This window comes from Sporobacter termitidis DSM 10068, from assembly GCF_900130065.1.
In the GTDB taxonomy this organism is placed as follows: Bacteria; Bacillota; Clostridia; order Oscillospirales; family Oscillospiraceae; genus Sporobacter; species Sporobacter termitidis.
Map to the genome: position 1 here is coordinate 1 of NZ_FQXV01000005.1, position 230,686 is coordinate 230,686.

Sequence of the window (230,686 nt, forward strand, 5' to 3'; positions counted from 1 at the left end):
GGTTAGCGACGTCCACTATATTGCCTTTTTCCACCGGGCTCATTTCTCCCCACCTCCCAGCTTTGACGGACACGTCACATAGTGCTCCCCCTCCACGTGCTCAAGCTCATGCGCCGGCGCCGTAAAGCACCTCTTTGTCCGGCGGCGGCATCTGGGCAGGAACGGGCACGTGGCCGGGCGGTTGATGAGCGACGGCGGCATGCCCTTAATGGGCACGAGCCGCTCTCCCAGCTTCGGCACGCAGCTCAAAAGCCCCTCCGTGTACGGATGCAGCGGGTTGGCCCAGATCTCCCGCACCGTGCCGGACTCCACGATCCGCCCGGCGTACATGACGTTGATGCGGTGGGCATACCGCGCCACGATGCCCAGGTTATGCGTCACCATGACCAGCGCCGTGTGGTATTTGTTCACCATCTCGTAAAGGAGCTCCAGCAGCTGCGCCTGGATCGTCGCGTCCAGGGCCGTGGTGGCCTCGTCGGCGATGATCAGCTTCGGATGGCACAGCATCGCCATGCCCACCATGACCCGCTGGCGCATCCCGCCCGAGAGCTGGTGCGGATAATCGTCGATCCGCTTTGACGGGTCGGGGATACCCACCTGCCGCAGCATGTCGATGCTGCGCTCCCGCGCCTCCTTCCTGTCGATACCAAGGTGCTCGATCATCACCTCGGACATCTGCCGGCCGATCGTCATGGCCGGATTCAAGGACGTCATCGGCTCCTGGAACACCATGGATATCTTGCCCCCGCGGATGGCGCACATCTCCCGGCTGTTCCTGGCGTGCTTTAAGATATCCTCGCCCTCGAACTCGGCCGAGCCGGCCACGATCTTCCCCGGCGGATTCGGAACGAGCTGCATGACGGACAGCTGGCTGACGGATTTCCCGCAGCCGCTCTCGCCCACCAGGCCGATGATCTCGCCCTCGTCCACGTGATAGGACACGTTGTTGACGGCCTTGACGATGCCGCGCTCCGTCCTGAACTCCGTCGTCAGCCCGCTGACGGTTAACAGTCTTTCCATATTCGCTCCTCCCGTCATTTCATTGATGTGCCGCGCAGCTTCGGGTCCAGCGCGTCGCGCAGGCCGTCGCCGACCATGTTGAAAGCGAAGACGAGTATCATGATGGCAAGCCCCGGCACCAGCGACAGCAGCGGCCGCATCAGCAGATATTTATAGCCGTCGAAGCACAGGCTGCCCCAGGCCGCCGTCGGCGGCAGGATGCCGAGCCCCAAAAAGCTCAGCGACGCCTCCTGCAGGATCGCCACGCCCATCATCATCGTCATCTGGACGATGAGCGGCGACAGGCAGTTGGGCAGAATGTGCCGGAGCAGGATGCGAATTTTTCCGGCGCCCATCGACCGCTCCGCCAGGACATAGTCGTTCCGCTTGAGCGACTGTACCTGGCCATTGACCAGGCGGATATACCCCGGCAGCAGCGTGAAGGCGATGGCCAGCACCACGCCGGGGACACCGGCTTTCAGAATGCTTACAATAATAATTGAAAAAATGAGGTTCGGAATGGACATCATGGCGTCTGTCAGGCGCATGATGATCGCCTGGACAGCACCCTCTGCATAGCCTGCGATCAGTCCGATCAATGTGCCGATGGCCGCCGATACTAAAACCGTGACGATGCCGACGGAGAGCGCCACGCGGGAGCCGTAGATGATCCGGCTCAGCAGGTCGCGCCCCAAGGCGTCCGTGCCCAGCAGATGCGCGCCGCCCGGCGCGGCCAGGACGTTGTGCAGGTCCTGGTCATACGGCCCATATGGCGCGATGACGCCCGCGAAGACCGCCATGAGAAGCATCAGAACAACCAAAACAAAACCGACAAAAACGACCTTTCGCTTGAAAAAGACCTTGACAAATCTTTTAAATTCGTTGACCGGAGGAAGCAGTTCTTCCCTGACGACGTCAAGTTCTTCACTCTGGCTTTCCGCCGGCACAGCGGCTGGCGTCTTCTCAAGTTCAATATTCATTCTCCGGCCCCCTATTCATATTGAATACGCGGGTCGATCCAGCCATACAGCAAATCGACGATCAGACTGGAAAAGACAACGATCAGCGTCATCACCAGGGTCACCGCCTGGACGACGGGATAGTCGTTGGCCAGCATCGAATCGACCATCAGCTTGCCCATGCCCGGAATGACAAAAACGGTCTCAACAACGACGGCACTGCCGACGATAAGCCGCAGCATGGTGCCCTGCAGCGTGATGACCGGCATGAGCGAGTTTTTTATCACGTGCCGCAGGATGACCTTTTTCTCATTGAGACCCTTGGCCCAGGCGGTGCGTATGTAGTCCTCGCCCAGCGTTTCCAGGACGCTGGAGCGCATCTGCCGGGCGGTTGAGGCGATCGGCCCCAGCGCAATGACGACAACGGGCATGATGCTCTGCCTGACACTCATGCCGAAATTGTCCCACGGCAGCGTATACCCGTAGCTGGGGAGCCACTTCAGCTTCAACCCAAACAAAAAGATGAACAGAATACCCACCCAGAACTGCGGCGCCGTGATACCGATATTCGCAAGCACCGCGACAAGATTGTCGATAAACTTTCCCCGCCGTATCGCGCTGATCACGCCCAGCAGAGGTCCCACGAGCAGGCTGATGACAAAGGCCGTCAGCCCCAGCAGGAGCGACACCGTCACCCTGCTGGCAAGCTCCTTGCCGATATCGTAGCTGTGTATGATAGACAGGCCGAAATCTCCCTGGACCACCTTGCTCAGCCAGTCGGCGTACTGGACCAGCACCGGACGGTCCAGGCCTTTTTCATGCCGGACCTGCTCGACCTGCTCCGGCGTCAGCGTCACCATCACGTTCTGCGTGACGAGCATATCGATCGGGTCACCGGGGAGCGCTCTGACCAGAATGAAAACGGAGAAGCTCACTAAAACAATAATGACGATTGCATGCAATAATCGCCGAACAATATAACTCAGCATCGTATTCTCCTTTGTACCTGTACAATGATGCTCCCATGAAACGGCGGTTGAGGGGAAGCAGATAAAGGAGGTCTGAAATCTTCCCCTCAACCATGCGCAGTTAGCTGAAGCTCATAACTTCATGGCAATCGTCACTTGGCGAAATAGGCGTTTGCCGGCTGATACTGGGTACCGGCGTCCCATTTGGTAAATTCGCCGCCCTTGACGTACGGCTTGGTAACCCATGTATCCATTTGATTGTAAACTGGGATAACCAGCATATTGTCCGCGGTCAGCTCGGCCATATCCCGGAGCTGCTGGGCGTTGTCCTGAATATGCATCGAATCCTGGATGAGGGTCTCCATTTCATCGGGCGCCCACAAATTCGGATAAATCGTTTGCGTCTTGCCGAAGAAGAAGTTGAACGTGCTGCCGATCTGCGGCAGGGCCCTCACGTGCTGCACCAAAAGGCCGTCCCAATCCTTTCGGATGGCCGTATAGCCGCCGCTGTCGGGGAACTGCAGCTCCGCCTTGATACCGATCTGGCTGAGCATGCTCTGGATGGCGACAATGGTATCTTTATCCGTCATACCCGGCTGTGCGTAAATGGTCGTTGAAAAGCCGTTCTCATATCCGGCCTGCTTCATCAGTTCCTTTGCCTTGTCAAGATCGTAGGTGCAGTTGTAGGAATCGTCGAGGTGCCCCGCCGGGAAGGCGTCCGCCACCATCTGGTCGCCGGACGTCCAGACGCCGAAGCCCCTTGCCGCAACGATGGAGTCACGGTCGATCGCGTAGGAAATGGCTTGTCTGACCTCCGTCTTGCTCAGCGGGGAGCTCTGATCCTTGCTGCTGGGTATCAGGCAGTTTGTACCCATGGGCGCGGAAATTATCGTAAAGCCCAACTGGCGCAGTGTTTCAATCTGCTCGCCGCTTGTGGTCTCGAGAACATCAACGCTTTGTTGGCCGTCTGCCTGCATGGCAATATTTTGCGTCATGGCGTCTCTGATGAACTGGTATTCGATGCCGTCCAGATAGGGCTTGTCCTTCTGCCAGTAGTTCGGATTTTTAGTAAATTCGATCGAGGCGCCCTGCACATATTTCTTGAGGATGAACGGGCCTGTGCCCACAGGGTTATCCTTGGCCCAAGCTTCGCCGTTTTTCTCATACGACTCCTTGGAGATCACGGCGTTTGTGTGCGTTGTCAGGCTTGATACGATGTCGTTTGAATATTGGTCAAATTTAAGCGCGATTTCATAATCGCCGAGCTTTACAATATCCGTAATGGCTGTGCTTACCATATTTGCTTTTTTATCGTTTCGCAGGTTCCACACGGCGACGTCGGCATTCCAGTCGGACCCGTCGGTAAATTTGACGCCCTGCCGCAGCTCAATAACGATCTGCTTGTTGTCAATGTCGGTTTTATAGGATTCGGCGAGGACGGGCTCAAGGTCGCCCGATGCGCTTTGTATAAAAAGCGTTTCGCAGGTGGGCACAAGCAGTATCAGGTCGACGCCGTAAACAAGCCACGGCACGCCGATGGGGTTGGCGCCTTCCGCCGTGCAGACGATTTTCATAACGCCGCCATATTGCGGCGTGCCCTCGGCGTCAGAATCTGCGGACGGGGAAGCCGTCGCCGCCAGGACCGGCGCTCCCGGGGCGGAAGACGATGGTGACGTGTCCGTCCCCGGAGTCTTTGCGCAAGCAAACAGTGAGCAGACTAATACCAATGCGAGAATAACTGCCAGTGACCTTTTCATTTATTTACCTCCTTATTGTTTTAGCAGTACACTGCTAAATCCTACCGACAGCGTTTGCCATGCTGAGTAGATGTGTCAAGCAACCGGATAATTTAATTTGGTCTCACCCTTGATATTGCGGCTGTATCCATTCTAATCAGAAAAGTGCCGATCAGAATCTGCACGAATTCACGAAATAAATTCAATTTCTGAGTGCGTGTTTTATTATAAATTCATAAATTGAAGTTGTCAACACTATAAATTCAAATTTTGACTAAGCAGGACAATAATAAAAGCAGATGCACGATCCGGATAATTGCAGCCTCTTTGCCCTGCCGCTCCGGTTTCTCTGCGTTACGAAAAAAAATTGTTCAAAAATTAAAAATTTTTGTTGCAAAAGTCTCTCTCGGTTGTCGTTATATAGTGTAGCCAATTCCTAACTTGCTGCTACCTTTTTCCTTCTACCTACCTAAATGGGCAAATGCGTTTCCGTTCAGGAAACGCATTTGCTCATTTCAGGCTGTCGGCGGCGGGCCTGTGTACGCTACAGGCTGATGACCGTCAGGGCCTCGTCCAGCTCTCTTTCAAAATCGCCGCCGCGCCACTCGGTATGATAATTTAGGCAGGAGCAGATATAGGCCACCCCGTTTTTCTCAAGCCGCTTCCGATAATGGACATGCCCCATGATGCTGTAGCGCACGCCGGAGCTTTCAAACAGGGCGCCGTATTCCCCGCTTCCCAGAAACGCATTGAAGTACGGCCAGGGCGCCCTGCTTTCCGGCACGGTAAAGCTCCCGTCCGTCACCATATGCGTGACGGCGATGCGCTGCTTGCCCGCGGTATCGGCAAGCTGCTGCTCCAGGCGGTCCAGCATCCGCCGGTGCACCTGCGGGTCCGGCTGTTTCCAATCGATAAAAACGCTGTCCTGCCATGTGCGGTTAAGCATCGATTTTCTCTCGAACTCTTCCTGCGTATATCCTTTATTGCCGAAGGAATAATCGTACCAGCCGATGTCCCCGAGAAGCACCCAACCGCCGGCCAGCGGCACGCTTTTGCCGATCAGGCAGGCCGGGTGCGCCCGATAGCGCTCGTAAAGCTCCGCCGTGCCGGCGGGGTTTTTCTCATCCCGCCACATGTCGTGGTTCCCCGGCACAAAATAGACGGGCCTGCCCGAAAGGGCCGTCACACGGTCGATGAAATCCAGCGTGACGCGCTGGTTGTTGGAAATGTCGCCGGCGATCACAAGGCCGTCCAGCGCCTTTTCCGCCATTTTCCCGGCCAGCCGCTCCAGAACCGGAAAGTCTTTGTTCCTGTCAACGTGAATATCGGAGATAACGCCTATTTTCATATCATGTCACCCCTTGTTCTCCAGGGCAAAATGGCAGCAGGCATAATGGCCCCGGCATATCTCCCGCATCTCCGGCGGTGTCTGACGGCAGAGGTCCCGGGCCTGACGGCATCTTGTGTGGAACGCGCAGCCTGACGGCGGAGCGAGGAGGCTCGGCACCTCGCCCTCCAGAATAATGCGCTCGACGCCCCTGTCGGCCACCGACGGCATGGTTGACAGCAGCGCCTTTGTATACGGGTGCCGGGCGTCGCCGTATATATCGTCCACAGCGCCGTACTCCACCAGACGGCCCAGGTACATCACGCCGAGCCTGTCGCTCATGTACTGCACGACGTTGAGATCGTGGGAGATAAACAGATATGTGAGTTGCCGCGTTCTTTGCAGCTTTTTGAGCAGGTTCAGGATTTGCGACTGGACGGAGACGTCCAGCGCGGAAACCACCTCGTCGGCCACGAGCAGCTTTGAAGCAAGCATCAGCGCCGCCGCGATATTGACGCGCTGCCGCTGGCCACCGCTCAGCTCATGAGGGTAACGGGACGCGCAGCTCTCGTCAAGCCCCACCGTTTCCAGCATTTCGGCCACAAGCCTCTGCCGGGCCTGCTTGCTGTAATCCGCGTTTATCAGCAGGGGCTCCCCGACGATCCAGCCGATCTTCCGTTTGGGATTGAGCGACGCGCTCGGGTCCTGCAGGACAATCTGGATCTCGCGGCGGGCCGCCGCTTTCTCCCTGCCGCTCATGGCGGAAAAGCTTTTGCCGCCGTAACGGATTTCCCCCGCGGTGGGCGGAAGGATGCCCGCCAGCACATGGCCGGCGGTGGATTTTCCGCAGCCCGACTCTCCCACCAGGCCGAAGGTCTCGCCCGGGTAAATCGACAGGCTCAGCCTGTCGACAGCCTTAATCTGCTGTTTTAGGAACGGATTCTTTTTGCTTTTGACGCGGTAATACCTGCTCAGGTCCCGCAGCTCAAGGAGTGGTTCAACAGCGCTCAATAGCTTCACCTCCCGCCAGAAAGCAGCGCACCCTTCTCCCGTTCAGCCCCCGGAGCGCCGGCGCCGCCGAAAAGCAGACGGCGGAGGCCTGAGCGCACCGGTCGGAAAACGGGCAGACGTCCGGCTTTCTTTTATCCAAAGGGGCGACGGCGCCCGGGATGCTGTACAGGTCCCGCCCTCTGTTCTGCGCCGTCGGGATGGACGCCAGCAGCTGCCTTGTATAAGGATGCATCGGATGACGCAGGACGTCCTCCGTCCCGCCCTCCTCGACGATCAGGCCGGCGTACATGACGAGAAGCCGGGAGCACACCTCCTTAACCACGCCCAGGTCGTGGGAAATGAAAAGCACCGTGGCGGACAGCGTGCGGTTCAGCTGCCTGATGAGCTCCAGAATCTGAAACTGGATCGTCACGTCCAGCGCCGTCGTGGGCTCGTCGGCAATCAGCAGCGCCGGACGGTTGATAAGCGCCATGCAGATGACGACGCGCTGCTTCATCCCCCCCGAAAGCTGATGGGGGTATTCCCAGTAAAGCGACGGGGCGCGGGACAGGCCCACCTGACGCATCATGCCGATTGCCGCCTCTCTGGCCTCGGCTCTGCTGCCGGTATGGTGCAGCAAAAACGCCTCGGCGATCTGCCGGCCCACCGGCACCAGTGGATTCAGCGCCGTCATGGGCTCCTGAAAAACGATGGAGATGTCCCGGCCGCGGAACACGCATTTTTCTTCCTCGGTTAAAGAAAGCAGGTCCCGGCCCCGAAAAAGGACGCGGCCCCCGGCCCTTGCCGTTTCGGGCAGCAGCCCCATAATCGACAGCGCGGTCAGGCTTTTGCCGCAGCCGGATTCGCCCACCAGGCCCACCGTCTCGCCTTTTCCGATCTGAAAGCCGACCTGCTCGACGGCCTTGTAATATCGGCCGCCGTTTAAAACCTCGACCGACAGCCCCTGAATGTCTAATAATTGTTCCATGACACCGTCCTCACAGCGTTTTTGTGTCCGTCAGGTCCCGCAGCCCGTCTCCCAGGAGGTTAAAGCCCAGCACCGTGAGCGTGATCATGCAGCCCGGTATAAAGGCGTACCAGGGATTTGTCAGCAGATAGGCCTGGGCCTCGAACAGCATCTTCCCCCAGCTGGGCTGGGGCGGCTGAATGCCGAGCCCCAGATAGCTCAGCCCGGCCTCGGCCAGGATGGCGGTGGAAAAGGCGAGCGTCGCCGTGACGATCAGGGGCGATAACATGTTGGGCAGAATATGGCACGCGATCAGCCTTGGGACGGAGGCGCCGCGGGATTTTGCGGCCTTGATGTAATCCAGCTCCTTGATCTGCATAAAGCACGCCCTGGTGATCCGGCAAAAGCGCGGGACAGCGGTGACGCCCAGCGCCAGAGCCGTGCTCACGCTGCCGGGACCGATCAGGGTGATGAGCACAAGGGCCAGTATGATGCCCGGGAAGGCCATCTGCGCGTCCATCAGGCGCATGATCACCTCGTCCGCCGGGCCGCCGAGATAGCCGGAAACCGCCCCCAGTATAAACCCCGCCGCAAGCCCGATGGCCACCGACGTAAAGCCGACGAAACAGACCGTCTGCGCGCCCTTCATCACCCGGCTGAAGATATCCCGGCCGAAATTATCCGTGCCGAGAAGGTGCTGGAAAGACGGCGGCTGGAATTTTGCCTGGGTGTTCATTTTATTGGGGTCGTACGGCGTGCAGATAAGGCTCAGGATCAGGAGGATCAGAAACAGGCACAGCAGTATGGCACCCACCTTGAAATTCGTGTTGCGCCCGGCTTTTTTAATCATGTTGAAACCTCACGCGCGGCCGCGCTTTCTCTTCGTCATTTGAGGCGGATGCGCGGATCGACGGCCGCATAAAGCAGATCCACGACGAAATTGACGACCACCACGGTCAATGCAAGATAGAATACCAATCCCTGGACAAGCGGGAAATCGCGGTTGCCCACGCCCGATATGATGAGCCTGCCGATCCCCGGCAGGTTGAAGACGTTTTCAACGATGATGCTCCCGCCCAGCACGTCCACCGCGATCATCCCCAGCATCGTGATGGCCGGCAGAAGGGCATTTTTCAAAACGTGCCTGTACAGGACCTTGTTTTTGCCCAGGCCCTTGCTGCGGGCCGTCCGGACATAATCCATGCTCAGCTGATCGAGCATGGTGTTTTTGAGATAGCGGATAACGACGGCCGTCGTCCCGATGGAGATCGCCGCCGCTGGAAGGATGAGCGACCGGAGCGCGCCGGACACGCTTTGAGAAAACGGGACAAAGTCGCCCGACGGCAGCCACCGGAGGACGACGGCAAAAACCATGACCAGCAGAATGGCCAGCCAGAAGGACGGCACCGCGATGCCGACCTGCATCAGCGCCGATATAAAGGTGGGAAGCTTTTTGTTGTTGTTTTTCGCCAGGTAAATGGACACGGGAACGGACAGAGCGACGGTGACGAGCAGGGACAGCGCGGCAAGGGAGGCCGTCACCGGCAGGCTTTGCCTTATCAGCTCGATCACCGGCACCTGGTATCTGACGGACCGGCCCAGATCCCCGCTGAACAGCCCGGCGACCCAGCGGGCATACCGCTGCAGCGGCGGCGCATCAAGCCCCAGCTCCTCCGACAAAGCCTGTACTTGGAGTGGATCTGCATCCACTCCAAGTATGATGGTCGCGGGATTTCCGGGCAGGAGCTGAAACACGCCGAAGATCAGCAGCGATATGATCGCCAGTGTAACGGACGCCGACAGGAGCTTTTTTATGAGATATGCTGCTGTTCTCATCCGGCTAGGATTTGACGTGGATGTCGCTCATGTTGAAGAAGGTCACCGGGTATATCTGCAGGCCGTCCAGCTTCTTTGAAACGGCGAAGATGATGTGGGGGTCCTGAATGAACACGGACGCCGCCTGGTCGACGAGGAACTGCTGGCACTGCTTGTAAAGCGCTGCGCGCTGGCTGATGTCGGTGGTCGCGGCGGCCTCCGTAACCAGCTTGTCGTAATCGGGGTTTGTGAAGTTGAAGTAGTTCTTGTCGTAGGTGCTCGTGAAGCGGTTTAAAAAGTCCTGGGGGTCAAGCTTGCCGCTGTGGCCGATGATGGTGGACTGATAGTCGCGCTTGGTGTAAACGCCGTCGAGCCACTGGGCCCACTCGATCAGCTGGATGTTGACGTTGATGCCCACCTGCGCCAGCTGATCTTTGATCACCTGCGCGGTGTCGATATGCGTCTGGTAATTGGACGGCACCGTGATGGTCAGGTCAAAGCCCTTTTCGTAGCCGGCCTCCTTGAGAAGGCTCTTGGCTTTTTCAATATCCGTTTTATAGGCGGCGATATTGTCGTTGTAATAGGTCGCCATGGACGGGCTGAGGAAGGATTCAACCTTCGTCCCCTTGCCGTCGACCACGGCGCCGATGATCTCGTCCTTATTGACGGCGTAGTTGATGGCCTGCCGAACCTTGAGGTTGTCCAGGGGCTTGACGGCGTTGTTGAGCGCCAGGACCTGCACCATGTTCTGGGGCCCCTGCACGATGCTGAAATCGTCACCCAGCGCCGCGGCGTTCGGCGCGCTGACGCCGGCGATGTCCAGATTGCCGGATTTGAGCGCCATCAGCTTGGCGTTTTCATCGGTCATGATCACGAATTCCACTTTGCCGATCGTCGGCTTGCGCTCGGCGATGGTGGAATAGTTCTCGTTCTTCTCAAGGACGATCTTCTGCCCCTGGATATACTCGACAAACTTATACGGCCCGGTGCCGATGGGCTTCGTGCTGTTGTCGGCATAGCCCTCCTCCTCGATGGAGAGGATGGTCTTGCTCATAAAGCCGGCGTCCCTTTGCTTGAGCGTCAGTACCACGGTGTAGTCGTCCGGCGTTTCGACCTTGACAAGCTCCTGGCTGAGTGTGGAGTTGAGCGGCTTTTCGCCCGTCAGCCCGGCCAGCTTCTCGTATGTATATTTGACATCCTTGGCGGTGCAGTCCTTGCCGTCGTGGAACTTGACGCCCTTTTTGAGCGTAAAGGTGTAACTGAGCCCGTCCGGTGCGGCGGTGTAGGACTGGGCGATGGCGGGAATAAAATCGCCCTTCTGGTCAAAGCCCATCAGCCCCTCGTAGACGTTCATCATGACCGCGGCCGTGTCCGTGGCGGCCGAGAGCATGGGGTCCAGGTTGTCCGGCTCCGAGCCCAGCGCCACCCTTACAGTCACATCAGATGCCGGCGTGCTTTGCGCGGCGCTTGGGGACGCGCTCTCGGTGACCGGCGGGACGCTGTTCTCCGGTGCCGCCTCCTTCTGCGTGGCGGCGCAGCCGGCGCTGAGGCTCAAAATTCCCACCAGCGCCACGGCGATGATTCTTTTGAAATTTTTCATGTTCCTTTCCTTTCTTGTTTTCATGCTCATCTCTCCAATTTAACTTTCATCCATTGCGTTGCCAGAGCAACGCTTCCGTTGTAAACTTCTTCTGCCTGTATAGTTAACTGCTCCAATTCACCGAAGTGAGGCAGGTGTGTCAGAACAAGCCGCCGGACCTCCGCCGCGGCCGCAATGCGCCCGGCCTGCGCGGCCGTCAGGTGATGGGCGGCGCGGCCCGCCTGCTCCTTGTAAAAAGACGCTTCGCAGATCAGGCAATCCACGCCGTGTGAAAATTCCGCTAGGGCCGGAGAATAGCCCGTGTCGCCGGAATATACGAGCGTCGCCCCCCGCGCGTCGGCCACCTTGACGGCATAGCAGGTTACATCGTGGATATTCCTCGACACCGTGAAGGTCAAGGAGCCGATTTTAAAGGCGGGTGCCTCCTCGTAGCTGTACCCCCTACAGTATGGCGCATACGTCAGCCGAGACAGCTCTCCCGGCCCCCAGGCGGAAAAATCCTTGCCGCGCCGCCCCAGCTGCGTGTCAATCATTGCGGCATACTGCAGGCAGCCCAGGTCCGCGCAGTGATCGGGATGATAGTGCGTCAGCACCACGCCGTCCAGCGCGCTGAGCGCGACGCGCTCCTGCAGCTTTGACAGCACGCCGCTGCCGCAGTCCAGCAAAACCTTTGTGTCTCCGTCCTCGATCAGGTAGCCGGACGTTGCGCCGTTCGGCGGCGGATACGCCCCGTAAAAGCCGATAATCGTTAAAGTCATTCCATTTTGTCCTTATTTTTTATTCTTTCAGCAGACCGTAGATCTCTTCGGTGCTCTCGATATTGCGCCTGACCGCCTGCTGCTCCAGCTTGACGAGCTTGGAAATCAGCGCCTGCGCCAGGGACAGCACCGAGCTGTAGGAATCCAGGAAGATGATCGAATCCGTCACGGCGAAAAAGGCCACGTCGGCAAGCTTGGCAAAGGGAGAAAGGTCGCAGTCCGTGAAGACGAGCACCCTGACGCCCCGCTTTTTGGCGAGCTCGGCAATGCGCAGCGTGCTCTTGGAATAGCGCTGAAAGCCGATAATGAGCAGCGCGTCGTTTTCGTTCATGAGGGACAGGTATTCGTAACAATTCGATTTATTGAGCTGCACGGTTTTACCGATCAGGTAGTTTAAGGAAAAGCAAAGATAGGCGGACGCCCCCGAGCCCATCCTGTCCCCGATCACCCAGACGCGCTGGGCGCCGATCAGCATACGGGCGCCCTTTTCAAGCACCTCGTTGGAGTTCAGGCGAAAGGTCTGCACGATGTTACCGACCTCGGCGCTGACGTGCTCGTCCAGCCAGCCCGCCTTGCCGGGCTCATGCGCCCCTTTCAGCTTGAAGTTGACGACGGCCCTGTTTCTCAGCAGGCTGTTCTTCATCTTCATCTTCATATCGCGGAAGCTTTCAAAGCCCAGGCACACGGCAATGCGCTGAATCGTCGCCTCGCTCACCTCGGCCTTCTGGCCGACCTCCCGGGCCGTCATGAAGCAGATCTGCTCCCACTTTTTTCTGATATATATGGTCGCCTTCTGCTGCGCGGGCGTCAGCTGGTCAAAGACCCGGTCGATCCTCTCCTGCAGCGACTCAACGCTTAAATCCATATCCTTTGCCGCCTGCTGGTCCTTATTCAAGATAATCCCGGACCTCCTCTATACTGCGTATCGTGGCCCGGTGGCTGATTTCTTCCAGCCCCAGCCGGCCGTAGGGCGCGATCAAAAGGCATTTGATCCCCACGCCGCCCGCGCCGACGACGTCGTCGTAATAATTATCCCCCACATACATCGCTTCCTCCGCGCGGACGCCCGCCGTCTCCAGCGCCATCCGAAAGATTTCAGGATTCGGCTTTTCTATGCCCACCTCCGAGGAGACCACCGTCACGTCCAGCAGCGCGTCGAGGCCGTTATCCGCCAGGACGCGCCGGCAGGTGTGATCCCAGTTGCTGATCAGGCCGAGCCCCACCCCCTGCCCCTTCAGCCGCCGCAGCAGCTCGTGGGCTCCGGGAACGGGGCGCCATTTGAGGCCCATGCGGCTTTGAGCGTCCGCGAAGATGCGGTAATTTTCCTCAAGGTCCAGCCGGACGCCCAGATTGTAGTTCAGGATTCCAAGGTACCACGGCATGAAGTGGGCGGGCTGCGTCCCCAGGATGTGCGGATAGCGTCGCATGAACTCCTTGTCCGTCAGGTAAACAGCCCGCCTGATTTCCGCCGCGTCCCTATGGATGTCAAAGGCCTTGAGGACCTGCCGGTAAAGCGTTTCAATAGGGGTTTCGACAAGCGTCATTCCCAAATCGAACCAGATATAACGATATTTCATATGCCCCCTGATTGTCGGAAAAAAATTATTATTTAAGTTTTGATTTATTTTCAACATTTTTAAATTTACCGCCGATATGTAAAGTTCCCAATCCCGCCAGGGTTAAGAGCTTGTCAAATACGCGCCCAACGGGCGGCTTATTCCGTCGCGCAAAAAGGCCCTGATTCTTATCGAATCAGGGCCTTTTTTATACGGTGCCCGCCTTAAATTAAATACGCCGATTTTCCACCATGATGCTGAGAATTTCCCGGTCGGTCTTGTGCATGCCCTCGCGGGCCAGGCGCGCCACATTTTCTATCGTGCTGTCCACGCCCTTGGTGACGATGCCGTCTCCGGCATAGAACTGATGGCCGGCCAGGTACAGCTTATAGCCAAAGATGCCGTTGTCCACGGCGGCGGCGATCTTGGCGGCGCAGGAGGGCTTCGCGCCGTCGCAGGTCATGCCGGAAATGACCGCCAGGGCGTTGACGATCGTATGGGCAATTTCGTCGTATCTGCCGCCGTGGAGAAAGGCGATGCCGGCGCCGGCGCCGCACCCGGCGCAGACGGCCCCGCAGAAGGCGGAAAGGCGGCCGATCCCTGCTTTTTGATAAATCGTCACCAGATTGGAGACGACGAGCGCGCGGTACAGCGCCTCACGGCTGTTCCCCAAATGCCCGGCGAATTCAATCACGGGGAGCGACGCGGCCAGCCCCTGGTTCCCGCTGCCGGAAACGATGACCACGGGCAGCTGGCAACCGCTCATGCGGGCGTCGCTGCCTGCCGCGGCGGCGGCCTTGGCGCGGACAACCACGTCGGTACCGTCATAGTGGCTCAGGAGGGTTTTGCCTATCTGCGCCCCCCAATTGCCCGTCAGGCCCTCTCGGGCAATGGCGGTGTTATACGCCACCTGCCTGTCGATAATAGATTCGATATCCGACATACGAACGGCCTCGGCAAAGGCAACGATATCTCGTATATTCAGGACCCGCCGGTCCGCGGCCCCGTCGGCGCCGCCGGCCTCGTCCTCCGCCTGGAAGACCGGCTCGCCGTCCTTTTCCAGCAGAATGATATTGGTGTGCCGGCGGCTGACCACCACGCGGGCGCTGTGTCCGGCCGCAGACAGCCGGAGATCGATATGGAAATTCTCGCCGGTTTCCGCCAGCAGGACCCGGATTTCATGCCTTTCCATATAGTCCCCGATCTCCTGAAAGCGTTCTTTTGAAACCGCGGAAAGCACCTCCAGGGACGCGGCTGGGTCCCCCGCCGCCACACCGGCGGCAACGGCGGCCTCAAGCCCCTTCAGCCCGCCTGTGTTGGGGACGATGACGCTTTTGGCATTCTTGAGGATATTGCCGCTGACGGAAATCTCGCAGCGCTCCGGCAGCAGGCCGAGAAGCTCCCGCCCTTTTGCCGCGGCGCAGGCGACCGCAACGGGCTCGGTGCAGCCCATCGCCGGGATCAATTCCTCTTTTAAAATGTCAAGATAGGCGCGATATATTTCCTGATCCATCCCGGTTCCTCCAAGGCGCTACCGGCACTTGTAAACGCAGTATTCGCAGTGGTCGTCGCCCATGCCGATCTGCTTTTTGAATTCCAGCCGCACGCCGTCGTGGGGAAGCATATTCCCGTAGTCTCCCGCGGAAAGAATGTCCCGGCACAGAATCTTGATTTCCTCGTCCGTGGCGCCCAGCTCCCGGAACATCTCAATATGCGGGCAGCAGTGAAAATCCTTCTGCGCGTAGTCGCCGCCGCAGGCGATGAACTCCTGCTCAAAGGCCAGGTATCCGCCTTTCGAGGTCTGCGCGGTCAGCGCCTCCGCCGCGTTATTGATATCCCCCCATTTTGAGCCGCTATAGGCGCCGAACTTTTCATAGGCCCGGACCAGTACGGCGGTGGCGTCCGCCTCCGGGTACATCTCTTTCAGGGTTTTCCATATAAAATACGTGACGGCGGACCGGGCCTGTATCGCGCCCTTTACCGCGGCCTTGTACTCGTCCCTGGTGATCGGCGCGTCCAGCGCGATCTTCGCTTCCAGCTTTTCAAATTCACCGCTCATCGCTCTTCTCCGTTCTGAATAATTAAGGCCCAGGCGTCTTCGATATCCCTGGCGGTCAGCGGCCGGTGCTTTTCCCGCAGGGCTTCATGAATCTGGTGCTTGCAATGGGACCGGCGGGAAACGGGTATGGTCAGCAGCTTTTGCGCCAGCGCGTCGCTGGCCTGCCTGGTCCAGACGGATTCGTAAGCCTGCCGCGCACCGCCCAGATCGTAAACGTCGCGGCGCGCGGGGGCGTTTTTGCGGAGCGCCGCCGTCCTGTCTTCGTCAACGGCGCAGCCGCTCCCGGTTTTGACGACAGCCACGCCGTAGTCCGCCTCGGCCGAACGGACGGAGAGCAGGCCCGTCGACACGTCCTCCAGCACCAGCGCCGCCGGGCGCTGAAAGGGGTCTCCCCAGCCGCCGCCCCCGGGAGAGCGGAAGCTGACGATATCGCCCTTCTCCGGGGCGAGCATTTTTATTTTGGGGAGCTTTTGCGCGCGCGCCGTGTCGGGATTGATGACGACGCTGCCCGACACGCCGGCTTTACCGCCACACAGGCCCCAGGGCTGGAAACGGAGGCGCTCCTGGCCCCGCGCGCCCACGAGAGAGCCCTCCTTTAAAATTTCAAAATCCAGGCGTATGGCACTGCCGCCCCGGTACAGGCCGGCTCCGGCGGAATCGGGAATGAGCTCGTAACGATGCACCAAAATATTCGTGCGTTTTTCCAGGCTTTCGATCGGGGTGTTTTTGAGAAAACCGGAGGCGTGGTCGATGCCGTGGACGCCGTCCATGCCCATTTGTCCGCCCCCGCCGCCGCCCATCGGCTCTACCACATTGGCTTTATAGGCGCCGCCCTGGGTTTCGTCGGGCACAGAGAGGACCACGATGGCCGCCTGGCCGCCGCCGGCCGCCTGCACATGCTCCGGAATCGCCTGCGCCAGCGCGCCCAGGACGGCATTGTAAAGCCGCATGGAAACGGGGTGGCGGATGCCGCCCGCCGCCGGGTAGAGCGCGTTGACAACGGTCCCCTCAGGGGCCACGATGCGGATGGGATAGGTCAGGCCGCCGTTGACGGGGATAAACGGGTCCTCGCTGATGATATAGTTGATCAGTCCCTGATAGAGGTAGGAATGATGGCTTCCGTTTGTGATGAGATTGAAGGCCGTGGCCGTCTGGGGGTCGCAATTGGAGAAATCCAGGGTAATGTCCGAGCCTTTGACCCGGACCTCCACCGCGATGCGGATCGGCACGTCGCTCTCCAGGTCGTCATCCAGATAATCCTCAAAACGATACGCGCCGTCCGGTATCTTTTCAATGATCTGCCGCGCGCGCCGCTCACTCTGCTCCATCAGGTCGGCGGCGCTGCTTATCACCATATCCGCCCCGAACTTGCCGATGAGCTCGCGAAGCTTTATCTCCGCCGTGTTGACGGCCGAGACCATGGAGTTTATATCCCCCATGAGCAGTGCGGGCATCCGGCTGCTGGCCAGCAGGATCGACCGGACGTCCCGGTTCGGCTGCCCTTCCCGATACAGCCAGACGGGAGGAACGCGCAGGCCCTCCATTTGAATGTCCGTGGCGGCGGGCGTCAGGCTGGAGGGAACGCTGCCGCCGATATCCCCGGTGTGGACAAAGGCCCAGGCATAGCAGATCAGCCGTCCCTCATGAAAGATGGGCTTGAAGACATGGACGTCGGGCAGGTGCGTCGACAAGCCGTTTGTGGCGTAGGGGTCGTTGGTGATGATCATATCCCCCGGGCGCATCGCGCCGTTGCCGCCGCATTCCGCAATGGCCCGGTTCAGCGAAAGGCCCATGAAATTGGTGACGCCCGCCGTTTTCGGATAGGCGAAAAAATCGCCTTCCGGCGTTGCCAGCGCGGTGGCGTAATCGGCGGATTCCGTCACGTAAGAGGAATAGCTGGTCCGCTCGATGACATAGCCCATGCCGCAGCAGATGGCGGAAAAATAATTGCGGATGATTTCCAAATCGGCCGCTTCTGTTTTCATCACTGATTCCCCTCCTCGTCCCGCACGATGCGGATATTGCCGAAGGCATCGCAGACGCCGTGCCAGCCCGGCAGGATCAGCACCGTTGTGTCGTCCTGCTCGACGATGGCCGGGCCGGCGATCAAATTGCCGGATTTCAGGCTTTCCCTGCTGAAAATACCCGCGCTATAACTTTTCCCCTTAAGAAATATCTCCCTGGTCTCGCCGGGCGCGGCCCTGCGCGTTTCCGCCGGCGCCACGGCCATGGCCGGGAGCTCCGGCGTGCGGGCCGTAATCCGCGCCCGCAGGTTCACGAGCTCCACCTCGGCATCCCGCTCAAAGTGCCCGTACTGGCTCTGATGCTGCTTGTGAAACGCCTCCTCAATGGCGGAGCAGTCTGCCCCCGAGAGCATGTCCTCGGTGATCTGGATCTGTATCTCATAGGACTGGCCGCGATACCGGGCGTCGGCAAGGTATCGGACGGCTGCGGGCATTCCGTCCGTCACGCCGGCGTTCTGGCTCTCGAGCCATTTCTCAGCTTCTTCCCGGAGCTTGTAAAACCGCTCTCTCAGTGCCGCGACGGAGGCAGCCCCGCCGCGATTGGGGAAGACCGCGTCATACACAAAGGCCGCCGAAAGCGCGCCCATCGCGCAAAGTGTCCCCGGCCGGAAGGGCACGAAAACGTCTTTGGCGTGGATCTCCTCCGCCACGAAGTTCGCGGTGACGGGCCCGCCGCCGCCGTAAGCTACCACTGAGAGCTCCCGGGGATCAAAGCCCTTCCGCTCCATGATGTTGCTCAGCTCGGCGTACATATTGGCGACGGATATCTGGATCATCTGGTCGGCCAGGACGCGTTCCTCCTTGCCGAAGACCTCCGCCAGAGGACGGACGGCGCTTTTGGCTCTGCCGATATCCAGCGGCTGCCGGCCGGCGGCGAAACGCGCCGCGTTCAAATAGCCGCAGAGCAAAAACGCGTCGGTCAGCGTCGGCAGCGCGCTCTTTCCGTAGCAGGCGGGGCCGGGGTCGGAGCCGGCGGATTCCGGGCCGACTTTCAAAAGGCCGCCCTTATCGATCCAGGCGATGGAGCCGCCGCCGGCGCCGATGGACTCAATGTCGATGGAGGGGATGACGATGGGGAAGCCTGCCAGCTCGCCGCTCTGGCTGTAGGTTGGCTCGCCGTTCAATACCACCGAGATATCGGTGCTGGTACCGCCCATGTCAAAGGTCAGCAGATTGCCCTCACCCGCGCGCCCGGCCTCGTGAATCGCGCCGATCACGCCGGCCGCCGGGCCGGAAAACAGGGTACGGACCGGCGCCGCCGCCGCTGAGTCCAAATTCATAATGCCGCCGTTTGACTGCGTGATAAACGGCCGGACGGCGACGTTCTCCTCCGCCAGAACCTGTTTTAAATTTTCAAAGTAGGCCTCCACATTTTTTTGGATATATAAATTGATGACCGCGATGGACGCCCGCTCATATTCCCTTATCTCCGGCCACAGCGCGCTGGACCGGCAAAGCTTCAGACCGGGATGCTTTTGCGCGAGCCGCTCGGCCGCCTGCCTCTCATGGTCGGGATTTTCATAGCTGTGCAGAAAGCACAGGGCGATGCCCTCGGCGCCCGCGCGGAGCGCTTCCTCCGCCGCCATGTCCAGGGCCTTGATATCCAGCGGGACCAGCTCGGCCCCGTCGGCGCCGATGCGCTCCGGTATGCCAAACACCAGGCTCCGCGGCACCAGCGGCTCCGGCAGGCGGGAGCGGAAATCATAGGGCACAGGCAGGCGCATCCTCTGCATGGTTAAAATGTCGCGAAAGCCCTCGGTGACAAACAGCGCGAGCTTTGCACCTTTGCGCTGGAGCAGCGCGTTCAGGCCGATGGTCATGCCGTGGACAAAGTAGTCGAGCTTCTCCGGTTTCAGTCCGCAGTCCCTTATAAGCAGCTCCAGCCCGTTGCGGATGCCGTGCTCGGGATGCAGGGGGACCGTGGGGGTTTTGACGCCCACAGCCGTATTATTTTCCGTGTCGACGAGCGTAAAATCCGTAAATGTTCCGCCAATATCTATACCCAGTCGATATTGAATTTCCGATGCCAATTTGAAATCTCCTCCCTTTTTTGGACGACCATTCCATATATTTCGAAATCAGCAAAAATAACGGAACAGACAATATGCCAGCTTGCAGAAAGTATAAAATCGATTCACAGCCCTGTCAATGACCCGCCTTCAAGTTTGTTCCTGTATGTAAAAGGCGATATCTGTGTGTTGACTCCTATGTAGATATTTAATAAAATTTAGTAAACAAAAATATGCCGTCCGGATCGGCGGCATACCGGGAAAGGATTATCAAAATGGCAAATATTCGGGACGTGGCAACACTCGCAAAGGTATCCCCGGCAACCGTATCCATTGTGCTCAACCACCGCGCGCAGGAGCGCGGAATACCGCCCGTGACGCAGAAGGCGGTGATGGACGCCGCGGCGGCGCTCCATTATTCTTTGAGAAAAGCGCCGAGGCACCTGCGCCTGGCAGACAACGCCATCACACTTTGTATTTACGTGGAGATGGATTACAGTTCAAATTTTCTTCTGCGCATGCTCAACGGCATACGCAGCCAGATGACGGAAAATGAAATCGAGCTGAACACCCTCATCTCCCCTTTTATCAAAAACCGGCTCAGCGACAAGCTGCCCTTGCAGAATAACCACACCATGCATGCGGCGATCATCGCCGCGCCCTACGCCAAGGACGTGGAATACCTTGAAAATAACCGCATCGGCATTCCCTTTGTCCTCTATAACCGCCCGTCGCAAACCTGCAATACCGTCGAGATCGACAATTACGGCGTGGGCCGGCAGGCCGCCGAGCACCTGGCGGAGCGCGGGGTCAAAACGGTCGGCATCGTTTCCGCCATCCCCAGCTATCCCGTCATCCGCACGCGCAACGAGGGCTTTACCGAAACGTGCGCCCTCAACGGCATTGATTTCCTGCCCAAATTCAGGATAACGGCGGATAATTCCGAGAGCGGCGGATTTGAGGCGGGCGAACGGCTGGCGGCAATGTCCGGACGCCCCCGGGCGCTTTTCTGCGACTCCGACGCCATCGCCAGAGGACTGGTCTTCTCCCTGACCCGCCACGGCATCCGGATTCCGGAGGATATGGGCGTCGTCTGCGTGGGCATGGGCGACCCCAAATCGCTCAGCTATATGACGCCGTCGCTGACCACGGTGGACATCCCCCACGAGGAGATGAGCGCCCAGAGCGTGCAGATGCTTTTGGGAATCATTCAGAATAAAGTGAGCGGCGTGAGCCATGTGATGAGCGAAAGCCGTCTGCTGGTCCGGGAGTCTTCTCCCGCGCCGGAAGCGGCCGCATTTTGAAGCAACTATTTAAAATACACAGTTTAGTAAACGTATGGCGTTTTTTTTCGTTCAGACTACGTCCCCGCTCTTTCTTGACATATCTCCTGCCGTGAACTATGCTATACACAGTTCTTACTAATTATATATGTTTTGTATGAAATCAAAGCAGGAGGGAATCAAATGAAAAAGACAATTGTTAGAAAGCTGCTCGTCCTGACCATCGCGGCCCTGTTTCTCGTCGGGCTGGCGGCGTGCGGGGCGGGCCCATCCGGCACGGCCAGTCCGTCCGCTTCGGCCGGCGCGGGCGCAAGTCCCACGGCTTCCGCCGGCACGGCCGGCGACCTGCCGGAAACGGACAGCCTGGTTGTGGGCGTCTACTCCGGCGACTGGGAAACCAGCATCAACAAGGCCGCGCTGGACGAATTCGCCGCCGAGACCGGCATCGACGTGGAGGTCGTCCCGGGCGCCGACGCCGAATGGTATACGAAGCTCCAGGCTGCCAACGGCACGAACGTCCCCTACGACCTGCTCATTCTCCAGCCCGACACCATCCAGAAGGCGATCGAGGCAAACCTTTTGCAGGATCTGGATGAATCCAATGTGCCCAACCTCTCCCTTTTATTCGATTCCGTGAATCAGCGCTTCACAAAGGACGATAAGCTGTATGCCGCGGGCTTCTCCATGGGCCAGCTGGGCATCTGCTACAGGACCGATCTGGTGAAGAATCCTCCCAAGTCCTGGGCGGATCTGTGGAATTCCGAGTACGCCGGCCACGTGGCCATTTCGCCGCTGACCTACTCTGCCGGTCTGCAGTTCTTCTGGAGCCAGACGGAGGACGGCAAGAACATTGACGGCGCGTTCAACAAGCTGTCCACGCTCAAAAGCAACGTCAGCGCGTATCCGGACGGCGCCGGCGCCGTGCAGACGCTCATCCAGCGCGGCGACGTCTGGATGGTGCCCTTCTGGGACGGCCGCGCCTTTGCCTGGCAGGAAACCGATCCGAATATCGGCTTTGTCTATCCGGAGGACGGCCCCGTGGCGGCGATCGCCAGCTGGACGATCCCCAAAAACGCCCCCAACCTGGCAAACGCCTATAAGCTTCTCGATTACCTGTGCTCGGCCAAGGTACAGAGCGCCTATGCCGAACTGTCTTATTACGGCATGGCCTGCAAGGACACCGCCTATTCCGACAAATTCCTGGCAAAGGCCCATGTGGGCGAGTCTTATTACAACGCCCTCCAGTGGATTGATTACTCCGTGGCTACGCCCAATCTCTCCGATTGGAGCACCCGCTGGCAGAACGCGCTGGGCTGATTCTTAACAAGGCCGGCAGACAAAATGAAAGATCCGCCCCTTCTGTGCGGGCGGGTCTTTCAGGCATTTTGCCGGGGAGACGTAGTGAGGTAGATTATGAGCCGTATTGAAATCAAGCATATAACGCACCGTTATCAGGAAAACGACGCGGTACTGAAGGACGTCAGCTACGCCATTCGGTCCGGAGAGTTTTTCTCGCTGCTCGGCCCCAGCGGCTGCGGGAAGTCCACGCTCCTGAACATCATCGGCGGATTTTTGAATCCGACGGAGGGCTCGGTCGAGGTGGACGGCAGGGAGATTCTGCACCTTCCGTCCTATCAGCGCAATATCGGGATGGTTTTTCAGAGCTATGCGCTGTTCCCGCACATGACTGTTTTTAAAAACATCGCGTATGGGCTGAGCATTAAAAAGGCCGGCAAGGATGAGATACGGCGGCGTGTGGCGGAATGCCTGGACCTGGTGCAGCTGTCCGGGCTCGGCGACCGGATGCCCCACCAGCTCTCCGGCGGCCAGCAGCAGCGCGTGGCCATTGCCAGGGCGCTGGCCAACTCCCCCTCCATTTTGATGCTGGATGAGCCCATGGGCAATCTGGACGCGAAGCTGCGGAAGGAAATGCAGGTGGAGCTGCGGGCCATTCAGCAGCGCACAGGCATTACGACCATCATGGTCACGCACGACCAGGAGGAAGCCATGAGCATGTCCGACCGCATCGGCATCATGCAAAACGGCACGGTGCAGCAGGTCGGCACCCCTTATGAAATCTACCGGACCCCCGCCAACAGCTTCGTGGCCGGCTTCCTCGGAAATGTCAATATGACGCACGCCGTGCTGGCCGACCCGGCCACGCACACATATCTTTCCTCCGACTGGACGGATTTTGACGGGCAGCCCGTTTCCATCCGGGTCGCCCCGGAAAACTGCCCTCTCTCGACTGTCGGAAACGCGCTCTTCATGATCCGGCCTGAGCGCATTGAAATCTCTCTGGAGCCCCGGCCGGACGCCGTCGCCGTCGCGGCGGAAAGCATCGTCTATGTGGGCAGCGCGCTGCAGATCACCGCGTCTTTCGGGAAAAAGGGCCGGCTGTTTCTGGACGTCTCCGACCCGTTTTTCGCCGTCCCGCCCAAGGTCGGGGACCGCTTTTACATCGCGTGGAAGCCCGGGGACTTCCGGGCCATCGCGGAACAGGAGGCGGGCGCATGAAATCTAAACGCGCTTTCAACTGGGTGCTGCTCACGCCCGTGCTTATATTTCTCCTGCTGTTTCTGATTTTGCCGATCGTGCTGCTGCTGGTCATCAGCTTTCAAAACCAGAACACCTATTTGCAGCTGGAGCCCGGCTATACCCTGTCCCGCTATGTCGGCATCCTGACCCAGTGGAAGTATCTGAAGGATATCCTGGTGACGGTCGGGGTCGCGCTCCTGACGACCGCCATCGCGCTGGTGCTGGCCTATCCGGCGGCGTACCTGCTGACCTGCGCCCCCAGCAAATCGGTCCGCTCCCTCCTGTACGTGCTGCTGGTTTCGCCGCTGCTGACCAGCGTGGTCGTGCGGACCTTCGCGTGGATCGTTCTGCTGTCGCAGAACGGCATCCTCAATCAGATACTGGAAAAGCTCGGCCTGATCCAGCACCCGCTGTCCATGCTGTGGAACATGAACGCCGTTATTCTGGCCTACGTGCAGGTCATGCTGCCCTTTGCGGTGATGCCGATCGCCACATGCATGGGAGAAATCAGCCCGTCTTTGCAGCGCGTGTCCATGAGCCTCGGCGCGGGCCGCATCCGTTCCTTCTTCAAAATTACGCTGCCGCTGACGATCCCCGGCATGGCCAGCGGCGGCATCATCGTCTTCGCCCTGACCGCCGGCAGCTATATCACCCCGCTGCTCGTGGGCGGCGGCATGCAGCCGCTGCTGCCCCTGATGATCTATCAGCAGGCCATGCAGGTCTCCGATATCCGGTTGGCCTCGGCCCTCTCCATCGTCCTGCTTGTGATCGTCTTCATTTTCATTCTGCCGGTGGAAGCGCTGCTGAAGCGCTGGGAGGTCAAGGTCTATGGATAAAAAAAGACGCGCCCGCCCGGAATATTCAAGACTGTTCGGCAAGGCGGCCGGTATTCTGGTTTATATTTTTATGGCCCTGCCCATCATCGTCATTATCTTTTCGGCCTTTTCCCCCTCCAATTTCCCGGAGTTCCCTCCCACCGGCTTTTCCCTGAAATGGTTTGTTGTGATCTTTACAAAAAAGGCCTGGCTGAAAGCGATTCGAAATTCGCTCATACTGCTGGTTCTGGTCACGCCCATCACAACGATTCTGGGAACGCTGGCCTCCTACAGCCTGCACAGGCTGCGCTTTAAGGGCAGCGAGCTGCTGCAGAGCTTCATGCTCTCGCCCCTGATGATCCCGCAGATCGTGCTGGGTATCGCGCTGCTGTACCTTTTCTCCAATGTTGGCTGGACGGGCACCTACGGCGCCCTGATCATCAGCCAGGTGCTGATCGCCTTTCCCTATGTAGTGCGCTCCGTCAACGCCTGCATGGCAAGCCTGGACCCCGTTCTGGAGTCCGCCTCCATGAGCCTGGGCGCGAACAATATAACGACCTTCCGCCGGATAACCCTGCCGCTGATCCGCCCCGGCATCATCGCGGGCGCCGTTTTTGCCGCGGTAACCTCTTTTGGCGAAGTGTCCATCTCTCTTTTCCTGTCCTCCCCCACCACGATGCCCGTCTCCGTCCGTGTTTTCAACTATATCGAGCAGACGTTTGACCCGGCGGTGACGGCGGTGTCGGTCATCTTTGTCATATTGTCCATCGTGGTGCTGTTCATTGTAGACCGCACGATCGGTCTTTCCAAGGCGATGTAATGATGAAAGAACAAATCATCCGTACGGTCAATGATATGGCGGAGGAGCTGGAACGGCTCGCGCAGGACATCTGGTCGAACCCGGAGCTCTCTGGCCGGGAATTTCACACCGCCGAAAAGCTGAGCGCTTTTCTCGCCCGGAAGGGCTTTTCCATCCGGGAGCATGCCGCTAAAGAGCTGCCGACCTCCTTTGTGGCCACCTGGGGCAGCGGCCGGCCGGTGATCGGCTTTCTGGGGGAGTACGACGCCCTGCCCGGCTGCAGCCAGGCCCCCGGCGCCGAAAAAAAGCCTCTGGCGGAAAACGCGCCCGGCCACGCCTGCGGGCACAACTTGCTGGGGACGGGCCTTGCAGGCGCGGCGGCGGCAGCGAAGCTCCTGCTGGAGCAGTCGGACCGGAGCGGTACGCTGCGCTTTTACGGATGCCCCGCCGAGGAAACGCTCACCGGGAAAGTGCTCATGGACAGGGCGCACCTGTTTGACGACTGCGACGTCTGCCTTTCCTGGCATCCCATGGGCTTTAACTGCGTGTTCGACTATCTCTACTCCGCTCTCATATCTCTCCGGTTCAGCTTTCGCGGCCTCTCCGCCCATGCCGCCGAAGCCCCAGACCAGGGCCGCAGCGCTCTGGACGCCGTGGAACTTATGAATATCGGGGCGAATTATCTGCGGGAGCACATCCCCGACGGCAGCCGGCTGCACTACACCATCACCCACGGCGGGCTCCAGCCCAACGTGGTCCCGGATTACGCCGAGAGCTGGTACTACATCCGAGCCCCCCTGCTGGAGCAGGCGGAGCAGGTGTCAGAGCGCCTGAAAAAAATCGCCCGGGGCGCGGCCCTGATGACGGAAACCGAGGCCGCGTGGCGTCTGGAAACCACGTGCAGCCACACCAGGCTCTCGCCGGCGCTGAACCGGCTGCTTTACCGCTGTATGACCGAGATGCCGCTGCCCGAATGGACGCCGGAGGACAGGCGTTTTGCCGCAGACATTGCCGGAACGCTGGACCCCCAAGCCGGCGCAAAGGTCCTGCGAAGCTACGCCCTGCCGGAGCTGTCCGGCCTCACGCTGCACGAGGAGATCGCCCCCCTGCGGGCAGTGCCTGTGCGCATGGCGGGGTCCAGCGATTACTCCAACGTCAGCCTTCATATTCCCTGCGCGCAGCTGTTTGTCTGCTGCTGCCCGCCCGGCACCCCGGCGCACACCTGGCAAATGACCTCCTGCGCCGGGAGTCCCCTGGGGATCAAAGGGATGCTCTATGCCGCGCGCGCCCTCACCTGCGCCGCCCTGCAGCTCCTCAGCTTTCCGCAGGAGCTGGATGCCGTCCGGAAAGAGTTTTATGCCCAAACATGAAAAAATCCGCAGGACTCCTCTCGGAGTCCTGCGGATTTTGTTTGAAATTTTTTGATGAATGTCGGATAATCCGTATTAACCGTTGCTGCCTGACTTACCGGCGGCCGGGCCCTGCCGATGTGCCGCGGGCAGCGCCGCTTGGACCGCGTCAAGGATTGCCGTCTCCTGGTCGGCAGTGATGGTTCCGGCAGCGACAAGAGCGTCGAGCGCCGTTGTCGTCGGATCGTTCCCCGTATTGCCGGAAGGCGCGCCGTCGGGAGCTGCGCCGGAAGGCGTGAGCGCGCTGATCACTGCCGCCTCCTGGTCGGCGGTGATGGTACCCGCCGTGACAAGGGCGTCAAGCGCTGTCTTCACGCTGTCGATGTCGTGAGCCTTCACGCTCTTCAGCGCGTCGGAGATCGCCGTCTGCTGATCGGCGGTGATGGTGCCGGTGGTCACAAGAGCGTCGAGCGCCGTTGTCGCCGGATTGTTCCGCGTATTGCCGGAAGGCGCGCCGTCGGGAGCTGCGCCGGAAGGCGTGAGTTCGCTGATCACTGCCGCCTCCTGGTCGGCGGTGATGGTACCCGCCGTGACAAGGGCGTCAAGCGCTGTCTTCACGCTGTCGGCGTCGTGCGCCTTCACGCTCTTCAGCGCGTCGGAGATCACCGTCTGCTGATCGGCGGTGATGGTGCCGGCAGCCACAAGAGCGTCGAGCGCCGTTGTCTTTCCGTCATGCCGAGCGCCGCTGAACGGCCTGCCATTCGGCGCCGTGTCCGAGGGCCTGAGGGCGGCTAGGACCGCGGTCTCCTGGTCGGCGGTAATGGTACCGACCGTAACGAGAGCGTCGACAGCCGTCTTTATGGTATCTGAGAACCCCGACCCGGCCGCCGTATCCGGCGCACCTGTGGCAGCGAACGCGGTTGTGGCGCCAAGGAGCGTTGTTGCCGCCATAACGCCGGCTATAGCGATCATTCTTGTTTTCTTCATTGTGCTGATCACCTTTCTTTCGTCATCATTAAAATTTTTACATACGGCTTTTCCGTATCGTACGACCTGATTATAGGGTCCTTTTCTTAAAAGGAACTGAATTAACGCCTGAATTTCTCTCAAATATCTTAATTTAACAAATTGTTAAAAATTTGGTTCCTCATCCTGACGGTATGATGTAAAAGAAAGCCGATCACATATCGTAACCGGCTTTCTGCTTTCTCTGAAAATCAGGGGATCGAATAGCAAGGACGCATCAGGGCAATTCAGACCGGGTTTTTACTTCCCGCACCGGGCTTATAGCTCCACAGGTCGCTTTTTGAGAATGAAACGGCGTCGGCGCCCTGGTCAAAGGCCGCCTCTATCTGGCTGCTGTCGCTGATGAGGCCGCCGAGGATGATCGGTATGGAGAAGTGCTCCTTGTATTTTTTGACGATGGAGGGCGCGATGGCCGGCATGATCTCGATGCCGTCCGGCTCGTTTTCGGTGATGGCGTCGAGGGAATTGTGAAACGATTGGGTGTCGATCAAAAACACGCGCTGGATGGTGGCGAGGCCTTCTCTTTTCGCGGCCTTGATGATATTGCTCTTCGTTGAGACGATGCCGTAGGGCTCGATGTGCTTTTTGATAAACCGGAGGGCCTCCTTGTCGCCGGAAAGCCCTTTGAGCAGGTCGGCGTGAAGGAAGACAGGCTTCATCCGGCAGAGAGATTTGAAGGTATTTGAAACAACGGTGTTGATTTCGGCCTTCATATAAATAACGGAGCCCACGTCCGACGCCACGGCGGCGCTCAGCGCCTTCGTCTCGCAGGCCGCGATAATGGGGTTCTTTTTAAACAGCTCGGTAATAACGTCAACCGCCTCCCTTTCCGCGCGTTCTGATGTTCATTATACATTCCAGGCGCCTGGGCGCAACAGAGTTTGCGTACTTTTAACAAAGACTTCACCCGCGCTTTATTGATTTTCACGCATGTTCTGTTTATTCTGTAAAACAAGACGCCGCGAGGAACTCCGGCGGTTCAAAGAAGAATAGCGTACGGTATGTTGGGTGGAGTACGAGAGATAGCCTGCATATACTTTCGGGGAAAGACGCGCGTCTTTTCCCGGCAAGTATACGGCGGGCTGTTTTTTTGTTTTCTCGGCAAAACATGCGGCCAGCGCATACGGGGGAAAATAGAATGAGCAACATACGAATGGTTGTCAGCGATCTGGACGGCACGCTTCTGGACGACAGCCACGAGCTGGACGGCGGGCTGGTCCGGCGGATTCAAGGCTTCACCGAAGCCGGCGGACTTTTTACCATTGCCACGGGAAGGAACTGGCGCGCCGCGAAGGATATTGTCCAAAGGCTCGCCATCCGTCTGCCGGTGATTTTGTGCAACGGCGCCATACTGGCCGATGAAAAAGAAATCTATTACCGCTCGGACATGCCGGTGGGCAGCATGAAAGGTTTGTTCCTGGATGCGCAGAGCGCGGGGCTTTCCGTCCTGCTGTTCGAGCACGACACGGTGCGCGGATTCGGCAGCGGCGCGGGCCTCGAGCGGTTTCGCGAGAAGGAAAAAACGCCGGTGGAGCCGGTGGACCCGGGCGACGCCTTTTTCGGCGGGCGGGGCATATTGAAAGCGGTGCTGGTCGGCCCCTTTGATAAAAGCGCGGCGCTGTGGCGGAAGCATGAGACGGATTTTTCGGGGGAATACAGCTGCGTACAGAGCGAATCGGATTTTTTTGAAATCGTGAAACAAGGAGAAAACAAGGGCCGGACGATGCTGAAGCTGGCGGAGCGGCTGGGCGTTTCTCCGGAGGAAATACTGGCCATCGGCAACCATATGAACGACAAGGAGATGATCTCCGCCGCGGGCGTCGGCGCGGCGGTATCCGACTGCGCGGCGGACCTGCGGCCGTATGCCGACTTCCTGTGCCGCCAGCCGACGGGCGCGGGCGTTATGGAAGCGCTGGACCAGTTCTGCGCCGCGCTTTGATGCGACTAGATTTTACCTTTATTTTACCCCGGCTTCGTTGATTCGGCCGGAGAAGACAGATATAATTTTTTTGTCGGGACTATAGCGACATTCATTATAAGAGATTCTTAAAACAGCATTAAGGTAGAGGCAAAGAGAAAACCTTATGGCAATACGGGTTAAAGCTGCTGGACAGCTTTATCTGTTTCGTTGCGCGAGGTGTTCTGTTTGCCTTTGTTTTTCGGCGCCTGAAACATCTCGGCTGCTTTGGATTCCGAGCATTCGGAGGAAAGACGGGGTGATTGGCAGGCTGATCCGCAATGCGCTTTAAACCGGTATTCAAAACAACAAGTCCAACGGAACAATAAAATGAAAAGGAGACAAAAACATGAGAATAACGAGAAAGGCCGCGGCATTGCTGCTGGCGATAACGCTCACGCTGTCGCTTTTTGCCGGCTGCGCCCGGAATACGTCCGGGACCCAGCCCTCCGAAAGCGCGGGGCAGCCCACGTCCGCACAGTCCTCCGCCGGCGCGGTCTCCGCGGCGCCCCAATCGGTCGATACGCTCAAGGTCGGCCTGGCCGCGATGCTGAACAACTTTGACCCCCTTTACGGCATCGGCATCGCCAGCATCAAAATTTTCTACAACATCTTCGACACGCTCCTCACCACGGACAAAGACGGCAATATCGTGGGGCAGCTGGCGGAAAGCTTCGACTGGGTGGACGATAAGACGCTCAACGTCAAGCTCCGTTCGGGCATCACCTTTCAAAACGGCGAGCCCTGCACGGCCGACGACGTGAAATTTTCCTTCGACCGCGTCCTCAGCGGATACGGCGACGGCACGATCAGCCAGCTGTATGAAACGCTCGAATCCGTCACAAAGCTCGACGATTTGACCGTGCAGTTCAAAACGAAAACGGTGGACGCGGCGTTCCTCGACAGGCTCGGCTCCATCTGGGGCGCCAGCATCGTCCCGAAGGATTATACCGAAAAGGTCGGCGACGAGGTCTTCAAGACGCAGCCCATCGGGACGGGCCCTTACCAGATGACCTCCTATTCTCCGGAAAAAATCGTGCTGACCCGCTATGACGGCTTCTGGGGCGAAAAGCCGCCCGCCCGGCAGATCGACTTCATCCTGTATCCCGAGGCGTCGGCCAGAGTCACGGCCCTCATCAACGGCGAGGTCGATATCATCAATGACGTCAAGGCCGATATGGTCCAGAATATCGAGAGCCGCGACGGCCTCCACGTATCCGGCACGCCCATTCAGAACATCCACATCTATGTGTTCAACACGGCCAACGGCCCGATGAAGAGCGAAAAGTTCAGGCAGGCCCTGACCATCGGCATCAACAGGCAGCTTCTGGTGGACACGCTCTGGGGCGAGTACGCCGAGGTCCCCCAGGGCCATCAGTTCAAGTCTTACGGCGATACATATATCAGCGATTACCCCGGCATCCAGTACGATGTGGAACGCGCCCGGCAGCTCGTTAAGGAGTCCGGCTACGACGGCACCGTGATCGAGCTCGAAATGCGCCAGGGCTACTACACCAACGGCGATCAGGCCGGAGAAGCCATCGTCGACATGTGGAAGGACATCGGCGTCAACGCGAAGGTCGTCTACAAGGATTCGATGCCCTGGGAGGAGACGAAGCACGTCCGGGCCTGGTCCAGCGCGTCCCGCTTTGACGACCCGCTTGGCGCGCTGTGGCTGCTGTTCGGCCCCGGCTCCGCGCCGGCCAACTACATGTGGCTGGATATGCCGGAGGACTTCAAGGAGACCGGCAGAAAGCTGACCGAAACAACCGACCCCGCCGAGCGGAAGAAGCTGTCCCGCGACCTGCTCACGATGTTCGACACCTATTGCCCCGGCACCTATCTTTATCAGGCCGAGGACTATTACGGCGTCCGGGACGGCATCGAGTGGGACATGCATTACGCCCAGAACCAGATCACGCCCTTCCGGGCGGGCGACATCAAATTCGTCGGCTAAGACGGCACGTATAAAATGCGGGTATGCGGGCTGACGCCCGCATACCCGCATAAGGAGAAATTTATGGATGAACTATTAAGGGTGCGCGGCTTAAAGACGTATTACTATTCAGCAAAGCACGTCGTCCCGGCGGTGGACGGCGTCAGCTTCAGCCTCCGTAAGGGCGAGGTGCTCGGCTTGGTGGGGGAATCGGGCAGCGGGAAAAGCACCGTTGCCCGGTCCGTCACCAGGATATTCAACAAGGCGTACACGCGCATCGAGGGCGGGGAGATCCTCTTTCACGGCCGGGACCTTTTGAAGGTGCCGGACAGGAAAATGAGCGATATCCGAGGCAGGCATATCGCCATGGTATTCCAGAATCCGCAGACCTCCCTCAATCCGGTGTTTTCCATCGGCAACCAGCTGGCGGAAGCCCTCCTGCTCCATCAGAAAATGCCCCGCACCCTGGCGCGGGAGAAGGCCGTGGAGCTGCTGCGGCAGGTGAACATCCCCTCCCCGGAGCTGCGGATGGGCGATTTCCCGCACCAGCTCTCCGGCGGTATGCAGCAGCGCGTCATGATCGCCATCGCGCTGGCGTGCCGGCCGGAGATCATCATTGCCGACGAGCCCACAACGGCCCTCGACGTCACCATTCAGGCGCAGATTCTGGACCTGTTCACGCGCCTGCGCGGCGAGGCCGGGATGAGCATGCTGCTTATCACCCATAACATGGGCGTCGTCGCCGAGGTCTGCGACAGGATGATGGTGATGTACGGCGGCGTGGTCATGGAGGAAGGGCGCTGCGCTGAAATTTTCGACAAGCCGCTGCATGAGTATACAAAGGGGCTTTTGGCCTGCATTCCCGATCTGGACGAGGATAAGGACACGCTGTACTCGATTCCCGGGCAGGCCCCGCGGCTGGAAGCGCCGGTGACGGCCTGCCGGTTTTCGGGCCGCTGCGGCAAGGCCTTCGGCAAATGCCGCGGACAGGAGCCGCCGCTCTTTGCCCTGGGCGGCGGCCGCGCCGTCCGCTGCTGGCTGTACGGCGGAGAGGAGGCGGCGGGATGAGCGATGCTGCGCTTTTGGAGGTCAGAGACGTCAAAAAGTATTTCCCCATAAAAAAGGGCGCGCTCCCGCGCCGGCAGGCGGCTGTTTTAAAGGCGGTGGACGGCGTCAGCTTTGCCGTGGCCAGAGGCGAAACGCTGGGTATCATCGGCGAGTCCGGCTGCGGCAAGAGCACGCTGGCGCGGCTCATCATGGGCCTGAGCGACCCCAGCGGCGGCGATGTGATCTATGACGGCAGCCCCGTCACTCAGAAAATGCCCCTGGCGCTGCGCCGCAGGATTCAGATGGTCTTTCAGGACCCCTACGCCTCTCTCGACCCGCGCATGAGCATCCGGCGCATCGTGGAGGAGCCGCTCAGAATCCACGAAAGGCTCAGCGGCGCGGAAAAAACGGGAAGCATTGTGCCGGTGCTCGAGCAGGTCGGGCTCGGGCCGGACGCGCTGGGCAAATACCCCCACGAGTTCAGCGGCGGGCAGCGGCAGCGCATCGGCATCGCCAGGGCCCTTGTATTAAATCCCGAAATGCTCATCTGCGACGAGCCTGTGTCCGCGCTGGATGTCTCCATACAGGCGCAGGTGCTCAACCTCCTTTCACACCTGAAAAAAAGCCGCGGCCTGACCTATCTTTTCATATCCCACGACATCAGCGTTATCAAGCACATCAGCGACCGGGTCATGGTGATGTACCTCGGCCAGGTGATGGAGTTGGCGGACAAAAAGACTCTTTTTGCCGGGGCCGCGCACCCATATACGCTGGCGCTTATCAGCGCGATACCGACGGCGCATACGGGGAAAAAAACAACCCGCATTATTTTAGAGGGCGACCTCCCCAGCCCCATCCACGTGCCGCCCGGCTGCCCGTTCCAGACGCGCTGCCCCGGAGCGGCGGATATCTGCGGGAAAAAGCGGCCGGAGCTCCGGGAGCTTTCCGCAGGGCATTACGCCGCCTGCCATTTTGCGAAAGGATGTGAGCGGATATGAAGCGATACGTGGCGGTCCGGGTTATCAAGGCGCTTTTGACGGTGCTGTTCGTCTGGACCGTCGTCTTTATTCTCTCGCGCGTGACCGGCGACCCTGTCGACTGGATGCTCCAGTCCGGCGGCGATATGCGGGCCCGCGAGCAGCTGCGCCACAACCTGGGGCTTGATCTGCCCCTGGCGCAGCAGTATTTCAGGGCGATTGCCGGCATGCTGACGGGCGACGCCGGCACGAGCTTTTATTACGCCCGGCCTGTTTCAGACCTCTTTGCCGAGCGTATGACGGCGACGCTCACCCTGGGCGCGGTCGTGTTTGGGGTGACGATCCTCTTCGGCGTCCCGCTGGGCGTTTTCGCGGCGCTCCGGCACAATTCGGTGCTGGACCGGCTGACCATGGGCTTCAGCGTCGCCGGATATACCGTGCCGAACTTCGTGCTGGGTATTCTGCTCATTTTCATTTTCTCGCTGCATCTGAAGCTCCTCCCCAGCGGCAGCGTCGGCACCCCGGCCCATTTCGTGCTGCCGGTGATCGCGATGTCCGTGGCGCCGGCGGCAAACGTCGCGCGACTCACGCGCAGCGCGCTTCTGGACGTGATCGGGCAGGATTTTCTGGAATGCGCCCGCGCGAAGGGGGCGAAAGAAAGCCGCGTTATTTTCAAGCATGCCCTGCGCAACGCGCTCATCTCCGTCGTGACCATCCTGGGCGCGCAGCTGGGGTACATCATCGGCGGCTCCGTCGTGGTGGAAACCGTTTTCGCCTGGCCCGGTATCGGCACGCTGATCGTCAACAGCGCCAAGCAGAGGGACTTCCCCGTCGTACAGTTCGGGGTAATGATCATCTGCATCTCCGTGACGGCGATCAACCTCCTGGTGGACCTGTCGTACTCCGCTTTGGACCCGCGTATTCGCGGCAGAGACTGAGGGCAGACATTATGAAACAGAACAAAATTAAAATCCGCCGCGGCATTCCGCCGCTGATCCTCTTTTTGATGGCGACGTTCCTGCTCATCGCCATCGTTTCGCTGTTGGCGCCGGTGCTCTTCCCCGTTGACTTAAAGGACACCGACCTAATGCTGCGCCTGAAGCCGCCGAAGTTCGTCGATCCCCAGTCGCCGTACTTATTCGGGACGGACAGCCTCGGGCGCGATGTGGCCACGCGTCTTTTATACGCCACGCGCACCTCCCTTATTATCTCCGTCTCGGGAATGCTCCTGGCGGTGCTCCTGGGCCTTGTGGTCGGGGTGGTCAGCGGGCTTGGCCGGGGCGCGGTGGACCTCTCGCTCATGTTCGTGACGGATGCGGAGCTGTCCGTCCCCACGACGTTTATCGGCATCGTCTGCGCCACCATGATGGGCGCCAATGCCTTGACGACGATCATCGTCATCGGCGTCACCGGCTGGCCGGGCTTTGCCCGGCTCGTGCGCGGGCAGGTCATGCAGATTCGGAACATCAGCTTCATTGAATGCAGCCGGGCGCTGGGGGCGTCCAAACCGCGCATCTTCTTTGAGCATATCCTTTCAAACATTGCCTCGCCGCTGATCGTCCAGACGACCGTGAGCCTGGGCGCCTTTATCCTCCTGGAGAGCACGCTGTCGTATCTGGGGCTCGGTATCCAGCCGCCGGAAACCTCCCTGGGCGTGATGGTCAGCGAAGGACGCGATTATATGCTGCAAAACTGGTGGCTGGCCATTATCCCAAGCCTTGTGATCGTCGTGCTGCTCATGCAGATCTCCCTCGTGGGCGACTGGCTCAGGGACAGGCTGGACCCGCAGCTGAAAAGCAAGCGCTAGATTGCCCGCCAGTAAAGAAAGGAAGTTATTATGAAAACGCCACCACCGGCCGGCGGCCATCCCCGCCTGTGCGCGCACCGGGGCTTCAACGCGGCCGCGCCCGAAAACACGCTGCCCGCCTTTGCCGCCGCGGTCATGTCCGGGGCGGGGGAAATAGAGCTGGACCTGTGGCCCACCGCCGACGGAGAAATCGTCGTCTGCCACGATCCGGCCGTCGACAGAACGACGGATGGGAAAGGCGCCATCGCGACGCTGAGATACAGGCAGATCGCGCGGCTGGACGCAGGCCTCCCGTTCTCCCCCGTCTGGAAAGGGACACGCATCCCGCTCTTTGAAGAGGTGCTCGACCGTTTCGCCGGCCGGGTTGTTATGAACATCCATATCAAATCCCTGGGTGGGAAAAAAGCCCTCTCCGAGGCCATGCTGGAGCGGGGAAAAGCGCTCGCGCGCATCTATCCCACCGGCGGAACAATCACACTGACAGACAATATGCCAAGGCATATCATCCCGGAGGAAAAGGCCTGGGAGGACGACACGGGCCTGCCGGCATACGACCCCGAAATCTTTCAGAGGATCGCGGGTCTTGTTTACAAATACGGCTGCCAGAACAGCGTTTATTTCACCGGCGAAAAGGACGTTCTGATCACGGCGGCGCGGCTGGCCCCCGATATCGGCAGATGCTGTCTCGAAGGCCACATGAACTACACCATCGTGGAAAACGCCCTGAGGTATGGCTGCAGCCGCGTCCAGTTCTGCAAAACGTGCCTGACGCGGGAGATGATCGCCGAGGCGCACGACAGCGGCCTTGTCTGCAACCTGTTCTGGTCAGACGACGCTGAGGAAGCGCGGCGCTTTTTAGGCGAGGGCATCGACGTGCTCCTGACAAACGACATCGGGACCGTCAAAGCGGCCGCCGTTTAAAGGCCTGCCCGCAACAAAACGGGGCACTGCCGGAAACAATTCCGGCAGTGTCCCATCAGCTTGTCAAAAACCTGCAAACAAAGGACAAAGCCTCGCAGAGTTTGCCGCCGGAGCGGCAAATAAATTCATCATTTGTCACGCGTGAGGACATGCGCCTCCGGAGTGACTCTACTCATGCAGGGAGCGGCTGAACGCGCTGCATGCAGCCCCTTGTCGGATAAAGCCCAAAGGGCTTTATCCGACAGTCTGGCGCGGCTTGATTACATTTCAAGCACCGTTCTGCTGATGAGGTCGTTCTGCCCGGTGATGTGCAGCTCGACAAAGTATGCCGAGAAGCCAGCGACTCTGACCACGAGGTTCTTGTAGTTCTCCGGATTCTTCTGTGCGTCCTTTAAAATCTCGGCCGAGATGACGTTGATCTGCAGCTCCATGCCCCCGAGCTCGAAATAGGTCTGTATGAGCTGGCTGAGCTTTTCTACGCCGTCCTTGCCGCTCAGACAGGAGGGGCTGAATTTCATGTTGAGCAGCGTCCCGTTGGCAAACAGGCTCTGGTCGATCGTGGCCACGGAGCGGACGACGGCGGTGGGGCCGTTTTTGTCCATCTGCTGGACGGGCGATATGCCGTCGGCCAGGGGCGTGCCGGCACTGCGGCCGTCGGGCGTGGCGCCGGTCATCATGCCGAACATGACGTTGGCCGTCACGGGGAACATCGCCGCCGTGTAACGGCCTCTGGGCCCGGTGCAGGACGTGACGACCTCGGCAAATTTCTCGGAGGCCCAGGCCGCAAGCTGGTCCGCTTCGGGGTGGGCATTGCCATAGTGGAGATTCGAGCTTTTGATATATTGCTGAAGGTCCTCATAGCCCTGCCAATTATTTAAGAGCGCGTCATACAGCTCCCGCGTCGTGCATTTCTTTGTGTCAAAGCAGAGATGCTTGATCATAAAGAGGGAGTCCGCCACATTGCCGATGCCAATGCCTGGCACGCCGCTGCCGTTGTATTTGGCGCCGCCGTACATGACGTCCTTCCCCTTCTCCATGCAGCCGCCCATGGTGGCGGAGACGACGGGGAGCGGCAAGAGCTCGCGGGTCACATATTCGGCGTTGTTGTTGACCATGACGTGCCATCTGACAAAGTACTCGACCTGCTTGTGATAGGCCTCCTTGACCTGCTCAAAGCTGTCCATCTCGTACAGGCGGCCGGTGGCCGACCCGACCTGCTCGGTGCTGGTGGTGCCGCCCCGGGGGCTGAACAGGGGCATGGGCAGGCGGCCGTCATTGATGGCGAGCAGCAGCGCGTTGGGCAAGTTTATGTAGGACATGCTGCCGGTGCCGCCGCAGGCCGGCCAGTCGTTGCCGTTGCCGCCGGGCTCGACGCAGCCGATGGGAGAATAATTGCGGGCGTCCTCCAGCGTGAGGCCGCGCTTCATGAGGGCGGCGATGATCACGTCGTCGTTTTCAAACGTGGGGATGCCGCCGCAGATTTTTGTCGTCTCAATGGCCGCTTCCCAGAGCTCCGGCGGGGTGTTCTTGTGGATGCGGAGCGACTGCGGGGGATCGTGGAGAACGAGCCGGGCCATACACTGGAGCATCATGTAGGTGACCTTGTTGGACGCGTCGTTACCGTCCTTGTCGACGCCGCCCATGGCCATCATCTGGCCTGAGGTGTAGCCGGGCGCGGATTGGGTGGCGCCGTTCGACCAGGGCTTGTTCATTTCGGCGACCTTCAGATAGAACAGGTCCATAAGCTCCTGGGCATAGTCCTCAGTGATCGCGCCGCTTTGGAGGTCTCTTTCGAGGAAATCGCCCAGGTACTGGTCCACGCGGCCGAAGGTGATGCCGTGCATATTGGCCTCCAGGCAGAGGCAGGTCTGGTACATATACAGGCACTGGAGCGCTTCGATAAAGTTCCTGGCCGGATTCTCCATGGTCCAGCTGAGCGTTTCAACCATCAGTTCCAGCTCTTTTTTACGTTTGGGGTCCTTTTCCACGGCGAGTTTTTCCCTGGCCAGGGCGGCGTAGCGCTTTGTGAGGGTGATCATGCCGTCGCAGGCGATGGCCACGGCGCGGTAGAAGTTGTATTGGCTGTTTGTGTCTCCCGGCATGCCCTGGGCCAGGATCTCCGCCTGTTTCCTTTCGGCCTCTTCCTTGATGGCCTTGAAGCCGACGCGGATGGCCTTGTCGTACCCGGTGACAAAATGGCCGACCGGCGTATCGCTGATGGTCATGCGCCCGATCATTGTCACGCCGTTGAAATCATGGGCGGCGTATTCCTCGGGATAGTAGGCCTGCGTTTTGGCATGAGTGCTTTCGCCCTTCAGCCAATAATCGATCGTTTCATTGATATACTGCCGATCTTCATCGGAGATGAGATAGGGGTCAATGTCGCGCGTGGCGATCGTGCCGCTGCCGATCTCGTCCTTGATGAACGTGACGCAGTTTTCGGGATACAGCGCGCCCGCCCTGTATTTGGCCGACTGCGCGCCCACGATGACCTCGTCGTCATCGATGCGCACGGGAATCTTCTCAAAAATTTCACGCATTGCTTTTGCCCGGCGCAGAATACCGTTAAGCTCCGGATGGCTCATATAGAACTCCGTGAGTATCCTGTACCGCGCGATACAAACCTCCGGCTGCGTATCCCGGTATGCTTCGCGCTGCCTGACCACCCGGTCAGTTAGTGGCTTGAGTGTCCAGCTCATATAACCTCCATTCTATCCGCGAACGAATGACCGCCATGTTTTGCCGGTTTAACGGCCTTCCCCGCTGTTGCCGCTTTTTAGCGCGCGGCGCGCTTTATTCGTAATACTTATTGTATCATATTATAATCTTATTGCCAAACAACCTCAACCACCATTAACCCTTTTGCTGTTTTTTATTTTGCTCTTGATAATCAAGAAAGCTTAATGTATAATCAAAATAACTTATTGTTCAATAAATACATTTTATTATTCACAGTACCAATAATTGAATACTGGTTTCCGTGTCAAACGCTCTAAAGGCCGCGCCCATGACGTTTGACCTGAGCATATGCTCGCAGGGTACAGCTGGAAACGGCTATGCCTTCCATTTTGAGAAGGGAACAAAAAAGTGCAGGAGCTATTTTCCGTGCGCTTTTTCGCTGTTGTCTATCAGCAGCCTGTTTGCCTTACCAAACAGGCTGTTTTTATATTTTTATGAGAAATCGAGGTATCGCGCCATGAATGAAATGGACGTCTGCGTCAGCAATCTTTCGGGCAATCCGGACGACTTTTTTAATATGCTGTATGATTTGGGCGGCATGGGCATCCTGCGCTTCAACGACGATTTCAGATTTTTATTTCTCGCCGACGAAGGCGGATATCTGATTTATTCGCATGCCGACGGCGGGCCGAACCTGGAAAAGGTGGCGTTTGCCGCCGGGTTAAAGAGTGCCAGATTAATGGAGCAGCTTGCCTGCTGTGCCGACCAGCTGTTTCATATCCGGTTTCACCCCGGATTGGACATCTGCTGCGTTATGCTTGGCGCGGAGCAGACCATCCGGCTCTATTTCCCGCCGGAACGGGAAGAGCCCGCTCAGCCCGGCGGCGCCGATTTACCGGCGTGCGGACAGTGAACGGAAAAATAAAGAAGCATAAATTCCCGGCCTCCTTCAAGCTCAGGCCGGGAATATTTATATTAATGATCGTGGACCGCTACAGCTTTACGGGCGGTTTTTGAGGCGCGGCATCGAGTTTGAAGCGAGCCGCTTGCGCGGGCAGCTTCTTTTGGTAAAGCCGATTGACCAGGGCGATCACCCGTCCTACGCCCACCGCGGCCAGTACGGTGCCCAGGCCGATGCCGATGATTCTTCCGGTGGCGGCCATACTAATGGCGGCGGCCACAGCAACGCAGGACGCATCAAGGATATTTTTTACAGCCCCAAGCTTTTTGCCCGTCCGCTGCGATACGGCCTGCACGATGCCGTCGGCGGCGTTCGGGAGGATATTCATCATCATGGTGAGCGCCGCGCCGAGCCCTGTAAAGAAAATGCCCAGCACCAGCAGAACCAGATCCGTCGGCAGATCCTTGCCGCCGATGGTGATAAGCTCGCCGAAGAAATTGATGAGCACGCCGAAGATAATGCTCAGCGGAATCTGCAGAAATTGAACGGGGCGAAACCTTTTTCTCAATATAACGAGCTGGCCTATCACGAACAGAATATAGAAGCCCGCGGTGACGGCGCCCAAATTCTGCCCCCATATGACCGCAATACTGTACGGAACGGAAATAATCGGCGAAACGCCAAGATTCGCCTTTGTATTCAGTACAATCCCCAGCGCCAGAGTGAGCAGCCCGCAGATATATATGACGATGCGATTAAATGTTTTCATCTCGTTTGTCTCCAATTAATAAATATATTTTATTAAATGATAACATTTACTTATCATATAGTCAAGACCACCACTCCATAAAATAATAAATAAAATTTATTATTTGATAAGTTATATTTATAGAACATATTCCCGCATGCCATTCGCCGAAGGCATGCGGGAATATGTTCTAAGGGTGCTTATTTAACGGCTGTTTCAGATGGGATACGCCGGCGCCACATGGTTCATGGTAATCCATTTCAGTTCGGTGAACTCTTCAATAGAGAAGGTGCTGTCCTCACGGCCCATGCCGCTGTTCTTGACGCCGCCGAAGGGCGCGCGCCTGGAGCCCATGACGGTGGCGGCGTTGACGTGTACCATGCCCGACTCCATTTTCTGCGTTAAAAACAGCGCCTTCTGCAGGTCGTTGGTCAAAACCGCGCTGGACAGGCCGTAGGCGTTTCGGTTGCACAGGGACAGCGCGTCCTCCCAGTCCCGGGCCCTGACCACGCAGGCCAGCGGCCCGAAGGATTCCTCGTGAAACACCGTCATTTCCGGCGTCACGTCCAGCAGCAGCGACGGCTGGTAAAACGCCCCGGTATGCTTCCCGCCGGCGGCAAGCCTCGCCCCTTTCGAGACGGCGTCGGCGATCTGGGCGTCCAGCACGGCATACTGCTTATCGTTGATCAGCGGCCCGATATTTGTCTGCGGATCATGCGGGTCGCCCACCTTCAAGGAATTGACCTTGGCTGTGAAGCGCCGGCAGAAATCGTCATAGATATCCTGCTCGACAATGATGCGGCTGCCGGCCATGCAGATCTGGCCCTGGTGGAAATAGGCGCCGAAGGCGGTGATTTCCACGGCCTTATCCAGGTCAAAGTCCTTGAGTACAATGATCGGATTTTTGCCGCCCATCTCCAGCGTCGTTTTCTTGAAGCTTTTGGCGGCCTTGACGGCGATATCCCGGCCCACCGCCGTCGAGCCCGTAAAGGCCACCATTTTGATTCTGGGGTCCTCCACCAGCGTATCCCCAACGATGCCGCCCGGTCCGGGTATGACGCTGAGAACGCCTTTCGGCAGCCCGCCCGCTTCAAAGCATTTGGCAAGGATGATACCGCTGACCGGCGTATCTGACGCCGGCTTCAATATAAAGGCATTGCCGGCAGCCATGGCAAAGGCCACCTTGTTGAGCGCCAGGAGGAGCGGGTAGTTGAACGGCGCGATGCCTGCCACGACGCCCAGCGGCTGCCGGATATAATACGAGGTCTGCCCCGGCATGTCGGCGGGGACCACGCCGCCATCGATCCGGCGGCACTCTCCGCCGGCGCCCCTGATGATATTGATGCATTCTATGACCTCGCCCATGGCCTTCATAAAGGTGGAACCACTTTCCCGAATGAGCAGCTCCACGATTTCATCCTTGTGCGATTCCATATAGTCGGCAGCTTTCAGGAAAATTTGCTCTTTCTGCTCCTGCATCACGTCCGCCCACTGGGGCTGCGCCTTGACGGCGGCGCTGACGGCCAGCTCGACCTCGGCCGGTCCCGCCGTATGTACCCGCGCAAAAGCCCGGCCCGTGCTCGGATCGATGTCGTCCGTAACTTTTCCGCTTGCGGTCTCATGCCATTCTCCGGCAATAAACAGTTTGTATTCTTCCATTGTAACTGCTCTCCTTTTTCAGTGTTTTATTATCCAAAACACGTTTTGGCAATACAAAAATAAGCAGCCTGTTCTGAGAGCAACAAAACAGGCTGCCGGATAGCCGCGCAACACTATAGACACATGGAGATATCCCCATGTGTCGGTTCGTCCCCTTCTCAAAACAGAAGGCAGGGCCGTTTCCAGCCATACCCCGCGAGCCTGCGGCTCAGGCCAAACGTCATGGGCGGAAGCCTTTAGATCAATTTGGCGCGGAAACAAAATATGCAATTATTCTATTCAAGGAATAAAAGAACATTATGCTCGATAAATATAACTTATTATATAATAAGTTATATTTTTTATCAAGCATAATGTAACAATTATGTGTAAAATTTTGCGGCGGTCACGCCTTATGAGGGCTCTGCGAAGGCTCCTTGTGAAACAGCTCTTTGACAACCTCGAGAAAAAGCTGCGCCGAAGGATTGTGCAGATTATTGTGCCAGGCGATCACATACGTTCTGTGCGTATCGACCCCGGTTATCGGCACAAAGGCAACGTCATCCGAATAAAAGACGCTGCTGATGGCCTTGGGTATGATGGAGATACCGAGCCCTGCCCCAACGGACAGCAGGACCGATTCGGCGCGGTCGTACCGGTTGACGATCTGCGGGGTATAGTTGTAGTACTTGCAGATGTTCATGATCTGCGCGTATAGCGCCGGCCCTTCGGCCTCATCGAAGGTGATGAAGGGCTCGTCCTTCAGCTTGGAGAAATCGAGAGGCTGCCCGGCCATGGGATGGCCCTTGGGCAATATCAGGCAGAGCTGATCCTCGTGCGTGACGATATAATCGAACGTTTTGCCGGCAGGAATATAGTCCAGAAGGACGAAATGAAAATCATACTTATTTTCGTTGATCGCCAGGATTTGCGCGTTGCCTGATGTAAACGAGATATCCACAAAGATTTTCGGGTGCTTTTTATAAAATTCGGCCAGGCACCTGGATACGATAGCGCTCGAGGTGCTGACGGCGGAAACCGACACATGCCCGAGGGCGCCGCTCTCCGCCTGCTTGACGCGAAAGGCCGCCTTCTCGGCCGTCTGCACGATATCCAACGCGTACGGCAAAAATTCTTTGCCGGAATTCGTCAGCTCCACGTTGCGGTTTGTCCTGATAAAAAGCCGCGCCTCCAGCTGTTTTTCCAGCTCGTTGATATGATGGCTGATGCCCGGCTGCGTCATGCCGTTCTGCTTGGCGGCTTCGGTGAAATTCAGCGTCTGCGCAATAGATATAAAGCATCGCAGCTGCGCGATATCCATAGCCGGTTCCTCCTTTAGAACTCCTGCAGGATATTATAGCACAACTTGGCAAGAAGGAACACTTTTATCTGATGCGCGTTTTATCCGTTTGGGTTTGCCCGGGATTCAGCGGGGGCTTTTCCCCGCCGGGTCACGATGTTTCAGGATGGCGGACCCGGTCTTGCGGGGCAGCGTCAGGATTTCCGCCAGAGCCAGGGTGGCGAAGACCGCCAGCAGGATGAACGCCAGGCGGTAGGCCCAGGCCTGGGAGGACGCGGCGCCGAACAGCTCGCTGCCGAAGCGGAGGACGACGACGGTGACGGCGATGCCGATCGCCTGCGCCATATTCTGCGTGGTGGAGGCCAGAGAGTTGGCGTCCCGCGTTTCCTGTGCGTCCAGCTCGCTGAAGCTGAGGGTGTTATAGGAGGTCAGCGCCAGCGACCGGCCCATGCCGCTCAGGGTGATCACCACGATCAGCAGAAGCACCGGCGTCTGCGCCGTGAACCAGCCGCTCACCAGCATCGTGGCGATCACCGCCAGGAAGGAGCCGATAAATACGGGCTTAAAGCCAAAGCGGTTCAGCAGCCACGTACTGGCGGGCTTGATCGCCACGTTCCCCACAAAGATGAACAGGACGATGCTCCCGGCGTAGGCCGGCGACCAGCCGAATTCATTCTGAAACAGCAGGGTCAGCAAATACGGCGCGGAGCCGACGGAAAACCAGAACAGCGACCCGCCGACCTGTGAAATGCGAAAGGTCCGGTATTTCAGCACCTTCAGGTTGATCAGGGGGTTCTGCGCGCGCTTTAAATAGCGATAGGTCAATACGAGCTCCGCGGCAAAGAGCAAAAACAGGACAAGGCCAAGCGTCCACGAGGCCGCACTGTCGGCCAGGATTTCCGAAGCCAGCACCAGCCCTCCCGCGCCGACGCCGATGAGCGCAAAGCCCTTCCAGTCCAGCCGGGCGGTGCGGTCGCCGGCGGTATCGTCGAAAAACCGGCGGCTGAGGAAAAAGGCGACAATGCCGATCGGGACATTGATCAGGAAAATCCAGTGCCAGGAGGCGTAGGTCACGATCAGGCCGCCGATCAGCGGCGCGATGGCCGGGGCGATCAGCGCGGGCCACACCAGAAACGAGATGATCATTAAAAGATCGCTTTTAGGCGCCTTCTGGAGCACGATCAGCCGGCCGACGGGGAACATCATCGCCCCGCCGATTCCCTGCAGTATCCGCGTGGCGATCAGGAGCGGGAGCGACGGGCTGAGCGCGCAGCCCAGGGACGCCGCGGTGAAAATCAGCACCGCCAGTAAAAATATCCGTTTGACGTTGAAGCGTACCGACATCCAGCCGCTGATCGGAATGAACACGGCCAACGTGATGATGTACGCCGTAATGGTGATGCTCGCCAGCGCGGTGGAGGAATGAAAATACACGGCAATGGTCGGAATCGCCGTGGTGATGATCGTCGCGTCCATCATATCCATAAAGTGGCACATGGCCACGATCAGAGCAACCCGTTTCAGCTTTGTTTGATCCATAATGACTCCTTCTGTGTCTCCCGAGGCAGCGCGCTTTGTTGAACGAACCGTCAAAAAGTGATGAGGATTTTATTCTAACTTGACTAAATATTAAAGTCAATAAATATAGGGGGTACCTCAAGCTTTTGAGGCACTCCCCTATGGTTTAGCGGCGTATTTACGGCTTCTGGGCCGTCAGGATCTTCTGTACCTGATCGTCCGTCAGGTCATAATTCAGAAATGTTTTATAAAAGCTCTTTGCTTCGGAGGCAATATCGAGGTCCTTAAACAAATCGGGGTTTATTGTCTTCGCCGCCCACTGGATTTGCAGGGCCTCCTCGGCGCCGTACCGGTCCCATAAAAACGCGCCGGCGGGGTTCTGGTACACCTGTCCCTTCTGTACCGCCGCGATGCTGGCCCAGTTGGGGTCTTTTGCCAGGGTTTCCGAATTTCCTGCGTTGCCGCCGACGATGATCACATCGGGATTCCAGGCGATCACCTGTTCCATGGTAACCTGCTGCATGTTGGACTTGACGCTCGCCGCCGCATTGACGCCGCCGGCGACGTTGATCCAATCGTCTATGATCGTATCGCTGCCGTCCACCTGCAGCGGGGAAAGCGACGTAACATGCAGGACCTTCGGGCGGTCCGCAGCGGCGATCTTGTCGGTGACGGCCTTGATGGACTCGAGCTTACCCGACAGATAATCGTTGTAGGCCGCGGCCTTGGCGACGGCATCGCCGCCCAGAATGTCCCCGGTCAGGGTGACGCATTTTCTCATTTCGTCAAAACTTGTGAACATCAGCTGCACGACAGGAATGCCCATGCTCTGCAATTTTTCGATGTTCTTGTCCGAGGTGGAGCAGAAAACGATATCGGGGCTCTTCTGCACGAGCTCCTCCAGGTTAAAGTCCGTGCCGAACGTACTCAGCGCGTTGGACAGGCCGGGGCCGACCAGGTACAGCCACGGATATGTTTTCTCGTTCATGGCCGTGGCCACGATTTTGCTGTCCGCACCCAGCATGACCGCGATCTCGTTGTGGGCAAACCACGCGTCGGCGATTTTATTCACCGTCGCCGGGATTGTCACTTCTTTGCCGGCCATGTCGGTAATGGTCCGCGGACCTGTGCTGTCTGGCGTCTGGGACGGCGAGGCGTTCCCAGAGGGCGACGCGCTTTGGCCGGACGGCGGGGTCGGCTCAGTACCCGCCGTTGACGCGCAGGCTGCGATCGATAATGCCATCATCAAGGCAAGCAGAACTGATACTACTTTTTTCATTGTCGATTCTCCTTTTTCATGTTATTTATGTAAAATCCCGCGCTCAGTCAAGCATGGGAACGCAGGCCTTGACAAGCTCTCCGTTTTCGTTTTGCGTCTGCGTGATTTTAACGTCGACGCCGTATGCCTGCCGGAGGTTTTCCTCCGTGACGATCTCGTCAACACCGCCCAGCAGGAGCTCCCCGCCTTTTTTCATCAGCACGACCTCCGTGGCGCACAGAAAGGCGTGGTCGGGCGAATGTGAGGTCATCAGCACGCCGAGGCCCCTTTGCGCGAGCTTTTTGATCTCCGCGAGGACCCGGACCTGATTGCCGAAATCCAGATTCGACGTGGGCTCGTCCATAATCAGCAGCTCCGGCTGCTGGGCGAGCGCGCGGGCAATCAGCACCAGCTGCCGTTCCCCGCCGCTGATCTCCGTATATATCTTGTTTTTCAGATAGCTGATTTTAAGCCCCTCCAAAACCGACACCGCGATGGAAAAATCCTGCTTTGACGGGGACGCGAACGCGCCCAGATGCGCCGTCCTCCCCATAACCACCACGTCCAGCACCTTAAACGGGAAGGGCGGCTCGTGTGCCTGGGGGACATAGCCGATGCTCCGGGCCACATATTTCTGCGGCAGCCCGCTCATATCCCTGCCGTCCAGCAGGATCGTGCCGTCCAGCAGCTTTTGAAAGCCGAGGATCGATTTGAAGAGCGTCGTCTTCCCCACGCCGTTGGGCCCCAAAAGGCAGACGATCTGCCCGGTGTTGATGCTCATTGAGACATTTTGCGAAACCACATGCGTACCGTAGCCGCACACGGCATTGCAGACCTCCAGCCTCATAGCCACCCTCTTTTCCCTTTGAGGAGCATGATGATGAAAAAGGGCGCGCCGATAAGGGCGGTGAGAATTCCGATCGGAATCTCCACCGAGAACAGGGTCCGCGCCACGTCATCCACAAACAAAAGATAGCTCGCGCCCATGACGATCGACGTTGGGATGAGCACCTTGTAGTTCGGCCCCACCAGCAGCCGGGCCAGATGCGGGATCACCAGGCCCACCCAGCCGATGATGCCGCCGATGGCCACCGAGCCGGCGGTCAGCAGCGTTGAGCACAATATGATCACAAGCCTCAGCCGGCCGACATTGATGCCCATGGCCCTTGCCTCCTCGTCGCCGAAGGACAGGGCGTTCAGCTTCCACCGCAGCAGAATGATCGGCAGGGCGCCGACAACGACCGGGATCAGAAACATCAGCAACTCCCTGTACGTTATTGTGGAAAGGCCGCCCATCAGCCAGAAGGTGATGGCCGGCAGCTTGTTCGACGGGTCGGCCACGTATTTCGTGATGGATATGAACGCCTGGAACATTGTCGAAACGACAAGGCCCGTTAGCACAAGAATAAGCACCGAGGTGCTGCCCCGCCCCACAATTTTGCTGACCAGGTACGACAGCCCCACCGCCGCCACGCCGAAGACAAAGGCCGTGGCCTGGATTCCGAAATTATTGAAATCCAGGAGCAGCGCGACCGCTGCCCCAAAGCCCGCGCCGGCGGAGGCGCCGAGAATATCCGGCGACACCATGGGATTTTTGAACAGGCCCTGATACGCGGAGCCGGAGAGCGCCAGCGCGCCGCCGATCATGACGGCGGACAATATCCGCGGCAGCCGCACCTGGAAGATCACGATGTTGTCCGCCTCGGACCACGTCTGCCCCAGATGGAAGAGCTTGGCCACAAACATATAGCAGACCTGCTTGAGCGGGACGGAAAACCTCCCCAATACAAACGACGCCAAAAACAACACAATGGGAACTAAAATGATCACCAGGAGAATAATCGTCCTTCTCTTGTTTTCCCGGCTTTCGAGAAGCTGCTCCGCAGCCTCAGGCGCCAGTTCCGGCAGCGGCGCGCCGGAATTCTTACGTTGGTTCATGCTTCCTCCTTTTGGTCGTCACTAAGTAATGCGCCCGCTTATCCCTGTTCAAACCACGCATTGCCCTTTGCGCCGATAATGTCGAGGATATCATCCTCGTAGATTTTGCTTGACACGGCAATGTGCGGCAGGCATTTATACCGGGCGGGCGTGTTCGCGGCCAGCCTTTCATAAAAGGGGTCTCCGATGATCAAGTCGAAGGGGCGGCTGTTAATGAGCTTTTGCGCCTCGTCCTCCGAGGACAGTCTTTCATCGCCCGGCTCCAAAAGCTCTGCGTCCATTTCAAAAAAGCTCGACACCGTGACGTCCGTGATGCCGTAATCGCACCGGAGCATATTTCTGATAGAGCCGGCCAGCACCTGCTCGCCGATAATGAGCGCCCTGTCCGGTCTCACCGGCGGAATGGGACCGCGCGCGCCGGAGGCGTCCGTCCTCGCCGGCAGCCCGGGCCGGCTGCCGCATGGGACGCCGACCGTATAGGGAATACCGTATTTTCTTTTCATCATCCGCGCCAGGGGCAGGCCGCAGCCCGCCACGACGACGTTGACCGCCGCGTTGACGGAATTCTTCAGGTTATCAAGGGTATCGATACAGCCCCATTTCGAGATGACCTCCAGCCCCTGCTGCTCAAAAAAGCCGTGCAGGGCAACGATATTCTTCGTCCCGAGATCCATCGTCAGGGCGCCGAGGAGGTTGACGGTGCCGGGTATCTCCCGGCGTTCGCCGTCCAGAATACAGCGCCCCATCGCCAGCATGGCCGCGGCCGCGCCGACGTCATAAAACCGGTGCCCTGTCACATCGATCGGGAACGCCGGCACGCCGTATTCCTCCGTGATCTCCAGGCACGCCGCTTTGAGGTCGGTCCCGATCAGCATCGAGATGGGGCTCCCCGCCAGGGCGATGAACCGGCACTCCGGCATCTCGTCGTATAGCTCCTTCAGCCGGCGGCGAAGCTGCTCCCGCGTCCCCATGATCACGTCCATATCGGACAGCTGCGCCGGAAAGACGTTGACGCGTTCCGACGCGCGTGTTTCGTCATAGATGCAGTAATTTGAAGCGCAGCCCTGCACATCATCAAAGAGCAAAAGTCCCTCCATGCCGAACAGGGCGTTGGCAACGCCCGAGGTATCAGGCGCCGGGGGCGGCAGCTTTCTCCACAATTTCTTCACTGATTCTCATTCTCCCGTTATAGGCCGCCGTCAGAGCTTCAAGCAGCCGGTCAATCAGGGCAAACCCGGTGAAAAATTCCCCCGGCTGCCCCCTTCTTACCTCCAACAGCGCGCAGAAATGATCCTTCCTGATCGTATTGGATTGATTTCTGGAGGACACGAACGTTACAGGCACGGCGGTATTCTGCGTCACCCAGTTTTTGCAGTCGGTCTCTTCCGCGACGAATTCGTCGATCCTGATTTCCCCGACGTGAAACCCCTCGTCGATCAGCGCTTTGGCCACGGTAAACGGATGGGTGAGCTTCCGGCCGTCCACGGAAATCGGCGTGTCCCCGAGCAGTCGGCGCGTCCGGTGAAGCAGGCGTTCGGTCATGGCGGCGCGGTCCTCATAGAAAAGCTCCACGTTCAGCGCCTCGGCCAGATGCGCGTACTGCTCCTTGACCGCCGGAAGCGAGACAGTATACGACATGTCGAGCCACGGTATGCCGAGTGTTTTTTCCATTTCCCTGGCGGCGCCCACGGCCTCCGGCTCGGTGACGATATTGAGGGATGCGCGGGCCATTTTTTTGAAATCATCATATGTTCCGCACAGCGACACGTGGCGCAGCTCGGCGCCCGCCGGCTTCAGGAGCCGGGCCAGCTCATTCTTCGGCGAAAGCGGCTGGACGGGGCCGAGGAGGTTGACGCCGTTGTCGCGCCGGGGCCCATCCTCCGCCGCGGCCGTTTTCAGGAAGCCCGCAATAAGCTCATTGATATTGCGGCTGATCGTCTTGGCGCCTTTCCTTGCCCGGTACATATTCAGCCTGTTGATCTGGACGCATTCCACCGGGATGCCGAATTTTTTGCCGATGGCCGAGGTAAGCATCTCAAAGTCGGTGCCGATCAGCGCGTTTTCACAACAGGTGACGAGTATGAGCGCTTTGGCGCCCGCCTCCCGCACCAGCTCCCCGGCCGCTTCCTCGATGAGCTCAACGTAGCCGCCCGTCACAATGTCCGTCTCGTCCAGACAAAGGTGCGCGATTTTGTCCTTGACCTGCACCATCGATGTCAGGATATCGTGCCGTGTACAGACGGCGGGCCCGGCAAACAGTATCTGGCACTCGGGAATAACCGCGTAAGAGGCGTAAACGCCGCTCTTAGCGGAACCAAGGCCAAATTCAAGCAAATCGTTCATGTTTTGTCTCTTTCATCTTCCGCACAAAAATAAAACGGGCGTTTGACTCACAAGGTCAAACGCCCGAAGCTTCGCGCCGTACAAGCCATACAGGCTTGTAACAGCATTTTTGTTTATATAGAAATACAAGCGTCTGACAGAAAAAGTCAAACGCCCGCAGCAATACTACAAAACAACCTACAGGCTTCTTTCCGCGCGGGCATCCCCGCGTTATGGGAGGCAGCACCGTTTCCAGCACTGCCCTGTGAGTAAAACTCAGGGTTATCCGGCATAGTCACCCTTAGCCGTATAATCTCGAAGCAGAATATTCAATTATTGTTTAAAATAATATCCAAAATCAGATATTCTGTCAACTGTGAGATTATACACAAGAATTCTATATAAAAAATCGGATTTTTATATATTCCCCTTAATCCGCCGGTTTTCTCCTGCTGAGGCACACGTTGACAGTCCGGCAAAACCCCCGATCGAAGATTTTGCCGGACTGCTCCTAAGCCTCGACGCTTAATCCATATGCTTCAACATTTTTTCGCTGATCATCGCGGGTATCGATGAATTCCACCCTGTCGATGTCCTGTTCCTCGGGATTTGCTTTCCAGTAACGGGAATTGCGGTTGACGTGTATCCCTAAAAGGCTTGTCCCCGCGCCGGCCCAGACCGGCAGATGGCGCTGATCCCAGTTCCAGCCCGCCGCAGAGCCCAGGTCGAGCCCGCGCAGCACCAGCCTGGCCATGGCCACGAGCCGCTTGCCTTCCTCAATGCCGCACGGCGGATAATCCTTCATCGGCGTCGTCGCCGCCGGCTGGAATTTGGATATGTAGACATAATCCAAGTTGGGGAACTCCAGGAGGGAAAACAGCGACAGCACATAGTCTTCATACCGGGACTCCTGCGGGCCGAGGCCGGCCATAACGGCGGTCATCGTCTGAATTCCGTAGTCCTCGAGCTTGTGGGCAAACGCTATCTTCTTTTCCAGATTGTCTCCCGGCTTGACGGCGCGGAACACCCTGGGATTCATGATCTCAAAGCTCGCCCCGATTCGGACAACCCCGAGCTCCTTCATCTCCCGCAAGACCTCGTCGGGCATGGTTGCCCCACAGTTGACGCTGATTTCAACGTCCGTGTGGCCGGCCTGCCGGATGCCCCGCACGATTTTCAGCACGTCTCTGCCCTCTTCGGCCTCCACAGTCCCGCCGCTCAGGCAAATCTTGCCGACATTGTGTTCCTTAATGTACTGCACGCCGCGCAGGATTTCCGGCAGTTCCAGGCACCGCCTGCCGGCGTCCCGCCAATAAGGGCAGTACCGGCACAGCGGCTTGAGCGCGCACGGCGTCACGCTGGCGATCCCCGCGTGGTAATAAAAAACGTCGCCTCGCGTATGATGCCGGACATCTCTCGCCGCCGCGTAAAGTTCTTCGGCCAGCTCGGGATCTTCCGTCGCTTTAAAAAGCCGCAGCGCCTCCTCCGGCGTTATCCGTTCCTGCCTTGCCTTTTGCAGTATTTGCTCAAATTGATTGTCCACGACCTGCTCCCCGCCCCGTTATGAAAGGCCGTTGGACTTTGCGTTGTTGAAATTGGGCGCCATGATTTTGAAGTCTTCGTCGGTTAAGGTGTAATTCATAAACGTCTGATAGAACTTTGTCGCTTCCGCTTTGACGTCAATGTCCTTGAAGAGGTCCGGGTACATGATCTTGGCCATCTGCAGGACGCCGAGCGCCAGCTCCACGTCGCCGTTCCACTGGGTAACGCCCATCGGCATGATGTACGCGTCGCCGTTCTTGACGGCGGTGATATCCTGGTAGCGCTTATCCGCCTTCCAGTCGTCATAATAAGCGGCCATTTTGCTGTCGTAGGGCGCCGTCACGATGGTCTGGAAAATGAAATCCGGATTCCACTTTGTCACGTTCTCCGCGCTTGTCGTGAAATATCTGTCTCCCGCCGTTGCCGCGACATTGATGCCTCCGGCGTATTTGACGCAGAGGCCGCAATCGATATTGTCCGCGAACACCTCGAGTATGCTGGACCTGACGACAAGCGCCGTCTTGCGCTCGGATTCCGGAATAGTGGAAACCCGCTCTTGGACCATAGACAAAATATCGTTTGTGTAGTCAAGATATTTCTGGGCCTTCTCCGTCTCTCCGATCAGATTGGCGATACCCATGAGCTCGCTGTGCCAGGTCGCCATCACGTCGTCGGAATCCTTTACCGTGATGCCGTCCACATACACCGGCAGATTCAGGGATTGCATCTTCTTGTTTGTCTCAGCTGCGGAGTTGGGCGAAATGATGATATCCGGGTTCGACTTGACCAGCTCCTCCACATTCACCTTGTCGAAATTTCCGTAGTCCGGAAGGCTGGTCAGCTGCGGATAGGCGTGCCTCAGCCACGCGTAACGGCTGGTGTCGGCCATTGACGAGACCATATCGATCCTGCCGAGCAGGGCAAATGCGCCCAGCGCGCCCATCCAGGAGGTAATGGCGACCTTGTGCAGCTCGGACGGTATCGTCACATCGTTGCCCGCCAGGTCCTGTACGGTCCTGGTTGACGAGGTCGGCTGCGCGCTGGCGGACGGGGACGCCGGCGCTTGGGCGCTGGCGGTCGCCGCCGGGCTGCCGTCGGCCGGCGACCCGGCGTTTTGGCTGCAGCCGCCAAGCAGGGCGGCCAGCAGGGCGATTGTCAGAACAATGCCGGTTCCTCTCTTTAACTTTCTCATTTGTTTTTCTCCTTTCGATATCTCCTTGAAAAATCTATATCGATGCATCGCTGCATTGATAAGCTTAATATTGGTCCGCGTCAAGCTGGCGGATCGTGCGCTCCCCGTAAACCAGACGTGCTTTGACCGTTTCTCCCTTGCCGCGGGGCGCAGCCGACGGGCCCAGCTCGATCGTGGCCGTACCGTTGACAAAGCAGTCCACAGTATCGCCCATACGCAGGGACTTCAGCTCATAGCCAGAGCCTGTCCACCGGAGATTCACACGCGGCATATAAACCGAGCTCCCTCTGGGCTTGAAGCCCTCGCCCAGGACCGCATCCACTTCCGCGCGTTCAAAGCACGGCACGCAAAGAAATTGCTCTATGATCGGGGGCAGAAACTGCTCGGTCACCATCATGGCCGCATGGGGCGGCCCCGGGATGCCCAGAACATATTTCCCGTCGATCGTCCCCAGTAACGTCGGTTTTCCGCCGGGCCCTATCGCGGCGCCGTGGACCAGAATCCTGCCGAGTGCCCGGACCGCCTCCGCCGAATGATCGCCGTATACGGAGCCCTCCTGGCCAAGTCCGCCGATGAGGATCAGAATATCGGCGGCGCCGGCGTGCCTTTGTATAGCCTCCCGAATTGCCTCCGGGCGGTCCGCTATGGGTTCTTCCACCGCTGTTTCACAGCCGCAGAGCTGTGCCACCGACTCGACCATGATGCTGTCGGCCTCCATGGACTGGCCGGGCAAGGGCGTCAGCCCCGGCTTTTGCAAATCGTCTCCCACCGGCAGTATGGCAACGCGCGGCTTTTTGAACACCACAGCCTGCTCCACCCCGGACAGGCGCAAAATCGCCAGATGCGACGGCTCCAGCCGGCGTTTGGCCCTGACGATCAGCTCGCCCTGGCGCACGTTGGCGCCGCAGCGGGTCACCCCCTCGCCCTTTTTAGGCAGCGCGGCAATGCTGACGCTTTGATCGTCCTGGTATCCGCAGAGCTCCCAGGGGAGGAACGTATCGAATTTTTCAGGGATTATTTCGCCCATCGCGAGCCTGAGGTATTCGCCGTCATGCAGGAAGTTTTCTCCCCGCGCCTGCTTTTCGGCCGCCAGATCCCATGCTATGGCGATGCCGTCATGCATGGCTCTGTCCGCGTTCGGGACATTCCATTTTGCGTATATATCTTCCGCGGTCACGCGGTGCAGGGCGTTTTTAAGCGCGACGGTCTCTGTTTTTCTCTGCGCTTTCACCTCCCGAAACAGTATCTCCAGCGCCTCGGCTTTCGTGGGCAGCTTCGACATCTGCCTGTGGCACCGGACCGTGCAGGTGCCGCAGGTGGTCTGGCAGCTTTTTATTTTCATATGGGATGCTCCTTTAAATTTGTCAGGATAACGGCACGCAGATCTTTATATCGGACGCGTCCGTAGCGGCGTACCGCGGCTGAATGCCGGTATTGATGATTTTTGTCTCGACGGCGTACAGGTCGCGGAGGCTTTCCTCCGTAATCACGTCGTTCGGTCTGCCCACGGAGTATATGCCGCCGTCTTTGAGGAGAAGCGCTTTATGCGAATACAGAAAAGCGTGGTCCGGGAAGTGCGAGGCCATGATAATGCTCAGGCCGTTTTGGGACAGCTTATGGATCTGATTCAGCACCATTTGCTGATTGCCGAAATCCAAAGCGGCCGTCGGCTCGTCCATAATCAGGATTTTCGGCAGCTGTGCCAAAGCCCGGGCGATGAGCACCAGCTGCTTTTCCCCGCCGCTCAGCTCCTGATACCGTTTATCCACCAGCCTGGAGATGTTGAGCTGCCGGATGGCATCCTCCGCGATCTCCTCATCCTCCTTTTTGGGGGAGGCGAACAGCCCCAGATAAGCTGTCCGGCCCATCAAAATGACATCCAGCACCGAATACGAAAAAGGCGGATTGTTGGCCTGCGGGATGTAGCCGATCGTTCTGGCGATTTCCGCCCTGGACCATCCGGCGATGCTTTCGTTATCAACGGTCAGCACGCCGTTTAAAATCGGGATCAGCCCGAGCATCGACTTAAACAGCGTCGATTTCCCGGCGCCGTTCGCGCCCAGGATACAGAGCACCTCGCCTGAGGAAACGTCAAAATTTATATCTTTCAAAATCGGCTTATTGGGCGCATAGCCGCAAACGCCGTTTTTCAGAGCGAATACCATCAGGACGCCTCCTTTCCCCGGAGCATCAGCGTGATAAAGAAAGGCGCTCCCACAATGGCGGTCAAAACCCCCAGCGGTATTTCCACGCTGGACAGGGACCGGGCAAAATTGTCCACCAGCAGCAGGAAGCTGCCGCCGATAATGATGGCCGCGGGTATGAGTATTTTATTATTTGACCCCACGATCGTCCTGGCCAGATGCGGAATGACCAGGCCGACCCAGCCGATCAGGCCGCCGATGGAAATTGACGCGGCCGTCAGTATTGTCGAGCACAAAATGACGACAAATCTCAGCCGCTTCGTCTCGATTCCCAGCGCTTTGGCCTCGTCGTCGCCCATCGACAGAACATTGAGGCGCCAGCGCAGGAGTATTAACGGCACCGCCCCCACGGCCATCGGAATAAGGGCCCAGGTAATATCCGTCAGCGTAATATTGGACAGCGTGCCAAGCAGCCAGAAGGTGATCGTGGGGAGCTTGTCCAGAGGGTCGGCCAGGAATTTCATCAGCGATACGAGGGCACTGGCCAGCGACGAGACGAAGATGCCGGACAGAATAAGCGCCAGCGACGGGTCCCGCTTTATTCTGCCGCCGACAAAACAGGAGCAGCCGACAGCGATCAGGCTCATAATAAAGGCCGATATCTGCACCCAGACCGCGCCGAAGCTGTTGAATATGGCCAGCGCGGCGCCAAAGGACGCACCCGCGGACGCGCCCAGGATATCCGGCGAAACAAGCGGGTTTTTAAAAACAGCCTGATAGGAGGTGCCAGCCAGCGCCAGCGCCCCGCCGATCAGCACGGCCGCGATGATTCTGGGAAAACGGATGTACAATACGACGGTTTCAAAGGATTTCGGCCAGTCTCCGTGAACGGGAAACACTTTATTTACAAATATCAGTACCACGTTCCACAGGCTGATGCCGTCGTACCGCCCAAAGTTAAACGAGCCGAAAAACAGCACAATAAAAACGGCGATGATGACGCTCATCTTGACTCTTAGTAATTTTTTCTTTCCCAGGCGTGTTGCATTTTGATTCATCTCATATCCTCTCCCCGGTATTTCACCGTTTACTGCAGGTTTTCGAGGCCGCATAACAGCTCAACCTCAATTTCCTCCCCGGCCGCATAGCCCGAAGCGCCAATCGGCGCGATAAGCATCGCGTCGGCCTTCAGCAGCGCATATGGAACGCTTTTATCGCGGCCGATCGGCCCGGCATAATAGCGGCCGTTTTTCTCTGTCAGGACAAACCGGTAGAACATTTCATAATCCGGCCTTTTTTCAAGGGCTTTTTCCAGCGTTGCCTTCATTTTCGGGCGCACCGGCATATTCAGGCCAAGATAGTGATGGACCAGGCCGGATACGCACCAGTCCAGTGCCAGAAAGGTCGCCAGCGTCGGGCCCGGAAGATTCACAACGGGTTTGCCGCCGATGATGGCAATCGCCACCGGCTTGCCCGGAATCGCTTTGATGCCATGGCGGTATACCGCCGCTTTTCTTTGCAGCAGCGTCGCGTTAAAATCCTCGGCGCCCTTTGAGGAGCCGCCGTTGATGAGGACGATGTCGGCGACATTCAGGGCGCTGTCAAGCGCCTGCTCCAGCTCCGCGGGTTTGTCCTTGATGATCGGATAGCAGCTCGGCTCGGCGCCCCACTGCTTTAAAAACTCGGAGACCATCAGGCCGTTTGCCTCGATGTTCTGTCCGCGCTCCGGCTTTATCCCCACGTTGATCAGTTCGCTCCCCGTCGGGATATAAACGACCTTTGGTTTCTTTATGACCTCCAGCTGGTAAATGCCGCCCAGAGCGAGCACAGGCAGATGCACCGCCGTCAGCCGCGTATGCGCGTCAACCAGCAAGTCGTTTTCCTCAACAGCGGTCCCGGCTTTTCGTATGCCGTCGCCCTTCTCGAACACAAAGTCATCCGAAAAGCAAAGCTTGCCGCCCTTGTCGTAATAGATGTCCTCGACGGCGATGATCGTATCGAATTCATCGGGGAAATCGTCGCCGGTATCGGCCTGGGCATAGTCCGCGCCCTTCACCCAGCCGGAGGTGTCGGGAACGCCGTCTATAAAGTTTTCAGACTTTACGGCGATGCCGTCAAACTGGGACGTGCGGCAGACAGGCATGGAATTGACCGAAAAGACCGGCTTTGCCGTCACGCGCCCCGCAGCCTCGCGCAGGGATATCCATTTTGTTTCTCTGTTCACCGTCCATTCTTTCTTCAGAAGCGCCACCGCTTCGTCTCTTGTGACGGTAAGATCCTCATTGCCATTCATATAAAACCCTCCTTTGGATTCACACAGATTTAAAAGTTCGCCAGCGTCAGGCGATCCAGCTTTCAATGGTCTTCTCAAATTCCCCGCCGATGAACAGCGGGGCTTTGTCCCAATACAGCCGTCCGGATATCGCCGGATGCGGGAGTCTCCGGCAGTCGAGCGCCGCGGCGGCCGGAATGTCCGCGATGAGCGGGTCGGCGATCATCCCGGCATAAGCATGGCTTTTCAGCAAATCAATCAGCTGCCTCTCGCTCTTCAGATACAGGTCGCCGGGTGCCGCCAGGTCGGGCTCGAGTCCAAAAAAACTGGCGACGGCGATACGCTTTTTGCACCCCTTTTGATAAAGCGCGTTTCTCAGGGAATTGGAGATAACCTGCTCCCCGACAATCAACAAGGCCGGTGCGGCGCCGCCGCCGGCCGGGCCGATACTTACAGCTCTGCTCAGCCGGTCTTCCCGCGTTTGCTTGAGTGCCTGAATAATGGTTCGGCTGTATTCCGATCCCAGCGGACTGCCGACCACGTAAGGAATTCCAAACTCGGCCGCCATGAATTGGGCCGCCTTCAGCCCTGCCGCGGACACAACGAGATTGACATCGGCCGATGCGGCCCGGCGGAGCTGCTCCAGCTCCGTCTTCGTCACGAAAGTGCATCCTGTCTGAAAACCGTTATCCCGCAAAAGCGCCGTCAGCAATGCGCCGTTGCCGTTCGCGGCGTAGTCAAGGGGCGTGAAGCCGAATATGTTGACACGGCTTTCCTGTGCTTTCACGTCCGGGATGGCGAACCTTTTCAGCAGCTTCAAATATGCCGCCGAAATTCCGGCGTTGTAATATGTAAATCCGGTGGTGTCAAAGCCTATGGCCGGAAAACCGCTGCCGGCCTCGATTTCATGGGCAATGCCGGTCATATCCCTGCCGATGATGGCCGGAACGGGACTGCCAAGAATCGCGATAAACTCCGGCTTGAGCTCCTGCGCGGCCTCGATCGTCTGGCGGATCAGTCTCTCCTCATCGCCGAGCACCGCCTCGATTGTTTTGAGCTTGGAGCAAAATGCCGTCTTTTTCTCCTCAGCCCAGCGCGGCTCGTCGCAGACGACATAATTGCGCGTGCAGCAGGCGGCGTCGTCGATGACGATGAGGCAATTCAATTCGTATAAAGCCGAGCAGGCCCCGGTGTAATCGCCCGCAAACGGGGGCAGATAAATCGATAACCGTTCCATTTACCGCTTCTCCTCGCAGGCCTTGCCCATGAGCTGCATCAATTTCCGAACTCCGTGGAAGCCGTAGAGCGCTTCATCGTTGAAAATATCCACGAAACAGCGCGCCTGCAGCAGGTAGGCGCAGTCATATCCAACAGCGAGACACTCTTTGTCAAGCCCATATCCGGTAAAAGCCCTGGTGTCCCCCGTATGGATGAGCATGAGCTGCGGGAAATTATCCTGCAGCCATTGGCGTTCCGCCGTATCATCGATTTTTGACTTTCCCGCGAACACCGCGGCAACGTTGAAGCCGTAGCCGAGCAGCGCTTTGGCAAGCGCAAAAGGCCGCATGGTCGCGGAGGAATCAATAATAACCGGCGTGGGACCAACGCGCTCTCGGGTCATGCGGATAATGCGCCTTGTCTCGGATATTTCCGCCTGCAAATCGAGGCATTTTCTGCCCAGCAGGGCCGCTATATTCCGATAATTGCCGGCGATCTCATCTATTTCATATGTGGCCGGATTGACGTAATACGGTATACCAAGCCTTTCGGCCATGTTTTCGGCCGCGAGCTCGCCCATGGGCGTCAGCACCAGGTTCAGCCGGCTGTCCGCCATTTCCTGATACGCCGCGTATGTGCCGCATTCAAACAGCTGCCGTATTTTGCCGACGCCGCATTCCGACATAACGCGAAAGAACTCGCCGTCCGGATCGAAGGGCGCATAGCTGCCAATCAGATTGATACCGCTGTCTTTCTTCCCGGTATACTCCAGAAATTCATACATCTGATGATGCAGGCGCATACCCGGCGATATCTTTTCGTCCGAGGCAATAGGATCGTGATGACAGGCGATAAAGCGAAGGCCAGGGAAACGCGCTTCAAGCTCCTCCAGCAAAGCCTTTTCGTCGGTATTCAGGAAATTATCGACGCAGCTGAAATAGAGCGTAAAAGCTTTTGGCGGCGGGTCCAGCACCGTGACGAGCTCGGCGATGGCTTCATAAATATTGCTCTCGTACTGCCCCGATACCGCATCCTCTTCCGCGATGTATAAAAAAGAAAGGAAATTTTTCTCGCCGTTTTCATAAGCGCGGAGCGCGATTCTTCTGCCGCAGGCCGACGGGCAGACATACAGGCTGTGGCTTTCCGGAATACGCAGGATCGTTTTTTTCCTGCTCCTGTTCGGAATATAGTAAGACAGCGCGCTTTCGTTCTTTTCACTCATTTTTGCACACCTCAAGCACGCGCCGCGCCAAGGTCCGGTAGCTTTCGGCGATCTCGGATTCGGGGTACAGCTCCATAACCGTTTTGCCCTGTTCCTCTCCGCGCTGTATCAAATCAGAGCGCGGCACGGCGGAAATGACCGTACCGTTCGTCTCCTCCGCAAGCTTTTGAACCAGCGCCGTCTCATTTTCAACATTGCGTCTGTTCAGGATGAGCCCTCCGTATCTGGCGTAATTCCTGCTTCTGAAATTCTTCAGCGCCTCGGCGATATTGGAAGCGGCGTACATGGACATCCTCTCGCCCGAGGTGACAATAAAAACGATATCCGTATAGTCGCCCCTGAGGGGCATGGCGAATCCGCCGCAGACAACGTCGCCAAGCACGTCGTAAAGGACGATATCGGGCCGGTAGACCTCATAGGCGTTCAGGGCCGCCAGTTTATCGAAGGCGGTGACGATCCCGCGCCCGGCGCACCCGATCCCGGGCGTCGGCCCGCCCGCCTCCACGCACAGAACGCCGTTGTATCCGGTTTGCACGACGTCCTTGAGTTCTATCTCGTCCCTTCTGCTTCTGATCAGCTCCAATACCGTCGGGATGCGTCTGCCGTTCGTCAGCATCGTTGTCGAATCCGACTTCGGATCGCAGCCGATCTGCATCACCTTATAGCCCGATAAGCTCAGCGCCGCGGACAGATTTGACGTGGTCGTGGATTTGCCGATGCCTCCCTTCCCGTAGACTGCGATCCGATACATCTCTTAGTCACTCCTTCATAAAAACTAAACGGGTAATCAACCCATCGTCGATCACCCGAAAATATCGCTAAAACATGCGGCTTCATAATCTCGCATGCGCTTAGCAGGACAGAGAACACAGCACGCACCGGATAGCATACCTGGCGTCTGTTTCCATCTGCTTTTCAGGCTTCTTTCCTGGCAGGATGATTCTCCTGCGTCATGGGAGGCAGCGGCGTTTCCCCCGCTGCCCTGTGAGAGAACTCTCAGGATAAACCGGCATAGTTGCCCTTAGCCGGAACACCTCGAAGCTGTTTATTTAGATTTGTATATGCATGAAACAGTTAAAATTTTCGCGTTACTTTGGCATTGTTAACTTAAAGTGATTATGGTGAAATTCTATCAGGCCCTCCTGCTGAAGCTTGCTTAATTCCGTGGATAAGGAACTGCGCTCGATATATAGGAAGTCGGCCATTCCCTGACGGCTGAACGGAACGTCAAATACGTCGCTCTGATGCTCGTCGCGCTCATAGGATAAATACGTCAGTATCTTCTCCCGCAGCGTCCTTCGGGATAAAATATCCACCTTTCTGAACAGGCGGTAATTTCTCTTGGCCAATATTCTGATAATATTCACGCTCAGCCTGGACAGCGCGGACACGCAGTCGGCGCTGCCGGAATCCAGCTTTTTAAAATCGAGATACAGGCAGACGCAAGGCTCGGTGGCCATGATGGTGGACATGTGATAATGATTATCCGCAAAGGTATGGGTACAGCCCAGCAAATATCCGGGCGTTATGTATTCCAAAATAGAGCATTTGCCCCAGGCGTCATATTTTATATGCTGGCCGCGGCCCGAAAGTATGCAGCCGGACTGCACGGGTTCAACAGCGGAAGTGCCGATCGTGTTAATCGGCTCTCCGGCGTCAACGATTTCCACCACAGCCGTCAGATAATCCAGCAGATATCGTATATCTTCCTCGTCAAACCCGCGGAACAGCGGCTGACTTTTGATGAGCTCCATGTATTCGAGATACTTTTTTTCGGTTTTCACATCACTCACTCCCAGACGAAATTCAAAGGCTGCGCCGGCGCCGCTTCAAGTCTCACAAATTGAAATTCCGCACCGCTGCGCCATTGCCCGTTTATCAGGCCGGGTATCCCGGTATTCGATGTTATCATAAGCAAACGTCGCCGCCTGCTGCCTGCCGCTCCAATAATCCACCTTCACGTTGACCGCCAGCGCAAACAGATAGTTCCCTGCGCCGGCATTCGTCGCCTGAACCCGCTCTTCCTCCGTCCATCCGGCCGCCGTTGTCACATCAACCGAACGGTATGCCAGTCTTGCTATCGCCACCAGCCGGGACGCCTCTTCCACCGAGCAGCTTTCCCAATCCCGCATTGGGATCGCAGGGTCCGGCGTAAACTTTGAAATATAGATGCCGGACAAGTGGGGAAACCGCGCAATGTCGAACAGCGAGTTAACATAATCTTCATATCTCGTTTCTGCCGGCCCGAGTCCCGCCATAATTCCGGAGCTTAAGGCCAGCCCCGCCCTTTGTATATCCCAGGCGAACTGAATTTTCCTTTCGAGATCGTCGCCCGGCTTGACCTTTTTAAAAACCTCCGGATTTGTAATTTCGAAAACGGCCCCGACGCTGTGAACGCCCCACGCCTTCAGCTGCGCCATGGTTTCAACGCTCATGGCGGCGCCGCAGTTGACCATAATCTTCATATCATGCAGGCCCGCGTCATAAATCCTTTTGACGATATCAAGGACCTCCCTGCCCTCGCTGCCCAGCGTCGTGCCCCCGCTGAGGTGAAACTCCCTGACGCCTTCCCGCCGGAAAAACTGTGCTCCCGCCACAATCGCCTCTATCGGCGTGGCGTGCTGGTCCTTTTTTCTCCAGTACGGGCAGTAGTTGCACAAAGGCCGCAGCCTGCAGGGCAGAACGCTGGCGATTCCGCCGGTAAAGCGGAAAACGTCTCCGGTTAAATTTTTCCGCACAGTCCGGGCCGCTTTAAACAGCCTGCTTCGGCTCTCCTCCGTTTCAGTGTTCCGGAACAGAAACAGCGCTTCCTCCCGGGTAATCGGACGCGCAAGCGCGTTCGTCAAAATTTCGTCCAGGTTCAATGCAATGGCCGCCTTTCCGGCTTTCGCAACGCCAAGCCGCAGAATCAAAAAATAAAAGCCGACTAATTTTGAGAGTCAAAACCAGCCGGCCAAATACAGACCTATCCCTTTAATGCAGATTGCTCTGCTTAAAAAATAGACTTCCTTCTCAACTAGTGAAGGCCGGGCTGTTTCCTGCCCAACCCCGTAAACCTCTCTGGTTTAGGCTCAGTATTCATGGGATACACGGCATCCTTTAGAATAAAAAGCTCGGAATTCAAATATTAAAATTTATTATGTTAACAAACATGTGTATTAGAGCTATTAAATCATGATTTCAGGACAAAGTATGTCAGATATCCAACGGACCACCATCTTTTATATAATTGCCATAATTTTTTAAGTCGATTTAAAACGCATGCGTGATACTTTCACTGATTCAGGCGCCGGCAATGCTTTTTACAGCCGAAACAGCGGCCTCTATATCGTCGATCGTATTGAAATACCCCATGCTGAACCGGACGCCTCCCAGCTCTCCCGTGCCGATCGTTTCGTGTGCGTACGTCGCGCAGTGCAGGCCCGGACGGACGCCGATACCATACCGCTCATCCAGCAGCTCCGCCACCCCCATCGGCGGCTTTCCCATTATATTCAGCGTGACAATACCAAGCTGCTTTTCCGCCGACAGCGGACCGTACAGGACCACATTTCCGACGTCGCGCAGCCCTTCGAGCATCAGCCGGGTGAGCATTTGCTCGTGCGCCCGGATTTTTTGCGTCGTTTCCAACAGGATGAAATCAACGCCGGCCTTCATACCAAGAATACCCGGGGCATTCAGCGTGCCGATTTCATATCTCTCGTAAAACAGCCAGCTGTCGATCTCTTCCTCCGAGACATGGCCGACATAAGGCCTGACACGCGCCCTCGGCGATATATAAACCACACCGGTCCCCTGCATGCCGAACAGGCTCTTGTGGCCGGACGCGACAAGCAGATCGATATTCATGGCGCCCACGTCAATGTCAAGCACGCCGCCCGCCTGCGACGCGTCCACCATGAACAGGAGGCCATGGTCCCGGCATATCCGCCCGACCTCGGCAATCGGCATGACAGTGCCCGTCACATTGGAAATTCCGGTCAGGCCAATGAGCTTTGTGCCTTTTTGTATTGCTTTTGACAGTGCGCTGAGATCAAGCTCCCCCGCTGGGGAACAGTGCACGACCGTATGATATATGCCTAGACGCTCCATCTCTTGCAGCGGGCGCAGCATGGCCTTGTGTTCCATCGAGGTGACGATCACATGGTCTCCAGCGTTCAGCAGTCCCCCATAGACCATTTTGATGGCCTCCGTCGCGTTGAAGCTGAATACGACCCGGTTGGGGTCGGGAATCGAAAAAAGCTTTGCGACGCTTTTCCGGGCCTCGAACAGCTCATTGCTGATTCTTTTCGCCATCGCGTGCCACGAGCGCCCCGGGTTGGCCCCGTATTGGATCATGCTGTCATAGATCGCCCGATACACGCTCTCCGGTTTCGGGAATGTTGTGGACGCATTATCCAAGTAGATCATCGTTTCCTCCATCTGTCAAAAAGCAGGCACACATATGACCGCCGCCATAGTCCGTTAACGCCGGCATCGATTGCCGGCATGCCTCTTCGCGCCGGCCGCACCTGCCGTAGTAAACGCATCCCGCCGCGGCGTCGCCGCTGCCGCAATCCTCTGATATGGCGGCAGGGCGTGCCGCATTCGCGTCGAGGGTATACGCCGCGCCAAACAGCTCCCTCGTGTAAGGATGCCTGATGTCCGACAAGCGCTCCTCCCCGCGCAGTATCTCCGCGACATGACCCCGGTACAGCACGGCAATCCGGCTGCATACCTGCCTTAAAAGCGCGATATCATGGCTGATAAGAATCGAGGTCAGTCCATGTTCGGCGTGCGTTTTAGAAATATCCTCGAGTACCTGCTTTTGAATCGTTGCATCCAGGGCCGACGTGGGCTCGTCATAGATAATGATCTCCGGCCGTATCTCCAGGCATCTGGCAAGCGAGACTCTCTGGAGCTCTCCGCCGCTGAGCTCGTGCGGATATCTTTTAACATACGCTGCGGGAAGCAGCATGCCTTCCAGCGCATCTTTTACCGCCTGTTGCTGCGCATTGGGGCGTTTTAACCGGAAATTCTTCAAGGGCTCCCTCAGTACCGCCCCGATTTTCATGCGCGGGCTGAAGGTGGACGCCGGCTCCTGGAACACCATCTGGGCCTGTCTGAAATACGCGCGTCTTTGAGGACCGGACATCTGTGCCATATCCGCCCCTCTGAAAACGACCCGGCCGTCATCCGGTTTTTCAAGCCCAAGCAGCAGCCGTGCCAGCGTGCTTTTGCCGCATCCGCTCTCCCCGGCTATCCCCAGCAATTCGCCGTCGTATATTTTTAACGACAGATGCTCCAGGGCCGTCGTTTTATCCTTACCGTCTTCCGTGGCATATTTTTTCGCGATGTTTTCAAGCGTAAATATCACCTTGCCGCTCCTCGCTGATGCTATGGACGGTGCCTCGTTCAGCTTCATCACATTAGCGAGCAGGCGTTTTGTATACGCTGCTTTCGGTCTTGAAATAACTTCTTCCGCGCGGGCGCATTCCAGCATTGCTCCGCTGCGCATGATGCCGATTTTATCGGCAATATGCGCGGCAACGCCGATATTATGCGTCACGAGCAGAATAGCGGTGCCGAAGGATTCCTTCAGGAAAAGCAGCTCGCGCATGATCTGCGCCTGCGAGACGGTATCAAGGGCGCTGGTCGGCTCGTCCGCAATGATCAGCTCCGGTCCTGTCGCCATCGCCATGGCGAGCGAAACCCTCTGTTTCATGCCGCCGCTCAGCTGCGACGGGTAAGAACGCAGGATTCTGTCTCCGTCGCTCAGGTTCAGCCGTCTCATAATGTCAAGCTCCAGGTCCTTTGCATCATGGCGGCTGACGCTGCGATGGCAGCGAATAAACTCGGTAAACTGACTGCCAATCTTGCGCACAGGGTTCAGCGACGCCCCAGCATCCTGAAAAACGTACCCGATCCTGTTCCCCCGGATTTTTTGCCACCGCGCCGGCGATAAGCCGGTAAGCTCCCGGCCGGCGAAGCAAATGCTGCCGCCGGCGATGTATCCGTTTTCAGGCAGCAGGCCTATGATTGTGCGAAGCACGGTGGATTTCCCGCTCCCGCTTTCCCCGACAACGGCGAAAATCTCGCCGTTGTCGAGTTGAAAGCTCACGTCGCTGACCGCGGGGGCCTGCCCACCGTACCTGACGGTAAGATGACTGACGTCGAGAAGCATACGCTTATCCTATGTCAACCTTGTTGGTCATCAGATAATAGTCGATCGGGTACGCCTGAATCCCTTTGACGCTGCTTTTACTCACAGCATTGTTGTTCGTATATGTCAAAAACAGATACGGGCTGTCGTTCAATATGAGCTGCTGCGCCTGCGCCGCGATATCGCAGCGCGCCGTCGTATCCATTTCGGTCGACAGCTTGCCCATCAGGGCATCCAGGTCCTTATTGCTGTAGCCTCCGTAATTTTCGGACGCTCCCGTTTTAAAATACAGCTCCAGGAAATACTGTGGATCGCCTGTTGTGCCCGTGTTGATGTTTCCGACGCCGATATCGAAATTGACACTCTTATCAGCCATTGCCGTCAGGACATCGTCATACAGTTCAATATTCACTTTAATGCCGATAGCTGAGAAGGCCGCCTGCAGATAGGATGCCAGGGTGCTGTTATCGGTGCCCTTTTTAATAACGAGCTTCAGCTCGATATTCTTGCCGTCTTTATCGACAAAGCTGTCGCCGTTACTGTCCTTATATCCGCCATCCGCGAGCAGCTGCTTGGCCTTGCCGGTATCATAGCTGTAAGCCGTCAGTCCGTCGTTGCCGAACGGCAGGGCGGACGAGAACGCTCCGGTCGCCGCCGAGCCGCCCAGAAGCGTTTTAGCCAGGTCCTCACGGTTCAGGCTGTAGGCAAGCGCTTTTCTGACATTCGCGTCGCTGAGGAAGGGATTGCCGTAATTCAGCCAGATCAGCGCTGTCCTGGTGCTGGGGACGACAGAGACGGTGTAAGCGCTGTTATTCGTAAAGAGCGGCAGCGCCGTTTGCGAAAGGCTCTGGCCCACGTCAATTTCGCCGGATTGCAGCGCCGCGCTCAAGGTATCGCCGTCTTTTATCAGCTTGTATGTCACGGTGCTCAGGGGCGAGGCGCCGCCCCAGTAATTTTTATATGCTTTGACCTCGATGGTCTGGTCCTTTGTGTAAGATACGGCTTCAAACGGGCCTGTGCAAACCGGGGCCGTGTTGACGTTTGTCAGGTCGACGGAGGTGTCGATAATTGTAAATACCGGATCGGCAAGATTGCCGAGCGTCGCGCCGTAGGGCTCCGACATTTTAATTGTCAAATCCTGTCCCGACGCCGTAATCTCGGCCACCGGCAGGAGAGAGACGGCCCGGTCGCATTCCTTCAGCGCTCTGTCCAGAGAGGCCTTGACGGCTTCCGCCGTCACCGGATTGCCGTTTTGGAATGTGACGCCGTCACGGATATGGAAGGACCATGTTGTCGCGTCGACATTTTTCCAGCTGTCGGCGATGACTCCGGTGATCTGCATATTGGCGTCGAGCTTGACAAGACTTTCGCCGATCGCCGTTCTGGCCAGAGTCCAGCCGTTCCAGCTCTGTATCGGGTCCAGGCCATCGCCGAAATAGCCGAGCGCAACCGTCAGATGCTTGTCGGCAGGGGTTCCGGTGCTGGCGCCGGCGGCGGATTCGGGCGCCGAAGGCGTCTCGGATGTCCCGGCCGGCGTATTTGCGGAGCCGCAGGCTGTGAACACCGCCAGGATGCATGCGAGCGCCAGCAAGAGAGCCAGGTATTTTCTTGCTTTTTTCATATTTTCCTCCTACTGTTTTTGAATTCTATCGTCATATTCCTTTTTCAGAATACAATGACCCTTTCGCGGTCTGATCCATGGGATCCAATACATTCCGGATAAAATCGCTGACGAAATTAAACAGGCATACCGTCAGGAGAATCGATACGCCAGGGAAAATTGTCAGCCAGGGCGCCTGCTGGAGCAGGCTTTTACCTTCGTACAGCATATAGCCCCACTCCGAGGTGGGCGGCTGGGCGCCAAGTCCCAGAAACGACAAGCCCGCCACGGAAAGCAGCACACCGCCGATGTCCGCAGCGGCCACGACAATAATCTGCGAAAGGATATTCGGCAGAAGATACTTCGTGATACTTTTTACCGCACCCGCACCGGACAATTCGGCAGCCAATATGTAGTTCTTCGTCTTCTCCTTGAGCGTCAGCCCTCTGACGAGACGCGCATACTTTGTCCACGCGGTAGAGGCGATGGCAAGGCCCGTATTAAACAGTCCGTGGCCCAGGATACCTGCCACGGCAATGGCCAGTATCAGGTTGGGAAAAGCCAGAAAAACGTCTGCGATACGCATAATGACCGAATTGGCGATACCGCCGAAATAACCTGCAAGGAGCCCCAGGCAAGCCCCCGTCACGACCGTGACGAACACAATCAGCAAGGTTGTCGTGACGGATGTAGCCGCGCCGAACAATATCCGGGACAAAACACAGCGCCCCAGCCTGTCCGTGCCAAACAAATATTCCCCGCCGGGCCCCTGAAGCGCATCGGCGACATTGACGGCATTCGGATCATGCGGGGCGAGCAGCGGCAATATCACTTTAATCAGCAATATAAATGCCGCCAGCCCGGCGCCGAGCAGTAGATAAACCTTGTTGTGAGATAAATGCTGTTCCATATCCGCCTCACTGCAATTCAATGTCATGACTGAATACGGTGTAAATGATGTCCACGATCAGATTGACCGCCACATATATCAGGGCCATCCAAATGACGTAGCCCTGAATGAGCGGATAGTCACGATTTGTAATCGCGTCCAGCGCCATATCTCCGACACCCGGCCAGACAAAAATGGACTCCACGATCGCCGTACCGCCCAAAAGGCCGCCGACCGACAGGCCGAGCATGGTGATGATCGGTATGGAGGCGTTGGGCAAAATATGAAAAATCAGCGTTTTCCCCCGGCCGACGCCGCGCGCCAGAGCCCCCTGCACGTAATCCTTATGCATTTCATCAAGAATTGCCGCGCGCAGCTGTCTGGCATATTTGCCCACCATGGAAAACGCGAGCGTGACCGCCGGCATGACAATGCCGGGAAATGCGCCGCCGCTGAGAAGGGGGAACAGCTTGAGCCGAATTGTAAAGAAGTATATAAGAAGCAACGCCAGCCAGAATGTCGGCATGGATATGCTCAGCATGGAGAATAACCGGATCACATAGTCGGCGGCTTTATTTTTATAAACGGCGGACAGGATACCAAGCGGAAACGCGATCAGGACCATCAGCAGCATGGCGGCGCCGGTAAGCTTCAGCGTTGCGGGCAGCTTTATGGCGATGACGTTGAGAACCGGCTCCCTGTACTTGTAAGAGGTCCCGAAGTCACCGTGCAGCACCCGCTCCAGCCAATGTATGTACTGGGCCGGAACAGGCTCGTTTAATCCCATTTCCTCTCTGGCATGTTCCAAGACCTCCTGGGTCGGCGCAACCCCCATCTCATTCAGCAGGATCTGTGCGGGGTCGCTCGGAGAGAGATAGGAAAGGAAAAAGGTGATCAGGCTTACCCCGAGCATTACCGGTATCAGATGCAGGACCCTGCGAATGATTTGACTTCTCATGCCGTCAGCTCTTCTCTCCTATTCAGACGCATACAGCGCCGCGCCGAGAGCGCCGGTATATACCGGATTGATCGTTGAGATAAACACCTTTTCACCCAGGACATCCTCCAGCGCGCTGCGCATGCCGCAGTTGTTGGCGACGCCGCCGGAAAAAAAGATATCAGGCCGGAACGGAATGCGACGCAGGAGGTTTTTAATTTTTCGGGCCGTGGCCAAATGTATGCCGGCGGCGATATTTGCCGCCGTTGTGCCGGTCACCTTCAGGGATATGATTTCAGACTCCGCGAACACAACGCACTGGCTGCTGACTTCGCACGGCACATCCGCCGTCAGGGACAGCTGCGAAAACTTGTCAATGCCGAGTTCCAACAAATACGCCGCTTTTTCAAGAAAGCGCCCGGTCCCGGCGGCGCATTTGTCGTTTAATATGAATTCCTTGACGCCTCCGGTCTTCTCGTCGATGCTGATCGCTTTTGAGTCCTGCCCCCCGATATCGATAATCGTCCGGGCGGTTGGGCACAGATAGTGCGCGCCTTTGGCATGGCATGAGATTTCCGTGATCATCTCCACCGGCACGCCGCGCAGCGAAAGCGAGACGTTTCCGTATCCCGTGCCGACAAGCCTGCGGATATTCTCCCTGGCCAAACCGGATTGCCGCAGCAGCTCTCCTATAAGCAGCTCCGCCGTCTCGACGGACGATATGCCGGTCGGCGTCAACGCGGCAAACAGCTTGTCCCCATGAAGCAGGACCGCTTTCCCGGTGCGCGAACCCAGATCGACGCCCACAAAACAGCTTTTACCATCAGGAGAAAAATTTCGCTTTAAATTGTCATGCTGAAATACTTCCATTTACGCCATCCTTTTTTCGCTGTTCAAGCATTTCCAGAAAAGCCCGCATCCTCGTCTGGGTCTGCCCTATGGACAGATCAGGCTGAAACGTGCCCTCCAGAATGATGCACGGAATATCCTTTTCCTGAAAATAGCCTTTGATGATCTCTCTTGACACCGTCTCCAGAGAGCATCCGTTGAAGGTATACAGAATGATACCCTTTCCATCCACGCGCCGCAGGTCGTTTTCCAGCGACGCCTGCTGATAGATCGTGGCTCCCGCATTCTGTCCGTCCAGCACATATCTCGCCAGAGCCTCTATAGGCGGAACATCCGTACGATACTTCTTCGACATGGCCGACGCTATGCCGAGAATGGCGGCATTCGACGCGTCTATGATCTCCAGAATGCCGGAATTATGGCCCCAGCCACCGCCCCACACAAGTGGTATGACACGTTCAAGGTCGCCGGCTTCGGGCGGCAATTCTTCCATTTCAGCGATCAACTCGTCCATAACGGATTCAAAATAATCCGGACGGCCGAAGCAGCTCGTCATACCGTCCTGAAGGCTCATCAGCCCAAAGCTCTTCACATAAAAGGGGTGCGCCAGGCGCATGCTCAAAATATACTGGTATTTTTCGATCAGCCGGTTGCGCCTGAGTATTTCAAAGGTCAGCCGTCCGTCGTCCAGCGGTTTGCCGTCCGTCAGAAACCGCTGAAATCCGAGGATCTGCTTTTCAAAGAAATTCAGGAGATGCTCATACCTCGGGCCGCCGGCCTTAGGTGACCTGTACGCGCTGTCCATTTCGTAGACATCATAGCCGTAGCCCCGCAGAATCTCCAGCGCCACGTTATAGGGCTCGCAGGAGGACCCCATTCCGAACAGCTTCCGGATCGGTCCGTTGCGGCGCATATACCAGTCGCCCATGGACGCCTGTATCATCGAACAGGTCTCCGTGGGAATCTGAAACTGTGTTTCTGCAACCTCGACCATCTTATGAATATCGCGTGTCCAAATAGCCGTATATGGCACCGGTATCGCGTCGCACGCGTAAATCAGCGCCTGCCACAGGCCCATGACGAAGACGACGTTTCCGCCCTGCGCCGCGTAATCTTCGGCATAGGTCAGATACCCTTCCGCCAAATCAAAAAGCTTTTGGAGGGAGGGCGAGTATCTGTGCAGCTCCCTGCTGTGCTCCATGATATTTCTCCATGCGATATTTTCACTCATGTAACCCGCCCCTGTTTTTCACCATTGTGATAAATGTCTCCAGCCGTGTACGTAATTGCCCATAATCGTTTTTTGAATAGTCAAGCCCGATATCCAGCACAGGATAACCCTTGTCATGAAAGCGCCGGACGAATTCGTGCTTCGTCTGTCCATACGACGGGCAGAATTTGACATACGAATAGACGACGGCGTCCGCCCGATACTCCTTTGCCAGACGAAGAGAGAAGTCCATACTGTCTGTCAGCGGTTTCATCCGCGCACACGGCGCTTTATCGATATACCCTTTCGCCAGGGCCTGAAAGGGTTCCTCGTTCTCGTCAATATCAAAGCTGATCGATTTGAGGCCCGTACAGTGATCTTCTGCCACGATCACGATATCCAGCTCATTTTCAAGGACTTCAATCAGCCGCATATCCCCGTCGGCATGGATGCCGCCCGAGAGGAACACGCGCGTTTTTGGGGACGCCTGTACCTCACGCGTCTTCAGTCTCCCCAGAGCCTCGGTACAAAGTGCCAGGTATTCCTCCGGGTCCAAATAGAAATAGCCGCGCATCAGCGTATAGAACTCCCCGCCTGTCAGCAGCGGTGGGTCCGATTTGCGAAGCTCGGATATTTCTCTCAGCTTCGCCCTGATCGAATTGTACAGGCGAATGCTTTCTCGCAGCTTCGAGGGTTCGATGCCGTTGCCGGTCAGCCTTTCGAGCGTCTCGGCAAAAAAGCGGAATTCTCCGTTCAGGAACTCATATGAATCGGCATTGTGACGGTAACGCGGCAAGACAAACGTATCGGCGTCTTTGTAATAGGCCAGGATTGCCTCGCCGACACGCTTTGTGCAGTCGCAGGTGTAGAAGTTATAAACGCCGTCAAGCGACGAATAGAGAGGGTCCTTTTCCCTGAACGCTCCAAGAATGCTTTTTACAAAGTCGCAGTAAACGCTTCTGGTCAACTGCTCGCCGCTCGAAATCTGCTCCGCGGTTCCGGATTTCAAAAGGCGCATATAGGAGGCGCCGGCGGCGTGCATCAGCTCCATGGGCGTATAGGTGCATAAATATCCGATCTTTTTTCGCTTTTCGCTGCCGTCGATATACGATGTCATTTTCCGCTCGATGCTTTGGCCCATCTCGCCAAAGCTGAAAACGGCCTGTTTCTCGATGCTGTCGGGATGAAAGTTATTTGAATTTAAAAATCTTCCTGCAAACACCGCCGCGCCTATAGCGCCCGCGTAAACTGCGTTGACCCTGGGCTCCGCCAAATGGCAGTGCAGAACCTCTTCGAGCGCTCTCCTCATCCCGATATTCTGGGACACGCCGCCTGTAAACAAAACGTTCTCTCCGTTATCAAATCTGCTGTACAGGCCCAATATCCTTTTTGCCACCGCGCGATGTATCCCTGCGGCGATATCCGGGGTGCTTGTCCCGCGCGCTTTCATTGAAATCAGCTCTGATTCCGCGAATACGATACATTGGCTGCTGAAAATCAATTCATTTGTGCTCTGCAGGGAAAGCTCCCCCATTGTTTCAAGGGGGACGGACAGCATTTCCGCCGCCTTCTCCAAAAAACGCCCCGTCCCGGCCGCGCATTTATCATTCATCACGAAATCCATGACGGCGCCGTTCCGGCCGACCGCGATGACCTTGGAGTCCTGCCCGCCGATATCAATGACGGTGCTTATATCCGGGCACAGGGCATGGGCCCCTAATGCGTGACAAAAAATTTCCGTCTGTATCTGAACCGGGAACTCGGAAAATTTCATTGCGATTCTTCCATAGCCTGTGCCGACAAGGAAAGCGACGTCCCGCCGGTTCAAGCCGGCCTGTGTCAGAAGATCGTTCAGCACCTCCTCGGCATTTTGCTGCATGTTGACCCCGGTATACGACAATGTCAGGTACAGCGCGTTGCCATAAATAAGAGCGCCCTTGGCCGCCCGCGATCCAATATCAATACCCACGACGGGCGGCACTGCCGCTATATTCGGAAAAAGATTTTCAAGAGACAATTGCATCAGTATTTCTATCCTTTTTAATGACGTACTACGGTTAAGTGGCGATTAATAAAACAAAAAATGCCTATATCCCGAGATATAGGCATACAAGAAAAGACTTTTATAAATAGTTATAAAAGTTCCTCAATCATTTGTCACCTACACTCTTTTTTGCAAATGGCAGGGCAATCCGTTTCCAAACGCCCCTGTGAAAGGTATCACCTTTCAGGCGTGCTCTCTTGGGAAAATCCTTTAGAGAAGGCACGCTCAAAGACTGTAAATCCAATATTAAACTTTGCTTAAGTTCATTTTAGTTCGTTTTAATTATATATCATTTGATATTTTAAGTACATTGTACATGTTTCCCGAAAAATCGCCATGGTATTTTATCTGGGCTTAAGCAATATGCTGCCCGGCCCGAGGTTTATTTTTCGGGCAGCGGATGCTTCGCTCACAGCGGATGCCCGAATTGAAAGGCGACGCCGATGAGCATGGAGAACGCAATCCAGACAATCGGATGCGCTTTGAGGTTATCGGTCAGGAAGAACAGCACAACGGCAAAAATGACGGCTTTCCAATCAAAAAGCGATGCGAGGCTGTCCGTTGTCTTCCATGCGCCGGCATTGAGCAGCGCGGTTTTCACTATTCCCACCTCCGCCGCCGCGATCAGGCCGACGGAGGCCGGGCGCAGACCGCTAAAAGCGGAAATGAGCAGCGTATTTTTTCTGGCCCCCGTCAGAACGCGCGCGACGGCGAGCATAATCAGGAGGGACGGCGCGACGATTCCCAGCGTCGCCGCCACCCCGCCCCAGACGCTCGCAACGATATACCCCGCATGCGACGCCATGTTCACGCCGATAGGTCCCGGCGCGGATTGCGCCACGGCGATGATATCGGCCAATTGCCGGGGCGAAAACCACCCTGTTCGCTCCCCCATCTCCTTTAAAAACGGCACGGCGGCGAGCGCGCCGCCGAAGGAAAACAGGCCTGCCTTGAAAAACTCGAAGAACAGCCTCAGGTAGATCATCCGGCCGTCTCCCTCCTGCTCCCCAGAATACCGACGAGTCCCGCGGCAATAACGAGCACGGCGGCGGAAAGCCTCGTAAAGGCGGCGCAGGAAAACACAACAAGGAAAATGACGAGGGAGCGCCTGTTTACAACCGCGTTCTTCCAAAGCCCCACGATCGAATCCAGGATCAGCACGCAAACGCAGACGCGCACGCCCGCGAACGCGTTTTTGACAACCTCAAGCTCGGAAAAATGGCCGACAAATGCCGCGATCAGCGTGACGATGACGACGGACGGGGATATGACGCCAAGCGTCGCCATAATGCCGCCTAAAACGCCCCGCTGCCTGTATCCGGCATAGGTCGCGAAATTGACGGCGATAAGCCCCGGCAGGCATTGGCTCATCGCGTAGCAATCGGTCAGCTCCGCGTCCGTGATCCACCGGCGCTTCTGGACGATCTCCCGCCGCAGGACAGGCAGCATCGCGTATCCCCCGCCGAAGGTCGAAACCCCGATACGCGCAAAGGTCAGATACAAGGAAAACAGAATTTGCACAAAACCGCCTCCGACTTACCCACACATTATCAAACGGGCACGCCCGTCCGATTCATGTATATGAGTCCAAAAGCGGCACAGAACCCAATCACAGAAGAAGGGCCGGCCTCTATAAGAGGACAGCCCTTCAGCGTTTTTAATTGATCGTCCGTGAATGACGCCGATATTACTTCAGCACATTCTCGTCCGTGCGTTCGAGGATCGCCGCGACCTGCGCGCGCGACGCGGTGGCAGCGGGCGAGAGCGTCCCGTCGCCCATCCCGTTGATGAGTCCCTCGGAGACGGCCCACCTCACGGCCGTCAGCGCCCAGTCGGAGACATCCGCCGCGTCCGGGAAGCTGTCGAGCGCCGACGCCTGCGTCACATCCAGCTTTTTGAACGTGGCGTAGCGGTAAAGCATTGCCGCCAGCTCCTCGCGGGTAACAGACCTGTCGGGGGCGAAGAGCCCGTCGCCGACGCCGGTGACAATGCCACTCTTAACCGCCCACTCGACGTATGCCGAGTACCACTCTCCCGTCGGCACATCGCCAAAGCTCGACGTTGTATAGTCGCTCTCCTTGACGCCCTCCAGCCTTCCGAGCACGGTGACGAACATCGCGCGCGTCATGGGCGTATCGGGGGAGAAGGTCGTGTCGCTTGTGCCCTTGAAGAGGCCGTGCGTGCTGGCGTACCAGACATTTTTGTAATACCACGCCGTTTTGGCCACGTCCGTGAAGGGGTTCTGCCACGCGGCCACGAGGTCGTAACCGACGACGAAGAGGGAAAAGTGCGGCGCCGTAAAGATCACGGTGCCGGAGCCCGCGTCGTATTTCGCGCCCTCGAGCTGCGTGAGCTTGCCCGCGTCGTCCAGATACCAAATGACGATACCCTCCGCCGTCTCGCCGTCCTTCAGAGTGTACGGGAGCCTCACTGTCGCGGTGCCGCCGCCCAGGTCGTGGATCGCCGTCCCGCCGGAGGTGATCGACAGATCAAACACCGTTCCCGTCCCGGCAGCGTCCTGCTGCGCTTTGGTGAGCGCCTTCTTGTCCGCCTTCGCGACGCCCAGCGTGACATCCGTGCCCTTGGCCTGCGCCGTGACGCTGTCCAGCGCCTTGTTGTCCAGCGTGATGGCGCCGATCGGCGTGGACACCGTCACGCTCTGGAGCTGGGAGCCCGCCAGCTCGGCAAACGAGGACGCCGGGATCACCGCCTGGATTTTCGCCGCGGAATCCGAAGCCTTCACGTTGATGGCCAGCGTCGGCGCCGTGCCGTCCTTGGCCGCGTTCGCGATGGCGTCGGCAATGCCCTTGGTGATGTCGCCGGCACCGATCTTTGCCGTGCCGCTGCTGTCGGCCTCGGCATCGATCGTCGCCGAGGCGGGCTCGGCGCTCAGGCCGCCGGCCGGATACGTCAGCTTGAAGGTTTTCGCCGTGCTGTCCCAGGTCGCTTTGACCGTCTCGCCGTTGACGGTGAGCGTATGGTCGGCCCCGGTGAGGTAGAGGTAGAGGTTGCTATCCGGTGGTTTGATCGGCGCCCAGTTATCCATGGTGTAATTGACAGTTATCTGATTGTTTTTGTGCAGGCTCTCATTGATATAGGCATATTGATGCAGCTCCCCGCTGTATATGAGAGCAGTACCGTCCATAACGTCAAAGCTTCCTGCACCTCCCGGCAGCTTGGAGGTATCAAGCGCGCAGAGATAAACGCTTTTTCCGCTTGCGTCCACTTTGTCGGCTGTGATGGCTGTGTCGTTGACGCCGTAAGCCTTCACGTTGTACGGAGCGCTGGACCAGCCGCCGTCGGACCATGCGTTATAATCTATATAGGTGCGTATGGACCCGCCGTAATAATGCAGGATACCGCCGTCGGCATCGTTACCCGCACCACCGTCGCTGCCGTCCAAATTGCCGGGACCGTGTCCGCCGCCGCCGATGGCGGAGCCGGAGTAATCCACGTTGATGTTGACGCTGGCGTTTGGATAAATGTAAACATTTGCCCCCGACGCGGCGCCGGTGCTGCCTGCGCTGCCCCCGATGGCAGCGGCGCGGGAGATACCGGTCAGATTCAGCGTACCGCCCTGAATGACGATGTCCCCCGGCCCGTAAGAAGCGGATTTGGCCTGCGCGCCCGAACCGATCAGCGCGCCCTGCTTGGAACTCTTCATGAAGAAATTGCCGCCGGTGATAATGATTGGTCCATTGTACTCGGGCGACTTTCCTCCGCCGTCGGCGCCGCCGTTGCCGCCGATGCCCGCCCCCTGCTCCTTCTTATAGAAATACAGGGTGTCGTAAGGCGTAACGCCGCCGACGGTCAGTCTTGAGCCGTAGGGCACATGCACCATGGCATAGCCCGTGGCGCCGGTGTCCATATCCAGGATACTCGTTCCTTCGAACAGCAGGGTATTCGCCGCGCCGTTTGCAAAGTCGATCATGTTCTTGTTGGACGCGCCGCCGGTAATATTGCTGATGTATATATCCTGCAGGGTCAGATTTGTGGCCTGGCTGGTACAATCAATATACAGATCGTTATACACTTTAGAGGTGCTGAGACCATTGCCTATCAGCGTCACAGGCTTATCGGTCCTTATGGTAATCGTGCCGGTCGAGCCGGAATCGACGATGTATCTGCCGCCGCTCTCGATGGCCTGTCCGCCCGTAATGTGCTTGTCGGTATCCGACTGCCCGGATTTCGTCAGGCTCACCGTTATCTTGCCGCTGCTGGCTACAAACTCGCGGGTGGCGCCGTTATAGCCTTCGGCTTCGGCCGTATAGGTATAGTGATCGCCGGCATAGAGGATAAAGGTGTACACGCCGCCGTTGCTGCTGACCGGCGCGACCGCCTGCTTGCTGCCGGTAGTCAGCGCCAGGCTCGCGGTCGACGGTGATACGGTGAAGGTCACGTTGGCGGCGGCCCGCAATGCGACGGGCACCGTCTTAGCCGCAACTGTCACATTAAAGTTACCGTTCTCCGTAACAAATCCGTTGGCGGTGACCGTGTAATAATACAGGCCCGCTTTCAGGGAAAACGTACCGCCCGCCGCCGTGACCTCATGGGTCTGCGCCGCGTCGGTGAAGACCTTGACCGTCGCATTCGCATTCGCCGGGGTGACGGTAAAGGTGACCGGATACTCGTCGTCACTGGTGGAGGTCTTTTCCCACCACAGGAGGGGATTTCCACCGTTTACATTGTTCGCGTCGGCCTGGTATTTTACGCCCAACGCCGAGGCAGTGGGCGCCGAGCCCGCGGCAAAGCAATTTGTCGCCGTCACATACGCGCCGCTGGTACCCATCGTGCAGTAAAGCGCGCCGGTTTTGCTGCGGCTGTCTTTGGACAGATTTTCAATGGACCCCGTGGTGTAGCAATTGGTCAGGGTCAGCATGCCGCCATCGGGAACAAGGCCCACCAAGCCGGCGACGGTCGCGTCAAGAATTGTATTCCCGCCCGCCGTCATGCTGACCGCGCCCGTGCTGTAGGAGTCTGTGATCGTCTTGCCGGCCGAATAGCCGACCGCGCCGAAGAGGCCGCCCATATTTCGGCCCCAGCCGGTTACCGCGCCTTTGTTGAAGCACTCGCCAACGGTTCCGTCCGCGTAGCCGGCAACGCCGCCCGCTTGGCCGAACGGGTCCGTGCGCTCATCCCGTCTGGGCATACCCTGGAATTCGTATTCCTCGACGGTCAGCTCGCCGACGACCGTAACGTCGCCGTAATTGCCGCATTGCGCCATTATGCCGCTGAAATATCCGGCGATACCGCCGACAGCTTGAATATTATTTTTCCGTATCGTCACGCTGCCGCTGTTGACGCACCCGCTCATTTGGCCGCCGAAGTATCCGGCAATGCCTCCTGCAGTGCCAACCGGGACGGAAACGTCCGCGCCGTTGACACAGCTTACAATTTGAGTGCCGGCGATCGCGTAGCCGACGAGGCCGCCGGCAAAGGGATATGTAAATGTTGTATCGTTCTTGGCGGTATCTCCTGCGTTGACGGCGCCGCTGACCGTCAGGTTTTGGATAACGGCGGCGTTAACATAGCCAAACAGGCCAAGGTAACGGGTATTCGTATCCAGCGTATCGTACTGCACATTCATACCGCTGACGGTATGCACGCCGCCTTCGAAAACGCCTCTGAAAGGATGACTTTCGGTGCCGATGGGCGTCCACGGCTGGGTCAGCGCAATATCCTGCGCCAGGGATACCGTGACGTCACGGTAGGTTTTGCCGCCGTTCACCGCCGCGGCAAACGCCCTCAGCTCTGTCTCATTGGAAATGGAAATCGCGCCCGTGGACTCCTCAAAGACAGCGGTGATCATCGTATTTGCTGCCGAGGTAGAGATCGTCCCTACATTGTTGGTAAAGTTAAAGACATTGATCCACGTGGCGCCCCCGTCGACGGAATAGGAAATGTACCCCAGCCTGTATCCCTCGTCCGGCGTCGCGGTAACCGTTATCGTACCGCCGTAAGTTTCAAAGCCCGCCTCCGTGGTCGCGGCTACGGTGCCGTGAGCGGGGGGAACGATTTCAATGGTCTTGGCGGTTTTTACTTTTATACTGAAACTGGCGTCGTTATTGATCATTGTGAACGTAAAGCTGCCGTCCGCGTTTGCGGTATAGGGGCTGACGTTCAGATTGAATTTATCCAGTCCGTACCCCGCGTCATACGTCGGGGTGATCGTCACGATGTCGCCCTCTTTGGCAGCAGATAACAGTTCGGTATTCGGCAATAAACCGGTACCCTTCACGACGCCGTTCACCGTGATGGAATAGGTGTATCCGGTGGCGGAGCCCCCGTAGCGCTTGCTGTTGATGCTCCAGCCGCCCGAGGGAGCGGCAATTGTAACGGCGGCGATATCGCTTTTTACCGAAGCGGTCCCGCCATCCAGCGTGTTCTTTACCACGCAGTAATAGTAGAAGGTACCCGGGCTCGCCGAGCTCGGCGCATAGGTGCTGTTTGTTCCGTTCGGAAACGCGAAGTCGTCGCCGGGTGTTTCCGTCGTGTTATCGTCGCTGCGGTACCACTGATAGCTGAGCGTTCCGCTTTCTGCGCTTGCCGTGACGGACAGCTCGACCGTGCTTTTCACCTCAAAAGTCCCGCCGGCCGGCTGGGTGCCGATCACGGGCGCCGGGGCGGCCGCCCCCTGAGTCTTGAAGCTGACATAAATGCTGGGAGCGGCTGTACCATAGACCGTATAGGTGCCGTCCCCGTTGTCATGCAGACCGGCAAGCGTCAGCGCGTCCAGGACATAGCCGTCGTCCGGCGTGGCGGTGATGGTTAAAACGTCGCCGCCGTGCACGATGTCTCCGCTCGTCAGGGTTTCGCTTCCCCTGATAACGGAGAGCGTGCCGTTATCAGGGGCATTAAAAGACAGTGTATAGGCGTATGCCGCAACAATGCTGTGTGTGCCGGTTGTATCACCTGCGAATGTATATGTAGCGCTTGTTTTGCCGTTCGGATCATTCATTCCCGACATCGGAACGCCGTCGACGCATACGGTGTCGATGACGTAGCCGTCGGCTATGGCCGTAATCGTAAATTCTCCGGTCTCCTCGCTGACGGTTACTTCGCCGCCGTAGTTGGCGAAATAATTGACGGTGAGCGCGCCCGAGGTGTACGTACCTGTCGGCGCCGTCGACGCATTGGTGGTAATACCGACCTCCGCGCTGGGAGCGGAGTCGATAAAGCTTTCCGTATCACCCGCCACGTAGCGCGCCTGGAAATGGTACATCGTATTCGCCGTCAGCCCGGTGAACACAGGGCTATCCTGCCAAGCGCCGTAAGTACCGCCGTGAATTTTCGCCCTGTACTCCAACGCTGCGGAGCCATCCTGCGCAGACGATCCGGGCGCCGCCAGCGTGATGGAATTCGCCGTCACACCTGCCGGCGTCGCAGAAAGCGTCGGCGCGGTCAGCTGCGTTTGTGTTGCGCCGCCGGTAACCGTGGCGATACTCACCGCCGCACTGGCGTCGGAATTCGTGAAATTCTCCGTATCCGCCGCCACGTAGCGCGCCTGGAACATATATGTCGTACCCGCCGTCAAGCCGCTGAATGTCTCACTCGTCTGCCAATCGCCGTAAGAACTGCCGCTGTTGGAGGACATGTGGTACTCCAACGCTGCGGAGCCATCCTGCGCAGACGCGCCAGGCGCCGCCAGCGTGATGGAATCCGCCGTCACGCTCGCCGGTGTCTCCGAGAGCGCGGGCGCGGTCAGCTGCGTTTTGGTTGCGCCGCCGGACCCGTCGACGGTAATGGTACTCCCCGTTGCCGGTACATCCTTTTCATTCCAGTCAGCATCCAAAATTAATGTGCTGTCTTGCTTATAGTTAATTTGATACGGGCCAGTTGCTCCCGGCGCGATATCAAAAGTTATAGTGATGCTATATGTACCCGGTTCAAAGGATTCATTTCCGAACATATCGCGTGAAAGTTCGTAATCATAGACACCAGGAGTGCCTAAGGTCCCGGTTATATCGCCAAAATAATAACTTCCGCAATTTACCGCGGATGGGGTAAACACCGCCGTGTCATAATCAAGTCCGAAACCAATCATACCCGCTACTTCGCTTAAAGTAAAGTTCAGCGTGACGTCGACTGTGCTTCCCGTGGAAGTTGCAGCGTCAATCGAAAAACCATTTATGGCTTTTGCGTTAATAGGGGAGAAAACGGTTATAAGTAAAATAAATGCAAGAAAGACGGGTATTGCTTTCAATTTCATAAAATTGAGAATATTGATATTTCTGGGGCTTAACCTTTTCATTCATACTCACCTCATACCTTTTGCTCAGGCGCAGAGGCGGTGTCCCCCGCCTCTGCGCCTTTGGTTGCTGTTTTGGATATTGTGGAGCTATAGCAATTGTTTGGGTACTATGAAGCTATAGCAATACGCGTTGAACCGCTCGCTGTTGTAAACGTATGTGCGCCATAGTGGAATTTACTTACATCAGAGCCCGAGAACGTATATGTACCCGTTCTCTGCGCTACAACTGTACCTACAGTCGAAGTTCCCATTGAAACCGTTAGATCGCTTGTTAAAGCAGAACCAACCCTGATGTATGCCCCGGTGGCTAAATAGACGGTGCCGCTGAGAGTGATGGTCTGGCTGGTGCTGGCATACATCGTAAACACGCTTGTTGAACTGGCCAGATAAACGCTGTAGGACGAGCCGGAGATGCTGGAATAATTAGCTGTCAGGCTGCCGCCGCCGGCCACGTTGACGGCTGTGCCGCAGTCGCTGATGCTGGCGTTGTTGCGCAGTGTCAGGGCGCCGCCGCTGGCGACGTTGAAAGCGGTGGTAACGGCGTCGCCGTCAATGTTGAGACCGCCGATGGTCAGGTTTCCGCCGCTGGCGATGCTGAACATGGGGCCGGTGGAGCCGTCCCAGTTGATGTCCGTATCACTGCCGAAAACGCTCTGCGCGTTGGACACTGTGATCGTATTCATGACGGAAACGTAGACGCTCGGATTCGTAGACTTACCGGCCAGCTCAACAGCCTTGCGCAGCGTTTGCACAGGGGCGCCGGAGGTGTTGCCCGCGTTGCTGTCGCTGCCCGAGCTGCTCAGATAAATCACCGCGTAGTTGTTTGTGCTACCGCCGCCGGAAGGCGAGGGAACTGCGGCGTTATAGTTGAGCGCGGGATAATTGCCGGCAACAGCGGCCCAGATATAGGGCGCGGTCGTTCTGCTGGCGTAGGTATTCAGCGTGGTGACAAAAGCGGCGTCCTTCAGTTCAGTTGCCGTCTTCGGAATACCTCTTTCCGCATCGGTTCCACCTGTGTAGTACAGGGTGTCCAGGCAATAGCCGTACGTCGTGGTGCCCTCATTCTGGCCCACAGTGGGATTATCAAAGCCCGAGCCCGTCACGATGTTGCCGGTGCTGACGGTGTTATACACGGACGACAGCGCGTTCTGGAAGCCGGTAATGCCGCCCACCCACTTCTGGCCCGTTCTGCCGACCTCGCCGGCGTTGAAGCAATCGATGATCTTGCCGGTTTCTACGGCGGTGTTGTTGTTGCCGTTGCGGCCGGCGATACCGCCGATGCCGTTTTTGCTGCTGGCGTTCGTCCCGTCGATTTTGGCGCTGTTGGAACAAGAGCTGATGGTACCCGCGTTCTCGCCGGTGATGCCGCCCACCTTGTTCATACCGGTGACGGCCGCGGTGTTGCGGCTGTTGACGATAATGCCCTGCGGGCTGGTGCCGAAATAGCTGTTGTTAAAGCCGGCGATACCGCCCACGTTATATGCGCTGGTGGCAGACACAGTGACGTTGCTTGTCACATTGTTGATGATACCGCTGTTGTAGCCCACCACGCCGCCGATGGCGTCATAGGAGCCGGTCGTCGTCACGGAGCCGCTGACCGTCAGGTCCACGATCATGCCCGTGGGCGCCAGATATTTGAACAGGCCGACGCCGCTCTGATTCAGGCTGACCGACAGGCCGCTGATCGTATACCCGCCGCCATCGAAGGTACCGGCAAAGCCGGCGCCGGCGCTGATGTACGGACTGCTGGTGGCGGCGTCTGTGGAGACGGTCGCGATGCCGACGGGTGTCCACGAGCCGGAGAGCGCAATATTCCCCGTCAGATAGAAGGTGACGCCTTGGGTATTCTTACCCGATGTGTTGACATAGGTAGCAAAATACCCCAGTTCGGTCGGACTGCTGATAGAAACGACGTCGCCGTTGGCACAGTTTGTGCCGTTTGTGTTGACGGCGGACATCGTATAGTCCGCCGCACTTGCTGTAATTGCAAGCCCCGCGACGAGGCTGACGATCAGCGCGAGGGCGAACACCACGGACAGCGCTTTTCTTTTGTACGTTTTGATCATGATAGAGCTCCTTTCATTTGTGTGTGTGTAACTTACAGCTTCTGCCTAAAAATGACCTCTACTCTATCTCATACTTTTGTGAGACCGCCATCTTTTTTTCTCACCACCTCCGTCTAACATGCTCCCTGTATGGAACTCCTTTCCGATAGTGGGAGACACGGCCGTTTCCCGCCGTGCCCTGCGGGTCGTCGTCGCCGCGGACTGCGCTAAGTCTCGCGCCAGTTGCGACGGACGCCCGGGCCCGTTCCCGGTTTTGAAACGGCACAAGGGCCGTCTCCTACGACGGGGCGCGGGCTTCGGAGCATAATTCACTATATATTTCAAAGAGATCATCTCTCCATGAAATTCTGTCACTTATCAGGCGCTCCCGCCATCCGGCGGATACGCCAAGTTCAGAGTAGCATTGAAAATGAAATTTGTATGTTGCCATGGCAACATTTCCCGACTTTTTTTATTTTATTTCCCCTCCATTTGAGACCTCATCGCAAAAATCGCTTAAATTGTGTAATTTTTAATATTCAGGCCGTCTCCCGCCATATCTCCGCGTCTTTGAAGCGGCCGGTCCGCCGGTGGCGCCGTGTCATCCTTTGCGAAATTTCGGCAACCATGCGTACGATGGCGCCGGCGGCTATTTTTGTCTTGTAATCGATCCGCAACGATGATAAAATTATTTCGCGCGTTTTCGCGCAAATAATCTCTTTTTCGCTAATAAACGGCAGGGGCCGCTTAAAGGTGGAGCAGTTTAGACATGTTTGATCCGAATCACAACAACATAACGTACACCGTCGGAGACCGGTTTCATACCGGCATGACGGTACGCAGCCTGTTCGCGCTATGGCTCCCGTCCATACGCAAAGAGGTCAGTCCGTCCTCCTACCGCAATTATGAGCGGATCGTCCGGCGGCACATTCTCCCTGAGCTGGGAGAGTGCGAGATCGATCTTTTGACGGTCGCGGATATCAACGATTTCCTGAAGGACAAGATGAAAAACGGCCGCCTGGACGGTAAGGGCGGCCTGTCGCGCAAGACTGTGGAGGATATCTCCTGGGTTCTGCGGTCGGTGCTCAAGCTGGTGAACTGGGATTACAGCTTCGTCACCAGCGAGCACGCGTTTATCAAATCGATCCACGAAAAGCGCGACACCGAAACGCTGAGCGACGAGCAGGCGTCCATCCTGGTGCGGTATCTCGTCCGGAATCTGGACCGCAGCAACGCCGGCTTTCTGATCTGCCTGTTCACAGGCATCAAGCTCAGCGAGATCTGCGCGCTGAAGGACACGGATTTCCTTTTGGACACCGACCGGCTGCAGATCCGGCGCACGCTGCAGCGCGTGACGATGCAGGAGGCGCCAAACGGGCCGCCGGACCAGCAGGAGACGGTGGAATACGGCGAGGCCGACAGCGGCCATCGGGACCTTGAGCTGCCGACGGAATTGTCCATGCTGCTCTGGACGCTTTTGCGCGGCGGGGAAAAGGACGCGTATTTCCTCACCGGGGCGCCCGGCGCACCGCTTGGCCCGCGCACCTATCAGTACCGTTTCCAGAGCGTCCTATCCTGCTGCGGGCTGCCCTTGACGATCAATTTTCACATACTGCGCCACACCTTCGCGCTCCTCTGGATGCACCGTTATCACGACATGGAATCTCTCAGCCGCGCGCTGGGGCACGCCTCCGTCAAGGTCACCCAAAACCGTTACGGCAGGCTCCTGCAGGACGAAAAGCTCGTGATGCAGACCTATGTAAAGCTGCTCTGCGCCAGCTTCTCGGAAAGCTGAATAAATTAAGGGCGTGATCCTGTGCGCTGGCAGGGATCACGCCCTTTCACGAAACGGCGGAGCATGCGCTCCGTCATTTTAATGTCTTGAAGCCGTATTTTGTGAAAACCTGCATTGCCGCCTCCGACTTCAGAAAGCTCATGAAATCCCGCGCCCCATTCTGATTTCGCCCCGCCTTGACGACGGCGGCGGGATAGACGACGGGTGAATGGCTGTTTTCGGGGGCGACAGCGGCGATCTTCACCTTGCCCTCCGTCAAAGCGTCCGTTTTATAGACGACGCCGCAGTCGACGGCGCCGGAAGCGACCATGGACAGCACCTGCCGGACATCCGAGCCGAATTTCGCCTTTGGCTCAACCTTATCCCAAATACCGAGCGATGTGAATACTTCCTTGGCGTATTGACCGGCCGGGACGCTCGCGGGGTCCCCGATGGCAACAGACCTCACCTTATCCGTCGCACACTCTTCAAAGCGCGTGATGCCGCGCGCCGAATTTGCAGGGACGATCAGTACGATATCGTTGCCCAATAGATTTGTCCTCGTACCGTCGGCGATCAGCCCCTTCTGCTCCAGCGTATCCATCTGCTGGGTCGCCGCAGAGATAAAAAGGTCGGCCCGGGCACCCTTTTCGATCCGGGCGGAAAGGTCGCCGCTGGCCCCAAAGCGGTACGCTATTTTAACGGTCGGGTTTGCCTGGGCGTAGAGCTTTGCAATGTCGTTGAGCGGGTCGGTGAGGCTTGCGGCGGCGAAAACATCCACTTTTCTTGAGGCCGACAGCGCCGGCAGGCCGGTACCCGCCGCCGCGCCGATATCGGCAATTGGGGCGAGGGTTAAGAGTATTGCCAGAAATAACGCCGTGATTTTAAAGGCATGCTTCATCTCAGAATATCTCCTGTCACAATCTGCAAGATCGACCGGGTATCGCTTGTCTCTATACCGCGATCACACTGTTCATTGTTTCAGGTATTGCTATTTTTATTCCTCGTCCCTGAGTGGACGGGCATCTCTGCCGCTTTTGATGAGCACATATCCTCCGGGCCTGATTTCGATCAGGCCGTCGCTTTGCATCCGGCTCAGCTCCCGCGACAGGGCGCTCCGATTGACGCAGAGGTACTGCGCAAACTGCTCCCGCGACATTCTGAGCAGAAACGCCTCGCCCTGGCTTTTCATTTCCATGATGCCGAAATAGGTCAGGATTCTCTCCCTCAGTGACTGCTTGGACAAGACGTCGGTCTTGTATAAAAGGCGCACGCATTTGTCGGCCAGAATGCGGTTGGCGTTATTCATAAGGCGGACGCCGACGGCGGTCGTCACGTCAAGAAAGCATGACGAGGACACAAACAGCGCCGTACAGTCCGTATCGGCGGTAAAGGTCAGCGGGCTTGTCCTATGAGACGAAAACGCGGCATCAAAGCCGAAATTATCCCCGGCCTCGTGCACGGCGAGGATATGCGTATGGCCCCCGCTGGTCATCTTCCGCGCCACGACCCTGCCGCTGGCGACAAATCCGATCTGATCGGCCTCGTCCCCCTCGTCGATGATGACGTTATCCTTACCGTAATGCCGCAGCGCCGGCTGCAAGGCCGGAAGCAGGGCTTTCAGCTCCGCCTCGGAAAAACCGGCAAAAAGCGCGGAGCCTCTCAGTATCCGCAAGGCCTCGTTCGGCGTTCGGAGCTCTTGTGCCGGGCTATCCTTCCCCGGCGTGTTCGTCGGCGTCATATCCATACACATTTCCCAAAAGGGCAGGCCCTTATCGTCTTATTGGTCTTTCGGCGTAAAGTCGATCCTGACGACCGCGTAAATCCAGTAGGAGGACTCCGCATCCGGAATGAACAGGCGGAGCGGCCGCTGGGACTCGGTCAGGGGCTTTGATCCGCTCGCGACGGAGAGGACGACGTCCTTTTCCTTCAGGTGCTGCTTTCCCAGCGTGACGGCGTACTGGTCGGCGGCGGTGAATTTGATGTAGGAGAAATCGTCCAGCGTTTTCCCGTACTGTGCCAGAAAGGTCTCCAGCAGCGGGCCGACGGCGTTCACAGTGCCCGCCTTGGCCGTTTTCCCCGTACCGTCCATCCTGACGCACTTGAGCTTCGCCAGCTCGCCCGGCGTCACTGTGAAATCCTTGTCCGTCAGGCCGGAGACGGTGATCGGCGTATCGCCGTACGCGGAGATATCCGCCGTCACTCCAGCGCCGCAGCCAGGCAGAAGCAGGCAGACGCAGAACAGCGCGGCGGCAAGCCTAACCCGCGCCGCCATCGTTCGTCACCAGATAGAGCTTGCCGGTCGCGGGGTCCTTGTACACAACGCCCATCTTTTCATATTTTGTATCGTCATTCATATCCTGCCCGCCGTCCTGTGTCAGGCCCCCCACGTCCTGGGTGACCTCTTGCCCCTGCTGAACGGGAACCGTCGCCGCCGCGCCCGCGATGTCCACGTTCCAGTTGATGATAAGCGCCAGCATCAGCCCGCAGGCCAGCACGAGCATGATATCCGCGAGGTTGGCCAGGCCATCCAGGGGGTTGACATCCTCGGCGGGCGCCTCGCCCCTGTTGAGCCTGCCGTTGCCGAACCGCCTAAGCCTCACCGTTTTCCACCTCCAACACACACTCCATCACAAGCTCCAGCATGGACATATAATTGGCGTACCACTTTTTGCGCACGGTGGAGAGGATAAACGCCACCGCCGCGCAGACGAGGCCCGCCACCGTCGAGTCAAACGCCGTCAGGAAAGACGTGGAGAGCGTATATGTATCGCCTCGTCCCAGCGCGATGATGCCGGGCCCCAGGGGAATGAGCGTCCCCAAAAGGCCGAGCATCGGCCCCACACGGGCGATGACGTCGGTGACCCTGACAAGGGCGTCATAACGCCCCCGCTCCTCGTCGATCAGGCGCACGGCGAGCGCTTCCCGCATGGGACCCGTCAGCTCCGCGTGACGCGTCAGCTCCAAAAGCGCCTTTTTCTGCCGCCTTAAAAGGCCGCTTTTTTCTATCGTCTCCCCCGTTGTCCCCCCGTCCGAGCGTATTTTGTCAACGAGCTCCGGCAGCCGGACGCGCAGGCGGAGGCGCTCGGTAAAAAGCTCCGCGATAAACGCGCCGACCATAACGGCCGTGACGGCCAGCATCAGCAGCAGAACGCAGGTCACAGGCGTCTGCAGGGCGCTGGCGACGGCGCGCAGCGCGTTACTTAGGTTTGCGGATGAAAACATAACGGTGATCCCCCATGTCGAATTTAAACTTCAGGACTCTGTACAGGACGCCCCCCGCGAACAAAGCGGCGGCCAGCGCGCCGATAACGGGCAGGAGCGGATTGTCCTCCCTGATGACCGGCAGCGCCACGGCGTCCTTTGCCATTTCATAAACGCGCCAGTTCTGAACGCCGCCCGCGTCCCCCTCGGACTTTACTGAACTTTGGTTCAGAGGCACCTGTCCGGCGTTCTCCTGCGTCGTCTCCTTGATTTCCACCCCCGCCGGGGCGGCGGAGACAGCCGGCTTTCCTCCGGCGTTGCCCGAACCGTCCCCCTGTCCGCCGCCGGCGCCGGATGTACCGCTGCCGGACGCGCCGCTGCCCGAGGCACCCTCTCCGGGCTGGCCGTTCACCGTGACCGCCGCCGTCTGGCCCATAAAGCTCGCCGTGATAACGGCCGTCCCATCGGCGTGAACGGTGATGCTGCCGTCGTCGTCGACGGAGGCAACGCTGTCGTCGCTGGAGCGCCATTCAACCTTGGCGTTTTGGCTGATGACGGGGTCTGCCGCCATGACCCTCGCTTCGCTGCGGAACACGCTGCCGACCTTGAGGTCCAGGACGGACTGATCCAGCGTCACGGTCGGGGCGCCGCCAAGGTCCACATTGATCGCGTGCACCCACTTGGCCGAATCCGAGGCTGTCCGCGTTACGGCGTCCTTCTGTCCGTAAACGAGGCGGAAGCGCGTATTCGAATTGAGATTCAGGTAATCGCTGCCGAAGGCCGCGCCCGCGATGACCCGGTTCCAGTCGTCGCCCAGCGCGAGGACGGTGTCGACGCGCACGCCGTTTTCTGTGGCGTGTTCGTTTCCCCGGCCGCTGTCGGCGTCAAAATTGTCCGGCAGGCTGTAATAGCAGTACCGCGGCGTGTCGATGAGCGACTTTTTGGAAAATGTGGTGAAATAGCCGCTGCTTTTATCCTTCGTGTAGAAGTAAAAGTTCTGGACGGAATTCAAGTCGATGCCGGCGGCGTCCATAACATCGGCCAGGCGTACGCCCTCCACGTGGTCGATGACGACGGAGGGCATGTTGTCGATAAACGTATAGTCGGCCTGGACCAGGTCCATGCCTCTGAGCTCCTCCAGCGTGAACACATGCTTTTCATAATACGGCCCGCCGAAATAACCGACCCTGACCGTCAGCGTATCGGCGGCATAGCCGCCGAACTCGTCGTCGTCCAGCGCCTGTGTCGTACCAGACAGCAGCGCCGCGGCAATAAGCGCCGTAATCAGCGCCAGGGCGCGCCGGATATGCGTTTTTTTCGGCAATCTGATCATCGCTTCAGGAGGCGTAATTGAACAGGATCTGAGCCACCTGCGCGCGTGTGGCGGCGCCCTGGGGGTCGGCGGTGCCGGCGCCGGTGCCGTTAATGAGCTTTAATCCCACAGCCCAGGCCAGCGGCGTTTTGGCAAAATCGGAAATTTGGGCCGCGTCCGGGAAAACGTTCAGGTCGCCGGAAGCCGTCGTGTCCACTTTTTCATACGCCGCGTAGCGGTACAGCATGGCCGCGATCTGCTCCCTGGTGATGCCGCCGTCGGGATCAAAGCGCGTTCCGCCGACGCCTGTGACGATGCCGTTGTCGTACGCCCAGCCGACGGCCCCGGCATAGGCCGCGTTTTTATCAACGTCGGTGAAAACGCCCGCTGGCGCCGTCTCCGGCGCGCCCGCGAGCCTGTACAGCGCGGTGGCCAGCATGGCGCGGGTCATGGGCTGCTCCGGAGCGAACGCACCGCCGCCGGACGTATCGAACAGGCCCTTCGACATGACATAGCTCACGGCCTCGAAATACCAGGCGGTGACGGACACGTCGGCGTAAGCCGAGAATAGGGGCCGCGTGACGCTTTTCTGCCAGGCGAGAACGGGATAGCCGCCGTTGACGCCGCCCAGGTCCGGCGCGAAAGCCTCGCCCAGCGTTTTGGCAAAGTCGGCCGACGTCATTTTTTCCGAAGTCAGGGCGCCGTCGTTATTGGACACACCGCTGCTGTAATAGCCGCCCCCGGGGGCACTGCCGTCGAGATACCAGCAGTTGAGGACCGCGGACTTGAAAGGCGCGCCGCCGTTGTTTGTGCCGATGCCCATGGCGTAATTATCGCGGACGGCGGAAATTTTGCCGACGCTGTAGCAGTTTTCGAGCTTTATCTCATTGCTGCCGGAAATGCCGCCCGTGGGGCAGACGTAGGTGGTGCTGACAGCCCCCGCGTTATAGCAGTTGCGCACGACGCCGCCGTTCCAGCCCGCGCCCACGATACCGCCGCAGCCCTTGGCGTCCGTATTGGCGACGGTGGCGAAATTGGCGCAGTTTTCAATAATGCCTCCCGTGGAGCCGTCGCCGTTGTTGAGCGACGTCTTCCCGATCTTGCCGACGATGCCGCCGACGGAGCGGTTGGCGTAGATATAGCCCGTGACGGCAATATTGCGGACGGCCGGGTTGACGGGGCGTATCTCCTTCGGGTCGTTGTCGTGCACGCCCAGCCGCCCGACGAGGCCGACGGACTGCCCGTCGCCGTAGTTGCCGTTCGAGCAGTGGCGGTCGGCGTAAATGTTATAGACCGTATGGCCCTGCCCGTCCAGGACGCCGCAGAAGGACGAGCTGAGCTTGGTGGCCGAATCGTTCTTTTCCATCAGGTACTGTCCGCCGATCGGCATAAAGCGCGGCCCGCTCCAGGCGGCCGTGCCCGTATCGTAAACGCCGCCCATGTCCAGGTCGGCCGTCAAGCAGACGGTTCTGCCGTTAAAATCGTCCGCGCCGTAATGATAGGTCTCCGTGCTCTTATTCTGGCCGGAGGGCCCGTCGTCGCCGTCGGTGACGCTGGTGTCCGCGATTACGCTTTTGTCGCCGATGACATTGACGATCTCCCTGTTGTATATGCCGTTGACGATGGCTGCAAGGCCCGCCAGCTGCGCGGGCGTGGAGATATACAGCGCCTTGTCCGTCTTGTTATACCACGACACGTCGATCGTCTTCCCATCCCAAACGGGGCCCGCCGCCCGCGCCGGCAGGACGGACAGCGCGCACAGCATGGCGGCCGACAGCAGCAAGGCGGCCAGCCGGGTGGCTTTTCCTCGAATTTTCATGTTGTCTCTCCTCTCCTTTGTCATGATGCGTCGTTGCGCAGTATCTGCGCGACCTGGGCGCGGGTGGCGGTGCCCTGCGGAGAAAGCGTGCCGTTGCCCATGCCGCTGATGAGCTTTTGGCCGACGGCCCATTTCATGGCGTCCTCCGCCCACGCGGAAATATCGGCGGCGTCCGGAAAGGCCGACACGTCGCCAGAGGGTGTGGCGTCCTCTTTTTTGTAGCTTGCGTAACGGCAAAGCATGGCGGCGATCTGTTCTCGCGTAATGCTGCCGTCCGGATTGAAGCGCGCGCCGCCGTCGCCCTGGACGATGCCGCTGTCAAAAGCCCATTGGACCGCCTTTGCGTCAGGCGCGTCCGCCGGGACATCCGTAAAGGCGCCGCCGGAAACCACCGCGGGGCTACCCTCCAGGCGGTATAGCGCCGTGGCGAGCATGGCGCGCGTCATGGGCGCGTCGGGCTCAAAGCTTGCGGGCGTCGCCGTATCGAACAGCCCCTTTGTCATCACATAGCCGACGGCATTGTAAAACCAGTCCGTATTTTTCACATCCGTAAACGGACTTTGCCATGCCTGCTCCGTCCCGCCCGGCGTCAGCTTCAGCGTTACGACGCCCGCGTCCGTGCACCCCTCCTTGACGGCCCGCGCCGTCATCGTCACCGTTCCCGACGGGAACCAGGATTTCGGGATGACGACCGCCGTCCCGTCGTAGGCCATGGTCGGCACGTAGCTGGGCGAGATGTAGTTGTGGTTATAGAGGATCGTCGCGCCTGGGGTGGCGCAGTCAAAGCGGATGTAGTAGTTGTCGGCGTCCTCGGTCATCGCCGCGGTGGGCCTCACGACGGCGCCAAGCGGCTCTAAATCCGGCGCGGCGGCCATATCCAGCAGGATATTCGCCACCCAATAGCGGCTGTCGGCGGCCGTGGGCGTTTTATTATATAAGTCATCCTTCGTCATCGGCTTCATAAGGCGGAGCGTGCGCTCGTTGTCCAGGAGACCCATGTCGTGCCAATAGTTTTCCATGTTGTAGTCGCCCGTGCCGTACTTGCCGTCCGTGATCATGTAGCGCTGCGAAAAGGCGCGGACGGACAAAAGGGCGGTCTCTTTCTGCCCTCCGGCGAAAATATGGTCGATGACCTGGTCGCGGCTCATTTTGCCGTCGGGGTCATCGTAGTCCTGCGTGGTATAGTTCCAGTACCTGTACAAAAGCGGAAAATTATAGCGCGGGACGCCGTAGAGCGCGTCGTATGTGTACGTGTCGTAGTCGTCAAAGCCGGTCTGGTCGATCTCCCAGAAGCGGACGGCGTCCGCGCCGGCAAAGGTCAGCTTCAGCTCCCGCAGCGCGGGCAGCCCGGATTTGCTCTGCGCGTAGGCGACGAATTCCGGCACCGTGAACCCTTCGGCCTCCTGGTGGAGCGTCGTCGTATACTTGTCGAGCAGAGCGTAATTGTGCAGCGTGTCGTCAATTTTGCCGGCCTCCATGTCGGCCTCCATCTCGGAGACGGGGAGCTGCGAGACGAGTATCTGCTGCCCGGCGCTGTTGGTGATATAAAACAGCGCCTCCCCCACTGTCTGGCCCATGGGCGTCGTTTTGGCCTCAGCCGCCGGACCCGCCGGCACGAGGACGGCCGCCAGCATCGCCAGCAGGACACATACGCTTAAAATTCTCTTTTTCATGACATGGCCTCCCATCAATCCGCCGCTTTGCTGAAATTCATCATGACCTGCGCCACCTGCGCCCTTGTTGCGGCGCCCTGCGGGTCGAGCCTGCCGCCGCTGCCGTTTATGATGCCGGCCCCGACGGCCCAGGACATTGCCTCCGAGGCCCAGCCCGAGACCTCCGCCGCGTCGGAAAACGCGTCTAACCCCACGCTCCCGGCCGCCAAGGCAAGCCCCGCGGACTGCGCGTAGCGGTACAGGAAGGCGGCCAGCTGCTCACGCGTGACGGCCGCGTCAGGTGCGAAGGACTCCGCCGACACGCCGCCCGTGACGCCGCTTTCGACGCCCCATGAAACGGCCTTCGCGTACCACGCGTCCGCCGGCACGTCGGAGAAGGCGGGCGGCGCCAAAGCGTCGGCATCCGCTTTTGCCAGGCGGCTTAAAACGGTGACGAGCATGGCGCGGGTCATGGCGTCGTCGGGGCTGAATTTGCGCCCCCCTGTCCCGCCGAAAAGCCCCATGTCGCGCACGTATTTCACCGCGTCCGCATACCACGCCGTCGACGCCACGTCGGCAAAGCCCGTACCGGCGGCAACGGTGATGGATACCTCCTGCGTATCCGGCGCATAACCGCTGTTCATAAACTCCAGCGTATACGTGCCGGGGGCTGTGATCGGGCACGAGCTTAGGTCGAACCAGTCGGCTTTGATCGTCACACGACCGGCCGCCGTGCGGTCCAGATATGTGGGCGAGATGAGCGTCCTGTTCCCATCGGGCAGGACGAGGTAAACCGTCAGCCCTTTCTGAAAGCCGTCGTCGTCAAAGGTGAACACGATGTCCCTGCCCAGCTCGCAGTCGGGCAGCGCCGTGACGGCCGGCGCCGGCTTTTTCATGGCCACGGACACGTTTTTCGTCGCATACCGGAGCGCCTGCAGGCGGAAGCTGTAGGAGCCCGGCTCCGAAAAGAGCTTTGCGGAGAAGGTGATCGTCTTTGCCGCGTTGTCGATCCGGTAGTCTCCCGCTTGCAGCGTTATGTAACCCGTGTCGTCCGGCGCTTTGAGCATGACGCCGATGATGGCGCCCGTCCACGCCCCCCACTCGGCCGGGGTCACGCTGTCCGCGGCCTCAAAGGTCAGCGTCTTGCCGATCATGCCGGAAAACAGCTCTTTGAAATTGGGCGCCATGCCGGGGTAGCGGGCCGTCACCACGCCCGCGTCGTCCCACCCCTCCCGGACGGCGGTCATATAGAAGGAAACCGGGCTTGCCGAAAGGTCCCGGCCGCCGATGTCCATTGTGACAGGGCCGGTGTACGGTATCTGCGGCGCGCCGTCAAAGGAATAAAAAAGCTGCGCGCCCGGCGTCGGACAGGAAACGGTGATGGTCAGCGTCTTTTTATCGCCGCTGACGGCAAACGACGCCTGCGGCGCCGCCACCGTGCCCTGGGACGGTATATCCGGCGCCTTCGCCATGTCCAGACGCATATTGTAAATCCATTTGAAGTTGTCGTAGGCCGTCCGGTGTGCCGACATGAGGTCGGCCTCACTCATCGGGAGGGAGAGGCGCAGCGACCACGTGTCCTCCAGCGCCTTGGAAAGGCTCCCCGCCACGACGCCGTTGTTGGCCGCGATATAGTCGGCAAGTCCGAGCTCCGTGGAGGCCACCAGCGTGGCGGACGTGGTGCGGCCCGAAAGCGATTCGGTCGCCAAAATAGGCACAGTCTCCGTACCCGAGGCAAAAACGGCGCGCTTATCGGCGTAAAACGGGTCCGCCGCCTTATATTGTGCGTTGTAATCGTCAAGGCTGAGCCCGAATTTCGAGTTGTCGTCGCCGGCGATCTCCCAGCCGGGCTTCCAGCCCGTGCCGCTGCTGTACAGGCCCTCGAAATAGTACCGCTTGACGCCGTAGAGCTCATCATATGTCCACGCCCGCGAGTAGTTGCCGTAGCTGTCCGTCGCCATCAGGCGCAGCGTATCGCCGCCCGCAAAGCCGAGCGCGCCCGCCCCCTTGACCCCGGTGACTTTTTTGACGTAATCGACAAGCTCGGGCACCGTGATGCCCCGGGCCTGGCAGTACTGCGTGGTGGGATAGTTGTCCGTGGTGGAAATATCGTAGTCCCTGCCCGTGTCCGTGCCGGTCAGTCCGCCCGACAATTGCCCGTGGGAGATGGCCTTGAGCTCGTCGAGGGTGACGATTTTCATCAGCACGCTTTTCCCCGCGCTGTTCTGCGCGTAAACGAAAACATTTTCGCCCTTTGCCGATTCGAGCGTTTTGGCGGATGCCGTCAGTCCGGCAAAAACGCCGATGAGGAGGATTGCCGCAAGTGCCAGAAGTCCGTAAAACCGTTTTTTCATCGTGTCACCTCACGCCGGCCGGCTGTAAAAAGCCGTACAGTACTTGCGCGGCCTGGGCGCGCGTCGCCGTATCTCCCGGCGCCAGCCGTCCGCCGCTGCCGTGCAAAAGGCCGGACCCGGCGGCCCAGGCCACGGCCGTCTTCGCCCAGTCCGAAACCTCTCCCCCGTCGGAAAACGCGGCGAGGGCCGAGGCGTCGGCCGCCGGAACGGGTTCCTCTGGCTTCGCGTAGCGGTACAGCATGGCCGCCAGCTGCTCGCGCGTTATCGTCCCGTCTGGGGCGAACGCGCCGCCGTACCCCTGGGCGATGCCCGCGTCCGCCGCCCACGCCGCGGCGTCGTAATACCACTGCCCGGCGTCCACGTCCGTGAACGCGGCGGGGCTCCGGCCGGCGCCGGGCGAGCCCGCCGCGCGGTAAAGCGCCGTAACGAACATGGCCCGCGTCATCGGCATATCAGGGCTGAAAAGCGTTCCCCCGGTTCCCGAAAGGACGCCCCGGGCCGTCACATCCCCGACGGCCGCAGCGTACCAGCTGGACGGGTCGACGTCGGCAAAGCCCTGGCTCCCGGCGCCTTTGACAGGTGAGAGCGCCGCGTAATCCAGCTCCTTCCCGGTCTCGTCAAAGCTCTGTATCGTCAGCCTGTCCCCGTCGACGCGGATGATCTGATAGTTGCTGACGTTGTAAATCGTCTTTTCGGAATATGTCTCGTCCGCGCTGGAGTAAAACTTCTGGCTGGCGTTGCCCATGACGTAGGTGATGCCGTTTTCATAGTCGATCTCACCGTCCCGCATCGGGTACGAGCGGTTGTAGACGTGCTGATGGCCACAGAGGACGAGGCTCACCCCGCCCTGCTCAAAAAGCGGCTCCCAGTTCTTCTTCACCGCCGCAACGACCTTGTCGCTGGCCAGCGCGTAAACGGGATGGTGCATGACGACGATTTTCCACGCGGCGCGGCTGGACGCAAGGTCGTCGGAGATCCACTTGTTGATTTTCTGATAATCGCTGTCGCTCAGCTTCTGCTCGCCGGAATAGACCCAGGAGTTCAAAACGGTGACGTGGCAGCTGCCGGCATCGAAGGAATAAAACTCCTTCTTGAAGCCGTCGGGCCCGTTTTCGGGCAGGGCGAACATGTCCAGATATAATTCCGGCTTGCCGCTGGGAAAATTACTCTCGTGATTGCCGTTCACCGGCATCAGCGGGATTTTTGAAAACAGCGGCGAGGCGTCTTTTAAAACACTTTCCCATTGCCCGGCGTTGATGCCGCTGTCCACGATGTCCCCGCCGAACATGCCGAAGGCGATGTCGGGATTCTTCGCGCCCGCCGTATCGGCCATGGCCTTCCACCTGCTCTCCTCGCCCACGCCCATATGGATATCGCCCATGTACAAAAAGGCGAGGCCGCTGTCATCCGCCGCCCTGGTGGCAAAGGACGACGCCGCGCTCCAGCCCGTCCCGTCGCCGCCGACGCGGTAGTAATACGTCGTCCCCGGCGCAAGCCCGGCAATCTCGGCGCGGAAGATATTGAAATCCAGCGGGATGCCGCTCTTCGGCGGCGTGACCGTACCCGCCACCGTCCGCGCGTCCGTCAGCGCCGGCGCCGTACCGATCTGAACGGCGCTCTCGTCAACGCCGGGGGGCGTCTGCCAGGAGACTGTCATTGTAGTTTTTGTGTCTCCCGTCCAGGACAGAATGATATTTTTCGGCAGCGCATCCGAAGCCGCCCCAGCGCCCGCCAGCGCGCCAAGGAGTCCCAGCACGGCGGCAAACGCGGTCAATCGCTTAAAAAAGGTTTTGTTCTTCATTTTTTTACCTCACTTGTTCACAGGCTGCCGATGCCGCATTACGCCGCGCCGCGCGATTTCTCCTCAAAAAACGAAATTGCTCCCGAAAACGGAAGCAATCACTCAGGCGCTGATGAAGCATCGGCGCCGCCTATGTATTGCTCCTTTTCAAAACGGAAGGCCCTGCCGTTTCCAGCAAAACCGTGCGGGCGGCGGCAACGATGCCGCCGCCCGGGCTGTACCACCATAACATTGTGACAGGTGCTGCAGCTCGGAGCCAATATTGGATTTACCTGTATAAATCAAAGAATTTATATCGATAAACCGCTTTTTTTCAGACGCGCTTGAAGCAGACCTTTTGCTTTATATTTTACAGCAGCACGTTCTTCAAGCTAAACCAAACTTCATGCAAACTATTTAATAATAAACAATCTAAACCAATACAAGAACATTTTACATGAGTTCGTGTCATTGTCAACACTCTTTCTCGCGCGAGGCGCCATTTGCCGAGCATTTATTATGAAATTTGTCATTTTCGACACCCTGCGGCCGATAAAAGCGCCGCGGCTTATCATTTCCGCCGTTATTGGCCAGTATTTTGCCGGGCCCGAATCGCGCGGTAAACGCATCGATTCGGGCCCGGCAGGCAATTATTCTTTTTGGCTTATGACGCAAACCAGCCGTTGACCACGTCCAGCGCCTTGTAATACGCCTGTATATATTTCGTGGCATAACCGTACCTTTCAAATCCGCCGGTGCCCTTGTTGTAGGAGCTGAGGACGGCTTTTGTCAGATCCTCGCCGGAATAAGAATTTGAGTATCTCGCATACAGGCAGGACAGCAGATACGTCCCCCAATTCATATTCGTTTTCGGGTCGTACGGCGTATTCCCCGTTTTCAGCGTGGCGCTCAAGGACTTGTGATGGCAGATGTTGATCTGGAACAGTCCGTAATTGTTGCCCCCGCCCAACGCGCCGGCTTTAAAGCCGCTTTCATGCCGGATAATGGCCAGCACCATCTTGTAGTCGAGATTTCTTTGCGCGCACAGGTCGTAAAGGTACTGCTGGAGCTCGGCGCTCAGCGGAACGTTCGGATTGTATATCGGCGAGGCCGTATCCGCCTGGGTCGTACCGGCCGGCGCCGTGTCAACCGGCGCAGTCGTGTCCGGCGCTGTATCTGCCGGCGGCACCGCAGCCGCCTGCGCCGTATCCGCCAGCACCGCCTCCGCCTGTACCTCTTCAGTCTGCGCCACCTCAGCCTTTACCGCCTTGACCGGCGTCGTATCAGCCGCCGTCTTTGCCGGCGCCGCTTCAGCCTGTTCCGCGGCAAATTGTGCTTCGGCGGCCTGCGCCGCTTTGAACTGCATCGCCTCAGCCCGCGTTATGTCAATGATCGTGATACAGGAATACGCGGTTTTGGGCGGCAGGGACGGTTCCGGCTCGGCGTAAACAATAGTTTCGGCCTTCAGGGCATCCGGCCTTTCGTTTTGCTCAGTTTGATATGTAGTTTCGCCTGTTTTTATTGCCGGTAGGCTGCTGACGGCAATAAAAGCCGCCATAATCACAAATAATATGGCAATCCTGCTCCTGCTGCAATGTCGGCCGATGTCCGCCGGCGGTTCGTCGTGGCTGTCTTGACGTTTTTTGAATATGTACATTTCTGCCTCCTGACTAAAAGTTACAAACAGAATCACGCCCAGCAGGAATTTTACAGTTTTCCCTGTAATATCGTATGCCTGCGCTGCCATTAAGTTACCGTTTGTAATTAATAAGGGTTGTCCCTGTTACCTAATTGTAATTTTTTCCATTCACATCCATTCTTAAACAGGAATAAATAAAAAAATCCGCAGCTCGTCATTTGAGCTGCGGATTTTTATGTAGAGAAACTATTTTACCTGTTCCGGACGCGGCATCATGTCTCCGGCTGAGCGGAACGGCCCACCGGGATGATCGGGTCTTTCAGATTTTTAAGGCCCGGACCAACGAGAGAGAAAATCATCGGCAGCGCCGCGTCACTGAGCCTATCCATTTCGACGCGGCTGACCGTTTCCGGCTTGGGGAATTCCCAGTTCATGGCCTTTAAGGCCTGCTGGATGATGATGCCCGAGCCATGCAGCTCCTGGGCGTGCAGTATCGAATAGACCATCGCCGCGCCCCCGTCCTCCGGCGGGATGAAGCCCGGATAGCCGGGCATCGCCAGCGGCATGTCGGCCATGGCGTCGCCCGGCTGGCGTTTTGGCATGTCCTTGAATTTCGACGGGTCGAATCTCCCAACGCCGGCCGGGATAAACGTGAAGACCCCAATGCCGGACTGCTCCGCCGGGCCGAGCTCATTGGCCAGCGACATCATGAGAGAGGTGGCCGCCGCTTTCCCCGCGCTGTAAATGCTCGGCCCCATCGGATGATTGAACGCCGTGGCCGAATACGTCACGACGCCGTGCCTTCTCCTGAGCATCCCCGGAACAAACTCCTTGACCGCCAGCATCACGCCCCGCGCCGAGATGGCGTAGGATTCATCCAATTCCCGGATCGTCGATCTCATGATGGTATTGTTCAGCTTCATGTTCATGGCGTTGTTCACGAGAATATCCACTTTGCCAAAGGCGCGGTAGGCCTTTTCGGCCATGCTCTTGATATCGTGCTCCCGGGTGACATCCGTCATGACGAACATGGCCGTTCCGGGCGCCGTCTCGCTGTTGATGGCTTCCTCCGCGGCGCAGCCCGCCTCGGCGCTGATATCGCAGATAATAACCTTGCATCCCGCCCAGGCGAGACATCGGGCGATGCCGAGGCCGATATTGCTGGCGCCGCCGGTCACGACCGCGACCTCTCCGTTCATGGCGCCTTTTTCTATGCCGGATTTATCCATTGTCAAAGGCTGCAAATCCAGTATCTTATCCATTTCTTCAGCGTTACCCCCTTTATTCAGCTGTCTTGTCATATTTCCATTATATTCCCAATAATTGGCTAATACAATGACTTATATTGAAAAGGCCGGTGACGCTCTTTATAATGATATTATGAAAATAAACGGCAGGAAAGTGAGGTATTCGCGATGAACAGACGCATCCCCTATGTGCCCGGCGAGCTGCGCGTCGTCGACACGCTGCCCGGCTTCTTTGGCGGGCCGGGGTTTCCGCTGCGCGACACCCCGGTGACGCCGCACGAAAACATGGCCGCGCTCTTCTATGACAAGCATCCGTACTGGCTGCCGCTGCCCGGCGATTCCACCTTTATGATTCCCGCGCTCTATAACGAACGGCTGGGCCGGGGCGGGCCGGCCGGCGTCACGGACGTTTTCGGCATCGAATGGGAGTGGGTTGAATCCGCCGGCGGCTCCATTGTGCGCCCGGGCGAGCCCCTTCTGAAAAATGCCAACGAATGGACGGACAAAATCAAAATTCCGGACATCGACATGTGGGACTGGGTGGAAGAGGCCGGGAAAACGACGTGCGACAGGCGCGTATCCACGCAGATGTCGTTTATCAACGGCTTCTGGTTTGAGCGGTTGGTGTCCTTTATGGATTTCGCGCCCGCCGCCATGGCGCTCATCGACGACGACCAGAAGGACGCGGTAAAAGCCCTCTTTGCCGACATGACGGACCTGGCCTGCAAGCTCGTGGATAAGTTCTGCGAATATTGGCCGGGGCTGGACGGGTTCAACATCCATGACGACTGGGCCGCGCAGCGCGCGCCGTTTTTCTCGGCAGAGGTGGCCCGCGAGCTGTTCGTGCCGTATATGAAAGCGCTGACCGACCATATCCACGCCAGGGGCCGCTACGTCACGCTGCACTCCTGCGGGCGCGGCGAAACCCGCGTCCAGTGCTTTATCGACGGCGGCTTCGACGGCTGGGACCCGCAGGCGATGAACGATACGCACAGGCTCTGGGACGAGGTCGGCGACAAAATCTGTATCTCCGTCGTGCCGGATGCGTATGACCCGGCGGCAATAAGCGAGGACGAGCAGCGGCGCCGCGGGCGCGAATTCGCCCAGCGCTTCTGCCGGCCGGGCCGGCCCGCGCAGCTGGGTTTTTACGCGGGCGCCATGCTGACAAAGGCGTTTACCGACGAAGTCTACATAGCCTCCCGCAAAATTTACAGCAGCCAAACGGATTGACCGCAGACGGCATAAGAATAACAAATAAATAAAGCCTCCGGCTGATCTGAGCCGGAGGCTTTAACAGTTTGCCATGGGTTCTCTCGCCGTGTCACCGGTTCCAAAGCGTACCGCGGCCGCGCAGCAGCTTTCCCGGCTTTACCGGTTTGAGCTCTCCGTGATCGGCGGCGAGTTCGCCGCCGACGAGGACATAGTCAATCCCGTCAGGTCTTGCCGAGGTGTCCCCGTCACAGGGCAGCTGGGCGTTATCCCTGATACGGTCCGGATCAAAAACCACGATATCGGCGTCGGCGCCTTCTTTTATTTTACCCTTGTTTTTGAGGCCCAGCCGCCCGGCGGGCAGGGATGTGCAGCGGGCGACAGCTTCGGGCAGAGACAGCCTGTTCTGCTCCCGGACCATCGTCCTGAAGAATCTGGGGAACGTGCCCGCGTCCTGCGGGTGGCCGGGAATGGCGCCCTCGTACATAGTGCCCGCGTCGGAGGAAAGCATGACGCCGGGCCTTTCGAGGATTTCCCAGATCTCGTGCTCTTTCCCGATGAGCGCAATGGCCGTATCGTCCGGCGCGTCCGCCCTGAGCTCGTGAAATTCCTCATCGGTGAGCCTTTTCCCCCGATACTTCCCCGTGGCCGCGACGATGCTGTCGTAGCCGCAGCCCCATTTTTGCAGGCAGCCGTCGTCAAAAACGGCGCTGCCGATAGAGGTGGCAAAGCTGGTGTAAACGCCGCTGTCCACGGAGATGTCGAGGCCTTCCCGCTGCGCGTCGTCGAGCATGGCGAGCGCCTGGACCGCCATGCCGAAGCCGTACTGGTAGACGAAATGGGAGATATTCACCGCCGCGCCCGTCAGCCGTGTAATGTCGATGGCCTCCTTCAGGGCCGCAAGGCCGCGATAGCCGTCCGTCCTCGTATGGATCGAGACAAGCTTGCCGTATCTGGCCGCCGTTCTCGCCAGGGCCAGGACCTCCTCGGCCGAGCTCCCGGGTACATATTCGAGTCCAAAGGACAGTCCCCAGGCGCCGATGTCAAACGCTTTTTCCAGCAAGGCGATCATGCCCGCGGTCTGGACCTGAGAGGCGGGCGCGTACCTGTCCGTCAGCCCGACGGCCTCGCGCAGGCTCGTATGCCCCGCCTGCTCCAGCTGATTGATGAGAAAGCCCTCCCGCTCGTATCGGCCGAAAAAATCCTCCATGGCGCCCGGCGGCGAGATGCCGCAGTTGCCGTTGTACACGGTGGTGACGCCCATGGCCGCCATATATCCGGCGCAATCGGCTTTGCCCTCCACGTGGGTGTGGATGTCGATAAAGCCCGGCGAGACGATTTTTCCGGCCGCGTCGAGGACGTGCCTTGCGCTGAGCCTTTCGCGGGTCACCGCGGCTATTTTTCCATCCCTGATGCCGAGGCTTGCCACCGTCACGCATTTTTTCTCCGGGTCGACAACCGTCCCGTTTGTTATGACTGTATCAAAATCATGCATTTTGCTTTCCTTATTTGTTTGATTTCATTTTCCGGAGCTGTACGCCGGTGTTGACGGCGATGATGCCGATGGTGCACAGCATGATCACCGTAAAAAGCGCGTTGACCTCCGGCGTCACGCCGGTTTTGACCATTGAGAACACCTTCATCGGGAGCGTCGTGCTCGTCGGCCCGCTGGTGAAAAAGCTGATGATGATATCGTCCAGCGACAGGCAGAACGACAGTACCGCCCCCGAGAAGACACCTGGCAGCAGAAGCGGCAGTATGATACTGACAAAGGTCCTGACCCGCCCCGCGCCCAGGTCCATCGACGCCTCCTCCAGCGATTTATCCATGCCGGCGAGCCGCGCCCTGACCGAGATGATGACGAACGGGATGCAGAACGTGATATGCGACAGTGTGATCGTCGCGATGCCGAGCGTCATGCGGACCGCCGAGTAAACGCACAGCAGGGCGATGCCGAGGACGATTTCCGGGATGACCACGGGGATGTACAGCAGCTTGTTCAGGAGCTTTTTCCCGATAAAATCGTATTTGCTCAGTCCGACGGCGCCCAGCGTACCGATCACGGTGGAGGCCGCCGTCGACAGCACGGCGATGATCAGCGTGTTTTTCAGGGAATCCATCAGCGCCCTGTTCCGCACCATGTCGGCATACCAATGCGCCGTGACGCCTTCGAACAGGATGTTCATCTTGGAGGTGTTGAAGGAGTACACGATGACGAGGGCAATCGGGATATAGAGGAAGAAAAAAACCAGCCCGATATAAACATTCCGCATGCGGCCGGTAAGTCTTTTTTTACTGGCGCGTCTCATCGCATTCCCCCCAAATCCTCAAGATCTCCGCCGATACGCTCGTAAACCCACAGCGCCGCCAGCGTCAGGACGATCAGAAATATTGAGAGCGCGGCGCCGAAGGGCCAGTTTTTCGCCGTGACGAACTGGTTGCGGATAAGATTGCCGATCATCATGATCTTGCTCCCGCCCAGCATGTCGGTGATGAAGAAATACCCCAGGGTCGGAATAAACACCATGATCGCCCCGGCAAAGATGCCCGGCGCCGTCAAAGGCAGCGTGATGGTGGCAAAAGCCCGGGCGGGCTTCGCGCCCAGGTCGTTCCCCGCCTCCAGCATGGATTTGTCCAGCTTCTCGATGGAGCTGTACAGCGGCAGGATCATAAAGGGGATAAGGGTGTATACCATCCCGACGATGACGCCGAAATTGTTGTAGATCATCTGCAGCGGCTCGTCTATGACACGCAGGCTCATGAGGAGGTTGTTGATGATGCCGTCCTTCCGCAAAAGGTTAATCCAGCTGTAAATGCGGACCAGCGAGCTCACGGTAAACGGGATCATCACCATCGAGACAAACACCGTTTTTGTAACCGCCGTCTTCTGCGCGATGAAATAGGTAAACGGGTAGGCGATCAGGATGCAAAGCGCGGTCGTCACAGCGGCCAGGAGGATGGAATTTAAAAAGATCATCAGGTACTTCGCATCGAAGATATTGGCGTAGTTCTGCAGCGTGAAGCCCAGCTCCACGCCGCCGTAAGTGCCCCTGTTCATAAAGCTGATGACGAAGATATAGGTGAAGGGGATCACGACGAATAAAATCATCCACCCCGCCACCGGACCCGTCATTGTCAGCCTGGGCACGATCGATTTGATTTTCAGTCTTGTTTTCATGGCGCCTCCCCTGAGATTGACGTTGACATTGTGTATCCGGGCGGGCCGGCTCCGGCGTTCATGTTGGGAGCAAGCCCGCCCGCTTTCCGGCTCAGCCCTTGAAATCGCTCCAGATGGCGTCGATTTTCACGGAGGCATCGCCGATGTCCTTCAGCGGCTGGGACTTTGCGATAACGTCGGACGGCACGTTCTTCGCCTCGTTCTTCGTATAGGAATCCGGGAGCAGCGCCACGGCGGCTTTATTGGGATTTGTATACGGGAAGACGCCGGAGATGGAGGCGCTGACCTCTGCGTCCAGAATGTAGTTGATAAACCGGTTGGCGTTGCCCGGATGCTTCGCGCCCTTGAAAACCATCATGCCGTCGGCGCCGAAGTAAATGCCTTCCTGCGGGAAAACGCATTCGATATCGGGGTCCTGCTCCATGGCCAGGGCGGCCTCCGCGTTGTAAATAAGGCCGATGGCGCATTCGCCGTTGAGCATCTCGGTTTTGGGGCTGGCCCCGTCGAAAACCTTGATGTTGGGCTTGAGCTTCACAAGATAGTCCCTGGCGGCGGCGAGGCCGGCGTCGCTGGTGTCGTTGATGTCGTAGCCCGAGGCCATCAGCGCCATGCCGACCACCGCCCTGGAGTCCTCGATGACGACCAGCTGATTGGCATACGCGGGCTTGAGGAGGTCCTGATAGCTTTTGATATCGTCCTTGATCACGCTGCGGTTGACCGCGATGACGACGCCCGCGCCCATGTACGGGACGGAATAGTCGTTGTCGGGATCATAGTCCTTGCCCAGATAGCTCGGGTCGATATTTTTGTAATTCGTCAGGAGGCTTTTGTCCAGCTTCTGGAGCATGCCCAGCTTGTTGAAGATTTCCACGTAGGTGCTGGCCGGCCCGATGAGCATGTCGTACGTCCCCTCGGCGGAGGATTTGACCTTGGCCAGCATATCGTCCGGCGTGTCATAGGTCGTCATGTTGATCCGGACGCCCGTCTCCTGCTCAAAGGAGCTGATGACGTCGTCCGGGAGATACTCGCTCCAGCAGATGACGTTGAGCTCCTTCTCCTCGGAGGACGCCGGGGCCGCGCCCGTTTCGGAGGCGTCTGCCGCGCCTTCAGAGGTTCCGGCGGGACTGGCGCCGCCGCTTCCCGTGGAGGCGCATCCCGCCAGCGTAAAGGCGGCCATGGCGGCGAGCATCAGGATTGCGAAGAGTTGCTTCAATATCTTTTTCATTTTTTCCACTCCTTTTTCTTACAATATCCGGCGGGCAAAGCCCGCGGAGATATCCCGGCAAAAAACGCGGGAGCATACGGCGATGCTCCCTTGCAGCAAAACGGCTCTCACTTCAGATCCGTCCGATATAAACAAACGAGGAAGCATTTCCGCCCTCGGGCTGAATGCTTCCTCGCATGTGTTTTTTTAGATTAAAACGAGTTTACTCCGTCCCCTGCGCTTTTTCAATGCACCGTTGTACCCATCTTTTTGCTTCAATATGAGTATTCAGGTATACCGCAGGTTAATTGTGCCTGACAGTCCGGAGCAGCTGGACCCTGTTTTTGATCCCCAGCTTGCGGTAGATGTTGAGGATATGCTTTTTGAGCGTGTTTTTCGTGATGCACAGGGAGGTGCAGATCTCGTCGCTTTCCCTGCCCTCTAAAAGCGCCGACAGGATCGTCTCCTCCCTCCTGGTCAGCCCGTATTTCGCCGCGCACTGTCCGGCCGTGAGCTGCTCCCCGCCCGGCGCGGCCGAAAATATATCCCTGTAGAGCCGGAATTCCAGGTGTCCCTTAAGCATTTCCAGAATAAAGATATCTTCGTATTCGAAATCGGGCTTCCCGCTGAACCTGAACAGCGTGAGGACGCCGAGAAAACGGCGCTCATAGGTGATGACCATGCTGACGGAATAATGCCAGCTGCAGGGCAGGTAGCAGGATTTGTAATATTCCGTCTCCACCCGCTGCTCATCGGGCATGATGTCGCTTTCGCGGTAAATAATGCTCTTGCCGCTGAACATGAGGCCCTTGGCGTAATCCTGAGCGTCATAAATCCGGATGTACTTCTCCCCCGCCTCAGGCGTGATGTTGAAAACGACGGGCGAGACGAGCACGCGGTCGTCCTCCGCCGAGGATATGTAAAACGTGGCGCTGTCGAAGCTCATGAAAAGGCTGAGCTGGCTGAGGAGCGTCCGGCGCATTTCAAGCGGGTCTTCAATACTGTGGATCAGAAAGATGATGTTGTTCAGAAACATCCAGTCGTTGTTTTCAAATCTCCTCACAAACGCCCAACCTGCCTTTCAGATATGATCCTATAATTATTTATCATATCCGAAAACCGGCGTATTTGCAAGGTTTTACGTCAGGCGCCGTCCATTTTCGCGATAGCGCCGTAGCACTCCGGCCTCCTGTCACGGAAAACACCCCAGTATTGCCTTTTCCGCCGGATCTCCTCCAGATCGAAGCCGGCGGTGATCACCGCCGCGCTCTCCCTGTCCGCCTGGGCGGCGATCCTCCCCTCCGGTCCCGCGATAAACGAGGAGCCGTAAAAGGTCAGCGATGCCCCGTCATCGGTTTCGGTCCCGACGCGGTTGGAGGCCACCAGAGGCATGATGTTCGCCGCCGCGTGGCCCTGCATGACTGTCTGCCACTGATATTCGCTGTCAAAGTCCAGCACCGGCTCGGAGCCGATGGCCGTCGGGTAAAAAAGTATCTCCGCGCCGAGGAGCGCCATGCACCGGGCCGACTCCGGGAACCACTGGTCCCAGCACACGCCGACCCCGATTTTGGCATACGCGGTGTCCCAGACCTTAAAACCGGTATCCCCCGGGGAAAAATAGAATTTTTCCTCATAGCAGGACCCCTGGGGGATATGCGTCTTCCGGTAGACGCCCAAAACGGCGCCGTCGGCGTCGATGACCGCCACGGAATTGAACGCCGTATTCCCGGCGCGCTCGAAAAAGCTGACCGGCAACACCACCCCGAGCTCCCGCGCCACCGCCCTGAAACGCGCCACCGCGGGGTTCTCCCCCAGCGGGTGCGCCAGGGCATAGTATTCGTATTTTTCCCGGGCGCAGAAGTAGGGTGTCTCGAAAAGCTCCTGCAGCAGGATGATCTGCGCGCCGCGTCCGGCGGCCTCCCGCACGAGCCCTTCCGCCTTGTCCAGCGTTTCCGGCGCGTTCCATGAGCAGGCCATCTGCGTGGCCGCGACCATTACATTTTTCATCATCATTTCTCCGTTTTCATAAAATCCCGGGGCGCCCCGGCGCCCACCGCGTCGGCAGCTGCTGGGTAATGCAGTGGATGTTCCCACCGCCCAGGAGAATGTCCCTCGTATAGATCTGATGCACCTGCCGGTCCGGATAGAGGGCCTGCAGCGTCCTGCGCGCCGAGGCATCCATCGGGTCGTCAAAGGCCGGCGCGATGACCGCGCCGTTGCAGACATAAAAGTTGACGTATGACGCGGCGAGCCGGTCTCCCTGCTGCCTCGGCCGCATGCGGTTTGTGCTGTCAACGCCGTCGGCCTCCTCCCGGGTGACGAATTTCGGCGCCGGCAGGGCGAGCGGCTGTACCTTGAGCCTCCGTCCCATGGCGTCGCGCGCATTCCGGAGGACTTCCAGGCAGCTGCGGGAAAACTCGTACTGCGGGTCGTCCCGCCGGTCCGTCCAGGCGAGGACCACTTCTCCGGGTCTTACAAACGCGCAGACGTTGTCCACGTGCTCGTTGGTCTCATCCATATAGATCCCGTGCCGCAGCCAGATCACCTTTTTGATATTCAAATATTCCTTCAGCGTTTCCTCAAGCGCTTCCCTGGTCATGTGCGGGTTCCGCCCCCCGGACAGGAGGCACGCCTCCGTCACAACGGCCGTCCCCTCGCCGTCCACGTGAAAAGCGCCGCCCTCCAGGACGGTGTCTTCAAGGCTGTAGTAATCAAAACCGTCCATTTCGCAAAGCTTCCGCGCCACCTGGTCGTCTCTGTCCCAGGGAAAGTACAGGCCGTCCACAAGCCCGCCCCAGGCGTTGAAGCGCCAGTCGACGCCCCGCACAGCGCCGTCGTTGTTCCTGACGAAGGTCGGCCCCGTGTCGCGGAGCCAGGCGTCGTTGGAGGACACCTCCACGACCCTGACACGCCCGGGGAGCATGGCTCTGGCATTGTCGTACTGGGCGGCGTTGACGCCGACCGTCACCGGCTCGTACTTTGAAATGACGGCGGCAATCTCGGCAAAAACCCTCTGCGCCGGCTTGGCGCCGTTGCGCCAGTTGTCGGGACGGTCAGGCCAGAGCATGTATGTGCCGGCATGAATTTCGAATTCTCCCGGCATGGCGAAACCGTCCTGCCGTGGGCCGGTATTTTTGATCTGCATGATTTCACAACTTTCATCAATAGAAACAAAAAGAGGCGCCCGAAATCGTCCAGCGCCCCATTGCCTCTATTTTCTATGCTCCTGATTATACAGCATTTTCCCCGGGCTTCAATTGCCCCGCCGTACCATTGTCATACTCCTCAAATATGACGATTCCTCTCCCCCGGGAGTAGGTCCGGCCGGAAACGCCGGGGAAACATATTAAAATAGCATTTGACAGCGCCTATTTTGTACAATATAATGCACATTAGGGTCACGTGGCCTGTTTAATATATTGCACATCAAGGAGGCATCATAATGGATTACCTGAACGAAAATGTCGCCATCAATCTCCGGAACATCCGGAAGGGCAAGCAAATGAGCCTCGATGCGCTGGCCTCGGAAACGGGCCTCAGCAAAAGCATGCTCGGGCAGATCGAACGCGGAGAGGCCAATCCGACCCTCGCCACCCTCGGCAAGATCACCAGCGGGCTGCGCGTCAGCCTGATGGACCTGGTGGGCGCGCCGCGCGAGGAGGTCTATATCATCCGCAAAGAGACGCTGTCGCCGGTAAAAGAAGAAAAGGGCCACTACAAAAACTATGCCTATTTCCCATATGAAGAGGACAGGGATTTTGAAATCTACAGCCTCGAGCTGACGCCGGGCGGCCGGTATGTCTGCACCTCCCATGGGGAAAACACGATGGAATACATCATTGTTTTTTCCGGAGAGCTGCGGATCGACATTGAGGGCGAGAGCTACAGCCTCGGCCCGGGGGACGCGATCCGCCTGTATTCGGACAAGAATCACATATACTTCAACAGCGGGGACGCGCCGACCAGGTTTTACATGTTGTTCACCTGGCGATAGTACATTATATTAATTCCTGTCTATAATCCATATAGACAATATAGTGCACATCGGTTATAATATATCAAAACAGAACAGCGACAGCGTTCAGAACAAGGATGTTCCGGCTCCGGAGCGTCTTTATTTTTTTAAACAGGGGATTTTGATTATGAACTTTCAGTATTATCTGCCGGTCAACCTGATCTTCGGGCGGGGGCAAATATCCCAGGTCGGTATTCAAACAGCGAAATACGGCAGGAAAGCGCTCATCGTCACGGGGCGGAACAGCACGAAGAAGTCGGGGCTTTTGGACAAAACGGCGGCGCTGCTCAAAGCGGCCGGCGTCGAGGCGGTCATCTTTGACGAGGTGGCGCAGAACCCCCTGACCGACACGGCGTACAGAGGCGCGGCCATCGCGGCGGAAAACGGCTGCGACGTGGTGGTGGGGCTCGGCGGCGGCAGCATGATGGACGCGGCGAAGGCCATCGCGTTTTTGAGCGAAAACAGCGGCGACATCAGCGACTACATCTTCGGCAGGAACGTGTCGGACCGCGCCCTGCCCATCGTCCTGGTGCCGACGACGTGCGGCACGGGGAGCGAGGGCAACGGGTTTGCCGTTTTGACGAATCCCGAAACGCACGACAAGAAGTCGCTCCGCTGCAGCGCCATCGTCGCCAAAGCGTCCATCATCGACCCGGAGCTCATGACGACGATGCCGAAAAGCGTCCTGGCCAGCGTCGGCTTTGACGCGCTGTGCCACAACATGGAGGCCTATCTGTCCCTGATCGGCCAGCCGATGACCGACATGATGGCGCTGGAGGGCATCCGCCTCTCCGGCAGCTATTTAAAGCGCGTTTACGACGACAGCGCCGACCTGGAGGCCTGGGAAAGCATCACCTGGGCCAGCACGCTCGGCGGCATGACCATCAATACCGCCGGAGTGACGGCGCCCCACGGGCTGGAGCATCCGGCCAGCGGCCTGCGGGACATCGTGCACGGGCGCGGCCTTGCGGCCCTGACGCCGGTCATCATCGAGGAATCCATCAAAGGCGCGCCGGAGAAATTCGCCGTCATCTCCAGGCTTTTAGGCGGCCGGGACGAGAACGACTGCGCCCTCAAGGTCCGGGAGCTGCTCGCCGCGCTGGACCTGACGACGACGCTGGGCGCCCAGGGCATCCGGGAAGAGGACGTGGACTGGATGGCGGAAAACTGCCTCAAGGTCTCCGCCGCCGGCATTGCCAATCACCCGGTGCAGTTCGGCCTTGAGGACCTCAAGCGGATTTACAGAAAAGCGCTGTAACGGCACACATTGCCAGGCTATACAAAACATTGTAAAGGAGACAGAATCATGCTCAAAGATGCGCTGCCGAAAATCGTCACTCCCCTGCCAGGCCCCAAGGCCAGGGAAATCATACAACGGCGGGCCGAAGCGGTCCCGGGGTCCATCAAATGCGCTTATCCCTGCGTCATCGCCCGCGGGGAAGGCGCGATGGTCGAGGATGTGGACGGCAACGTTCTCCTCGACTGGGTCGGCGGCGTCGGCGTGCTGAACATCGGCTACAGCCACCCGGAGCTCGTCGCGGCGGTCAAAGAGCAGTCGGAGAAATACTTCCACGCCATGATGAACATCATGACCCATGAGGGCTACATAAAGCTGGCCGAAAAGCTGAACGCGATCGTCCCGGTCAAGGGAACGAAAAGGAAGACCATGTTCGTCAACTCCGGCGCCGAGGCCGACGAGAACGCCGTCAAGATCGCCAAATCGTATACAAAGCGGCCGAACATCATCGTTTTTTCGGGCGCCTTCCACGGCAGGACGCTGCTGGCCTCCACCATGACGTCCAAAAAGGCGTATTCCGCCGGCATCGGGCCCTATCCGGACGGGGTGTACCGGGCGGAATTTCCCTATCTCTACAGGGCGCCCGGGTGCTATACCGAAGCGGAGGCCATACAGTATTACATCGAAAAGCTGGAGCGCGTTTTCGAGGAGGCGTCTCCCGCCGAGTATGTGGCGGCCATCGTCGTCGAGCCCGTGCAGGGCGAGGGCGGCTTTGTGCCCGCGCCGTTCGAGTGGATCAGGGCCGTGCGGAAAATCTGCGACGAGCACGGCATCCTGCTGATTGCCGACGAGGTCCAGACCGGCTTTGCCCGCTCGGGAAAAATGTTCGTTTCAAATTACTGGGCGGAATTCGGCTGCGCGCCGGACATTATCGCCACCGCCAAGTCCATCGCCGGCGGCGTGCCGCTCAGCGCCGTTACGGCCAGGGCCGAGATTTTTGACGGCGTAAAGGACGGGATCATCGGCGGCACATACGGCGGCAACGCGCTGGCCTGCGCCTCCGCGCTGAAGGTCATCGAGATCATCGAGCGCGACAAGCTCTGCGACCGGTCGCTTGACATCGCGGAAAAGTGCAAAAAGGCGTTTCTTTCGTGGAAAGACAAATACGAGGCGGTGGGCGACGTCCGGGGCATCGGCTGCATGATGGGCATTGAGTTCGTGACGGATAAAAAGAGCAAGGCGCCGAACGCGGGGCTCGTTGCCGCCATTGTCGTCGAGGCCGCCAAAAACGGGCTCATCATCGAGAGCGCCGGCGTTTACGGCAACGTGATCCGGTTCCTGTCTCCGCTCGTCGTCACCGACGCGCAGCTGGAGGCCGGCCTGTCCATTCTGGAAGCGGCGATCAAAGCCTGTGTGTAAACCGGACCTGGGGATTCGGTCGGAATAATTTAATACGGGGGGTCATTATGTCGGAAACAGTTATTAAAATCAATCTGGATAAGTACAGACTTGACGGCGAGGCGATCCTTGTCATCGACACGGTTGATAAAACGGCGCCGGCAAAGGGCGGCATCCGGGTGCACCCGGGCGTCACCGAGGAGGAGATCGCGGCGCTGGCCTCGGAGATGACAAAGAAATGCATTCTTGCCGATCTGCCTTTCGGCGGGGCGAAGGGCGGCATCAGGCTGAGGGACATGTCCAAGGTCGAAGAGGCCATGTACGCCTTTGGCCGGGAGCTCTCCAAGATAGAGGTGCTGCCTTACAAATGGTGCGCCGCGCCCGACGTGAACACCGGCGCCAGGAATATCGACGCCTTTATCGCCGGCTGCGCCTCGGTGAAGGGCTGGCGCAAGGCGCGCCTTGCCGCGACGGGCAAAAGCACAGGGATTCCGCACGAGCTGGGCAGCACCGCCCACGGCGTGGTGTACAGTATCGAGGAGACCATCAAAGGCCTGGACCTGGACTTGAGCCTCAGCGGCGCCCGCGTCATGGTGGAAGGACTCGGCGAGGTGGGCGGAAACGCGGTGAAAATACTGGCCGGAAAGGGCGCGAAGATCGTCGGTGTCAGCGACGTCAGCGGCGCGATGTACTGCCCGGACGGGTTTGATCCCGGCGAGCTCTGCGGCATGCTCGAGGCAAAGCTGCGCATCGAGGAATGCCTGTGCCAGTTCCACAAGGCCTGGTGCTATCCGAATCCGGCGGCGCTGCTCACCTTGGACGCCGACATTCTCGTCCTCGCCGGGCCGGGGCGCAGCCTCACCGCCGACGTGTGCCGGCGCCTGAAGGTCCGGCTGATCGCCGAGGGCGCCAATATCGCTTACGCGGACAACTGTTTGCGGCAGGCGGTCCATAAAATGGGCATCGTCTCCATCCCCGGGATCATCGCCAACTCCGGCGGCGTGATCTCCAGCTATGAGGAGTGGCTCCTCGAGCAGGAGGATTTGATCTCCATGCCGCTGGAGAGCAAATGGGAGCGTGTCAAGGCTTCGGTTGAACGGCGCATTTTAAGGAATATCACCGAGATGTGCGCCCTGCTCAAGACCACAGACAAAACGCCGCTCGAGTGCGCGTGGGAGATGTCGGACCGCCGCCTGGAAAGGGCCCGCACCGAGTCCCGCAACCTCCGGAATCTCACAAAGCAGATCAACCGGGAGCTGGAAGAAAAATTCGCGGTATATACGCGGTAGATATACGGGGCCCCGCCGGACGGCGGGGTCTTTTCTATGTGTACGACGGAGGGCGGGATATGCGGATGCCACTGAAATCGTCACGTAGGGCGGGGGCTTGCTCCCGCCGCTCTTGTGCCGTGCGGCGCCAACAGGGGTTCCCTCCTTCAGTCGCCTGCGGGCGACAGCTCCCTCGTCTGAGGGAGCCGGGAAAGGGCGGGTTCGGCAGAAAAACAGGCTGGTATCGGATGAAAAAGGGCTGGTATTTGATGTTTTTGGGCTGATATTGATTAAAAATGCCTTGTAAAGCTTTGAAATGGGGCTGGATTGGGGCGATATTTTCCTTGATATGTTACGGAAGTATGAAGCGTTTCGCGCTTAAAAAACAGTCAAAGCGTTGCGGTTACTGGATAATCGATTTTTGAAAATCTCGATTTGTGTTATATTTAAATATTTTTTCTGCGCGGCCTTTTCGTTCGGGCTTCCTGGATTCATTATAACACGGGCATTCCTTATTTTGCGTGATACGATGACCGGGTGAACACCCTGCCGTATAAAATTGGTTTGAAACGCGCGTAAAGGCCCCGCCGGGCGGCGGGGCCTTTACGCGTTCAGAAAGCCTACAGCTTATATTCCTTTTTTGTTGCTTCAAGGGCGCCGTCGACGCAGGAGAGGACCTTGTCGAATTCCTCGTAGGTGGTGGTGGCGGCGGGCTCGAAGCGGATGGTTTTGGCGTTGACGAGGGTGCCGGCGGTCATGATGCGCCGGGCGAACATCTCCTTGGCAAAGCAGTAGCCGATCTCGGACGTGGGGAACTCCACGCCGATCATCAGGCCGATGCCGCGCACGTCGGAGAGGACCTCGGGATATTTCTCCCGCAGGGCGCGCAGGCCGGCGAGCAGGTATTCGCCCTTTTCCCCGGCCTGCTTGGGGATATCATGCCTGAGCATATAGGCGATGGTGGCCAGCGCCGCCGAGCAGGCCAGAGGGTTGCCGCCGAAGGTGGGCGAGCCCAGGAGCCAGGGATTCTCCACGAGGGGCTCTATCCAGAGGCTGGGACGGCAGATGATGCCGGTGATGGGCATGACGCCCCCGCCGAAAGCCTTGCCGTACGTCATGATATCGGGGACGACGCCCTCGGCCTCACAGCGCCACATGGCGCCGGTCCGGCCCATGCCGGTTTGAATCTCGTCGAAGATCAGCAGCACGCCGTACTCGTCGCAGATCTGGCGGACCTCCTTCAGGTAGCCCTCGGGCGGAATGATGATGCCCGCCTCGCCCTGGATGGGCTCAAGAATGACGGCCGCGACGGTCTCCCCCACCGTGATGAGGTTTTTGATGGCCTTGCGGATATCGTCCGCCACGCCGTACTGCACGTGCTGCACCTGCTGGATCATCGGCAGGTACGGGGTGCGGTAGGTGTTCTTGCCGCCCATGGACACCGCGCCCATGGATTTGCCGTGGAAGCCCCCAACCGTAGAGATAAACCACCTTTTGCCGGACGCGATCCTGGCGAGCTTGATGGCCATCTCGACGGCCTCGGCGCCGCCGTTCGTGAAAAAGCAGTACTGAAGGTCGCCCGGGGTGATTTCGGCCATGACCCTGGCAAGATAGCCGCGCAGGGGGTCGACAAGCTCCTGGCTGTGGAGCGCCTGGTGGTCCAGCTGCGCTTTCACATAGCGAAGGATCTCGGGGTTCCGGTGGCCGCACATATAAATGCCGAAGCCGCCGAGACAGTCGATGAACTCTTCGCCGTTGACGTCCGAAAAGCTGTTGTCGTGATCCGTCCACTCCACGAACGCCGCGTTGGTCGACACCGATTTCCTGTACATGAGCCAGCCGGGATTGACATAACTGTTGTAATTGTCAATCGACTCCGTTGTGATCCGCCGGGCCTCGTCAGGGCTGAGCCGGTCCTTTTCGATCCAGCTCAAAACATCCTCGAGCTCTTTTACCGCTTTCTCTTTACACATTGTAACACTCCCTATAATTATTTTGATCAGGCGTTCAGCCCGATACGCCGATTTTGAACGGCGGTTTACTTATCGAACCAGCCCGTTTCGGCCGGCTGCAGGCTGATATTGATCTGCTTGACCTCCGTATACTCCTCGTAGCCGTAGGTGCCCAGGTCGCGGCCGATGCCGCTCTGGCGGTAGCCGCCCCAGGGCGCCTCGCAATAGGTCGGATGGTAGGCGTTGATCCAGGTGATGCCGGCCCGCAGCTTTTTGATGACGCGCAGGGCCTTGGCCCCGTCGTTTGTAAACACGCCGCCGGCCAGGCCATAGTCGGTATCGTTGGCCAGCCGGAGGGCCTCCTCCTCCCCGTGGAACTTCTGCACGGCCAGCACGGGCCCGAAAATCTCTTCCCGGACGACGCGCATATCGGGCGTTGTGTCGGCAAAGATCGTCGGCTCGACGAAGAAGCCCTTGTCCAGGCCGCCCGTCACGATGCGATTGCCGCCGCACAGAAGGCGCGCGCCCTCCTTTTTGCCGAGCTCTATATAGCCGAGCACCTTTTCCATATGCTCCCGGCTCACCAGGGGGCCCATCTCCGTCTTCTCATTGAGGCCGTTGCCCACGCGGATTTTTTTGGCGCGTCCGGCAAGGGCTGCGAGGAATTTATCGTAAATCGTATCCTCGAGAATCAGCCGCGAGCCGGCCGAGCAGACCTCGCCCTGGTTGCAGAAGATGCCGAACAGCGCGTAATCCACGGCGATATCGAAGTCGGCGTCGGCAAAGACGATGTTCGGGGACTTGCCGCCCAGCTCCAGCGAGATGCTCTTGATGTTGCCCGCCGCCGCGCGCATGATGCTGCGGCCCGTCTCAGTGCCGCCGGTGAAGGCGACCTTGTCGATGTCCATATTGGCGGCGATCTCGCTGCCGACGGCGCCGCCGGGCCCCAGGACGAGGTTGGCCACACCCTTTGGAAAACCGGCCTCCTCGAGAAGCTCAAAGAATTTGACGGCTGTGAGCGGCGTGGCCTCCGCCGGCTTGAAGACGATGGTGTTGCCCGCGGCCAGGGCCGGCGCGATTTTCCACATGGCCATCAAAAGCGGATAATTCCACGGCACGATGAGGCCGCAGACGCCGATGGCCTCGCGCACCGTCATGGCCTGCATGGGATCGGAGACATCGTAGGTCTGGCCGTGGGGCTTTGTGGCCAGGCCCGCGTAGTACCGAAGGCAGGACACGGCGTCGTTCACGTCAAAAACGGATTCCCGCAGGGGCTTGCCGTTGTTTTTCGTCTCCAGCGCGGCGAATTCCTCTCCGCGGCTTTCCAGCAGGCCGGCCGCCTTGAGCAGGAGCCCGGCCCGCTCGGCGGGCTTTGTATCCATCCAGCCGTCCTCGTAGAACGCCCGTTTGGCGGCGGCCACCGCTTTTTTGACGTCCTCAGCCCCGCCGCGGGCCACGGTGCCGAGCAGACTGCCGTCGGCCGGGTTGACCACGTCCCGTGTCTGGCCGGAAATGGACGGCGTCCACGCCCCGTCGATATACATTTTACCGTTTAGCATAATTAGCCTCCTTCTGACTCCTCGATCAGCTTGTGAATTTGGCCCACATGTCGTTGTAGGTGTCGATGGCCTTGTCGACGTTTTCGATGTACTGGCCCTTGGCGAATATCTCGGAGGGGATGTTCGCGGCCTCGTCATTTTTATAATCGTCGCCCAGCAGTGCCACGGCGGCCGTGTTCGGGTTCAGATACGGATAGACCTTGGATATCTCGGCGCTGGCCTTGGCGTCCAGGATATAGTTGAGGAACTTCTCGGCGGCGTCGATATTCTTTGAGCCCTTGACGATGCAGAGGTTATCCAGGAACAGCGTATTGCCCTCCCTGGGGTAGACGAGCTTCACATCGGGATTGTCCTTCATGGCCAGGGACGCCTCGGCGTTCCACATCAGGCCGATGGACGCCTCGCCGTTGATCATGGAGGTTTTCGGGGAGTCGCTGTCGAGGATCTTGATATTGCCCTTGAGGTCCATCAGGCGGTCGCCGACCTTCTGGAGGACGGCAGGGTCCGTCTCGTTGGCGGAATAGCCCAGACTCATGGCGACGATGCCGGCAATGATCCTGAAATCGTCCAGGGCGACGATGCTGTTGGCATATTCAGAGTCAAACAGCTGCGTGTAGGAGGTGATATCCTCCGTGACGACGCTCTTGTTGACCACGAGCTCGCAGACGCCGCCGCGGTAGGGCACCGAATACTCGTTGGCCGGGTCGAAGCTCTGCTTCAGGTACGACGGGTCGATATTGGAAAGGTTCGGGATTTTAGACAGGTCGAGCTTTTCCAGGAGCCCCTGCTGGATCATGTTCGCCACCATGTAGTCGCTGGGGACGACGATATCGTAGGTGCCGGGGCTGCTGCTCTTGACCTTGGACAGCATCTCCTCATTGTCGGAATACATGGAGACGTTGACCTTGATGCCGGTCTCTTTGGTAAACTCGTCGATGACCGGCTGGGGCAGGTATTCCGTCCAGATATACAGATTGATGGTGCCGGCGTCGGCACCGGCGCCGGTTTTTTGGGCGCAACCGGGCAGCAGCAGGAGGGAGGCGGCCGTCACAGCGGCCAGGATAACGCCGATGATCTTTTTCATAGTGCATACTCCTCTCAACTTTTATTGTTTTTATTTTTTAATCCGCCCATCTGCGTCAGGAAGACGAGCAGGGCCGTTGCGGCAAGGACAAGCGTCGTCAGCGCGTTGACGTCCGGCGTGACGCCCGCGCGGATGAGCTGCATGACCTTGATGGGGAACGTGGTCGTGGCCGGGCCGGCCGTAAAGGAGCTGATGATGACGTCATCGATGGACAGGGTAAACGCCAAAAGCGCGCCGGACAGGATGCCCGGGAAGATGATGGGCAGGGTGACGTTTATGAACGTCTCCGTCTTATTGGCGCCCAGGTCCATCGACGCCTCCTCGATGGAGCGGTCAAAGCCGAACAGGCGCGCCTTTACCGTAAACACCACAAAGGGGATTTGAAACGTGACGTGGGCCAAAATCAGCGAAAACAGCCCCATGGGCACCTGCGTGAGCGAAAACAGCGACAGAAGGGAGATGCCCAGGACGATCTCCGGGATCACGACCGGAATGTACAAAAGCGCGTCGATGATCCCCTTGCCCTTGAATTTGTAGCGCCACATGCCGACGGCGGCCAGTGTCCCGATAACGGTCGAGACGAGCGTGGAGCACACGGCGACGACGAGGGTATTCCCAAAGGCCTTGAGCAGGGCGGCGTCCTGCATGAGCTTGCCGAACCACTGCAGGCTGAAGCCGGTGAACCTGATGTTGTTCGTGTTGGCGTTGAACGCGAACACGACGACCACGGCGATCGGCAGGTAGAGGAGCAGGTAAATGAGCCACGCGTACGCGGAGGAGCCCGCGCGCATCGCCGCGAGCTTCGCTTTCTTTGTCTTCAAATGCGTCCTCCCCCTTTCAGACCAGGTCTTCCATCTTGCCGCCCGAGACCCTGTAGACGCCCACGAGCAGGAGCGTCAGGACGATCAGGCCGATGGAGAGCGCCGAGCCCAGCGGCCAGTTGTTGCCGGCGTTGAACTGGGTCTGAATGAGATTGCCGATCAGCTGCTGGCTCCCGCCGCCCATGATGTCGGAGACGAAGAAGATGCCGAGCGTCGGGATGAAGACCATGATGGCCCCGGCGAAAATACCGGACGATGTGAGCGGCAGCGTGACCTTTGCAAATGTCCGGGCCCGCCTGGCTCCCAGGTCGCTGGAGGCCTCCAGCAGCGACCAGTCCAGCTTTTCGATGGCCGCGTAAAGCGGCAGCACCATGAAGGGAAACAGAATATAGACCATGCCCAGCAGCACCGCCCCGCGGGTATACATGAATTCCACCGGCTGGCCGATAAGACCGACGGCCTGAAGGACCGAGTTGACGACGCCGGTTTTCGCCAGAAGCGTCCGCCAGCCGTAGAGGCGGATGAGCGAGTTGGTCCAGAAGGGGATCATCAGAAAGGCCATCATGAGGACCTTTTTGCGCCCGCCGGCCCGCGCCATTTTATAAGCGAAGGGATAGCCCAGCAGGACGCAGAAAACCGTCGTCAGAAAGGCGATGATGAAGGAGTTCAAGTAAATCTTCATGTACGTGGGGTCGAACAGCTTGGCGTAATTTAGAAGATTGAACTGAAAAACGACGCTGTAGCCGTCCGTGGTCATGAAGCTCAAAAACAGCACATACAGCAGTGGGAGGCCGATCAGGAGAACCATCCACAGCGTCACCGGCGAAACGGTGACCAGCGCCGGGATCACCCGGCCGCGCCTGGTCAGTTTTTTCATGCGCTCACCCCAGCTTCATATTTTCAATGGCGGTGTATATCACCTGATCCCTGGACCGGATGATCACGGAATCTGCCGGCGCCCAGGAGACGTAGGCGGCGCTGCCGGCCGGGGGCAGCGGCTGGCCGGCGAGCTTGCTGACCTTGACCTCAAACCCGTTGGGCAGGGTGACGTTGCATTTGACGATGGACCCGACGTAGATCTGGTCCTTGACGATGCCGCGCAGCGAGAAGCCCGGGACGGGTTCCGCGCACAGCGCCGTCTTTTCGGGCCGGACCGAGAGATAGACCACCTCCCCCGCCGACGGCGCCGCGCCGCCGCTGCTGAGCACCTCGCCCGTCTCGGTGGAAAGCGCCAGCAGCTCCCCGTCGGCCGACGTCACCGTCGCCTCTAAGACGTTCGATTCCCCGATGAAGTCGGCCACGAATTTTGTCACCGGCTTTTCGTAGATCACATCAGGCTTGTCAAGCTGCTCGATATAGCCCTGATACATGACGGCGATCCTGTCGCTCATGGTCAGGGCCTCCTCCTGGTCGTGGGTCACGTAGACAAAGGTGATGCCCAGCTTTTTCTGCAGCCGCTTCAGCTCCACCTGCATCTGCTTTCGGAGCTTGAGGTCCAGGGCGCCCAACGGCTCATCCAGTAAAAGGACCTTCGGATTGTTGATGAGCGAGCGCGCGATCGCCACGCGCTGCTTCTGGCCGCCCGACAGCTGGCTTGGGTATCTCTTTTCATAGCCCGACAGCTGGACGAGCGCCAGCATTTCCTCGACCCTGCTCCTGATCTCCGCCTTTTTGACCTTTTTGACCTTCAGGCCGTAGGCCACATTGTCATAAATCGTCATGTGGGGGAAAAGCGCGTAGCTCTGAAAAACGGTGTTGACGTCCCGCTCAAAGGGCTCCTTTTCCTCCACAGGGACGCCGTCGATCAGTATCGTCCCGTCCGACGGGGATTCAAAGCCGCCGATCATGCGGAGCGTCGTCGTTTTGCCGCAGCCCGACGGGCCGAGCAGCGTGAGAAACTCCCCTTCGTAAATGTCCAGATTCATATCATGGACAACGTGCGTCTCCCCGAATTTCTTGTTGACCTTTTTGATCTCAACAATCGGCTTATTCAAAGACATGCATTACACCCCTGTAAAAAGCAAAGAGGCTATATACACGCTGCATATAACCTCTTCGTCATATTTTTTATTCATTTCTAAATGGCGCTGTCCCCGCGCTCGCCGGTCCTGATCCGCATGGCGTCTTCCACGGGGAATATAAAGACCTTTCCGTCACCGACCTTGCCGGTGGCGATCCGCTCCCTGACGTCGAGCAGGATGCTTTCGACCAGCTCATCCTCGACGACGGCCTCGATCCTGATTTTCGGCAGGAGATTGATTTTTGTCTTGTAGCCCTTGATCTCCTGGACGGCATCCTCGTCCGTAAAGCCCCGCTGCGTCCCGCAGCCCATCGCCGTCATGACGGTCATGCCGCCGCAGCCGTGCTCATCCAGAATACTCTTGACAATCTCCAGCTTTTCCGCCCTGATTATGAATACGATATCCTTCACCGGAACAAACCTCCTTTTCTCTTGCCAGTGCTTCTCCTGAAAATGAGTATAGACCCTCAAGTAACTTGAGAGTCCATACACTTTTTTCGTATATTTCATTTTTCTGATTTTTCAACAAACCGGCCGCTATTTTAAATCGCCGCAATTGTGCAGGATGCACCGAATCATTCCTGCATAATGATCGAATTATACGTTATCTATTATCTTATATTGCAATTTATATCATCATAAAATTCATTTTATAAGCGCCTGAATTTCAAAAAGGCATTCCCGCCAATCGAAAAACGTCAGCGCGACTTCCGAGGCGATGACTCTTTTGGGATGAAGGTCATTTTTGTTCAGGTAGTCCAGAAACGGCTGGAGGTCCATGTCCCGGGAGAAGATTTTCGTTATGCAGCAGGCGTAGTCGCCCGCCGGGAGTATCTCTATGGTGCCCGCGTCCGTGTTGCGGTACGATTCAAGCTCAAGATATTCCGCCAGCGTATCGATCTCGCTGTTCAGGAATTTGTCAAGGTCGAGGTAATATCCATAATGCCGCTTGATCGATTTCAGGTGCTTCAGCTCATTTTCGGTGAGCTGCTGCAGCTTCAGGTGCAGGGAATCATTGGTAAAATCCTCTTCCCAGAAGGCCGGGACGACGGCGCGCTCAGGAATATGCTTTTGATAGATCAGGTCACCCTTCTGTATTCTGGCCTTCTCCGTCCACTGCCGTTCCATCCAGCCGATGTCGGCCACGACCTCCTTGAGGCGGCGCAGCTCGGCCTTGACGCTTTTCCTCTGCTCCTCCAGAAAATCGACGAAGCGCTGGTCGTCCTGGCTCTCCAGCACGCCCTTCAGGTCCTTGAGGGGCAGCTTCATATCGCGGCACATCTTGATGATTTCAATCTGCCAGAAATGCTCGTAGCCATAATAACGAAACCCTGTTTCCTCATCGACGTAGCTCGGCTTTATGAGGCCCATCTGGTCGTAGAAACGCAGTGCCGAGACGGAAACCCCGGTCATTTTCTGCATCTCCCCAATGGAAAATCGTTCTTTAGCCACGCAATTACCCCCGTCTCCTTCCGGTTTGAAATTTATTATAGCATAAGTTTTCAGCGTTTTACAAACGGCGGCAGCGAAGTATCGAATTAAAATAATAAAGCCTCTCTTCCGTTTGGATTCGGGAAGAGAGGCTTTATGACGGTCACGCAAGCGGCTTTAAGCAGCCAGCATCCGGTTCCGGAGGGCGACGGCGGTTTTCAATACCAATAGCGGCTTTTTTCGTCCTGGGCGCTGAAGATGCCGGTGGAGAGATAGCGCTCTCCCGTATCGGGGAGGATGGCGACCACGGTCTTCCCGGCGTTTTCAGGGCGGCGCGCGGCACGCGCCGCGGCAAACGCCGCCGCGCCCGACGATATGCCCACAAGCAGGCCCTCCTCGCGCGCCAGCACCTTTGCCGTGTCGATGGCCTCGGCGTCGAGCACCGTATAAATTTCGTCCACCAGCTTCAGGTCGAGCACGTCCGGCACAAAGCCCGCGCCGATGCCCTGAATCTTATGGGGCGACGGGTTGCCGCCCGACAGCACCGGGGAAGCGGACGGTTCCACGGCGATGAGCCTGACCTCCGGCTTTTTCTCCTTCAGATACCTGCCCGCGCCTGTGATGGTGCCGCCGGTGCCCACGCCGCCCACAAGAATGTCGACTTTGCCCCGGGTGGCTTCCCAGATTTCGGGGCCGGTGGTCTCATAATGGATTTTCGGGTTTGCGGGGTTGTTGAACTGCTGCAGGATAACGGCGTTTCTGGCCTGGGTCTGCAGCTCCTCCGCCTTGCGCACGGCGCCCTTCATGCCGGCCGCGCCGGGGGTGAGCACCAGCTCCGCGCCCAGGGCCGTCACCAGCGCCCGCCGCTCCTGGCTCATGGTATCGGGCATGACCACAACGATCTTATAGCCCCGCGCCGCCGCCACGAAGGCCAGCCCCACGCCCGTGTTGCCGCTGGACGGCTCGATGATGACGCTGTCGGGCTTTAAGATGCCGCGCTCCTCCGCGTCGAGGATCATCGCATAGGCGATGCGGTCCTTCACGCTGCCGAGGGGGTTGAAATACTCCAGCTTGAACAGCAGGTCCGACTCGTGTATCCCCGCCGTTTTCCCAAATCGCCCGGGCCGGAGGATCGGCGTGGCGCCGATCAGGTCGGTCAGGTTGTCTACGATAATGTTTGCCATATTGTCCTCCTTAGCCGGCCAGTTCGCTTTGTTTGATATTGTCGGACGTGTCGCTCTCAAACCACGCTTTGCTGAGCGGCAGGCCCACGTTCCGGGAGATGTTCCGGGAAAAATTCGTATTTTTCAGCGCCTTGGCCGCTTTTCGGGCCAGCTCGTAGGCCCCGAGATAGCCCATATAGTTCAGCGTCTGGCCGTACAGCGGTATGCTGGGGATGCCCAGCCGCGAGGACCAGCCGTTGGCGCCGCCGTGGCCGCAGTAGAGATCGGGCTTGAGCTTTTTCAGCAGGTTCAGCTCCTCGGCGGGCTGTCCGGCGGCCACGGTGATCTGCAGATTCGGGTCGAACAGATCGTCGATGATGTCCTCGACGAAGCGGTCGACGTTGTGCGCCTTGATGCCTGTGAGCTTCATGCCCAGGTCTCTGGCAAAGAAGTCGGCCGTGGTGAGAATGCGCAGCTCTCCGCCGCCGACATAGACGCTTTTGCCCTCCAGCACCGCGCGGAACGGCTTGAGCGCTTCCTGCAGCTGCGTGTTTTCCAGCTCGATGACGCGCTCGGCCTCCTCTTCCAGGCCGAAGAATTTTGCGATCTCGCGCACCCACTGGTTGGTGCTGCGGATGCCGATGGGCAGGGTGTCGATGATATACGGGATGCCGAAGCGCTCTTTCAGGTGGCCCAGCAGATAATCGTCGTGGGTGGCGCAGATGCTGACATTTAAAGCAGCCTCGCCGATGCGCGCCAGGTCGTCCAGCGACGCGTGCAGCGGCAGGACGCGGGGTATCAGGCCCAGCGACGCCACGATCCGCGACAGCTCCGCTTCGTCGCCGCTGGAGTTGGACCCTACGTTGAAAATGTTCACCGTGCGGGAGATGTTGTAGCGCTTCAGCGCGTCCCGCCCCTCGTCCGGGAACACCTGGCCGTACTCCTGGATCGGGTCGGCCAGATGCCGCAGGAGGGCGTGATACGCGCTGTCGTAGCCGGAGGCGACGTACCGGCTCTTCAGCCCCTCGCAGTGCACGGGCACGATCTTTGCGGAAATGCGGCCGTCCAGCTCCGAGGCCAGCGAATCGATGTCATCGCCGATGATGCCCGGCACGCAGCCGTTGGCCACGATGATCGCCTCGGGGTGGTAGCGCGTTTCGGCGTAGAGTATGGCCCGACGCAGCTTATCCAGGCCCCCGTGGATCACGTCGACCTCCGTCATGTTGGTGTGCAGCCATATAAACTCCTCGGCGGGCTTGCCTTTGGAGGCGCGCATCGTTTTGCGCAGTCCTCCGGAGCCGAGAAAGTTTGAGCTGCACCCCAGGGGCGAATGGACGATCACCACCACGTTTGTAAAGCTGCTGACGATGCCCAGGGCAAGGTTCAGCTGGCAGCCGCCGCTCTGCGCGAACTTCCGGCTTTGGAGCTGGGCGCAGCCGGCCTTGACGTCGCGGGTCAGCTGTCCGCAGCCGCCGCAGTAGGCGGAGCAGACACCGATGCGGGTCTCGCGCACCGGCGGGGTGACCGTACGCGCAAAGTCGTACGTCAATTCATCAATGTATTTTGCCATTTGCGATTTCCTCCTATCTCGCCGAAACCAGATTTGTCAATAGGTCCTCCACGAAGGTGAGCGCCCCGCGGAACCCCACGTAGCCCTTGCTCAGCACCACGCGGTTGGTCACGGGGAAGGCGACGGACAAAAAGCCCGCGCCCAGCTTTTCGGCAAGGCTGCTCTCGATGACGCTGCCGACCACGTACGCCGGAGACAGCGCGTCGTAATACTTGCCGTTGTTGTTGCGCGGCCAGCTGTTGCGGACGTGCTCGAGGAGCAGGCCGGCGTTCTGCTCAAAAATGACCCGGGGCTTCGCTGCCGAGCTGATGTCGTCAAAGCGGGCCGCGTAGAGCTTTTGCTCATCCTCTTCCTCAATGTCGTTGACCGCCACAAGGTGCGGTATCCAGCCCAGGTCGTTGGCGAGGAAGCGGGTGATCGCGTGGGCGTAGTAGCTGTCGGCGGCGACGATGGCGTAACGCTGGAAGTCCAGGTCGGCATAGATATCGACAATGCGTTCAAGAAAGGAATAATACTCGGCTTTTTCAGCCGCGATGACCGCCTCGATCAGCGCGGGATCGACGTTCAGCGCGCCGCCTATCTGGCGCAGGAAGCTTTCCGTCCCGGACGGGCCGATGGGCAGCTCGGCGTTCACGTACGGGATACCGGCGCGGGCGCAGAGCCGTTCGGCCGGGTCAAGTCCCGCCGCGGGCGACAGCACGGCGCTGAGGGCGGCGGAGCCGTACCCGCGGATATCGGCGACGGTGTCGCCGGTGGCGAAAAAGGTGTTGGCCTTTACGCCGATTTTGGCCAGCAGAATCTTCAGCTGGTCGAGATTGCCCTTGAAAAACACGTCCTGCCCCGGCACGACGCCGAAGAGGTTGACCGTTTTTTCCTCCCGCGCGGCCGCGGGCTCTATGACATTCTCCACCAGCGCGTTCATGACCGCGTCATAGCCCTTCAGGGCGTTGCCGCGGAAGCCGGGCGTGCTGACGCCGATGACGTTCCTGTCCTTAAAGCGGTTTGCCACGGCCACGGCATCGTCGCCGATGATCTCCACCTGGCAGCCGGTGACGACCACATAAAGGTCGCCGTCCAGGGCAAACAGGGTGCTTTCTATCTGCTCGGCCAGCCGCCCTTCCCCGCCGAAGACGACATTGTTCTCGGCGATATTGGAGGTGGAGAGCATCGTACCGCCGCAGTATCCCACGCCGCGGTATCCCGCCGCGACGTTGTATGTATTCGAAAGATAGTTGGCGCAGCCGCCTGCGGCGTGGATGATGGGGACAACGTGATGCAGCCCCTCCAGCGTGCTGATGGCGCCGCCAAGCGCGCAGGCAAATTTTGCCCGTTCAATAAAATCAGTCATTTTAATCACCTACGAATTATTTAACAATTTACCGTTCTGCATTTCCAATCGCCTGCAGTCCAGCCCGGCGAGCCCGCCGGTTTCGTGCGTCACGACGAGCACGGCCGCGCCGGACCGCGCCGCATCGGCAAAGAGGGCGAACACGGCCGCCGCGTTCGCCGCGTCCAGGTCGGATACGGGCTCGTCGGCAATCAGCAGCCTGGGCGTGTTCAGCAGCCCGCGGGCGATGGACACGCGGCGCAGCTCGCCGCCGGAGAGCTCCGCGGGGTACTGCCCCGCCAGGTGCGCGATGCCCACCCGCTCCAGCAGCTCCCGCGCTTTTGCCGAAGGGTCGGCGCGCGCGCCGAGATAATACGGCAGGCAGACGTTTTCGAGCACCGTCAGGTTGGCCAGGATACTGTGGCCCTGGGGGATGTAGCCGATTTCTCCGCGGCGCAGGCGGGAAAGGGCGTCGTCGTCCAGCTTTGTCAGTTCCTTGTTGTCAAAGACGGCCGTGCCGCCGTCGGGCGGGATGATGCCCGCGAGCATATTGAGGAACGTGCTCTTCCCGCTGCCGGAGTGGCCGCTGACGACGGCGAATTCTCCCCCGTCAAGCGTGAAGTCCACGCCGTCCACGGCGTTAAAGGCGTCTTTGCCGCGTTTATAGCGTTTGGTGAGTTTGCGGACGTCCAGCAGCATTATTCTCCTTCCCTCGTCAGCGCGTATGTGGCGAGCCTGCCGATTTTTCCAGTTGAGCGCAGCGAGGCCAGCGGCCCCGTGACAAAGGCCAGGATGAACCCGCCGCCGATGAGGCCCGCCAGCACGGCGCCGGACGGGCGCAGATACGGAATGTCGGCGCTGAGCCCGATGGCCGTCCCGAACGGGAAATAGATCACGCAGACGAGCGCCGCGCCGAGCAGCGCCCCGGCAAAGCTCACCAGCGCCGACTCGGACAGGACGACGCGCGTGAGCTGCCGGCGCGTGGCCCCCAGGGCACGGTAGACGCCGAACTCCCGTTTCCGCTCATTGACCGACACGCTGAAGAGTATCGCCAGCACCCCGGCGGCGATGACCCACAGGAGCACGATCAGGACGCCGAAGAGCTTCAGCAGCGCGTTCAGGTCATGGGAAACATCGCCGAGCATCGCCTGCGTCAGGACGACGCCCACGCCCTCCTGGCGGAAATCGTAGCGTATGGAGCGGGCGAAGTCGTCAAGCTTTACGCCGGGCTTCACATCGACCACGAGGCTCGACACAACGCCGCTGCCGTCGGGGACATTCTCGCCGCCCAGGGCCGCGTAGTCCCGCAGGGCGACCTGCGCCGTGGGCATATCGGCGAATACGGAGGTATCGAAGCCCATACCCGTCCGCTCCAGCTTGGCGGCGACGGTGTACTGGCGGTTGAAGAACGTCAGCTTTTGGCCGGGCGTGCCCAAAATGGAGTTGCCGACGACGATCTCGCCCGCCGGCAGGCCGCCCTGCAGTTTTTCGGACAGCCACGGCGAAATGACAAAATCTGTTTTGGGGTCAAAGCCGATAAACTGTACCACCGACGAGCAGTGCGGCGAGTCGAAGGAGGCGATAAACAGCTGCGGAGAAACCTGTTCGATCCCGTCCGCCGCCATCAGCCGCGCGGCGAGCGCCGGCTCAAAGTAAAACGCGCTCGGCTCGCCGCGCAGCAGCGCGCCCTCGGCCTTGTTTTCATAGCCCGCCGGGACGAGGAGCGCGTCCGCCCCCAGACGCGCCGCCGTGCTGCGGGTGCCGCTCAAAAGGCTGGCCGCCAGCAGCGACCCGCCCGTCAGCGCGAAGGCCAGCAGCGCCACCAGTCCCGCCTGGCACAGCGCCCTGTAATACCGACGGCTGATGTTGCGCAGGGCAAGCGCGTTGACGACGCCGTACCTTTTCCAGCTTTTCACCATAATCACCTTCTTTACGAGGCCAGACCGGGGGCCTTCATTTTCATCAAAGGACCGCGTCGGGCATAATCTTATCCGCAACGCTCTCCGCCGGCAGGCGCGCCGCCGCGCCGGCGGGCTCGCGGTTATCCTGGAGCAGCTCCCAGACGCGGTGGTACAGCAGGTTGAAGTCGGGGGTGTTGCGCACGCTGCCGATGCGCCTCGGGCGCGGCAGGTCGATGTCGATGACCTCCTTGACGGCGCCGGGGGACCGGGAGAGCACCGCGACCTTATCGGCCAGGCCGACCGCTTCCTCGATGTTGTGGGTGACAAAGAGCACCGTCTTGCCCGTCTTTTCCCAGATTGACAGCAGCTCATCCTGCATGACTTCGCGGGTTTGCGCGTCCACCGCGGCGAAGGGCTCATCCATCAGCAGCACATCCGGGTCGTAAGCGAGGATACGCGCAATCGCGGCGCGCTGCTGCATGCCGCCGGAGAGCTCGTAGGGATAGTGGTTCTCAAATCCCGCAAGGTCCACCAGCTTTATGTAGTGGTCGCTGATTTCCCGGCGTTCCTTTCTGGGCACGCCCTTGATTTCCAGCCCAAGCTCCACATTTTTGCGCACCGTCCGCCACGGGAACAGCGCGTAGCCCTGCAGGACGATACCGCGGTCCAGCGCCGGGCCCTCCACAGGCTTGTCGTCAATGAGTATCTGCCCGGTTTCGGGCCTGGACAGGCCGATCAGCAGATCCAGCAGCGTCGACTTGCCGCAGCCGGACGGCCCGACGATGGTGACGAACTCCCCCTGATCGATCGACAGGTTGAAGTCCCTGAGGGCGTAGAACTTTTCCGTCTTGCTTCCTTTTTTTCCATAGGTGCGGCTGAGGTTTTTAATTTCGATTTTAGCCATTTGCGTCTCCTTCGATCATCAGCGTTACTCTTCTGCAAACAGCACGGTGGAGAGGTACCGCTCGCCCGTATCGGGCAGCACGGCGACAATGCGCCTGCCCTTGTTCTCGGGGCGCCTGCCAAGCTCCAGGGCCGCGAACGCCGCCGCGCCCGAGGACAGGCCGACCAGCAGCCCCTCGACCCTGCCCAGCGCGCGCGCCGTGTTCAGCGCGTCCTCATTGGATACGGCAACGATCTCGTCAATCAGCGCGCTGTTCAGCACGTCCGGGACGAAGCCCGCGCCGATGCCCTGAATGATGTGCGACCCGGGCTTGCCGCCGGAGAGCACGGGCGAATTTTTCGGCTCGACGGCCACGATTTTCACCTCGGGGTTAAGCGTTTTCAAAACCTCTCCCACGCCGGTGAGCGTCCCGCCCGTGCCCACGCCCGCGACAAAAAAGTCGACTTTGCCCTCTGTGTCGCGCCATATCTCAACGGCGGTGGTGGCGCGGTGGATGGCGGGATTGGCGGGGTTGGAAAACTGCTGCAAAATAACGGAATTAGGAATCTCCTCCTTGAGCGCCTCCGCTTTGGCGATGGCCCCCTTCATCCCCTCGGGGCCGGGCGTGAGGACCAGCTCGGCGCCAAGGGCGCGCAGGAGGTTGCGGCGCTCCACGCTCATCGTTTCAGGCATGGTGAGGATGACCCTGTAGCCCTTGATGGCGGCCACGAACGCCAGCGCGAGGCCGGTGTTGCCGCTGGTGGGCTCGATGATGACGCTGTCCGGCTTCAGCTGGCCGCGCTCCTCCGCGTCCTTGATCATGGCGTAGCCGATGCGGTCCTTGACGCTCCCCAGCGGATTGAAGTACTCCAGCTTGAGCAGGACGTCCGCCTTGATGCCCCCGCGCCGGAGAAGGATGCCGGGGCGCAGCAGCGGCGTGTTGCCTATCAGCTGCGTAAGATTGTCGGCAATCATAACGGCCTCCGGCTCAGGACAGCTCGGGCTCGAATTTAAAGGTGACCATATCGTCTACGGTGACCTGCCCCTGCTTCAGGGCGCCCGAGCTGACAAGATCGTCGATCCACGGCTGGACGTAGCTGCGGGGGATGCCGTCCCCTTCATAATAATAGTGCGTGGCGTGGACCTCCTGCTTGATATGCTCGGCGGTCAGCTTGGCGGCTTCGTCGGGGTTTGCGTTGATCCATGTCTGGGCCTTCTTCACCGCGTTGACGAAGTGCTGGACGTTTTCGGGATATTGGGCGATATAATCGTCGGTAAAAGCATAGAAGAAGGTACCGGCGGCGGCGCCGAGGCCGGCGTCGAAGGAATCCGCGATCTGCTTATAGCCCGCCTGCTCGGCAAGGTAATAGAACGGCGGGTGGATGAACACGAGGTCCAGCTGTCCCTGCTCCAGGGCCTGCAGGGCCGCCGTCGTCGAATCCATCTGCACGTACTCGATGCGGGATTTATCCAGGCCGTTATGCTCGAAGATCGCGTTCAGAATGAAGCTTGTGCACGTGGGGACCGTGCCGTTGACGGTGATCTTCTGGCCCGATTTGTAATCCTTCAGATCGGCAAGAGAGGTGATGGCGCCGTCCTTGGCGGCGTACAGGCGCATATGCCTGAGCGCCGGGTCGACATCCTCCGGCGGGTCGACGATATTCAGCGACACGGCCTTGAGCGTCGCGCCCTGGCTGACCCAGGTGGCCAGCTCGTTGGGATGTGTGTCCAGCACGTCGTTCGTGCCGTTCAGCAGGGAGGGCAGCTGTGTGGAACCGGCGGGAATTTCACCGGTATACTCGATTTTCAGTCCCTCCTCGGCGAAGAAGCCCTTCTTATCCGCGACGACGAAAGGCGTCGAGGTGCATTCCAGCTTGCTGGAGGTGCGGATCGTGATCAGGTCGCCGGAGGGCGCCGCGGAGGACGAGGGAGAGGCGGAGGCCGTCTGGTCCGGGGAGGACGCCGGGCTCTGCGAGGGGGCGGCCGACGCTCCGGAGCTGCCGGAGGCGCAGCCAGTCAGCAGCGCGGCGCTCATGGCGAGGAGCAGCGCGGCGGCGGATAGTTTGGCATTGAATTTTTTCATTTTCATTGGGAAGTATCTCCTTTCTAAATTTGCGCGCCGTCGGCGCGCGGATATGGCGCGGTTATGGATTTTCATTTTCGACAACAACAACATGAGAGCATTTCTTCTTGCCTCCTCTCACCCTTCTGTTTTCAACTCAATTAAAGGCTGCTTCTTTCCACACGAGGAATTTCTTTTCCAGCCGCGTGAAGAGAAAGTTGAACAGGATCGCCAATACAGTAATGTATAAAATGGAACCGTAGATAAGGTTCAGGTTGTACATGGCCTGCTTTCTGATGTAATACCAGCCCAGGCCGGAGGACGCGCCGATGGTTTCGGCGGCGACGATCATAAAGAACGCCACGCGTATGGCTATTTTCAGGCCGGTAAAGATGTCGGGCAGGGTATAGGGAAATATGACGCTGATAAAAATTTTCGCCCTGCTCGCCCCCATGGCCCGGGTGGCGGCGATCAGCTTCAAATCGACGTTTTTCGCCGCCTCCTGCGTGGTGGTCAGGATGGGCCAGATGCAGGCCCAGAACACGATGGCGACCTTCTCCTGCATGCCGATACCGAAAAGTATCATGAAGATGGGGATGATCGCGAACGGATTTATCTTTTCGCAGACCTTGAAAAAGGGGATAAACAGCCGTTCCAGCGAGCGGAAATATGTACCCAGCAGAAAGCCGAGGACGTTTCCCACAACGCCGGCCAGGAGGAACCCCAGGCCGATGCGCTTAAAGCTTTCCAGCGTTTGAAAAAGGAGCTGCTCCTTGGGGTCCACGAAGGCGTGGAGCATGGCGACGACGATTTTGGTGGGCTGCGGCAGCACGCCCCGGGGCGCGTAATACGCGCCGACCTCCCAGAGGACGAAGAACGCCAGCAGCGGAATAATGGCAATGGTCGCCCGTTTTATTTTACTTTTCATTCTCAGCTCTCCATTCTCCTCTCAGGCCGCCGCGTCTTCCGGCAGCTGCTTCCATTTGACGATGCGGTTTTCCAGCTTGAGCATCAGGAGGTTCAGCAAAAAGCCGAGCACGGCGGCGAGTATCGCCCCGAGGTAAATCAGCGGCACCTGGCCCATGCGCTGCGAATGATTGATCAGCCAGCCGATGCCGGATTCTCCGCCCATTGTTTCCGCGCCGATAAGAATGAGAAAGCAGTTCGTCATGCCCAGGCGGATGCCGCGCATGAGGTTGGGCAATACCGCGGGGAGGATGACCTTGACAAACAGCGTCAGGGGGCCGGCATTCATGGTGCGCGCGCAGCGGATCAGCTTGGGGTCGATATCCTGAATGCCCTGGATCGTCGTGAACAGCAGCGGCCAGAAGCCCGACCAGAAGATGACGATGGCAATGGATTTTTCTCCGGGGCCCCAGATCATCGTAATAACCGGGAACAGGATGTAGGCGGGTATCTGCGAGAGGAACTGCATCAGCGAGCGCAGGGCCAGAGCCACCTTCGGCACCGCGCCGCCCATCAGAAACGCCAGGGGCAGCCCTCCGGCCACGCACAGCAGGAAGCCGATGAGCACGCGCCGCAGACTGACGCCAACGTTCAGCAGCACCTGGGGAATCGTCATTTTCACCGCTTCCGTGGCGATGGTGCTGAGCGAGGGCACGTACATCGGATTCGTCCAGCCGAGGCTGGGGGCGAGCTGCCAGATGACAAGCAGGATGATCAAAAGGTAAAAGCTCATCAGCCGCTTGTTCGCTTTAATAAGGAAACGTTTCATGCCGTCACCCCGCGACCTTGTACGGCGACGGGACCGTTGCGTGGGCAAGGTCGTTTATGATCCTGATGTTCTCAAGGGGCGTGCTCTGCGGAATGCCGCAGCCCGCCATGACGATGTACGGATATCCGTCCAGGGCGGCGATAATGTCCTGGTAGGCCTTGCGTACCGTGGCCGGGTCCTCCATCAGGATGACGCCCACGGGGTCGACGTTGCCGCCGATGACGACTCTGCCGTTTAAAATCTCGGCCGCGCGGCGGATATCGACCTTGTAGTCCACGGAGAGGATATCGGTGCCGCTCTCCGGAATCAGGTCGATGCGGTCGTTGATATCGCCGCAGATATGCAGGGTGGTCAGCAGCCCCTTGGATTTGAACCAGTCGAAGGTTTTTTTCAGGTACGGCAGGGAAAGCTCCTCGAAGACCCTTTTGGAAACCATGTCGCCGGACGCGGACGGGTCGGCCAGGCTGCCGATCGTGGCGCCCAGGCCGATAACCTCCTCGTGGCAGGCCTTGAACAGCTCAAAGGTGAAGTCCAGCAGGGCGCGGACGGCGGCCTTGTCGCGGATGCTCTCGCGCAGCAGGCGTTCCGCGCCGTAGAGCAGGCCGGCCTGCGTGTAGATGCCCCACGAGCCGACGATCACGTGATACGTGCCGTTCCCCAGCGGGATCAGGTATTTCGCGGTTTCCACCGCCTGCTGATAATAGTAATAGTCCCTGACGCGGGCGGGATCGATTTTGTCAAGCTCCGAAATACTTGTAATGAGCGGCTCGAGGACGTCCGGCGAGCCGTGCTCGCGGAACTTGACCTTTCCGCCCAGCGCGCCGACCGCCAGCGTGCCGTTGAAGCCGGCGTGGAGGTAATCGCCGCCGTGGTCCCGGGCAATGGCGTATGTCAGTTCCGCCTGCTCCTTTGGCGGCAGCTGCCAGAATTGCTCGAGCGTCAGGCCCTTTTGGCGCACGACAACGGACTGTGCGTTGACGGTCGTCGGCAGGCGGTCGGGCGCGCGGCCGCTGGTGACGGCGTCTATGACTTCCTTCGGCGTCATGCTCATCCGCCCACCGCCTCCCTCTCGCCGGGCTCGAGACCCAGCAGGGTTTTAGCCAGCCGCACCGCCTCGGCCGCGTTTCTGGAATAGCCGTCCGCGCCGATCTTCCTGGCAAACCCCGCCGACACGGGCCCGCCGCCCACCATGACCTTGAACCGGCGGCGAATCCCCTGCTCGTTCAGGATGCGGATGACCTCCGCCATGCCGTTCATCGTCGTGGTCATCAGCGTGGAGATGAGGATCAGCTCGGCGTCTTCGGCTTTGGCGCGCTCGACAAAATCCAGGGGAGGAACGTCCCGGCCCAGGTCGACCAGCTCAAAGCCGCCCGCCTCCGTCATGATCTTGACAAGGTTTTTGCCGATGTCGTGGGTATCGCCCTCGATCACGCCGATCACGGCCTTGGGCTTGCGGGCGTGCCCGTCGGTCCTGAGCTGCGGCTTGAGCACGTCAAGACCCTTGTACATCGCGTCCGAGCAGAGGATCAGCTCCGGGACGAAATACTCCTGCTCCTCAAAAAGCTGGCCGGCTCTGTCCATGCCGTCGGCGAGGCCCCGGTCAATCGCCTGATAGGCGTCGTACCCCTCCGCCACCACGAGGCGGGAGTATTCCTCCGCTCTGTCCTCTTCCATTTCCAGCACGGCGTCCGAGAGCGCCTTGTGCAGCTCCGCTTCTCTTGACATTCAAATTACCTCCTAAAAAAATTAAAGCCGGAAATCGTGCGCAAACGCGCAAGATCTCCGGCTTTCCGGTCAACCCAACCCAAGTAAGCTTTAGGAACATATATTATTATATATATAACATATATGTTTTAACTGACTTTACGAAAAATATATTACAGTCTTTGGCGTTTGTCAATAGGAATACCAAGTATTTTTGCGGGGACAGGCTTTTTTTGTTAAAAACTTAATTGAAAAAACTTTTTGACTGTGGTAGAATGATGCATATAAAGCATAGTAAATAAATATGTTTTATATGTATTAATATATGAATGAGGTGCGCGGGCCAATCCGAGGCACGCCGGTTCATGCAGCCTTATTTTATAGAAGCTCAAAAGGAGGCTTACGCGTATGACCCATACTGAAATCATCGAGCGGGCGGTCCGGCTCGAACCGCTGGACAGCGTTCCCTTCGCGCTGCTTTCGTCCGGGGCGTGGGCAATCAACAGAAAAGGCGTTACCCTTGAGCAGGCGCTGCGGCTGGAGGGACAGGTTATGGCCGACTGGCTGTATGAAGGCTACACCCTGGCCGACTCCGATATCTCCTGGGTGGGGTCGGGCTACAACAACATCGTCGTCAAGGCCATAGGCGGCAAAATCAAGTGGCGCCGCCAGGGCACGCCCGACGTTGTGGAGCCCCTGCTCGTCTCCGCCGACGACGCGGATACGCTCGACCCGGAGGACGTTTCGAAGGACCCCGACATTCGCGTGCTTTATGAGGTGACGCGGCTTTTGGCGGAAAGGGAAAAAGGACGGCGGCCGGTCGGCGCCAGCATGTGGGGACCCTTTACGCTGACGGGACTGCTCTACGGGGCGGACGCGCTCATGCGGAACGTCTATAAAAACCGCGGGGCGGTGGATAAGCTCCTGCGCTTTTCCTCGGAGCTCTACCTGGCCTACATGCAGGGCTATATCGACGCCGGGGCGCGGGTGATTTTTATGGCCGAGCCCTCCGCCTCCGGCGACATGATCTCCCTGCGGCATTTCAGGGAAGTGGCGATGCCGTACATAAAGGATATTTACGAGCGGCTTTCGGGCAAGGGCCTCATATTGGGTCTGCACATCTGCGGCAACACCCAGGACCGGCTGGATTTGATCGCCGAAAGCGGCGCGCAGATCATGTCGCTGGATTATAAGGTGGACCTCGGCCTGGCCAAGGAGGCGTTCGCGGGGAAAATCGCCTTTTCCGGCAATCTGAATCCCGTCAACGTGGTGCAGAACGGCACCGAGGAGGACATCCGGCGGGAGACGCTGGCCTGTATCGGGAAAGGGGGCGCGGGCGGCGGCTATATCGTCATGCCCGGCTGCGACATCCCGCCTGCCACGCCGCTGGAAAATCTGCAGACCATATCAAGAACCGTGCGGGCATACCAAATTTAATAAGGCAGGACGATATATATGGCTAAATATGCGACAAAGCTGACACAGCTGATCGGCAACACGCCGCTGCTCCAGCTGACGGATTACGCCGCCGAAAACGGCGTACAGGCAAAGCTCATCGCCAAGCTTGAATACTTTAACCCCCTGAGCTCCGTGAAGGACCGCATCGCGCTGTCCATGATCGAGGATGCGGAGGCGGCGGGGAAGCTGGACAAGGACACGATCATCATCGAGCCCACCAGCGGAAACACCGGGATAGGCCTGGCTTTCGTGGCCGCCTCGAAGGGCTACCGCCTTATTCTCACCATGCCCGACATGATGAGCGTGGAGCGCCGAAACCTGCTGAAGGCCCTGAACGCCGAGCTGGTGCTCACGCCCGGCAAGGACGGCATGAAGGGGGCCATCAAAAAGGCCGAGGAGCTGGCGGTGCTCTTTGAAAAATCCTTTATCCCGCAGCAGTTCAACAATCCCGCCAACGTGCGCGTCCACCGGGAAACCACCGCCCTGGAGATCTGGAACGATCTGGACGGGGACATTGCCGCGTTTGTGGCGGGCGTGGGCACCGGCGGCACGATCACCGGCGTGGGCGAGGTGCTCAAGGAGAAAAATCCGGATGTCAAAATCATCGCCGTCGAGCCCTTCGATTCGCCGGTACTGTCCGGCGGCGTCCCCGGCCCACACAGGATACAGGGCATCGGGGCGGGCTTTATCCCCAAGGTGCTCAATACCGGCGTGATTGACGAGATATTCAAAGTGCGCTGGGAGGAAGCCGTGGACACGGCGCAGGCGCTGGCGCGCACCGAGGGCCTGCTGATCGGCATATCCTCCGCCGCCGCGGCTTTTGCCGCCGCCGGCATCGCCCGCCGGCCCGAATTCGAGGGCAGAACGGTGGTCGTGCTGCTGCCCGACACCGGGGAGCGCTACCTCTCGACCCCGCTGTTTGACCGCCCGGCCCTGTGACCGGCGCGGCGAATCCCCGAAACTATCATTATAATGCGGAGGAGTATATATAATGAGCTATTTGCAAAACAAAGAGCCGCCAACCCGTGAGGCCCGCCTTGGCGCCTGCATCGTCTACGGCGGCACCCTTTGCGACCTGGCCGGCAAGGGCAGCCGCTGCGGCTGCCTCCAGGACGGCAGCCGCAGCTTTTCCCAAGGCTCCATCTGCCTGCTGCTGCCCGGTATTTCCATACTGAACACGCTGCCGGACAACGTCAATCTGGTCCACGGCGCCGTGGGCTGCGGGGCCTGCTCCCATTCGCAGAACGCCAACACCCGCTCGGGCGGAAACCTGCGCACCGGCGCGGCGCGGGACGCGGTATGGCTGTCCACCGCCCTGAACGAGACCGACGTCATATCGGGCGCGGAAAACAAGCTCTATAACGCCATTCTTGAGGCCGACCGCCTTTACCGGCCCAAAACCATCACGGTGGTCGTCAGCTGTGTGCCGAGCATCATCGGCGACGATGTGGACGGCGTGATCGAGCGGGCGCGGCCCCATGTGGCGGCGCGCATCGTGCCCGTCCACTGCGAGGGCTTCAAGACAAAGATCTGGGCCACCGCCTACGACGCGGTTTACCACGGCCTGGCGCGCGCGCTCTTCGAGGACCCGAAATGGAACGAGCCCATCATCAGGGACGATCTTTACGAGGAACGCCTGGCGTATCGGAAGGCGCACACCGTCAACCTGCTCACCGTTTCCTCCATGGGGCTCGCCGACGAGCAGGAGCTGACGCGGTACCTGAACGCTTTGGATCAGACCGTCAACGTCTTTCCGAATTTCGCCGACCCGGATAAGGCGTACGCCCTGAAATACGCGGGGCTTTCCGTCAGCACCTGTCCGACCCACGACGATTACCTGCTGGATTATCTGCGCGAGGAATACGGCGTGCCCTATATCATCAGGCACATGCCCATCGGCATCGACAACACCAGCGCCTGGATACGCGATATCGCCGCGCAGCTCGGCAAAAGCGGCGCCGCCGAGCGTCTGATCGAGCGCGAAACCGCCGAGCTCAACGCCGCGCTCGAAAAGTACCGCCCGTTTTTCAAGGGCAAGCGCGTCTTTATCAGCGCCGGCGAATTCCGCGCGCTGGCGACCGCCAACCTGCTGCACGACCTGGGCTTTGACATTGCGGGCATCCGCTCCTTCCACCATGACGAATTCGCCAACGTGGAATATGAAAAGCTGCTGAAGAACGCCGGAGAGGACCTGATGATCAACATCGCCAACGTCCAGCCCTTTGAGGAGGCGAACCTGCTCAGGACCATGAAGCCCGATCTTTTCCTGGGCCACTGGAACGACAACTCCACCGCCACGAAGCTCGGCATCCCCTCCCATGTCATTTATAACACCGGCCTTGCCTACATCGGCTACCGCGGCGCCTTTGAGCTGGCCCGCCGGCTTTACCGGCAGCTGGCCAGCCCGGCGTTCAACAAAAATCTCAGCAAATTCGTCCGGCTGCCTTATAAAGACGACTGGTACGGCAAAAATCCCTTTGCCTACATAAAATCCAATCTGGATTTGCCGGAGGACTATACCGGAAAGGAGGCGCCGGCCCTATGAGCAGCTATATTGAACGCCCGCGCTATTTTTGCTCCCTGGGCGGGGCGCTTTCCACGCTGGAGGCCCTGCCCGAAACCATCCCCATCCTGCACTGCGCCATCGGCTGCGCGGGCAGCATCGCCTGGGCCCAGAACGGGGGCTCCGCCCTCCAGGTGGGCGGCTACTGCGGCGGTCTCGCCGTGCCCAGCTCCAACGTGGGAGAACGGGATGTGATCTTCGGCGGCATCGACCGGCTGGAAGAGCAGGTCAAAACAACGCTGGAGCTGATGGACGGCCGGCTTTACGTGATCGTCACAGGCTGCGTCACCGAAATCATCGGCGACAACGTCCGCGCGGTGGCCGCGGAATTCGCCGGGCAGGGCGTCGACATCGTGGCCGCCAACACGGGCGGCTTCAAGGGGAACTCCTACCTCGGCTACGACATCGTCCTTTCGGAAATCGTCCGGCAATATGTGAAAAAAGGCGCCGCCGCAAAAAAAGGCAGCGTGAACATCCTGGGCATCGTCCCCTATATGGACGGCTTCTGGCGCGGGAACCTGACCGGCGTCCGCCGCCTCCTGGGCAAGCTGGGCATCGAGGTCAACACCTTTTTCACCGACGAGGACACCCTGGACGGGCTGAAAAATTCCTCGTCCGCCGAGCTCAACATCGTGCTGTCCGACGTCTACGGCCTGGATACCGCGAAGACCTACGAGGAGGTCCACGGTATTCCCTACATAACCGCCGGCCTGCCGGTCGGCCCCACCGCCAGCGGAGAGCTGCTCAGAGCCGTGGCGGGGGCGCTCCGCCTCGACGTGGACGTGGAGGCCATCATCCGGGAGGAGAACCGCAAATATTACAAATTCCTCGAGCCGCTGGCGGACGTTTACAACGACGCGGACCTGCAAAAATACGCGGTCATCGTCGCGGACGTGAATTATGCCGTTTCCATCACCCGTTTTTTGCTGGACGATCTCGGCTGGATTCCGGTGCTCACCCAGTTCACCGACGTGCTGCCGGAGGAGCAGCAGGAGCAGCTGCGGAAAAAGCTGACGGCGCCCGCCCCCCTCAACGGCCCGAAGGTGGTCTTTGACACGAATGCCAGCGAGGCGATCCGCTATATAAACGAGCTGTATCCCAAGCAGGAGTCGGACAAATACGCCGAAACCCTCACTCCGGCCTTTGTCATCGGCAGCGCGCTGGAGCGGTCGCTGGCGCTGAAGCTGGGCGCGCCCCACCTGAGCGTCAGCTTTCCGATATCGAACCGCGCACTGCTCAGCCGCGGCTATACCGGCTTTGAGGGCGGCCTGACCTTGATTGAAGACTTGCTCAGCGCGGCGGTCGCCGCCCGATAGCAGAACGGAGGGGACTTATTATGAACGACACCTTTTCTCCAAAAGAGCGCCTTTTACGGACGCTGGACAAAAAGTCCGTGGAGCGGCCGCCGGTGATATGCCCCGGCGGCATGATGAACGCCGCGATCGTCGACGTCATGACCTCCACCGGGCATACCCTGCCGGACGCCCACGGCGACTGGCAGCTGATGAGCGGCCTGGCCTCGGACGTCAAGGAGCTGACCGGCTTTGAAAATATCGGCATCCCCTTCTGCATGACGGTGGAGGCCGAAGCCTTGGGCAGCCAGGTCGATTTCGGCACCCTGGAATGCGAGCCGAAGATTCAAAAGGAGGTTTTCGGCAGCGTCGAGGCGGTGGAGTATCTGTCTCCCGGCGCGGTCTCCAGGAGCCCGCGCGCCGGCGTGGTCCTCCAGTCGGTGGCGGAGCTGTCAAAGCGCTATCCCGACATTCCGGTCATCGGCAGCGTGACGGGCCCTGTCAGCACCGCCGCTTCCATCGTGGACCCCATGACCTTTTTAAAGCAGCTGCGGAAAAGCCGCGAAACCGCGCATCGCGTCATGGACTATGTGACCGATCAGCTCATCGACTACGCCCGCCTGCTGGCGGACAACGGGGCGTCGGTCATATCCATCGCCGACCCCACCGCGACGGGGGAAATCCTGGGGCCCAGGTTTTTCGACGATTTCGCCGTGCCGTATCTGAACAAGCTGGCCCTGGCCGTGAAAGAGCTCGGCGTGCCTGTCATCATCCATATCTGCGGCGACGTCAATATGGTAAAGCCCATGCTGGCAAAGCTGCGCAGCGACGCGCTGAGCGTGGACGCGATGGTCAGCCTCAGAAAGCTCAAATCGGAGCTTGACGGCGTCACCGTCATGGGAAACGTCAGCACCTACCTGCTGGAGTTCGGCGAGGAACGCGCGGTGCAATCGGCCACGCAGGGCCTGAAAGCCGCCGGCATCGATATCATCGCGCCGGCCTGCGGCCTGAGCACCTCCACGCCCCTGCGCAATATCAAGGCCCTCACCCATACCGTTACAGACGACTGAATTTGTTAGGAGTGACCCCATGCCGACCATACGCTTTATCGGACAAAACAGCACGATCGCCGTGGCGCCCGGCACCACGGTGCTGGACGCCGCGCGCAAAGCAGGCATCGACATCGAATCCCCCTGCAACGCCGTGGGCACCTGCGGAAAATGCCGTGTCCGCTTATCCGACCTCACGCAGCTTGCCGGCGTGGACGACAGCGGCGCCCACAGCCTCCCCCGGGCGGAACGGGAAGCAGGCTATGTGCTGGCCTGCCAGACGAAGGTCTACGGCGACATCGACGTTCTCGTGCACAGCAGGGCCGAGGAAAACCGCCGGCTGAGCATCCTCTCGGAAGGCGAATCCTTCGAATACGCGCCGGACCCTTATATTACAAAACGCGCGGAGGGCGGCGTCACCCACGTGTACGGCGGCGGGACGCTCCTGGGCAGCGAGCCCGGAGACACCACCGGGAAGGCGTACGGCATCGCGCTGGACATCGGCACCACGACGCTCGTCGCGGAGCTGATCCACCTCCCCACCGGGGAGCACCTGGCCTCCGAAAGCATGCTCAACCCGCAGAGCGCCTATGCCCAGGACGTGCTGACCCGCATCCATTTCGCCGAGGAAGAGGGCGGCCTGGAAACGCTGTTTCATGCCTTTCTTTCCGCTTTTTCAGCCCTGCGCGACAGCCTGGTCCGCGCGGCCGGCATCGATCCCCGGTATATCTACGAGGTCATCTACAGCGGCAACACCACCATGCTGCACCTGGCCACCGGCGTCGACCCGGCGCCTTTGGGAAAATACCCCTACATCCCCAACATCCGGGGCGGGGCGCACCTCCCGGCGGACGCCCTGGGGCTTTCACCCTTCGGGCTCGTTTATCTCCCGCCCATCATTTCGGCTTTTGTGGGCGCGGACATCACCTCCGGCATACTTGTCTCGCGCCTGGAGCAAAAGGCCGGCGCCACGCTGTTTATCGACATCGGCACCAACGGCGAGATCGTGCTGGCCAAGGACGGCCGCCTTGCCGCCACCTCCACCGCCGCCGGCCCCGCCTTTGAGGGGATGAACATCGTCTGCGGCACGCGCGCCGTCCCCGGCGCTGTGGAACAGTTCCAGGTCGACGGCGACGGCAGGCCGCACTATAAAACCATCGGCGGCGCCAAGGCCGCCGGCATCTGCGGCAGCGGGCTGCTGGATATTGCGGGCGAGCTCGTGCGCGTCGGCGTGATCGGCAAAAGCGGCCGGTTCGTACGCGCCGACAAGGGCGCGTTTCCCGAGCCGCTCCAGGCCGCGCTGCGCCCGTACGAGGGCAAAACGGCGTTTTTCATCACCGACGAGGTCTTCCTCACCCAGCAGGATATCCGCCAGGTCCAGCTCGCCAAGGGCGCCATCCGGTCCGGTATCACGGCGCTGCTGGCCCAGCTCTCCGTCCCGGAGGCCGCCGTGGACGAGGTTTTGATCGCCGGCTCGTTCGGCTATCATCTCCGCGAAAGCAGCCTTTTGGATATCGGCCTGCTCCCGCCGGCGTTTGCGGGGAAGGTGCGCTTTGTGGGCAACACCTCCCAATCGGGCGCCGCGGCTTTTTTGCTGAACACCGGCTTCCGCGCCGACATGCAGGCGCTGGCGTCAAACGTCGACAAGGTCGAGCTTGCCGACACGCCGGACTTTGAGAAGCTGTTTGTCGCGTGCCTGGGATTTTGAATATGCAGCCGGTCAGCCCACACGCGCCGGAGCATATGGCGGGCCCTTACTGCGCGGCGCTTGAAAACGCCGTTTCGGCGGAAGACAGCCTCTTTCTGACGCTCCCGGCCGACTTTGTCACCGAAGCGCGGGCCCTGGGCGCCCGGGCGCACGTCACGGCGAGCGGTTTTTGCGACGTCACCCCGCCGTTTACATCGCCTGAGCAGCTGCGGGATATCCCCCCGCTGCCGGAGCGGCCGCTCATCCGGGAGCTGCTCGCGGAGCTCGAACGGCGGTCGGCGGCGCGGGCTATACTTTTAAATGTCAGCGCGCCTTATTCCCTGCTGGCGCTGCTGTCCTCCCAAAAGCTCCCGGCGTGGCTGCTCCGGCAGCCTGAAGAGGTCCGCGCCGCGCTCGGCGCGCTGACGGACGGCTTGGCCGGCTATATCGCGGCGGCCCTGGACCGGGGCGTGAAGGTCGTCTCGCTGGCGGACCCTCAGGCGCAGCGCGGCCTGCTGGGGGAAAAACGCTACCGGGCCTTCGCCGCCGAATTTCAGCTGCGCCTGCTGGAGCGCCTCGCGGAGAGTCCCGCCCACGGCGTCGTGCATCTGTGCCCCTACAGCTTTTCCCCGCTGGAGGAGTACGGCCTGCTGGAGCTGTCCGAGCTGGCGCCGCCGGACCCTTCTTACGAACGGGCGCTGTTATCCACCGCTGAAAACGCGGAAACCGTCATTTTTATCGGCCATCAATGCCCTCACACGAAATCCGCGGCGCGCTTATATCAATTACATCTTGACAAACAAAGGCGGTAATGATAAAACATATATGAAAACTATATATTACTTCGGGGTTGACCAGACAACTGAAGACCTGTTTCCTTTGTGTACATCCACATACGAAACAGGTCTTTTTATTTACCCGGGCGATTGAATATTTCGACATAATTCGACATAAGGAGCAAAAAGCATGGGCAGCAAGGCGTATTTTATCGGCATCGACGCCGGTACCACGGTCATTAAATCGGCACTTTTTGACGACACCGGCGCCGAGGTGGCGAAGGCGCAGGGCAACGTCGGCCTCATTTCGCTCGAAAACGACTGGTATGAGATGGACATGAACGAGGTCTGGGCGGCTGTCAAGGGTACGGTCGACACACTGCTGGGGCAGGCGGGCGCCGACGTCAAAAGCCATATCAGGGCCATCGGCATCACAGGGCAGGGCTGCGGGGCCTGGCTGATTGACCGGGACGGGAATCCCGTCAGAAAGGCTATTTTATGGAACGATACCCGTGCCGGCGACGTCATCCGCGATTTCGAGCGGCGCGGGGTCTCCGAGCGGGTCTACCAGATCACCGGCTGCGAGCTGTTTACGGGCAGCCAGGGCGTGGTGCTGAAATGGCTGTCACTCCACGAGCCGGAGGCGCTGGAAAAGGCGTCCTTTTCGCTGTACTGCAAGGACTGGATCAAATTCAAGCTGACAGGGGTTATCAGTACGGACCCCTCCGAGGCCAGCATATCCTATTACGATTTTGCCGCCGAGACTTACAGCGGCGAGGTTTTGAAGCGCATTGGCATCGAGGAATACCGCCATTTGCTGCCGCGCATCGACAAATGCCACGACACGGTTTATGACATCAAACCGGAGCTCGCGGAGGCATGGGGGATTCCCCCGTCGGTCAGGGTCACCAACGCGCCGTATGACATCTCCGCGTCCGCCCTGGGCGTGGGCGCGATTTCCGACGGCGACGCCTGCACGATCCTCGGCACGGCGCTCATCAGCGAAATCGTCATTGACAGACCCGACATCAAGCCGTATAACGTCGGCTATACCGTGCCTCTTGGCCCACAGAGCCGCTGGGTGCGCATGGTGAATACCAATTACGGGACGCCGAACCTGGACTGGTTTATCAGGCAGTTCTGCCAGGACGACACCGCCCGCGCCAGGGACGCGGGAACGGATATTTTTGACGACCTCCACAAAAAAATCCGCGAGATTCCCATCGGCTCGGAAGGGATACTTTATAACCCCTTTATCAATTCCACGGGATTAAAAGCGCCGTTTTTACATAAAAACGCCAAGGCGCACTTTATCGGCCTCGCGCCCCATCATACCAAATATCATCTTTTGCGCGCCCTTTTCGAGGGCGTGGCGCTGGCCATCAAGCACAGCTACGCCAACATTCCGCGGCGGGTCAAGGAGCTCTGCCTGGCAGGCGGCGGCGCCAGAAGCGGCCTTTGGTGCCAGATCATAGCCGACAGCCTGAACGTGACGGTAAAGGTCCCGTCGGGCGAGGAATTCGGCGCGAAGGGCGCGGCAATCAACGCCGCTGTGGCCGCGGGGTACTTCAAAACTTATGAGGAGGCCGTCGGCCGGTTTGTCAGCTATGCGCGGCAATACGAGCCGAATGCGGAAAACCACCAAAAATACAACGCGCTCTTTGACGTTTACACGCAGATTTACGGCCAGCTGAAGCCGGTATGGAACAGCATCGCAGCGCTGCTCGACAGCGGAATCTGAGGCGCGGGGACGGCCTGTCTTGCAAAGAAACACGGCGAGACCGGAAATCAGCAAATTTCTGCCTATAATTTCATATTATACATATTGACATTATATGTATTCGGTGTTATTATTTTTATAACATATATTTCATATATAATTAGTATGCTTTTGTTCTTTGCTTAGCCTAATGACATAGAAGGTGATGAGATGTCCAATATCGTCAGAATTCCAGATGAAGAGTCCCTGGAAAAAATCACGTCAAAGCTTATCGAATGCATCAAGGATCTGCAGTTTGGTTCCGTCACTCTACATATTCAAAACGGCAGGGTGATCCAGATCGACAAGCTCGAGAAAACCCGCCTGAAGAAGGATTGAGCGGCTGTGTACGGCGCCTTGACCATTCCTGAACTTAACAACTCCGTTTAACTGACTTTTCTCCTTCAACGGCAATCCCCCGCTCCGTATCCGGAGCGGGGGATTGCCGCAAACTGTCGATAAAGCCCTTTGGGCTTTATCCGACAAGGGGCTGCATGCAGCGTGCTCAGCCGCGCGCTGCATGAGAAGTGTCACTCCGGAGGCGCATGTCCTCCTGCGTGACAAATCATGAATTTATTTGCCGCTCCGGCGGCAAACTCTGCGAGGCTTCCCCCTCTGTATAATGGTTCTTTGACAAGCTGAGGCAATCCCCTGTCTTAAAGCGCGGCGGCGCCGAACCGGAAGCTGCCGCGGCTGTCGATATTGTAAAAGTCGGCGTAGGTGACCTTAAACGGATTGCCGTCCGGCAGCTCGAGCTTCTCCTTATTTTTTATGACCTGGGTCCAGAAGCCGCTGCGGGCAATGTCCTTTTGCAGGATGACGCCGCAGACAACGCCGTCCTTGAAGATGATTTTTTTGTACACGCCGTCCTTTAAATAAACCTCCGTCGTATAGCTGTCGTCCGGCGCCGATGGGAGCCCGACCGACACGGTATCCAGGCCTAGCAGGCTGATGGAATTCTTGGCGGTAAAATAGTCCTCGTAGCGCTTGTCGTTCCCGGTCATATTACAGGCCGCCACGACGCCCTGCTTGACGGCGCTGGGCCATATGGCCGAAAGGCCCGTCACGTCGCCCGCGGCGTACACATAGGGCACCGAGGTCCGCATCCGGTCATCGACGGTGATCTCCCTGTCAAAATCGATCGTGCCGGCCTCGAGGAACTCCACGTTGGGCCGGACGCCGGCCGCCGCCACGACCATATCGCAGGGGAGGACCGTGCCGTCGCTCAGCTTCAGCGCGCTGACGGCGCCGGCCGTATCCCGGACGCCCTCCGTCACCGAAACGCCCGTATAAATCCCGGCCCCCGCCTTTTTAAAGGCCTCCTCGTAGCCGAGGGCCGCCTGGCTGTCCAGCTGCAAGGGCAGCACCCGGTCCGCCATCTCAACGACGGAGACATCCAGGCCCTTTTCCAGGAGCGCGGACGCGGCGTCCAGCCCCACAAGGCCCCCGCCGAGGACGACGGCCTTTTTGGCCTTTTCGGCCGCCGCGCTGATGCGCTCCACATCCTGCAGGTCGCGCAGGGTGAACACGTTGCCCGCGCCCGCCACGCCCTTGACCGGCGGCACGGACGCTTTGGAGCCGGCCGCGATCAGCAGCCTGTTATAGCCCACCGACGTCCCGTCCGACAGCGTGAGCTGGCGCTTTTGGAAGTCCGCGCCCGTCACCCTTTTGCCTTTCAGCCAGGTGATGCCCCGCTTGTCAAAGAAGTCCTTATCAACGAAGGAAATGGTTTCGGCCGTACGCCTGCCGGAAATCACATGGTGCAGCATACAGCGCGAATAAACGGCCTCGTCGGCGGATATGACGGTCACTTCGGCGCGCTTGTCGAGCTCCGATATCTTGCCGGCGGCGCTGATTCCCGCCGCGCCGGCCCCGATGATGACATATTTCATAGCGCATTGACCTCCACCAGATAAATGGCCTTGCTGGGACAGCTTTCGACACACCGGGGGCCTTCCCGGCCGGCGCACAGGTCGCATTTCACAATGACCTTTCTTGTCTTCTCGTCGGTTTTCAAAACGCCGAACGGGCAGGACATGACGCACATGAAGCAGGATGCGCATTTATCGCGGTCATAGCTGACGACGCCCGTTTCCCGGTCCTTTGTCATGGCACCGCTCATGCAGGCGGCGACACATTCCGGCTCGTCGCAGTGGCGGCAGAAGATGGGAACGGGTTTCCCGTTTCTGTCCAGCGCCACAAAATTTCTGCTCTCGTTTTTATTGTCCTGGAGATCCAGGTCGTAGAAGGAATCGCCCGTATCGCTGTGCGCCGCCATACACCCCAGGCTGCAGTTCAGGCAGCCGGCGCACAGCTCCTTGTCAATCATGATCCTTTTCACGCGTACACCCCCTCCATATTCAGACTTCCCGCAGTCCAAGCCCTTTCCTCTTTTCCACAATGATGGCCTCCAGCCTGTCGGCCGCCTTGACGACGTCGCCTTCCACGATGAGCTGGCCGCCCGTGAGCGTCTTCATATCCTCGGAGAGGACCTGCGTCACCAGCTTGCTGCCGGTGGTGAACGGCGGCAGCGCCAGATGCAGCGGGAGCCCCAGTGCCAGCCCGAACGCACCGTCGGCCAGGGCCTGCTCCTCCAGCCATTGGGGCGCGGACAGGACCAGCGGCAGCTGGGGGATGTCGATGCCCAGCGTCCCGGCGATCTCGGCGGCGACGGTTTCCAGGCGCCCGATGGCAAGGCAGGGGCCGAAGTTCAGCACCGGGGGTATCCCCAGGCTCTCGCAGACACTTCTGAGATTGTCGCCCGCCTGGCTGGCGGCTTTCGGCGACATGAGGCCGACGTTTTCAAGGCCGCCGCTGGAGCAGCCCGCCGACAGGACGATGATATCGCGCCGGATGAGCTCTTTTGTCAGCGCCACGGTGAAAACGTCATGCCCCAGCGCGGTGAGATTGGAGCAGCCGACGATGCCGGCGATGCCCTTGATTTTGCCCTGGACGATCAGGTCGATGAGCGGCTGCCAGTTCCCGCCGAGGAAGGCTTTCAGCGACCCTTCGCTGACGCCGGTGAGCACATCGTCGTCGCCGTGCCGCGGGACTTCCCGGATGGCCACGCGGGGGCGGCGCTTTTCGTAGCTCTCGGCGGCCTGGGCGATGATGTACTCCAGCTGCGTGCTGAAATCGTCAAAATTATAGGGCAGCAGCTCCGCGTTCGCCTTTTTCGCCACGTCGTCGACGCAGATCATTTTGACCATGAACCGATCGGCAATCGGCTCGATGCCGGGCAGCGTGCAGTTGAATTCGGATACGATCAGGTCGATGGCGCCCGTGGCGATCACGGCCTCGCTGGTGAAGTTATTGCCCGCGTGGCCGGCAAAAACCGTGGGGCAGTGCGCGCCGCGCAGCTGCAGGTCCTGCCCGACGCAGGTGCAGCCGATCAGCCGGAACCCCTTCGCCCCGGCGGCCTTCGCCTTCTCGGTCACATCCTCGTCGGTCAGGCGGTCCTGCAGGTACGCGAACATCGACTGCTGGTGGCCGGTGAGCATGATGTTGATGTATCCGGAATCGATCACCCGGAGGCCGACGGGGGCCTTGCGCAGAACCGGCGCGCCGAGCATCACGTCATTGAGGAGATTTGTGAGGGTCAGGCCGTAAAGGCCCGTTGAAATGCCGAGTCTGAGGCATTGGAGCAGCATATCCACGGGGTCGCTGCTCAGGTTCGTGGAGGTTTTGACGACGCCGTCAAACACCTCTGATTTGGCGCCGCCCGGCAGGATATTGAGCTCCTTCCACCGTTTCAGCCTGGGCTCGTACGCCAGCTTTTCCACCAGCGCCATTTTCTCAAAGGCCGGCTTGTAGAGATCGCTCAGCACCGCGTCCGCCACCACGGCGGCACGATCATGGACGTCGGCCTCGCCGATGCCGAACAGCGCCGCCAGCCTGTCGAGGGTCTCGACGCTTTTGAAGGGCTTTTTCTTTTTGGCAAAGGCTTTCAGGTTGCGGGCCGTGTTTTCAACGACGTGGATATAACAGCCCGAGCCGGCGGAAACGGCCCGGAGGAAATTCCGCGCCACGATCGTGTCCGCCGTGGCGCCGCAGACGCCTCTGGGCGCGCTGGGCGTGATGCGGCACGGGCCGTTGGCGCAGAGCCGGCAGCAGACGCCCTGCAGGCCGAAACCGCATTTGACGCTTTGCGTCTCCACCCGGTGATGCGCCGTGTCCACATCCAGGGTCGAAATGAAATCCTGGAGAAGCGTATCCGCCGAGCGGCAGGTTGTGCATATTCTTTGTTCTGGCATGTGTTGGTCCCCCTTAAAAGTATACTAATTTGGTATTGTTTTGGTTCAAATAAAATCGGGAATGTGCTTCCCGATGTATTTTGTTTAATGGGCGCCGTCCATCATATCTTTAAACGTGACGCCTTTGAGCTCCGACAGCAGGCGTACCTGAATTTTCTCCAGCGCGCCGTGGACAGCGCACGTCTCGGTGCGGTTCAAGGTGCAGTATGCCTTGTCATACAAGCATCTGTTAATATACAGCGGGCCGTCGATGGCGTCGATAACGTCAAAAAGAGTGATATCCGCCGGGTCCCTGGCGAGGGCGTAGCCGCCGCCCACGCCCCTGTGCGAATGGAGGATGCCCGCAACCGTCAGCTTTCGGAGGAGCTTGAGCAAAAAGCGCAGCGGGATGACCACTTCCCCGGCGATCACCTTGGCCTCAACGATTTCTCCGACGCCCTTATTCGACAGATACAGGACGACCCTCAGCGCGTAATCTCCCTCTTGTGTAATCTTCATCTTCTCTCCGCTTTTTAAAACTATACTCAATTGGTGTATTTTCAAGATACAACATCGTTAATTATTTGTCAATGTTATTTAGCCCAACAAACGGTCCGGTGCCGGCAATAATTCCATGCATTCCGTTTAAATTATCCGGCGGACTGATTGCTTATGGGGCAATCCGCGCGTATAATAACGCCGTGTCCTGACAGCAAGGGCGCGCGGCGTTGAGGATAAAGCTTGGGATATAGTTTCCGATAAATAAAGGGCGCGCCGCAAACGCATAAGCGTTGCGGAACGCCCTTTTAACAGAAGCCAAGTCAGTTCTTACCAAGCGCCGTCCAGCCCATAGACCCGCCGGAATTTGTCCGTCAGGTAGCTGAGATAATACTTTGGGTCAAAGGGTGCCCCGGTGGCCGACAGCAGCAGCTCGTCCGGCTCTTTGGCGGCGCCGAAGCGCCAGATCTTTTGCTCCAGCCAGCGGGCCAGCGGCGACAGGTCGCCGGAACGGACGGCGGCCTCGATATCGAGTTCCCTGCCCATGGCGGCATAGAACTGGGCGGCGTAGGCGCTCCCCACGGCGTAGGAGGGGAAATAGCCGAAGCTGCCACCGCTCCAGTGGCTGTCCTGCAGCGCGCCGCGGCGGTCGTCGGGGACGTCGACGCCCAGGTAGTCTTTCATAAGCGAGGCCCAGAGCGCGGGGATGTCCTTGGCGATGATCTCCCCCGCGAAAAGCTTTTTTTCGATCTCAAAGCGCACCATGACGTGCAGGCTGTAGGTCAGCTCGTCGGCCTCCGTGCGGATCAGCGACGGCTCGGCGCGGTTGACGGCCAGCCAGAAGCGATGGGCGTCCACGTCCTTGAGCTGCGCGGGGAAAAGCGCCGAGAGCTTCGGGTAAATCGCCTGGACAAACGCCTCGCTGCGCCCCACCATATTTTCAAAAAAGCGGGACTGGCTCTCATGGATGCCCATGGAGGTACCGTGCCCCAGGAAGGTGTACATCAGTTCGTCCCCGGTGTGCAGCTCATACAGGGCGTGCCCGCCCTCGTGGATGGTGGAATACATGGCGCCGGCCAGATTGTCCGGCAGGTATTTCGTCGTGATGCGCACGTCGTGCTTTGTAAATTCGGTGGTAAACGGGTGCTCCGTCTCGGCGATGGCGCAGTATCTTCTGTCGATTGTGAGCACCTGCATAAGAGCATCGGAGAGCGCGCGCTGCTTCTCCACCGGATACTCCCGGAATAAAAATCCGTTGTCGGGCTGCGCCCCTTTGTCCGTGATGCGCTGCAGGAGCGGCACGATCGTCCGGCGCAGCCCGCCGAAGAAGGTTTCGAGCTTTTCTTTCGTCATGCCGCGCTCGTGGTGGTCAAGCCAAACGTCGTAGGCGTCCTTCCCCGGCGCGTAATAGCCGGCAAAGCGGATCATCGTCCCGACGATCCGGTCGATATAGGGCGCGAAGGACGCGTAGTCGTTTTCCTGCTTGCTGCGGTGCCAGACGGCGGTGGCCTCGTTTATCAGGGCGGCATAGGCGGTGTATTCGTGCTTGGGGACTTTGCTGATCTGGTCGTATTCGCGCCGGATCACCCGGACCTGCGCGTTTTGAAGCTCCGAAAGCTCCGCCTGGCGCGTCTGTAAAAAATCCAGCAGCGCGCCGACATGAGGACTGGCCAAAATCTCGAAATCCCGCCCGCTCAAAATGGCCATCGCTTCCCCGCGGCCCTGGGTGCTGCCCTCCGGCGCGCCTGTCACGCTGTCGTAATAGAGGATGCCCTCGGCATACTGAAAGGCAAAATACTCCTTTTGCAGTGCCGCCAGCTCCTCAAGCGCTGTCGCCAGCTCCAAATCAATCACTCCTTTTCCGTTATTATTGACCTATTTTAAAATGAATTGCGATTTAATAATCAAAACCGGCCGAGGTAATAAAATGAACATTGTCTTACTGGAACCCGAAATACCGTTCAACACCGGAAATGTCGGAAGGACGTGCGTGGCGGCAAACGCCTCCCTGCATCTGATAAAGCCGCTCGGCTTTACGCTGGACGAAAAGCACATCAAAAGAGCGGGCCTCGATTACTGGAAAGATCTCGACTTACATGTCTATGACAGCTACCGGGACTTTCTCGAAAAAAACAGCTTTCCAAGGGTCATCATGGCGACGACGAAGGCGCTGAAAAAATACAGCGACGTGGCCTATACCGGCGGCGACTTTATCCTGTTCGGCAAGGAGAGCGCCGGCATACCGGAAAGCATCCTAAAGGACAATAAGGACTATTGCGTGCGCATACCGATGTTTCAGGACACGCGGTCCCTCAATCTGTCCAACGCCGTCGCGATCGTCCTTTACGAGGCTCTGCGGCAGCAAGATTTTGCCGGGCTGGAGGCCAAAGGCGCGCTGCATCATTTAAGCTGGGGCTGAAAGCAGATGCCTCACCCCAGCAGCCCGCGGTAAATGCGCTCGTCCGCCGGATTAAACACGTTGAAAACCACCCGCTCGATCGATGAAGGCTCATTCAGGAACTCTTTAACGGTTTGAACGGCGAGCTCCGCCGCCTTGTCCTGCGGAAAGCGGAAGACGCCGGTGGAAATGCAGCAGAAGGCGACGGCGCGGCAGCTGTTTTGCGCCGCCAGCTTCAGGCAGGAGAGATAGCAGGAGGCCAGCAAAGCGCAGTCCTGCTCTGTCAGCGGATGATCGATGATCGGGCCGACGGTGTGCAGGACGTATTTTGCCGGGAGATTGTACCCGGGGGTGAGCTTGGCCTGCCCGGTGGGCTCCTCATGGCCCTGTGCCGTCATGAGCTCATGGCAGCGCAGCCGGAGCTGCACGCCGGCAAAGGTGTGGATGCAGTTGTCGATACAGGCGTGGCAGGGCTGCCAGCAGCCCTCCATGCGGCTGTTGGCGGCGTTGACGATGGCGTCGACCTTCAGCGCCGTGATGTCGCCCCGCCAGATGGCAAGCCGGGGATTGGACGGCACGGCCGGCAGCGACGCCGCGTCAACAATGCCGCGTTCCGCGAGGCGTTCCGACAAATACTCGTCCTGCACCTTTTGGAAAGCCTCCGTCACGGGCATGGCGGGCCGGACATTCATCAAAGAGCGTAAAAGCCGCCGCTGCTCCTCCCTGTCGGCCGGTATCTCCATGCCTTTGTATTGAGCGCTTTCCGCCAACAGCCTTTCAAGCAGATACAGTCTTCTTTCGTCCTGGGTCATCTCATTTCCTTTCCGGCGGCAGCGCCTCATAGAGCCGCCGGATGACATCCCCGGCGTCGTACGGCATGGGCGTGGCTTTGCCCTTCAGCTCTTCGGGCACCTCTGAAAAGCCGCCGTGGCCGGGCCACTCCCTGTATTCCTTGTTGACGCGGAACAAATGGGCGTTCCCGCTGGCGTACGCCAGGCGCTCAAAGGGCCAGCGGATCACGGCGGGCGTGTTGAAGCCCACGCCCAGCTCGACGATGCAGAGCTTTTTCCCGCCGGTGGTGCCGATCCAGTCATAAAAGCGCTGCTGCTCTGCCTTATAGCCCTCAAAGGCGCGAAAGGCCGTATAAAGCGGCGCGCCGCAGTAAGGGCAGTAGGGTATGGCGCTCTCATCGGAGATCATAAAGGTTTCCGGGTCAATAAGCGGGAGCAGCTTATCGATATGGGGCTTGATCTCCCAGGTCTCCCTGGTGCAGTTTTCCGTGCACCGCAGCCTGTCGTAGCTGCCCTGGGCCTCAAACACCCGGTCCATCGGAAAGCCGGCGCGCATCAGCTGCCGGTCGCAGTTTGAGGTGACGGCGAAAAAGTCCCTGCCCTCCACGAGCTTTAAAAGCTTTTTGTAAAGCTCGGACGCGGGGAAGGTATACCGGACAAAATTGATGTGCCGGATCAGATAGGCCCACTCCCTGGCCTGGGGCCAGCCGTCGTTTTCATGCTGGAAAAGCTCGTAGGGGTAATGATAGCCCAGGGCCGCCATTTCCGGCTGAAACTGCTTAAACAGCGCCTCGTCCAGATAGCTCAGTCCGGCCGCCGCCGACAGGCCCGCGCCCGCGCCGAGGAGTATCTTGTCGGCTGAATCCAGCCAGGTCCTGAGTTCTTCCACCGATTCGGCAAAGCCTTTATCTGTATGATGATCTGCCATAATGTCCTCCATGCTTTTGCTCCTATAAATATAGTCCAAACCGGCGGAAAACACAATGATGGAGACAGGGGCAAAACCAGATAGGTCATTGCGGGGAGTGAAACGGCGAAGGCTGACAAGGCTGTATTGGCGGTTATCCCTCCTCTTCGGGGATGACGGAGGTGATCATCGTCATCGTGCAGCAGGCGCTCCAGGTGGACCAGCTCCAGCCGTCCGAGGCCACGGGGCCCTGGGTGATATCGGCCTTCTCCCCGGTCAGGCGGTAATACTCGTAGGGCGCAAAGCCCAGGATGACGCCGCGCTCCTTCACAGTGTCGCACCAGCGGCGGGCGATGAGCGCCGCCTCCTTCTTTTTGCCGGCGATATCGAGCCCCACGGTGAGGATCAGGTGGGGCGGCGCGACGACCCTGCCGCTGACGAAGGTGTTCGCGCCGTAATCGCAGAGCGGACTCTTGAGGCTCTCGGTACAGAGCCCGATCTCGCAGAGAAAGTCCCCCTCCTCCGTAAGGCGCCGGGCCACCTTGTCGATAATATGCCGGGGCAGGCGGTCTCCTAAGAGGATGGGCTGGTAGCAGGCCAGGCTCATGCTGTCCACGGGCTTGCCGCCCACGAAGGTGGCGAATTTTTCGCCGTCCCAGAACTCCCGCACCAGTGTGTCCAGCAGCCTGTCGCTGCGGGCCTTCCAGCTGTCCGCCTGGGCGGCCTTGCCGCAGCCCCGGGCCAGGCGGGCGGTCATCTCCATAAGGACGATGACAAAGGCGATGATGTCGGGGTTTTGGGCGGGAAAGCCGTCCTTGAAGATGGAGGCGTCGTCCCAGCCGGAATCGTTGGGGTTATTGACGGCGGTCACGTCGCCGCCGCGCCCGGCGTTCCGGTACATCAGCCAGTATTCCGCCCATTTGGCGAACCTGGGATACATCCGCTCACATTCGGCCGGGGTCAAGAAGCTGTCGCCGGCCCGGCGGATCAAAACGTCCAGCGCGAAGCCCTGGAAGGGCGGCTGAATGCCGGGGTTGCTCCCGCCGAGATAGGAGATGAAGCTTGGGAGCCGCCCTGTCCGCTCGTCCTGATACAAAAACAGGGTGCAGATCTGCCGCCAGGCCTCTTGGGGATTGTTCAGCATCGTCATGCCGTGATAGCTCTGCTGCCAGGAGAAAATGCCCGCGATGGAGCACTGGAACAGGATGCCGGGCTCCTTAAAGCCGCCACCGGCCTTGGCCCGGTGGCTCCAGATCTGATAGGCCGCGTAGTCCCGCAGCTCCTCATACCCCTCCGCCGCCGGGCGATAATTTTGCTTGAAAGCCTCGAAGCTGTCGAGACTTTCCCTGATAAGCGCGTCGAAGGGCGGATACGCCTCGTCGCCGATCACGAGCTCCTCCATGTCCTCGTGGACGGCGGCCTCAAAGGTGCCGCCCTCGCCGGGGAGAATATCGAAAATCACCGCGTCGTAACCGCCCGTTTCCTCATTCCACGGACATATGGCCTCTACCCTGCCCTTCAGGGCTTTGAACAGGAATTTGCCGTATGTGCCGAAAACGGCCTCAACGGCGCCGTCCGGTTTTCTCCGCACGCCGTGGCAGGCAATCGTGCCCATATCCTCTATGGCGGGGCAGAGCTCCACCCGCAGCGCGACGCCCGCGCCGCGGACACGGAGCTGCTCCCGGTCCGTCAGCACGAATTCGGCGCTGCCCTTTTCGCTGTCCATCCGGAGAACGCCCGCATCGGAAAAATATGTATAGGGCAGCTCCGCGCCGCCGGAAAACAGCCGGAGATTAAAAAGGAAAGGGCTCGTCAGCACAATGGACGCCGGCTTGTAGTTCGTCAGGCGCAAGAGATGGGAATAGTAATCCTCGAATATAAAGAAGGCGCTGGCGCTGCGCGCGAAAACAGCCCGCTGGAGATTGAATTTTTCGTTTGTCCCAAACATATCGGTGCACCCCTTTCTTATTGGAGCGTCCCGCCCAGCGCCAGCAGGGCGGCGCAGACGGCCGGGGCGTAAAACTCTCCCGCCGGGATACTTTTCCCGCGGTCCTCCCTGGCGCCGCCGGCGGCGCAGGATTTAAGGACTTCCGCCGCCCCCGCTCTCGCCTCCCGCTCCCGGCCGAGGTCACCGAGGCCCAGCAGGATCAGGGTTGAGGGGATCACGGCGGCGTTCTCCCAGGAGACGGCCGCCACCTTTTCAGCCAGAACGGCGGCAATCGGTTCGGGCAGCCGACTGCCGAGGATGAGCGGCATCAGGCCGAGCAGGCCGCCGGCCGGCGCCGCTTCGCCCGTCAGGGCGTTGACGCTTATGAAGCCAGCGCCGTCCCACAGCGGCCCTGTCAGAAAGTCCAGGTGACGGCTGCTGAGCGCTTTCCAGGAAGCGGCGTCTTCCGCTTTGCCCAGCAGCCCGGCGATTTTTGACAGATCCTCCGAGGCCAGCGCGATATAGGCGGCAAGGTCCGGCGCCTCGGCGGGCGTGCCGCAGCCGAAGACGGGCTCCCGGGGCCAGCCGCACTCATGGCGGTAGGCGTAAAAGCAAAGCCCCGCGTCACTGGCCCGGTTGTCCAGCCACCAGCCCACAGCCCCGGACATCGCCTCATAAAAGCCGGAAAGCTTCTCCCGGGAAACATCATTGATGCTGCCATTGCCGATTAGGCGGCTGACGGTATAGGCGTAAACGGGCGGAACGGCCTCGTACAAGCACTGCCGGTCCGCGGCCCAGGCCGGCACAAGCCCCCGCGCCGTGGCGAAGCCCAGCATGCCGCCGATGAGCTCCAGCGACGCCGAAGCGTCTTTCAGGGCCAGCGCCGCGGCGAACTGCTCCAGGGCGTAAAGCTTCGGGTCGCTCAGTTTGCCGGCGCAAATCAGCTCCCGGCCCTTAAACGGCAGGAAGCCCATCCAAAGCGCGTATGCGGCGGGGCCGAGAGGCCCGTCGTCCCCGGGCTCCGGCAGTCCGGCGGCGAAGGCGGCGTAATCGGCCGCGGACGCGGCGGCGCAGCCGTCCAGACTTTCGGCGATGCCGGGCAGCTCATACGCGTCGTCCGTGTCGTAAACGGCCAGGTCGAAGGTCCCGTCCTCGCCGGGCTCTATGCAGATGACAGGGTCCGTGCAGCGGAGGGCCTTCAGCGCCCACCGGCAGTCCAGCGTCACGCTGCCTTTCAGCGCTTTGATGAGGTACACCGCCGCCCCCATCGTCAGCTCGACGCCGCGCCCGGTCTTTATGGCGTTCCCGCCGAAGCCGAGCCTGCCGTTTAACCGGAGCCCGACGGCTTTGCCCTCGATGCGGAGGACCTTCGCGCCGTCCAGGGCGAAACGGACGCTGCCTTCGGCCGTTTCCAGCGCCACAAAAGCCGGCGTGGCCGTGTACGTGTACGCAAGCTCCCCGCCCACAAAGGTCGGCGTGATGCGAATGAAGCCTGCGGGCCCCGCGGCCGGGCCGCCGATGAAACCGCCGCCGCTCTCCGCCGCGAGCCCCAGGTACAGCCCCCTGGCCCAGCCCGTGCCGAGGGGGTCCGTCTCCTCGTAGATCAGGTGCCTTGACAGCCGTCTGCCAAAGGGTATCTTTTTCAGGTCAAGCTGCATTTTAAAGCTCCTTTCTTTTTTGTTGACACTTTTATCCATATATTACCATGCGGCGGGTTGTTTGCATAGCGCCGTCATTGGGAGCGCCTGTACCGGGATATAGCGGGAGTACAGAGCTGAATAGCAAAAAACGGCGCATCCTCTCAGGATGTGCCGTTTTTTTCACTCAATGCCTTAAATACCCGCTATTTCGCAGCGACGCTTCCGACAGCCGACCGTATTTTTTTTGCAAGCAGCACGAGAACGAGGACGGCCACGGAAATCAGGGCGGTAAAGCCGCCGGGGGCCACGTTGAGATAATACGAGATAAAAAGCCCCAGCATGATATCTATGACGCTGAAGACAATCGAAAATACCAGCGTGACCTTAAAGCCCCGGCCAAGCTGCAGCGCGGTGGCGACGGGCAGGGCGATCATGGAGCTGAGCACCAGCACGCCGACGATCCTGATGGATACGGATATCGCCGAGGCTACAAGGATGGAAAAAATATAGTTGATCAGCCTGATTTTGACGCCCGCCACCTTGGCGGTCTCCTCGTCATAGGCGATGTAGATCATTTGATGATACAAAAAAATCAGGGTCAAAACCGAAATCACGCCAAGGGCCGCCACCATTATCATGTCGAACCGGGTGACAGTCAGGATGCTGCCGAACATAAAGGAGTCCGCGTTGGCGTGGAGCTTTCCGGAGCTGATGATGGTGATGGCGGTACCCACGCTCAGAGAAAGGACGATGGTGAGAATCAGATCGGTATATTTTTTGAAATAACCGCGCAGAAATTCAATGAGCGCGCCGCAGATCGAGGTAAAGACGAACGCGCCGAGTATGGGATTCTGGCCGGACATCAGCCCGATGGCGATACCGGCCAGCGAGGCGTGGGACAGGGTATCCCCGATCATGGAATAGCGGCGCAGCACCAGAAAGATGCCGATACAGGGGCATAGAATCGAAATGAATACGGAGACGAAAATCGCGTTCTGCATAAAGGTGTAATTTAACATTGGCCTTCCCCTCGCTTTAATGCAAATGCATTTTATTTGCGCTTGACAAAAATATCCCATCGGACTATCATGTATTATAAATGCAAATGCATTTCATTTGCAATAACATTTTCGGAGGTTGATGAATAATGTTAAAAAGATGGGCCGGGCTGCTGCTATGCCTTATCCTCGCCGCGAGCTTAGCGGCGTGCGGCGGCAATAATACGGCGGGCAACCCGACAGATACGCCGGCGGCAACCGGCACGCCGAGCGGCAGCGCGGATCAGACGGCCACCCCGGCGGCGGACAAGATCAAGGTCTCCGTCACTTTTAACGCGATGAAAGAGTTTGTCGCGGCCGTCGGACAGGACAAGGTGGAAATTTCGACGATCATCCCCGACGGGACGGAACCGCACGATTTTGAGCCCAAGGCGCAGGACCTCGTCGCCCTCAGCGCGGCCAAGGTCTTTGTATACAGCGGGCTGGGCATGGAGGCATGGGCCGATAAAGCGGTGCAGGCGGCCAACAACCCGGACCTTGTCACCGTGGAAGCGTCCAAGGGCGGCACGCCCATCACGAATACGGACCCCGGCGAGATCGAGGAGCACGGGCAATACGACCCTCACATCTGGCTCAGCCTGAAAGGCGCGGAGCTTGAAGTGAAAAATATCAAGGACGGACTTGTCCAGGCCGACCCCGCCAATAAGGACTTTTACGAAAAAAACTGCGGCGATTTCGTCGCGCAGCTGGAGAAGCTCTATAACGATTACAACGAAAAGTTTCAGTCCGTGACGAAAAAGAGCTTTGTCACGGGGCACGCCGCGTTCGCTTACCTCTGCCGGGATTTCAGTCTGACGCAAAACAGCGTCGAAGACACCTTTGCCGAGGGCGAGCCCAGCGCGCAGAAGCTGACGGAGTTGGTGGATTACTGCAAGCAAAACGATGTAAAAACAATATTTGTCGAGGATATGGTCAGCCCCGCGGTTTCGCAAACGCTTGCCGGCGAGGTTGGCGCAACGGTTGAAACAATTTACACCATCGAGAGCGGCGAGGACGATATGACGTATCTGGACCGCATGACCGACAATCTGACCAGGATCTACGACAGCCTGACAAAATAAACGGCGAAGAGCCGTTAAAGCGCGGATATAGGATATCCGAAGGAGTTTGGATGATGTATCAGGACAAAACCCTGATCTGCAAGGAGTGCGGCAGGGAGTTTATCTGGACGGCCGGAGAGCAGCAATTCTACGCCGAGAAAGGCTTTTCCAACGAGCCGCAAAGATGCAAGGAGTGCCGGGACGCCCGGAAAAAGGGCGCCGGACCCGCCCGCGAAATGTACGACGCCGTATGCGCGGCGTGCGGCAGGCCGTGCAAGGTCCCCTTCAGGCCGCGCGACGACCGCCCCGTCTATTGCAGCGAGTGCTTTGCCAAGATGAAGGACACCGCCGCGACCTAGACGCAGGACGGCAGCGGCAATAAGAACCTAAAGCAGGAAAAGGGCCTGGATTCCGTGTCCCTGACACGAATCCAGGCCCTTTTCAAACAGTGCGCGCTGCGGTGCACGAAGGACGTCCCGATGAACAGACGGAAGGCGGCGGGAGAATATGGATGCGGACAACTTACATAGCAGACTCAACAAAATCATGGGCCAGATCAGGGCCATCGACAAAATGCTCGACGATGACGTCCGGTGTGAGGAGATACTGATACAGGTCAACGCCGCGAAAAGCGCCCTGCACAAGGTTGGGCAGCGCCTTTTGGAAGACCGCATCGACCGCGGCGTCCGGGAAGGCATCAAGGACGGTGACGCGGAAAAGGCGGTCGCCGGCTTTGCCAGGGCCATAGAATACTTTTCCAGGATTTCGTGACGCTTTTACGCCCTGCCTATCTGGCGTGCTTCGCCTGATACACAGGAGACGTTTTGGCCGGCGGAGCTTCCTCCGGCGGGCTGTCCGCCTCCGCCCTTGCTTCCACGAGCCCGTATTTCACCTTGATCCGGTCCAGCTTTTCCAGCATGGGCCGGGACGCGAGCCAGAGAAAAATGGCGGTAGCGGCGGCGTGGATTAAATCGAAGGGAAAGCCCATAAGATAAGCGCTTAAAAACATCGGCCACGTGGGATGAGCGTTATACAAGACGACGTAGGAGGGGTTCATTACGCCGCCGTAAATGGCGATGGCCGCGAGCCCCCCGAAAATACAGAGCGGCAGGCGGCTCCGGCGGAGCACGCCTTTCCTGAACAGCACGCCGGCCAGGAACCCGATCACGCCCATGGCAAACATCTGCCACGGCGTCCAGGGGCCCTGCCCGAACAGGACGTTGGACGCCAGCATGGTGACCGCGCCCACAAGAAAGCCCGTTTCTCCGCCGAAGGCCACGCCGGAGATGATCACCAGCGCCGCCACCGGCTTGAACTGCGGCAGCATGAAAAAAGCGGCCCGCCCGGCCACCCCGATGGCACACAGGACAGAGATGACGATGAGCTCCCGGGCCTGGGGCTTTCTGCCCTCAAAAACGAGGAAGAACGGGAGCATCGTTTCCAGAAGGATCAGAAGGGAAATAAAATAATACTTGCGGTCCCCGAAATAATAGATGCCGATATAGATCGTCAGGGGGATCGCCAGCACGATCATCACCGCGGCGGCGAGGGTGCGCTTTGACAGCCTGCGCTTACCCACCGGTATCTGTTCGTTTTCAATCGGCCGGCCGCTTTTCTGTCCGACCGCGGCGGCAAGGAGGAGCAGCGCGCCGATCAAAACGGCGTAAAGGCCGAGCCTGCCGCCGCTGAACAGCCAGGGTATGTCCGGTTCCCTGAGAGAGATATACGCCGCGGCGAGCGCGACGGCACCGGCGGCGCCGGCCAGAAGCTTCCGCCACAGGGGGAGCCTTGCGGGCGCGTCCTCCACCGGCCTTCCTTCATTGAGCGGCGGCATATCGCCGTCCTCGGGGGGCAGAGGCGGGGGGCACGGGACAGTCCCGCCGCAGGCGACGATCACGTCCTCCGCCGTGACGGCGCCGGCGAGCAGGTGCCGGGCCATACGGTTGGCCGAGGTGGTGTAAAAGCTGTTGCCGGAAAAAAACGCGCGCGGCGGGCCGTCGGTGACGATGCCCCCGTCGAAAAATAACGCGCAGCGGTGCGCGTATTCGGCGCAGAACTCGATGTCATGGCTCACCATGACGATGGCGACGCCGCGCCGCAAAAGGCTTTTGAGTATTTCGGCAAAGACTTGCTTGAATTCCGCGTCAAGTCCCTTTGTGGGCTCATCCAGCAGGAGTATTCTCGGCTCTGAAAGCAGCACCTTTGCCAGCGCAGCCCGCTGCTGCTCGCCGCCGGACAGGTCGTACGGGTGGCGGGAGAGCAGCGCGTCCAGCCGGCACAGGCGCGACACGCGCCGTATTCTCCGCTCCTTTTCTTCTCCGGGCAGGCGGCTGCCCTTCAGCATTTCCAGCAGGTCCTCCCGCACGTTATTTTTGACGAACAGCGCCTGCGGATTTTGCGGCAGCACGCCCAGCAGCCCTTCAAAAAGGCCGCTCTCCCGCCCCGCAAGCGGCGTCCCCTCCAGCAGGACCTTGCCCCTGTAGGGCCTGCTGACGCCGGAAACGAGCGACAGGGCCGTTGTTTTCCCCGTCCCGTTCCCGCCGAGGATGGCCAGGAGCTCGCCCCGGTACGCCTTGAAGGACAGCCCGCGCAGCACGTCCGGCGTGTCTTTGCCGTACTTGAACCACACGTCGGTCATTTCAACGGCCGGGACGGCGCCGGGCTCCGGCCCGGCTTTCTCTGTGCCCGCCTCGGGGGCATGGATTTCGTGGCGGCGCGCGAATTCGTCGAGCCACAGCCTGCCGTCCCGCACCGTGATCGGGCACTGCTGATCGTTGGGAACGGCCGCGTAGATGCGCGTCGGCGCGGGCATGGAAAGGAACATGGCATGCCCGGCCGCCTTCAGCCTCTCACCCACCGCCTGCGGGGAGCCCTCGCAGAGCAGCCGTCCCTCGTCCATGACGAGGACGCGGTCGCACATGGGGAGCACCTCCTCCAGGCGATGCTCCGTTATGATGACGCTTGTCCCCAGCTCGCGGTTGATCTTGCCCACCGTCGCCAGGAAATCCGCCGCCGCAATCGGGTCCAGCTGGCTTGTCGGCTCGTCCAGGATCAGCACGGACGGCTGCATCGCCATGATTGAGGCCAGATTCAACAGCTGCTTCTGGCCGCCGGACAGCTCCGTGACGTCCTTATAAAACCAGGACTGTATGCCGAAGAAGCTCGTCATCTCCGCCACGCGGCCCCGGATCGCCGGCGTGTCGCAGCCGAGGCTCTCCAGGCCGAACGCCAGCTCGTGCCAGACCTTGTCGGTGACAAGCTGGTTGTCGGGATTCTGCATCACGAAGCCGATGCGGGCGCTCTGTTCCCGCTGGGGTATGGCGGCCAGCGGCTGCCCCTCGAATAATATTTCGCCGCTCAGGGCGCCGTGCGGCGCCAGCACCGTTTTAAAATGCCGCAAAAGCGTTGATTTGCCGCACCCGGAAGGGCCGACGAGCGCGACGAGCTCCCCTTGTTTTACAGAAAAGCTCAAGCCGTCCAAGGCCTTTCTCGTCTGCTCGGGATATGTAAAGGTCAGGCCGCGGACCGTAAAGCTTTCCATTTTCTATCCTCCATAAGATTGAGAAATACCGGCGTTATGCAGAGCGCCAGGTATACGAGAAAGGCGCTGGCGGGGTAAGGCCCCGCCGCGACGCCCTTTATTGTCGGATAATACCGCCAGCGCAGCGCGCCGAGAAACGCGCCCAGAATAAGATACGCCCCGCAGAACAGCAGAAACAGGAGCGCGGCCCGGTCGCGCTTGTCGAAGCGGTAGATGGAGAAGGCCGTGCGGCCGCGGAGGCCATAGCCCCGGCTTTTCATGCTGTCGGCTGTCTCGATGGCGTTTTCCAGCGCCCAGGTGACCAGGATCGACAGGATGGTGACGCCGTTTCGCGCTCTCTGAAAAACGCCGCCGCTCGACGCGTCCCGCCCCACGCACCTCTGCGCATTCGACACCGCTTTGATCTGCGCCTTGAATTTGGGGACGAAGCGGAGCGTCATGGACAGGACGAGCGACATGGCCGGGATGACCCGCCCGAACAGGTATACGAATTTATCCGAGGTCATCACGGCGCTGTAGCAGGAAAACCAGACGATCACCGACGCCAGCATCGCGGCGGCCCCGACGCCGTAAGCGACGGACTCCAGCGTCAGGGGATTGCCGCCGGGGAAATACGCCAGGATCGTCCCGCCCTCATGGCTGAAGGCGGGGTTGACAAGCGCCGTCACCAAAAACATCGGCAGTATAAAAAGCAGATGGAACCGGACGGCTTTTCTCCCGTTCAGGTAAATCGAATACGCCGCGGCACAGGCCAGCGATATCCCCAGGCAGACCGGATGCGCCAGCGTCATGGAAAACGCGAAGACCAGGCCGAAGTACAAAAAACTCACAGAGGGGTGATAGCCGGAAAACGTGTCTTTGCTGACCATAGGCGCCTCACGACCCGCCGGCGGCATAATAGCCGCCCACGTCGGCGCCCAGGTCGGTGGTGTAGACCCACTCGATCACGTCGCCCTCCTTCAGCTGATAACGGGAGCAGCCGTAATTGGGAAACCAGTCGTTGACCTTGTACAGCCAGCCGGAGAGCTCTCCGCAGTCAAACTCGTAGAGATTGCCGATCCCCTTGATGTACGCCGAGTTGTACATGGGCGTGTTTTTGAACTCCATCTGTATCCCGGCTTTTTTCATCTCGCGCTGGAGAACATTAAAAACGCTCTCTCCCTCGTAAAACGTCACTGCTGTGGCGGGAAAGATGACGCCGTCCTCGGGCACCAGCTCGACCTTGTCCGGATCCAGCCAGGATATATTGTCCAGGAGGACGTCGCAGCGGACGGAAAGCGTGCAGGTATGCGCCTCATCCGTGACGACGGCGTTGTCCGGCTCCACCGGCACCGGCTTGCCGGACGGCACGGGGGCGGTCTTATATTGATCCTTGCCCGTCGTGGGGTCCAGCGTCATCCCCTGGGCTTCGGCGTACGCCTTCGACCCTTGCTCGACGCCTTCGGAGGATTTTCCCCCTGTCAGGGCTTTGGCCAGCGCCACCTTTTCATCGGCGGAGAGCGCCTTACCGCCGGTCGAGCCCGGCGGCGGCGACGCCGGTTCGGCCGAAGGCGCGGCGGACGGGGGCGCGGAGGGCTGCCTATCCGGGGTCGCGGACGCCCCGGGCGATTCGGGCGCGTCGGACGTGACGGCGGCCGGCGATACGCCGGACGGCGACGCGCCGGGCTCTGTATGATACGCCGCCTCGACATCGGACGACGCGGCGGACGGGGGCACGGCGGTCCAGCCCCGCAGCCCCGGCGCGTTCCCGCCGTACCAGAACGCAAAGCCCAGCGCGCAGAGGACAAGCAGAGCGCCGACCGCTTTCCAGCGATGCTTTTTGAACAGATTTTTCAAGGCCGCGCCCCCTTACAGAAGATTGGCGTCTCCGAGCATGCCGAACAGCATCTGTGCGACCTCGGAGCGCTTGGCCGGGTCCTTTGGCCGGATCTGGATATCCTCTTCCGGCAGGATACCTTCCTGGTAGCAAAAGGCCAGAGCCTGCCGCGCCCAGTCGGAGGACGCCGTATAGTCGGTAAACTGCGCCAGAACGTCGCGCACCGCGCCGCCGTCCAGGGCTGTGTCCAGCCCGCAGAGCGCCGCCGCCCGCGCGAGCATGACGGCCGCCTCCTCCCGGGTGATTGCGCTCTGCGGGGCGAAGGTCTCCGCCGTGACGCCGCCCGCGATGCCGTAGCTGCTCACCGTGCCGACATAGGCGGCATACCACTCGGACGGCGGAACGTCCGTAAACGCGCCGCCGGCTTTGGGCGTCAGGCCAAGCCCGCGCACCACCATGGCGGCAAACTCGGCGCGGGTCATCGTGGCGTCCGGGTCAAACGTGGTGTCCGTCTTTCCGCTGATGATGCCGCGCTCGGCCAGCGCCTCGATGGCGGGCCGGCTGGCCTGGGCGCTCTCGCCGGCAATATCGCTGAAGGTCTTGCCCGGATAGGCGACGGGTACGGGCCTGACGTCGGCGTTTTTGCCCGCAAGACCCTCGCCCGCTTTCGGGCCGCTGGTGTCTCCGCCGGTTTTGATCGCGTCGCTCATGCGGTAGAGGCTGCTTTTACCCTCGGCGGCCCGCAGCGCCGCGACGATGCCGTAGAAGCCCTGCTCGGTGGCCATCTGGTTGGAGCCGCTGCCGTCGGCGGTGTGCTCGAAGCTGCCGTCCTGCTGCCGGTATGTCAGGAGATTGTCCAGAAGCGTTTTTTCGTTTTTGACGAAGCGGCTGTCGTCAACACTGACGCCCAGCTCGCACAGGCCCACAAGCACTTGGACCACGCTCTCAGAGCTGGCGGCGCCCCATGAGAAAAATCCGCCGCTTGACGTCTGCAGCCCCGACAGGCACGTGAGCGCCTTGTCCACGGCTGTCTTGACGTCATTGTCGCTCATATATTTGGCCAGCGCCTGCAGCGCCATGCCGGTGAGATCGGGATCGGCCGCCTCGGCGCTGCCGCCCTTGCCGGTGAGGGACCAGCCGCCGTCAGCCAGCTGGCGCGACAAAATCTCGTCTACGTACATCTGGCGCGTGGCCTGCGTCTTCGCGCCGGTATTCTTCGGCATGGCGTAGCTGCCGGAATCCAGCGCGATGAGCGCCCAGATGGGGCCGTTGATCCCCTGCCATATGGTTTTGTCAAAGTCGCCCAGGGGCGTGAGCAGGTTGTAGCCCGCCACATTGGCCGGGTCCCTGCCGATGGCCGTGAGCGCCACGGTGACGCGGGAATACTCGGTGTATTTTCTCTCGTCGAGGACGCCGGAGTGCTCTTTGACGTAGGCTTCCACGGTGGCGTAATAGTTCTGATAATACGTGTCCGGCACGTCATAGCCGCTCCGGGCGAGGCCTATAACGGCCCACTCGCCGCCGATGCTGCCCACCAGCGGGTCGGGCACCGTTTTGTACATGTATGCCGCCGTGCCGGCAACGTCGCTTTGCAGCGCGGTTTTGTCCGCGGCCATCGCCGGGACGGCCGCACTTATCGCCAGTATGAGGATAAGAAATACCGATAACGCTTTGCTCATTGCTTTCATTGATATGCCCTCCTTGAAATGTGTTTTTCTTCTCCGTACCAGAGTCTTAAATGTGCATATGAAGCCTCAAGCCTGCTGCTCTTCATCCCCTCTCCGTTTCTGCTTTGGCGCCTTCAGTCCGGCCGCCCGCAGGGCTGTCGGCCAATTGGTGAAGCGGCGGCGGATATAAGCGCGGTAGACGCAGAATATTTCCTTTTGCGAGGGGGTGTGCCCCAGCTCGGCGGCGGTCAAACGCAGGATATCCAGGAGCTCCTCGTCGGTAAAGCTGTTGTAAAGCCGCCGGCCGGCCTCGCCCATGTACTGCCGCCAGAGGTGCGGATCGATCCACTCCCGGCGGCACGAGCCGTCAACGGCTTCGCCGGCCCGCGCCGCGTCCTCCGTCAGCTTTCTCCGAAGCCGGCGGATATGCTCCGAGGTTGATTGTTGCCCATCCATTGACAAGCCTCCATAACAAGGAGACTCCCTCGTTTCAGAGGGAGTCCCGGCACTTTTTACAAAGGCCTTCCCCATCCGGGATACGGCGCGGAAAGAGCTGCCGGCTTTGACGGCGGGGGTAAGCCCGCGGCGGAGTTTCACCGCCTTCCTCGCGTGGGTTACAAATTTGGGTTGTTTCGCCAGGTTCTCCGCAAAGCGCATGAGCCTGTTTTCCCGGATAAATAAATATGTATCTTTACAAAACCGGTTTTCAAACGAAAAGAGGCCCGGCAAGGCGGGATGCTCCCGCCTTGCCGAACCTCCGTTGTTCAGTCGGTTCTCGGCTACAGTTTTATGCTTTTTTTGATTTCCTCCACCCGGACCGGTTTACCCTCTGTGACGAAGATATGCAGCTCTCCGAATTTTATATCGCGTATCATCTGAAGCAAATGCTTTTCCTGCTCATTTAAAACGGCGGTGTCCTGTCGTTTTTCAGGCATTTTCTCACATCCTGTTACGGCTTTTTGATCTATTGTCATTGCTTCCCCGCCTGGGTGGGAGTGTCGGACCGGGCAGCTGTCGCAAGGCTGCCCGGCGCACACCCGGTACAGGAGAAATGTCAAGCGAGGGAACAAGAGGTAAGCTCTTTTATCAAGGGAACATGTGTGCTTATGGCCGGAAAAATAAAACGGCTGTGATGACCTTAAAGATCACCACAGCCGAATTCCTGTGCGTTCAACAGCCCTGTCATATCCCACCGGCCGACAGAGCAATTTCAAAGCAGGTCTTCTGGCTCACGCTTACGGAGAGTTACTCCTGCGGCCCACGCTCTGCCTTCCCGGTTTCCCAGTGACCGACTTTCGTCGACGAGCGCGGCCTCGGCGCATACAGCGGCGGTTCCGCTCGGGATTCACACCCGATTTCCTATCCTTCTCCAGAGGCTGCCGGACCATGGTCCATTCCGCCCAGGGAGACACTCGAAATAATATTGACTTGAGTTAAGTATAGCATAAAATTCTAAAATTGTCAACGCATGCCGAAAGGAATAAATAAAATCTTTGCCGAGCTTTGGCAGGGCGGCGGTTATCCTATGGCGATATTGCTGTCGCCGGAATCCCCGCTCTTGCCTGACTTTGTCTTTTCCTTTTTATTGCGTTCCACCAGCCGGCCCATCACGAAAGCGATGATGCCGACGCCGATGCCCGTCTGGACGCAGAAGAGCAGGCTTTCGATTTCGCCGGGCAGCTCTCCGCCGATCCAGCTTTCCATGACGGGCGTGAACCACGGCTGATAATCGCCGCCCGTAATCTCGTTGACCACCTGGCTGCCCGCGTCGTCGGAGCCGCCGAATTCGGCGCCTTTCAGCGCAAACAGCGGGATCAGCGCGATCAGCAGGACAATAACAAGTAAAATAATAACCTTTGTTCGTGTTTTCATCGTCTCAGCCCACCTTTAAAAATCCGATTTCTGTCAGCTCATTTTTCGCGTATGTCTCAAGGCCAAAGATAATAACGACTGTCAGCAGGCCCTCGATGACTGCCAGCGGGACCTGTGTCGGCGCAAATACGGCCAGGAACTTGACGGCCGACGTGGCCACGCCGCCCTGGGCCGACGGGTACGCCAGCGCCAGCTGCACGCTGGTGACGCAGTAGGTAAACAAATCGCCCAGAGCCGCGGCCAGGAAAATACCCACATGCTTGTTGATCTTCAGGACCTTGCTCAGCTTGTAGATACCCAGCGAAACGAGGGGGCCGGCGATGGCCATGGAGAACGTGTTGGCGCCCAGGGTCGTCAGGCCGCCGTGCGCCAGCAGAATGGCCTGGAAGATCAGCACGATGATGCCCAGGATGCTGACGGCCGTGGCGCCGAACAAAATCGCGCCGAGCCCCGTGCCCGTCATATGCGAGCAGCTGCCGGTAACGGACGGAATCTTTAGTGAGGAAAGGACGAAAATGAACGCGCCCGTCATGGCGAGGATCGTGATGGACTTCCGGTGTCCCGTCAGGGTCTTTTTGATGGAGAACCAGCCCGCTACCAGGAACGGGATGCATATGACCCCCCACGCAATGCAGTAAGCCACCGGCAGATAGCCCTCCATGATGTGCATCGCGCCGGCAGCCGGAACGACCCCAAGGGCGAGCGCGATGACAGCGGAAACGGTCAATGCGATCTTTTGCTTTTTCTTCATAAAACTTCCTCCTTATATATTTCAGGCCGGATCGCCTAAAATGACTTTGCTGTCCCGCAGGACTTCCTTCAGCTCCTGCGTCTGCCGGGGATAAGCGTTTGCCGCCGCCAGCACGCCGCTTTCAACGAGCAGCTCGTAAACCTCCAGCATGGCCGGCCGCTTCAGGTTTGCCTGCCGGAGCACCTCGCCGTTTTGGAATATCTCCAGCGGGGTACCGTCGGCGATGATTTTCCCGTTGCAGAAGACGAGGACGCGCTCGGCCCACCGATATGTAAAATCCACGTCGTGGGTGGAGATCAGCATGGTTTTCCCCTCGGCGCCGAGCTTTGCCAGCACCTCTTCCAGCATCATGGCGTTGATGGGGTCCAGCGATGCTGTCGGCTCATCGAAAATCAGGACCTCCGGCTTCATCGCCACGATGCCGGCGATGCTGACGCGCTTCTTTTCGCCGCCGCTCAGATAGTGCGGGGGGCGGTCCTCAAAGCCGGTCAGGTTCATGTAGGCCAGCGCCTGTGCAACGCGCTCGAGCACCTCTTCTTTGGGCAGCTTCAGATTCATCGGCCCGAAGCCCACGTCCGCCTTGACCGTCGAGGCGATGATCTGATTGTCCGCGTCCTGAAAAACGATGCCGACATTTTTCCGCAGCTCGTTCAGGGTCTTTTTGTTGACAGTCATGTCCCTGAAGACGATCTCTCCCGACGTCGGCGCATACACACCGTTTATATTGAGAAAAAACGTGGACTTTCCCGACCCGTTGGCGCCGATCACGGCGATCTTTTCGCCCTCGTAAATCTCGACGGTGACCCCGTCCAGCGCCGTCTTCCCGTTGCCGTAGACGTAGCTGAGATTGTCCGCTTTCAGAATTCTTTTTTTCATGCGCTCAAACCGCCTGTCTTGTCAGGTACCACAGCAGCAGCAGGTACAGCACAAAGGCCGCCGCCGGGATAACCACCTTGATGTCAGCTTTCTTCTCCTCTTCCAGGAACAGCAGCTCGCCGTCATAGCAGCGGGCTTCCATGGCGTCATAATAGGCGCCCGCTTTTTTCAGCGACAGAATCAGCAGATTGCTGGCCACACTGCCGAACGTGTAGCACGAGGTTTTAAAATCACGATACCCCAAGCGGGACTCCGCGGCGTTTTTCATCCTGGCGAAGACGTCCATCAGGATGAAAATGAACCGGTAGATCAAATTCATCAAATCCACCAGAATCCCCGGCACGCGGGCCTTTCTCAGTACGGAAATGATCTCCGAGGACGGGGTTGTGAGGATCATCAGCTGCAGCGCGCTGACGGCCGCCAGGATCTTCAGCATCAGGAAGACGCCTTTTTTGAGCATGGGCGCCGTTGTGTAAAGATAGCCAAAGCCGATATGCACGTGCCACTGGCCGACCGGCCCCGCCGAAAAATCGACGACGATGGCGAGGATGCTGATCAATATAAAGGTCAGCGGAATGGTCAGCACCGACAGATAGTCGCGCGGCGGCAGCCCGCCCGCCGCGATGACCAAATAGGCCATTGAAACGATCACCACGGCGGAGACGTACACATTGTCGAGCGCGATGCACAAAACGATGGTCAGGACCGACAGAACGACCTTGAAAGCGGGATTCCAGCCCCTGATTTTTGAGGAATACGCGAAATAATCGATAGAAAGCATTCCGCCGTGCTTGTGCCCGATATGACGGTGGGTATGCGCCGGGCCGTGTTCGTGCCCGGCGGGATGCTTGCGGCCGGTCCGGCGCACTATGGTAAATATAAGTACGGGCAGCAGGAGCAGGGCCGCTAAAACAATGAATTTTCCCATGCCACTTTTCTCCGATATCCTTCTCCCAAACGGAAGGCCGATTGGGCAAAATAAAACGACTGCAACAATCATGTAGATTGTTGCAGCCGTATTCCGCACAAATCCTTTGCCTCTTTGCCTGTCGGCAACAAAGGCGATTTCAGAGCAGGTCTTCTGACTGACGCTTATAGGAGATTCCTCCTGCGGCACGTGCTCTGCCTTCCCAGTTTCCCAGTGACCGACTTTCGTCGACGAGCGCGCCCTTCAGCGTTTACAGCGGCGGTACCGTCCGTGATTTGCACACGGTTCCCTATTCTTCCCCAAAGGCCATACACCAAAGGGGACACTTGAAATAATATTTAATTTACACGCGTAATGTATCACATTTCATTTTGCTTGTCAATGCCCATTGTTCAGGGTATTTCCTCCAGCAATCGCGATCAGTAATTGTGAATATGATAGTGTCCGTGCCCGCCGTCGTCATGCCTGTGATAGTACTTGTCCACAAGATTAACGCGCTTTAACAGTTCGATATCGTCGAGCAGCCGGTGCGTCTGCAGGTCGGCGGCGATGGCGTGCGTGCTGTCGAACAGGACGGCCCTTTTTGATATCTCCTGCACGAGCTCGAGGTTATGGGTGGAGACGATCAGCGTCTTGCCGGAGCTCAAAAGCTCGACGAGAAAGCCCGCCAGCCAGCGCTCCGTTTTGGGATCGAGGCCGTTCATCGGCTCGTCCAGCACCAGGACTTCCGGATTCATGGCCAGAACGCTGGCAATGGCCACCTTCTTTTTTTCGCCGCCGCTCAGATGATACGGCTGCCTGTCCTTATAGTCCTGCAGCTCCAGCAGGGACAGGCAGCTCTCCACCCGCTCCTCGACCGCGCGCTCGTCGTAGCCCATCTGGCGCGGGCCGAACGCCACCTCATCGAAGACATTCGTGCAAAACAGCTGCGTATCGGAGTTCTGGAATACAAAGCCGATCCGCTGATGAAACTGCTTTGAAAATTTAGGGTCCTTCAGGGCCTTCTGGGTGATCTCCCTGCCGTCAAACGCGTATGTGCCGCTGTCCGGCGTGACGATGCCGCACAGCAGCTTCAGGAGCGTGGACTTCCCTGTCCCGTTCGCCCCCAGCAGAGAGACGGACTCGCCTTTTTCAATTTTAAGACTGATATCGTTGAGGGCCCGATGCCCCTCGTAAGAGAAGGAGACGTTTTGAAGTTCTATCATGATTGACCTCAGTAAAGACGAATAAAGATATAAATTATCCCGGCGTTGATGAGGAGATAGGCCGCGTCGGCAAGCCCGAACCTGAATTTCTGGCAGATGCGGTATTCGCCGGTGAACCCGCGGCATTCCATGGCCGCGTACATATCCTCCGCCATGTCGCGGGACTTTAAAAACAGCGTCCCGGCAACGCCGGAGAGAGCATTGTATTTGCCGGCGTTTTTGCCCACGGACCTCAGCCGCAGCGCGTAAAGCATCTCCACGGAAAACTCGCCGAGCATGACGATATATTTGAGCGTGATATCCAGAATAAATATCATCAGGTCCGGCACGTGGAAGCGTTTCAGGGCTATGGTGATCTGGTCCCACCGCGTCGCGTAGGAGAGGATATTGACGGCGATGATCGAGACAAGCACCTTGACCGGTATGATAAAAATACTGTACGTGTTCCCATAGAACACCGTCGGGAGCAGAATGATCGCCGTAAACAACGTCATGACCAGACCGGTACGCAGGATCTTGGCAATCTCCCTGCCGGGCATAAAGCACAGGAGGAGGAGAAGATAGGCAATCACCAGATAAATAAATGAAAATGTCCTGGAGACCGACACAAAGACGACCAGCATCAGGGTAAACAGGACCCTGAAGAACGCGTTCGCCTGAAACCGGTCTTCTTTTTTATCCTGTGCCTTTATCCGGGCGATAAGCGCCAAGAAAGACAGGATACTTTTATTAATAAAAGTATCCTTGTCTTCCCGCGGCATATAATTTTCGTTTTTTTGAAGCCACTCAGGCATCCGTTTACTCCTTGGATCGTTTGTTACGCTTTCGTCTTTGCGGCGGCGTCTTTCTTAAACGCGGCGATAATCTTGAAGATGATGATAACCAGCGCGACGCCGACCACGGCGGACGCGATGTAGCCCACGGCATCGGGCAGGCCGCTGACGGAATAGTCCGGCATCAGCGCGCTAAAGCTGAACCCGTTTGCCATGCCTGACGGCGTGTAATTGAGCGCGCTGCCGCCTGTGATGACCTCCTGGATCTCATCCATACCCCACTCGCCCCACGCGGTCCCCGTTGCCAGCAGGCCGAGCGGCGTCAGACAGATCAGGGCGACGATCAGGCCGTAAACGGCCTTGGATTTCTTTTTTGCCCCTTCGTATATCATACCTGGGGACACTTTTCTGATAAAGGCGTAGATAAACACCGTGAACAGCAGTTCCACCACGCCGGCCACGAGCAGATGCGGGATAAGCATCGCCGGGATCGATACCGAAAGCGGATACGGGCAGTAAAGCGGCTGCCCGTCGGCGCCTTTGAAGAGCAGGGGCTGGAGGCCGAATTCGATCGCCGCGCAAAGCGCCGCCACGTTGATGCCGAAATAGGAGCCGACGGCGGCGCCGATGATTTCGCCTTTTTCCGATTGTACACGATCCCTGATGAACTTGTAAACAAAATATCCGACAAAAGGCAGGACAAACGCCATATTGAAGGCGTTCGCGCCAAAAGCGAGAATGCCGCCGTCGCCGAACATCAGCGCCTGGATCAGCAGCGCCACCGAAACCGCCAGGCACGCCGAATACGGGCCGAGCAGGATGGCGATCAACGTCCCTCCCACCGCGTGGCCCGTCGTACCGCCCGGCAGGGGCACGTTGAACATCATGGTCAGAAATGAAAACGCGGCGCCGATGCCGAGCTGCGGCAGCTTGGCCTTTGAAATTTCCTCTTTGACCTTTTTGATGGATACGCCGAGAACCGGCACCATCGCCGCGCCCAGGACAGCGCATGTGGCGGGGCTGAGATAATTGTCGGGTATATGCATCAATATCTCCCTCTCTGCTTGAAGATGTGTCATGATTTCCGAATTCATACTACCACAACGCATTGATTCGGCAAGCTCCCTGGGGGGATAAAAATTCAATAATTAATCCATATCCATAAGGAAACGTATACCGGCTGCCGGTTCTCTGTGAAGTATCCATAAAGGATTATCCCCCGGGGGCGGATGTATCCGGCAAAAACAGGCGCAAATGTCCAGGTATCGGCGGCATTGACAGGGGTGGGGATACGCGGCATAAAAGCGCCGGTATCCCTCGGGGGAGCTTCAAACTTTCCGCAGAGCGGTGTATAGTTGCGGTAACAAACGCTCCGGGCGGGAAAGGTTGATTCAAATGGACGCAGATCCGCGGGCGATGCCCTGGAATGACATCGATTCGTTTGGAAAGCAAATGTTCAGCAAAGGCCCCGGCCAGGCACACCTGTGTCAATGGCCGCTGAAGCTGAGGCTCATATCGTCGGTATCCCCATACTTTCACAAAGCACATCTCATCCTGTCTGCCGACTGCGCCGCCTACTCTTATGAAAACTTCCACAGCGGCCTGCTCAGGAACCGCGTGCTGATGATCGGCTGCCCCGAGCTGGACGGCGCCGGCTTCACGGAAAAGCTGGCGGAAATCGTCCGCTCCAACGAAATACTGAGCATCGCCGTCGTCCGGATGGACGCGCCGTGCTGCCTGGGGCTTGCCGACGCCGCGGTCGACGCCGTGCGGCGGAGCAAAAAGGACATCCCGGTACAGCTAACAACGGTTTTTACCGAGGGTGAAATCATCGAATAGCAAAACACTGTGCGCAATAAAAAAGCACCCCTTTACATGATGCCGACATGTGAAGGGGTGTCGTCGTTATAAAGGCAAAGAGCTTTTGCCAAAATCAATGCAGCGACATTTTCTGCAGGGACGACAGCATGTCTTCCCCGTCCTTGATATGCTGCTGCAGATGAGACAGCTGCGCGCTGTCTCCCGTTTGCTGCAACTCGGAAAGCTCCAGCCTGTGCGCGTCCAGCGAGCCCTTCAGCTCGTTATACAGGGAGACTGCCGCGTTGAAATCAATCCCGCCGCTCGCCTGCAGCTGGTCAAACCGATGCTTGATACTGGAACAACTCATATAAAACCTCCTAAATCGTCTATGCCGCTATTGTGCGCAGAATCCCGCGTTTAAATCACGCGGCGGAGGTTTAACGCGCCGGTAATAGCCGATAAATTATTCAGTCTACACAGCTCGTCCTGTAATTCACCGCTTTATGAATCGCGGACTCAAAGTGTCTCCTTGTCAGAAATACCGGCCGGCCGATCGCCTTTGCGATTTGCCGGACAGAGAAGCCATGCCAGCAAAAAAGCAGCAAAATATACCGTTCGTCAAAGCTGAGGCCGCTCAGCATCTGAATAAATTCTTTTTTTCCGGCGCTTATCTGACCTGCCGTCTCAGGAGCCGTGCAGCGCCGGTCCGGGCTTCTTTGAAGCTTTCTGCCGTGCCGGTATATCAATTTGATGCTTTGCTCTTTGAACAAATCGACGTTCGTTTTGTCCGAACACTTACGAAAAGCCCCGGTAAACGCATGGATTGTGATTTCCTCGGCCGCCTCCCGGTCCCCAACGGTATAAAGCGCCATATTATACAGCTGTCTCGCGGCGGCCTGGTAGAGGAATTCGACCTGCTTTTGTATCTCCCGACCGGTTTCCAAAATACCGCCCCCCACAAAATCGGAGCGACATGGTGGCCGCCCGTTTAAATTTCGATATCATTCGATATCATAAAAGAAAATTTACCCTTATAAAATATAAGACAGTGGAAATATCAAAATGCAACAAAAATATTTTAAAATTTTTTAAAATTTACAAATTGCACATTAAAATTTACATCATCCGACTTAAATCGGCGCAAAAAAGGAACGCATCCTATCAAAAGATGCGTTCTTTTCAATGAGGGACACGTTAACTCTGCGCTGTTATTTCCCGTCAGCAGATAACGGCGCCCTCGCTGATTGGGCGGACCCGCTCCTGAAAGATTTTGAGCCAGCCTGCCTCGCCCTTTTTGCGGTAGTCCGGCGCCGTTTTCCGCCGCGCTTCAAGCTCCTCATCCGAGACGTCTGCCTGCAGCACGCGGTTCAGCGCGTCGATGGTGATGATGTCGCCGTCACGGATGAGGCCGATCGCCCCGCCGGCGGCGGCCTCCGGCGTGACGTCCACGGCCATCAGCGCCAGATTGCACAGGCCGGACGCGTGGCCGTCCGTCACGATGGCCACGTCGCTGCCAAGGCCCTGGCCGTCCAGGGCGAAGATGAGTCCCCCAGGCCCGCCCATGCCGGGCGTGCCGGTGAGCCCCATGCCGCAGACGACGAGCACGTCGCCTTTTTTGATCCCGCCGTCACGGATGGCGCGCATGGCTTCGTTCTGGTCCGTGATCACCCGGGCCGGCCCCTTGAAGTAATTCGGCTTATAGTGATCGTCGATCTGCAGCTTGATCACGCCGAAGTCCGCTGCCAGGTTTCCCTTGGCCAGGACGATGGCCGGCCTGTAATTGAGCGCGTTGTCCAGCGGGCGGATTACATCTTCGTCCAGCACCACGGCGCCCTCCAGATTCCCGCGGACCGCTTTGCCGCTGACCGTCATCTCGTCCAGCCGCAGCTTGCTCTCCAGCTGCTTCATGACGGCGCGGGTCCCGCCCGCCGCCTCCAGGTCGTCGATAAAGTGCGTCCCGTTGGGGCGGATGCCCACGAGGAGCGGAATGTCGCCGGCGAATTTATCGAACATATCAAACACGTCGATGTCCGTTTTCGCCTCCTTGGCGACGGCCTGCAGGTGCTTCATGGTATTGGTGGAGCCGGAGACGCTCAGGATCGTCTTGACGCAGTTTTCAAAGGCGCCGGGCGTCAGCAGGTCCCGCGGCGTCACATCCTGGTCCACGAGCTCCACGATACGCCGGCAGGCGTCCGATACGGCCCGCCACATTTTCGGACTGTTGGACAGAACAGGCGTCGTGCCCGGGAGGGCGAAGCCCAGCGCCTCGCAGGCAATGTGCATGGAGTTTGCCGTCCCCAGCCCCTGGCACACGCCGGGGCCTTTGATAGCCGCGTCGCTCATCCGGCGCATTTCCTCGTCCGTCACCTTGCCCATGGCGTAATGCCCCTGCTGCTGGAACAGGTCCTCAATATCAAAGTGCTCGCCCTTGTACGTGCCGCAGGGCTGATAGCCGCACGCCACGACGATGGTTGGGATATTCATGCGCGCGGCGGCCATGAGCTGGCCCGGCAGGGTTTTGTCGCAGGAGGCAAGGCAGAGCATCCCGTCCAGCATGGCACCCTCCACGGCGGCCTCCACGTCGTTGGTGATCAGGTCGCGGCTGGCCTGGATAAATCCCCCGCTGTGCCCGGAAAATATGAAGTCGGCCGGGGCCACGGTGCGTATCTCAAAGGAGATGCCCCCCGCCTTGTAGATCTCCCCGGCGGCAAATCTGGCAATGGCGTCCAGGTGGCTGAAGCAGACGGCCAGATTCGACGAGGAGTTGACGATGGCGATTTTCGGGCGCTTCATATCCTCGTCCCGGATACCGAGATTCAGCCACATGGCCCTTCTGATGGGGCTGTTATATTTGTTGCTGCGGTATTCTTTCAAAGGGCAGACCAGCTTTCCTCATTTTTTCTCCTGCCCGGGCGGCGCTCAGTGCACGCCGTCGAGGATAACGCCCTGGGCGCGCAGGAACGCCTGCAAATCCTTTACGTGCTCCTCCGCCTCCAGCGCCCGCGGCGTCACGCCTTTTTTGACGCACAGGCCGGCCGCGGCGCCGGCGGCCTGGCCGGTGACGACCGTCTCCTGCAAAAAGCGCTGATAGGCGGCCCTGTCGGTGGAGATGTGCTTGCCGCCCACCAGGAAGTTTTCCACCTTGCGCGGCACGAGGCAGCGGTACGGGATGTCGTGGCTGCCGCCCTCGGGCGGCAGGCCGCCGACCTCGCCGTTCCTGACGACCGTGGCCAGCGTGCTGTTGTTGGCCGCGTGGACGGCGCCCGCCGGGAAGGCCGATTTGCCGATGCAGTCGTAAAACCGCGCGCCCGCCGCCACCTCGGCGCCGGTGAGCCTGTGGTCGCCCATGATCCGCCGGCCGTCCCGAAGGCGCAGCTCCGTGCCCATTTTGACGATATAGGCCTTTTTGAAGCCGGGGACGTATTTTTTGAAAGCCTTCGCCGCGATCATGATCTGGCGGCGGGCCTCGATCTCGCCCTTGGTCAGATCCCAGGGGTCGCAGGACCAGAGGTCGGGCACCTGGGCGGAATGCTGGAAGTGCGCCTGGACAACGCCGCGGTCGCCGCCGTCGGGACGCGGCGCCATGAAAAAGCCCATGCCGGCGTAGTCATGCCACTCCCCTTTGGCCAGGAGCTCCTTGATGATGCTGAAAAAGCCCATGATCTCCCCCAGGTCGGCGGGGTCCGTGACCTGACGGAGATTGGCGATCTTCTCCTCCTGAGACAGGCCGGCCGCGCCCCGCAGCTGGAATTCCTGGGGGTTTTCCTTCATATACGTCATGAATTCGTCCCAGTCGACGCCGTCCATGGTAAAGCAGAGGGAATGGGGCTCGTTCATGTCTCTGGGGAGCAGCTCGTAATCGCAGCCGGCGCGCACGGCAATATCGCCCTCGCCGGTGCAGTCGATGACGATTTTGGCCTCGATCGTGCTGCGGCCCGCGGCGTTCTCGACGATGACCCCGGTGACCCTGTCGCCGTCCTTCGTCACGCCCACGACGAGCGTATGTAACAGCAGCGTCACGTTGCTTTCCACCAGCACCCGGAATATTTCGAGCCCCCACCACTCCGGGTCCACAAACGAAAACGTATAGCCGGTGCGCCTTCTGTACACGTTGTCCTCGTCGCGGTGCGGGAGCGCGTGGTTTTCCTTCAGCAGGCGGCTGTGCATCTCCTCGGCGAAGCCGGCGATGACCTGCTCGCCGCGGGGGCTGAAAAGATGCGCGTACGAAAAGCCCGGCGGGCCGGACACATTCATTTGGCCGCCCAGCGCGCCAAGGCGCTCGATGAGGAGCGTTCTGGCCCCGGTCCTGGCCGCCGCGACGGCCGCGGCCGTCCCGGACGTCCCGCCGCCGCATACAATGACATCAAACTTTCCGTTTTCCATGGTATCAATCCTTTCTACATGAACAGACAAAAGTCTTTATACGCAATGGCACGCCACGAAATGCCCGCCGCCCGCGTCGCGAAGCGGCGGCACCGACTCGGAGCATTCCTTTTTGGCCCGGGGGCAGCGGGGATGGAAGGCGCAGCCGGCCGGGGGATTCAGCGGCGTCGGCACGTCGCCGGTCAGGATGATCCTGTGGCGTTTTTCCTCCGCCACGGGGTCCGGCAGCGGCTGCGCCGACAGGAGCGCGATAGAATACGGATGCAGCGTGTTGGCATACAGCTCGCCGGCATCGGAGATTTCCACGACCCTGCCCAGGTACATCACCGCCACGCGCTGGCTGATGTACTGGACGGCCAGCAGGTCGTGGGAGATGAAGAGATAGCTCAGGCGGTCGTTTTTGCTCTGGAGCTCCTGCAGGAGATTCAGTATCTGCGCCTGCATGGACACGTCCAGGGCGGAGATCGGCTCGTCGCAGACGATGAGGGACGGGTCGCCCGCCAGGGCGCGGGCGATGGACAGCCGCTGCCGCTGCCCGCCGGAGAACTCGTGGGGATACCGGTCCGTCATATCGGGGCTCAGCCCCGACATGATGAACAGCTCCGCCACGCGCTCGTCATATTCCTTTTTGCTTTTCACCAGGTGATGTATTTTCAGCGGCTCGCCCACAATGTCGCCGCTGCTCATCCTAGGGTCCAGAGAGCTGTAGGGGTCCTGGAAAACGAGGGCCATCTTCCGCCGGATCTGGCGCAGGTCGGATTCCCCGGAGTGCGAAATGTCCGCGCCCTCAAACATGACGATGCCGCCGGTGGGTCTATACAGGCGGACAATGCAGCGGCCCACGGTGGTTTTGCCGCAGCCGCTTTCGCCCACCAGCCCCAGTGTCTCGCCCGGCCTGATGGAAAACGACACGTCGTCCAGGGCCTTCACGTCGGCGATCTTCCGCTTCAGCAGCCCTCTCCTGACGGGGAAATACATTTTGAGATTGACGATATCCACAATATTGCCTCTGGCCGCCTCAATCATCCGTCAAGCCCTCCAGTCTCACACGGCACGTCGTGTAGTGATCGCCCTCCACATGCGTCAGCTCCGGGACCGGCTCCTCAAAGCAGCTTTTTTGGCGGAGCCTGCACCTGGGGAGAAAGGGGCAGGTGGGCGGGCGGTTAATGAGCGACGGCGGCATGCCCTTAATGGGGACCAGCCTTTCGCCCAGCTTCGGCACGCATTTTAAAAGCCCTTCGGTATAAGGGTGCATCGGATTTGCCCAGAGCTCCCTGACCGTGCCGGACTCGATGATCCTCCCGGCATACATGACGTTGACCCTGTGGACGTATCTGGCCACGATGCCAAGATTATGCGTCACCATGACGAGCGCTGTGTGGTATTTGTTCACCATCTCGTACATCAGCTCTAAAAGCTGCGCCTGAATCGTCGCGTCCAGCGCCGTGGTGGCCTCGTCGGCGATGATCATTTTTGGGTTGCACAGCATCGACATGCCCACCATCACCCGCTGGCGCATGCCGCCGGAGAGCTGATGCGGGTAATCGTCGGCGCGTTTACCAGGGTCGGGGATGCCCACTTGGGACAGCATGTCGACGCTCCGCTCCCGCGCCTCCGCCTTGTCGATGCCCAGGTGCTCCGTGAGGACCTCCCCCATCTGCCGGCAGATGGTCATGGCCGGGTTTAAGGACGTCATCGGCTCCTGGAACACCATGGATATCCTGCCGCCGCGGATGGCGCACATCTCCCGGCTTTCCCTGCCGTACCGCAGCAGATCCTGGCCCTCAAACTCCACCGAGCCGGCCACGATCTTTCCCGGCGGATTCGGTATAAGCTGCATGACGGAGAGCTGGCTGACCGATTTCCCGCAGCCGCTTTCGCCCACGAGGCCGATGATCTCGCCCTCGTCCACATGATAGGACACGTCGTTGACCGCCTTGACTGTCCCCCGCTCCGTCCTGAACTCCGTCGTCAGGCCGCTGACTGTTAGCAATCTTTCCATATTCTCCTCCCGTCAGTTGGACGACGTGCCGCGCAGCTTCGGGTCCAGCGCGTCGCGGAGCCCGTCGCCGACCATATTGAAGGAGAACACGAGAACCATAATGGCAAGACCCGGCGCGATGGACAAAAGCGGCCGCATCATCAGATACTTGTAGCCGTCGTAGCACATGCCGCCCCAGGCCGCCGTCGGCGGCAGGATGCCCAGACCGAGAAAGCTCAGCGACGCCTCCGACAGGATCGCCACGCCCATCATCATCGTCATCTGGACGATGAGCGGCGACAGGCAGTTGGGCAGAATATGCCGGAACATGATGCGGGCTTTATGAGAGCCCATGGACCGGCCCGCCATCACATAGTCGTTTTGCTTCACTGACAAAACCTGCCCATTGATCAGCCTTATATATCCCGGGAACAGGGTGATCGCCACGGCGATGACGACCCCCAGCACGCCCCTGTTGAGTATCGAAGCCACGATGAGCGACAGGATCAGCGACGGGATGGCCATCATGGCGTCCGTCAGGCGCATGATGACCGACTGGAGGGCGCCCTCGGCGTATCCCGCCACAAGGCCGATCAGGGTACCGACCGCGGCCGAGAGCAGCACTGTGATGACGCCGACGCTGAGCGCCACGCGGGAGCCGTATATGATGCGGCTGAGCAGATCCCGCCCCAGAGAATCCGTGCCGAGGAGGTGGGTACTGTCCGGCGCGGCCAACACGTTGTGCAGATCCTGCTCGTACGGGCCGAACGGCGCGATAACGTCGGCAAATATGGCCATGGCCACAATCAGAACGACAATAATAAAACCGATCAGGACGATCTTCCGCCTGAAGAAAACCTTGACGAATCTCCTGAACTCGTTGACAGGCGGCAGCAGCTGCTCTTCAAGGATATCGACCTCGCCGCCGAGCCCCGGGGCGTTTATGGAATCCGTTTTCGTCGTCATGCTCCCCCTCCCTCCTAATCATACTGTATTCTCGGGTCCAGCCAGCCATAGAGCAGATCGACGATCAGGCTGGACAGGACGACCACCAGCGTCATAATCACCGTGACGGCCTGCACCACGGGATAATCATGGGACAGCATCGCGTCCACCATCATTTTCCCCATGCCGGGAATGACGAACACGGTTTCCACCACCACGGAGCCGCCCACGACCATCCTGAGCATCGTGCCCTGCAGGGTGACGACGGGCAGCAGCGAATTTTTGATGATATGCCTGAGGATGACCTTTCTCTCGTTGAGGCCCTTGGCCCAGGCCGTGCGGATATAGTCCTCGCTCATGACCTCCAGGACGCTGGAGCGCGTCTGCCGGGCCGTTGTCGCAATGGGCCCCAGGGCCGTGACGAAAATCGGCATCAGGCTCTGCTTAAAGCTCATCCAGAAATCGTCCCAGGGGAGCGTATACCCATAGATCGGCAGCAGCTTGAGCCGGACCCCGAAGAAAAAGATCAGCAGAATCCCGACCCAGAACGCCGGCGCCGTGATGCCGATATTGGCGATGACCGTGACAAGGTTGTCGACAAACTTGCCGCGCCGCACCGCGCTGACGATGCCGAGAATGGGGCCCAGTACGAGCCCGATGACAAACGCGGACAGGCCGATCATCAGCGTGACCGTCACGCGGTTGCCGATCTCCTTGCCGATATCAAAGTTGCGCATGATCGACGTGCCGAAGTCACCCCGTATCATCTGTACAAACCAGTCGGCATACTGGACCGGCAGCGGTCTGTCCAGCCCCTTGTCATGCCTTAAGGCCTCGATCATTTCGGGTGTCGTTTCGGTGAGCTGCGTCTGGGAGATCAGCATTTCTATCGGGTCGCCCGGCAGGAGCCTGATCAAAATAAAAACGGCGATGCTGACGATGACGATGACGACAAACGCGTGGATCAGGCGCCGCACTATGTAAGTGAGCATTTGTACCTCCTTCCCATATGCGTGATGCGAAAGCCGCGCGGACCCGGGGAAGAGGGGGCTTCCGCGCCGTCTTCCCCGGGGCGCCGGATATGGTTTTATTTTGAGGACTTCCAGGCATCCGCCGGCAGGAACATGGTTCCGGCGCCCCACTGTGAAAAGCCTGTGTCGTGGACGTTGTTTTTGATGATGAACGCGTCGTAGATGTTATACAGCGGTATGCAGATCATATTGTCCATGATGATCTTGTGCACATCCTGCAGCAGCTTGTCGTCCGGCTCTATGGCCTGGCCCGCCGCCTGCTCGGCGTTGTACAGCTCCTCCAGGGGCCGCCAGGTGCTGGGCATATAGATGTAGGAGTACGCGCCCGTGGCGTCGTCTTTCTTGACGTCGAAATACAGCCCGAAGGTATTGGCGATTGCCGGGAGCGAGCGTGTGTGCTGCACCAGCATGCCCTCCCAGCCGTTAAAGCGGTAATTGGAGTACCCGCCGGAATCCGGGAACTCCAGCTCGACGTTGATGCCGACGGCCTGCAGCATGCTCTGCACGGCAACCACCATATCCTTGTCGACCATGCCGGGCATGGCGATCAGCTTCGTCGTGAAGCCGTTGGGGTAGCCGGCCTGGGCAAGCAGCTCCTTTGCTTTTTCCGTGTTGTAGGACAGGTTGTAGGAATCCGGCAGATGCGCCCCCCACGTGTCGGGAATGAACTGGGTGGCGGGCGTCAGGATGCCGAAGCCCCTGGCGTCCACAAGGCTCTGGCGGTCGATCGCGTAGGATATCGCCTGGCGTACCTCCAGCTTGGACAGCGGAGAATCCGGGTTGTTGCTGCTGGGCACCAGGGAGACGGGGCCGATGGCCATTTTATCCAGATAAATGTCGGGGCTGTTCAGGGTGATCATCTGCTCGGCGGAGTTGGTGTTCAGCACGTCGACGCCCTGGTCCCCGCTGGCCTGCACCGCGGCGTTCTGCGTCATGACGTCGCGGATGAACACGTACTCGACGCCGTCAAGATAAGGCTTGCCGGCCTGCCAGTAGTTCTCGTTCTTTTCGTATGTAATCCGCTCGCCGCGCACATATTCCTTCAGCTTGAACGGGCCGGTCCCGACGGGGTTCTCCCGTGCCCAGTCGATGCCGTTTTTCTCAAAGGCTTCTTTTGAAATCATGCTGAAGGAGTGGGAGGCGAAGGTGGACAAAATCGTATTGGACCAGTTATCCAGCTGCACCTTGATCTCATAGGGGCCCGTGACGGAGACGCCGGAAATCGCCGGATTGATGATGCCGGCGTCGATGGCCTGCTGTATATTCCACGCGGCGACATCCGCGTTGAAATCGGAGCCGTCGGTAAATTTGACGTCCTGCCGCAGGGTGAAGGTGACGGTCAGGTTCGTGGTGTCGATCTTCCAGTCCGCCGCCAGCCAGGGCTCGATCTCACCGCTCGTCTTTTCAAGCAGCAGCGCCTCGCCGTAGGGCGTAATGAGGTTGACGTCGATCCCGATCACTTCCCACGGCACGCCGAGGGGCGTGGCGCCTTCGGAGGTGTTGACAATTCTGAGGACTCCGCCGTATTCGGGGGCTCCCGAAACGGCGGGTGGAGCGGCGGTATTGTCGGTGCCGGCCGCCGAGGGGCTTGAGCCCGGCACCGGTGAGCTCTGCGTGTTTGCCTTGGTGTCCCTACCACAGGCACCAAGCGTTAACGCCAGGATCAATGCAAGTACAAGTGCCACTGCCTTTTTCACTGATTTCTCCTCCTTAATTCATTGTTCGGACCGGAGCTTTGCATTTCGAATGCAAAAGCCAAAAAAGCATTAAATTCCTCCTTTCCTTCCAGCGTTTTCACTTGAAAAGTCGACCGTGGTTATTGTAAAATAATTCCACAAATTTAAATTGAATGGGGACGCTGCGATGGATTTGTTTTCATTGAACTGCTTCGTCACGCTGGCCGAGTGTTCAAAATTTTATGAAGCGGCTGAAACGCTGCATCTCTCGCAATCGTCGCTCTCCAGGCATATCCGGCTTGTGGAGCAGGAGCTGGGCGTCAAGCTGTTTATCCGCCATTCCTACGGGTCCGAGCTCACCCCGGCAGGGACGGGGCTGCTCCCCTATGCCGAAAACATCATCAGGGAATACGAAAACACCAGACATTTGCTGGAGGAATACCGGGAGAGCCGGGAAAACCGCCAGGTCGCGTACACCCATTCGTTCCTTTCCCACTACCATCTCACCGATATGGTCTTTGACTTTCAAAAAACATACCCCGGCGTACAGCTGGAGCTTCAGGAATTCGACAGCCAATCCGCCCTCCACAGGTTCAGGGACGACCCGGGCTCCGTCTGTATCGTCTTTTCGGAGCGGGAAACGAAGCTTGAAAGCTACGACCAGCATGCGCTCATGTCGGACGATCTTGTGCTGCTTGTCAGCCGGCGGCATCAGTTGGCCGGAAAGGACGCGGCCCGGCTTTCCATGCTGCGGGACGAGCGGTATCTCATCGTGCTCAAAGAACCGTTTCTGCACGCTTTTATCCTCAAGCAGTTCAGAAAAGCCGGGTTGTCTCCGAAAGTCAAGCCTTATGTATTGTGGTACAGCACGATATCAAAGGTAGTCGTCAGGCAGAATTTCGTATCGGTTCTCCCACGGAAAATCGCCGAGCACATCTATTCGCCCGATATGAAAATCCTGGAGCTGAAGGATGCCGACCCATTCTCGGTGCAGCTCATCAAGGACAAAAAAAATACCGCCGACATCTCAAGCCTATTTTTCGACTTTGCGAAAAATTACACGCTTTCGTGAGCTTTAAGCTGAGGTGTTTACGGTAATAATGTACAAATTTAGCTCTCTTATTGCAATCTAAATATGTCAAGTTGCCGTTGAAAATATTGAAAGAGCAAAAAAATAACTCCCGATTAAAATCGGGAGCGGCGGCATATATGTATTCTCAGGAGCGGCTCATTGGCACTCGCCGTTCAGGGAAGCCATCAGCTTTTCGTGTGTTTCGGTCAGATAGACGACGGGGAAAAACATGGAGAGCGTCACCTCGGGATTTTCAACGAGCGGGAGGACGACGACGTTTTTTCTGTCCAGGCAATTCAGCGTGTTCTCGATGATGAGCGACACGCCCTCATTTGCTTTGACACATTCCATGATCGTATTGATGCGCAGATTGCTGTGCGCTTCCCTCGGGACGAAGCCGCCCGATATGCAGGTGTGGACCAGGAAGCGGTACATCAGGCCGTCTCCCTTGAAGAGGAAAAAGGTTTCCTCCTTCAGCTCCGATACGGAGATCCGCGCTCTTTTTGCCAGCGGGTGGTCACGCCCGACGACGGCGACAAGCTTATCCCGGCGGATGGGAAACGTGTACGGATATTTCTTTTCCAGCAGCTCCTCGTAAATAACGGCGACGTCGACGCTGGAGGTGTCCAGCATGGCCTGGATATCCGTCGCGCTGGCCTCCGTTATGGTCATATCGATATCGTCGTTCTGCTTGGAAAAGCCCAGCAGGAGCTCTATCATCCGCGGCTGATGAAAGATCATCGCGGCGTTGACCGCCGTCCGGCGGGTACTTGTGAACCTGTCCATATACAGCAGCAGCTCGTCATATTCCTTGACGATATACTGCAGGCTGGGGTATACGATCCTGCCCTCGTTGGTCAGCTCCAGCTTATTCTGCTTTTTGTGGAACAGTTTGGCCGATAATTCGTCCTCCATGTGGTCAATGGACTTTGACAGCGTGGACGTATTGAGATTAAAAGAGTTTGCCGTATCGGTCAGCTTCTTTGTCGTCGCCAAATTGACGAAGCATTTCATCTGTAAAACAGTCACCGGGCATCCCTCCCCGCAATAGTTCACTCATCCTTTCCAAAATCAAGGATAGACTCCTGTACCATTATAACATGGAATACATTGGAACATCCTTCTTTTTAGCGGCGGGATTTATTACGGCAAGGGAATATCAGCCACCTTTGAAATGCTGCGGCATATCTCGCTTATCTTCTCCTCGTCCAGCCCGCCCAGCATGGCCAGGGCGCCCTCGCCGGCGGCTTCGCGGGACATATCGGTCGTCCTTTCAAAATAGTCCCGTATCAGGCAAAAATCGTCGTAATACCGCTGCGCCGTTTCCAGGCCGGTCCTTGTCAGCAGCACGGAGGAATATTTCTCTTTGGTGATGAGCTTCATTCGCTCGAGCTGTCCCAGCATACCGTGGACGCTGGGCTTGGAAACGCCGATTCGGCCCGCGATATCCAGCGACCGGACCGTATCGTCCCGGGCCAGCTCTTTGATGACGAACAAATACCGTAACTGCGATACCGATAAATTCATACGATTTTCACCTTGCGGCGCGGCGACTGCCGGTCGGACTGAAAGCCGGGCAGCCGGTTCTGGCGGAACAGGTCATAGACCAGCCGCGCGATGGCCGGGTCAAACTGAAGTCCCGCGTTCCGCAGGACTTCTTCCATGGTGAACTCCAGGCTCATCTCCTCCCGGTACGGGCGGCACGAGGTCATCGCGTCGATCGTGTCGGCCACGGCGATGATGCGGGAGCCTCTCGGGATAAACTCGCCGCACAGCCCCAGCGGATATCCGCCCCCGTCCCAGCGCTCATGATGGCACAGCACAATTTTGGCGATGGTCATCAGATTCTTCGACTTGGATAGGATCGTATAGCCGATTTCGGGATGGCGTTTGATTTCCTCATATTCCTCAGGCAGCAGCTTCCCTTGCTTATATAAAATCTGGTCGGAGATACCGATTTTCCCGATATCGTGCAGATGGGCCGCCATATGGATGTCCTCCAGCTCCTCGCCGGATACCCCCATCGCGGCGGCGATTTCAACGCTCAGATCCGCCACCCGCAGCGAGTGGCCCTCCGTGTAGATATCGCGGGCCTCCAGCGCGGCGACGAGACACTCGGTCACGTCGAGAAACGCGCTTCTGTCCAGCCCCTCGTCTCGATATTTCACCAGTTCCCACCCCGTTTCAGCCAGCGTTCTCTATATTATTCAGCAGCTCCGACAGCGAGGATGCGCTGGAGCTGTGCGACCGCAGGACACGGATGCCCTTGCGCTTTGCCGCGCTGACCGCGGTTTCCACCATCGTGTGCGAGACGGTGGATGTGAAAATGATGATCCCGTCCGCGCTGCCGATATGTTTGCTCAGCTGCGGGGTCATCTGCGTATAGACCTTGACGGTATGTCCTCTTTTCTGGCACAGCTCCCTGTAACGGCAGTGCATACACGCATGGCCGCCGACAATAATCAGGCTCATGATTCACCCGGCCGCAAGACGGCGCAGACATGTCCCGCTGTGTAGCCGGCATCGGCGACAGCCTTGCGCAGCGTTTGATCGGGGAGCTCCTCCTTCATGTGGACGGCGGCCTGCTTCCGCCCCAGGTCCACCCTGGCGTAGACGCCGTCCAGCGAATTGAGGGCGTTCTGGACGTGGGTGACGCAGTTGCGGCAAGTCATGCCGTCGATGTTGACGAGTTTTTCGTAGGGGTAATGGCTCAAATCGCTGTCCGAAACCCTGAGCTTTTTCGGCGCGGGGTCGTTGCCGGACCCACAGCAGCCCGAACGGAGATTTTTTCTGTAGCGCAGCACGCCGAAAACCACGGCGGCGGCGATGATCACGCAGATAATTATGGTTGCTGCCATAAGCTCCACCTTTCCTTAATAACTGAAATTGCGCAAAGCCGGATGCTGCCACAGCATCCGGCTTTGCATCCAGAAACGGTTTGAATGCCGGGCGCAGAATGAACCGTAACCCGAATGTGTGTTTTTGTGTCTATTGGCCTGCCTGATGTTTTGCAGCCGCTTTTAATTCGCTTTCGCGGTAACGGCAGGCCGAACAATTTCCGCCGCAGGCGGAGGACGCGGCATCCTCGCCGGCGGAATGACAGGCACCTTTTTCAGCGCACGCCGCGCAAGCGCCGTTTTTCACGAGAAATCTGATTGCCTGTGAAAAGAGCCCGAGGAGAACAATGCTGATGATAATGGTCGGTATACTCATGATATAGCCTCCTTACCGGCGATATCCGATGACAAATACTAGGCTTTATGGGCCAGCTCCGGCAGCCGCGGCGCCGCCTTGCGGCGTGAGGCCGGACGTACCATCAGGAAGATAACCGCCGCTATGACCAATATAGCGATCACCGCGCCGACGCCGAAGCTTGCGCCGGCAAAAATGACGCTGCCAAGCTGATTGGCGATAAACGCGAGGGCGTAGCCCAAAGCGACTTGATACCCGATGGCCAGCATCGTCCACTTGAGGCTTCCCATCTCCCTGCTGGTGGCGCCGATGGCCGCAAAGCAAGGCGGATTGAAGAGATTGAAGAGCATGAAGGAGAATGCGCCGACCTGTGTGAACATGGAACTGATGCCGTCCATCAGAGCCTGGGTATTCTCGGGATCGGAAACTCCGCTCAGCACAGCCAGCGTGCCGATGGCGTTTTCCTTGGCCGCGAGAGCGCTGATCGTGGCAACCGCGCCCTTCCATGTACCGAACCCAAGCGGCATGAAGAACCAGGCGATGGCGTGGCCGATCGCGGCAAGCATGCTGTCGTCCGCGCTTTCAACCATCTGCATGCTCCAGCTGAAGGACGACAGGAACCAGATGAGTCCGCTGGCGATGAAGATAATGGTTCCGGCCTTGACGATGAACGCTCTCGACCGCTCCCACATATGGATGAGCACGCCCTTCGGCGAGGGAAGGTGATACGGCGGCAGCTCCATGACAAAGGGTGCCGGATCTCCCCCGAACATCGCCGTCTTTTTCAGGATGATGCCAGATATGACGATCATTGCGATGCCCAAAAAATACATGCCGGGCGCGATCCACATGGAGTGCGCGAAAAACGTCGTGACGATCATGCCGATGATTACCAGCTTGGCGCCGCACGGCATAAAGGTCGTTACCATGATTGTCATTTTGCGGTCTTTTTCATTTTCAATTGTCCTCGTGGCCATGATGCCCGGGACGCCGCAGCCGGAGCTGATCAGAATCGGGATAAAGGATTTGCCCGACAGGCCGAAGCGGCGGAACAGCCGGTCCATGATAAAGGCGACGCGCGCCATGTAACCGGAATCCTCGAGGATAGAAAGGAAGAAGAACAGGATCAGCATCTGCGGCACAAAGCCGAGTACCGTGCCGACACCGCCGATGATGCCGTCCACAATCAGACCGGTGAGCCAGTCGGCCGCGCCGACGGCATTCAAAGCGGCTGTGGCGCCGTTTGTAATCCACGTGCCGAACAGGGTGTCGTTCGTCCAGTCTGTAACAATCGAGCCGACCGTCGTCACCGAAACGTAGTAGATAAGCCAGATGATCGCGGCGAAAATCGGCAGTGCCAGAAAGCGGTTTGTGACGATCCGGTCGATCCGGTCGGAGGTCGACATCGCTCTCGGCTTTTTGTGCAGGACGCTCCCGATGAGCTGGGCGATATATTCATACCGCTCGTTCGTGATAATGGACTCGCTGTCGTCGTCCAGCGTCGTTTCCACCGGGACGATAATGCCTTCCAGCGCGTCTCTCCGCTCGGGCGGCAGCTGCAGCGCCTCCAGCACCTTGGAGTCCCGCTCGAAGAGCTTGGCGGCATACCAGCGCGCCCGCCCGGGCTCTATGACATCCTTGAAGCAGTCCTCTATTTTTGAAAGCGCGTCCTCCACCCGTTTATCGAACTTGTGCTGGTGGGTGGAGCCCTGCGCGGCTTTGGCGAGCTCGATGGCCTTCTCGGCGGCCTCCATGGAGCCGTGGCCCTTGATCGCCGCCGTTTCCACAACGGCGCAGCCTAAAGCCTCCCCCAGCCTCTGCGCGTCGATCTTGTCGCCCGATTTCTTGACGATGTCCATCATATTGAGCGAAATCACCATTGGGATCCCCAGCTCGGCGATTTGTGTCGTTAAGTAAAGATTCCGTTCCAGGTTCGTGCCGTCAACAATGTTGATGATCGCGTCCGGGCGCTCGTTAATGAGATAGTTCCGGCTGACGACCTCCTCCAGGGTATACGGCGAAAGCGAGTATATTCCGGGAAGGTCCGTGATGATCACGTCCTTGTGACCTCTCAGCTTTCCCTCTTTCTTTTCCACGGTGACCCCCGGCCAGTTGCCCACGTACTGGCTGCTGCCGGTCAGGTCGTTAAACATGGTCGTCTTGCCGCAGTTCGGGTTGCCGGCAAGCGCAATTTTTATCGGCATAACCTATCCTCCTCCATTTTAATCCACATCACAAGGCCGTCTTTCGCGTTATCATATCGCGGCCGCCCCGGCCAGCGGTTAGTATATGCTAACCGCTGGCCTGAAAATATGGGATTAGCGAAAGCTAAACCCATTGGCGGCGCTGAAAAACGGGCCGATACGGCGCGTTTAGTTCACCTCGATATTCTCCGCTTCGGCTTTGCGGATCGACAGCTCGTAGCCGCGCACGTTGATCTCGATCGGATCGCCCAAAGGCGCCACCTTGCGCACGTAGACCTGTGTGCCCTTTGTCAGCCCCATATCCATGATACGGCGCTTCAGCGCGCCGGTACCTACGAGCTTCGTCACCGAAACCGTTTCCCCGCACTTGACTTCTTTCAAAGTCCGCATCTGATACTCCCCCTCGCTATATTTATACGGTTAAAACCCTGCTGGCCAGCGTCTTGCTGATCGCGATCCGGGTCCCCTTGACGCTCACGATGACATTCCCGCTCTGCTCGGATATCACCGAGACCTCGGCGTCATCCACAAAGCCCATGTTTGCAAGAAAGCGCCGCGTTTCGTCCTTGCCGCGGATCGTTTTGATATGAACAACGTCGCCGGCGTTCACAAAGCTCAGCGGTACCGGGGAACGGGAAAACTCCGCCGGCGCATCGCACGCCTCGGAACGAAGGCCCGCATGAGACACTGCATAATTCATCGCCATAAAATATCACTCCCAAAATGCGTCGGTTTAAATCGTTTGCGGCTGGTTAGCATCAACTAACCGTCCTGATGTTAGAATAGTCTTACTTCTCAGGATTGTCAATAGAATGTACCGGGAAAATATAAATTTGTCAATAATGTTATCCCGCCCCATGAAAATTTTTAAAAAATAGTCAAAATTAATAGGCGGACAACCGGGGGATTGTTTTGTTGACGAAGCAACCATAAAATGATATAGTACTTTTATACCTCTACGGGTATCAAAGGAGGTACAGGCATGCGGCAATGTATGGATTCCGACAACCTGCACAAACGCTTGAATAAAATCATGGGGCAGATCAAGGCAATCGACAAAATGATCGACGAGGATCTCCCCTGCGAAGACATACTGATACAGATCAACGCGGCGAAAAGCGCCCTGCAGAAAGTGGGGCAGGTCGTTCTGGAAGGCCACCTGAACCACTGCGTCCGGGAGGGTATCGAGCACGGCGACGCCGACAAAACCATCGCGGATTTTGCAAAGGCTATCGAGCATTTTTCAAGAATGACATAATTAAAGAACAGAAACAAGAGGCAGCTTGCTCCGGCGGGAGCGGCTGCCTTTTTTTGTTGACAGCATATACCCCCATAGGTATAATACATATACCCCCATATGTATACCGAAGGAGTTGGACCAATGCCTGATCTGATTAAGGACGAGGAAAAACGAACCGTCCTGTTTCTAGCCGTTTCCCTGCCCGCGCTGATCGTCAGCTTTTTTGACCTTGGAAAGCTGCCCGTGGACGCGGCGTGGCTCGCCATTGTGCTGTGCGGCATCCCGATCGTCAAGGGGGCCGTTGTCGGCCTTGTCACGAAATTCGATATCAAGGCGGACGTCCTTGTTTCCATCGCGCTGATCGCTTCCGTCGCCATCGGGCAGGTATTCGCGGCCGGCGAGGTGGCCTTTATCATGGCCCTCGGCGCCTGGCTGGAGAGCAGGACGGTGGCCAAGGCCCGGGCCGGGATCGAGAAGCTGGTCCATCTGACGCCGACTGTCGCCAGAGTCGTCCGCGGCGAGGAGGAAACGGTCGTTCCGGCCGAGGAGGTCAAGCCCGGCGATATTCTCCGGGTGCTTGCCGGAGAGACCGTCGCCGTGGACGGCGCCATCGTCGCGGGGCAAAGCTCCATCGACCAATCGGTCATGACGGGCGAGTCGCTGCCGGTGGACAAGAGCGCGGGCGACGAGGTATACAGCGGAACGGTCAATCAATTTGGCACCTTCGATATGGTCGCGCAGAAGGTCGGGGAGGACAGCGCCCTGCAGCGGATGATCCGGCTGGTGGAATCGGCCGACGCCGGAAAGGCGAAAATCGTCGGCATCGCCGACCGCTGGGCGACCTGGATCGTGGTCACCGCGCTGCTGGCCGCCTTCGTCACATGGCTGGCGACCGGAGAAATCATCCGCTCGGTGACCATACTGGTCGTATTCTGCCCCTGCGCCCTGGTGCTGGCCACGCCCACGGCCATCATGGCCGGCATCGGCAACGCCACTAAATACGGTATTCTTGTCCGGGTAGGAGACGCCCTGGAGCGGCTGGCGCAGGTCCGGCGCATCGCGTTTGACAAAACCGGCACGCTCACCTACGGCAAGCCCGCCGTGACAAAAATCCGGAGCTGCGACCCGGCGCTGGACGAGGACGCGCTGCTGGGACTTGCCGCCATATCGGAGCTGCGCTCTGAGCACCCGCTGGGCAAAGCCGTCGTCGATTATTACAGGCAGACTGGCGGACGCCTGCCGGCGCAGCCGGAGGATTTCCGCCTGCTGGCCGGGCGCGGCGTGTACGCCGCCGTCGGCAATCAGGAGATATTTGCCGGCAACGAGGCGCTGATGGCGGAACAGGATATCCCCCTGCCGGAGGCGCTTGTTCAGGCCGCCGCCGAGGCGAAGGCGGAGGGCAGCACCGTGATTTACCTGGCGCGGAACAAAACCGCCGCCGGCATGCTGGCCCTGTCCGACACGCTGCGGTCCGACGCGGCAAAAACCGTGGAGGCCATTCATCAAACCGGCGTTCAGACAATTCTGCTCACGGGCGACGCGCCGCAAACGGCGTCCCATGTGGCGCGCCTGGCCGGCATCGCGGACATGCGCGCCGGCTGCCTGCCGGAGGATAAGCTGGAAACGATCCGAGCGTATCAGAAGGGCGGCGAGCCCGTCTGCATGGTGGGCGACGGCATCAACGACGCGCCGGCGCTGAAAGCCGCCCACGTGGGCATCGCCATGGGCGGCATCGGCAGCGACATCGCCATCGACGCGGCCGATATCGTCCTTGTGGGCGACGATATCCGGGAAATCCCGCATCTGCTGAAGCTGGCGAAAAAGACGATGCGGACCATCAGGATCAACCTGACCGCCTCCATGGCGCTGAACGCCGTCGCCATCATCCTGGCGATCTCCGGGATACTGACCCCGGTTCTGGGCGCGCTCGTACATAACGCCGGCTCTGTCGCCGTGATCATCAATTCCTCCCTGCTGCTGAAGTGGCGGCGCTGAACAGCCGGAGAAAAGCCCGCTTCGCCGGCTTTGAAAGCAGCTGGCGGCAGAAATGAAATCCGCCGCCAGCCAGAATCCAGCCTTTTCCGACAGTTTGGGCCGGCGGGTTCGCCGGCAAGCTACGCGAGAGCTTTGCCTAACGCGACACAGGCCTTGCTCGCCTCCTCGTCGGGCGCTTCGTTGCATATGACGCTCTCGCCGGCCAGAATCGCGCCGTCGTCGGCGCACATTTTCTCCCAGTCCTTCATCCATTCTCCGTCGCCCCAGCCGTAGGAGCCGAACAGCGCGATCTTTTTGCCACGCAGCTTGCTCCGGCAAGAAGAAAACAGCGGCTCGAATTCCGTCTCCTCCAGCTGCTCGGCTCCCATGGACGGACAACCAAACGCGACCGCGTCGTATGAATCCATCAAACCGGCGGAAAATTCCGACGATGGATATATTGTGATTTCGGTACCCGCCGCCTTTGCGCCCTCGGCGACAAGGCTGGCCATTTTTTCGGTGTTACCCGTGCCGCTCCAATAGACGACCGCGATTTTACCCATGAAAATTACCTCTTTTCGTTGAAATTATTGATCAGGCGGCAACGGTCAGCTGTGAAACCGACCTGCCGCAGGAAAACATTTTTTCGTAGATGCACCGGCACTTTTTATATTTCTCGAACAGCGCCGTCGCCGTATATTCATCGCTGTAAACCTTCCAGCAGCCGATGCATTTGCTGTTTTGGCCGGCGTTTTCGATGAAACCTGTGACATCCTCCAGCGGATAGCCCAGAAAGATGCCAATTTCATGAGGGAATTCCCCGCCGGCGTCAAAGCGGCGCTTTAAATGCGCAAGACAATCGGCGGCAGCACCGGAACGATATCCGTACCGGGACAGGAATTCCGGCACGCCGTCCTTTCGCAGGTCCTCTTCCAGCCGCGATTTCCTGTAGACGTAAAGCAGGGCGCGGAACCCCTCGACCTTCAGCGCCTCGATGAAGACCCCTTTGCCGTTCAGCAGGCGGCCGCATGCCGCGAGGCTCCGCTCCAACCCGTCCTTGTCCGAAAAGGCGTAATTGAATAATCCTGCCGTCTTGATGCCCGCCAACGTCGGAGAACAATATCTGACGAGAAGCTGCTCCATCCACGCCCTCCTTTAAAGGCATTACGGTTTTCTCAATTGCCCTGCCGCAGGGATTAATGTTAGAATTGTCTAACATTAAGTTAGAGGTTTCTAACATTTACATAATAGCAAACCCTATCCCGTTTGTCAAGACAGTATCGCCGCCGAAAGACCTATTCCGCCGCCGGTGCCTGAGTGCTCCTGTACGCGCTCATAAATTCCTGCATGGCGCGGATGGAGTCGCTGCTGATCACATGCTCGATGGCGCAGGCGTCCGTGTCGGACGTGTTGAAGTCCAATTTGAGCACATCCATAAAAAACTGTTGGATAGTATGGTGTTTATTCGAGGTGAACTCGGCCAGCTCCCGCCCCTCCGGCGTCAGGAAAATCTCGCCGTATTTTTCGTTTTTGATCAGGCCCTTGTCGGACAGCGTCGCCATGGCGCTGTTGGTGCTGGCTTTTGTAACGCCCAGCCGCTCGGCGATATCGGATACCCGTGCGCCGGTTATTTCATTTGAAAGCTCATAGACCGCTTCAAGATAATTTTCCATGGTAAACGTCAGCTTATTCCCCATGCATTTCCCTCCTCATAATTTCCGGCCGCCTTTGGCGCCGGGCGCTTTTCGATATCTTACAAGAGAAAAACCAGGCTGATTCAGATATTATATTCTTTTTTCATAATAAAATAAAGAGAAAAAAACGCCGATAGGCCAGAGCGCAACGCTGCCTCGGCGTTTGACAGCGGCGGGAGGTTATGCTAAATTTCTCTCAGGCGCTCTCATAACGGGAGGGGGTTTCATGTCCGATTCAAATATAACGAGGCTGGCTTTTGCCGAAGCCTTAAAAAGGCTGATGACAAAGACAGACTTCGGCAAAATTTCCGTGAAGGATATTGTGGATGACTGCGGACTGACAAGGCAGGCGTTCTATTATCATTTCAAAGACAAGTATGACCTGATGAACTGGATTTATTATACCGAGGCCGCTCGTTTCATCAGTACCTGCGGCAATGTGGAGCATTGGATGGACGGTCTGGCCGATCTGTGCCGTTATATGCAGCAGAACAAGGCATTTTATATCAACGCCCTCAACACCACCGGGCAAAATTCCTTTCAGGAATATCTGCACGATTATATCCGCGATATCTCCATATCCGTCATAGAAAACGCCCACCGCCGGGAATTCACGGAAGAGAAATGGGGCTTCGTCGTGGAATTCATATCGACCGCCTGCGTCGGCATGATGGTCCGGTGGGCCAACGACGGCATGAAGGAGGACCCGGGGGCGTATATCGCGAAGCTCCGCGGCATCTTTGACGGGAGCATTCTTCATGAGCTGGAGGGGCAGCCCGGGGAGACGCCGGCGGAGGATCGTGCCACGCCGGACCTTTAGTCCGCGCCGCAGGGCCGCATACCGCGCAGTATTTCCAGCAACGGTTTCGTCAGCACGTCTTTTGCCCTGATGTACGCGCCGTAAAGCCACTGGGTCAGGTTGGCAGGCAGGCTGCCGCCGTCGGAGAAAATCTTTTGGTTGATATTTTGTATGTCGCGCTGCCACTCGAAAGTGAGCAGGGGCCGCCCCCGCTCTCCCCGCGTATGACAGGCGAAGTCGTACACGGCATCCCTGCACGCCTCCGGGACGCCTTCCTCGGCGATATACACGCCGAAAAGGCTGCCGGTGCCGATGGCGGCGCCGATATATTCCGGGGCGGTCACCAGCTTTGCGGTGTCCTCATTGTAGCGGACATGGTAACCGTACAGGCAGCGGTTTTTTCTCAGCAGCCGGTGCGCCTCGCCAATATCTCCGCGGTCAAAATCCGGGCCGTCCGACTGTACGGAGACCACCGCGTTATGGATTTTCCCGAGCGCTTCCGCTGTTTTTTCAGAGATCAGGGCGGCGGATACCTTTAAGATGAACAGGCATTCCTCGAAGCTTTTCGCAATATCGCATACGGCGGGGATGTCGCCCTTGTTTTGCGGACAGGCGATATAGGTATAAATCCCCAGCTCCCGCCCTTCTTTTATCAGCTGCCCCATCTGATGAAAATAATCGGGGCCGGGGTCGGAAATGTCGAATATCAAAAGCCACGGCAGGGGCAGCCCAAAGGAATCCCGCTTTTTTCGCAGCTTGCCGGCCCCGTAGATCAGGCTGCTGTAGCCCAGATTCAGGCCGACCTTTTTAATCGCGTCGTTATTCACGTTGGAAACCATCCGCGCCACCAGCGCGTTGTAAGGGTTCCCGGGATTGGCGGCGATTTTTTTCGCCGTATTGAAAAACCACTCCTGGTTTTCGCCGTTTGAAAAAAGCAGACCCAGATCGATCAGATTTCTGATGCTTCGCCGCGTATTGCTTTTCATATCCTCCATCGCCTTGCTGACGGCAATATTGATCGTCTGCCTGACAAGCCGGTGTTCCATCTCCAACATCAGCCAGCTCCTTTCGAAAAACGAAATAATCATCGCTTTTTCAATGTCTGGAATTCATTATATCATAGCTTTAAAAAGCTATGATATATGGCCGTTCGCGCTCGGAGAGCGCGAGGCCTTTAAATCTAAGCGCGTGAGCGCGCAGCGCTCGCATGCACGATATAATGAATTTTTAGAATTTATTATATCATAAAATATATCCCGATGCCGAAACGGTCTCTATTGACAGACAGCCGCATATGTCAAGTTTTTTTACATATGCTACTTTTGTCTAAATACTCATAAAATTCGATATGGTACACTTCACCATAGATAATTTTAATTGGAGGCCGTATCATGAACAAGATAATCGGTACCGCGGGAATGAAGCTGGCATATGGCTATCTGAATTCCAATCCCGAAAAGAATATTCCCAGACTTATGAATCTGGTAGACCGCATGGACAGAAAGAATACCATGGAAAAACAGCGCAAAACATGCCGTGCGGCCATCGAAGATAAAAACAACAACTGGTACAAACTGATTCTCAGCATGTGGCCTGACGTCGCCCCAGGTGTGCGGCGGGCTTTTTTTAATAACTTCATACTGAACGAAAACTTCATCGGCTTCCCTTTACAGGCGGCCAGCCGCGAAAAATACGGCTGCAACATCCCGTGGGCGATCCTGATGGACCCCACCTCCGCCTGCAATCTCAAATGCACCGGCTGCTGGGCGGCCGAATACGGCAACAAGCTGTCGATGAGCTATGAAACGCTGGACGACATCATCCGTCAGGGAAAAAAGCTGGGGGTATATCTTTTCATCTACTCCGGCGGGGAGCCGCTCGTACGCAAAGCCGATATCATACGCCTTTGTGAAAAGCACAGCGACTGCCAGTTTCTCGCGTTCACCAACGGCACGCTGATCGACGAGGCCTTTACCGACGAGATGCTGCGCGTTAAAAATTTCATTCCCGCCATCAGCATCGAGGGCTTTGAGGAGGCGACCGACTTTCGCCGGGGCGAGGGCACATATCAGGCGGTCGTCCGCGCGATGACGCTCCTCAAGCGGAAAAAACTCATCTTTGGCGCCTCCCTTTGCTATACGCGGTATAACACCGAGGTGATCGGCAGCGAGGAATTTTTTGATTTCCTCGTCGACCAGGGCGCGAAATTCGCGTGGTTTTTTACCTATATGCCGGTGGGCGCCCACGCCGTGCCCGATCTGATGGTAACGCCGGAGCAGCGCGAGTTCATGTACCGGCAGATCCGCCATTTCCGCCAGACAAAGCCGCTGTTCACCATGGATTTCTGGAACGACGGCGAATATACCCAGGGCTGCATCGCCGGCGGACGCAGATACCTGCACATCAACGCCGCGGGCGACATCGAGCCCTGCGCTTTTATCCACTACGCCGACTCCAGCATTTACAAAAAGACGCTGCTGGAGGCGCTGAAATCCCCCTTGTTTATGCAATACCATAAAAATCAGCCCTTCAACGGCAACCACCTGCGCCCTTGCCCGCTGCTGGATAATCCGACGCGTCTCATAGAGATGGTGGAAGCAGCCGGCGCGGCGTCGACCGATTTCAGCGCGCCGGAAGACGTACGAAGACTTGGCGGCAAGTGCATGAGCGCCGCGGAAAAATGGGCCGTGACCGCGGACCGGCTGTGGGGCGAATCCCACACCTGCGCCGGGTGCGCCGGGTGCGCTGGCTGCGCGGTACACGCCGAAGAGTCTGAAATAGCTGTTGAAGCGGAAACCGCCGCCGGCTGAAAATGACGGTAAAATACTTTTTATGGTTTATCGCCTACAGTTTTCTGGGGTGGTTTTACGAGTCCGCCGTCTGCTCGCTGCATGACCGCCGCCTTGTCAACCGCGGTTTCCTGAACGGCCCCTTGTGCCCCGTGTACGGTTTTGGCGCCCTGGCCTCCATCCTCGTACTGGACCACAGGACGGACAATGTCCTCGTCCTGTACCTTGCCGGCATGCTTTTGACCTGTACGGTCGAATATATCACCGCCGTGCTGCTTGAAAGGCTGTTCAACGCGAAATGGTGGGATTATTCAAAATACCGGTTCAACCTGAAGGGCCGGGTCAGTCTCTTGGGCGCCGTTGTTTTCGGGGCGCTGTCCGTGCTGCTGATCAAATATATCCACCCTCTTGCCGGCGGCCTGATCGACCGGCTGCCGGATTGGCTGCAGCTTGCCCTGGCGATTGGTTTGTTTGTGCTCGTCCTGGCGGACTTATACGTGACTGTGCGGCATCTCGTGAAGCTGAACGACAGGCTGAAGGAAATACAGGCGGCGATCAACGGCTTTTTGGAGCCCCATACAAGATGGGCCGGCGAGCTGAGAGACGCTCTGCTGAGCAGATTTGAGGAAAGCGATTTTTACAACGATCGCATTAAAGCGCTGTTCAGCCTGAGCCGCATTCAAAACATGCGCCTCGTCAAGGCCTTTCCAAATCTGCGGTCTTTGAAATATAACGACGCGCTCCAGCGGCTGAAGACCATGCTGGTGGGCAAGGGAAGCCCGCGGCAGCCGAGTGCCGAGACGGGCTGTGAAGAAGAAGTCAATATATCAAAAACGGGCTGAAATCTATCAGCCCGTTTTTTGCCGAATGTCCTTATTGGCGCGCTGCCGAAGCCGCTTTCCTGCGCGAGTATTCGTACAGCGCATCGCGAAACGAGCGGGTGCAGCAATCCATTGTGTAGTGGAAAAAGCAGGGCTTGCCAGGCTGCATGAATCTGTCGACGAAGCTTTTGGCCTCGGCGCGCAGCTCCTCGTCGGTCTTGTTCTCCCTGCTGATCTTCGGGTCCACGCCGACGAGAATTTTATCACCGTACAGCTCGTAGACCTTCTGCGTGTCGACGATGGTCTGGGGGAACCAGGAGTCCCAGCCGGCGGCGATCATGTTCGGCACCTGGCGAAGATTCTGCCCGCAGGAGTGGAAGTCGCAGGATTTGCCCTTGCCGTGCAGGAAGTCCGTCACGCGGCGCATGTGCGGTACGATCATCTCGGCGCAGAGCTCCGGGGAGAAAAACGTCTCCTTCTGGGAGCCCCAGTCGTCGTGGATGGAAAACCCGTCCACCTCCGGATAGGCTTCGATGCAGCGGCCCAGAATATCGATGTACAGATCGGACAGCCTGACGAAGAACTCGTTCACGGCGTCCTTCTGGTCCTCGTCGTACAGCGCCATCAACGCGCCCTCAAAGTCCAGCATGGAGATCAGCCGTTCAAACCAGCCGGTGAGGAACGTAATGGTGTTGTAATTTTCACTTTTTAAGTACGTCTCGTTATTTGCTTTGGCGCTGCCCTCCCAGTCCCACGCGGCGGGGTCCGGCCAGACGAGCTTTTGAAGCAGCGCGCCCGCGTCCTCGGCAAAGGGCTTTCCGGGGCGCACCATCGAACCGCCGACGGCCGGGACAAACTCCCATTCGATGCCGAACATATCCGGCACGGTCCCGTCCGTGACCGGCTCGAATTTCTGGGCCTCGAACACAAACGCCCGGGCGGCGTTATCGGGGATCACGGCCGGCGTCATCATCTTCTGGTCGACGCCGAACATCTGCCAGTAAGGCTCTTTTCTGTAGGCCGCCTTCATTGCCTCTTTCATGGAGCACGGATAGGAGTACACCGGCGTTGGGGGCAGCCCCCACATGCCCGGGTCTTCGCGCACAATGACAAGTTCCCTGCTGTCAAATTCGGGTACGCTCATTTCCGTCACTTCTTTCCTATTTTGAATAATTTCCTCCGGACCGTTTGTACAGTTCCCCGCCTGAAAACCATATCTCTGCACATACCCCCAATCATTTTATAACTTATAACGCCCTCGCCCCGTACCGGTCGGCCAGGAAGAAGTAGCAGGAGGACGACCAGGCCGACCAGAACAGGCCGCGCTCGCCAAAGGCTGTCAGGCTGCGGTCCTCTTTGCCGGTCAGGGCGTTGTGTATGTGGAAAAAACCGTGCTCCCTGAGCGCCGCGCAGTACTTTACCGCCACGGCCCGGGCCAGGTCGCTCCGCGCGCAGGCCTCAAAGGCCAGGCACATGAGAAATTCAGCGGGTGTGATGACGCTGCCCTTCGTAAAACCGTGGGCGAAGTAATCGCTGGCCGGGCTTTCCGTCGCCAGGCCGTAGGGCGTGTCGAAGCCGTCGGGACCGAAAATATAAGCCAGGCTTTTATCAATAACCTCCTGCGGCAGCTTTTTCCCCAGCACCAGCGGAAGATAAAGCGGGATGGTGGCGGAATCCGACCGCTGCCCCGTTTCGGCATTGAACGCAAACCAGCGTTCGCCGTCCCAGAATTTCTCGACGATTTTCCGGGTCAGCGCGTCCGCGCGCGCCTCCCAGGCGGCGCACTCCGCCTCGGGCCGGCCCACCTCCCGCCCGAGCCTTGCCACGGCGTCCATCTGCGCGGCCAGAAGCGCGTTCAGGTCAGGGCTGGCGCAGGGAAAGCCGACGTTAAAGTACGGCGCATCTTCCCAGCCCGTTTCGATGAGGCTCTGGAATTCCGCCAGGCCGTCCTTGTCCTTGTCCCGGAATTTGAAAAAGTACTCCGTCCACCGGATGAGCCCGTCCAGTACCCGCTCCTTGCTCTCGGCGGGAACGTCGGCGAGCTTGCCGTTGTCCATCAGCCAGAGCAGCATGAGGCCGTGCACCGGCGGCTTCAGCCCCTCGTTGGGGAGCGCCTTAAAGCCCAGGGCGTCCGTCAGCCGGCCGTTTTTATCCTGATGGTCGAAGCCGGAGCAGAAAACCTCCCACGCAAGCTCCGGGTCCCGCGACAGCCAGACGGCCTGCATGGGCTGCTGCCAGACGAAGGCCGCCTCAAAGATGCCGTGCACCATCTTCACCATGGTGTGCCGATAATCCGACTCGCCGTCCGGCTCCACGATCATGCTCCAGGTGTACCAGAGCGCCTGCAGGCGCTTCGGCTCAAAGGCGGCGGGAAGACCCGGCATCACGCGGGCGCAAAAATCGTCAAAGTCCGCTTTGACCGATTCGACGCAGTCTTCATAGGAGGGATAGTCCGCCCGTGGACGCGGTTCGGGATCGACCATGAAGTCCTCAAGGGCCAGCCGGATATCGCCGTTTTGATCCGGGCTCAGCTCCAGATACGCCGGATATGCTTTCAGCGTACCCCCCAGGGGCTTCACCAGCAGCCGGGACGCCCGGAAATCCACAAGATACGCGCCCTCGCCGTCCAGCAGGTTCACAATGCCCGGCGACAGGAACTTCAGCGTCGGCGTAATCCTCAGGCTGATCCCGTCTGTGCTGGTGCACATAACGAGCCGCCGCGCACCGATACAGAAACGCACCGCGCCGTGGTTCGTCTCCAAAATCACCTCGTAGGGTGTCGTTGAGATGACGCAGGGCAGCGCCTTCCCATTCTTCACAGCCTCCAGCTTCACCTGGCGGAAGCCGTTGGGCGTGTTGAAGCTTTCCACGCCCCCGCCGAGGATCCTGCAGTTGCACAGCCAGAGCGTGCATTTTCCGAACAGGTTTTCCCCGGCGTTATCGTTGGCAAAAGCGAGATAGGAGCCCCTGCGGGAATACGGTGCGTCGAGCAGATCGACAAACAGCTTGCTTTGAATCATGGCTCTTCTCCTTTCAGCGCGTCGGACGACGCGTTTTTATGACATCGCGGCTGTGCTTCTACCCCGGGTCTCGCGCCGGAGCTTTGGTCGCTTCGGCCGCCGGCGCATTGCGCAGGATGCTGCTCAGCACATTGCGGCAGCAGCGCCGGAGGTCCTCCTCCCCAAGCGCGCCGGATTTGAGCCCCTTTAAAAGCGCCCTTCTGTAGCTGCGCCGGTAATCGTCCAGCCACTTTTTCGTGGCGATGGTGTAGCCGGCCTTCTCCAGCCCCTCGAGGATGCTGACGGAATGACGCTCGTTGACCTCGCCGCTGCCTGTGCCGCCCTTGGCGGTCATGCCGGCCCCGGCGCCGTACAGCGCGAGCTTCTGGGGCACCATCGGCAATACCCCGCTGTTTTCCAGCAGCACGATGCTCTCGGCGGCCGCCCTGCAGGCAACCCGGCGGTTGTCCCGCTCCCGCTGCGTCTCCTCCGCCGAGGCCCGCGCCCTTGTCCTCGGTTCCATATAAATATGCTTCCTCCCTTAAATTGGTATAATAAGTACATTATACGCCCCGCCGCCTGATATTCAAGAATAATGAGGGCAAGGTCCATGCTTGACTTTTGCGCGCTTTACGGTTTAACTGAATAGTAAAAGCATATACCGGAACGGGCGGATATAGAATTCGTCCCGGCGGCGGTGTGTCGCTATATTGGCTTGCATTTTCCCGGGAGGACATTTCATGGCGCATCCATCGAAATCAGTTATAGATTACAGGGCCGAGCACTACCGATTTTTTGCCCTGTCGTTTCTTTATAAACCGAGCCGGGCGCTGGTCCGGCACTTTCTGAGCGTGGCCGCCGGAGCGCAGACCGGGGATGACCGGCCGGACGTGGCGGCGCTTTGCAAAGCGCTTTCCGGCGCGGCGGCGCTGGACGACAAGGGCTGGGCAGCGCTGGGCGGCGAGTATTCCGCGCTCTTTGAGGGTACGGACGGGCGGTTTCTGCCGCTGTGGGAATCGTCCTTTATCGAGCGCGGCGTCCTGTTGAACGAGACGACGCGCCGCGTCAAACAGCACTACAGGCGCCGGGGCGTCAGGCTCCGCGCGGCGTCCTGCCAGCTGGAGGACCATATCGGCGTTGAGACCGCCTTTATGTACCATCTGATCACGGCGGGCACGGACTCTTTTAACGATCAGGAGGAGTTTCTCCGCGCGCACCTGCGCACCTTCGGGGAGTCTTTCCGCAGCATGCTTCAGGCACAAATGGCCGGCGGCTATTGGGCGGCCCTCAGTGACTATTTCGCGGCGTTTCTCCGGGCGGACCTGTCCTTTCTGGGGTCGGCGCGGACGTCTGTACCGCCAGTCCAGCTCCCGGAGGATAGAGAATTCCTATCGGCTTTGTTTGATATCGCAGGCCCGGAAGAGCTTGAAGAGCCGCCGTTAAGGCGGGTACCGGTCTCCGGGACGAATAACTGCGGCGGGCGGTGCCTGTTTTACGCCCGGGTGCAGGACGGCGCCGTCCTGCGCCTCGACGGCGGCAGGCAGAAGCCCGAAGTGTCCGGCGAGGCGCAGCTTCCCTGCGTGCGCGGCGCCGGTTACCGGCAGACGTACCTGAACGCGTCGCGCCTGCGCTATCCGATGAAGCGCGCCGGCCGGCGCGGCGAAGGCCGCTTTGAGCGGATTTCGTGGGACGAAGCGCTGGATGTTCTGACCTTTAAAATGAAGGACATCAAGGACCGCTACGGCCCCGCTTCGCGTTATGTCAACTATGCCACCGGCGTTGCCGGCGTTATGCGCGGGGACAAGCTGGCGCGGCACCTGTTGGCGCTGGACGGCGGGTATCTCGGACTGTACAACACCTACAGCTCGGCCTGCGCCGAAATCGCAACGCCCTACGTCTACGGGACGCTGCAGACCGGCAGCACCTCCGACACGCTCCCGGATTCAAAACTCATCATCCTCTGGGGGCACAACCCTTTGGAGACGATCTTCAATCCGATGACGCGCCGGGAGCTGATGCGCGCCAGGAAGGAGGGCGTCCGGATCATCGCGGTCGACCCGCGGTACAGCGACTCCGCCAGGCTGTACGCCGACGAGTGGATCGGCCTCCGCCCGACGACCGACGGCGCGTTCATCGACGCGATGGCCCACGTCATCCTGACGGAGGGCCTGCAGGATCAGGCCTTCATGGACGCCTGCTGCCTGGGCTTTGACCGCGGCCATATGCCCGAGGGCTATAAAGACGCCGAAAATTATGCAGACTACTGCCTGGGCCGGTCCGACGGCGTGCCGAAAACGCCGGCGTGGGCATCGAAAATCACCGGCGTCCCCGCCGAGGTCATCGCGGGGCTCGCGCGGGAATACGCGCGCAGCAAGCCGGCGGCGCTGCTGCCGGGTCTGGGCTATCAGCGCCACGGCAACGGCGAGCAGGCCGTCCGGGGCCTCATAATGCTCGCCTGCCTGACGGGCAACGTGGGCGTGCGGGGCGGCAACGCGGCCGGGCTGGGACACGTCCGCCAGCACCGCCTGCCATCCGCCGGGATCGCCGCGAATCCGCTGGGTCTGTCCATCCCGTCCTTCCTCTGGACGGATGCTGTCGCCCGAGGCACGGCGCTGACGGCAAAGGACGGCGTCCGAGGCGCCGGGCACCTGCCCGCACCCGTTAAAATGATTTTTAATCTGGCCGGCAACGCGCTGCTCAATCAGCACAGCGACGTCAACGCCACCGCAAAAATACTGGCGGACGACTCGCTCTGCGAGTTTATCGTCTGCTCTGACGTCTTTATGACCCCCAGCGCGAAATTTGCCGACCTGCTCCTGCCGGGCACCTCCCTGTTTGAGACGGAAAACATCTGTTCGCCGTGGGACCAGGGCAACTATCTGCTGTACAACAGCGGGGCCGTTCCGCCGCTCTTTGAATCACGCTTCGAATACGGCTGGCTCAGCGAGCTGGCCGGGCGGCTTGGATTGAAGGGGGATTTTACCAAGGGACACGCAACGGCGGCGGATTGGCTGCGCGGCAGCTACGAAGAGGTCCGCCTGGAAGAAAAAGAACTGCCGCCTTACGACGTGTTTAAACAGTCGGGCGGCTGGCAGTATAAAAACAACAAAAGCTTTGTGGCGTTTGAAAACGAGGTCCGCGACCCGGCAAACCATCCATTCCCGACGCCCTCGGGGAAAATTGAGATATTTTCTCCCCGGCTGCACGATATGAGCCAGCCGGACGATATCCCGGCTATTCCAAAGTACGTCCCCAGCTTCGAGGGGCCGGCGGACGAAAAGCGCGCGCAGTATCCGCTGCAGCTCATCGCCTGGCACATGAAGACGCGCTGCCATTCGATCCACTTCCACGCCGATCCCCTGGACGCCGGAGAAGAGCAGGTGCTCTGGATGCACCCGGAGGACGCCGCTGTCCGGGGTGTCACCAGCGGGGACGAGGTGTCCGTCTGGAACGGCCGGGGCAAGGCGTACCTCAAGGCGCACATCACCGACAGGATCGTCCCCGGCGCCGTGGCCATGCCGCAGGGCGCCTGGTACAGGCCGGGACTGGATGGGACCGACCTGGGCGGCTGCATCAACGTCCTGACCACCCTGCGCCCCACCCCTCTGGCCAAGGGCAATCCCCAGCACTCCAACCTCGTCGAGGTCGCCCTCCGCCGGGCGGAGTGAACGGCTTTGTGCTTGCCGTCAGCATTTTATTCTGTATTTGAATATCGTAAAGCTTTGCAGGATACAAGCGAATTTTGTAAACGGCTTTGAACAGATACCGGCAGTCAGCGGATATCCCATCAGCTGGCTGCCGGTATTTTTATTTAAAGTATGTGGATTTCTCCTCTTGCCTGGCCATATTTTACCTCGATTATATACCGGGCGGATGTGCTTGGCTGCCTTAATTTCCGCCGCGGCGGCAATAATAACTGCATGCGGCGGCACCCGCCCTCTCCATTCCCCGCCGGGAAAAATACAAGGATGTGATGAATTGTGCCGAAAGATTCAAAAGCCGCCGCCGAGCTGATGCGGCGGTATGGCGCCCTGAAAGAAAAGGTTGTCGAAAGGAAAGCCGCTTTTAAGGCCCTGTGCGACTTTATTGAAAGCAAAACGGAATGGCTGACGGCCCCCGCCAGTACGCGCTTTCATCTGTCAAAAAAGCACGGCCTGCTGGAGCACTCCTGCAACGTGGCGGAGACGATGCTGAAAATAAAGGACGCCCTGGCGCCCGGCATTTCGGACGAAAGCTGCGTCATCGTGGCCCTGCTTCACGATCTCGGCAAGGCGGGCATGCCCGGAAGCCCCCAGTATCTTGCCGGTCTGCCGGCGGAACGCCAGAACCGGTACGGGCACCCAGGCTGGGCGCCGTACCGGTTCAACAATGATCTGACGTATCTGAGCGTTCCGGTCCGGAGCCTGTATCTGGCGCTCCCTCACCTGCCCCTGTCCGAAGAGGAGGCGCAGGCCATCGTCTACCACGACGGGCAGTATGTGGAAGACAACCGCAGCGTCGCCAGGCACGAGACGCCCCTGACCCTGCTGCTGCAATACGCCGATAACTGGTGCGCGTTCGTAACGGAAAGCGCCTATACCCGGCCATAGGAAAAGCGCCTCATTTCGAGGCGCTTTTTTATCGCTCGCTTGCAGCGATTTATCAAATAGCCGATGGATAGTATGATTGAGAGGATAATGATGCTCATCGACGACCTTTCTCTTCTTCCGCTTTTCGCGCGGTCGCGCCAGGCGGCGGCGATACGCGCAGGACACAATCAATAATACCAGCCGAACATGAACTGCGCCCGGAGACGGGCCTCTTCTTCCTTCATTCTTTCACGCAGCTCCAGCTCCTCATTTGTCAAAGGCCTCTTCTCTTTTCTGGCGCTCGGTTTCTCTTCCCGGCCGGACGGCGAACTGCCGGAAACAGGCTTTTCCTCCTTGTTTACCGCATAAACGTATTCCATGCGCCATGTCTCCTTTATTTGAATGATGCAGACGGCTCAATACACTCATATGCCGCGGCGCCGCGGGTGTCTCCTCCGACATTGCCGCCGAATGTGTAAAGACGCGTCAAAACTTGGTATAATATACTTCAGAAACACGACTGACGGAGGCAACAATGAAAAAAGGTTTTTACGCATTCCGCGTACCGGCACTGGTACTGGCGGCGCTCCTGCTGCTGTCCTTGCCGGCCGGCTGCGGCGCGCGCCGGGCAGACGAAACCCCCGGCGCCTCCGCGACAGGCGCCAGCACCGCCCAAAGCCCCGCCGTTTCGCTTTCCCCGTCTCCCGAGCCACCGCCTTCCCCGTCGTCGTCGGAAGCGGTATCCGCTATCCCGGCGGGCTGGCGGGACCATGGCATTTTCGAGGACTTTTATGACGCGGCGTACGTCATGCTGCAGTCGATGACGCTGGAAGAGAAGATCGGACAGATGCTGCTGGTGCGCTGCCCTCAGGAGGACGCCGCCGGCTTCATCAAAAGCTATCAGCCCGGCGGCCTCGTTTTATATGAAGCCGACTTTCAGGGTAAGACGGCGGACGGCGTGGTCAAAATGATCGGCGACTATCAGAAGGCCGCGAAAATCCCGATGATGATATCCACCGACGAAGAGGGCGGGACCGTGGTCAGAATCAGCGGCAACAAGAATCTGGCCGCCCACAAATTTACCTCTCCCCAGGCCGTGTACAAAAGCGGCGGCATGGCGGCCATCCGCGCCGACGCGCAGAAAAAAGCGGCCCTGTTGAAAAGTCTGGGCCTGAATATGAATCTCGCGCCGGTGGCCGACATCTCCACGAACCCCAAGGATTATATCTATGCCCGGACCTTCGGCCAGGCGGCGCCGGCGACGGGCGACTATGTCCAGGCCGTGGTGGCGGCCACGCGGGACACGGGGCTTTCCTCCGCGCTGAAGCATTTTCCGGGATACGGCGGCAACGTGAACACACACACGGGCGCCGCCGTGGACGACCGGCCGCTCAGCGAATTTTATGACAGCGATTTCATTCCGTTTGAGAGCGGCATTGCCGCCGGGGCCGAGAGCGTGCTGGTCTCGCATAACATTGTCAATTGCATGGACAAGGGCGTGCCTGCGTCGCTTTCCCCGGCGGTGCACAATATCCTGAGGACGACGCTGAGCTTTACGGGGATCATCATGACGGACGATTTGTCCATGGACGCCGTCAAGGATGACGCGGGCGCCGGAGACCCCGTCGTCACGGCGGCACTGGCCGGAAACGACATGCTCCTGCTGCAGGACTACAAGAGCGCCTTTCAGTCTCTCCTCTCCGCCGCCCAAGCCGGCACCCTGCCCGCTGAAACGGTCGACCACGCCGCTTTCCGGGTCCTCGCCTGGAAGCTGGCGCGGGGCATCATACAATAAACAATCAAAAGGCGGCGCCCTGTGAGAGCGCCGCCTTTTGATCTGCTTATGCTTACGCGATATTCTCCACCAGCTGTATCTTCATGCCGTTCGGGTCCTTTACGAAGAAGAAGCGGACGTGCGGGTTGGGCTGAACGGGGCCGCCCTCGACCTTGATGCCCTTCTCCCGCACAAGCGCGAGGGATTTGTCCAGCGACTCGACTTCAAAGCCCCAGGAGATGTCGTCCCCGACGCTCACATCGCCGCTCCCGCTGCAGATGAGTTCGATCTTCGTTTCGCCCGCGCCTAAAAACGCGATCTCCGTGTCGGGCCCGCCTTTGAATCTGTTGACCACCTCAAGTCCGACGATGTCCGAGTAAAATTTGATCGATTCCTCCAGGTTCTTTACTCTCAATGTGCTCCAGCAGAATTTCATCGCATTGCCTCCTTAAAATAACTGTAATATCGTCCGTCCGCCTGTGGGCGGACGCTGCCTGTCCTTATTATATCATAGCTTTAGCTATGATATATGGCCATTCGCGCTCGGAGAGCGCGAGGCCTTAAATCCAAGCGCGCGAGCGCGCGGCGCTTACACGCGCAATATAATGAATTCATGGAATTCATTATATCACGGCCGCCCGCCAAATTTAACCCGTTTGGCGGCTTTATGCGGCCGTGAATACTTGCTATTTTCGGGCATCTCTTGTACTATGAAGAAAAACGTGAAATTACGGCGTGCCGCCCGCCGGTAAAGCGGCGGCCGCGATACATACCGATACCCCGGAGCATCGGGGCTTATCGTCTTATCGCGGCGAACGGAGCGTTTTATGGCTGATTTAGCTGGCGTCAACGGTCAACGCGAAAACTTCAGAGTCGTTGGGAAACCAAACCTCCCCGGCGTCTTATCCTACGCCCTCGCCACGGGCGTGGCGAAATTCGGCATCGATTACGTGCTGCCCGGTATGCTCCACGCCAAGTTCCTACGCAGCCCCTATGCCAACGCCAAGGTCCTGCGCGTCGGCACGGCGAAGGCATGGGCGCTCCCCGGCGTGGCGGATATCGTCACCTGGGAGGACGAGGATGTCAAAAACCTCGTCAGCTACGGCGAGCACTGGGGCACCCTGCGGCCGTGGCTGGATAACATCGCCGACCAGGAGGGCACGGAGGTCGCCGTTATTGTCGTGGCGGAATCCGAGGAAATCTGCGAGGAAGCGCTCCGCCGTCTCGACGTGGAGTGGGAGGTGCTCCCCCACGTTGTGAATCTCTCAAAAGGCAGGCGGGAGGACGCTTTTGTCATCCGGCCGCAGGACAGGTCCACGCCGGTCTTCGGCGCGCCTGACCCGAACGCGCCCCCCAATCCGCCCAAAAAGGGCAACGTCGCCTATTCAAACGTCTGCTGGGGCGATATTGAGGAAGGCTTTCGGCAGGCCGACGATATCGTGGAATACGACATGACCATACCTGCCTTTGCCTCCCACGTGCCGAACCCATACGGCTCCGTGGCATGGTGGTCAAAGGACAGCTACAGCGGCGAGCGCGAAACGCTGCACATTGAGGGCGCCGTCCGCGAGCGGCTGCCCATCAGCCGCATGTATGATACGCCTTTGGAAAACGTCGTACAGGAAGGCCTGTTCATGGGCGGCAAATACTGTGACTGGGGCCTGCGGCGATCCCAGGAGATCACGCCGCTGCTGGCAAAAAGGACAGGGCGCCCGGTCCGCTGCGTCATGTCCCGGGAGGAGACGTTTGACTCCGTCATTATGCAGCAGCGCCATATGCGCCTGAAGGTCGGTTTCACAAAGGAAGGCCTCATCACCGCCATTGACGACCACTCCGTCTCGGACGGCGGCATCTGGGGCAGCTCCTCCTTCGGCCATGTGGGCGACTTGAAGCACGGCCCTTACAACGCGATCAAATGTAAAAATATCCGCCAGCAGATGGAGATCGTCGATTCAAACCGCAGCACCATGTGGGTCACTGGACAGCACTGCCCCTTCAACTGGGACGTCGTCACGGTCGCCATCTACCTCATCGCCGAAAAGCTGGGCAAGGACCCCATCGACGTCACGCGCACAAACCTCCACGGCCCGGCCTCCAAGGACGACCCGAACCCCGTCCCGAGCTTTGAGGCGTGCGTGGCGGCGGGTAAGAAGCTCATGGACTGGAACTGGCATCCAGCCACGACCAAAAAGCTGCCTGACGGAAGAATGCACGGCGCGAGCTTCCGGTATCAGCTGTGCGTGCGCCATTCCGTTTCCGGCTATGCCTGCAAGCTGGAATTCCGGGACGGCGTGGTACACATGCCGACGCAGGGCCCTGTTTTCGGCGCCTACATGGTGGAGCCCAACGCCATGGTCGTCGCGGAGGAGCTGGGCCTCGAATACGAGGATATCAGGGTCGATTTCGATTACCGGGCAAAATTCTCGCCCGTCGGCGGCGGCTCGGACGGCACCACGGCCTCCTCCTGGGCCATGAAGGAATGCGCCAACATCCTGAAAAAGCAGATTCTTGAAGCCGCCGTTGAATACGCCGAAAGCTGGCCTCTCATACTGATGGCGCCGCTCCAGGGTACGCCGCTTCCGGAGCCGGGCCCCTTCAAGGGCTGCAAACCGGAAGACCTCGATATTATGGACGGCAAAATCTTTGTAAAAGCCGATCCCGAGAGATCTGCGCCCCTGGCGCAGGCCACGAATCGGGAGCTGGTCGCCACCTATTCGGGACGGCCGCCGCTGGCCGCCTGGCTGACCGGCGCCAACGGGCTCATTCTCGATACGATGAACACCGTCTACTGCGAGGTGGCGGTGGATACGGAAACGGGCGAGGTGGAGATTCTCCGCTTCGGCGCGGTGGTGGACCCGGGCAAGGTCATGCGCCGGACCTCGCTGGAGAGCCAGATCGACCAGGTTATGTACTTCAGCCAGGGCTGCCAGCTGCTGGAGGATTATGTCTACGACGAGCGCACCGGCGTCAAGCTCAACAGCAACATGATCGACTACAAAAAGCCGACAATGCTCGACGTCCCCCAGGTTGACCGCGAGCTGCTGGAAACGCGCTCCGGCAACGGCGCTTACGGCGCCAACGGCATCAGCCACTCGATGGCCAACACCCATCTGGTCGTCACCGCCATCCACAACGCCATCGGCGTCTGGGTAGACCCGCCGGCAACGCCCGATAAAGTCCTCCAGGCGCTGGGAAAGGCCTGAGGGCGTATCTTTATATAAGCAGTCCGGGGCTCCCTAAATGAGCCTCGGACTTATTTATGGCGTATTTTTAGCTGTTCCGATAACAATGTGGCGCTTTTACCGTATATATTTATGCAATCGGAATTTTGTGTACGCGGCGGCATGATGATACAATAACCTTATGACCTTTATTTGGGAGGCTTACTCGTGATTAAGTCCAAAGTACATGAAATACTCTCAGAATTAAACCAGCTCAAGTGGAGCGGCGCGGTCAAGGGCATCTTGGTAGGTCTGATCTCGGGGCTCCTTGTCGTGCTGTACCGGCTGGGTATCGAATACGGGTATGCGTCCTCAGTCAGGATATTTTCTTATTTAAGGCTGCACCCTCTGGCGATCGTTCCCTGGGTCGGGGCGGCCGTGGGCCTGGGGTTATTCATCGCCTGGCTCGTCAAAAAGGAACCGATGGCGTCCGGGAGCGGCATACCCCAGGTCGAGGGGCAGGTCCTTTACGGGCTGCGGCTGAAGTGGTATTCCATCCTCGCCGTCCGGTTTATTGCGGGCCTCATGTCCTCCCTTTTCGGCGTATCCCTCGGGCGGGAAGGCCCCTCTATCCAGATCGGCGCCTCGGGCGGCCAGGCCGTGGCGAAAAAGATCAGCCGGAATAAGCTGGAGGAAAATTACCTCATCACGGGCGGCGCGGCCGCAGGGCTTGCCGCCGCGTTCAACGCCCCCCTGTCCGGCATCGTTTTTGCCCTGGAGGAAGTGCACCGGAGCTTTTCGCCCCTGATTCTGATCGCGGCCACAACAGCCTCCCTGACGGCCGACGTGGTCTCCAAATACTTCTTCGGCCTGACGCCCGTGCTGGATTTCAGGACGGTGCCGCAGCTGCCGGAGGCGCAGTATTTCTGGCTGATCCCCTTGGGCATCCTGGCCGGGCTCGTGGGCGCGCTGCTCAACAAATCGCTGCTCCGATTTCAGCTTTTATACCGCAGGCTGCCCCGCTTTATGGGGCCGGCAGCGGCCCTGCTTTTAACGCTGCCCTGCGGGCTCTTTCTCCCTCAGATCCTGGGGGGCGGCGCCAACCTCATCAACATTGCCGAAAACGTCAGCAGCGGCGCCGTTATTCTTCTCGTTTTCGCCGTCACCAAACTCGTGTTTACCTGCACCAGCTTCGGCAGCGGTATTCCGGGCGGCATCTTCATGCCGATTCTCTCCGTGGGCGCGCTCTCCGGCAGCCTTTTCGGCATGGCGTGCACGCATTTGGGACTGCCGCCGGCGTATATCGCCGATTTTGCCGTCTGCGGGATGGCGGGGGCGCTGTCCGGCTCCGTCAAAGCGCCGATTACCAGCATCCTTTTGACGGCGGAGATGACGGGGTCCCTCGTCCATCTGCTGCCGGTGGCCGCCTGTTCCTTTGTCGCGCTGTTCGTCTCCGACTTTTTGAAGGTGACGCCCATCTATGAGGCGCTTTTGGAGCGGATCATCGAAACCAATGAGGACACGATCAAAAACGACAAGGTCGGCGGCCTGGTGGAAATCCCCGTTGAGCTGGGCTGCGCGGCCGCCGGCAAAAGGATCGGGGATATCGACCTGCCGGAGGGCACGCTGATCGTGAATATCCACCGCGGCAGCAAGGACATTGTCCCCGGTCAAAACACGGTGATCGCTCCCGGGGATTATCTCGTCCTGCTCTCCTCGGAGTCCTCGTACGCGGACCTGCACCTCCGCGTCAGGGAGCTTTGCCATTCAAACGCCAAATAAAGTTATGCGATATCCGAAAACAAGGTGTCGTTCAAATGGCGCGATGCCTTGTTTTTCTTTGCTGAGAAGTCAGAGGGCAACATCATACAAGAATACTGCCGCCGCCTGTGATACGCTGAATGTCCGGAAAGGAGGGCGCGCTTACGGAGCCGGAAATAAGAACTGTAAAATATGATGCCGAATTGAACGTTGAAGCATATCATTTTCAAGGCATTATGCAGAAATTCCCCAATCATTTTCATGCGTATTATGTCATTGGGTTTATTGAAAAAGGCCGGCGGTATTTATACTGCAAGAACAGGAAATACACCGTCGAGCCGGGAGACCTGCTGTTATTTAATCCCCGCGATAATCATGCCTGCGAGCAAATCGACGGCGAAGCGCTGGATTATTGCTGCATCAATATCCAGCCGGATACTATGCGCAAAGCCGTCTTTGAGATCACGGGGGAAGCGTATCTGCCCTATTTTACACTGCAGGGGATTTTTCACAGCGAGCTGGTTTCTTTGCTGAAGGACCTGCATCAAATGATTATGAACGAAGAAAAAGATTTTAGAAAAGAAGAAATCTTCTTTTTCCTTTTAGAGCAGCTGCTCGAAGAACATACGAATCAGGAAGTATTGACAGCAGACCTACCGCAAAGCGCGGAGGTAAGGGCCGTTTGTAAATATTTAGAAGAGCACTACACAGAAAGCATTGCCTTGGACGACCTATGCAAGCTGACCGGATTGAGCAAGTATTATTTGCTGCGCTCTTTTACAAAGCAAAAGGGCATCTCGCCGTACAGCTATTTAGAAACGATAAGGGTTGATAAGGCAAAAAAGCTGCTGGAACGGGGCGTGCTGCCCATTGCCGCGGCCTTACGGACAGGGTTTAGCGACCAAAGTCACTTTTCCAATTTCTTTAAGAAATTTATCGGGCTGACGCCAAAGCAGTATTTGAATATTTTCAGGGATACGCACAGCTGAACCCTCGTATAGAAAGGATTTTCATGGTGGACAGGAAAAAGGAGCTTACCGGGCATTTATTCGCGTTTATTACGATCTTTATTTGGGGGACGACCTTCATATCGACAAAGATACTCCTGAGAGCCTTTTCCCCCATTGAGATATTGTTTTTACGATTTACGATAGGCTTTATTGTATTGCTGCTTATTTATCCTCACAGGCTCAAAGTGAACGAGCGTAAACAGGAGCTGTACTTTGCCGCCGCCGGCTTATGCGGCATTACCCTGTACTATCTGCTCGAAAATATTGCCTTGACTTATACCCTTGCCTCCAACGTGGGCGTTATTATTTCTGTCGCTCCGTTTTTCACCGCTATATTTGCTCACCTGTTTTTAAATGGAGAGAAATTGAAGCTGCAGTTCTTTATAGGCTTTATTGTTGCCGTCATTGGGATTTTTCTGATGAGCTATAACGGAAGCCGTCGTCCGCAGCTCAATCCGCTGGGGGATATACTGGCGGTCCTGGCTGCCGTTGTATGGGCGGCCTATTCTGTCCTGACAAAGAAAATCAGCGGCTTTCACTATAACACCATTCAGGCCACGCGGAGGATATTCTTTTATGGCTTGATTTTTATGATACCCGCCTTATTTATATTTGATTTTAAACCCAACCTCAGTGCTCTGACGCAGCCGGTCAATCTGTTTAATATCCTGTTTTTAGGATTAGGGGCATCCGCGCTTTGCTTCGTAACGTGGAATTCTGCCGTTAAAGTATTGGGCGCGGTAAAAACCAGCGGTTACATTTATCTGGTCCCGGTGATAACGGTTGTCACTTCGGTTATTGTTTTGCAGGAGAAAATAACCGGCGCCGCCGTGTTCGGTACCCTGCTTACATTAACAGGGCTGTTTATTTCAGAAAGCAAAATCTTTTCAAAAATAAAAGGAGCTTTAAAGCCTGAATAATTTGCAACTAAATGGCGCCTTTTACGCGGCGCCATTTCAAGCTGTAAGGGCCGCCTTCCGGCGGTCATCATTTTTTGCACAGGCTGCAGCTGGCGCAGTCGGCGGGGCTGCAGTTCGGCCTGTCGGCGGGATGGATGAAAAAGTCGTCGTGAAAGCTGAAAAGCGCGGCCGATTGATCGTCCGATATGATCACCGCCTCGCTGTCATGCTGAAAGCGGATATTTATCGGCAGGCTGACGCTTGAGCACGCGTCGTCGGCACAGAGCACCGCCGGCGAAAAGCTGTGGAACGCGCCCCCCGCCGCTTTGGCGAGGATACGTTCCCCGGCCGTTTTGAGGCCGGCGAGCCTGCCCTCCTTATCGAACACCAGAGAGTTTGAATCGGCGCTGATGCCGGTGGCGCTCGGGTCATAGGCCGTCAGCAGCCCGGCCGGCGTCTGCAGCCGTACTGGCTCCGCCGGCTCAATCGACTCAAGCTCTCCCGTGTCATAGAGCGAGAAGCCGTGCCGGGCTTTTATCTGCCCGAACCCGCGCAGGGCGGCGTCGATCTCCTCCCCCGGAAACAGGGTCACGCTTTTGATCTGTCCGCTTTTGTAAAAGCAGATGCAGGAGAGCATCGCCGTAAAAGACGTAAAGCCCAGGTCGAATGAAAGGGGGATATTGAGCTCCCGCTCGTCCTCCTCCGACCAGAAGCCGCTGAGGTGTCCGTCCAGCGGGAAAACGCGGTGCACCTCTCCGGTATCATAAAAGGTGATCAGCTCCGCCGGGAGCTCGCCGATGGGCGTCATCACCTCCTGCTGCTCCTCCAGGGCCACGGCCTTGATCATCCCGTTTTCGTGAAAGGTCACGGAGGCTTTGCTTTTGCGCCGGAGCGTCTCCTCACCATAAAAGGGGACGAGCTCCCCGGCGTGGGTGAGTATCACGTTCCGGTCTTCCAGCCGGAGGCCCTGGAACCTGCCGTCTGGGTAATGCGCCTGCGATACCACGCCGCTGAACACGCCATACGGCGTTTGAATCGTGCCTGTCGTCATTATCTCATCCTCCTCAGCACTGTTTTTTCCGAACCGTGGCGACAATCGTCTCGCCCTCCTGGCCGCTCACAATCTCATAGGGGCCGTTCTCAATCCAGGGCGGTACGTGCGTGCAGGCCAGCCTGAGCTCATAAAACGGCGTCGTCTCCAAAAATTCCAGGAGCGCCCGCTTCGACGTCACCTCCGGGTGGACCTCCTGAAGCCTTATGAGATCCAGCCGATACACGCCCGGCGTTTCCGTTTCGACGGGCCGGGCGGGTGTCTCCGCCGCCCCATCCGCTGCGTCCGCGTCTTCAAGGTCGCGGAGAATGCCGTCCAGCGTGCCGGGGGTAAAATCGCTGACCTCAAAAATTGAAAAGCCGCGGCTGTCCAGCTCTCTGTACAAAACGCCCGAGAAAGTCGATCCGGCGGCGATCCGGCAGCCGGCAAGGCGATCCATCAGCGCAGCGAGGTCTCTCCTGACGGACCCTATGGCAGCGTCCGGCGGCATGTTTACATAAAAACAATCCATTTCATTCCACGACGTGTCGTTTTGTTCAAAAACGATAACGCGCAGCATCGTTGCCTCCGAATCAGTCTTGAATCCGTTCTGTATGAATACTGCAATTTTGGTAGCCAAAGAGCATCGCTCCTCCTCTGTTTTGAAATTTGATATGTGCCTTAATTCATATTGTATTAATGCGGTGCCTAACTGTCAACTAAAACGCCGTGTTTTGCATCGGAGCGGCGCATTTCTGTAAATGTTACATAAAAAAGTCCTCTCCGGTGTTCGCATTTTTCAAAATCTGGTGTATTGCCGCGCCGGGCGCTTATCGCTATACTGAAAATACAATTTCAAAACTACCCGAGGACAAAGGGGTTCGCACAGCATCGCTGCGCGGGCCCCTTTAAAAATTTCAAGGATATGGAGGGCAAATCTATGAGACAGGTTGCTATATACGGAAAAGGCGGTATCGGCAAATCAACCACCACGCAGAACCTCAACGCCGGCCTCGGCGAAATGGGCAAGAAAATCATGATCGTCGGCTGCGATCCGAAAGCGGATTCAACGCGGCTGATCCTCGGAGGCTTGGCCCAGCAGACGGTGCTCGACACTCTGCGGGAAGAGGGCGACGACATCGAGCTGGATCTGGTTTTGAAGCCCGGGTACGCCGGAATCAAATGCGTTGAATCAGGCGGACCGGAACCGGGCGTCGGCTGCGCCGGGCGCGGTATCATCACCTCGATCAACCTGCTGGAACGGCTTGGCGCCTATGAGGATGATCTGGACTATGTGTTTTACGACGTTCTCGGCGACGTTGTGTGCGGCGGCTTTGCGATGCCGATCCGCGAGGGCAAGGCCCGGGAGATCTACATCGTCTGCTCGGGTGAAATGATGGCGATGTACGCGGCCAACAACATCTCCAAAGGCATCACCAAATTCGCCAACACCGGCGGCGTCCGGCTGGGCGGCCTCATCTGCAATTCCCGTAAGGTCGACGGCGAGGCCGAGCTGGTCGAAGCGTTCGCCAAGGAGCTGGGTACCCAGATGATCCACTTCGTCCCCCGCGACAATATGGTACAGCGCGCTGAAATCAATAAAAAAACCGTTATTGAGTATGACCCGGAATGCAATCAGGCCAACGAATACCGCGCGCTGGCCAACAAAATAGATGGCAACGACATGTTCGTCGTTCCGAAACCCCTAAAGCAGGAGCGCCTCGAGCAGATTCTTATGGAACACGGCATTCTCGACATCTGATCCCAACAATTAAGTAAAGGAGAATTGACATGTTACTGATCAGAGCAATCATCCGGCCGGAAAAAACAGGCCTCGTCATGTCGGAGCTTGTGGCCGCCGGCTTCCCTGCCCTGACAAAGATGGACGTCTACGGCCGCGGCAAGCAGAAGGGCATCACCGTCGGCGAAATTCACTACGACGAAATTCCGAAAGAAATGCTCATGATCGTCTGCAACGACGAGGATAAGGACGACATCATCCGGGTCATCCTGCGGTACGCCAAAACCGGGGCCGGCACCTTCGGCGACGGACGCATCTTCATCTCTCCTGTTGAGGAGGCCTATACGGTCAGCACCGGCAAAGCGGGCCTGTAAGGAGGCGTCGATATGAAAGAAGTCATGGCGATTATCCGCATGAATATGGTTAACCCCACGAAAACCGCCCTGGCCGGCGCCGGCTTCCCGGCCTTCTCCTGCCGGAAGTGCCTGGGCAGAGGCAAGAAAAGCGTTGACATGGCGGTAGTGCAGTCACTTTTGGAAACCGGAGAAACCCCGATGAATCCCGTCGGCGAGCACCTGACGGAGTCACACCGGCTGATTGCCAAGAGGCTCTTTACCATCATGGTCGACGACGGTCAGGTCGGCGAGGTCGTTAGGATCATCATCGAAACGAATCAGACCGGCAACCCCGGCGACGGCAAAATTTTCATTCTCCCGATCATGGAGGCTTACACCGTCCGGACCGGGGAATCGACGAAGGACGCCTATTAGGAAGGTGATTTACCATGAATGAAAGAACGAGAATGCTGGATAAGTACTCCTCCCGTGTCTATAAGAACAGGAAAGATCACGTCATCCAGATTGAAAACGCCCCCAGCGGCCAGGAGATCACGGCCAATACCAGGACGGTGCCGGGCATCATCACGAACCGCGGCTGCTGCTACGCCGGCTGCAAAGGCGTTGTCGTAGGCCCCATGAAGGACTGCCTTGTCATCACCCACGGCCCCATCGGCTGCGGTTTCTATACCTGGGGCACGCGGCGCAATAAGGCGGCGTCCGAAAAGGGCGGCCAGAACTATATCCCCTACTGCTTTTCAACCGACATGCAGGAACCCGACATCGTCTTTGGCGGCGAGAAAAAGCTGGAGAAGGCAATCAGCGAGGCCATGGAGATTTTCAAGCCCGAGTGCATCATGATCTGCTCGACCTGCCCTATCGGCCTCATCGGCGACGACGTTCACGCCGTGGCCAGACGCACCGAGGAAAAGTACGGCATCAAATGCATCGGCTTCTCCTGCGAGGGCTATAAGGGCGTATCCCAGTCGGCCGGCCATCACATCGCCAACAATGGGCTCATGAAATATATCATCGGCACCGGCGACAAAAGGCCGAAGGCAAAGCATTCCATCAACATCCTGGGGGAATACAACATCGGCGGAGACGGCTGGGAGGAAGAGCGCGTCCTGAAAAGGATCGGCTATGAAATCGTTACGATCTTCACCGGCGACGGCTCTTACGAGACGATGAAAAACGCCCATCTGGCCGACCTCAACCTCGTCATGTGCCACCGTTCCATCAACTATGTGGCCGAAATGATGAAAACAAAATACGGCACGGATTGGCTGAAGGTGAATTTCGTCGGCATCGGCGCCACGATCCAGTCGCTCCGGGACATGGCCAAATACTTCAACGATCCTGAGCTCACCGAGAGAACCGAGGAAGTCATCCAGGATGAGCTGGCCGCCATTTTTGACGAGGTCGAATACTACAAAAGCAAGCTTAAAGGAAAGAAAGCCGGGGTTTTCGCGGGCGGCTCGCGCTCCCATCACTACCAGGCGCTGCTGCGGGACTTCGGCGTGGAGACCATTATCGCCGGCTATGAGTTCGCCCATCGGGACGACTATGAAGGCCGCGAGGTCATCCCGACGATCAAAGAGGACGCCGACAGCAAAAACATCGAAAACCTTACGATCGAACCGGACCCCGAGAAGTACAGCCCCAAGTTTACGGAATCCGAGATCGAAGCGCTGCGCCGCGATATCCCGCTGGATAACTACGCCGGCATGATCCGTGAGATGAAGGACGGCTACGTCGTCATCGACGACTTTAACCACGCGGAGACGGAAATGCTTATCAAGCTCATGAAACCCGATATTTTCCTCTCGGGCATCAAGGACAAATACATCATCCAAAAAGGCGGCACGCCTTCAAGACAGATGCACTCGTACGATTACTCCGGGCCGTATGCGGGCTTCAAGGGCGCGGTCAATTTTGCCAGAGACGTCGCCATGGCGATATATACAAACGCCTGGGCCTTTGTGGTGCCGCCCTGGAAAACGCAGTCCACACTCGTCGGCACAGTCGGAGGTGACTCATAATGCTTGACCTGACACCGAAAAAAATTACGGAACGCACCGCGCTCCGTATCAATCCCTGCAAGACCTGCCAGCCGGTGGGCGCGATGTATGCAGCGCTGGGCGTTCATAAGTGCATGCCGCACAGCCACGGCAGCCAGGGCTGCGCATCCTTCCACAGGATGTATCTCTCCCGCCACTTTAAAGAGCCCGCGGTCGCCTCCACCAGCTCCTTCACAGAGGGCGCGTCTGTTTTCGGCGGGGGCAGCAACGTCAAAACAGCCGTCAAGAACGTGTTTGACATCTACGATCCCGACATCATCGCCATCCACACGACGTGCCTGTCCGAGACGATCGGGGACGACCTGAACTCCTACATCATGGACATGGACATTCCGGAGGGAAAGCTTGTCGTGCATACTAACACGCCAAGCTACGTCGGCTCCCACATCAACGGCTTTTTTAACATGATGTGCGGCTTTATCAATTACCTGACGAAAAAGTCCGGCACACCTAACGGCAAAACAGCCATCTTCCCCGGCTTCGTCAACCCGGGCGACATGCGGGAGCTCAAGCGCCTGGCGACGCTGATGAACGTCCCCTTCACCATGTTCCCAGACACCAGCGGCGTGATGGACGCCCCGATGACCGGCCGCTTTGAGATGTATCCCGACGGCGGCACAACCGTGCCGGAAATCGCGGGTCTTGGCGACTGCGGCGAGATTCTGGCGCTCGGCTCCATCACCAGCATCGAGCCGGCCGAGCTGATGAAAAAGAAATTCAAGGTTCCCTATACGCTGCTGCCCCTGCCCATCGGCGTAGAGGCCACCGACCGCTATATCATGGAGCTCTCCCGGATCTCGAAAGCCGAGGTTCCCCGCGAGCTTGAGGAGCAGCGCGGCCAGCTTATCGACATTCTCCTGGACTCCAACCAGTACACCCACCGGAAAACCGTCGCCATCTACGGCGATCCGGATACCGTCGTCGGCCTGACGGCCCTCTGCCTGGAAATGGGCATGCTCCCGAAATACGTCATTACCGGCACCCCAAAGGAGGAATTCACCCGCGAGGTGCGTGCGCTCCTGGAGCGGTACGGTGAGACGGACGCCGTCGTCAAGGCCAACACGGACCTGTTCGAGCTGCATCAGCTTATCAAAAACGAACCGGTCGACCTGCTTTTGGGGGGCAGCTACGGCAAGGCCATCGCCAAGGCGGAGAACATCCCGCTGGTGCGCGCCGGCTTCCCGGTCCTGGACCGGTATGTCCACTCCTACCTCCCGCTTGTCGGCTATACCGGCATGATCCGCATGGTGGAGCACATCACCAACACCCTCATGGACCGCCAGGACGCCGATTGCGCCGACGAGGATTTGGAAGTGGTCATGTAAATCCCCGCGCAGGGGCGATGCACGAATCGCCCGCCGTCCCCTTCCCCGTCGGGCGCGATATTCCGGCGCGTCTCAGTACCCCCCGAGGCGCGGCATACCGGGCGTGCCCATCGGGCGATTCGCGGATCGCCCCTGCATCAAATCTATTTCGAAGGGCGGAGCCCGGCGGGAATTATCCCCTGCGGCATCCGCCGGCACCATAAAGGCATGGGGCTTTACCCCATGCCTCAACGCATAAAAATACTGTTTTTCAAGAAGGAGGCCGGAAACATGGTCAGAAGGCAAAGCATTTTGGAAGAGCGAAAGAAATCAATTATCGACAAGGCCTCTTTTTGCCGGGGAGACGGCTCGGGCATCAGCTGCGGCAAGTCCAGCGTCTCGGGCGCCGTCAGCCAGCGGGCCTGCATGTTCAGCGGCGCGCGGGTCGTCCTGAATCCGATCACCGACGCGTATCATATCATTCACGGCCCCATCGGCTGCGCTTCCTACACCTGGGATATCCGGGGCAGCCTCACCAGCGGCTCGGACACGTTCCGCACCAGCTACTCCACCGATCTCCGGGAGACGGACGTCATCTTCGGCGGGGAGAAAAAGCTGGAGGCCGCCATCGACGAGCTGGTGGCACAGGAATCGGCAAAGCTCATCTTCGTCTACGGCACCTGCATCGTGGGCGTCATCGGCGACGATATCGACGCCGTCTGCCGACGGGCGGAGGAAAAGCACGGCATCCGGGTCATCCCGGTGAAGGCCTCGGGCTTTTCCGGCACGAAGTCCCAGGGCTACAAGCTGGCCTGCGACGCCATCATGCAGCTTGTCGAACCCTATAAGAATATCCCGAAGGTCAAAGGCATCAACATCCTCGGCGACTTTAACCTGGCCGGCGAGATGTGGATCATCAAAAGCTACATGAAAAAGCTCGGCATCCCCGTCGTCTCCACCGTCACCGGCGACGCCAGCTGCGAATCTTTGCTCCGGATGCCGTCGGCGCAGCTCAATATCGTGCAGTGCGCCGGCTCGTCCACGTACCTTGCCACGCGGATGGAGGAGGAGCTGGGCATCCCGTTTATCAAGGTCAGCTTTTTCGGCGCGGAGGACACGACAAACTCCCTCATCCGCATCGCCCAGGCGCTGGGCGACGAGGCGGCGGTGCGCAAGGCCGTGGCCTTCACGACGGAAGAGGCGGAGGCCGCCGAGGCCTTCCTTCAGGCGTACCGCCCCAAATTTGAGGGCAAAAAGGCCGCCATCTATGTGGGCGGCGGATTCAAGGCCATCTCGCTGATCAAGCAGTTTAACGAGATGGGCATCGAGACGGTCGTCGTCGGGACGCAGACCGGCAAGGAAGAGGATTACGAAATCATCGAGCATCTGGTCAACGAAAACACCGTCATCCTCGACGACGCCAACCCCTCGGAGCTGGAGGAGTTCATGCTGGAAAAAGGCGCGAATATCCTCGTCGGCGGCGTCAAGGAGCGCCCCCTGGCCTATAAGCTGGGCATCGCGTTCTGCGACCACAACCATGAGCGCAAGCACGCGCTGGCCGGCTTCGAGGGCATCAGGAACTTCACCAGAGAAGTCAATTTATCCATCAACAGCCCGGTTTGGGAGTATTGCCGTTAGCAAGGAGGTCTTTTTATGGGCGCAAATCTTAAGAGTCTCAATGTCAACCCCTGTAAAATGTGCATGCCGATGGGAGCCGTCAGCGCTTTTGCCGGTATCAAAAACTGCATGTCGATCCTGCACGGCTCGCAGGGGTGCGCCACTTATATCAGAAGGCACATGGCCACACACTACAACGAACCCGTCGACATCGCCTCCTCCTCTCTCACCGAGCACGGCACCGTCTTCGGCGGCCGGGAGAATCTCCTGAAGGGCCTTGAAAATCTCATCAAGCTCTATAACCCGCAGATCATCGGCGTGGCCACCACATGCCTGGCCGAAACAATCGGCGAGGACGTCCCGGCGATCATCAGGGAGTTTTACGACACGCACCCGGAGAGCACCGTCAAGATCGTGAGCGTAGCCTCCGCCGGCTACGGCGGCACCCAGTACGAGGGCTTTAACAGGGCCTTATGGTCCGTCGTCTCACAGGCCGACATGGACCCCACGCCGAACGGGTATATGAATATCGTCACGCCCATGCTCTCACCCGCCGACTGCCGGCTCCTCAAAAACCTGCTGGACAGCATGGGGCTGAAATACGTGCTCCTGCCCGACCTGTCGGAGAATCTGGACGGCGTGCACGTGGAACGCTATGAACGGCTCAAGGGCGGGGGAACGTCGCTTGCGGATATCTCCAAAATGGCCGGCGCCCGGCATACCATAGAGCTGTCGCTCTTTAACGGCGACAAGTTCTCACCCGGCAAATATCTGGAGGAGCGTTATGGCGTGCCGCTGACAAAAATGGCGCTGCCGGTGGGCATCCGGGACACAGACGCCTTTATTGACACGCTCGCGGCTCTGGGCGGTGCCCGGCCCGAGGCGCTCGTCACCGAGCGCGGCCGGTATATCGACGCGATGATCGACAACCATAAATACTGCGCCGACGGGCGCGCGGCGATCTTCGGCGAACCGGACTTCGTGTATTCCATGACGCGGCTCTGCTGCGAAAACGGCACCGTGCCCGTCATTGCCGCCACAGGCTCCGTCTGCCCGGCACTGAAAGCAGCGCTGGAGGACGAGGTCCGCCGTGCCGCGGATAGGGCGCTCACGGAGGGTGGCGTCGTCCTGGACGACTGTGACTTTGACCTTTTGGAGAACCACGCCAAAGCGCTCGGCGTCAATCTCATGATCGGCAGCTCCGACGGCCGCCGGACGGCGCGGCGGCTGGGCGTGGACATTGTGCGCTGCGCCTTCCCGATCCATGACAGAGTCGGCGGGCAGCGGATCAAAACGCTCTGCTACGAGGGCTCTCTGAACATCCTGGACCAGGTTGCCAACGATCTTCTCGCCAAGAAGGAGGAGGGCTTCCGGGAAGAGCTGTACGACCGCTATTTCGACAAGGAACAGCAGGCGGCGCCCGTGGCCCCCGCCCAGGATATCCCCAGTATCCCCGATATGCTGAAAAAGACGGAGACGCACCCGTGCTTCAACTGCTCCGGCGGGAAATATGCCAGGATTCACCTGCCCATCGCCCCGAAGTGCAACATCCAGTGCAACTACTGCGTGCGGAAATACGACTGTCCCAACGAGAGCCGGCCCGGCGTCACCACCAGCGTGCTCGCGCCGGAAGAAGCCGTGGAACGGTACGTTGCCGCCAAGAGTAAAATCCCCAATCTCTCGGTCGTCGGCATCGCCGGCCCCGGCGACGCGCTGGCGAATTTCGATGAAACCCGGGAAACGCTCCGGCGCATCCGCGCGCTGGACCCCGACGTCACTTTCTGCCTGTCCACCAACGGCTTGCTGCTGCCGCTTTACGCACAGGAGCTCATCGACCTGGGCGTATCCCATATCACGGTCACCGTCAACGCCGTGGACCCGGAAATCGGGGCAAAAATCTATAAGCACATCGATTACATGGGCACACGATTTACTGGCCTTGCGGCAGCGTCCATCCTGCTGGCCAACCAGCTGTCCGGCTTGAGGTACCTGACGAGCCGCGGCATCATTTGCAAGGTGAATACCGTGCTGCTCCGCGGCATCAACGACACGCATATCGAGGAGGTCGTCAAAAAGGTCAAGGAGCTGGGCGCCTATATCTCGAACATCATGCAGCTGATCCCGGTAAAGGGCTCCGCCTTCGAGAATCTGGAGCTCGTCAGCAACAGGGAGATCATGGCCATCCGGGAAAAATGCGCGCCGGAGCTCCGGCAGATGTACCACTGCCGGCAGTGCCGCGCCGACGCCGTCGGCACGCTGGACGAGGATCAGTCGCTCAGCTTCAGGAGCCCGTGCAAATCCGCCGGTGCCAGGAGCGTGACAAAAACGAAAAAGTATGCCGTGGCGTCCAAGAGCGGAAGCCTTGTCGACCAGCACTTTGGCCACGCCCGTGAGTTTTACATCTACGAGTCCGACGGGGCCGCCGTCAGGTTCATCGAAAAGCGCCTCGTCAAAAACTACTGCAACGGCAAGGAAGACTGCTTTGAAGACAAAAAGCCGGCGATGGACTCCATCCTCTCCGCCGTTTCCGACTGCGGCTATGTTCTCGCTCTGAGGATCGGGGACGCGCCGGCGCGGAAGCTCCAGAGCCTTGGGATCGAGGTCATCTCAACGTACGACAGGATTGAGGACGCGGTGCTCAAAGCCGCCGCCGGACAACAAAAAAAGGAGATATGCTAAATGGTCAGTCCGAAATACCACATTTTCGTCTGCACGAGCTGCCGGACCAACGGCACGCAAAAAGGCTTCTGCCACCAGAAGGACAGCGTCAAAATCATCGAGAAATTCATGCAGGAGATCGAGGACCGTGACCTGACGGGGGACTGCATGGTCAACAATACCGGCTGCTTCGGCATCTGTAGCCGCGGCCCCATCGCCGTGGTCTATCCCGAGGGCACTTGGTACGGCGGCCTCACGGAGGATGCCGTGGAGGAGATCATGGACCAGCATATCGAGGGCGGCGGCGTGACCGAAAAATACAGAATTTAACGGACCACCGGGCGATCACAGATCGCCCCTACGGTCATTTTGCAGGATTGTGGTAGGGGCGAACTGTGTTCGCCAGTCATTATTCCCATAGAAGGAGGAGGGCTATGATACGCATCACCGATATGACGCTCAGCTGCATCGCCGCCTTCCGCCCTTCGGCCGGGCCGCTGAAAAAGCTCCACGCGCTGCTCGCCGTGCTGGGCTCCGATTATATTGAGATGCCGGCCGAGGTCTACGAGACGATCCGGCCGGTTTCCCCAGATAAAATTGTCCTGCGCATCGGGACTCCGGATGAAGCTGCGCTTTATCCGGAGATCACGCGTTTTGTGTGCCGGATGAACGGGCTCTTGTCCTCTCCCGGCATCACCCGGGAGATTCAAATGAACGACGTAAAGGAGCTCAGCTTTTTCGGGCCCGGCGACGGGTCACAAAACGTCCGCGTCGTCGGGCTGGACGACATCCTGTGCCACGATTACGAATCGGCTTTTCAAAAGCTCCAAAGCCGCGTCCGGGGCCGGGTGGAGTTCTGCCCGGAGAACAGCTATTCCTGCGCCACCGCCGCCGCGCTGGAGTGGATCGCCGCCGGCGGCGCGGACCTGGCGGCGTCGTTCGGCGGTCTCGACGGCAAGGCCGCGCTGGAGGAGGTGCTGCTGGCGCTGCGTATCGTCCGGCGGCACAGGCCCACGGCCTCATACGAAATTCTGCCCCAGATCGCCCTCGCCGTCGAGGAGATCACGGGCGTGCGCTTCCCCGACAGGAAGGCCGTTATCGGCCGCAGCATCTTCAATGTGGAGTCGGGCATCCATGTGGACGGTATTCTGAAAAAGCCGCAGATGTACGAACCCTTCATGCCGGAGCTCGTGGGCCGGAAACGGCGGCTGATCGTCGGCAAACACTCGGGGCGTAAATCGATCGCCGCCAAGCTCCGGGAGCTGGGCTATGCCTCCGCCGAATTCGACGTGGCGCGCCTTTTGAGCGCCGTACGGGCCGAGAGCGTCGGCAAAATGACCAGCCTGACCGACGAAGAATTCAAGGAAATAGCGGAAAAGCACAGGCTGTAAAATAAAACGGCAGGTATACCACCATGAAGCCAATCAAGTACATTGTGGATACGACCATGCGGGACGGGGAGCAGACCCCCGGCATCGCCATGTCCACGGAGCAGAAGCTCCGCATCGCGCAGATACTCGACAGCGCCGGCGTCTATCAGATCGAAGCCGGCATCCCGGCCGTCAGCGCCATGGAGATGGACACGATCCGGGCCATGACGGCGCGCCGCCGCCATTCAAAAATCTCCGTCTGGAACAGGCTCGTTTTGGACGATGTGAAAAAGTCCGTCGATTGCGCCCCGGACATTATCCATATCTCGACGCCCGTCTCCTATGTTCTCATATATTCAAAGCTCAACAAAAACAAAACCTGGGTCAGCAAAAACCTGGAGGTCTGCGTGGACTACGCGCAATCGCGCGGGTTCGAGGTGACCGTCGGCTTTGAGGACGCGTCCCGGGCCGATATCACCTTTATGGCGGGCCTGGCGCGGCAGCTCAAGGACATGGGCGTGGGCCGCATCCGGTACGCCGACACCGTCGGCGTCCTCTCCCCGTCCAGAACCTTTGGGGCCGTCCGGGAAATCATCGATTATGCCGGCATCGAGGTAGAGCTGCACGCCCACAACGATCTGGGCATGGCTGTGGCCAACACGATCCTCGGCGCGAAGGCCGGGGCCAATT

Annotated in this window: 201 protein-coding genes and 10 riboswitches (1 of these 211 cut by a window edge); of the genes, 59 read left to right on the top strand and 142 right to left on the bottom strand. The window is 58.7% G+C overall.

All coding sequences use genetic code 11. The features are described 5' to 3' along the window. Positions 1-39 precede the first annotated feature (39 nt). The 17 genes from BUB60_RS08235 to BUB60_RS08315 all read right to left on the bottom strand — a co-directional run bounded on the left by BUB60_RS08235 (position 40) and on the right by BUB60_RS08315 (position 19,788). On the bottom strand, positions 40-1,020 hold the full coding sequence (locus BUB60_RS08235; protein ID WP_073077653.1) for an ABC transporter ATP-binding protein: 981 nt from the start codon (positions 1,018-1,020) through the stop codon (positions 40-42). Between the two features lie 14 nt (positions 1,021-1,034). Next, positions 1,035-1,979 (bottom strand): ABC transporter permease, encoded by a 945-nt coding sequence (locus BUB60_RS08240; RefSeq protein ID WP_084726342.1) that lies wholly within the window; start codon positions 1,977-1,979, stop codon positions 1,035-1,037. An 11-nt stretch (positions 1,980-1,990) separates the two neighbouring features. Further along, positions 1,991-2,947 (bottom strand): ABC transporter permease, encoded by a 957-nt coding sequence (locus BUB60_RS08245; protein WP_073077654.1) that lies wholly within the window; start codon positions 2,945-2,947, stop codon positions 1,991-1,993. Between the two features lie 131 nt (positions 2,948-3,078). Further along, positions 3,079-4,683 (bottom strand): ABC transporter substrate-binding protein, encoded by a 1,605-nt coding sequence (locus BUB60_RS08250; RefSeq protein ID WP_084726343.1) that lies wholly within the window; start codon positions 4,681-4,683, stop codon positions 3,079-3,081. Between the two features lie 523 nt (positions 4,684-5,206). Continuing rightward, the gene (locus BUB60_RS08255; RefSeq protein WP_073077656.1) at positions 5,207-6,010 is read right to left on the bottom strand and encodes a metallophosphoesterase; all 804 of its coding nucleotides are present in this window, start codon (positions 6,008-6,010) and stop codon (positions 5,207-5,209) included. Positions 6,011-6,016: 6 nt separating this feature from the next. Further along, positions 6,017-7,009 carry an oligopeptide/dipeptide ABC transporter ATP-binding protein gene (locus BUB60_RS08260; RefSeq protein ID WP_073077658.1) on the bottom strand — a complete coding sequence of 331 codons (993 nt, stop codon included), beginning with the start codon at positions 7,007-7,009 and terminating at the stop codon, positions 6,017-6,019. Beyond that, positions 6,987-7,967 (bottom strand): ABC transporter ATP-binding protein, encoded by a 981-nt coding sequence (locus BUB60_RS08265; protein WP_073077660.1) that lies wholly within the window; start codon positions 7,965-7,967, stop codon positions 6,987-6,989. Before BUB60_RS08265 ends, BUB60_RS08260 begins: the two co-directional genes overlap by 23 nt. A 10-nt stretch (positions 7,968-7,977) precedes the next feature. Then, positions 7,978-8,796 (bottom strand): ABC transporter permease, encoded by an 819-nt coding sequence (locus BUB60_RS08270; RefSeq protein WP_073077662.1) that lies wholly within the window; start codon positions 8,794-8,796, stop codon positions 7,978-7,980. A 35-nt stretch (positions 8,797-8,831) separates the two neighbouring features. Beyond that, on the bottom strand, positions 8,832-9,782 hold the full coding sequence (locus tag BUB60_RS08275) for an ABC transporter permease (RefSeq protein ID WP_073077664.1): 951 nt from the start codon (positions 9,780-9,782) through the stop codon (positions 8,832-8,834). 4 nt (positions 9,783-9,786) lie between these two features. Further along, positions 9,787-11,385, bottom strand: coding sequence for an ABC transporter substrate-binding protein (locus BUB60_RS08280; RefSeq protein ID WP_242941173.1), 1,599 nt, complete (start codon positions 11,383-11,385; stop codon positions 9,787-9,789). 2 nt (positions 11,386-11,387) lie between these two features. Next, positions 11,388-12,119, bottom strand: coding sequence for an MBL fold metallo-hydrolase (locus BUB60_RS08285; RefSeq protein ID WP_073077666.1), 732 nt, complete (start codon positions 12,117-12,119; stop codon positions 11,388-11,390). A 19-nt stretch (positions 12,120-12,138) separates the two neighbouring features. Beyond that, positions 12,139-13,014 (bottom strand): MurR/RpiR family transcriptional regulator, encoded by an 876-nt coding sequence (locus BUB60_RS08290; RefSeq protein WP_084726345.1) that lies wholly within the window; start codon positions 13,012-13,014, stop codon positions 12,139-12,141. Then, entirely contained in the window at positions 13,007-13,696 is a 690-nt protein-coding gene (locus BUB60_RS08295) for an HAD family hydrolase (protein ID WP_073078115.1), read from the bottom strand. The genes BUB60_RS08290 and BUB60_RS08295 overlap by 8 nt, the downstream gene beginning before the upstream one ends. Before the next feature lie 208 nt (positions 13,697-13,904). Continuing rightward, on the bottom strand, positions 13,905-15,188 hold the full coding sequence (locus BUB60_RS08300) for an L-cysteine desulfidase family protein (RefSeq protein WP_073077668.1): 1,284 nt from the start codon (positions 15,186-15,188) through the stop codon (positions 13,905-13,907). A gap of 18 nt (positions 15,189-15,206) precedes the next feature. Beyond that, entirely contained in the window at positions 15,207-15,734 is a 528-nt protein-coding gene (locus tag BUB60_RS08305) for an L-2-amino-thiazoline-4-carboxylic acid hydrolase (RefSeq protein ID WP_073077670.1), read from the bottom strand. Next, complete coding sequence (locus BUB60_RS08310; protein ID WP_073077672.1) at positions 15,731-17,719, bottom strand: hydantoinase B/oxoprolinase family protein; 1,989 nt, start codon at positions 17,717-17,719, stop codon at positions 15,731-15,733. The genes BUB60_RS08305 and BUB60_RS08310 overlap by 4 nt, the downstream gene beginning before the upstream one ends. Continuing rightward, positions 17,719-19,788, bottom strand: coding sequence for a hydantoinase/oxoprolinase family protein (locus tag BUB60_RS08315; RefSeq protein ID WP_073077674.1), 2,070 nt, complete (start codon positions 19,786-19,788; stop codon positions 17,719-17,721). The genes BUB60_RS08310 and BUB60_RS08315 overlap by 1 nt, the downstream gene beginning before the upstream one ends. A gap of 254 nt (positions 19,789-20,042) precedes the next feature. Here BUB60_RS08315 and BUB60_RS08320 point away from each other — a divergent pair, with 254 nt between their 5' ends. From BUB60_RS08320 to BUB60_RS08345, 6 genes are all read left to right on the top strand, one after another. After that, positions 20,043-21,071, top strand: coding sequence for a LacI family DNA-binding transcriptional regulator (locus BUB60_RS08320; RefSeq protein WP_073077676.1), 1,029 nt, complete (start codon positions 20,043-20,045; stop codon positions 21,069-21,071). Between the two features lie 162 nt (positions 21,072-21,233). Next, the gene (locus BUB60_RS08325) at positions 21,234-22,367 is read left to right on the top strand and encodes an ABC transporter substrate-binding protein (protein ID WP_073077678.1); all 1,134 of its coding nucleotides are present in this window, start codon (positions 21,234-21,236) and stop codon (positions 22,365-22,367) included. 96 nt (positions 22,368-22,463) lie between these two features. Beyond that, a complete protein-coding gene (locus BUB60_RS08330) occupies positions 22,464-23,567 on the top strand; it encodes an ABC transporter ATP-binding protein (RefSeq protein ID WP_073077680.1) in 1,104 nt (367 codons plus the stop codon). Next, positions 23,564-24,424 (top strand): ABC transporter permease, encoded by an 861-nt coding sequence (locus tag BUB60_RS08335; protein ID WP_073077682.1) that lies wholly within the window; start codon positions 23,564-23,566, stop codon positions 24,422-24,424. The genes BUB60_RS08330 and BUB60_RS08335 overlap by 4 nt, the downstream gene beginning before the upstream one ends. After that, positions 24,417-25,223, top strand: a complete 807-nt coding sequence (locus tag BUB60_RS08340) for an ABC transporter permease (RefSeq protein WP_073077684.1) — start codon at positions 24,417-24,419, stop codon at positions 25,221-25,223. The genes BUB60_RS08335 and BUB60_RS08340 overlap by 8 nt, the downstream gene beginning before the upstream one ends. Beyond that, the gene (locus BUB60_RS08345; protein ID WP_073077686.1) at positions 25,223-26,572 is read left to right on the top strand and encodes an amidohydrolase; all 1,350 of its coding nucleotides are present in this window, start codon (positions 25,223-25,225) and stop codon (positions 26,570-26,572) included. The genes BUB60_RS08340 and BUB60_RS08345 overlap by 1 nt, the downstream gene beginning before the upstream one ends. 75 nt (positions 26,573-26,647) lie before the next feature. Here the strand turns inward: BUB60_RS08345 and BUB60_RS08350 are convergent, their stop codons facing one another. Together BUB60_RS08350 and BUB60_RS08355 are read right to left on the bottom strand one after the other, a co-directional pair. Next, the gene (locus tag BUB60_RS08350) at positions 26,648-27,538 is read right to left on the bottom strand and encodes a hypothetical protein (protein WP_073077688.1); all 891 of its coding nucleotides are present in this window, start codon (positions 27,536-27,538) and stop codon (positions 26,648-26,650) included. Positions 27,539-27,804: 266 nt separating this feature from the next. Continuing rightward, positions 27,805-28,386, bottom strand: coding sequence for a glycerol-3-phosphate responsive antiterminator (locus BUB60_RS08355; RefSeq protein ID WP_073077690.1), 582 nt, complete (start codon positions 28,384-28,386; stop codon positions 27,805-27,807). A 329-nt stretch (positions 28,387-28,715) separates the two neighbouring features. Between BUB60_RS08355 and BUB60_RS08360 the strand changes: the two genes are divergently transcribed. The 7 genes from BUB60_RS08360 (at position 28,716) to BUB60_RS08390 (ending at position 36,222) form a co-directional block, all read left to right on the top strand. Beyond that, the gene (locus BUB60_RS08360) at positions 28,716-29,516 is read left to right on the top strand and encodes a Cof-type HAD-IIB family hydrolase (protein WP_073077692.1); all 801 of its coding nucleotides are present in this window, start codon (positions 28,716-28,718) and stop codon (positions 29,514-29,516) included. A 367-nt stretch (positions 29,517-29,883) separates the two neighbouring features. Beyond that, positions 29,884-31,491, top strand: a complete 1,608-nt coding sequence (locus BUB60_RS08365) for an ABC transporter substrate-binding protein (RefSeq protein WP_073077694.1) — start codon at positions 29,884-29,886, stop codon at positions 31,489-31,491. 63 nt (positions 31,492-31,554) lie between these two features. Beyond that, positions 31,555-32,538: an ABC transporter ATP-binding protein gene (locus BUB60_RS08370; RefSeq protein ID WP_073077696.1), complete on the top strand. Its 984-nt coding sequence runs from the start codon at positions 31,555-31,557 to the stop codon at positions 32,536-32,538. Continuing rightward, positions 32,535-33,515, top strand: a complete 981-nt coding sequence (locus BUB60_RS08375) for an ABC transporter ATP-binding protein (RefSeq protein WP_073077699.1) — start codon at positions 32,535-32,537, stop codon at positions 33,513-33,515. The genes BUB60_RS08370 and BUB60_RS08375 overlap by 4 nt, the downstream gene beginning before the upstream one ends. Beyond that, complete coding sequence (locus BUB60_RS08380; protein ID WP_073077701.1) at positions 33,512-34,432, top strand: ABC transporter permease; 921 nt, start codon at positions 33,512-33,514, stop codon at positions 34,430-34,432. Before BUB60_RS08375 ends, BUB60_RS08380 begins: the two co-directional genes overlap by 4 nt. Positions 34,433-34,443: 11 nt before the next feature. Further along, positions 34,444-35,301 carry an ABC transporter permease gene (locus tag BUB60_RS08385; protein ID WP_073077703.1) on the top strand — a complete coding sequence of 286 codons (858 nt, stop codon included), beginning with the start codon at positions 34,444-34,446 and terminating at the stop codon, positions 35,299-35,301. A gap of 30 nt (positions 35,302-35,331) precedes the next feature. Beyond that, positions 35,332-36,222, top strand: coding sequence for a glycerophosphodiester phosphodiesterase (locus tag BUB60_RS08390; RefSeq protein WP_073077705.1), 891 nt, complete (start codon positions 35,332-35,334; stop codon positions 36,220-36,222). A gap of 260 nt (positions 36,223-36,482) precedes the next feature. On the opposite strand, the gene BUB60_RS08395 is transcribed toward BUB60_RS08390, so the two are convergent. After that, on the bottom strand, positions 36,483-38,921 hold the full coding sequence (locus BUB60_RS08395) for a glycyl radical protein (RefSeq protein ID WP_073077707.1): 2,439 nt from the start codon (positions 38,919-38,921) through the stop codon (positions 36,483-36,485). A gap of 265 nt (positions 38,922-39,186) precedes the next feature. Beyond that, a riboswitch (molybdenum cofactor riboswitch) is annotated at positions 39,187-39,317 on the top strand. Between the two features lie 101 nt (positions 39,318-39,418). Here BUB60_RS08395 and BUB60_RS19750 point away from each other — a divergent pair. After that, a complete protein-coding gene (locus BUB60_RS19750) occupies positions 39,419-39,814 on the top strand; it encodes a hypothetical protein (protein WP_143162303.1) in 396 nt (131 codons plus the stop codon). A 79-nt stretch (positions 39,815-39,893) separates the two neighbouring features. Here BUB60_RS19750 and BUB60_RS08400 read toward each other — a convergent pair whose 3' ends face one another. From BUB60_RS08400 to BUB60_RS08555, 32 genes are all read right to left on the bottom strand, one after another. Further along, complete coding sequence (locus BUB60_RS08400) at positions 39,894-40,571, bottom strand: YczE/YyaS/YitT family protein (RefSeq protein WP_073077709.1); 678 nt, start codon at positions 40,569-40,571, stop codon at positions 39,894-39,896. 195 nt (positions 40,572-40,766) lie between these two features. Then, on the bottom strand, positions 40,767-42,209 hold the full coding sequence (locus BUB60_RS08405; RefSeq protein ID WP_073077711.1) for an aldehyde dehydrogenase family protein: 1,443 nt from the start codon (positions 42,207-42,209) through the stop codon (positions 40,767-40,769). A gap of 135 nt (positions 42,210-42,344) precedes the next feature. Beyond that, positions 42,345-42,478: riboswitch (molybdenum cofactor riboswitch) on the bottom strand. A 116-nt stretch (positions 42,479-42,594) separates the two neighbouring features. Then, the gene (locus BUB60_RS08410) at positions 42,595-43,509 is read right to left on the bottom strand and encodes a LysR family transcriptional regulator (RefSeq protein WP_073077714.1); all 915 of its coding nucleotides are present in this window, start codon (positions 43,507-43,509) and stop codon (positions 42,595-42,597) included. Positions 43,510-43,614: 105 nt separating this feature from the next. Next, positions 43,615-45,027, bottom strand: a complete 1,413-nt coding sequence (locus tag BUB60_RS08415) for an MFS transporter (protein WP_073077716.1) — start codon at positions 45,025-45,027, stop codon at positions 43,615-43,617. A 157-nt stretch (positions 45,028-45,184) separates the two neighbouring features. Further along, entirely contained in the window at positions 45,185-46,285 is a 1,101-nt protein-coding gene (locus BUB60_RS08420; RefSeq protein WP_073077718.1) for an ABC transporter substrate-binding protein, read from the bottom strand. Positions 46,286-46,328: 43 nt separating this feature from the next. Continuing rightward, positions 46,329-47,111: an ABC transporter ATP-binding protein gene (locus tag BUB60_RS08425; protein WP_073077720.1), complete on the bottom strand. Its 783-nt coding sequence runs from the start codon at positions 47,109-47,111 to the stop codon at positions 46,329-46,331. Then, positions 47,108-48,202, bottom strand: coding sequence for a FecCD family ABC transporter permease (locus BUB60_RS08430; protein WP_084726349.1), 1,095 nt, complete (start codon positions 48,200-48,202; stop codon positions 47,108-47,110). Before BUB60_RS08430 ends, BUB60_RS08425 begins: the two co-directional genes overlap by 4 nt. A gap of 38 nt (positions 48,203-48,240) precedes the next feature. Continuing rightward, positions 48,241-49,371: a nitrogenase component 1 gene (locus tag BUB60_RS08435; protein ID WP_143162304.1), complete on the bottom strand. Its 1,131-nt coding sequence runs from the start codon at positions 49,369-49,371 to the stop codon at positions 48,241-48,243. Continuing rightward, on the bottom strand, positions 49,331-50,545 hold the full coding sequence (locus tag BUB60_RS08440) for a nitrogenase component 1 (RefSeq protein ID WP_073077724.1): 1,215 nt from the start codon (positions 50,543-50,545) through the stop codon (positions 49,331-49,333). The genes BUB60_RS08435 and BUB60_RS08440 overlap by 41 nt, the downstream gene beginning before the upstream one ends. Positions 50,546-50,713: 168 nt before the next feature. Continuing rightward, a riboswitch (molybdenum cofactor riboswitch) is annotated at positions 50,714-50,857 on the bottom strand. Between the two features lie 178 nt (positions 50,858-51,035). After that, on the bottom strand, positions 51,036-52,067 hold the full coding sequence (locus BUB60_RS08445) for a radical SAM protein (RefSeq protein WP_073077726.1): 1,032 nt from the start codon (positions 52,065-52,067) through the stop codon (positions 51,036-51,038). An 18-nt stretch (positions 52,068-52,085) separates the two neighbouring features. After that, positions 52,086-53,258, bottom strand: coding sequence for an ABC transporter substrate-binding protein (locus BUB60_RS08450; RefSeq protein WP_073077728.1), 1,173 nt, complete (start codon positions 53,256-53,258; stop codon positions 52,086-52,088). Positions 53,259-53,322: 64 nt separating this feature from the next. Continuing rightward, on the bottom strand, positions 53,323-54,600 hold the full coding sequence (locus BUB60_RS08455; RefSeq protein ID WP_073077730.1) for a molybdopterin molybdotransferase MoeA: 1,278 nt from the start codon (positions 54,598-54,600) through the stop codon (positions 53,323-53,325). Positions 54,601-54,622: 22 nt separating this feature from the next. Continuing rightward, entirely contained in the window at positions 54,623-55,423 is an 801-nt protein-coding gene (locus BUB60_RS08460; protein ID WP_073077733.1) for an ABC transporter ATP-binding protein, read from the bottom strand. After that, positions 55,423-56,460 (bottom strand): FecCD family ABC transporter permease, encoded by a 1,038-nt coding sequence (locus tag BUB60_RS08465; RefSeq protein WP_073077735.1) that lies wholly within the window; start codon positions 56,458-56,460, stop codon positions 55,423-55,425. The genes BUB60_RS08460 and BUB60_RS08465 overlap by 1 nt, the downstream gene beginning before the upstream one ends. A gap of 29 nt (positions 56,461-56,489) precedes the next feature. Continuing rightward, entirely contained in the window at positions 56,490-57,695 is a 1,206-nt protein-coding gene (locus BUB60_RS08470; RefSeq protein ID WP_073077737.1) for a molybdopterin molybdotransferase MoeA, read from the bottom strand. Between the two features lie 46 nt (positions 57,696-57,741). Next, positions 57,742-58,911, bottom strand: coding sequence for a nitrogenase component 1 (locus BUB60_RS08475; protein WP_073077739.1), 1,170 nt, complete (start codon positions 58,909-58,911; stop codon positions 57,742-57,744). Beyond that, the gene (locus BUB60_RS08480) at positions 58,912-60,114 is read right to left on the bottom strand and encodes a nitrogenase component 1 (RefSeq protein ID WP_073077741.1); all 1,203 of its coding nucleotides are present in this window, start codon (positions 60,112-60,114) and stop codon (positions 58,912-58,914) included. After that, positions 60,107-60,865: a nucleotide-binding protein gene (locus tag BUB60_RS08485; protein WP_073077743.1), complete on the bottom strand. Its 759-nt coding sequence runs from the start codon at positions 60,863-60,865 to the stop codon at positions 60,107-60,109. The genes BUB60_RS08480 and BUB60_RS08485 overlap by 8 nt, the downstream gene beginning before the upstream one ends. 153 nt (positions 60,866-61,018) lie before the next feature. After that, a riboswitch (molybdenum cofactor riboswitch) is annotated at positions 61,019-61,167 on the bottom strand. 35 nt (positions 61,168-61,202) lie between these two features. Further along, positions 61,203-61,898, bottom strand: coding sequence for a Crp/Fnr family transcriptional regulator (locus BUB60_RS08490; protein ID WP_073077745.1), 696 nt, complete (start codon positions 61,896-61,898; stop codon positions 61,203-61,205). 45 nt (positions 61,899-61,943) lie between these two features. Continuing rightward, positions 61,944-62,978 carry a radical SAM protein gene (locus BUB60_RS08495; protein WP_159435370.1) on the bottom strand — a complete coding sequence of 345 codons (1,035 nt, stop codon included), beginning with the start codon at positions 62,976-62,978 and terminating at the stop codon, positions 61,944-61,946. 125 nt (positions 62,979-63,103) lie between these two features. Next, positions 63,104-63,245: riboswitch (molybdenum cofactor riboswitch) on the bottom strand. Positions 63,246-63,396: 151 nt separating this feature from the next. Continuing rightward, positions 63,397-64,524, bottom strand: a complete 1,128-nt coding sequence (locus BUB60_RS08500) for an aminotransferase class V-fold PLP-dependent enzyme (RefSeq protein WP_073077748.1) — start codon at positions 64,522-64,524, stop codon at positions 63,397-63,399. Then, a complete protein-coding gene (locus tag BUB60_RS08505; protein WP_073077750.1) occupies positions 64,508-66,277 on the bottom strand; it encodes an oligopeptide/dipeptide ABC transporter ATP-binding protein in 1,770 nt (589 codons plus the stop codon). Before BUB60_RS08505 ends, BUB60_RS08500 begins: the two co-directional genes overlap by 17 nt. 4 nt (positions 66,278-66,281) lie before the next feature. Beyond that, positions 66,282-67,877: an ABC transporter substrate-binding protein gene (locus BUB60_RS08510; protein ID WP_073077753.1), complete on the bottom strand. Its 1,596-nt coding sequence runs from the start codon at positions 67,875-67,877 to the stop codon at positions 66,282-66,284. 31 nt (positions 67,878-67,908) lie between these two features. Next, complete coding sequence (gene nikC, locus BUB60_RS08515; protein WP_073077755.1) at positions 67,909-68,766, bottom strand: nickel transporter permease; 858 nt, start codon at positions 68,764-68,766, stop codon at positions 67,909-67,911. A 7-nt stretch (positions 68,767-68,773) separates the two neighbouring features. Continuing rightward, positions 68,774-69,703, bottom strand: a complete 930-nt coding sequence (gene nikB / locus BUB60_RS08520) for a nickel ABC transporter permease (protein WP_073077757.1) — start codon at positions 69,701-69,703, stop codon at positions 68,774-68,776. Positions 69,704-69,721: 18 nt separating this feature from the next. Next, positions 69,722-70,552, bottom strand: coding sequence for an acyl-CoA dehydratase activase (locus BUB60_RS08525; protein ID WP_073077759.1), 831 nt, complete (start codon positions 70,550-70,552; stop codon positions 69,722-69,724). After that, entirely contained in the window at positions 70,533-71,762 is a 1,230-nt protein-coding gene (locus BUB60_RS08530) for a 2-hydroxyacyl-CoA dehydratase family protein (RefSeq protein ID WP_073077761.1), read from the bottom strand. The genes BUB60_RS08525 and BUB60_RS08530 overlap by 20 nt, the downstream gene beginning before the upstream one ends. Continuing rightward, complete coding sequence (locus tag BUB60_RS08535; protein WP_073077763.1) at positions 71,755-73,764, bottom strand: 2-hydroxyacyl-CoA dehydratase; 2,010 nt, start codon at positions 73,762-73,764, stop codon at positions 71,755-71,757. The genes BUB60_RS08530 and BUB60_RS08535 overlap by 8 nt, the downstream gene beginning before the upstream one ends. 129 nt (positions 73,765-73,893) lie before the next feature. Next, positions 73,894-74,028: riboswitch (molybdenum cofactor riboswitch) on the bottom strand. A gap of 166 nt (positions 74,029-74,194) precedes the next feature. Next, the gene (locus tag BUB60_RS08540) at positions 74,195-74,770 is read right to left on the bottom strand and encodes a chromate transporter (RefSeq protein WP_073077765.1); all 576 of its coding nucleotides are present in this window, start codon (positions 74,768-74,770) and stop codon (positions 74,195-74,197) included. Beyond that, complete coding sequence (locus tag BUB60_RS08545; protein WP_073077767.1) at positions 74,767-75,306, bottom strand: chromate transporter; 540 nt, start codon at positions 75,304-75,306, stop codon at positions 74,767-74,769. The genes BUB60_RS08540 and BUB60_RS08545 overlap by 4 nt, the downstream gene beginning before the upstream one ends. 166 nt (positions 75,307-75,472) lie before the next feature. Beyond that, positions 75,473-81,577 (bottom strand): S-layer homology domain-containing protein, encoded by a 6,105-nt coding sequence (locus BUB60_RS08550; RefSeq protein WP_073077769.1) that lies wholly within the window; start codon positions 81,575-81,577, stop codon positions 75,473-75,475. A gap of 566 nt (positions 81,578-82,143) precedes the next feature. Continuing rightward, positions 82,144-84,102: a beta strand repeat-containing protein gene (locus BUB60_RS08555; protein ID WP_073077771.1), complete on the bottom strand. Its 1,959-nt coding sequence runs from the start codon at positions 84,100-84,102 to the stop codon at positions 82,144-82,146. 119 nt (positions 84,103-84,221) lie between these two features. Then, positions 84,222-84,416, bottom strand: a riboswitch (molybdenum cofactor riboswitch). A gap of 434 nt (positions 84,417-84,850) precedes the next feature. Here BUB60_RS08555 and BUB60_RS08560 point away from each other — a divergent pair. Next, positions 84,851-85,876, top strand: a complete 1,026-nt coding sequence (locus BUB60_RS08560; protein WP_073077773.1) for a tyrosine-type recombinase/integrase — start codon at positions 84,851-84,853, stop codon at positions 85,874-85,876. Between the two features lie 73 nt (positions 85,877-85,949). Here the strand turns inward: BUB60_RS08560 and modA are convergent, their stop codons facing one another. The 10 genes from modA to BUB60_RS08610 all read right to left on the bottom strand — a co-directional run bounded on the left by modA (position 85,950) and on the right by BUB60_RS08610 (position 97,997). After that, a complete protein-coding gene (gene modA, locus BUB60_RS08565; protein WP_073077775.1) occupies positions 85,950-86,756 on the bottom strand; it encodes a molybdate ABC transporter substrate-binding protein in 807 nt (268 codons plus the stop codon). A gap of 96 nt (positions 86,757-86,852) precedes the next feature. Further along, positions 86,853-87,602, bottom strand: coding sequence for a Crp/Fnr family transcriptional regulator (locus BUB60_RS08570; protein WP_073077777.1), 750 nt, complete (start codon positions 87,600-87,602; stop codon positions 86,853-86,855). Positions 87,603-87,635: 33 nt separating this feature from the next. Beyond that, positions 87,636-88,130, bottom strand: coding sequence for a molybdopterin-dependent oxidoreductase (locus tag BUB60_RS08575; RefSeq protein ID WP_073077779.1), 495 nt, complete (start codon positions 88,128-88,130; stop codon positions 87,636-87,638). Further along, positions 88,114-88,458, bottom strand: a complete 345-nt coding sequence (locus tag BUB60_RS08580; protein ID WP_073077781.1) for a DUF2149 domain-containing protein — start codon at positions 88,456-88,458, stop codon at positions 88,114-88,116. The genes BUB60_RS08575 and BUB60_RS08580 overlap by 17 nt, the downstream gene beginning before the upstream one ends. Then, positions 88,448-89,080, bottom strand: a complete 633-nt coding sequence (locus tag BUB60_RS08585) for a MotA/TolQ/ExbB proton channel family protein (protein WP_073077783.1) — start codon at positions 89,078-89,080, stop codon at positions 88,448-88,450. Before BUB60_RS08585 ends, BUB60_RS08580 begins: the two co-directional genes overlap by 11 nt. Beyond that, the gene (locus tag BUB60_RS08590; RefSeq protein WP_207650763.1) at positions 89,055-90,383 is read right to left on the bottom strand and encodes an Ig-like domain-containing protein; all 1,329 of its coding nucleotides are present in this window, start codon (positions 90,381-90,383) and stop codon (positions 89,055-89,057) included. The genes BUB60_RS08585 and BUB60_RS08590 overlap by 26 nt, the downstream gene beginning before the upstream one ends. Before the next feature lie 13 nt (positions 90,384-90,396). Further along, a complete protein-coding gene (locus tag BUB60_RS08595) occupies positions 90,397-92,190 on the bottom strand; it encodes an S-layer homology domain-containing protein (RefSeq protein ID WP_073077787.1) in 1,794 nt (597 codons plus the stop codon). A gap of 20 nt (positions 92,191-92,210) precedes the next feature. After that, a complete protein-coding gene (locus BUB60_RS08600; RefSeq protein WP_073077789.1) occupies positions 92,211-93,863 on the bottom strand; it encodes an S-layer homology domain-containing protein in 1,653 nt (550 codons plus the stop codon). A 14-nt stretch (positions 93,864-93,877) separates the two neighbouring features. Next, positions 93,878-96,196, bottom strand: a complete 2,319-nt coding sequence (locus BUB60_RS19545) for an S-layer homology domain-containing protein (protein WP_084726357.1) — start codon at positions 96,194-96,196, stop codon at positions 93,878-93,880. Positions 96,197-96,200: 4 nt separating this feature from the next. Further along, positions 96,201-97,997 (bottom strand): S-layer homology domain-containing protein, encoded by a 1,797-nt coding sequence (locus BUB60_RS08610; RefSeq protein ID WP_073077791.1) that lies wholly within the window; start codon positions 97,995-97,997, stop codon positions 96,201-96,203. Between the two features lie 123 nt (positions 97,998-98,120). Continuing rightward, positions 98,121-98,265, bottom strand: a riboswitch (molybdenum cofactor riboswitch). Between the two features lie 230 nt (positions 98,266-98,495). Between BUB60_RS08610 and BUB60_RS20120 the strand changes: the two genes are divergently transcribed. Further along, a complete protein-coding gene (locus BUB60_RS20120) occupies positions 98,496-98,663 on the top strand; it encodes a hypothetical protein (RefSeq protein ID WP_159435372.1) in 168 nt (55 codons plus the stop codon). On the opposite strand, the gene BUB60_RS08615 is transcribed toward BUB60_RS20120, so the two are convergent. Both BUB60_RS08615 and BUB60_RS08620 read right to left on the bottom strand, forming a co-directional pair. Further along, positions 98,641-99,633, bottom strand: coding sequence for a transglycosylase SLT domain-containing protein (locus BUB60_RS08615; RefSeq protein ID WP_073077794.1), 993 nt, complete (start codon positions 99,631-99,633; stop codon positions 98,641-98,643). The genes BUB60_RS20120 and BUB60_RS08615 overlap by 23 nt on opposite strands. A 254-nt stretch (positions 99,634-99,887) precedes the next feature. Next, positions 99,888-100,877 (bottom strand): SDR family oxidoreductase, encoded by a 990-nt coding sequence (locus BUB60_RS08620; RefSeq protein WP_073077796.1) that lies wholly within the window; start codon positions 100,875-100,877, stop codon positions 99,888-99,890. A gap of 153 nt (positions 100,878-101,030) precedes the next feature. On the opposite strand from BUB60_RS08620, the gene BUB60_RS08625 reads away from it, so the two are divergent. After that, positions 101,031-102,092 carry a uroporphyrinogen decarboxylase/cobalamine-independent methonine synthase family protein gene (locus BUB60_RS08625; RefSeq protein WP_073077797.1) on the top strand — a complete coding sequence of 354 codons (1,062 nt, stop codon included), beginning with the start codon at positions 101,031-101,033 and terminating at the stop codon, positions 102,090-102,092. Between the two features lie 91 nt (positions 102,093-102,183). Here the strand turns inward: BUB60_RS08625 and BUB60_RS08630 are convergent, their stop codons facing one another. From BUB60_RS08630 to aguA, 7 genes are all read right to left on the bottom strand, one after another. Further along, positions 102,184-103,566 carry an N-acyl-D-amino-acid deacylase family protein gene (locus BUB60_RS08630; RefSeq protein ID WP_073077800.1) on the bottom strand — a complete coding sequence of 461 codons (1,383 nt, stop codon included), beginning with the start codon at positions 103,564-103,566 and terminating at the stop codon, positions 102,184-102,186. 10 nt (positions 103,567-103,576) lie between these two features. Continuing rightward, entirely contained in the window at positions 103,577-104,380 is an 804-nt protein-coding gene (locus BUB60_RS08635; RefSeq protein WP_073077802.1) for an ABC transporter permease, read from the bottom strand. Beyond that, positions 104,377-105,249 (bottom strand): ABC transporter permease, encoded by an 873-nt coding sequence (locus tag BUB60_RS08640; RefSeq protein ID WP_073077804.1) that lies wholly within the window; start codon positions 105,247-105,249, stop codon positions 104,377-104,379. The genes BUB60_RS08635 and BUB60_RS08640 overlap by 4 nt, the downstream gene beginning before the upstream one ends. A gap of 91 nt (positions 105,250-105,340) precedes the next feature. Then, a complete protein-coding gene (locus BUB60_RS08645; RefSeq protein ID WP_073077806.1) occupies positions 105,341-106,474 on the bottom strand; it encodes a polyamine ABC transporter substrate-binding protein in 1,134 nt (377 codons plus the stop codon). A gap of 283 nt (positions 106,475-106,757) precedes the next feature. Beyond that, positions 106,758-107,516, bottom strand: coding sequence for a helix-turn-helix transcriptional regulator (locus BUB60_RS08650; protein WP_073077808.1), 759 nt, complete (start codon positions 107,514-107,516; stop codon positions 106,758-106,760). Between the two features lie 80 nt (positions 107,517-107,596). After that, positions 107,597-108,460: an N-carbamoylputrescine amidase gene (gene aguB / locus BUB60_RS08655; protein WP_073077811.1), complete on the bottom strand. Its 864-nt coding sequence runs from the start codon at positions 108,458-108,460 to the stop codon at positions 107,597-107,599. Positions 108,461-108,476: 16 nt separating this feature from the next. Continuing rightward, complete coding sequence (gene aguA / locus BUB60_RS08660) at positions 108,477-109,598, bottom strand: agmatine deiminase (protein ID WP_073077813.1); 1,122 nt, start codon at positions 109,596-109,598, stop codon at positions 108,477-108,479. Positions 109,599-109,895: 297 nt separating this feature from the next. Here aguA and BUB60_RS08665 point away from each other — a divergent pair, with 297 nt between their 5' ends. The 4 genes from BUB60_RS08665 (at position 109,896) to BUB60_RS08680 (ending at position 114,392) form a co-directional block, all read left to right on the top strand. Continuing rightward, on the top strand, positions 109,896-110,447 hold the full coding sequence (locus BUB60_RS08665) for a helix-turn-helix domain-containing protein (protein WP_073077815.1): 552 nt from the start codon (positions 109,896-109,898) through the stop codon (positions 110,445-110,447). A 148-nt stretch (positions 110,448-110,595) separates the two neighbouring features. Beyond that, on the top strand, positions 110,596-111,726 hold the full coding sequence (locus BUB60_RS08670; RefSeq protein WP_073077817.1) for an iron-containing alcohol dehydrogenase: 1,131 nt from the start codon (positions 110,596-110,598) through the stop codon (positions 111,724-111,726). 48 nt (positions 111,727-111,774) lie between these two features. Then, complete coding sequence (locus BUB60_RS08675; protein ID WP_073077819.1) at positions 111,775-113,124, top strand: aspartate aminotransferase family protein; 1,350 nt, start codon at positions 111,775-111,777, stop codon at positions 113,122-113,124. Between the two features lie 47 nt (positions 113,125-113,171). Next, positions 113,172-114,392 (top strand): Glu/Leu/Phe/Val family dehydrogenase, encoded by a 1,221-nt coding sequence (locus BUB60_RS08680; protein WP_073077821.1) that lies wholly within the window; start codon positions 113,172-113,174, stop codon positions 114,390-114,392. A 599-nt stretch (positions 114,393-114,991) separates the two neighbouring features. On the opposite strand, the gene BUB60_RS08685 is transcribed toward BUB60_RS08680, so the two are convergent. The 20 genes from BUB60_RS08685 to BUB60_RS08780 form a co-directional block, all read right to left on the bottom strand. Beyond that, on the bottom strand, positions 114,992-116,344 hold the full coding sequence (locus tag BUB60_RS08685) for a putrescine aminotransferase (RefSeq protein ID WP_073077823.1): 1,353 nt from the start codon (positions 116,342-116,344) through the stop codon (positions 114,992-114,994). A 65-nt stretch (positions 116,345-116,409) separates the two neighbouring features. Further along, complete coding sequence (locus BUB60_RS08690; protein ID WP_073077826.1) at positions 116,410-117,882, bottom strand: aldehyde dehydrogenase family protein; 1,473 nt, start codon at positions 117,880-117,882, stop codon at positions 116,410-116,412. A gap of 25 nt (positions 117,883-117,907) precedes the next feature. Further along, positions 117,908-118,966, bottom strand: coding sequence for a polyamine ABC transporter substrate-binding protein (locus BUB60_RS08695; RefSeq protein ID WP_073077829.1), 1,059 nt, complete (start codon positions 118,964-118,966; stop codon positions 117,908-117,910). A gap of 14 nt (positions 118,967-118,980) precedes the next feature. Beyond that, complete coding sequence (locus tag BUB60_RS08700; protein ID WP_341444181.1) at positions 118,981-119,787, bottom strand: ABC transporter permease; 807 nt, start codon at positions 119,785-119,787, stop codon at positions 118,981-118,983. Positions 119,788-119,803: 16 nt separating this feature from the next. Continuing rightward, positions 119,804-120,664: an ABC transporter permease gene (locus tag BUB60_RS08705; protein ID WP_073077832.1), complete on the bottom strand. Its 861-nt coding sequence runs from the start codon at positions 120,662-120,664 to the stop codon at positions 119,804-119,806. 4 nt (positions 120,665-120,668) lie between these two features. Beyond that, positions 120,669-121,781: an ABC transporter ATP-binding protein gene (locus BUB60_RS08710; protein ID WP_073078125.1), complete on the bottom strand. Its 1,113-nt coding sequence runs from the start codon at positions 121,779-121,781 to the stop codon at positions 120,669-120,671. Positions 121,782-121,864: 83 nt separating this feature from the next. Continuing rightward, positions 121,865-122,218, bottom strand: coding sequence for a P-II family nitrogen regulator (locus BUB60_RS08715; RefSeq protein WP_073077834.1), 354 nt, complete (start codon positions 122,216-122,218; stop codon positions 121,865-121,867). A 234-nt stretch (positions 122,219-122,452) separates the two neighbouring features. Then, complete coding sequence (locus tag BUB60_RS08720; protein WP_143162305.1) at positions 122,453-123,259, bottom strand: MerR family transcriptional regulator; 807 nt, start codon at positions 123,257-123,259, stop codon at positions 122,453-122,455. Between the two features lie 197 nt (positions 123,260-123,456). After that, positions 123,457-124,422 (bottom strand): cysteine synthase A, encoded by a 966-nt coding sequence (gene cysK, locus BUB60_RS08725; RefSeq protein WP_073077838.1) that lies wholly within the window; start codon positions 124,420-124,422, stop codon positions 123,457-123,459. 10 nt (positions 124,423-124,432) lie between these two features. Continuing rightward, entirely contained in the window at positions 124,433-125,971 is a 1,539-nt protein-coding gene (locus tag BUB60_RS08730; RefSeq protein WP_073077840.1) for a nitrogenase component 1, read from the bottom strand. A gap of 13 nt (positions 125,972-125,984) precedes the next feature. Beyond that, positions 125,985-127,319 carry a nitrogenase component 1 gene (locus BUB60_RS08735; protein WP_073077842.1) on the bottom strand — a complete coding sequence of 445 codons (1,335 nt, stop codon included), beginning with the start codon at positions 127,317-127,319 and terminating at the stop codon, positions 125,985-125,987. 9 nt (positions 127,320-127,328) lie between these two features. Continuing rightward, positions 127,329-127,997: an ABC transporter ATP-binding protein gene (locus BUB60_RS08740; RefSeq protein WP_073077844.1), complete on the bottom strand. Its 669-nt coding sequence runs from the start codon at positions 127,995-127,997 to the stop codon at positions 127,329-127,331. After that, positions 127,997-129,217 (bottom strand): ABC transporter permease, encoded by a 1,221-nt coding sequence (locus BUB60_RS08745; RefSeq protein WP_073077846.1) that lies wholly within the window; start codon positions 129,215-129,217, stop codon positions 127,997-127,999. The genes BUB60_RS08740 and BUB60_RS08745 overlap by 1 nt, the downstream gene beginning before the upstream one ends. Positions 129,218-129,260: 43 nt before the next feature. Next, entirely contained in the window at positions 129,261-130,103 is an 843-nt protein-coding gene (locus tag BUB60_RS08750) for an ABC transporter ATP-binding protein (RefSeq protein WP_073077848.1), read from the bottom strand. Positions 130,104-130,127: 24 nt separating this feature from the next. Continuing rightward, positions 130,128-131,057, bottom strand: a complete 930-nt coding sequence (gene cysK, locus BUB60_RS08755) for a cysteine synthase A (protein WP_073077850.1) — start codon at positions 131,055-131,057, stop codon at positions 130,128-130,130. A 13-nt stretch (positions 131,058-131,070) separates the two neighbouring features. Further along, on the bottom strand, positions 131,071-132,171 hold the full coding sequence (locus BUB60_RS08760) for an ABC transporter substrate-binding protein (protein ID WP_073077852.1): 1,101 nt from the start codon (positions 132,169-132,171) through the stop codon (positions 131,071-131,073). Positions 132,172-132,301: 130 nt separating this feature from the next. Further along, positions 132,302-133,072: an ABC transporter permease gene (locus BUB60_RS08765; protein WP_073077854.1), complete on the bottom strand. Its 771-nt coding sequence runs from the start codon at positions 133,070-133,072 to the stop codon at positions 132,302-132,304. A 21-nt stretch (positions 133,073-133,093) separates the two neighbouring features. Beyond that, positions 133,094-133,879 (bottom strand): ABC transporter permease, encoded by a 786-nt coding sequence (locus BUB60_RS08770; protein WP_073077856.1) that lies wholly within the window; start codon positions 133,877-133,879, stop codon positions 133,094-133,096. Positions 133,880-133,883: 4 nt separating this feature from the next. Then, the gene (locus BUB60_RS08775; RefSeq protein WP_073077858.1) at positions 133,884-134,930 is read right to left on the bottom strand and encodes a uroporphyrinogen decarboxylase family protein; all 1,047 of its coding nucleotides are present in this window, start codon (positions 134,928-134,930) and stop codon (positions 133,884-133,886) included. Then, entirely contained in the window at positions 134,927-135,604 is a 678-nt protein-coding gene (locus tag BUB60_RS08780) for a corrinoid protein (protein ID WP_073077861.1), read from the bottom strand. Before BUB60_RS08780 ends, BUB60_RS08775 begins: the two co-directional genes overlap by 4 nt. Before the next feature lie 387 nt (positions 135,605-135,991). On the opposite strand from BUB60_RS08780, the gene BUB60_RS08785 reads away from it, so the two are divergent. The 9 genes from BUB60_RS08785 to BUB60_RS08825 all read left to right on the top strand — a co-directional run bounded on the left by BUB60_RS08785 (position 135,992) and on the right by BUB60_RS08825 (position 146,506). Next, complete coding sequence (locus tag BUB60_RS08785) at positions 135,992-137,020, top strand: uroporphyrinogen decarboxylase family protein (protein ID WP_073077864.1); 1,029 nt, start codon at positions 135,992-135,994, stop codon at positions 137,018-137,020. An 18-nt stretch (positions 137,021-137,038) separates the two neighbouring features. Further along, on the top strand, positions 137,039-137,980 hold the full coding sequence (cysK, locus tag BUB60_RS08790; RefSeq protein ID WP_073077866.1) for a cysteine synthase A: 942 nt from the start codon (positions 137,039-137,041) through the stop codon (positions 137,978-137,980). A 52-nt stretch (positions 137,981-138,032) separates the two neighbouring features. Then, positions 138,033-139,586: a nitrogenase component 1 gene (locus tag BUB60_RS08795; protein ID WP_073077869.1), complete on the top strand. Its 1,554-nt coding sequence runs from the start codon at positions 138,033-138,035 to the stop codon at positions 139,584-139,586. After that, complete coding sequence (locus BUB60_RS08800; RefSeq protein WP_073077871.1) at positions 139,583-140,920, top strand: nitrogenase component 1; 1,338 nt, start codon at positions 139,583-139,585, stop codon at positions 140,918-140,920. The genes BUB60_RS08795 and BUB60_RS08800 overlap by 4 nt, the downstream gene beginning before the upstream one ends. A 20-nt stretch (positions 140,921-140,940) precedes the next feature. Further along, positions 140,941-141,966 carry a uroporphyrinogen decarboxylase family protein gene (locus BUB60_RS08805; protein ID WP_073077873.1) on the top strand — a complete coding sequence of 342 codons (1,026 nt, stop codon included), beginning with the start codon at positions 140,941-140,943 and terminating at the stop codon, positions 141,964-141,966. Between the two features lie 19 nt (positions 141,967-141,985). After that, positions 141,986-143,653, top strand: a complete 1,668-nt coding sequence (locus tag BUB60_RS08810; RefSeq protein ID WP_073077875.1) for an ASKHA domain-containing protein — start codon at positions 141,986-141,988, stop codon at positions 143,651-143,653. Positions 143,654-143,655: 2 nt separating this feature from the next. Continuing rightward, complete coding sequence (locus tag BUB60_RS08815; protein WP_073077878.1) at positions 143,656-144,444, top strand: uroporphyrinogen decarboxylase family protein; 789 nt, start codon at positions 143,656-143,658, stop codon at positions 144,442-144,444. 154 nt (positions 144,445-144,598) lie between these two features. Continuing rightward, on the top strand, positions 144,599-146,149 hold the full coding sequence (locus tag BUB60_RS08820; RefSeq protein WP_073077880.1) for an FGGY-family carbohydrate kinase: 1,551 nt from the start codon (positions 144,599-144,601) through the stop codon (positions 146,147-146,149). A gap of 189 nt (positions 146,150-146,338) precedes the next feature. After that, positions 146,339-146,506 carry a YezD family protein gene (locus tag BUB60_RS08825; RefSeq protein ID WP_073077882.1) on the top strand — a complete coding sequence of 56 codons (168 nt, stop codon included), beginning with the start codon at positions 146,339-146,341 and terminating at the stop codon, positions 146,504-146,506. Between the two features lie 317 nt (positions 146,507-146,823). Here BUB60_RS08825 and BUB60_RS08830 read toward each other — a convergent pair whose 3' ends face one another. From BUB60_RS08830 to BUB60_RS08850, 5 genes are all read right to left on the bottom strand, one after another. Further along, positions 146,824-148,059 carry an NAD(P)/FAD-dependent oxidoreductase gene (locus BUB60_RS08830; protein ID WP_073077885.1) on the bottom strand — a complete coding sequence of 412 codons (1,236 nt, stop codon included), beginning with the start codon at positions 148,057-148,059 and terminating at the stop codon, positions 146,824-146,826. Next, positions 148,056-148,508, bottom strand: coding sequence for a 4Fe-4S dicluster domain-containing protein (locus tag BUB60_RS08835; protein WP_073077887.1), 453 nt, complete (start codon positions 148,506-148,508; stop codon positions 148,056-148,058). The genes BUB60_RS08830 and BUB60_RS08835 overlap by 4 nt, the downstream gene beginning before the upstream one ends. Positions 148,509-148,527: 19 nt before the next feature. Further along, the gene (gene cooS, locus BUB60_RS08840; RefSeq protein WP_073077889.1) at positions 148,528-150,420 is read right to left on the bottom strand and encodes an anaerobic carbon-monoxide dehydrogenase catalytic subunit; all 1,893 of its coding nucleotides are present in this window, start codon (positions 150,418-150,420) and stop codon (positions 148,528-148,530) included. Between the two features lie 84 nt (positions 150,421-150,504). Further along, the gene (locus BUB60_RS08845) at positions 150,505-150,918 is read right to left on the bottom strand and encodes an RrF2 family transcriptional regulator (RefSeq protein ID WP_073077891.1); all 414 of its coding nucleotides are present in this window, start codon (positions 150,916-150,918) and stop codon (positions 150,505-150,507) included. A gap of 309 nt (positions 150,919-151,227) precedes the next feature. Next, on the bottom strand, positions 151,228-152,742 hold the full coding sequence (locus BUB60_RS08850) for a carboxypeptidase M32 (protein ID WP_073077893.1): 1,515 nt from the start codon (positions 152,740-152,742) through the stop codon (positions 151,228-151,230). 82 nt (positions 152,743-152,824) lie between these two features. Here BUB60_RS08850 and BUB60_RS08855 point away from each other — a divergent pair, with 82 nt between their 5' ends. Then, a complete protein-coding gene (locus tag BUB60_RS08855) occupies positions 152,825-153,316 on the top strand; it encodes a tRNA (cytidine(34)-2'-O)-methyltransferase (RefSeq protein WP_073077895.1) in 492 nt (163 codons plus the stop codon). Between the two features lie 11 nt (positions 153,317-153,327). Here BUB60_RS08855 and BUB60_RS08860 read toward each other — a convergent pair whose 3' ends face one another. From BUB60_RS08860 to BUB60_RS08880, 5 genes are all read right to left on the bottom strand, one after another. Further along, complete coding sequence (locus BUB60_RS08860; RefSeq protein ID WP_073077897.1) at positions 153,328-154,107, bottom strand: protein-ADP-ribose hydrolase; 780 nt, start codon at positions 154,105-154,107, stop codon at positions 153,328-153,330. 1 nt (position 154,108) lies between these two features. Next, complete coding sequence (locus tag BUB60_RS08865) at positions 154,109-155,014, bottom strand: SIR2 family NAD-dependent protein deacylase (protein WP_143162307.1); 906 nt, start codon at positions 155,012-155,014, stop codon at positions 154,109-154,111. A 133-nt stretch (positions 155,015-155,147) separates the two neighbouring features. Beyond that, positions 155,148-156,941 carry an MGH1-like glycoside hydrolase domain-containing protein gene (locus BUB60_RS08870; protein ID WP_073077901.1) on the bottom strand — a complete coding sequence of 598 codons (1,794 nt, stop codon included), beginning with the start codon at positions 156,939-156,941 and terminating at the stop codon, positions 155,148-155,150. 17 nt (positions 156,942-156,958) lie between these two features. Next, positions 156,959-158,578 carry an MGH1-like glycoside hydrolase domain-containing protein gene (locus tag BUB60_RS08875; protein ID WP_143162308.1) on the bottom strand — a complete coding sequence of 540 codons (1,620 nt, stop codon included), beginning with the start codon at positions 158,576-158,578 and terminating at the stop codon, positions 156,959-156,961. A gap of 185 nt (positions 158,579-158,763) precedes the next feature. Beyond that, entirely contained in the window at positions 158,764-159,579 is an 816-nt protein-coding gene (locus tag BUB60_RS08880) for a metal ABC transporter permease (protein ID WP_073077905.1), read from the bottom strand. A 128-nt stretch (positions 159,580-159,707) separates the two neighbouring features. On the opposite strand from BUB60_RS08880, the gene BUB60_RS08885 reads away from it, so the two are divergent. The 3 genes from BUB60_RS08885 (at position 159,708) to BUB60_RS08895 (ending at position 161,429) form a co-directional block, all read left to right on the top strand. Beyond that, on the top strand, positions 159,708-160,679 hold the full coding sequence (locus BUB60_RS08885) for a metal ABC transporter substrate-binding protein (protein ID WP_073077907.1): 972 nt from the start codon (positions 159,708-159,710) through the stop codon (positions 160,677-160,679). A 53-nt stretch (positions 160,680-160,732) separates the two neighbouring features. Then, entirely contained in the window at positions 160,733-161,017 is a 285-nt protein-coding gene (locus tag BUB60_RS08890) for a zinc-ribbon domain containing protein (RefSeq protein WP_073077909.1), read from the top strand. A gap of 148 nt (positions 161,018-161,165) precedes the next feature. Next, a complete protein-coding gene (locus BUB60_RS08895; protein WP_073077911.1) occupies positions 161,166-161,429 on the top strand; it encodes a metal-sensing transcriptional repressor in 264 nt (87 codons plus the stop codon). Between the two features lie 16 nt (positions 161,430-161,445). On the opposite strand, the gene BUB60_RS08900 is transcribed toward BUB60_RS08895, so the two are convergent. The 13 genes from BUB60_RS08900 to cbiM form a co-directional block, all read right to left on the bottom strand. Continuing rightward, positions 161,446-164,199, bottom strand: a complete 2,754-nt coding sequence (locus BUB60_RS08900; protein WP_073077912.1) for an ATP-binding cassette domain-containing protein — start codon at positions 164,197-164,199, stop codon at positions 161,446-161,448. Then, the gene (locus BUB60_RS08905) at positions 164,172-165,068 is read right to left on the bottom strand and encodes an energy-coupling factor transporter transmembrane component T (protein WP_073077913.1); all 897 of its coding nucleotides are present in this window, start codon (positions 165,066-165,068) and stop codon (positions 164,172-164,174) included. Before BUB60_RS08905 ends, BUB60_RS08900 begins: the two co-directional genes overlap by 28 nt. Positions 165,069-165,075: 7 nt before the next feature. Then, positions 165,076-166,035 (bottom strand): DUF4430 domain-containing protein, encoded by a 960-nt coding sequence (locus tag BUB60_RS08910; RefSeq protein ID WP_242941175.1) that lies wholly within the window; start codon positions 166,033-166,035, stop codon positions 165,076-165,078. 12 nt (positions 166,036-166,047) lie between these two features. After that, complete coding sequence (locus BUB60_RS08915; RefSeq protein ID WP_073077914.1) at positions 166,048-167,703, bottom strand: S-layer homology domain-containing protein; 1,656 nt, start codon at positions 167,701-167,703, stop codon at positions 166,048-166,050. Positions 167,704-167,769: 66 nt separating this feature from the next. Further along, positions 167,770-168,138, bottom strand: coding sequence for a homing endonuclease associated repeat-containing protein (locus BUB60_RS19755; protein WP_143162309.1), 369 nt, complete (start codon positions 168,136-168,138; stop codon positions 167,770-167,772). Between the two features lie 323 nt (positions 168,139-168,461). Next, positions 168,462-168,617, bottom strand: coding sequence for a DUF2292 domain-containing protein (locus BUB60_RS08925; RefSeq protein ID WP_073077916.1), 156 nt, complete (start codon positions 168,615-168,617; stop codon positions 168,462-168,464). A gap of 262 nt (positions 168,618-168,879) precedes the next feature. After that, positions 168,880-169,086, bottom strand: a riboswitch (cobalamin riboswitch). Between the two features lie 114 nt (positions 169,087-169,200). Beyond that, positions 169,201-169,554 carry an energy-coupling factor ABC transporter substrate-binding protein gene (locus BUB60_RS08930; protein ID WP_073077917.1) on the bottom strand — a complete coding sequence of 118 codons (354 nt, stop codon included), beginning with the start codon at positions 169,552-169,554 and terminating at the stop codon, positions 169,201-169,203. Positions 169,555-169,558: 4 nt separating this feature from the next. Then, positions 169,559-170,305 (bottom strand): energy-coupling factor ABC transporter permease, encoded by a 747-nt coding sequence (locus BUB60_RS08935; protein WP_073077918.1) that lies wholly within the window; start codon positions 170,303-170,305, stop codon positions 169,559-169,561. Positions 170,306-170,326: 21 nt separating this feature from the next. After that, a complete protein-coding gene (locus tag BUB60_RS08940; protein WP_073077919.1) occupies positions 170,327-171,181 on the bottom strand; it encodes an energy-coupling factor ABC transporter ATP-binding protein in 855 nt (284 codons plus the stop codon). A 4-nt stretch (positions 171,182-171,185) separates the two neighbouring features. After that, complete coding sequence (gene cbiQ, locus BUB60_RS08945) at positions 171,186-172,109, bottom strand: cobalt ECF transporter T component CbiQ (protein WP_084726362.1); 924 nt, start codon at positions 172,107-172,109, stop codon at positions 171,186-171,188. 126 nt (positions 172,110-172,235) lie between these two features. Next, positions 172,236-172,454, bottom strand: a riboswitch (cobalamin riboswitch). 74 nt (positions 172,455-172,528) lie between these two features. Next, on the bottom strand, positions 172,529-173,314 hold the full coding sequence (locus tag BUB60_RS08950; protein ID WP_073077920.1) for an energy-coupling factor ABC transporter ATP-binding protein: 786 nt from the start codon (positions 173,312-173,314) through the stop codon (positions 172,529-172,531). An 8-nt stretch (positions 173,315-173,322) separates the two neighbouring features. Continuing rightward, positions 173,323-174,108: an energy-coupling factor transporter transmembrane component T family protein gene (locus tag BUB60_RS08955; RefSeq protein WP_073077922.1), complete on the bottom strand. Its 786-nt coding sequence runs from the start codon at positions 174,106-174,108 to the stop codon at positions 173,323-173,325. A gap of 23 nt (positions 174,109-174,131) precedes the next feature. Next, positions 174,132-175,133, bottom strand: a complete 1,002-nt coding sequence (cbiM, locus tag BUB60_RS08960; RefSeq protein ID WP_073077924.1) for a cobalt transporter CbiM — start codon at positions 175,131-175,133, stop codon at positions 174,132-174,134. A 349-nt stretch (positions 175,134-175,482) separates the two neighbouring features. Here cbiM and BUB60_RS08965 point away from each other — a divergent pair, with 349 nt between their 5' ends. Beyond that, the gene (locus BUB60_RS08965) at positions 175,483-175,926 is read left to right on the top strand and encodes a hypothetical protein (RefSeq protein ID WP_073077926.1); all 444 of its coding nucleotides are present in this window, start codon (positions 175,483-175,485) and stop codon (positions 175,924-175,926) included. Between the two features lie 94 nt (positions 175,927-176,020). Here the strand turns inward: BUB60_RS08965 and BUB60_RS08970 are convergent, their stop codons facing one another. Next, entirely contained in the window at positions 176,021-176,254 is a 234-nt protein-coding gene (locus BUB60_RS08970) for a hypothetical protein (protein ID WP_073077928.1), read from the bottom strand. 217 nt (positions 176,255-176,471) lie between these two features. Between BUB60_RS08970 and BUB60_RS19760 the strand changes: the two genes are divergently transcribed. Further along, complete coding sequence (locus BUB60_RS19760) at positions 176,472-176,879, top strand: hypothetical protein (protein WP_143162310.1); 408 nt, start codon at positions 176,472-176,474, stop codon at positions 176,877-176,879. Between the two features lie 226 nt (positions 176,880-177,105). On the opposite strand, the gene BUB60_RS08985 is transcribed toward BUB60_RS19760, so the two are convergent. From BUB60_RS08985 to BUB60_RS09015, 7 genes are all read right to left on the bottom strand, one after another. Continuing rightward, complete coding sequence (locus BUB60_RS08985) at positions 177,106-178,761, bottom strand: dihydroxy-acid dehydratase domain-containing protein (protein ID WP_200796619.1); 1,656 nt, start codon at positions 178,759-178,761, stop codon at positions 177,106-177,108. 45 nt (positions 178,762-178,806) lie between these two features. Beyond that, on the bottom strand, positions 178,807-180,270 hold the full coding sequence (locus BUB60_RS08990; RefSeq protein ID WP_073077936.1) for an FAD-dependent oxidoreductase: 1,464 nt from the start codon (positions 180,268-180,270) through the stop codon (positions 178,807-178,809). 36 nt (positions 180,271-180,306) lie between these two features. After that, positions 180,307-181,296 (bottom strand): ABC transporter ATP-binding protein, encoded by a 990-nt coding sequence (locus tag BUB60_RS08995; protein ID WP_073077939.1) that lies wholly within the window; start codon positions 181,294-181,296, stop codon positions 180,307-180,309. Continuing rightward, on the bottom strand, positions 181,289-182,272 hold the full coding sequence (locus BUB60_RS09000; protein WP_073077941.1) for an ABC transporter ATP-binding protein: 984 nt from the start codon (positions 182,270-182,272) through the stop codon (positions 181,289-181,291). The genes BUB60_RS08995 and BUB60_RS09000 overlap by 8 nt, the downstream gene beginning before the upstream one ends. Before the next feature lie 12 nt (positions 182,273-182,284). Further along, a complete protein-coding gene (locus tag BUB60_RS09005) occupies positions 182,285-183,217 on the bottom strand; it encodes an ABC transporter permease (RefSeq protein WP_084726363.1) in 933 nt (310 codons plus the stop codon). 14 nt (positions 183,218-183,231) lie between these two features. After that, positions 183,232-184,188: an ABC transporter permease gene (locus BUB60_RS09010; RefSeq protein WP_073077943.1), complete on the bottom strand. Its 957-nt coding sequence runs from the start codon at positions 184,186-184,188 to the stop codon at positions 183,232-183,234. A 95-nt stretch (positions 184,189-184,283) separates the two neighbouring features. Then, positions 184,284-185,924 carry an ABC transporter substrate-binding protein gene (locus tag BUB60_RS09015; protein WP_159435374.1) on the bottom strand — a complete coding sequence of 547 codons (1,641 nt, stop codon included), beginning with the start codon at positions 185,922-185,924 and terminating at the stop codon, positions 184,284-184,286. 166 nt (positions 185,925-186,090) lie between these two features. On the opposite strand from BUB60_RS09015, the gene BUB60_RS09020 reads away from it, so the two are divergent. Continuing rightward, entirely contained in the window at positions 186,091-186,975 is an 885-nt protein-coding gene (locus BUB60_RS09020) for a LysR family transcriptional regulator (RefSeq protein WP_073077947.1), read from the top strand. Positions 186,976-187,131: 156 nt separating this feature from the next. Here the strand turns inward: BUB60_RS09020 and BUB60_RS09025 are convergent, their stop codons facing one another. The 9 genes from BUB60_RS09025 to BUB60_RS09065 form a co-directional block, all read right to left on the bottom strand. Next, the gene (locus BUB60_RS09025) at positions 187,132-188,004 is read right to left on the bottom strand and encodes a LysR family transcriptional regulator (protein WP_143162311.1); all 873 of its coding nucleotides are present in this window, start codon (positions 188,002-188,004) and stop codon (positions 187,132-187,134) included. A gap of 114 nt (positions 188,005-188,118) precedes the next feature. Then, on the bottom strand, positions 188,119-188,502 hold the full coding sequence (locus BUB60_RS09030; protein WP_073077951.1) for a metal-dependent transcriptional regulator: 384 nt from the start codon (positions 188,500-188,502) through the stop codon (positions 188,119-188,121). Further along, positions 188,499-189,143, bottom strand: coding sequence for an HD-GYP domain-containing protein (locus tag BUB60_RS09035; RefSeq protein WP_143162312.1), 645 nt, complete (start codon positions 189,141-189,143; stop codon positions 188,499-188,501). The genes BUB60_RS09030 and BUB60_RS09035 overlap by 4 nt, the downstream gene beginning before the upstream one ends. Before the next feature lie 16 nt (positions 189,144-189,159). After that, positions 189,160-189,447 carry a DUF2325 domain-containing protein gene (locus BUB60_RS09040; protein ID WP_073077955.1) on the bottom strand — a complete coding sequence of 96 codons (288 nt, stop codon included), beginning with the start codon at positions 189,445-189,447 and terminating at the stop codon, positions 189,160-189,162. After that, positions 189,444-189,833, bottom strand: coding sequence for a heavy-metal-associated domain-containing protein (locus BUB60_RS09045; protein WP_073077957.1), 390 nt, complete (start codon positions 189,831-189,833; stop codon positions 189,444-189,446). The genes BUB60_RS09040 and BUB60_RS09045 overlap by 4 nt, the downstream gene beginning before the upstream one ends. Before the next feature lie 130 nt (positions 189,834-189,963). Beyond that, complete coding sequence (locus BUB60_RS09050; RefSeq protein ID WP_073077959.1) at positions 189,964-190,188, bottom strand: hypothetical protein; 225 nt, start codon at positions 190,186-190,188, stop codon at positions 189,964-189,966. A gap of 38 nt (positions 190,189-190,226) precedes the next feature. After that, the gene (gene feoB, locus BUB60_RS09055; protein WP_073077961.1) at positions 190,227-192,371 is read right to left on the bottom strand and encodes a ferrous iron transport protein B; all 2,145 of its coding nucleotides are present in this window, start codon (positions 192,369-192,371) and stop codon (positions 190,227-190,229) included. Positions 192,372-192,539: 168 nt separating this feature from the next. After that, on the bottom strand, positions 192,540-192,761 hold the full coding sequence (locus tag BUB60_RS09060) for a FeoA family protein (RefSeq protein ID WP_073077963.1): 222 nt from the start codon (positions 192,759-192,761) through the stop codon (positions 192,540-192,542). 22 nt (positions 192,762-192,783) lie between these two features. After that, complete coding sequence (locus tag BUB60_RS09065) at positions 192,784-193,077, bottom strand: FeoA family protein (RefSeq protein ID WP_242941176.1); 294 nt, start codon at positions 193,075-193,077, stop codon at positions 192,784-192,786. Positions 193,078-193,353: 276 nt separating this feature from the next. On the opposite strand from BUB60_RS09065, the gene BUB60_RS09070 reads away from it, so the two are divergent. Together BUB60_RS09070 and BUB60_RS09075 are read left to right on the top strand one after the other, a co-directional pair. Beyond that, positions 193,354-193,629, top strand: coding sequence for a metal-sensing transcriptional repressor (locus BUB60_RS09070; protein ID WP_073077965.1), 276 nt, complete (start codon positions 193,354-193,356; stop codon positions 193,627-193,629). 123 nt (positions 193,630-193,752) lie between these two features. Further along, positions 193,753-195,606 (top strand): heavy metal translocating P-type ATPase, encoded by a 1,854-nt coding sequence (locus BUB60_RS09075; protein WP_073077967.1) that lies wholly within the window; start codon positions 193,753-193,755, stop codon positions 195,604-195,606. Positions 195,607-195,725: 119 nt separating this feature from the next. On the opposite strand, the gene BUB60_RS09080 is transcribed toward BUB60_RS09075, so the two are convergent. The 3 genes from BUB60_RS09080 to BUB60_RS09090 all read right to left on the bottom strand — a co-directional run bounded on the left by BUB60_RS09080 (position 195,726) and on the right by BUB60_RS09090 (position 197,282). Next, a complete protein-coding gene (locus BUB60_RS09080; protein WP_073077969.1) occupies positions 195,726-196,148 on the bottom strand; it encodes a flavodoxin in 423 nt (140 codons plus the stop codon). A gap of 31 nt (positions 196,149-196,179) precedes the next feature. Then, a complete protein-coding gene (locus BUB60_RS09085) occupies positions 196,180-196,728 on the bottom strand; it encodes a DUF3793 family protein (RefSeq protein WP_073077971.1) in 549 nt (182 codons plus the stop codon). Between the two features lie 152 nt (positions 196,729-196,880). Next, a complete protein-coding gene (locus tag BUB60_RS09090) occupies positions 196,881-197,282 on the bottom strand; it encodes a metal-dependent transcriptional regulator (protein ID WP_073077973.1) in 402 nt (133 codons plus the stop codon). A gap of 223 nt (positions 197,283-197,505) precedes the next feature. Here BUB60_RS09090 and BUB60_RS09095 point away from each other — a divergent pair, with 223 nt between their 5' ends. After that, positions 197,506-198,099, top strand: a complete 594-nt coding sequence (locus BUB60_RS09095; RefSeq protein WP_073077975.1) for a TetR/AcrR family transcriptional regulator C-terminal domain-containing protein — start codon at positions 197,506-197,508, stop codon at positions 198,097-198,099. On the opposite strand, the gene BUB60_RS09100 is transcribed toward BUB60_RS09095, so the two are convergent. Next, positions 198,096-199,133: a hypothetical protein gene (locus BUB60_RS09100; protein WP_073077977.1), complete on the bottom strand. Its 1,038-nt coding sequence runs from the start codon at positions 199,131-199,133 to the stop codon at positions 198,096-198,098. The two genes, BUB60_RS09095 and BUB60_RS09100, sit on opposite strands and share 4 nt — an antisense overlap. Positions 199,134-199,469: 336 nt before the next feature. Between BUB60_RS09100 and BUB60_RS09105 the strand changes: the two genes are divergently transcribed. Together BUB60_RS09105 and BUB60_RS09110 are read left to right on the top strand one after the other, a co-directional pair. Beyond that, a complete protein-coding gene (locus BUB60_RS09105; RefSeq protein WP_073077979.1) occupies positions 199,470-200,888 on the top strand; it encodes a radical SAM protein in 1,419 nt (472 codons plus the stop codon). A 2-nt stretch (positions 200,889-200,890) separates the two neighbouring features. Next, on the top strand, positions 200,891-201,709 hold the full coding sequence (locus BUB60_RS09110) for a putative ABC transporter permease (RefSeq protein WP_073077981.1): 819 nt from the start codon (positions 200,891-200,893) through the stop codon (positions 201,707-201,709). A gap of 31 nt (positions 201,710-201,740) precedes the next feature. On the opposite strand, the gene BUB60_RS09115 is transcribed toward BUB60_RS09110, so the two are convergent. The 3 genes from BUB60_RS09115 to BUB60_RS09125 form a co-directional block, all read right to left on the bottom strand. Continuing rightward, on the bottom strand, positions 201,741-202,832 hold the full coding sequence (locus tag BUB60_RS09115; RefSeq protein WP_073077983.1) for a uroporphyrinogen decarboxylase family protein: 1,092 nt from the start codon (positions 202,830-202,832) through the stop codon (positions 201,741-201,743). A gap of 103 nt (positions 202,833-202,935) precedes the next feature. Next, positions 202,936-204,708 (bottom strand): MGH1-like glycoside hydrolase domain-containing protein, encoded by a 1,773-nt coding sequence (locus BUB60_RS09120; RefSeq protein WP_073077985.1) that lies wholly within the window; start codon positions 204,706-204,708, stop codon positions 202,936-202,938. A 58-nt stretch (positions 204,709-204,766) separates the two neighbouring features. Next, on the bottom strand, positions 204,767-205,210 hold the full coding sequence (locus tag BUB60_RS09125) for a glycoside hydrolase family 3 C-terminal domain-containing protein (RefSeq protein WP_073077988.1): 444 nt from the start codon (positions 205,208-205,210) through the stop codon (positions 204,767-204,769). 217 nt (positions 205,211-205,427) lie between these two features. On the opposite strand from BUB60_RS09125, the gene BUB60_RS09135 reads away from it, so the two are divergent. Together BUB60_RS09135 and BUB60_RS09140 are read left to right on the top strand one after the other, a co-directional pair. Continuing rightward, positions 205,428-208,355: a DMSO/selenate family reductase complex A subunit gene (locus BUB60_RS09135; protein ID WP_084726365.1), complete on the top strand. Its 2,928-nt coding sequence runs from the start codon at positions 205,428-205,430 to the stop codon at positions 208,353-208,355. A gap of 312 nt (positions 208,356-208,667) precedes the next feature. After that, on the top strand, positions 208,668-209,276 hold the full coding sequence (locus BUB60_RS09140) for an HD domain-containing protein (protein WP_242941177.1): 609 nt from the start codon (positions 208,668-208,670) through the stop codon (positions 209,274-209,276). 167 nt (positions 209,277-209,443) lie between these two features. On the opposite strand, the gene BUB60_RS09145 is transcribed toward BUB60_RS09140, so the two are convergent. Then, positions 209,444-209,635 (bottom strand): hypothetical protein, encoded by a 192-nt coding sequence (locus tag BUB60_RS09145; RefSeq protein WP_073077990.1) that lies wholly within the window; start codon positions 209,633-209,635, stop codon positions 209,444-209,446. Between the two features lie 155 nt (positions 209,636-209,790). Here BUB60_RS09145 and BUB60_RS09150 point away from each other — a divergent pair, with 155 nt between their 5' ends. Further along, on the top strand, positions 209,791-211,050 hold the full coding sequence (locus tag BUB60_RS09150) for a glycoside hydrolase family 3 N-terminal domain-containing protein (protein ID WP_073077993.1): 1,260 nt from the start codon (positions 209,791-209,793) through the stop codon (positions 211,048-211,050). Positions 211,051-211,102: 52 nt separating this feature from the next. Here BUB60_RS09150 and BUB60_RS09155 read toward each other — a convergent pair whose 3' ends face one another. Next, complete coding sequence (locus BUB60_RS09155; RefSeq protein ID WP_073077995.1) at positions 211,103-211,465, bottom strand: VOC family protein; 363 nt, start codon at positions 211,463-211,465, stop codon at positions 211,103-211,105. Positions 211,466-211,856: 391 nt separating this feature from the next. Between BUB60_RS09155 and BUB60_RS09160 the strand changes: the two genes are divergently transcribed. The 4 genes from BUB60_RS09160 to BUB60_RS09175 all read left to right on the top strand — a co-directional run bounded on the left by BUB60_RS09160 (position 211,857) and on the right by BUB60_RS09175 (position 217,881). Next, a complete protein-coding gene (locus tag BUB60_RS09160) occupies positions 211,857-214,232 on the top strand; it encodes a xanthine dehydrogenase family protein molybdopterin-binding subunit (protein ID WP_073077998.1) in 2,376 nt (791 codons plus the stop codon). A 186-nt stretch (positions 214,233-214,418) separates the two neighbouring features. Beyond that, positions 214,419-215,972, top strand: a complete 1,554-nt coding sequence (locus tag BUB60_RS09165) for a ClC family H(+)/Cl(-) exchange transporter (RefSeq protein WP_073078000.1) — start codon at positions 214,419-214,421, stop codon at positions 215,970-215,972. 119 nt (positions 215,973-216,091) lie between these two features. Next, positions 216,092-216,940, top strand: a complete 849-nt coding sequence (locus tag BUB60_RS09170; protein WP_073078002.1) for an AraC family ligand binding domain-containing protein — start codon at positions 216,092-216,094, stop codon at positions 216,938-216,940. A 26-nt stretch (positions 216,941-216,966) separates the two neighbouring features. Next, positions 216,967-217,881, top strand: a complete 915-nt coding sequence (locus BUB60_RS09175) for a DMT family transporter (RefSeq protein ID WP_073078151.1) — start codon at positions 216,967-216,969, stop codon at positions 217,879-217,881. 67 nt (positions 217,882-217,948) lie between these two features. Here BUB60_RS09175 and BUB60_RS09180 read toward each other — a convergent pair whose 3' ends face one another. Both BUB60_RS09180 and BUB60_RS09185 read right to left on the bottom strand, forming a co-directional pair. Then, complete coding sequence (locus BUB60_RS09180) at positions 217,949-218,911, bottom strand: hypothetical protein (RefSeq protein ID WP_073078004.1); 963 nt, start codon at positions 218,909-218,911, stop codon at positions 217,949-217,951. Positions 218,912-218,924: 13 nt separating this feature from the next. Then, a complete protein-coding gene (locus BUB60_RS09185) occupies positions 218,925-219,530 on the bottom strand; it encodes a Fe-only nitrogenase accessory AnfO family protein (protein WP_073078006.1) in 606 nt (201 codons plus the stop codon). Positions 219,531-219,830: 300 nt separating this feature from the next. Between BUB60_RS09185 and nifH the strand changes: the two genes are divergently transcribed. From nifH to BUB60_RS09235, 10 genes are all read left to right on the top strand, one after another. Further along, the gene (gene nifH, locus BUB60_RS09190; RefSeq protein ID WP_073078008.1) at positions 219,831-220,652 is read left to right on the top strand and encodes a nitrogenase iron protein; all 822 of its coding nucleotides are present in this window, start codon (positions 219,831-219,833) and stop codon (positions 220,650-220,652) included. A gap of 29 nt (positions 220,653-220,681) precedes the next feature. Beyond that, entirely contained in the window at positions 220,682-221,005 is a 324-nt protein-coding gene (locus BUB60_RS09195) for a P-II family nitrogen regulator (RefSeq protein ID WP_073078010.1), read from the top strand. 12 nt (positions 221,006-221,017) lie between these two features. Then, positions 221,018-221,401 carry a P-II family nitrogen regulator gene (locus BUB60_RS09200; protein WP_073078012.1) on the top strand — a complete coding sequence of 128 codons (384 nt, stop codon included), beginning with the start codon at positions 221,018-221,020 and terminating at the stop codon, positions 221,399-221,401. Positions 221,402-221,415: 14 nt separating this feature from the next. Next, complete coding sequence (locus tag BUB60_RS09205; protein WP_073078014.1) at positions 221,416-223,008, top strand: nitrogenase component I subunit alpha; 1,593 nt, start codon at positions 221,416-221,418, stop codon at positions 223,006-223,008. Next, positions 223,008-224,372, top strand: a complete 1,365-nt coding sequence (locus tag BUB60_RS09210) for a nitrogenase component 1 (RefSeq protein WP_073078017.1) — start codon at positions 223,008-223,010, stop codon at positions 224,370-224,372. The genes BUB60_RS09205 and BUB60_RS09210 overlap by 1 nt, the downstream gene beginning before the upstream one ends. A 270-nt stretch (positions 224,373-224,642) precedes the next feature. Then, entirely contained in the window at positions 224,643-225,989 is a 1,347-nt protein-coding gene (gene nifE / locus BUB60_RS09215; RefSeq protein ID WP_073078019.1) for a nitrogenase iron-molybdenum cofactor biosynthesis protein NifE, read from the top strand. Between the two features lie 15 nt (positions 225,990-226,004). Next, the gene (nifB, locus tag BUB60_RS09220; RefSeq protein ID WP_073078021.1) at positions 226,005-228,647 is read left to right on the top strand and encodes a nitrogenase cofactor biosynthesis protein NifB; all 2,643 of its coding nucleotides are present in this window, start codon (positions 226,005-226,007) and stop codon (positions 228,645-228,647) included. Continuing rightward, on the top strand, positions 228,648-228,956 hold the full coding sequence (locus BUB60_RS09225; protein ID WP_073078023.1) for a 2Fe-2S ferredoxin: 309 nt from the start codon (positions 228,648-228,650) through the stop codon (positions 228,954-228,956). It abuts the gene before it with no gap. Positions 228,957-229,060: 104 nt separating this feature from the next. Further along, positions 229,061-230,017 (top strand): homocitrate synthase/isopropylmalate synthase family protein, encoded by a 957-nt coding sequence (locus BUB60_RS09230; protein ID WP_073078025.1) that lies wholly within the window; start codon positions 229,061-229,063, stop codon positions 230,015-230,017. A 23-nt stretch (positions 230,018-230,040) separates the two neighbouring features. After that, positions 230,041-230,686, top strand: partial view of a beta/alpha barrel domain-containing protein gene (locus BUB60_RS09235; RefSeq protein WP_073078028.1) — the 5' portion only. It continues 158 nt past the right edge of the window; the window shows 646 of its 804 coding nt (coding positions 1-646); the start codon lies at positions 230,041-230,043; its stop codon lies off the right edge, out of view.

Bases quoted from the DNA above. Each gene is read 5' to 3' on its own strand.
- BUB60_RS08235 (WP_073077653.1), bottom strand. From the start codon at position 1,020: ATGGAAAGACTGTTAACCGTCAGCGGGCTGACGACGGAGTTCAGGACG.
- BUB60_RS08240 (WP_084726342.1), bottom strand. From the start codon at position 1,979: ATGAATATTGAACTTGAGAAGACGCCAGCCGCTGTGCCGGCGGAAAGC.
- BUB60_RS08245 (WP_073077654.1), bottom strand. From the start codon at position 2,947: ATGCTGAGTTATATTGTTCGGCGATTATTGCATGCAATCGTCATTATT.
- BUB60_RS08250 (WP_084726343.1), bottom strand. From the start codon at position 4,683: ATGAAAAGGTCACTGGCAGTTATTCTCGCATTGGTATTAGTCTGCTCA.
- BUB60_RS08255 (WP_073077656.1), bottom strand. From the start codon at position 6,010: ATGAAAATAGGCGTTATCTCCGATATTCACGTTGACAGGAACAAAGAC.
- BUB60_RS08265 (WP_073077660.1), bottom strand. From the start codon at position 7,967: ATGGAACAATTATTAGACATTCAGGGGCTGTCGGTCGAGGTTTTAAAC.
- BUB60_RS08270 (WP_073077662.1), bottom strand. From the start codon at position 8,796: ATGATTAAAAAAGCCGGGCGCAACACGAATTTCAAGGTGGGTGCCATA.
- BUB60_RS08275 (WP_073077664.1), bottom strand. From the start codon at position 9,782: ATGAGAACAGCAGCATATCTCATAAAAAAGCTCCTGTCGGCGTCCGTT.
- BUB60_RS08280 (WP_242941173.1), bottom strand. From the start codon at position 11,385: ATGAAAACAAGAAAGGAAAGGAACATGAAAAATTTCAAAAGAATCATC.
- BUB60_RS08285 (WP_073077666.1), bottom strand. From the start codon at position 12,119: ATGACTTTAACGATTATCGGCTTTTACGGGGCGTATCCGCCGCCGAAC.
- BUB60_RS08295 (WP_073078115.1), bottom strand. From the start codon at position 13,696: ATGAAATATCGTTATATCTGGTTCGATTTGGGAATGACGCTTGTCGAA.
- BUB60_RS08300 (WP_073077668.1), bottom strand. From the start codon at position 15,188: ATGGATCAGGAAATATATCGCGCCTATCTTGACATTTTAAAAGAGGAA.
- BUB60_RS08305 (WP_073077670.1), bottom strand. From the start codon at position 15,734: ATGAGCGGTGAATTTGAAAAGCTGGAAGCGAAGATCGCGCTGGACGCG.
- BUB60_RS08310 (WP_073077672.1), bottom strand. From the start codon at position 17,719: ATGAAAACAGAAGCGGCCGATTTGGAAATCATCCGCAATTATTTTTCC.
- BUB60_RS08320 (WP_073077676.1), top strand. From the start codon at position 20,043: ATGGCAAATATTCGGGACGTGGCAACACTCGCAAAGGTATCCCCGGCA.
- BUB60_RS08325 (WP_073077678.1), top strand. From the start codon at position 21,234: ATGAAAAAGACAATTGTTAGAAAGCTGCTCGTCCTGACCATCGCGGCC.
- BUB60_RS08330 (WP_073077680.1), top strand. From the start codon at position 22,464: ATGAGCCGTATTGAAATCAAGCATATAACGCACCGTTATCAGGAAAAC.
- BUB60_RS08335 (WP_073077682.1), top strand. From the start codon at position 23,564: ATGAAATCTAAACGCGCTTTCAACTGGGTGCTGCTCACGCCCGTGCTT.
- BUB60_RS08340 (WP_073077684.1), top strand. From the start codon at position 24,417: ATGGATAAAAAAAGACGCGCCCGCCCGGAATATTCAAGACTGTTCGGC.
- BUB60_RS08345 (WP_073077686.1), top strand. From the start codon at position 25,223: ATGATGAAAGAACAAATCATCCGTACGGTCAATGATATGGCGGAGGAG.
- BUB60_RS08350 (WP_073077688.1), bottom strand. From the start codon at position 27,538: ATGAAGAAAACAAGAATGATCGCTATAGCCGGCGTTATGGCGGCAACA.
- BUB60_RS08360 (WP_073077692.1), top strand. From the start codon at position 28,716: ATGAGCAACATACGAATGGTTGTCAGCGATCTGGACGGCACGCTTCTG.
- BUB60_RS08365 (WP_073077694.1), top strand. From the start codon at position 29,884: ATGAGAATAACGAGAAAGGCCGCGGCATTGCTGCTGGCGATAACGCTC.
- BUB60_RS08370 (WP_073077696.1), top strand. From the start codon at position 31,555: ATGGATGAACTATTAAGGGTGCGCGGCTTAAAGACGTATTACTATTCA.
- BUB60_RS08375 (WP_073077699.1), top strand. From the start codon at position 32,535: ATGAGCGATGCTGCGCTTTTGGAGGTCAGAGACGTCAAAAAGTATTTC.
- BUB60_RS08380 (WP_073077701.1), top strand. From the start codon at position 33,512: ATGAAGCGATACGTGGCGGTCCGGGTTATCAAGGCGCTTTTGACGGTG.
- BUB60_RS08385 (WP_073077703.1), top strand. From the start codon at position 34,444: ATGAAACAGAACAAAATTAAAATCCGCCGCGGCATTCCGCCGCTGATC.
- BUB60_RS08390 (WP_073077705.1), top strand. From the start codon at position 35,332: ATGAAAACGCCACCACCGGCCGGCGGCCATCCCCGCCTGTGCGCGCAC.
- BUB60_RS08395 (WP_073077707.1), bottom strand. From the start codon at position 38,921: ATGAGCTGGACACTCAAGCCACTAACTGACCGGGTGGTCAGGCAGCGC.
- BUB60_RS19750 (WP_143162303.1), top strand. From the start codon at position 39,419: ATGAATGAAATGGACGTCTGCGTCAGCAATCTTTCGGGCAATCCGGAC.
- BUB60_RS08400 (WP_073077709.1), bottom strand. From the start codon at position 40,571: ATGAAAACATTTAATCGCATCGTCATATATATCTGCGGGCTGCTCACT.
- BUB60_RS08405 (WP_073077711.1), bottom strand. From the start codon at position 42,209: ATGGAAGAATACAAACTGTTTATTGCCGGAGAATGGCATGAGACCGCA.
- BUB60_RS08410 (WP_073077714.1), bottom strand. From the start codon at position 43,509: ATGGATATCGCGCAGCTGCGATGCTTTATATCTATTGCGCAGACGCTG.
- BUB60_RS08415 (WP_073077716.1), bottom strand. From the start codon at position 45,027: ATGGATCAAACAAAGCTGAAACGGGTTGCTCTGATCGTGGCCATGTGC.
- BUB60_RS08420 (WP_073077718.1), bottom strand. From the start codon at position 46,285: ATGAAAAAAGTAGTATCAGTTCTGCTTGCCTTGATGATGGCATTATCG.
- BUB60_RS08425 (WP_073077720.1), bottom strand. From the start codon at position 47,111: ATGAGGCTGGAGGTCTGCAATGCCGTGTGCGGCTACGGTACGCATGTG.
- BUB60_RS08430 (WP_084726349.1), bottom strand. From the start codon at position 48,202: ATGAACCAACGTAAGAATTCCGGCGCGCCGCTGCCGGAACTGGCGCCT.
- BUB60_RS08440 (WP_073077724.1), bottom strand. From the start codon at position 50,545: ATGAACGATTTGCTTGAATTTGGCCTTGGTTCCGCTAAGAGCGGCGTT.
- BUB60_RS08450 (WP_073077728.1), bottom strand. From the start codon at position 53,258: ATGAGAAAGTTAAAGAGAGGAACCGGCATTGTTCTGACAATCGCCCTG.
- BUB60_RS08455 (WP_073077730.1), bottom strand. From the start codon at position 54,600: ATGAAAATAAAAAGCTGCCAGACCACCTGCGGCACCTGCACGGTCCGG.
- BUB60_RS08460 (WP_073077733.1), bottom strand. From the start codon at position 55,423: ATGGTATTCGCTCTGAAAAACGGCGTTTGCGGCTATGCGCCCAATAAG.
- BUB60_RS08465 (WP_073077735.1), bottom strand. From the start codon at position 56,460: ATGAATCAAAATGCAACACGCCTGGGAAAGAAAAAATTACTAAGAGTC.
- BUB60_RS08470 (WP_073077737.1), bottom strand. From the start codon at position 57,695: ATGAATGGCAATGAGGATCTTACCGTCACAAGAGACGAAGCGGTGGCG.
- BUB60_RS08475 (WP_073077739.1), bottom strand. From the start codon at position 58,911: ATGGAACGGTTATCGATTTATCTGCCCCCGTTTGCGGGCGATTACACC.
- BUB60_RS08480 (WP_073077741.1), bottom strand. From the start codon at position 60,114: ATGAGTGAAAAGAACGAAAGCGCGCTGTCTTACTATATTCCGAACAGG.
- BUB60_RS08485 (WP_073077743.1), bottom strand. From the start codon at position 60,865: ATGTATCGGATCGCAGTCTACGGGAAGGGAGGCATCGGCAAATCCACG.
- BUB60_RS08500 (WP_073077748.1), bottom strand. From the start codon at position 64,524: ATGATCTACTTGGATAATGCGTCCACAACATTCCCGAAACCGGAGAGC.
- BUB60_RS08505 (WP_073077750.1), bottom strand. From the start codon at position 66,277: ATGCTTCTCGACGTCAGTCATCTTACCGTCAGGTACGGTGGGCAGGCC.
- BUB60_RS08510 (WP_073077753.1), bottom strand. From the start codon at position 67,877: ATGAAAAAAGCAAGAAAATACCTGGCTCTCTTGCTGGCGCTCGCATGC.
- nikC (WP_073077755.1), bottom strand. From the start codon at position 68,766: ATGGAACAGCATTTATCTCACAACAAGGTTTATCTACTGCTCGGCGCC.
- nikB (WP_073077757.1), bottom strand. From the start codon at position 69,703: ATGAGAAGTCAAATCATTCGCAGGGTCCTGCATCTGATACCGGTAATG.
- BUB60_RS08525 (WP_073077759.1), bottom strand. From the start codon at position 70,552: ATGGAAGTATTTCAGCATGACAATTTAAAGCGAAATTTTTCTCCTGAT.
- BUB60_RS08530 (WP_073077761.1), bottom strand. From the start codon at position 71,762: ATGAGTGAAAATATCGCATGGAGAAATATCATGGAGCACAGCAGGGAG.
- BUB60_RS08535 (WP_073077763.1), bottom strand. From the start codon at position 73,764: ATGCAATTGTCTCTTGAAAATCTTTTTCCGAATATAGCGGCAGTGCCG.
- BUB60_RS08540 (WP_073077765.1), bottom strand. From the start codon at position 74,770: ATGATCTACCTGAGGCTGTTCTTCGAGTTTTTCAAGGCAGGCCTGTTT.
- BUB60_RS08555 (WP_073077771.1), bottom strand. From the start codon at position 84,102: ATGATCAAAACGTACAAAAGAAAAGCGCTGTCCGTGGTGTTCGCCCTC.
- BUB60_RS08560 (WP_073077773.1), top strand. From the start codon at position 84,851: ATGTTTGATCCGAATCACAACAACATAACGTACACCGTCGGAGACCGG.
- modA (WP_073077775.1), bottom strand. From the start codon at position 86,756: ATGAAGCATGCCTTTAAAATCACGGCGTTATTTCTGGCAATACTCTTA.
- BUB60_RS08570 (WP_073077777.1), bottom strand. From the start codon at position 87,602: ATGGATATGACGCCGACGAACACGCCGGGGAAGGATAGCCCGGCACAA.
- BUB60_RS08575 (WP_073077779.1), bottom strand. From the start codon at position 88,130: ATGGCGGCGCGGGTTAGGCTTGCCGCCGCGCTGTTCTGCGTCTGCCTG.
- BUB60_RS08585 (WP_073077783.1), bottom strand. From the start codon at position 89,080: ATGTTTTCATCCGCAAACCTAAGTAACGCGCTGCGCGCCGTCGCCAGC.
- BUB60_RS08595 (WP_073077787.1), bottom strand. From the start codon at position 92,190: ATGAAAATTCGAGGAAAAGCCACCCGGCTGGCCGCCTTGCTGCTGTCG.
- BUB60_RS08600 (WP_073077789.1), bottom strand. From the start codon at position 93,863: ATGAAAAAGAGAATTTTAAGCGTATGTGTCCTGCTGGCGATGCTGGCG.
- BUB60_RS19545 (WP_084726357.1), bottom strand. From the start codon at position 96,196: ATGAAAAAACGGTTTTACGGACTTCTGGCACTTGCGGCAATCCTCCTC.
- BUB60_RS08610 (WP_073077791.1), bottom strand. From the start codon at position 97,997: ATGAAGAACAAAACCTTTTTTAAGCGATTGACCGCGTTTGCCGCCGTG.
- BUB60_RS20120 (WP_159435372.1), top strand. From the start codon at position 98,496: ATGAAATTTGTCATTTTCGACACCCTGCGGCCGATAAAAGCGCCGCGG.
- BUB60_RS08615 (WP_073077794.1), bottom strand. From the start codon at position 99,633: ATGTACATATTCAAAAAACGTCAAGACAGCCACGACGAACCGCCGGCG.
- BUB60_RS08620 (WP_073077796.1), bottom strand. From the start codon at position 100,877: ATGGATAAGATACTGGATTTGCAGCCTTTGACAATGGATAAATCCGGC.
- BUB60_RS08625 (WP_073077797.1), top strand. From the start codon at position 101,031: ATGAACAGACGCATCCCCTATGTGCCCGGCGAGCTGCGCGTCGTCGAC.
- BUB60_RS08630 (WP_073077800.1), bottom strand. From the start codon at position 103,566: ATGCATGATTTTGATACAGTCATAACAAACGGGACGGTTGTCGACCCG.
- BUB60_RS08635 (WP_073077802.1), bottom strand. From the start codon at position 104,380: ATGAGACGCGCCAGTAAAAAAAGACTTACCGGCCGCATGCGGAATGTT.
- BUB60_RS08640 (WP_073077804.1), bottom strand. From the start codon at position 105,249: ATGAAAACAAGACTGAAAATCAAATCGATCGTGCCCAGGCTGACAATG.
- BUB60_RS08645 (WP_073077806.1), bottom strand. From the start codon at position 106,474: ATGAAAAAGATATTGAAGCAACTCTTCGCAATCCTGATGCTCGCCGCC.
- aguB (WP_073077811.1), bottom strand. From the start codon at position 108,460: ATGAAAAATGTAATGGTCGCGGCCACGCAGATGGCCTGCTCATGGAAC.
- aguA (WP_073077813.1), bottom strand. From the start codon at position 109,598: ATGCAGATCAAAAATACCGGCCCACGGCAGGACGGTTTCGCCATGCCG.
- BUB60_RS08665 (WP_073077815.1), top strand. From the start codon at position 109,896: ATGGATTACCTGAACGAAAATGTCGCCATCAATCTCCGGAACATCCGG.
- BUB60_RS08670 (WP_073077817.1), top strand. From the start codon at position 110,596: ATGAACTTTCAGTATTATCTGCCGGTCAACCTGATCTTCGGGCGGGGG.
- BUB60_RS08675 (WP_073077819.1), top strand. From the start codon at position 111,775: ATGCTCAAAGATGCGCTGCCGAAAATCGTCACTCCCCTGCCAGGCCCC.
- BUB60_RS08680 (WP_073077821.1), top strand. From the start codon at position 113,172: ATGTCGGAAACAGTTATTAAAATCAATCTGGATAAGTACAGACTTGAC.
- BUB60_RS08685 (WP_073077823.1), bottom strand. From the start codon at position 116,344: ATGTGTAAAGAGAAAGCGGTAAAAGAGCTCGAGGATGTTTTGAGCTGG.
- BUB60_RS08690 (WP_073077826.1), bottom strand. From the start codon at position 117,882: ATGCTAAACGGTAAAATGTATATCGACGGGGCGTGGACGCCGTCCATT.
- BUB60_RS08695 (WP_073077829.1), bottom strand. From the start codon at position 118,966: ATGAAAAAGATCATCGGCGTTATCCTGGCCGCTGTGACGGCCGCCTCC.
- BUB60_RS08705 (WP_073077832.1), bottom strand. From the start codon at position 120,664: ATGAAAAAACTGACCAGGCGCGGCCGGGTGATCCCGGCGCTGGTCACC.
- cysK (WP_073077838.1), bottom strand. From the start codon at position 124,422: ATGGCAAACATTATCGTAGACAACCTGACCGACCTGATCGGCGCCACG.
- BUB60_RS08730 (WP_073077840.1), bottom strand. From the start codon at position 125,971: ATGGCAAAATACATTGATGAATTGACGTACGACTTTGCGCGTACGGTC.
- BUB60_RS08735 (WP_073077842.1), bottom strand. From the start codon at position 127,319: ATGACTGATTTTATTGAACGGGCAAAATTTGCCTGCGCGCTTGGCGGC.
- BUB60_RS08740 (WP_073077844.1), bottom strand. From the start codon at position 127,997: ATGCTGCTGGACGTCCGCAAACTCACCAAACGCTATAAACGCGGCAAA.
- BUB60_RS08745 (WP_073077846.1), bottom strand. From the start codon at position 129,217: ATGGTGAAAAGCTGGAAAAGGTACGGCGTCGTCAACGCGCTTGCCCTG.
- BUB60_RS08750 (WP_073077848.1), bottom strand. From the start codon at position 130,103: ATGGCTAAAATCGAAATTAAAAACCTCAGCCGCACCTATGGAAAAAAA.
- cysK (WP_073077850.1), bottom strand. From the start codon at position 131,057: ATGATTGCCGACAATCTTACGCAGCTGATAGGCAACACGCCGCTGCTG.
- BUB60_RS08760 (WP_073077852.1), bottom strand. From the start codon at position 132,171: ATGAAAATGAAAAAATTCAATGCCAAACTATCCGCCGCCGCGCTGCTC.
- BUB60_RS08765 (WP_073077854.1), bottom strand. From the start codon at position 133,072: ATGAAAAGTAAAATAAAACGGGCGACCATTGCCATTATTCCGCTGCTG.
- BUB60_RS08770 (WP_073077856.1), bottom strand. From the start codon at position 133,879: ATGAAACGTTTCCTTATTAAAGCGAACAAGCGGCTGATGAGCTTTTAC.
- BUB60_RS08775 (WP_073077858.1), bottom strand. From the start codon at position 134,930: ATGAGCATGACGCCGAAGGAAGTCATAGACGCCGTCACCAGCGGCCGC.
- BUB60_RS08780 (WP_073077861.1), bottom strand. From the start codon at position 135,604: ATGTCAAGAGAAGCGGAGCTGCACAAGGCGCTCTCGGACGCCGTGCTG.
- BUB60_RS08785 (WP_073077864.1), top strand. From the start codon at position 135,992: ATGACCCATACTGAAATCATCGAGCGGGCGGTCCGGCTCGAACCGCTG.
- cysK (WP_073077866.1), top strand. From the start codon at position 137,039: ATGGCTAAATATGCGACAAAGCTGACACAGCTGATCGGCAACACGCCG.
- BUB60_RS08795 (WP_073077869.1), top strand. From the start codon at position 138,033: ATGAGCTATTTGCAAAACAAAGAGCCGCCAACCCGTGAGGCCCGCCTT.
- BUB60_RS08800 (WP_073077871.1), top strand. From the start codon at position 139,583: ATGAGCAGCTATATTGAACGCCCGCGCTATTTTTGCTCCCTGGGCGGG.
- BUB60_RS08805 (WP_073077873.1), top strand. From the start codon at position 140,941: ATGAACGACACCTTTTCTCCAAAAGAGCGCCTTTTACGGACGCTGGAC.
- BUB60_RS08810 (WP_073077875.1), top strand. From the start codon at position 141,986: ATGCCGACCATACGCTTTATCGGACAAAACAGCACGATCGCCGTGGCG.
- BUB60_RS08815 (WP_073077878.1), top strand. From the start codon at position 143,656: ATGCAGCCGGTCAGCCCACACGCGCCGGAGCATATGGCGGGCCCTTAC.
- BUB60_RS08820 (WP_073077880.1), top strand. From the start codon at position 144,599: ATGGGCAGCAAGGCGTATTTTATCGGCATCGACGCCGGTACCACGGTC.
- BUB60_RS08825 (WP_073077882.1), top strand. From the start codon at position 146,339: ATGTCCAATATCGTCAGAATTCCAGATGAAGAGTCCCTGGAAAAAATC.
- BUB60_RS08830 (WP_073077885.1), bottom strand. From the start codon at position 148,059: ATGAAATATGTCATCATCGGGGCCGGCGCGGCGGGAATCAGCGCCGCC.
- cooS (WP_073077889.1), bottom strand. From the start codon at position 150,420: ATGCCAGAACAAAGAATATGCACAACCTGCCGCTCGGCGGATACGCTT.
- BUB60_RS08845 (WP_073077891.1), bottom strand. From the start codon at position 150,918: ATGAAGATTACACAAGAGGGAGATTACGCGCTGAGGGTCGTCCTGTAT.
- BUB60_RS08855 (WP_073077895.1), top strand. From the start codon at position 152,825: ATGAACATTGTCTTACTGGAACCCGAAATACCGTTCAACACCGGAAAT.
- BUB60_RS08860 (WP_073077897.1), bottom strand. From the start codon at position 154,107: ATGACCCAGGACGAAAGAAGACTGTATCTGCTTGAAAGGCTGTTGGCG.
- BUB60_RS08865 (WP_143162307.1), bottom strand. From the start codon at position 155,014: ATGGCAGATCATCATACAGATAAAGGCTTTGCCGAATCGGTGGAAGAA.
- BUB60_RS08870 (WP_073077901.1), bottom strand. From the start codon at position 156,941: ATGTTTGGGACAAACGAAAAATTCAATCTCCAGCGGGCTGTTTTCGCG.
- BUB60_RS08875 (WP_143162308.1), bottom strand. From the start codon at position 158,578: ATGCAGCTTGACCTGAAAAAGATACCCTTTGGCAGACGGCTGTCAAGG.
- BUB60_RS08880 (WP_073077905.1), bottom strand. From the start codon at position 159,579: ATGTTAAATTACACCTTTATGCAGAACGCGATTTTCGTCTCCGTATTC.
- BUB60_RS08885 (WP_073077907.1), top strand. From the start codon at position 159,708: ATGTTAAAAAGATGGGCCGGGCTGCTGCTATGCCTTATCCTCGCCGCG.
- BUB60_RS08890 (WP_073077909.1), top strand. From the start codon at position 160,733: ATGTATCAGGACAAAACCCTGATCTGCAAGGAGTGCGGCAGGGAGTTT.
- BUB60_RS08895 (WP_073077911.1), top strand. From the start codon at position 161,166: ATGGATGCGGACAACTTACATAGCAGACTCAACAAAATCATGGGCCAG.
- BUB60_RS08900 (WP_073077912.1), bottom strand. From the start codon at position 164,199: ATGGAAAGCTTTACGGTCCGCGGCCTGACCTTTACATATCCCGAGCAG.
- BUB60_RS08905 (WP_073077913.1), bottom strand. From the start codon at position 165,068: ATGGTCAGCAAAGACACGTTTTCCGGCTATCACCCCTCTGTGAGTTTT.
- BUB60_RS08915 (WP_073077914.1), bottom strand. From the start codon at position 167,703: ATGAAAGCAATGAGCAAAGCGTTATCGGTATTTCTTATCCTCATACTG.
- BUB60_RS19755 (WP_143162309.1), bottom strand. From the start codon at position 168,138: ATGGATGGGCAACAATCAACCTCGGAGCATATCCGCCGGCTTCGGAGA.
- BUB60_RS08925 (WP_073077916.1), bottom strand. From the start codon at position 168,617: ATGCCTGAAAAACGACAGGACACCGCCGTTTTAAATGAGCAGGAAAAG.
- BUB60_RS08930 (WP_073077917.1), bottom strand. From the start codon at position 169,554: ATGAAAACACGAACAAAGGTTATTATTTTACTTGTTATTGTCCTGCTG.
- BUB60_RS08935 (WP_073077918.1), bottom strand. From the start codon at position 170,305: ATGAAGAAAAAGCAAAAGATCGCATTGACCGTTTCCGCTGTCATCGCG.
- BUB60_RS08940 (WP_073077919.1), bottom strand. From the start codon at position 171,181: ATGAAAAAAAGAATTCTGAAAGCGGACAATCTCAGCTACGTCTACGGC.
- cbiQ (WP_084726362.1), bottom strand. From the start codon at position 172,109: ATGGGAAAATTCATTGTTTTAGCGGCCCTGCTCCTGCTGCCCGTACTT.
- BUB60_RS08950 (WP_073077920.1), bottom strand. From the start codon at position 173,314: ATGATAGAACTTCAAAACGTCTCCTTCTCTTACGAGGGGCATCGGGCC.
- BUB60_RS08955 (WP_073077922.1), bottom strand. From the start codon at position 174,108: ATGCCTGAGTGGCTTCAAAAAAACGAAAATTATATGCCGCGGGAAGAC.
- cbiM (WP_073077924.1), bottom strand. From the start codon at position 175,133: ATGCATATACCCGACAATTATCTCAGCCCCGCCACATGCGCTGTCCTG.
- BUB60_RS08965 (WP_073077926.1), top strand. From the start codon at position 175,483: ATGGACGCAGATCCGCGGGCGATGCCCTGGAATGACATCGATTCGTTT.
- BUB60_RS08970 (WP_073077928.1), bottom strand. From the start codon at position 176,254: ATGAGTTGTTCCAGTATCAAGCATCGGTTTGACCAGCTGCAGGCGAGC.
- BUB60_RS19760 (WP_143162310.1), top strand. From the start codon at position 176,472: ATGCCAGCAAAAAAGCAGCAAAATATACCGTTCGTCAAAGCTGAGGCC.
- BUB60_RS08990 (WP_073077936.1), bottom strand. From the start codon at position 180,270: ATGGAAAACGGAAAGTTTGATGTCATTGTATGCGGCGGCGGGACGTCC.
- BUB60_RS08995 (WP_073077939.1), bottom strand. From the start codon at position 181,296: ATGATTGAGGCGGCCAGAGGCAATATTGTGGATATCGTCAATCTCAAA.
- BUB60_RS09000 (WP_073077941.1), bottom strand. From the start codon at position 182,272: ATGGAAAGATTGCTAACAGTCAGCGGCCTGACGACGGAGTTCAGGACG.
- BUB60_RS09005 (WP_084726363.1), bottom strand. From the start codon at position 183,217: ATGACGACGAAAACGGATTCCATAAACGCCCCGGGGCTCGGCGGCGAG.
- BUB60_RS09010 (WP_073077943.1), bottom strand. From the start codon at position 184,188: ATGCTCACTTACATAGTGCGGCGCCTGATCCACGCGTTTGTCGTCATC.
- BUB60_RS09020 (WP_073077947.1), top strand. From the start codon at position 186,091: ATGGATTTGTTTTCATTGAACTGCTTCGTCACGCTGGCCGAGTGTTCA.
- BUB60_RS09030 (WP_073077951.1), bottom strand. From the start codon at position 188,502: ATGAATTTATCGGTATCGCAGTTACGGTATTTGTTCGTCATCAAAGAG.
- BUB60_RS09040 (WP_073077955.1), bottom strand. From the start codon at position 189,447: ATGAGCCTGATTATTGTCGGCGGCCATGCGTGTATGCACTGCCGTTAC.
- BUB60_RS09045 (WP_073077957.1), bottom strand. From the start codon at position 189,833: ATGGCAGCAACCATAATTATCTGCGTGATCATCGCCGCCGCCGTGGTT.
- BUB60_RS09050 (WP_073077959.1), bottom strand. From the start codon at position 190,188: ATGAGTATACCGACCATTATCATCAGCATTGTTCTCCTCGGGCTCTTT.
- feoB (WP_073077961.1), bottom strand. From the start codon at position 192,371: ATGCCGATAAAAATTGCGCTTGCCGGCAACCCGAACTGCGGCAAGACG.
- BUB60_RS09060 (WP_073077963.1), bottom strand. From the start codon at position 192,761: ATGCGGACTTTGAAAGAAGTCAAGTGCGGGGAAACGGTTTCGGTGACG.
- BUB60_RS09065 (WP_242941176.1), bottom strand. From the start codon at position 193,077: ATGGCGATGAATTATGCAGTGTCTCATGCGGGCCTTCGTTCCGAGGCG.
- BUB60_RS09070 (WP_073077965.1), top strand. From the start codon at position 193,354: ATGCGGCAATGTATGGATTCCGACAACCTGCACAAACGCTTGAATAAA.
- BUB60_RS09075 (WP_073077967.1), top strand. From the start codon at position 193,753: ATGCCTGATCTGATTAAGGACGAGGAAAAACGAACCGTCCTGTTTCTA.
- BUB60_RS09080 (WP_073077969.1), bottom strand. From the start codon at position 196,148: ATGGGTAAAATCGCGGTCGTCTATTGGAGCGGCACGGGTAACACCGAA.
- BUB60_RS09085 (WP_073077971.1), bottom strand. From the start codon at position 196,728: ATGGAGCAGCTTCTCGTCAGATATTGTTCTCCGACGTTGGCGGGCATC.
- BUB60_RS09090 (WP_073077973.1), bottom strand. From the start codon at position 197,282: ATGGGGAATAAGCTGACGTTTACCATGGAAAATTATCTTGAAGCGGTC.
- BUB60_RS09095 (WP_073077975.1), top strand. From the start codon at position 197,506: ATGTCCGATTCAAATATAACGAGGCTGGCTTTTGCCGAAGCCTTAAAA.
- BUB60_RS09100 (WP_073077977.1), bottom strand. From the start codon at position 199,133: ATGTTGGAGATGGAACACCGGCTTGTCAGGCAGACGATCAATATTGCC.
- BUB60_RS09105 (WP_073077979.1), top strand. From the start codon at position 199,470: ATGAACAAGATAATCGGTACCGCGGGAATGAAGCTGGCATATGGCTAT.
- BUB60_RS09110 (WP_073077981.1), top strand. From the start codon at position 200,891: ATGACGGTAAAATACTTTTTATGGTTTATCGCCTACAGTTTTCTGGGG.
- BUB60_RS09115 (WP_073077983.1), bottom strand. From the start codon at position 202,832: ATGAGCGTACCCGAATTTGACAGCAGGGAACTTGTCATTGTGCGCGAA.
- BUB60_RS09120 (WP_073077985.1), bottom strand. From the start codon at position 204,708: ATGATTCAAAGCAAGCTGTTTGTCGATCTGCTCGACGCACCGTATTCC.
- BUB60_RS09125 (WP_073077988.1), bottom strand. From the start codon at position 205,210: ATGGAACCGAGGACAAGGGCGCGGGCCTCGGCGGAGGAGACGCAGCGG.
- BUB60_RS09135 (WP_084726365.1), top strand. From the start codon at position 205,428: ATGGCGCATCCATCGAAATCAGTTATAGATTACAGGGCCGAGCACTAC.
- BUB60_RS09145 (WP_073077990.1), bottom strand. From the start codon at position 209,635: ATGGAATACGTTTATGCGGTAAACAAGGAGGAAAAGCCTGTTTCCGGC.
- BUB60_RS09150 (WP_073077993.1), top strand. From the start codon at position 209,791: ATGAAAAAAGGTTTTTACGCATTCCGCGTACCGGCACTGGTACTGGCG.
- BUB60_RS09155 (WP_073077995.1), bottom strand. From the start codon at position 211,465: ATGAAATTCTGCTGGAGCACATTGAGAGTAAAGAACCTGGAGGAATCG.
- BUB60_RS09160 (WP_073077998.1), top strand. From the start codon at position 211,857: ATGGCTGATTTAGCTGGCGTCAACGGTCAACGCGAAAACTTCAGAGTC.
- BUB60_RS09170 (WP_073078002.1), top strand. From the start codon at position 216,092: ATGTCCGGAAAGGAGGGCGCGCTTACGGAGCCGGAAATAAGAACTGTA.
- BUB60_RS09180 (WP_073078004.1), bottom strand. From the start codon at position 218,911: ATGACGACAGGCACGATTCAAACGCCGTATGGCGTGTTCAGCGGCGTG.
- nifH (WP_073078008.1), top strand. From the start codon at position 219,831: ATGAGACAGGTTGCTATATACGGAAAAGGCGGTATCGGCAAATCAACC.
- BUB60_RS09195 (WP_073078010.1), top strand. From the start codon at position 220,682: ATGTTACTGATCAGAGCAATCATCCGGCCGGAAAAAACAGGCCTCGTC.
- BUB60_RS09200 (WP_073078012.1), top strand. From the start codon at position 221,018: ATGAAAGAAGTCATGGCGATTATCCGCATGAATATGGTTAACCCCACG.
- BUB60_RS09205 (WP_073078014.1), top strand. From the start codon at position 221,416: ATGAATGAAAGAACGAGAATGCTGGATAAGTACTCCTCCCGTGTCTAT.
- BUB60_RS09210 (WP_073078017.1), top strand. From the start codon at position 223,008: ATGCTTGACCTGACACCGAAAAAAATTACGGAACGCACCGCGCTCCGT.
- nifE (WP_073078019.1), top strand. From the start codon at position 224,643: ATGGTCAGAAGGCAAAGCATTTTGGAAGAGCGAAAGAAATCAATTATC.
- nifB (WP_073078021.1), top strand. From the start codon at position 226,005: ATGGGCGCAAATCTTAAGAGTCTCAATGTCAACCCCTGTAAAATGTGC.
- BUB60_RS09225 (WP_073078023.1), top strand. From the start codon at position 228,648: ATGGTCAGTCCGAAATACCACATTTTCGTCTGCACGAGCTGCCGGACC.
- BUB60_RS09230 (WP_073078025.1), top strand. From the start codon at position 229,061: ATGATACGCATCACCGATATGACGCTCAGCTGCATCGCCGCCTTCCGC.